Origin of the sequence: Olivibacter sp. CPCC 100613 (assembly GCF_036959255.1) — a bacterium.
Taxonomy (GTDB): Bacteria; Bacteroidota; Bacteroidia; order Sphingobacteriales; family Sphingobacteriaceae; genus Olivibacter.
Map to the genome: position 1 here is coordinate 1 of NZ_JAWMTI010000011.1, position 197,973 is coordinate 197,973.

170 protein-coding genes, 1 tRNA gene and 1 riboswitch are annotated in these 197,973 nt (G+C 40.7%); of the genes, 80 read left to right on the top strand and 91 right to left on the bottom strand.

Annotated elements, in window-relative coordinates:
* Window positions 1-139 precede the first annotated feature (139 nt).
* The 5 genes from RYH73_RS23710 to RYH73_RS23730 all read left to right on the top strand — a co-directional run bounded on the left by RYH73_RS23710 (window position 140) and on the right by RYH73_RS23730 (window position 3,731).
* Window positions 140-1,645: an Ig-like domain repeat protein gene (locus RYH73_RS23710; protein WP_187340839.1), complete on the top strand. Its 1,506-nt coding sequence runs from the start codon at window positions 140-142 to the stop codon at window positions 1,643-1,645.
* Window positions 1,646-2,025: 380 nt separating this feature from the next.
* Window positions 2,026-2,151: an alkaline phosphatase family protein gene (locus RYH73_RS23715; protein WP_335316098.1), complete on the top strand. Its 126-nt coding sequence runs from the start codon at window positions 2,026-2,028 to the stop codon at window positions 2,149-2,151.
* Window positions 2,100-2,522: a hypothetical protein gene (locus RYH73_RS23720; RefSeq protein ID WP_255501758.1), complete on the top strand. Its 423-nt coding sequence runs from the start codon at window positions 2,100-2,102 to the stop codon at window positions 2,520-2,522. Before RYH73_RS23715 ends, RYH73_RS23720 begins: the two co-directional genes overlap by 52 nt.
* Before the next feature lie 130 nt (window positions 2,523-2,652).
* The gene (locus tag RYH73_RS23725; protein WP_187340838.1) at window positions 2,653-3,198 is read left to right on the top strand and encodes a sigma factor-like helix-turn-helix DNA-binding protein; all 546 of its coding nucleotides are present in this window, start codon (window positions 2,653-2,655) and stop codon (window positions 3,196-3,198) included.
* 62 nt (window positions 3,199-3,260) lie between these two features.
* Window positions 3,261-3,731: a DUF2703 domain-containing protein gene (locus RYH73_RS23730; RefSeq protein ID WP_187340837.1), complete on the top strand. Its 471-nt coding sequence runs from the start codon at window positions 3,261-3,263 to the stop codon at window positions 3,729-3,731.
* 40 nt (window positions 3,732-3,771) lie between these two features.
* Here RYH73_RS23730 and RYH73_RS23735 read toward each other — a convergent pair whose 3' ends face one another.
* From RYH73_RS23735 to RYH73_RS23775, 10 genes are all read right to left on the bottom strand, one after another.
* The gene (locus RYH73_RS23735; RefSeq protein ID WP_187340836.1) at window positions 3,772-4,872 is read right to left on the bottom strand and encodes an efflux RND transporter periplasmic adaptor subunit; all 1,101 of its coding nucleotides are present in this window, start codon (window positions 4,870-4,872) and stop codon (window positions 3,772-3,774) included.
* Between the two features lie 14 nt (window positions 4,873-4,886).
* Window positions 4,887-8,051, bottom strand: coding sequence for an efflux RND transporter permease subunit (locus RYH73_RS23740; RefSeq protein WP_187340835.1), 3,165 nt, complete (start codon window positions 8,049-8,051; stop codon window positions 4,887-4,889).
* Between the two features lie 14 nt (window positions 8,052-8,065).
* Window positions 8,066-9,442 carry a TolC family protein gene (locus tag RYH73_RS23745; RefSeq protein ID WP_187340834.1) on the bottom strand — a complete coding sequence of 459 codons (1,377 nt, stop codon included), beginning with the start codon at window positions 9,440-9,442 and terminating at the stop codon, window positions 8,066-8,068.
* 33 nt (window positions 9,443-9,475) lie between these two features.
* Window positions 9,476-10,249: a sulfite exporter TauE/SafE family protein gene (locus tag RYH73_RS23750; RefSeq protein ID WP_187340833.1), complete on the bottom strand. Its 774-nt coding sequence runs from the start codon at window positions 10,247-10,249 to the stop codon at window positions 9,476-9,478.
* Window positions 10,250-10,261: 12 nt separating this feature from the next.
* On the bottom strand, window positions 10,262-10,684 hold the full coding sequence (locus RYH73_RS23755) for a DoxX family protein (protein ID WP_187340832.1): 423 nt from the start codon (window positions 10,682-10,684) through the stop codon (window positions 10,262-10,264).
* A gap of 269 nt (window positions 10,685-10,953) precedes the next feature.
* On the bottom strand, window positions 10,954-11,778 hold the full coding sequence (locus RYH73_RS23760) for an AraC family transcriptional regulator (protein WP_187340831.1): 825 nt from the start codon (window positions 11,776-11,778) through the stop codon (window positions 10,954-10,956).
* A 104-nt stretch (window positions 11,779-11,882) separates the two neighbouring features.
* On the bottom strand, window positions 11,883-12,092 hold the full coding sequence (locus RYH73_RS26725; RefSeq protein WP_370525678.1) for an ATP-binding protein: 210 nt from the start codon (window positions 12,090-12,092) through the stop codon (window positions 11,883-11,885).
* Window positions 11,992-12,615: an ATP-binding protein gene (locus RYH73_RS23765; protein WP_222852211.1), complete on the bottom strand. Its 624-nt coding sequence runs from the start codon at window positions 12,613-12,615 to the stop codon at window positions 11,992-11,994. Before RYH73_RS23765 ends, RYH73_RS26725 begins: the two co-directional genes overlap by 101 nt.
* Window positions 12,616-12,637: 22 nt before the next feature.
* Window positions 12,638-14,179, bottom strand: a complete 1,542-nt coding sequence (gene istA, locus RYH73_RS23770; protein ID WP_222852210.1) for an IS21 family transposase — start codon at window positions 14,177-14,179, stop codon at window positions 12,638-12,640.
* Window positions 14,180-15,466: 1,287 nt separating this feature from the next.
* Entirely contained in the window at window positions 15,467-19,024 is a 3,558-nt protein-coding gene (locus RYH73_RS23775) for an AAA domain-containing protein (protein ID WP_335315980.1), read from the bottom strand.
* A gap of 426 nt (window positions 19,025-19,450) precedes the next feature.
* Here RYH73_RS23775 and RYH73_RS23780 point away from each other — a divergent pair, with 426 nt between their 5' ends.
* The 5 genes from RYH73_RS23780 to RYH73_RS23800 are packed head-to-tail and all read left to right on the top strand — an operon-like array spanning window position 19,451 to window position 23,896.
* Window positions 19,451-19,579: a hypothetical protein gene (locus RYH73_RS23780; RefSeq protein ID WP_256377669.1), complete on the top strand. Its 129-nt coding sequence runs from the start codon at window positions 19,451-19,453 to the stop codon at window positions 19,577-19,579.
* Entirely contained in the window at window positions 19,566-20,771 is a 1,206-nt protein-coding gene (locus RYH73_RS23785) for an LpxL/LpxP family acyltransferase (protein WP_335315981.1), read from the top strand. The genes RYH73_RS23780 and RYH73_RS23785 overlap by 14 nt, the downstream gene beginning before the upstream one ends.
* A gap of 11 nt (window positions 20,772-20,782) precedes the next feature.
* Window positions 20,783-21,976, top strand: a complete 1,194-nt coding sequence (locus tag RYH73_RS23790; RefSeq protein ID WP_335315982.1) for a sensor histidine kinase — start codon at window positions 20,783-20,785, stop codon at window positions 21,974-21,976.
* Window positions 21,973-22,680, top strand: coding sequence for a LytR/AlgR family response regulator transcription factor (locus tag RYH73_RS23795; protein WP_335315983.1), 708 nt, complete (start codon window positions 21,973-21,975; stop codon window positions 22,678-22,680). The genes RYH73_RS23790 and RYH73_RS23795 overlap by 4 nt, the downstream gene beginning before the upstream one ends.
* A 13-nt stretch (window positions 22,681-22,693) precedes the next feature.
* Window positions 22,694-23,896, top strand: a complete 1,203-nt coding sequence (locus RYH73_RS23800; RefSeq protein ID WP_335315984.1) for a hypothetical protein — start codon at window positions 22,694-22,696, stop codon at window positions 23,894-23,896.
* Here the strand turns inward: RYH73_RS23800 and RYH73_RS23805 are convergent, their stop codons facing one another.
* On the bottom strand, window positions 23,897-24,136 hold the full coding sequence (locus RYH73_RS23805; RefSeq protein WP_130858260.1) for a hypothetical protein: 240 nt from the start codon (window positions 24,134-24,136) through the stop codon (window positions 23,897-23,899). It abuts the gene before it with no gap.
* Between the two features lie 102 nt (window positions 24,137-24,238).
* On the opposite strand from RYH73_RS23805, the gene RYH73_RS23810 reads away from it, so the two are divergent.
* The 28 genes from RYH73_RS23810 to RYH73_RS23945 all read left to right on the top strand — a co-directional run bounded on the left by RYH73_RS23810 (window position 24,239) and on the right by RYH73_RS23945 (window position 45,130).
* Window positions 24,239-24,484 (top strand): helix-turn-helix domain-containing protein, encoded by a 246-nt coding sequence (locus RYH73_RS23810; protein WP_130858259.1) that lies wholly within the window; start codon window positions 24,239-24,241, stop codon window positions 24,482-24,484.
* Window positions 24,485-24,640: 156 nt separating this feature from the next.
* Window positions 24,641-25,504 carry an RteC domain-containing protein gene (locus RYH73_RS23815; RefSeq protein WP_130858258.1) on the top strand — a complete coding sequence of 288 codons (864 nt, stop codon included), beginning with the start codon at window positions 24,641-24,643 and terminating at the stop codon, window positions 25,502-25,504.
* Between the two features lie 134 nt (window positions 25,505-25,638).
* Window positions 25,639-26,163, top strand: coding sequence for a hypothetical protein (locus tag RYH73_RS23820; RefSeq protein ID WP_130858257.1), 525 nt, complete (start codon window positions 25,639-25,641; stop codon window positions 26,161-26,163).
* A gap of 32 nt (window positions 26,164-26,195) precedes the next feature.
* A complete protein-coding gene (locus RYH73_RS23825; protein ID WP_130858256.1) occupies window positions 26,196-26,534 on the top strand; it encodes a DUF4134 domain-containing protein in 339 nt (112 codons plus the stop codon).
* Window positions 26,535-26,546: 12 nt separating this feature from the next.
* Window positions 26,547-26,888 (top strand): DUF4133 domain-containing protein, encoded by a 342-nt coding sequence (locus RYH73_RS23830; RefSeq protein ID WP_130858255.1) that lies wholly within the window; start codon window positions 26,547-26,549, stop codon window positions 26,886-26,888.
* A 9-nt stretch (window positions 26,889-26,897) separates the two neighbouring features.
* Window positions 26,898-29,351, top strand: coding sequence for a TraG family conjugative transposon ATPase (locus RYH73_RS23835; protein ID WP_130858254.1), 2,454 nt, complete (start codon window positions 26,898-26,900; stop codon window positions 29,349-29,351).
* 53 nt (window positions 29,352-29,404) lie between these two features.
* A complete protein-coding gene (locus tag RYH73_RS23840) occupies window positions 29,405-30,088 on the top strand; it encodes a conjugal transfer protein TraI (RefSeq protein ID WP_242627395.1) in 684 nt (227 codons plus the stop codon).
* Complete coding sequence (locus RYH73_RS23845) at window positions 30,072-30,758, top strand: hypothetical protein (protein ID WP_130858252.1); 687 nt, start codon at window positions 30,072-30,074, stop codon at window positions 30,756-30,758. The genes RYH73_RS23840 and RYH73_RS23845 overlap by 17 nt, the downstream gene beginning before the upstream one ends.
* Window positions 30,742-31,404, top strand: coding sequence for a TerB family tellurite resistance protein (locus RYH73_RS23850; RefSeq protein ID WP_130858251.1), 663 nt, complete (start codon window positions 30,742-30,744; stop codon window positions 31,402-31,404). The genes RYH73_RS23845 and RYH73_RS23850 overlap by 17 nt, the downstream gene beginning before the upstream one ends.
* On the top strand, window positions 31,401-32,612 hold the full coding sequence (gene traJ / locus RYH73_RS23855) for a conjugative transposon protein TraJ (protein WP_130858250.1): 1,212 nt from the start codon (window positions 31,401-31,403) through the stop codon (window positions 32,610-32,612). Before RYH73_RS23850 ends, traJ begins: the two co-directional genes overlap by 4 nt.
* A gap of 20 nt (window positions 32,613-32,632) precedes the next feature.
* A complete protein-coding gene (gene traK / locus RYH73_RS23860) occupies window positions 32,633-33,244 on the top strand; it encodes a conjugative transposon protein TraK (RefSeq protein ID WP_013663559.1) in 612 nt (203 codons plus the stop codon).
* Entirely contained in the window at window positions 33,241-33,468 is a 228-nt protein-coding gene (locus RYH73_RS23865) for a hypothetical protein (RefSeq protein ID WP_041387017.1), read from the top strand. Before traK ends, RYH73_RS23865 begins: the two co-directional genes overlap by 4 nt.
* 26 nt (window positions 33,469-33,494) lie before the next feature.
* On the top strand, window positions 33,495-34,580 hold the full coding sequence (gene traM, locus RYH73_RS23870) for a conjugative transposon protein TraM (RefSeq protein WP_165447078.1): 1,086 nt from the start codon (window positions 33,495-33,497) through the stop codon (window positions 34,578-34,580).
* Window positions 34,581-34,663: 83 nt separating this feature from the next.
* A complete protein-coding gene (locus tag RYH73_RS23875) occupies window positions 34,664-35,647 on the top strand; it encodes a hypothetical protein (RefSeq protein ID WP_130858248.1) in 984 nt (327 codons plus the stop codon).
* A gap of 146 nt (window positions 35,648-35,793) precedes the next feature.
* Window positions 35,794-35,970 carry a hypothetical protein gene (locus RYH73_RS23880; protein WP_013663556.1) on the top strand — a complete coding sequence of 59 codons (177 nt, stop codon included), beginning with the start codon at window positions 35,794-35,796 and terminating at the stop codon, window positions 35,968-35,970.
* A 130-nt stretch (window positions 35,971-36,100) separates the two neighbouring features.
* Window positions 36,101-36,556, top strand: a complete 456-nt coding sequence (locus RYH73_RS23885) for a hypothetical protein (protein ID WP_130858247.1) — start codon at window positions 36,101-36,103, stop codon at window positions 36,554-36,556.
* A gap of 534 nt (window positions 36,557-37,090) precedes the next feature.
* Window positions 37,091-37,603 carry a hypothetical protein gene (locus tag RYH73_RS23890; RefSeq protein ID WP_130858246.1) on the top strand — a complete coding sequence of 171 codons (513 nt, stop codon included), beginning with the start codon at window positions 37,091-37,093 and terminating at the stop codon, window positions 37,601-37,603.
* Window positions 37,604-37,655: 52 nt separating this feature from the next.
* On the top strand, window positions 37,656-37,838 hold the full coding sequence (locus RYH73_RS23895) for a hypothetical protein (RefSeq protein ID WP_130858245.1): 183 nt from the start codon (window positions 37,656-37,658) through the stop codon (window positions 37,836-37,838).
* Window positions 37,816-38,847, top strand: a complete 1,032-nt coding sequence (locus RYH73_RS23900) for a DUF932 domain-containing protein (protein ID WP_149106261.1) — start codon at window positions 37,816-37,818, stop codon at window positions 38,845-38,847. The genes RYH73_RS23895 and RYH73_RS23900 overlap by 23 nt, the downstream gene beginning before the upstream one ends.
* A gap of 49 nt (window positions 38,848-38,896) precedes the next feature.
* Window positions 38,897-39,271 carry a hypothetical protein gene (locus tag RYH73_RS23905; RefSeq protein WP_130858038.1) on the top strand — a complete coding sequence of 125 codons (375 nt, stop codon included), beginning with the start codon at window positions 38,897-38,899 and terminating at the stop codon, window positions 39,269-39,271.
* 306 nt (window positions 39,272-39,577) lie between these two features.
* Window positions 39,578-39,907, top strand: a complete 330-nt coding sequence (locus RYH73_RS23910; protein ID WP_130858037.1) for an ArsR/SmtB family transcription factor — start codon at window positions 39,578-39,580, stop codon at window positions 39,905-39,907.
* 56 nt (window positions 39,908-39,963) lie between these two features.
* On the top strand, window positions 39,964-40,509 hold the full coding sequence (locus RYH73_RS23915) for a DUF6428 family protein (RefSeq protein WP_335315985.1): 546 nt from the start codon (window positions 39,964-39,966) through the stop codon (window positions 40,507-40,509).
* A gap of 16 nt (window positions 40,510-40,525) precedes the next feature.
* The gene (locus RYH73_RS23920; RefSeq protein WP_130858035.1) at window positions 40,526-41,017 is read left to right on the top strand and encodes a GNAT family N-acetyltransferase; all 492 of its coding nucleotides are present in this window, start codon (window positions 40,526-40,528) and stop codon (window positions 41,015-41,017) included.
* An 18-nt stretch (window positions 41,018-41,035) separates the two neighbouring features.
* Window positions 41,036-41,473 (top strand): arsenate reductase ArsC, encoded by a 438-nt coding sequence (locus RYH73_RS23925; protein WP_130858034.1) that lies wholly within the window; start codon window positions 41,036-41,038, stop codon window positions 41,471-41,473.
* Complete coding sequence (gene arsB / locus RYH73_RS23930; protein WP_130858033.1) at window positions 41,460-42,536, top strand: ACR3 family arsenite efflux transporter; 1,077 nt, start codon at window positions 41,460-41,462, stop codon at window positions 42,534-42,536. Before RYH73_RS23925 ends, arsB begins: the two co-directional genes overlap by 14 nt.
* Window positions 42,537-42,538: 2 nt before the next feature.
* Complete coding sequence (locus RYH73_RS23935) at window positions 42,539-43,603, top strand: ArsO family NAD(P)H-dependent flavin-containing monooxygenase (protein WP_130858032.1); 1,065 nt, start codon at window positions 42,539-42,541, stop codon at window positions 43,601-43,603.
* A gap of 5 nt (window positions 43,604-43,608) precedes the next feature.
* On the top strand, window positions 43,609-44,382 hold the full coding sequence (locus RYH73_RS23940) for a metallophosphoesterase family protein (protein ID WP_130858031.1): 774 nt from the start codon (window positions 43,609-43,611) through the stop codon (window positions 44,380-44,382).
* 13 nt (window positions 44,383-44,395) lie between these two features.
* On the top strand, window positions 44,396-45,130 hold the full coding sequence (locus RYH73_RS23945) for a metallophosphoesterase family protein (protein WP_130858030.1): 735 nt from the start codon (window positions 44,396-44,398) through the stop codon (window positions 45,128-45,130).
* Between the two features lie 335 nt (window positions 45,131-45,465).
* On the opposite strand, the gene RYH73_RS23950 is transcribed toward RYH73_RS23945, so the two are convergent.
* From RYH73_RS23950 to RYH73_RS24005, 13 genes are all read right to left on the bottom strand, one after another.
* Complete coding sequence (locus RYH73_RS23950) at window positions 45,466-47,952, bottom strand: heavy metal translocating P-type ATPase (protein ID WP_130858029.1); 2,487 nt, start codon at window positions 47,950-47,952, stop codon at window positions 45,466-45,468.
* Window positions 47,953-48,111: 159 nt separating this feature from the next.
* Complete coding sequence (locus RYH73_RS23955; protein ID WP_130858028.1) at window positions 48,112-49,314, bottom strand: efflux RND transporter periplasmic adaptor subunit; 1,203 nt, start codon at window positions 49,312-49,314, stop codon at window positions 48,112-48,114.
* 7 nt (window positions 49,315-49,321) lie between these two features.
* Complete coding sequence (locus RYH73_RS23960; RefSeq protein ID WP_130858027.1) at window positions 49,322-53,704, bottom strand: CusA/CzcA family heavy metal efflux RND transporter; 4,383 nt, start codon at window positions 53,702-53,704, stop codon at window positions 49,322-49,324.
* 252 nt (window positions 53,705-53,956) lie between these two features.
* Window positions 53,957-54,271 carry a DUF6660 family protein gene (locus tag RYH73_RS26730; RefSeq protein WP_013663539.1) on the bottom strand — a complete coding sequence of 105 codons (315 nt, stop codon included), beginning with the start codon at window positions 54,269-54,271 and terminating at the stop codon, window positions 53,957-53,959.
* A gap of 137 nt (window positions 54,272-54,408) precedes the next feature.
* Window positions 54,409-55,203 (bottom strand): cation transporter, encoded by a 795-nt coding sequence (locus RYH73_RS23965; RefSeq protein ID WP_130858026.1) that lies wholly within the window; start codon window positions 55,201-55,203, stop codon window positions 54,409-54,411.
* Between the two features lie 2 nt (window positions 55,204-55,205).
* Complete coding sequence (locus RYH73_RS23970; protein ID WP_130858025.1) at window positions 55,206-57,374, bottom strand: TonB-dependent receptor; 2,169 nt, start codon at window positions 57,372-57,374, stop codon at window positions 55,206-55,208.
* A 70-nt stretch (window positions 57,375-57,444) separates the two neighbouring features.
* Window positions 57,445-57,765, bottom strand: coding sequence for a DUF6660 family protein (locus RYH73_RS23975; RefSeq protein WP_130858024.1), 321 nt, complete (start codon window positions 57,763-57,765; stop codon window positions 57,445-57,447).
* A 951-nt stretch (window positions 57,766-58,716) separates the two neighbouring features.
* Entirely contained in the window at window positions 58,717-58,941 is a 225-nt protein-coding gene (locus tag RYH73_RS23980; RefSeq protein ID WP_130858023.1) for a GDCCVxC domain-containing (seleno)protein, read from the bottom strand.
* Window positions 58,931-59,539, bottom strand: coding sequence for a mercuric transport protein MerTP (merTP, locus tag RYH73_RS23985; RefSeq protein ID WP_013663534.1), 609 nt, complete (start codon window positions 59,537-59,539; stop codon window positions 58,931-58,933). Before merTP ends, RYH73_RS23980 begins: the two co-directional genes overlap by 11 nt.
* Window positions 59,536-59,916, bottom strand: a complete 381-nt coding sequence (locus RYH73_RS23990; RefSeq protein WP_013663533.1) for an ArsR/SmtB family transcription factor — start codon at window positions 59,914-59,916, stop codon at window positions 59,536-59,538. Before RYH73_RS23990 ends, merTP begins: the two co-directional genes overlap by 4 nt.
* 678 nt (window positions 59,917-60,594) lie before the next feature.
* Window positions 60,595-62,400, bottom strand: a complete 1,806-nt coding sequence (locus RYH73_RS23995; RefSeq protein WP_335315986.1) for a DUF4091 domain-containing protein — start codon at window positions 62,398-62,400, stop codon at window positions 60,595-60,597.
* A gap of 588 nt (window positions 62,401-62,988) precedes the next feature.
* The gene (locus RYH73_RS24000) at window positions 62,989-63,168 is read right to left on the bottom strand and encodes a hypothetical protein (protein ID WP_335315987.1); all 180 of its coding nucleotides are present in this window, start codon (window positions 63,166-63,168) and stop codon (window positions 62,989-62,991) included.
* A gap of 831 nt (window positions 63,169-63,999) precedes the next feature.
* Entirely contained in the window at window positions 64,000-65,373 is a 1,374-nt protein-coding gene (locus tag RYH73_RS24005) for a glycosyltransferase (protein WP_335315988.1), read from the bottom strand.
* A gap of 202 nt (window positions 65,374-65,575) precedes the next feature.
* Between RYH73_RS24005 and RYH73_RS24010 the strand changes: the two genes are divergently transcribed.
* The gene (locus RYH73_RS24010) at window positions 65,576-65,944 is read left to right on the top strand and encodes a hypothetical protein (protein ID WP_335315989.1); all 369 of its coding nucleotides are present in this window, start codon (window positions 65,576-65,578) and stop codon (window positions 65,942-65,944) included.
* A gap of 176 nt (window positions 65,945-66,120) precedes the next feature.
* Here the strand turns inward: RYH73_RS24010 and RYH73_RS24015 are convergent, their stop codons facing one another.
* The 3 genes from RYH73_RS24015 to RYH73_RS24025 form a co-directional block, all read right to left on the bottom strand.
* A complete protein-coding gene (locus RYH73_RS24015; RefSeq protein WP_335315990.1) occupies window positions 66,121-66,885 on the bottom strand; it encodes a LytR/AlgR family response regulator transcription factor in 765 nt (254 codons plus the stop codon).
* A gap of 76 nt (window positions 66,886-66,961) precedes the next feature.
* On the bottom strand, window positions 66,962-67,981 hold the full coding sequence (locus RYH73_RS24020) for a sensor histidine kinase (protein WP_335315991.1): 1,020 nt from the start codon (window positions 67,979-67,981) through the stop codon (window positions 66,962-66,964).
* 14 nt (window positions 67,982-67,995) lie between these two features.
* Complete coding sequence (locus RYH73_RS24025; RefSeq protein ID WP_335315992.1) at window positions 67,996-68,445, bottom strand: MarR family winged helix-turn-helix transcriptional regulator; 450 nt, start codon at window positions 68,443-68,445, stop codon at window positions 67,996-67,998.
* A gap of 507 nt (window positions 68,446-68,952) precedes the next feature.
* Here RYH73_RS24025 and RYH73_RS24030 point away from each other — a divergent pair.
* Window positions 68,953-69,666 (top strand): SDR family NAD(P)-dependent oxidoreductase, encoded by a 714-nt coding sequence (locus RYH73_RS24030; protein ID WP_335315993.1) that lies wholly within the window; start codon window positions 68,953-68,955, stop codon window positions 69,664-69,666.
* Window positions 69,667-69,765: 99 nt separating this feature from the next.
* Here RYH73_RS24030 and RYH73_RS24035 read toward each other — a convergent pair whose 3' ends face one another.
* Window positions 69,766-70,602, bottom strand: a complete 837-nt coding sequence (locus tag RYH73_RS24035; RefSeq protein WP_335315994.1) for a hypothetical protein — start codon at window positions 70,600-70,602, stop codon at window positions 69,766-69,768.
* A 414-nt stretch (window positions 70,603-71,016) separates the two neighbouring features.
* Here RYH73_RS24035 and RYH73_RS24040 point away from each other — a divergent pair, with 414 nt between their 5' ends.
* Both RYH73_RS24040 and RYH73_RS24045 read left to right on the top strand, forming a co-directional pair.
* A complete protein-coding gene (locus RYH73_RS24040) occupies window positions 71,017-71,616 on the top strand; it encodes a DUF6624 domain-containing protein (protein WP_335315995.1) in 600 nt (199 codons plus the stop codon).
* A 21-nt stretch (window positions 71,617-71,637) separates the two neighbouring features.
* The gene (locus RYH73_RS24045) at window positions 71,638-72,201 is read left to right on the top strand and encodes a hypothetical protein (RefSeq protein ID WP_335315996.1); all 564 of its coding nucleotides are present in this window, start codon (window positions 71,638-71,640) and stop codon (window positions 72,199-72,201) included.
* A gap of 29 nt (window positions 72,202-72,230) precedes the next feature.
* Here RYH73_RS24045 and RYH73_RS24050 read toward each other — a convergent pair whose 3' ends face one another.
* From RYH73_RS24050 to RYH73_RS24060, 3 genes are all read right to left on the bottom strand, one after another.
* Complete coding sequence (locus RYH73_RS24050; RefSeq protein WP_335315997.1) at window positions 72,231-73,127, bottom strand: lysophospholipid acyltransferase family protein; 897 nt, start codon at window positions 73,125-73,127, stop codon at window positions 72,231-72,233.
* A gap of 11 nt (window positions 73,128-73,138) precedes the next feature.
* Entirely contained in the window at window positions 73,139-73,273 is a 135-nt protein-coding gene (locus RYH73_RS24055) for a hypothetical protein (RefSeq protein ID WP_335315998.1), read from the bottom strand.
* A 196-nt stretch (window positions 73,274-73,469) separates the two neighbouring features.
* Window positions 73,470-74,999, bottom strand: coding sequence for an ArnT family glycosyltransferase (locus tag RYH73_RS24060; protein WP_335315999.1), 1,530 nt, complete (start codon window positions 74,997-74,999; stop codon window positions 73,470-73,472).
* 281 nt (window positions 75,000-75,280) lie between these two features.
* On the opposite strand from RYH73_RS24060, the gene RYH73_RS24065 reads away from it, so the two are divergent.
* Window positions 75,281-75,703, top strand: coding sequence for a nuclear transport factor 2 family protein (locus RYH73_RS24065; protein WP_335316000.1), 423 nt, complete (start codon window positions 75,281-75,283; stop codon window positions 75,701-75,703).
* Window positions 75,704-75,843: 140 nt separating this feature from the next.
* Window positions 75,844-76,431, top strand: a complete 588-nt coding sequence (locus tag RYH73_RS24070; RefSeq protein ID WP_335316001.1) for a suppressor of fused domain protein — start codon at window positions 75,844-75,846, stop codon at window positions 76,429-76,431.
* A 38-nt stretch (window positions 76,432-76,469) separates the two neighbouring features.
* Here the strand turns inward: RYH73_RS24070 and RYH73_RS24075 are convergent, their stop codons facing one another.
* The 3 genes from RYH73_RS24075 to RYH73_RS24085 form a co-directional block, all read right to left on the bottom strand.
* Window positions 76,470-76,763 (bottom strand): hypothetical protein, encoded by a 294-nt coding sequence (locus tag RYH73_RS24075; RefSeq protein WP_335316002.1) that lies wholly within the window; start codon window positions 76,761-76,763, stop codon window positions 76,470-76,472.
* Window positions 76,764-76,773: 10 nt separating this feature from the next.
* The gene (locus RYH73_RS24080; RefSeq protein ID WP_335316003.1) at window positions 76,774-77,091 is read right to left on the bottom strand and encodes a DUF6157 family protein; all 318 of its coding nucleotides are present in this window, start codon (window positions 77,089-77,091) and stop codon (window positions 76,774-76,776) included.
* Between the two features lie 108 nt (window positions 77,092-77,199).
* Window positions 77,200-78,879 carry a GMC family oxidoreductase gene (locus RYH73_RS24085; RefSeq protein ID WP_335316004.1) on the bottom strand — a complete coding sequence of 560 codons (1,680 nt, stop codon included), beginning with the start codon at window positions 78,877-78,879 and terminating at the stop codon, window positions 77,200-77,202.
* A gap of 820 nt (window positions 78,880-79,699) precedes the next feature.
* Between RYH73_RS24085 and RYH73_RS24090 the strand changes: the two genes are divergently transcribed.
* From RYH73_RS24090 to RYH73_RS24100, 3 genes are all read left to right on the top strand, one after another.
* A complete protein-coding gene (locus RYH73_RS24090) occupies window positions 79,700-80,734 on the top strand; it encodes a metallophosphoesterase (RefSeq protein ID WP_335316005.1) in 1,035 nt (344 codons plus the stop codon).
* Between the two features lie 283 nt (window positions 80,735-81,017).
* The gene (locus RYH73_RS24095) at window positions 81,018-83,300 is read left to right on the top strand and encodes a GH92 family glycosyl hydrolase (RefSeq protein WP_335316006.1); all 2,283 of its coding nucleotides are present in this window, start codon (window positions 81,018-81,020) and stop codon (window positions 83,298-83,300) included.
* A gap of 92 nt (window positions 83,301-83,392) precedes the next feature.
* Window positions 83,393-83,457: riboswitch (Fluoride riboswitch) on the top strand.
* 75 nt (window positions 83,458-83,532) lie between these two features.
* Window positions 83,533-84,819: a voltage-gated chloride channel family protein gene (locus RYH73_RS24100; RefSeq protein WP_335316007.1), complete on the top strand. Its 1,287-nt coding sequence runs from the start codon at window positions 83,533-83,535 to the stop codon at window positions 84,817-84,819.
* Window positions 84,820-85,080: 261 nt separating this feature from the next.
* On the opposite strand, the gene RYH73_RS24105 is transcribed toward RYH73_RS24100, so the two are convergent.
* On the bottom strand, window positions 85,081-85,860 hold the full coding sequence (locus RYH73_RS24105; protein ID WP_335316008.1) for a DUF4197 domain-containing protein: 780 nt from the start codon (window positions 85,858-85,860) through the stop codon (window positions 85,081-85,083).
* Window positions 85,861-86,012: 152 nt separating this feature from the next.
* Between RYH73_RS24105 and RYH73_RS24110 the strand changes: the two genes are divergently transcribed.
* The 5 genes from RYH73_RS24110 (at window position 86,013) to RYH73_RS24130 (ending at window position 90,811) form a co-directional block, all read left to right on the top strand.
* Window positions 86,013-86,537, top strand: a complete 525-nt coding sequence (locus RYH73_RS24110; RefSeq protein ID WP_335316009.1) for a Crp/Fnr family transcriptional regulator — start codon at window positions 86,013-86,015, stop codon at window positions 86,535-86,537.
* 193 nt (window positions 86,538-86,730) lie between these two features.
* The gene (locus RYH73_RS24115) at window positions 86,731-87,393 is read left to right on the top strand and encodes an NADPH-dependent F420 reductase (protein WP_335316010.1); all 663 of its coding nucleotides are present in this window, start codon (window positions 86,731-86,733) and stop codon (window positions 87,391-87,393) included.
* Between the two features lie 57 nt (window positions 87,394-87,450).
* On the top strand, window positions 87,451-88,293 hold the full coding sequence (ygiD, locus tag RYH73_RS24120; protein ID WP_335316011.1) for a 4,5-DOPA dioxygenase extradiol: 843 nt from the start codon (window positions 87,451-87,453) through the stop codon (window positions 88,291-88,293).
* Window positions 88,294-88,358: 65 nt separating this feature from the next.
* The gene (locus RYH73_RS24125; RefSeq protein ID WP_335316012.1) at window positions 88,359-89,012 is read left to right on the top strand and encodes an NAD(P)-dependent oxidoreductase; all 654 of its coding nucleotides are present in this window, start codon (window positions 88,359-88,361) and stop codon (window positions 89,010-89,012) included.
* A 419-nt stretch (window positions 89,013-89,431) separates the two neighbouring features.
* Window positions 89,432-90,811: an HTTM domain-containing protein gene (locus tag RYH73_RS24130; RefSeq protein WP_335316013.1), complete on the top strand. Its 1,380-nt coding sequence runs from the start codon at window positions 89,432-89,434 to the stop codon at window positions 90,809-90,811.
* Between the two features lie 38 nt (window positions 90,812-90,849).
* Here the strand turns inward: RYH73_RS24130 and RYH73_RS24135 are convergent, their stop codons facing one another.
* The 14 genes from RYH73_RS24135 to RYH73_RS24200 all read right to left on the bottom strand — a co-directional run bounded on the left by RYH73_RS24135 (window position 90,850) and on the right by RYH73_RS24200 (window position 112,819).
* Complete coding sequence (locus RYH73_RS24135) at window positions 90,850-92,490, bottom strand: hypothetical protein (protein WP_335316014.1); 1,641 nt, start codon at window positions 92,488-92,490, stop codon at window positions 90,850-90,852.
* 240 nt (window positions 92,491-92,730) lie between these two features.
* Window positions 92,731-93,981 carry a PQQ-dependent sugar dehydrogenase gene (locus RYH73_RS24140; RefSeq protein WP_335316015.1) on the bottom strand — a complete coding sequence of 417 codons (1,251 nt, stop codon included), beginning with the start codon at window positions 93,979-93,981 and terminating at the stop codon, window positions 92,731-92,733.
* A gap of 129 nt (window positions 93,982-94,110) precedes the next feature.
* Entirely contained in the window at window positions 94,111-95,436 is a 1,326-nt protein-coding gene (locus tag RYH73_RS24145; protein WP_335316016.1) for a DUF5690 family protein, read from the bottom strand.
* 17 nt (window positions 95,437-95,453) lie between these two features.
* A complete protein-coding gene (locus RYH73_RS24150; RefSeq protein WP_335316017.1) occupies window positions 95,454-96,614 on the bottom strand; it encodes a TIGR03364 family FAD-dependent oxidoreductase in 1,161 nt (386 codons plus the stop codon).
* Window positions 96,615-96,705: 91 nt separating this feature from the next.
* Window positions 96,706-97,665: a metallophosphoesterase family protein gene (locus RYH73_RS24155; protein WP_335316018.1), complete on the bottom strand. Its 960-nt coding sequence runs from the start codon at window positions 97,663-97,665 to the stop codon at window positions 96,706-96,708.
* 4 nt (window positions 97,666-97,669) lie between these two features.
* Complete coding sequence (locus tag RYH73_RS24160; RefSeq protein WP_335316019.1) at window positions 97,670-98,623, bottom strand: metallophosphoesterase family protein; 954 nt, start codon at window positions 98,621-98,623, stop codon at window positions 97,670-97,672.
* Between the two features lie 22 nt (window positions 98,624-98,645).
* On the bottom strand, window positions 98,646-100,133 hold the full coding sequence (locus RYH73_RS24165) for a SusD/RagB family nutrient-binding outer membrane lipoprotein (RefSeq protein WP_335316020.1): 1,488 nt from the start codon (window positions 100,131-100,133) through the stop codon (window positions 98,646-98,648).
* A 30-nt stretch (window positions 100,134-100,163) separates the two neighbouring features.
* Entirely contained in the window at window positions 100,164-103,331 is a 3,168-nt protein-coding gene (locus RYH73_RS24170; RefSeq protein ID WP_335316021.1) for a SusC/RagA family TonB-linked outer membrane protein, read from the bottom strand.
* Window positions 103,332-103,577: 246 nt separating this feature from the next.
* Window positions 103,578-105,170 carry a RagB/SusD family nutrient uptake outer membrane protein gene (locus RYH73_RS24175; RefSeq protein ID WP_335316022.1) on the bottom strand — a complete coding sequence of 531 codons (1,593 nt, stop codon included), beginning with the start codon at window positions 105,168-105,170 and terminating at the stop codon, window positions 103,578-103,580.
* Between the two features lie 68 nt (window positions 105,171-105,238).
* Window positions 105,239-108,205 (bottom strand): SusC/RagA family TonB-linked outer membrane protein, encoded by a 2,967-nt coding sequence (locus RYH73_RS24180; protein ID WP_335316023.1) that lies wholly within the window; start codon window positions 108,203-108,205, stop codon window positions 105,239-105,241.
* Between the two features lie 34 nt (window positions 108,206-108,239).
* The gene (locus tag RYH73_RS24185) at window positions 108,240-109,259 is read right to left on the bottom strand and encodes a FecR family protein (protein ID WP_335316024.1); all 1,020 of its coding nucleotides are present in this window, start codon (window positions 109,257-109,259) and stop codon (window positions 108,240-108,242) included.
* 105 nt (window positions 109,260-109,364) lie between these two features.
* Window positions 109,365-109,889: an RNA polymerase sigma factor gene (locus RYH73_RS24190; RefSeq protein WP_335316025.1), complete on the bottom strand. Its 525-nt coding sequence runs from the start codon at window positions 109,887-109,889 to the stop codon at window positions 109,365-109,367.
* A 139-nt stretch (window positions 109,890-110,028) separates the two neighbouring features.
* Window positions 110,029-111,720: a sodium:solute symporter family transporter gene (locus RYH73_RS24195; protein WP_335316026.1), complete on the bottom strand. Its 1,692-nt coding sequence runs from the start codon at window positions 111,718-111,720 to the stop codon at window positions 110,029-110,031.
* Between the two features lie 214 nt (window positions 111,721-111,934).
* Window positions 111,935-112,819 carry an inositol oxygenase family protein gene (locus RYH73_RS24200; RefSeq protein WP_335316027.1) on the bottom strand — a complete coding sequence of 295 codons (885 nt, stop codon included), beginning with the start codon at window positions 112,817-112,819 and terminating at the stop codon, window positions 111,935-111,937.
* 189 nt (window positions 112,820-113,008) lie between these two features.
* On the opposite strand from RYH73_RS24200, the gene RYH73_RS24205 reads away from it, so the two are divergent.
* Complete coding sequence (locus RYH73_RS24205; protein ID WP_335316028.1) at window positions 113,009-114,028, top strand: LacI family DNA-binding transcriptional regulator; 1,020 nt, start codon at window positions 113,009-113,011, stop codon at window positions 114,026-114,028.
* A 247-nt stretch (window positions 114,029-114,275) separates the two neighbouring features.
* Here the strand turns inward: RYH73_RS24205 and RYH73_RS24210 are convergent, their stop codons facing one another.
* From RYH73_RS24210 to RYH73_RS24235, 6 genes are all read right to left on the bottom strand, one after another.
* Complete coding sequence (locus tag RYH73_RS24210) at window positions 114,276-115,082, bottom strand: hypothetical protein (protein WP_335316029.1); 807 nt, start codon at window positions 115,080-115,082, stop codon at window positions 114,276-114,278.
* A gap of 65 nt (window positions 115,083-115,147) precedes the next feature.
* Window positions 115,148-116,455: a hypothetical protein gene (locus RYH73_RS24215; protein WP_335316030.1), complete on the bottom strand. Its 1,308-nt coding sequence runs from the start codon at window positions 116,453-116,455 to the stop codon at window positions 115,148-115,150.
* Window positions 116,456-116,700: 245 nt separating this feature from the next.
* Complete coding sequence (locus RYH73_RS24220) at window positions 116,701-119,955, bottom strand: TonB-dependent receptor domain-containing protein (protein WP_335316031.1); 3,255 nt, start codon at window positions 119,953-119,955, stop codon at window positions 116,701-116,703.
* A 111-nt stretch (window positions 119,956-120,066) separates the two neighbouring features.
* Window positions 120,067-121,080: a FecR family protein gene (locus tag RYH73_RS24225; protein WP_335316032.1), complete on the bottom strand. Its 1,014-nt coding sequence runs from the start codon at window positions 121,078-121,080 to the stop codon at window positions 120,067-120,069.
* Between the two features lie 341 nt (window positions 121,081-121,421).
* Window positions 121,422-121,988, bottom strand: a complete 567-nt coding sequence (locus tag RYH73_RS24230) for an RNA polymerase sigma-70 factor (protein ID WP_335316033.1) — start codon at window positions 121,986-121,988, stop codon at window positions 121,422-121,424.
* Window positions 121,989-122,105: 117 nt separating this feature from the next.
* On the bottom strand, window positions 122,106-123,458 hold the full coding sequence (locus RYH73_RS24235) for a S41 family peptidase (protein ID WP_335316034.1): 1,353 nt from the start codon (window positions 123,456-123,458) through the stop codon (window positions 122,106-122,108).
* A gap of 298 nt (window positions 123,459-123,756) precedes the next feature.
* Between RYH73_RS24235 and RYH73_RS24240 the strand changes: the two genes are divergently transcribed.
* Both RYH73_RS24240 and RYH73_RS24245 read left to right on the top strand, forming a co-directional pair.
* Complete coding sequence (locus RYH73_RS24240; RefSeq protein WP_335316035.1) at window positions 123,757-124,269, top strand: DUF2480 family protein; 513 nt, start codon at window positions 123,757-123,759, stop codon at window positions 124,267-124,269.
* 2 nt (window positions 124,270-124,271) lie between these two features.
* Complete coding sequence (locus tag RYH73_RS24245; RefSeq protein WP_335316036.1) at window positions 124,272-124,829, top strand: NADPH-dependent FMN reductase; 558 nt, start codon at window positions 124,272-124,274, stop codon at window positions 124,827-124,829.
* Between the two features lie 13 nt (window positions 124,830-124,842).
* Here the strand turns inward: RYH73_RS24245 and RYH73_RS24250 are convergent, their stop codons facing one another.
* The 3 genes from RYH73_RS24250 to RYH73_RS24260 form a co-directional block, all read right to left on the bottom strand.
* Window positions 124,843-126,474 carry a carboxylesterase/lipase family protein gene (locus tag RYH73_RS24250; RefSeq protein ID WP_335316037.1) on the bottom strand — a complete coding sequence of 544 codons (1,632 nt, stop codon included), beginning with the start codon at window positions 126,472-126,474 and terminating at the stop codon, window positions 124,843-124,845.
* Between the two features lie 84 nt (window positions 126,475-126,558).
* Window positions 126,559-127,929, bottom strand: a complete 1,371-nt coding sequence (locus RYH73_RS24255; RefSeq protein WP_335316038.1) for a hypothetical protein — start codon at window positions 127,927-127,929, stop codon at window positions 126,559-126,561.
* A 132-nt stretch (window positions 127,930-128,061) separates the two neighbouring features.
* Complete coding sequence (locus RYH73_RS24260) at window positions 128,062-131,670, bottom strand: PAS domain S-box protein (protein ID WP_335316039.1); 3,609 nt, start codon at window positions 131,668-131,670, stop codon at window positions 128,062-128,064.
* Window positions 131,671-132,046: 376 nt separating this feature from the next.
* Between RYH73_RS24260 and RYH73_RS24265 the strand changes: the two genes are divergently transcribed.
* From RYH73_RS24265 to RYH73_RS24280, 4 genes are all read left to right on the top strand, one after another.
* Window positions 132,047-133,495, top strand: coding sequence for an alanine/glycine:cation symporter family protein (locus RYH73_RS24265; RefSeq protein WP_335316040.1), 1,449 nt, complete (start codon window positions 132,047-132,049; stop codon window positions 133,493-133,495).
* Between the two features lie 85 nt (window positions 133,496-133,580).
* Window positions 133,581-134,759, top strand: a complete 1,179-nt coding sequence (locus RYH73_RS24270) for an MFS transporter (RefSeq protein ID WP_335316042.1) — start codon at window positions 133,581-133,583, stop codon at window positions 134,757-134,759.
* 102 nt (window positions 134,760-134,861) lie between these two features.
* Window positions 134,862-135,395 (top strand): YfiT family bacillithiol transferase, encoded by a 534-nt coding sequence (locus RYH73_RS24275; RefSeq protein WP_335316043.1) that lies wholly within the window; start codon window positions 134,862-134,864, stop codon window positions 135,393-135,395.
* Between the two features lie 35 nt (window positions 135,396-135,430).
* Complete coding sequence (locus tag RYH73_RS24280; RefSeq protein WP_335316044.1) at window positions 135,431-135,853, top strand: secondary thiamine-phosphate synthase enzyme YjbQ; 423 nt, start codon at window positions 135,431-135,433, stop codon at window positions 135,851-135,853.
* Here the strand turns inward: RYH73_RS24280 and RYH73_RS24285 are convergent.
* The gene (locus tag RYH73_RS24285) at window positions 135,827-137,500 is read right to left on the bottom strand and encodes a right-handed parallel beta-helix repeat-containing protein (protein WP_335316045.1); all 1,674 of its coding nucleotides are present in this window, start codon (window positions 137,498-137,500) and stop codon (window positions 135,827-135,829) included. The two genes, RYH73_RS24280 and RYH73_RS24285, sit on opposite strands and share 27 nt — an antisense overlap.
* Before the next feature lie 220 nt (window positions 137,501-137,720).
* Window positions 137,721-138,902 (bottom strand): hypothetical protein, encoded by a 1,182-nt coding sequence (locus RYH73_RS24290; RefSeq protein ID WP_335316046.1) that lies wholly within the window; start codon window positions 138,900-138,902, stop codon window positions 137,721-137,723.
* Window positions 138,903-139,103: 201 nt separating this feature from the next.
* On the opposite strand from RYH73_RS24290, the gene RYH73_RS24295 reads away from it, so the two are divergent.
* Together RYH73_RS24295 and RYH73_RS24300 are read left to right on the top strand one after the other, a co-directional pair.
* On the top strand, window positions 139,104-139,565 hold the full coding sequence (locus RYH73_RS24295) for a DUF4268 domain-containing protein (RefSeq protein WP_335316047.1): 462 nt from the start codon (window positions 139,104-139,106) through the stop codon (window positions 139,563-139,565).
* Window positions 139,566-139,808: 243 nt separating this feature from the next.
* The gene (locus tag RYH73_RS24300; RefSeq protein WP_335316048.1) at window positions 139,809-141,242 is read left to right on the top strand and encodes a Gfo/Idh/MocA family oxidoreductase; all 1,434 of its coding nucleotides are present in this window, start codon (window positions 139,809-139,811) and stop codon (window positions 141,240-141,242) included.
* Window positions 141,243-141,301: 59 nt separating this feature from the next.
* Here the strand turns inward: RYH73_RS24300 and RYH73_RS24305 are convergent, their stop codons facing one another.
* Window positions 141,302-141,904, bottom strand: a complete 603-nt coding sequence (locus RYH73_RS24305) for a DinB family protein (protein WP_335316049.1) — start codon at window positions 141,902-141,904, stop codon at window positions 141,302-141,304.
* Between the two features lie 372 nt (window positions 141,905-142,276).
* Between RYH73_RS24305 and RYH73_RS24310 the strand changes: the two genes are divergently transcribed.
* Window positions 142,277-143,263 carry a GlxA family transcriptional regulator gene (locus RYH73_RS24310; protein ID WP_335316050.1) on the top strand — a complete coding sequence of 329 codons (987 nt, stop codon included), beginning with the start codon at window positions 142,277-142,279 and terminating at the stop codon, window positions 143,261-143,263.
* 72 nt (window positions 143,264-143,335) lie between these two features.
* Here the strand turns inward: RYH73_RS24310 and RYH73_RS24315 are convergent, their stop codons facing one another.
* Together RYH73_RS24315 and RYH73_RS24320 are read right to left on the bottom strand one after the other, a co-directional pair.
* On the bottom strand, window positions 143,336-143,917 hold the full coding sequence (locus tag RYH73_RS24315; protein WP_335316051.1) for a helix-turn-helix domain-containing protein: 582 nt from the start codon (window positions 143,915-143,917) through the stop codon (window positions 143,336-143,338).
* A gap of 119 nt (window positions 143,918-144,036) precedes the next feature.
* Complete coding sequence (locus RYH73_RS24320; RefSeq protein WP_335316052.1) at window positions 144,037-144,915, bottom strand: DUF808 domain-containing protein; 879 nt, start codon at window positions 144,913-144,915, stop codon at window positions 144,037-144,039.
* Window positions 144,916-145,386: 471 nt separating this feature from the next.
* Here RYH73_RS24320 and RYH73_RS24325 point away from each other — a divergent pair, with 471 nt between their 5' ends.
* Window positions 145,387-146,493, top strand: a complete 1,107-nt coding sequence (locus RYH73_RS24325; RefSeq protein ID WP_335316053.1) for an acyltransferase family protein — start codon at window positions 145,387-145,389, stop codon at window positions 146,491-146,493.
* A gap of 76 nt (window positions 146,494-146,569) precedes the next feature.
* Here the strand turns inward: RYH73_RS24325 and RYH73_RS24330 are convergent.
* From RYH73_RS24330 to panB, 6 genes are all read right to left on the bottom strand, one after another.
* A tRNA-Glu gene (locus RYH73_RS24330) sits at window positions 146,570-146,641 on the bottom strand.
* Window positions 146,642-146,787: 146 nt separating this feature from the next.
* Complete coding sequence (gene treY, locus RYH73_RS24335) at window positions 146,788-151,014, bottom strand: malto-oligosyltrehalose synthase (protein ID WP_335316054.1); 4,227 nt, start codon at window positions 151,012-151,014, stop codon at window positions 146,788-146,790.
* 1 nt (window position 151,015) lies between these two features.
* Window positions 151,016-152,833 carry a malto-oligosyltrehalose trehalohydrolase gene (gene treZ / locus RYH73_RS24340; RefSeq protein WP_335316055.1) on the bottom strand — a complete coding sequence of 606 codons (1,818 nt, stop codon included), beginning with the start codon at window positions 152,831-152,833 and terminating at the stop codon, window positions 151,016-151,018.
* Window positions 152,834-152,850: 17 nt separating this feature from the next.
* A complete protein-coding gene (gene glgX, locus RYH73_RS24345) occupies window positions 152,851-154,977 on the bottom strand; it encodes a glycogen debranching protein GlgX (RefSeq protein WP_335316056.1) in 2,127 nt (708 codons plus the stop codon).
* A gap of 242 nt (window positions 154,978-155,219) precedes the next feature.
* Complete coding sequence (locus tag RYH73_RS24350; protein ID WP_335316057.1) at window positions 155,220-156,698, bottom strand: S10 family peptidase; 1,479 nt, start codon at window positions 156,696-156,698, stop codon at window positions 155,220-155,222.
* Between the two features lie 117 nt (window positions 156,699-156,815).
* A complete protein-coding gene (gene panB / locus RYH73_RS24355) occupies window positions 156,816-157,631 on the bottom strand; it encodes a 3-methyl-2-oxobutanoate hydroxymethyltransferase (protein WP_335316058.1) in 816 nt (271 codons plus the stop codon).
* A 58-nt stretch (window positions 157,632-157,689) separates the two neighbouring features.
* Here panB and RYH73_RS24360 point away from each other — a divergent pair, with 58 nt between their 5' ends.
* Together RYH73_RS24360 and smpB are read left to right on the top strand one after the other, a co-directional pair.
* Complete coding sequence (locus tag RYH73_RS24360; RefSeq protein WP_335316059.1) at window positions 157,690-158,346, top strand: metal-dependent transcriptional regulator; 657 nt, start codon at window positions 157,690-157,692, stop codon at window positions 158,344-158,346.
* 16 nt (window positions 158,347-158,362) lie between these two features.
* Complete coding sequence (gene smpB / locus RYH73_RS24365; RefSeq protein WP_335316060.1) at window positions 158,363-158,812, top strand: SsrA-binding protein SmpB; 450 nt, start codon at window positions 158,363-158,365, stop codon at window positions 158,810-158,812.
* A 41-nt stretch (window positions 158,813-158,853) separates the two neighbouring features.
* Here smpB and RYH73_RS24370 read toward each other — a convergent pair whose 3' ends face one another.
* A complete protein-coding gene (locus RYH73_RS24370) occupies window positions 158,854-159,510 on the bottom strand; it encodes a protein-L-isoaspartate(D-aspartate) O-methyltransferase (protein WP_335316061.1) in 657 nt (218 codons plus the stop codon).
* Between the two features lie 161 nt (window positions 159,511-159,671).
* Between RYH73_RS24370 and RYH73_RS24375 the strand changes: the two genes are divergently transcribed.
* A complete protein-coding gene (locus RYH73_RS24375; protein WP_335316062.1) occupies window positions 159,672-160,403 on the top strand; it encodes a hypothetical protein in 732 nt (243 codons plus the stop codon).
* On the opposite strand, the gene priA is transcribed toward RYH73_RS24375, so the two are convergent.
* Entirely contained in the window at window positions 160,400-162,889 is a 2,490-nt protein-coding gene (gene priA / locus RYH73_RS24380; RefSeq protein ID WP_335316063.1) for a replication restart helicase PriA, read from the bottom strand. The genes RYH73_RS24375 and priA overlap by 4 nt on opposite strands.
* A gap of 34 nt (window positions 162,890-162,923) precedes the next feature.
* Window positions 162,924-163,310 (bottom strand): DUF423 domain-containing protein, encoded by a 387-nt coding sequence (locus tag RYH73_RS24385; protein WP_335316064.1) that lies wholly within the window; start codon window positions 163,308-163,310, stop codon window positions 162,924-162,926.
* 89 nt (window positions 163,311-163,399) lie between these two features.
* Here RYH73_RS24385 and RYH73_RS24390 point away from each other — a divergent pair, with 89 nt between their 5' ends.
* A complete protein-coding gene (locus tag RYH73_RS24390; protein ID WP_335316065.1) occupies window positions 163,400-166,051 on the top strand; it encodes a hypothetical protein in 2,652 nt (883 codons plus the stop codon).
* Here the strand turns inward: RYH73_RS24390 and tsaB are convergent.
* From tsaB to mscL, 5 genes are all read right to left on the bottom strand, one after another.
* The gene (gene tsaB / locus RYH73_RS24395; protein WP_335316066.1) at window positions 166,048-166,752 is read right to left on the bottom strand and encodes a tRNA (adenosine(37)-N6)-threonylcarbamoyltransferase complex dimerization subunit type 1 TsaB; all 705 of its coding nucleotides are present in this window, start codon (window positions 166,750-166,752) and stop codon (window positions 166,048-166,050) included. The two genes, RYH73_RS24390 and tsaB, sit on opposite strands and share 4 nt — an antisense overlap.
* A 28-nt stretch (window positions 166,753-166,780) precedes the next feature.
* Window positions 166,781-167,035 (bottom strand): membrane protein insertion efficiency factor YidD, encoded by a 255-nt coding sequence (gene yidD / locus RYH73_RS24400; RefSeq protein WP_335316067.1) that lies wholly within the window; start codon window positions 167,033-167,035, stop codon window positions 166,781-166,783.
* Window positions 166,998-167,402: a ribonuclease P protein component gene (gene rnpA, locus RYH73_RS24405; RefSeq protein ID WP_335316068.1), complete on the bottom strand. Its 405-nt coding sequence runs from the start codon at window positions 167,400-167,402 to the stop codon at window positions 166,998-167,000. The genes yidD and rnpA overlap by 38 nt, the downstream gene beginning before the upstream one ends.
* 79 nt (window positions 167,403-167,481) lie before the next feature.
* On the bottom strand, window positions 167,482-167,640 hold the full coding sequence (gene rpmH, locus RYH73_RS24410; RefSeq protein WP_055133745.1) for a 50S ribosomal protein L34: 159 nt from the start codon (window positions 167,638-167,640) through the stop codon (window positions 167,482-167,484).
* A gap of 365 nt (window positions 167,641-168,005) precedes the next feature.
* Entirely contained in the window at window positions 168,006-168,395 is a 390-nt protein-coding gene (mscL, locus tag RYH73_RS24415; protein ID WP_335316069.1) for a large-conductance mechanosensitive channel protein MscL, read from the bottom strand.
* Window positions 168,396-168,578: 183 nt separating this feature from the next.
* Between mscL and rpoN the strand changes: the two genes are divergently transcribed.
* The 7 genes from rpoN (at window position 168,579) to RYH73_RS24450 (ending at window position 175,652) form a co-directional block, all read left to right on the top strand.
* Window positions 168,579-170,051, top strand: coding sequence for an RNA polymerase factor sigma-54 (gene rpoN, locus RYH73_RS24420; protein WP_335316070.1), 1,473 nt, complete (start codon window positions 168,579-168,581; stop codon window positions 170,049-170,051).
* 40 nt (window positions 170,052-170,091) lie between these two features.
* Window positions 170,092-170,961, top strand: a complete 870-nt coding sequence (locus RYH73_RS24425) for a carbon-nitrogen hydrolase (protein WP_335316071.1) — start codon at window positions 170,092-170,094, stop codon at window positions 170,959-170,961.
* Window position 170,962: 1 nt separating this feature from the next.
* Window positions 170,963-172,003 carry an agmatine deiminase family protein gene (locus RYH73_RS24430; protein WP_335316072.1) on the top strand — a complete coding sequence of 347 codons (1,041 nt, stop codon included), beginning with the start codon at window positions 170,963-170,965 and terminating at the stop codon, window positions 172,001-172,003.
* Window positions 172,004-172,085: 82 nt separating this feature from the next.
* Window positions 172,086-172,517: a Dabb family protein gene (locus tag RYH73_RS24435; RefSeq protein ID WP_335316073.1), complete on the top strand. Its 432-nt coding sequence runs from the start codon at window positions 172,086-172,088 to the stop codon at window positions 172,515-172,517.
* A gap of 215 nt (window positions 172,518-172,732) precedes the next feature.
* Window positions 172,733-173,833, top strand: coding sequence for a glutamine-hydrolyzing carbamoyl-phosphate synthase small subunit (gene carA / locus RYH73_RS24440; RefSeq protein ID WP_335316074.1), 1,101 nt, complete (start codon window positions 172,733-172,735; stop codon window positions 173,831-173,833).
* Between the two features lie 116 nt (window positions 173,834-173,949).
* Window positions 173,950-175,242, top strand: a complete 1,293-nt coding sequence (gene eno, locus RYH73_RS24445; protein WP_335316075.1) for a phosphopyruvate hydratase — start codon at window positions 173,950-173,952, stop codon at window positions 175,240-175,242.
* A gap of 104 nt (window positions 175,243-175,346) precedes the next feature.
* Window positions 175,347-175,652 carry an FtsB family cell division protein gene (locus RYH73_RS24450; RefSeq protein WP_335316076.1) on the top strand — a complete coding sequence of 102 codons (306 nt, stop codon included), beginning with the start codon at window positions 175,347-175,349 and terminating at the stop codon, window positions 175,650-175,652.
* Window positions 175,653-175,729: 77 nt separating this feature from the next.
* Here the strand turns inward: RYH73_RS24450 and fabG are convergent, their stop codons facing one another.
* Entirely contained in the window at window positions 175,730-176,473 is a 744-nt protein-coding gene (gene fabG / locus RYH73_RS24455) for a 3-oxoacyl-[acyl-carrier-protein] reductase (protein WP_335316077.1), read from the bottom strand.
* A 124-nt stretch (window positions 176,474-176,597) separates the two neighbouring features.
* Window positions 176,598-177,515: an AraC family transcriptional regulator gene (locus RYH73_RS24460; protein WP_335316078.1), complete on the bottom strand. Its 918-nt coding sequence runs from the start codon at window positions 177,513-177,515 to the stop codon at window positions 176,598-176,600.
* 185 nt (window positions 177,516-177,700) lie between these two features.
* On the opposite strand from RYH73_RS24460, the gene RYH73_RS24465 reads away from it, so the two are divergent.
* Both RYH73_RS24465 and RYH73_RS24470 read left to right on the top strand, forming a co-directional pair.
* Entirely contained in the window at window positions 177,701-179,203 is a 1,503-nt protein-coding gene (locus tag RYH73_RS24465) for an aldehyde dehydrogenase family protein (RefSeq protein WP_335316079.1), read from the top strand.
* A 50-nt stretch (window positions 179,204-179,253) separates the two neighbouring features.
* A complete protein-coding gene (locus RYH73_RS24470; protein WP_335316080.1) occupies window positions 179,254-179,616 on the top strand; it encodes a DUF779 domain-containing protein in 363 nt (120 codons plus the stop codon).
* 49 nt (window positions 179,617-179,665) lie between these two features.
* Here RYH73_RS24470 and RYH73_RS24475 read toward each other — a convergent pair whose 3' ends face one another.
* The 6 genes from RYH73_RS24475 to RYH73_RS24500 all read right to left on the bottom strand — a co-directional run bounded on the left by RYH73_RS24475 (window position 179,666) and on the right by RYH73_RS24500 (window position 186,895).
* On the bottom strand, window positions 179,666-180,052 hold the full coding sequence (locus tag RYH73_RS24475; RefSeq protein WP_335316081.1) for an acyl-CoA thioesterase: 387 nt from the start codon (window positions 180,050-180,052) through the stop codon (window positions 179,666-179,668).
* 4 nt (window positions 180,053-180,056) lie between these two features.
* Window positions 180,057-180,305: a cysteine-rich CWC family protein gene (locus RYH73_RS24480; RefSeq protein WP_335316082.1), complete on the bottom strand. Its 249-nt coding sequence runs from the start codon at window positions 180,303-180,305 to the stop codon at window positions 180,057-180,059.
* A 45-nt stretch (window positions 180,306-180,350) separates the two neighbouring features.
* Complete coding sequence (locus tag RYH73_RS24485) at window positions 180,351-182,729, bottom strand: ribonucleoside-diphosphate reductase subunit alpha (protein ID WP_335316083.1); 2,379 nt, start codon at window positions 182,727-182,729, stop codon at window positions 180,351-180,353.
* Window positions 182,730-182,801: 72 nt separating this feature from the next.
* On the bottom strand, window positions 182,802-183,773 hold the full coding sequence (locus RYH73_RS24490; protein ID WP_335316084.1) for a ribonucleoside-diphosphate reductase small subunit: 972 nt from the start codon (window positions 183,771-183,773) through the stop codon (window positions 182,802-182,804).
* 326 nt (window positions 183,774-184,099) lie between these two features.
* Complete coding sequence (locus RYH73_RS24495; RefSeq protein WP_335316085.1) at window positions 184,100-185,917, bottom strand: MutS-related protein; 1,818 nt, start codon at window positions 185,915-185,917, stop codon at window positions 184,100-184,102.
* Window positions 185,918-186,019: 102 nt separating this feature from the next.
* Window positions 186,020-186,895 carry a DUF3078 domain-containing protein gene (locus tag RYH73_RS24500; protein WP_335316086.1) on the bottom strand — a complete coding sequence of 292 codons (876 nt, stop codon included), beginning with the start codon at window positions 186,893-186,895 and terminating at the stop codon, window positions 186,020-186,022.
* 258 nt (window positions 186,896-187,153) lie between these two features.
* Here RYH73_RS24500 and rlmH point away from each other — a divergent pair, with 258 nt between their 5' ends.
* Entirely contained in the window at window positions 187,154-187,630 is a 477-nt protein-coding gene (rlmH, locus tag RYH73_RS24505; protein WP_335316087.1) for a 23S rRNA (pseudouridine(1915)-N(3))-methyltransferase RlmH, read from the top strand.
* Window positions 187,631-187,956: 326 nt separating this feature from the next.
* On the opposite strand, the gene RYH73_RS24510 is transcribed toward rlmH, so the two are convergent.
* The 5 genes from RYH73_RS24510 to lpxK form a co-directional block, all read right to left on the bottom strand.
* The gene (locus RYH73_RS24510; RefSeq protein ID WP_335316088.1) at window positions 187,957-188,412 is read right to left on the bottom strand and encodes a DUF5606 family protein; all 456 of its coding nucleotides are present in this window, start codon (window positions 188,410-188,412) and stop codon (window positions 187,957-187,959) included.
* 32 nt (window positions 188,413-188,444) lie between these two features.
* Window positions 188,445-188,882, bottom strand: coding sequence for a peptidylprolyl isomerase (locus RYH73_RS24515; RefSeq protein ID WP_335316089.1), 438 nt, complete (start codon window positions 188,880-188,882; stop codon window positions 188,445-188,447).
* A 103-nt stretch (window positions 188,883-188,985) separates the two neighbouring features.
* A complete protein-coding gene (locus tag RYH73_RS24520; protein ID WP_335316090.1) occupies window positions 188,986-191,055 on the bottom strand; it encodes a putative porin in 2,070 nt (689 codons plus the stop codon).
* Window positions 191,052-191,870 (bottom strand): purine-nucleoside phosphorylase, encoded by an 819-nt coding sequence (locus tag RYH73_RS24525; protein ID WP_335316091.1) that lies wholly within the window; start codon window positions 191,868-191,870, stop codon window positions 191,052-191,054. Before RYH73_RS24525 ends, RYH73_RS24520 begins: the two co-directional genes overlap by 4 nt.
* An 18-nt stretch (window positions 191,871-191,888) precedes the next feature.
* Window positions 191,889-192,947, bottom strand: a complete 1,059-nt coding sequence (gene lpxK, locus RYH73_RS24530; RefSeq protein ID WP_335316092.1) for a tetraacyldisaccharide 4'-kinase — start codon at window positions 192,945-192,947, stop codon at window positions 191,889-191,891.
* Between the two features lie 119 nt (window positions 192,948-193,066).
* Here lpxK and pruA point away from each other — a divergent pair, with 119 nt between their 5' ends.
* Window positions 193,067-194,701 carry an L-glutamate gamma-semialdehyde dehydrogenase gene (pruA, locus tag RYH73_RS24535; protein ID WP_335316094.1) on the top strand — a complete coding sequence of 545 codons (1,635 nt, stop codon included), beginning with the start codon at window positions 193,067-193,069 and terminating at the stop codon, window positions 194,699-194,701.
* A gap of 59 nt (window positions 194,702-194,760) precedes the next feature.
* On the opposite strand, the gene RYH73_RS24540 is transcribed toward pruA, so the two are convergent.
* Complete coding sequence (locus tag RYH73_RS24540; protein ID WP_335316095.1) at window positions 194,761-195,969, bottom strand: porin; 1,209 nt, start codon at window positions 195,967-195,969, stop codon at window positions 194,761-194,763.
* 200 nt (window positions 195,970-196,169) lie between these two features.
* Between RYH73_RS24540 and RYH73_RS24545 the strand changes: the two genes are divergently transcribed.
* Together RYH73_RS24545 and RYH73_RS24550 are read left to right on the top strand one after the other, a co-directional pair.
* Window positions 196,170-196,586 carry a GNAT family N-acetyltransferase gene (locus tag RYH73_RS24545; protein WP_335316096.1) on the top strand — a complete coding sequence of 139 codons (417 nt, stop codon included), beginning with the start codon at window positions 196,170-196,172 and terminating at the stop codon, window positions 196,584-196,586.
* A gap of 827 nt (window positions 196,587-197,413) precedes the next feature.
* Window positions 197,414-197,797: an SRPBCC domain-containing protein gene (locus RYH73_RS24550; RefSeq protein WP_335316097.1), complete on the top strand. Its 384-nt coding sequence runs from the start codon at window positions 197,414-197,416 to the stop codon at window positions 197,795-197,797.
* The last annotated feature ends 176 nt before the right edge of the window (window positions 197,798-197,973 follow it).

Here is a 197,973-nt window from a genome sequence, read left to right on the forward strand (position 1 = left end):
CTGTCCGCTGAAATAATTACTTTTGTTCATACTTTTTTGTGTAGGAACTCAAAAGTATAAATCTTGGAGCAGTTCGATTAATTTCTACTGCTCCTTTTTATTTTTCCCCGGACACTAATGAATAAAAATAAAATCCATAATGATGAATAATAAACAAACCTACAAAGAAACGCATATTCCCATATTCAGGTTTTCGTTTCTTCTTTTATTGCTTACTCTATCTTTAGGAGCATGCAAAAAAACTACCGTTATCGAATATTATGAAGCCGGTAATTCAAATAATCCGGATGATGATGGCGACAGTGACAAGCCTATTGTAGATATTCAGGCAGGAAGTATCGCAACGAATACCACATGGTCTAAAGATACTGTTTATCGTCTGAATGGCTTCGTTCGTGTTGGTAGAGATAGTCGCAATACACAGAATCAACCCGCCATAGAAGGCGTAATTTTGACAATTGAACCAGGAACTATCGTAATAGGCGACCGAGAAACCAAAGGTACACTGATTGTTCAACGGGGAAATAAAATTATGGCTGAAGGTACCGAAAGCGAACCTATTATTTTTACTTCTGAAAGGTCGCCTGGCTTCCGCGAAGCGGGAGATTGGGGTGGAGTTGTACTTTGTGGAAAAGCGACCAACAACCAAGGTGAGGCGGAACTGGAAGGTAATTATGGCGCATGGCATGGCGGTCAGGATGAAGAAGATAACAGCGGTGTTCTAAAGTACGTTCGTATAGAATACGCAGGTATACCAATCAATCCAAATCAGGAGGTTAACTCTTTAACAATGGGATCAGTTGGACGTGGTACAACCATCGAATATGTGCAATGTTCGTATGGTTTGGATGATGCTTTCGAGTGGTTCGGTGGTTCTGTTAATTGTAAGTATTTGGTCGCATACCGCGGTCTTGACGACGATTTTGACGTTGATTATGGCTACCATGGAAATGTACAATTTGCAATTGCAATACGAGACGCAAATTCAGCGGATCAGTCTGGTTCCAACGGATTTGAAGTGGATAACGATGGTTCAGGAACAGATTCTAGCCCCTTTACATCGGGTACGTTTTCAAATATAACGATAATAGGTCCTAAAAAAGACAAGGACAAAACCATTTCCGTTCAATTTCAAAACGCGCTACATTTGAGAAGGAATAATAAGCTCAAAATCCATAACTCTATTTTCACTGGCTTTCCAAATGGGCTGTTCATTCAAGGCACCAATACGGCAGCAAATGCCGCAGCTGGAGAATTGGTTATGAAGAACTGCATCTTGGCAGGTGTAGAAGGTTGGGGTGAAAATGGATATGGTACCGGTGGATCTGTTAATTTTCCGAATCCAAAAGGAGAGGAGATTATTGCTGCCCAGATTGGAAGCCAAGATGCTTCAGCTTGGTTCAGGACAGAAGCATTCGGTAACGCAACCTATCCCAAGTGGACTGATCTTGGGATTGATCCAACAATATTTGATTTGAGTGAATCACCTCAGTTACTACCTACAACCGGTTCATTGCTACTTTCTGGAGCTAGCTTTCATGGACTGGAAGGACTCGAAACTGTAGAATATAGAGGCGCTTTTGGAGCCACTAACTGGACGCAAGGTTGGGCTAACTTTACACCTCAACAGGCAGTTTACTATTAGATTGCACGTTATAAGCCATAAAAAAGGAGTTCTACTTGAACTCCTTTTTTGTTAACTTTCTTTTTTATAGTATTATTGTTACCCACCTTTAGATGGTTTGTCGTATATCAATAATAAAGCTGTTCCGAAGGACGCTTTAATTTAGACTTATGAAACTAAAAACCGTTAACCTGCTCCTGTTACTCTTAACATCGCTTACGATTAGCGGCCAAATAACAAAATAAGCCGCCCGTCCAAACTTGTCGTAGGAATCGTGGTAGATCAGATGGGTTATGATTACCTATATAGGTTTTACGAACGTTTTGGTGACAATGGATTTAAAAGGTTTTTGAAAGAGAGCTTTTCGTAAGACAACCCCTAATATTAATTATGCCCCTACAATATATACAGCAGTAGGGCATATAACGGTTTACAGCGGCAGTATGCCCGCTATTCATGGTATTACTGGCAACGATTGGATCAGGAAACGGGTGAAAATGTCTATTGTACCGATGATGAGACAGTGAATAGTGTGGGGACTGTGAATAATAGCGGAAAAATATCATCTAAAAGTCCGTTGACTTCAACAATTACCGATGAACTCCGTTTATTTTCCAATTTTCGGTCTGATGTAATAGGAATTGCGCTGAAAGACCGTTCTGCAATATTACCAGCTGGGCATTTTGCCAATGCAGCCTATTTGTACTATGGCGGGACTGGGAACTGGGTAAGTAGTAGCTTCTATATGAAGGTGCTACCTGTTTGGGTCAAAAGTTTTAACAATAGGAAATTGGCAGAGCAATTATTGGCGCTGCACATAATAATCTCTACTTTGCTGCACATACAGGAGCCCAACGGTAATATTGGAAAACCTATCGAAGAAGTAATTAAAAATTGATTGAAATTCATTTTTAGTATTATGAGCACTAATATTTCTTAGTGCTTTTTTGCATATCTATTTTTTTATCGTATTATTGCGATAATACGATTTTTGCTTAAAAACTTGATTGACAATATATATCAATGATATGAAATGCGATGTAATAGGAATTTGGCACGAAAAAAAAGGTAAACTTAAAGGGTTTGTATATAAGCGCTCGCCCCAATATTTGAATCCTGAAGAGATCATGAACGAAGTTTTGGTGAAAATGTATCTCTATTGTCTTAAGAAAGCAGATATTAAAAATATTGAATCTTGGCTATGTCAGATTGCGAAGAATACGATTTACGATTATAAGAAAGACGCCACAAGGTTTACAGAGCTGCAACCGGAATCACCGGCAATCGGCTGGCCGTCGATCGAAACCCATAATGCCCGACGATGGATAGAGCCACTTTTACAACTAATTCCGGTAAAATATGCCGAACCGGTAAGACTTGCTGACCTTGAAAATATCCAGCAAAAGGCAATCGCAAAAAGCCTTGGTTTAACGCTTACAGCCACGAAATCAAGAATACAAAGGGGAAGAAAGTTACTGCGGCAAAAATTTTTGGAATGCGGTATAATAGAGAAAAATGAAACCGATAACTACATATACACCGTAACGGAGCCATGTTGTTTAGCAAAAAAATAATTTTTTTTGCGTCCTATTGAAGTTTGCTAAGTCTAGTAAGTATTAAACAACTATTTATTATTATGGACAACGTAAAAGAATCAGTAAAACTGTTAGATGTAAAGTTAATTCAAGTGGACATGCAGATAGAAGGAAAAAAGAGCTGCACAACCTGTGATAAGGTTCATACAATGCTCCTAAACGCCGTAAAATTTTTAGAACCTGTTTTCCGGAAGCTCGACGTACATTTGGTGCTTAATAACCTTTTTATAACGACCATTGATGAAGCTGAACATTTGGGAATAAGTTCCTCTCCAACAATTAGAATAGGCAATACTTCCCTGTATCCAGAACATATCTCAAGTAATGGAGAAGAACGCCAATGGTATTGGAAGGGTGGGGTTTCCACAGAACCTACAGAACAAATGTTTATCGAACTGATTTTTCGGGGATACTTGAATACCGATAGTCAGAGCGAAAGACAGGAGGTTTCTCCTTATGTGAAAAAATTTTTAAAGCAAACTAATTCATCAAACTGTTGTAGTTTGATGTAAGATTTAGGAGAAGCATTAAAAGGCTTCTCCTTCAAAAATGTTATTCTTGTTTAAGCTGTTTTGAAACAAGGGCAGTTCCGGGTTTTATTTCATCGGTTGCCCTGGCCAGCAGGGTATCCCCCTCGCTAAGGGGACCAAAAATTTCGATACCATCCCCCATACTGATGCCGTTGCGTACATCTACCCATTCCGCTTTTCCATTCCGGAGCCGGATAACAAAACGTTTTTCCTGGTTGGTAACAACGGCTGCCGGCGGTACCTGAAAACCGGATGCTTTTCTGCCTAATTTCAGTATAGCAGTGGCCAACATACCGGATTTCAACTGATTATCACCATTGGGATAGAGAAATTCCCATATTTCAGTTCTGTTGCTGAGGTTCAGGGCTCCGGCTTTGCGAGCTAGTTTTGCCTTATATGTTACATCAGGTTGGGCATCCACTGTAAAATCGATGGAGGGTGTTTCCAGGTTAGTTGCCGTATAGGCCTCCGGTATAGGAACTCTTAGACGGAGTGTATGAATATTCTCTACGACCAACATAGGTGTCGTATTATCTGTTCCGATCAAGGTGCCGGGATCAATATTACGCTGGGTGACAATACCCGAAAAAGGGGCGCGGATCATAAGGTAATCTTTCAGTTGCGCATAGGCATTTGTTTTTGATCTGCTTGCATTTAACGAAGCACTATCGGCCTGCATCTGGTTCTTTGCTTTTTCCAGTTCACCGGCAGCTACCGTACCGTCTACACGGGAAGCATTTAAGATGCGTTTATAGGCGTCCAGGCTCGCCCGGTACTTAGAACGCGACATTTCTATGTCAGCGCTCGCTTGCGCATAATTGGCTACCATTTCCGGAGCTTCCAGAACAGCCAATAGCTGCCCCTTGCTTACCCTATCGCCAATATCCACTTTTATGTTTTTTACATAACCACTCACTTTGGCAAATATCTGTGCCCGCTCAAGCGGGATCAGCTCTGCCGGAAAGCTAAGCTGTTTATTTACGGTATCTTTTTGCAGGGTAAATACCGCGACAGTGTCCATGCGGTCTGTTGTTTCAGTTTTGCTGTTATCAGTATGCCGGCATCCCGCCAGAAACGTAAAAGAGGATAACGCAATCCCTATGGTTGAATACAAAAGTTTCATTGTAAGATTTTTTATTAAAAGTGATTTTCATTGCCTGTTTCATAATATCTGCTCTCCTTATCTCCCGGATGCAGTGACGGACTTTGATAGCTCTTTCTGCCCATCATCCTTGCATAGATGGCCGGTAGGAAGACCAAGGTGCTGATAGTGGAAGAAATAAGCCCTCCGATTACAGCAATACCCAATGGCGACGTCTGGTCACCACCTTCTCCCAGACCAATGGCCATCGGCACCATTCCGGCAATCATGGCCAGGCTCGTCATCAGTATCGGGCGCAGGCGATTGGCAGCGCCCGTAACGGCAAAACCTGGACTTGACAGCTGCTTCCGGTGCTGTTCGCCATTGGTGATCAGCAAGATTGCATTGGCTACGGCAACACCGACCGCCATGATCGTTCCCATATAGGATTGTATATTCAGGGTCTGACCGGTTAGCAACAGTAGCAGTACCGAACCGGCTATAACGGCGGGTATCACCGACAGGACTGCCAACGAAAGGCGGAACGACTGGAAGTTTACGGTAAGCATCAGGAAGATCACGACGATCGCAATCAAAAGTCCGCCCTCCAGCTCACCCATGGTCTGTTCAAGTAAATCCGCTTGTCCCCTCAGCATGATCTTTACACCCTGTGGAAGCTCGCCCAATGAACCAATGGCTTTTTTTACATCTTTAACTGCCGACCCCACATCCTTTTTAAAAATGTTTGCTGTGATGGTAATAAACCGTTGCTGATTGATACGGTCATATTCACCCGGAGAAGTAATTCTCTCCGATGTGGTTACATCCCTTAAATAAATCGGGGTGCCGGATGGCGAAGTAACCGGTACCAGTCCTAATTCGGCACTGCTATTGATACGGTACTGCGGATATTCCACCTGCACCTGATAGGCGGTACCCGTACTTTTGTCGAGCCAATAATTGGGCTGCGTAAAACGGCTGGAGGAGGTGGCAGCCACCATTGATCTGCTGATCTGGCCAACTGTTAATCCCAGTTGCCCCGCCTTTATCCTGTCGATATTCAACTTGATCCCGGGATATTCCAAGGGTGTTGCGATCTGCACGTCCCGTAAGTAGTCGATTTCCTGTAGTTTCGCATTCAGCTTGGCAGCGACCCCCTGGCTTTGAGAAAGGTTTTTGCCCATTACAGCAATTTCAATTGGATTGGAGGAACCCAGGTTCACCACCTGTTCCACCATATCGCCGGGCTCAAAGGAGAGTGTTGCTGTTGGCAGCACCTGCTTGGCTGCCCGGCGGAGCGCCTCTTTAAAATTTTCGATAGGCATGTCGGCTTCCCTGTCCAATTTTATCTTGGTAACCGATTCATGTGGCCCGCTGGTCCATAAATGTAGCAGGTTTACGGGGTAACTGGAAGGCTGTACGCCTACGAAGGCAGAGGAGATCTCAATTCCCCCCTTTGTAATGCTGTCGGCCAGATGCAATAGCTTCTGCGTGGCCTCTTCGGTTCTTTCCACACGCGTTCCGGTGGGTAACCGCAGCCGCACCTGTGCTTGCCCGGCATCGGTTTTGGGAAAGATCTCCGTTCCCAATAGCCAGAATCCCCCGGCCAATAATACGAAAGACAACAGAAGATAAATGTAGGAGATCCAAGATGTTTTTTCCACAAAGCTCTTCAGCCAATCTTTATAATGTTGCCGGAAGCGATTAAAACCTCCCGCTGTTTCGGCTTCTCCTTCCGGAGGCCGATCCTTGAGCAGCCAGTGGGAGAAAACAGGTACCAAGGTTTGGGATAAGAGGAAGGAAGCGATCATCGCAAAGCCTACTGCCAGCGATAAAGGAAAGAACATAGCACCGGGGACACCGGACATGAACAAGGCAGGCACAAATACTGCAATCACACAGAGTAGGATAAGCAACTTTGGTAGTGCTATCTCTCGACAGGCATCCCAAATTGCTTTGGCCTTTGATTTACCCAGCTCCTGGTGATGATGGATATTTTCAATGGTAACTGTCGATTCATCCACAAGTATGCCGATGGCAAGGGCTAAGCCCCCCAAGGTCATTACATTGAGGGTCTGCCCAAAAATCTTCAGGAAGATAACGGCAGACAGCAGTGCCAATGGAATGGTGATGACGACAATGAATGCGCCACGGATATCCCGCAGGAACAGGAGTACCATCAGGCCGGTCAATAGCGCACCTAGAATCCCCTCTGTCGTTAAACTATTTAAGGAGTTGATTACATAGCCTGATTGGTCAAAGGCATAGGTTACCTTGATATCTTCCGGAACAGCTGCCTGCATGTCCGGTAGCGCCTCTTTTACGCGCTGCACCACCTCCCAGGTGGCGGCGTCTGCGCGCTTCGTAACGGGAATATAAACCGATCTTTTTCCATCGATCAGGGCATAGCCTGTTGTTACATCAGCCCCAAGCTCCACATTCCCAACATCGCGGACATATACCGACGGGCCGGCCCCCATCTTTAAGGGAATATTTTCCAGTTCCTTAATATTTTCGACGACGGCATTTTGTGAAGTAATCAGGGTTTTATCTCCTTCCCGGATATTCCCCGCAGGTGTAATGCTATTGGAGGCTGCCAGAGCCTGTACCACCTCATCCGGCGATAGGTTATAATTTCTGATCTTTTCGGGATCAACTTTTATGATAACTGTTTTTTGATTTCCTCCAAAAGGTGGCGGTGCCGATACGCCGGGAAGGGTGGAAAACATGGGTCGTACCTTGAACAGCGCCAGATCCTGTATCTCGCCAAGTGAGCGGGAATCGGAAGTGAATACCAGCTGCCCTACCGGCACACTGCCCGCATCAAAACGGGTGACAAATGGAGGCACGGTGCCGGGCGGCATGAAAGCCCGCGAACGGTTCACATAACCTACCACTTCGCCCATTGCCTGGCTCATGTCGGTACCTTCGTTGAACTGTATCTTGATGATGGAAGCCCCTTGAACCGACTTGGATTCTACAAACTTTACGCCGGTAACATACAGAAAATGATATTCATAGTATGAGGTAATAAAACCTTCCATCTGTTCGGGAGAAAGGCCTCCGTAAGGCTGGGCCACGTAGATCGTAGGAAGACCCATTTTGGGAAAAATGTCGATCTTCATGGTCCGGACGGTAAGCCATGAAAAAAAGACGATCGTAATAAAAAACACCACTACGGCCAGTGGCTTACGCAACGCTAATGCTATTAATCGGATCATAATATATCTTATTCTTAATTAGCTTGGTTCAAAAACAAATTCAGGTCGCCATTTACCGCAGCTTTGTACAGCAGAGCCTTCCAAGCGGCCATATAGGCCGTCTTGTTATCTGTAGCTGCTTTTACCAGTGCATACTGTGCCTGCACCAGATCCGCAAAGTTGGCCAGTCCCGAGCGGTACCGGGATTGCAGGGCCTTATAAGAGAAAATGGCCGATTCATGGAATAGAGGACTTTCATTCGCCATAGCCAGCGCTGTATTCAAGGTTGTATCTGCCAGCTCATTTTGTTTTCTAAGTTGCAGGCTAAGCTCTTTCAACCGCTCTTCGTTCGACCTGACCAGCAGGTCCTGCTGTTGTACCTGCGACTTTATTTTAGCAAACTGTAGGATGGGAATATTCAGTTGCAGTCCCACCCCGTAATTATATCGCTGAAAAGCGAGTCCTTCTGTCGATTTTACTGCACCATCATAACCAATCCCCGACCCCCTTGCATAGGCGGTACCCCATACTCCGAGCGTGGGCATGGCGGTTCTGGACAATGTCTTTTTCCTTGCTTTACTCAATTCAACGTTCGAGCTGTATAATGACAGCATCGGGTTCTTCATCTCCGTTGATCTGACTGCGTCGGCCGGTAACCGATTAAAGTACATGGTATCAGTAAACGAGGGGAGGCTATCAGTTGCCAGAAGCTCTGCAAGGGTAATGATGACCTGCTCTTTGTTCTTCCGGCTAGCCAATAACTCTACCTTGGCTCTCGATACCTCCGCTTTTAACAGGGCGGTATCCACGCCGGGTTTAATACCATTTACTACCAATGTTCTTGCATTGGATAAGTTAGCGTCAGTGCGGGCAAAATTCTCCCGCTGTACCTTTTCCAGTTCGATCGCTGTCAGTATGTCCAGATAGGCATTTACCACCTTGATCTTATGCCGAAAGATTTCATTCTCCGCATCGGCCTCCGCATATTGAACTCCTGCCTTTGCAAGGTCTATCTGTGACTGCCGGCGGCCGAATGTCAGAGGTTCCCAGTTCAGTAACAGGCTGGTCGCGCTACCAAACACACCATTGTAATCGTTACCTGTCGATGGAGGACCGCTTATGGGGACAAGGAACTGCGGATAGGCCATGCCGGTAATATTATTGTAGGTGGCATAGTTTGCCTGGTATGAGGCATCCAGCGTGGGGACCAATGTGCTCTTTTCGGCACTTACCCCTTTCTGTGCGGACTGCACATCTAACATTTTTGCTTTCAGCAACGGATAATTGGCCGCAGCCACATCCAACAGCTCCTTTAATGTTGTACCGATGGGAATCTCCTGTGAAAACCCGCTCTGTAGGCCTATCAGCAAAGCAATGGAAAGCTGGAGTGACCTTAACAGATATTTATACATAATCGTTCGTATTTATAGTGATCATCTTAATTATTAAATCAATCCCAGTCCCAATGCCACTGCCAGCAATACGATCATGAAAGTGACCATCTTCTGGATAAAGGGAAGTGTTATTTTTTTTAACAGCAGGTTCCCCGAAAAGGCTCCTATAAAAGCTGCCAGGGTAGCTACCATCAGTAAGGGTAGATTTTCATGGATTCCCGAGCTTAAGTATTGCCTGAAATAAACCGACAGCCTGGAAAGATCGACCAGGCAGGCAATAATTACTCCGGTTGCAACGAAAGATTCCTTGGAGAGCCCTGCCTTAATAAGAAAGGCACTGCGCAAGGCTCCTTGGTTACCCGAAAGACCTCCAAAAAAACCGCTAATTAGGCCGCCTATCATCATTTTATCTTTTCCGAACTGAAGTCGCTTGAATCTCGGAAGCACTTCCATTAAAGCGAAAACGATCAGCAGTACACTGATAATCATCTTTACAGAGGTTATATGAAAAGTTCTGCTTCCTATAGCATAGGATAATAAGGGCTGCTGGTGGGCAATACGGAGCAACAGGTAGGCACCGATAAATGCACCGATAATTGCCGGGATGCCAAAACGGAATAAAGTTGCCTTATCGGCCTGTTTGCCCGTTAAAAAAAACTTAAAAACGTTGTTCAATAAGTGAACAACTCCTGTTAGTGCAATAGCAATATCCACGGGAAAAAAAATGGCAAATATCGGCATGAGGATCGTGCCGAGCCCGAAACCGGAAAAGAAGGTAAGCAAAGATACCAGCAAGCTACAGATACCGATGATGAGCAGTTCCATGGTAATTCTCTACTAGTGTGTAAACCGATAGTCTACCGACCATTTACCCCCGCCCTTGATCAGTAGGAATATACCGCCGAGTAACATCGCCCAGTCTGTTCTGCTGCCATGCAGCATCTCCCAGAAGCCATTATCTGCCAGTACGGCTGCTTTGGTGGTGGCTATAGCAACCAGCATAATCGTAATGAGCGGAATAGCTGCTAGACGGGTGGTCATTCCGAGGAGCACCAGGATACCACAGGCTATTTCAAAGGTTCCCACAAAAGGACCAAAAAATTCCGGATCAGGAATTCCTATTTTGACAAATCTTCCCGATCCCAGTTTATCGGCAAACAGAAACTTCTGTATTCCTTCAGAAAGGAAAACTGCACCAACCATCAGGCGGATAATAATGGTTGTTTTTGCAGCATCGGTCTGTATTATTCTTCGAAACATATTTATTTCTTTAAAGGTGATTATCGTTCATTGAACGGCTTGCTTATTATAGTTTTCTAATAAAGAGGCTACCTTTTACAACAATGCCTTTTTCCAGACCTTTTTTCTTCAGTTTCCGCTTGTTTCTTTTTGGCACAATCGTAGAATGTAATTGGCGCAGTCAACACGAAGGAAAACTATTGGTCATACATCTATTCTTTATAGCTGATATGACACAAATTTCATATAATAAAAGGGTAACTTACGGTATACCTGAAAAAAGTATGGTACTAGTTAAGTGTTGAGCGAAATTTCTGAGGGGTGGAGCCTGTAATCCGTTTGAAATATTTAACAAAGTGGGAGACATCTGTAAAATTGAGCTGCAACGAAATTTCGGTAATGGTCTTATTTGTATAATGAAGTAAACGTTTTGCTTCACTCACTACAAACTCATTCAAGATGTCAGTTGCCGGTTGATCAACGGCTTTCCGACAGGCAGCATTCAAATTCTGGGGAGATGTTTTCAATAATTCGGCATAATGCTGCACGGTGTTTTTAACGACCGGATTGGTGCTCAATAGATAAACAAAGGATTGATATAAATTGGAGTCGATACCGGCTTTACCCGTGATGGGATCTGCAACTTCGAGGATCATAGCCAGCAGCGCTTTCAGTAAACCTTCGATCACTTGGAAGATATATTTGCCTTCCCGTTCACTTGCCGCAGTCAGCTGTTGAAAAAGAGTTTGGATGGGAGCATCATTTACGATCGTTACGCTACTTAACATACTGAATTTAGTAATCAGAAATTTCAATTCAGCATCTAGGCACCTTTCAGCAAATTCCTTTTTTATGATAATGACATAGCCATCCGGTTCGCTCTCCAGCTCCCAGTAGTGCACTTGTTCTCTACGGATAAAATACACAATCGGTGGCTTTACTTCAAACCTTCGGGAATCAATATAATGAGAACCGCTGCCCTGTGACAGGAAGAGAATTTCGAAATAATTATTGTGTTTATGCGGTGTAGTCTTTCTGATCTCCTTCTTAAACGGCGCAATCTTTATGGGCTTCTTATTTTCGCTTTTGTCTTTTATCTGAAATCTGTCTTCCATTATCTATTGAATATTCCGGGAAAAGTACACCATCTGTTCCGGATGAAAGTACACCAGTGCAAGGGGTCAATAGTCTGCGCAGCAGTGCCACTGGATTTTCAAAGTTAATGATTTTTTTTCTTCCTCATAGACTTGCCCTGTAAGGGCAAGCGGTGTGCCGAAGCTGTCAATCTGTCCATTATCGCATCGGCCAGTGTAGGCTCATCGATAAAGTTATACCATGCCTCCACGGGCAGTTGGGAAGTGATAAATGACAGAACTGTTGCCGTATCTATCTTCCAGTATATCCAATAAGGCCAATCTGGTATCGGCATCTATTGATTTCAGTCCGAAGTCATCGAGTATCAACAATTTCTGGTTGGATAAGGTTTTTATCCACTTCAGGTAGGTCCCGTCAAGCCTTGTCTGGGTGACCGTATCCATGAAACGGTTCATACTGAAATACATTGTCCGATACCCCAGCAGACACGCTGATCGCCCCAGTGCACATGCAAGAAAGCTTTTACCGGATCCGGTAGCTCCCGTTATCAGCACATTATCGCCTCTTTGGATAAAAGCTCCATCCGAGAGCCGGAGCACCTGTTCACGGGTGATCCCTCTTTCCGGGTTACAGATAATCTCTTCGGGCAGTGCATTATAGCGCAGACGGCTTGCTTTCAGGTATTTCTGTGTTCTTGCATGGTCACGGTATTCTACTTCGGCCTGTACCATGGAGGCCAATAGTTCATGCACATCCTGCACTTCGTGCACGGGCAGTGCGCTTACCGCCTCGTAACGTCTGGCCATCCCGGCCAAACGGAGCCCTCTGAGCTGTTCGATAGTCTGATCTGTATTCATTTGCTATTTTTATGTTATTGTTTTATTTATATTCTTCCGCGCCCCGGATATTATCATGTAGGGGTATGGTGTATTGTTTGGGAGCGTCTTTTTTTTCAAGCAGGTCCATATTGTTGTCCAATATGTTCTTTATGGCCATATAATTGAACCGCTGCCCTTTGAGCGCTCTTGCGCAGGCAGACTCTATACGCTCCGGATAGATAGCGGCCAGACGCATCAGTCCCTGACAGGCCTGATAGGACTGGTCTATAATGAGCTTGCTGTCCATAACCTTTTGGAAGTACTCGCGGGTAGCAGGGCCATATTTTTCCGCTTTTGCCAGGTAATAATCGGGGTCCCACGCCAGACGTTCGTGCATGTGCCGGTGGTTTTCCGGCATATGGTCTTTATCGGTCGTATAGCCATGTTTTTTATAGCTGCGCCCGTGCAGGGCAATACGCTGACCCGTATGATATATTTCCACCGTATCGGTGCAGTAGATGATACGCACCTCCTTTCCGATATAGCGTGCCGGTACGCTGTAGAAGTGCCAGTCTTCGCCCACCACCACGTGGTAATTGCGCTGCACCTTGCCTTTTGTATAATGTTTGGCAACAAAAGGTACCCCAGCTAAGGGCTGAAGGGCGTGTTTTTCCTGATCCATAAAAAGTTCCCTGCGGCTGAATGTCCGGCGCTGGAAGTTTTTGTCGTGGTGTTCCGCTAACTTTTGCTTTATGGCACGGTTCAGGTGCGATAGGGAGGTGAAGGTCTCGTTGCGCAGGGGTGCATAGATGCGCTGATAGGTGATCTTTACGGTGTTCTCCACCGATGGCTTATCCTTAGGTTTTGCCGGACGTGAGGCCAGCAGGGCTATGTTGTTGTGGTTTGCCCACTGTTGGAGCATATCGGTGAACTTCGGCTCGTAACGGTTGGTGCGCGATACCCACTGTTTCATATTATCCGATTTGGCCGATAGCGGGGCTCCCCCGAAATAGTCCAGGCAATTGTTAAGGGCACGCAGTACCTGGGGCAATGTGGCATTGGGAAGTGCCTCTACATAACCATAGCCACTGAAGGGCAGTACGGCCACGAATACGGGGCACGCTAATAGCTCACCGCTTCCGGTATCCACATAGTGCAGCATATCACCGGCAAAGTCTACCTGCAGCATTTTGCCCGGTTCATGCTCAAAGTGCATGGTGGCACCCTGCGAACGGATATGTTCCTGCAGCAGTTCGCAGAACCTCGAATACTGGAAACCATCGGGATAATCCCGGATATATTCATGCCATAACAGCTGGCGTGTAACGCCCACTTTGCGCAGTTCCGAAAGCATATACGGGAACAGCGAGTCCAGCTCGGACCGCCTGGGATCTGTTTGCTCACGGGGTGCTTTATCTGTATTCAGGTAAACTTCAAGCTCACTGTCTTCAAAAAGTAGCAGTTCGGAAAAGCTCAGCCCGCTGTCTTTAAAACGGCCCAGATAACCGGCAACCGTACGTCTGTTGACACCGACTTCCCTTTCTATGGACCGTTGGGAATAACCGCGGTCCAGGAACAACAATATCTGTCTTATCTTGTGCATGCTGAGAGGTTTGTTTGCCATATCGTAAGGTAATCTTGTCGATCCCTAACTTATGCAATCCTATTAAAACTCCCAGTGGTGCACTTTGGCGCGGAATTATTGGTGTACTTTGTGTCGGATTGGCAGTCCCTGTAACACTCAGGGAAAAATCAACCTAAACCTAAACAGCTAGTCAACCTTGCTTATAAACTGGTGTACTTTGCCCCGGAATCACTGGTGCATATTGGTGCGGAAAAGTGGTGTACTTTGGTGCGGAATATCCAATCTATAGAGATTTAAATCATAAAGATCTTTTTAGTATGTAAACTTTAAGTAACAGTATATTGATCTCACGAAACTTTAGAATTTTAGCTACAACTTATTCGAATACGAAATCTTACCTGAAACTCCCTATCGAATAACTGTAAAGTTAATTGGTTTAACATCGTTGATCATTACTGGCCAGCCTATAAAAATACCAATTTACAATAAATTGCTTTGATTTTTCGTTTTTGGCTGATTTTTTCGTATTGAATAAACTATAGTCTGACGAATTGATTATTGGGGTTACTTGAAAGTGTTTTAATGTATGAACCGGATTAGTGGATTGAGTCATACGTTATCAGTGGAAGTTTCTTGTTTACATTGATTTTTCCAAGTAATAATTTTCGATTTTATCTCCCAGACAAGTGGATCTTTTTCATTAAGGGAATACAACCGTTCACAAAGAGCTCAGTGCCAGTTTTCCATCGCGGCAATAGTGGTCGGTCCGAATCGGTAAACCGCATCCGATTTTCCGTAGTAACAACAATATATATCCATATACGGAAAAACGACAGGCCTTATAATATTCAATGTGAAACCGAGATTAAAGAAGGAGCACTTATCCAATAAGAGGTTAGAGTAGGTTATTTTCATTGTTTGGAAATTCCCTATGTCGGAGACTAAAATATTAATTTTAAAATTAGAAAGCAACATAGTTTCATCACTTTTAGCTTCGTAATGTTTATTAACATTCAAATTTTTTAAGGAGAATCTTGCAATCATTTCGGAATCATTTAATGATTATAAGATACGAAAAAATACAACTAAAAAACCTTAAGTCAAGGCAAATAATTGTGGATTAGCTTCTTGAAGGTGATCAGAAACGGTTGCCAATGTTGGTCTAAATTGACCTTACAGTTCACAAACCTTACGCATTATAGAGAAGAATCATTGTCACTTTGTCTAAAAGAAGAGTTGAGTGTAAGCAGAAGTGATGGAAAACAATACGGTCAATCAGCGTCTTCTGCTTAGTCTTACATTTCATCACCCTTTTTCTTCAATCGCCTTAAGTTCTTCCAATAACTGCTTGATCTGTATAAGGGCTTCCTCTTCTCTTATAATCTGTGAGACCTCATGTCGGTAATACTGATTCGTTCTGTCGCGTACTGCCGAAAGCCAGTTAAAGGAACCTTCTATTAATTCATAGTCATCAATAGCCAACGCTTTATTATGGATTCCATTTAGAATTTTCAACGTTACGCCGACATCTTCCAGGGCCTGTCTTCCTTTTCGCGCATTTTCCTTTAATTGTCCATTTGGTTGGTCTAAAAATTTATCAGTGTAAACTAATATTTCTATGCTTTCAGCTAGTTTGGTAATCTTATCGATTATGTCGTCTGCCTCTATTGCTAGCTGTGATATATATGGCGATACAATTACTATTCTTCTTTGAGCCTGTTCAAATGCTCTCTTTAAACATGCTCGATGTTTCTCAATCGTATTTACCCGATATTCAGATTGAATAGTGACATCATCATACAGGAATGAAGAAGACAGTTCGTTTTTAGCGCTTGAAAAAAGGTAATGAGCTAAGGCACCTGATGGCTTCATTGTATTCGTGGGATTGAATAACCGCATATTCCCCATCACAATGAAATGCTGTTTGGCTCTTGTTAAGGCAACATTTAACATGTTTGGGCCATTGTCAAAAAAAAGATTTCCATTATGGTTCTTACCGTAGGTAGACGAGAATATAATAATGGTCTTTTCTGCTCCCTGTAAGGCATGGACCGTACCAACGGTTATTTTAACGCTTACATTATACTTTTTTAATGCCTTTTTTATTTCCGTTTTCTGTGCTGAAAATGGGGTGACTATAGCCAGGCAATCTTCTATATTTTTATGCTCATCGCTCGGCTTTTCTTTATTAATTGAGGTCGTAATGATATCGCCATATCGCGCTATCCATTTGGCGATGGCCTCTGCCTCCTGTTTATTTTGAAGGCTTCCTGAAAAATGGTTGGTGGAATCTCCGGCTATATGGATATAAGCTAGCGGGGGTATAAAAATTGAAGACTCCTCACTCTCATAGCTAACTCCTTTTGAGCTACCCACCATGGGGCGAAGTGTGTTGTTATAGACAAAATCATTGCTAAATGCAATGAGCTCATTCACACACCTCCTATGTTCCGTTAATAGCGTGCCGTTAAAACCGTCAACCTGTGAATAATCAGAAGCATGCTGAGCCAAAAACATCAAATTTCCGGAAGAACACAGAACACCTTTTTCTTTTAAATGGTCGAAGGAATATTGCAATAATAGATTGGCTTCCTTGAGATTTCCTTTGTCAATATTATCATTCCGAACATTCCAAACGGGTTCTATCTGATAGACATCGCCAACAACAATTGCTTTCTTTGCCAAACTGAATGCCGGAACACCAACTTCAGGAGACACCTGCCCCGCCTCATCCACAATAAGTATATCAAATAACTCATAAAGAGGTTTAGATACCCATTGTTCATTTATTCTCATTGAGTAAGAAGCGAAATTAGGGAGTGAATGAAAGGTAGAAATAAATAGTGGCGTCAGATAACTCATTCTTGAAAAAAGATTCTCCCTGGCAGGTTTTCCGTTATTAGCCTTAAGTTTGGGACCTTTTTGTTCCATTATCCACTTGCCTTCCCAATAGTGTACTGCGCAGACAAATGAATCATATCGAAGGGAGACATCGAGAATGCAATTAAATTGTTCTATTGCGTCAAGATCGTTAAATTCTTTTTGTATGATACATCTTCTTTTTTCATCGAGCTGTTGGAGATAATTTTGCCACAGAGTTTCGAGTCTTCCACTGTATTCATCGGATTGACACTTGAGCTTATATAAATAGTTATAAATCTCCTGTCGTTTCGTGATTTCTTGCTTTGCTTTAGCTATTTCCTCTTCAATACGTTGGTATAGTGTAATAAACGTATCTTCTGTTTCTTCTATGGTCTTAATATTTTTGAGCTCCTCAAAAGGAGCGTCTATTAGAAAAAAGGAAAGTTTACGATGGAGTTTCTTTTTAAAATAAGGAATAAAACTGAATAGATGGACCAGTCTGATTGATTTTAAAAATATTCCTAATTCGGTTTTAAACTTCTTCAATGTTCCCTTTCTGTTTTCCAGCTCATTTAGCTTTCTCTTTATCAGGGCAGTCTCTTCAGTGAAATCTGCTAATGAACTGAGTTTGCAGTACTGCTTCTCCGCGTCATGTATTTCTTTTATTAAGGATAAGAAATGATCGATATAGTCACTATTGTCGACGATGTTCTTTTTTAGGTAATCTGTTATTGCTTTAAGGTCATGACGGTTATCAATATCGGCGAATTTCCTAAAACAGCTTATGTAGTACTTTTCGATATGGTGAATATCCGGCTCCAGATGATGATCAAAATAGTGTCCGGCTAAATCGAATTTTTGTTTAAACAAAAGCTGATATCCCTTTTTTAAAGCATCATTCTGTTTATTCTGATCCGTTGAAATCATATAGGTTCCCAAAGAGCTTAGCTCTGGAATCCATCGCGGAAGATTACCGTCCATGTTTCCGAAACTATCAAGAATATTGGTGATAGCCTGGTTATTTGTTGAAGAGGCCACCAGCCTAGGCGGTCTTGCACCATTAAGAACAGATTTTACGAGTTCATTCGCGAGGATACTTTGCAATAGTGTAGTCTTACCTGTTCCGGGTGGGCCGTTTACCGCCAGTATGTTGCCATTTGTTTGCTGTTCGTATACCAGCAGTGACTTTCGTTGGGAATTACTTAGCGGGAATTGATTGTTGAACTGTCCGTAGTGGCCCGGTTCTGCGAAAAGCAAATTGTCAGCTGGAATCTTTCGTGTTGATTTGGGTGTAAAATCTAATATTCTTGATAGTAGTAAAGGAAAGGCTCCGCTTTTCTGAAGGTCGGCATAGGTGTTCAGGATATTTTGCGCAGAAATTAGTTTATCCGATTTGATGATGCACACTTCATGCTTCACATTAAATTCATCGAATACTACTTTATAGTTCCGAAAGCCTGTTATCTTTTCAAAGAACTGAGCGGCACTTTCCCAATAGTTGTCAAAAGATTTATAATCAAACCGATGGTTCTCCAAGGCACTATCATAACTGTCCATCGTGCTGAGAATGGGCCAGATACCTGACGCTATTGAAATAGGTTCTAAAAAGCTTCGGCATATCCAGGGCTTGCGCAAGGATTCGTCTACAATGATAGTTCCTCCATGGGTTAACTTAACCTCTATCCAGAAAGGGAAGTTCTTTTTTATTTCACCTTTATTCTTTCCATGCGCTACTTTAGTTGATATATAAAATGGAGAGATGAGTATGTTGATTGCAGGTTGGTACCGGTTCTGATCTTTTTTCTCTTTTGTATCGTCCTTTTCATTTGGGGCATAGTTCCTGGCATAAAAGGATTTTAGATTTTCATTCGAAAGGTCAGATTTTGAACCAAGGAAATAACCTTGTTTTTCACAGGTATCCGGTGATATATCGGAAAGCTCCCTATCTGCCAAGCTGTTTCTATAATATTTTAGCCAATTGCCAATAAGCGTATTCTTCATTAATATTATAACCGGTATATTATATTTAATATGATAAGTTTATCTCAGCCTTAAATTTAAATAAAACTTTAGGAATGCAAAAAGAATTTCGGTATACCCACAATAGATACCGAAATGGGTAGATAAATTCATTTTAACTAGACTTCAGTTAATTTAAAATCGGAAAGATCTCCATAATTTATCACTCTATCTTTTAGCGGCTTCAAAAATCTTTACGTCCGCTGTAATGGTCGCTATAAAACTTTCACATGTAGAAAAGCGACATTCACATATAGAATCCAGCTATTCAAACCAAGTTAGTTGAACAGACCTCTCTAACGTCCGAAATTCGCTATCGGATATCCAGAAAACCCGTGGCCATAGGTAGGGCGTAACCGAAAACCCGTGATCAGAGTAGGCAATGGTTTAACAATTGATATACAAAAGATGAAACGTAAAAGTGGAAAATCCCGAATAGGAAAACTCTTCAGCCGGCCCATTACATTGCTCGCATTGGAGGCTGTTATGCTGGTAGCAGAAACGGAAGATAAATGTATCCCTTATGAGGGACTATAGAAATAGTGTTTACCGCCCGGCGGCTTTCGCCCGTCGGGCTAAATCATTAAAAATGGGGAATACACTTATAAATATAAAAAATCATTCTCTTAACTTTGCTATCAGCCATAAAGGAATTTCTTTAGAACCTACGAACCCCTTCTGGTACAAATTTCAGGTGGTGAGTGCAAGTTTCCGTAATTTTCTTCCATCGCTGGAATATGGAGAGCATGAGTCAAATTTCTTTAAACTGTTGACTAACCAGCAGCAAAGCTATTTTGAACAGTCACTCCAAGACGTACCCAAAAACCTTAAAGTCCGCTTTCATGGCTATACTTTGCAGGACATAAAAGCCAGACCGGGAGTAATTGCTACTTTTCATAGTGGATCTTTCCGGATGATCGGGCATTACTTGGCAAAAAATGATGTCCCATTTGCATTGGTTGTTTCAAAAAATGGCATGCAAAAAGAAAATGAATTGGTCAATATGAAATATGATAGCCAAAAAATAGAACACCTTGGTTTTAATCTGATCAATGCCAACGATAAAAACAGCCTACTGCGAATAAATAGAGAATTAAGGGACGGGAAAAATATTTTGGTTTATGTAGACGGTAATACCGGAACAGGAGACGACCTGACGAGCCGTAACCTTATATCCATCCCTTTTCTGAACCAACATGTCAAAGTAAGAGCAGGGGCAGCTTTTATTTCTTACCTGAGCAAATCCCCGATTTATCCGGTAGTTTCTACACGGCAATGGAAGCGTGTTCCCTGTCTCGATTTTTTTTCTCCGATATTACCGAATAAGGAGCTTAATAGGCAAATATTTATAGAGCAGGCCGTTTCACGAATCTATAAATATCTTGAGAAGGCTGTCTCCAAAAGGCCCTGGCAATGGGAAACATGGCTGCACTTGCATGCGCATGCGGACATTGTCAACCCGATCGCGGAACAGATATCCGAGTCCGTTAACACAGAAAGGAAAAAGAAAAGACTGGTCAGATTCAATGAAGAAGATTATAGCTTTTTCAATATAACCGGCGAGTATTTTCTTTTCAGGAAAAGAGATTATCAATGTTTCGGTATCGAACGCTGGTTATATAGGCGGCTGGAACAGATTTATAGAAAGGATTATCCTTTTACAGTCCCTTTATTGCAGCGGAATCACATGAAAGATCTCATAACCAATAGAGTTGTATTAGAAATCTAAGAAAAGAGAATATGCAATCATTAGATGCGATCGCTGCACAGGGAAATAACGTCCTTTGCACACTTTTTTACGGAAAATGGCCTAATTTTTTTATCTTGTGGAATGATGAACCAAAAAATCCGGAAGATATGGCCACTTTTTTCCGTAAACACCCCCTGTTATTTAATTTTATCTGTTGGATAATCTATGCTCAGTTTGTGTACATCTACAATCTGCCCAAAATCAGTTATGTCGACTACAGTCATATACTTTTTCTCTGCTTATTGTATTCGATTATCTTTTACAGTAATTTCTTTCTTCTTAAATTTATCGAAAGCCGGAAAATAAATATTGGGATCGCTATATTATTGGTAATCTCCACTTTCTTTATACTGGCAGCACTGGGCTATGTGTGCATCTATGGAATATTGCCGCTATTTGGGGCTAAATTATATTATGAGGATGTGCCGTTTAAACTGAGCCTGTACCTGCGCAATATACTTTCCCCTTATATCAAATACGCCAGCTATGCCATTATCGTGTATTTTATACTGAAATGGTTTGCCAATCTGGCGTACAAACGCCGGATGGAAAAAGCACATTACGAAATGGAACGGGAAAAGTTCGAATATGAACAGGCATTTTTAAGGGCACAGGTCAACCCGCACTTTCTGCATAATTCACTAAATTTTATCTATACAGAAGCACTTTCTTTATCCAAATCATTGGCCGAGAGCATCTACCTGCTTTCCATGATGATGCGTTATTCGTTGGACAATGCGGTGAAAGGCAAACAGCTGGTGCCGGTGCATAAGGAGCTGGAATATCTAGAAATTTACCTCGAAATCAACCGGAGACGCTTTGGCAAAGGAAAAAATATTGTATTTGAATTTGAAGGCGATCGCTATCTGCATTCGATTCCGCCTTTATCCTTTATTACGCTTGTGGAAAATGCTTTCAAATATGGAGACCTATCAGTTCCGCTATATCCCTTGCAGATCAAGATCGTGGTCAATCGGGATAAAATTTATTTCTATAGTTCCAATAAAAAACGGATCAGCAAAACATTGGATACTTCCGGCAGCCACATTGGTCTGAAAAATGTGGAGCGGAGACTGAGAGGTGCTTTTAAGGACAAGGCCAGACTCAGGCGTACGGAAGACAATGAGATTTATACAGTTGAGTTATTTATTGATTTTTCCGCTGATACAAATAAACTACCATGATAAACTGTTTCGCAATTGATGATGAACCTGCCGCACTGGAACAGATTTCACGTTACCTAAGCCAGGTTCCGGACATCCGTTTGATGGGGACCGCCACAAGACCACTCGAAGGTTTAAAAATGATCCCGAAACTAAATGTTCATGCAGTTTTTCTTGACATGGAAATGGATGAAATGACGGGTACCGAAGTGATGCGCGAGCTTGACCCTTCGGTTAAAGTGGTCGTCTGTACTGCTTATACAGAATTTGCAATCGAAAGTATCGAGCTCGATGCAGTGGATTATCTGTTAAAGCCTGTTCAATTCGATCGATTTGCAAAAGCAGTGGAAAAGCTGAAGGAAAGGATACTGCACAGAACATTGGAATTACCCACAGTAAAAAACGATTACATCTTTGTACAGATCGAACATAAAGGAAAATTAAAGAAGATAGATTTCAGTGATGTCATTTATGTAGAAGCAAGGGGAAACGATGTGATATTCCACAAACATGATGAATTTGTATTGACTTCCATGCGGATGGACGATGTTGAATCCGAACTGCGTCTGACTGACGGTTTTATACGAATCCACCGATCTTATATCATATCTATAAAGATGATTGACCTGATCGATGAAGGTATGGCTATACTGAAAAATAAAACAGGGCTGATCATCGGAAAAACATATAAGGACTATGTTCTAAAGACGTTGTATCAACACTAATCACCAACATGAGATGTATGCCAGATCGAACCGAATTGTGCGCGCCGATGACCTTCATGAACTCATTAATGAGGTATTGATATCAGAAACGTATAAAGAGAGCTTCACGTCTTATAAACGGGTCATAAAACAATATTTTTTAAGTCTGGAAACAAATATCTCGGCTACAGTCCTCCATGAGCCGTTCAGCAGGTATACATTAATAGGAAAATACCAACTCAATATAACCGATGTAATGCAGGAGTGGTGGAGGAAACTTGAACAGGAAAAGGAAAGAAGAATAAAGATAGCTTACGGGAATAACTATCGGGCTGCGGTCTATTACTATGCACTGAACCAGGGAATCCGGTTTCTGGAAGGCTTATTTCAGCACTATCCCGATTGTTTTCACGAAGACAGACCACTGCCCCCTTTTATACCCTATTTCAGGTCAACAACCTTTTTGAGGAATGTACGCACATTATTGGGAGAGCTATATAAAAATCGCGTGGATCGACAGCTGATGGTCTCCCTACAAAACTACTATTCCGGGTTTTCCGATAAAAGCATGATGAGTTATTTTAAATGGCATCATTGGCATTATGCCATCAGGCTTGCAGCTGAATTGCCTTCACGTCTGTCTTACTTGAAATATTCGGATCGCTACGAACGGGAGCTGATCGAACAGCTGATAACCCTGAATTTCAATTATGGCCCCTTCTGTCATCTTATCAAAGAAAAAATGGCAAAGGCTGTGGAAAATCTGGACGATGAATATAAAAAAGAAGAACAATGGCTAATTTACAGAAACCAGTTGGCGCTGATCCCTGAAGTAAAAAAACAGGCCGCCGATAACCAGATGCCGTCCATAAGGCAGCAACTTTTAACATACAGTAAACGTAAGCGTAAAGAGCTCCGCAAGCGTCGAAGCTTATGGTCAAAATTTCCGGTGGGTGCAATTGATCCGGCAACGGGCCGCTACCATTTTCAGGTTTCCCTTACCGAACGGCAGCTACTTTTCTTTTTCCGCGTGCTGTTGGAAATGAAAATACTTGTGGTGGATACCAAGAAAATGTTATTTGCTTTTATAGCAGACTTTATCGGAACACCCAACAGAGAACACCTGGCGCTGCATAGTTTACTGAGTAAGGATACCATTCCCTCTCAACAGGTGATCAATAAAGTAAAACAGATGTTAACCTCAATGTTGAATTACATAAATTCCAAGTATCCCTGATCAAGGGTTCATCCTATATAGCATCCCAAGCTCTCTCAGGTAAGCCAACAGTTCATCAAACCATTCGTCGTTGATCTTTGGATGTTCTGCAACCTTTTCCAGTCCGGCATTGAAAATATCTTCTATCGTTAGCCATCCAATTTTGTTGCACGTTTTAATAAAACTAGCGCTTAAGGGGTGCTGGTTCAGGGGAAGTGTCTCCAGGCCCGTTAATTTTTCCAGTTCCGACATCTTATTCATCGGCATAAAAATAAGAATATTTTACTACTTATTAGTAGTATCTAATTAGTAGTAACTTATTAATGGTAACATATAAATATCCTTATGGCTTATTTTGTTTGTATGTCGCAAAAGGAAATATCACCATCGGAAGATGAAGATTTAAGAAAACTGGGAGAAAGGATAAAAGCACTCCGGATCAAAGCCGGGTATGCCAATTACGAAAAATTTGCCAATGCCCATGATCTAGCGCGAGCACAATATGGTCGCTATGAGGCAGGCGAAAACTTACAGTACAAAAGCCTTTTGAAAGTCATGAAAGCACTTAATGTGACACCCAAAGAGTTCTTCAGTGAAGGTTTTGACTAATATTGCACATTTTTTCTCATTTTTTCACCACCTAATACCTTTAATAGGCCGTAAATAAGCTCTGATATTACACATGTAGCTGTTCCGACACCACCTTCACCACTTTATTTCCATCCGTAAAACCTGAGTATTTGTAGCGCACCAAAATTTTTGCTTATGATACTCGAAATCGCCAATAATCTTTACCGGCAACTTTCAGATGAGCTGGCAATGATCGAACAGGAAGAAATAACAGATAAGCTGGAAATTGCCAAAAAATTGCTGACTGCGCGTTCTTATCTCGTTGAACTTAAAAACAGGACTGTAAACTATACCTTTAGCAGTGAACAGGAAGAAATAGCTTTTTTTAAGACTAAAAAGCCTACGTTTATAAGTCAGGTACTTTATTATTCTGCCAGACAACGGATTGAATTGACGAAACCGGAAGGCACGGCCGATCAACTTAAGAAATATTACCGTTATCTCCTCAAAGGGATCGAGAAATTCTATCGCGACAACCGTGAACTTCACAGCTATCATCGTTCCGGAGCTGACCACCTCGACCGCCTTCTGTTTATGCGTTCGTCTACAGAACCACCGTCATGGCTCTGTCCGGTACGGATTGACTACGACGAACGTTTCTCCACCCCGGCAGATTATCTCATCGGTAAGATTCTTTCCAATGAGCGTATGACCACCTATCTACGGAAGCTGATAGATGGAAAGGACAATGTTACCGACATCGAAGCGGGGAACGACATGGTTTGGACCGGAGAAAGCATTAATTTGCTGGAAACTGCCTACGGATGGTACTGTACCGGACAGATCAACAAGGGTCACGCGGGAATAGGTGAAATTGTCCGTAAGCTGGAAATTCTCTTCAATGTAAAAATCGGACGCCCTTACAGAAGATTTGCCGAAATCAAGCAGCGCAAAAGGCTCAGTCGTACCAAATATATTGACGAAATGGGTAAAGCTATAATCCAAAAGCTGGATGATGAAGATGCATATCGCCCGGACATCCAAAATAGACGATTTTAAATCAGATTGTCCTTCAGGTGTTTACGCGTTTATTTTTGGGTACTACCCAGTAGGTTGTCAAGCAAAAAAACGTAGTCTATCAAACTTTGCTTCGTAAAAGCTGCATAATGGAGTGCAGCTGAAAGCAAAGTATTATGTTAAAACATATCACATGGCAGGAGTTCTTACTTGCCGCCACCTTGTTGACATTCCTATGGTATATCAGCGTAATCCTGCTCCTTTTCAGAAAAGAATTAAAAAGGTTGTTGACAGGTAAAAAACACGGTGCCGAAAAAAGACCACACAGCGGAACAAAGGAGAATGACCTCGATACAGAACAAACGGAAAGCGTGGACGATGACCTGATGGGTAAGACGAAACTTCCCGAAGGGATGAGTGTCATGGGCATGGACGAATTCTCTTTCCGGAAAAGGGATGAAGAGCACAAAGAAAAAATGCTCGGCAACATTCCCGATCTGCTGGAAGAGATGAAACAGCTTTTTCAGATCCTAAAAGACGAGGAAGGGACAAAAGAAGATTTCCTTATCCTGATGGATGGATTCAAACCACGCCTCAAGGCTATCCGTACCGATTCCAACCAGCAATCCCTTAATGAATTTATTACCCGGCATGCCCCTTTTCCCCTTTCGGAAAGAGAGTTGGAAAACTTCTGGGAATAAAATTTTTTAGAGAAACTTAAAATCATCCTTATATGAATCGCAACAATCATAAAAAACAGGCTATTGCCAGGATACTCTTCGCCTTATATATCTTTTTCAGTTATCAGTTTTTCCTTTCCATTCCACTATTTGCGCAGGACGGGGATGCCGGTATCCAGTCAGCAACCGATAAGGTGAAGGGGTATTTTGATTCGGGAATTGACCTGATGTATGCCATCGGTGCGGTGGTAGGCATTATAGGAGCTGTCAAGGTTTTCAATAAATGGAATGCTGGAGAACCCGACACGAATAAAGTGGCAGCTTCATGGTTTGGAAGCTGCGTCTTTCTGGTCATTGTGGCCACTGTTCTCAAATCATTTTTTGGTGTATAAAAAGAGCAGACTATGAGCGGCATTTATTCCATCAACAAAGGTGTTTCGCAGCCAATTGTGTTCAAAGGCCTCAAGGCGCAGTATATTATCTATCTGGCAATAGGGCTGGTTGTTCTTCTGATTCTCTTTGCGTTATTGTATATCATGGATACCAGTCTGTTGATCGTTTTACCCCTGATTCTGATGCTGGGCACAGCACATTTTTTATTGGTTTTTCATTTAAGCCACCGCTTCGGAACGCACGGCCTGATGAAATATCTGGCAAAGAGAAGGCTGCCCCACACCATACGATTCCGCTCGCGCCGTCTATTTACTTCTTTAAATGCACACACGCATTCCGTTAACCATAAATAAAAAAATGATATGATAGCCGAAGCAACAAACATATTTCCTATTTACAAAGTGGAGCACGACTGTATACTCAGCAGACAGGGAGATATTACGGTAGCCTATGAACTGACCCTGCCCGAGATTTTCACTTTATCGGAACGGGATTATACGGCTTATCACAGCACCTTTGTCAAGGCAATCAAGGTACTGCAAAACCATACCGTCCTACATAAACAGGATTGGCACACACAGGCGAGCTATAAAGCAGACTACGAAGGAAAGGATGGTTTCCTTGCCCGTAGCAGTGAAAAGTTTTTTAATGAACGACCTTATCTGGCTCATTCCTGCTATCTTTTCCTGACCAAAAAGCCAAATGGGCGCAAGCCTGCCACATCCGCTTATAACAATCTTTTACGGAGGACGATTGTTCCGGCGCAAACCGTGGACGAAAACCTTTTCCAACATTTTCTGGACAGCGCGGGGCAATTCGAACGGATATTAACAGATAGCGGATTTATTAGGCCGAGGCGATTGAGAAATGATGAGTTAGCGGGAACGTCGGTAAAGGCAGGGATTATGGAACGTTACTGTTTTCTGTTAACAGAAAACGAGCAGTCGATAGTACGTGACATTAATCTGCAAAATGGTTTGAAAATAGGTGACCGGTACTGTCAGCTGTATACACTTGCTGATACCGAGAACCTTCCTGCCCTGTGCGGAAGCAGGATCAACTATGAAAAATACAGTACAGATCGGACCAAGTTCAGTATTGGTTTTGCAAGTCCATTAGGGCAGCTCTTAAATTGTAATCATATTTACAACCAATATATACTGATCGAAGATCCGCAAAAAACGATCAAGGCGCTGGAATCTAAAAAGCTCCGGCTACAATCTCTTTCGATGTACAGCAGGGAAAACGCCCTGGCAATGGAGGCAGTCAACGGCTTTCTGAACGAGGCCATCGGTGAGCAGCGGCTGCCTATTAAAGCGCATTTCAACGTGCTGGTATGGTCGGATAAACCGGAAGATGCAGAACTTAGAAATCAGGTCAGTTCGGCACTTGCTCAAATGGACTGCACGGCCAAACAGGAGACAGACGGCATGGCCCAGATATGGTACGCCGGAATGCCCGGAGCAGGGGCCGATTTTCCCATCAATGATACTTTTGACAGCTTTGCCGAGCAGGCTGCATGTTTCTTCAATCTGGAAACCAACTATAAAGATAGCATCAGTCCGTTCGGTATCCGTCTTGGAGACCGGATAAGTGGTCGACCCGTGCATGTGGATATTTCGGACGAGCCCTGGAAACAGGGATGGATCACCAATCGGGCAAAATTTATATTGGGTCCTTCGGGTTCGGGAAAAAGTTTTCTGACCAACCATTTCATGCGGAGCTACCATGAGCAGGGTGCACATATCATTATTGTGGATATTGGCCACAGCTATAAGGGATTGTGCGATCTGGTAGGCGGTTACTATTTTACTTATTCGGATGATGACCCCATACGTTTCAATCCTTTCTATCTGCCTGAAGGTAGCTCGCTCGACACCGAAAAAAAAGAAAGCATTAAGACCTTGCTGTTATCCTTATGGAAAAAGGATAGCGAACCTTACAAAAGGTCCGAGTATGTTGCGATATCCAATGCCCTAACCTTTTACTACGCTTACTTAGACGAAAATCCCGACATCTTTCCTTCATTCAACAGCTTTTACGAATTTCTCTTATCCGAATATTCGCCGGTACTTAAAGAAGCGCAGGTAAAGGAAAAAGATTTTGACCTGGGGAGTTTTCTTTATGTACTCAATCCTTACTACAAGGGTGGGGAGTTTGATTACCTGTTGAACGCCAATGAAAATCTGGACTTACTTCATCAACGGTTCATTGTGATGGAACTGGATGCAGTGAAAGACCACCCCGTGCTTTTTCCTGTGATTACCCTTGTCATAATGGAAATGATTATATCAAAGATGCGGAAAATACCGCAGATCAGGAAAGTTGTGCTGCTGGAAGAAGCATGGAAGGCAATTGCAAAAGATAGTATGGCCGAACATGTGCGCTACCTATGGAAAACCATGCGCAAGTTCTTTGGTGAACCTATCGTAGTGACGCAGGAAATCGAGGACATTATCAGTTCGCCCATCGTAAAAAATGCCATCATTAATAATTCTGACACGAAGATATTGCTCGATCAGTCCAAATATGCCAACAAGTTTGAGCAGGTACAGGAACTGCTGGGGCTTACGGATAAGGAGAAAGCACTGGTGCTATCCATGAACAAAGCTAACGATCCCGACCACTCGTACAAGGAGGTGTTTATCAGCCTTGGTGGACACAGCAAGGTCTACCGTACCGAAGTATCACCCAAAGAGTATTGGACCTATACCACGGAGGCCAGTGAAAAGGTAAAGGTACAGGAATACGCCCTGCGATATGGTAGTATGCAGAAAGGTATTGAGATGCTTGTCAAAGAAACACTCGGTCAATAATGAATAAGCTAATGAAAACTATAAAAAATTTGACGCACAAAATCAGGAAGATTATGAAGAAGTATATGATTATGCTTCCCCTTAGCGCCGCCACGTTGTTTGTAGGTGTACCGAAAGGGGCCAGCGCACAGATTGCCCTAGCGGAAGTGATCCGCACGGGCGTAAAAAGGGTCATCAAAGCGGTAGATCTAAAGATACAACGCTTGCAGAACGAAGCGATATGGCTACAGAATGCCCAGAAAGTATTGGAAAATCAGCTTTCCAAGCTGAAACTCACCGAAATTGCCGATTGGACGGAAAAACAGAAAGAACTCTACCGTAAATACTATCAGGAACTTTGGGAAATCAAATCAGCTGTTACCTATTACAAACGCCTGAAAGAACTCACGGCAAAACAGGTTGAACTGGTCAATGAATATAAGTGGGCATGGAATCTCTTTAAACGTGATAAACATTTCTCGCCCGAAGAGATTTCCGTTATGGAGAAAGTTTATTCAGGGATACTGGATGCAAGCGTCAAAAATGCGGATGAGCTTTTATTAGTGGTGAACAGCTTTAAAACACAGATGTCGGATGCCGCCAGACTGGAAATCATTGCCGGTGCAGCCGATAAAATCGATCGGAACCTTACCGACCTGAAAAAATTCAATCACGAAAACATTAAACTGAGCATCCAGCGGGCAACCTCATTGGATGAAGTGGTCACCTTAAAAGAGATTTATGGGATACAGGAATAAGCTATCGGTATTTTACAGTGCGCTGTTCAGCGTATTATTGTGCTGGATTGCAATATTGCCACTTTCTTCTGTGAACAATATTGCCCAAGCCCAAACATTCTCGGAGTTTTTTAAACAGAAAAAGACGCAGAAAAAATACCTGTTGACACAGATTGCAGCCTTGCAGCTTTATTCGGGCTATGTAAGAGATGGTTATAATATTGCGCGTTCAGGACTGCAAACGGTAAAGGGTTTTACTGGTGGGGAGTTCAGTCTCCATAATGCCTTTATCAGCTCATTAAAAACTGTAAGCCCCTTCATCAGAAACCATATAAAAGTGGCTGAAATCATCGCTTTCCAGCTTACCATCAGCAAACTGTTTAATATGCTCGAAAGGGACAATGGAGACCTTTCAGTTTCACATAAGGCCTATATCGAAAAGATTCACGCTAAGCTGTCGGAGGATTGTAGCAGGGATATGGAGGAACTGTTCCTGATTATTGCTCCCGGTAAAATCGAAATGACAGAAGCTCAGCGCTTGCAGCGGTTAGATAAGGTGTTTACGTCTATGCGTGACAAGTTCTCATTTGCCCAACATTTCGCGGGACAAGTAAATGTTTTAAAAGAACAGATAAGATCAGAATTAAAGTCCGTGAATCAAATCCACCATATGTATGAAACAGCTAATTGAAAAAGGCAGGTATTTTCTCTTTGCGGTAGCTGCTTACTGCCTAACAATGGCATTGCCCTTACGGTCATCTGGGCAGTCTACCGAAATACAGCAATTGATCCTCAATGCAGAAAAGTTGAGCCAGTTCAAAAACATTTTAAGGGATATGAAAACGGGTTATGATATAATCAGCAATGGTTATAATACGATCAGGAATATAGCAGAGGGCAACTTTTCCCTGCATACCGTTTTTCTTGATGGCCTGATGCTGGTCAGTCCCGAAGTGAAAAAATATGGACGGATTGCCGACATCATCAGCTTGCAAGGTAGGATCAATTCGGAATATCGATCCGCACTATCACATTTCAGAAGTTCGGCAATATTCAACTCCGGAGAATTGGAATATATGGCTAATGTGTACGGAAGGCTATTGAACCAGAGCAAAGACAACCTGGAGGATCTTCTCCTGGTGATCACTTCCTCTCAATTGAGAATGAGCGATGAAGAGCGTCTAGCGCAGATCGACCGTATTTACAACGACATACAGGATAAGTTACTTTTCCTCCGGAAATTCAATGAATCAGGTAATGTATTGCTGGCGCAGAGGAAAAGAGAAATAAATGATATCAAAGGTATCAGTCAATTTTTTAACGGTAAAAACCCATGAAAAAAATTAAACTTGCGGCCGTCCTGTTGGCGGTTGTCGCACTTGTCTTCCCGCTTGCCAGTCGCGCGGATATTGCCCAGACCTTGGGCGGCATGCAGCCCGTACTGGACAGTGTGCGGGACGACATGCAGCCGTTAAGCGGAAAACTCATCGACGTTGCGCGTGCCATAGCTGGTTTTGGCGCCCTCTGGTATACCGCCAGTCGTGTATGGCGCCAGATTGCGGCCGCTGAATCCATCGATTTTTATCCGCTTTTGCGTCCATTCGGTCTTGGTCTTGCCATTATGTTTTTTCCCGCGGTTATCGATCTGATGAACGGTGTACTGCAACCGACTGTGCTTGCCACTGGGGCAATGGTCAGAGACAGTAATGATGCAATAATAGCACTCCTGAAACAAAAAGAGGCGGCAGTAAAAAAATCCGATCTGTATAATATTTATGTCGGAGAAGACGGTAACGGCGATCGTTCCGAATGGTATAAATACAAGTATCCCGAAAACGAGAACGGCTCCGGCGAGGGACTTTTGGAAGGACTGGGCCACGATATGCAGTTCTGGATGGAGAAACAATCTTACAATTTCCGCAATTCGGTAAAGCAATGGATGAGTGAGGTTTTGCAGGTTGTTTTCGCAGCTGCTTCTCTGTGCATCAATACGATCCGGACATTTTTCTTGATCGTGCTCTCCATACTAGGGCCCTTTGTGCTTGGTATAGCGGTCTTTGATGGTTTCCAGCAATCGCTTGTCCAATGGCTTGCCCGGTATATCAACGTCTTTTTATGGCTTCCCATCAGTAACATATTCGGAAGTATACTTGGCAAAATTCAGGAGAATATGCTCAAAATAGATATCGGACAGATCGGCCAGTCAGGTGACACCTTTTTCAGTACCTATGATACCGCTTACCTGATATTTATGCTGATCGGAATTGTAGGGTATTTCACTGTTCCCAATGTAGCTAACTACGTGGTGCAGGCAGGAGGAGCCAATGCGATGTTGCAGAAAGTAACCAGTATCGTAACCACTTCGGCCATGGCCGCGGGAGGTTTGGCGACAGGTGGGGCTGCTGGTGTAATGCAGGGAGGTTCCAACATCTTACAGGCCGGAAAACAATATTCCGGGCAGCAGGAAGGTTCGGGCTCATATGGTGCATCAGGTACAATGGGAAAAGGAGGAGCCTACCTCTATGACAAGCTTTCCGGTAAATAATTCAAATTAAAGACAAGCCTATGTTTACACAGTTCAGAAATATTGATACGGCCTTCAGGCATATAAAAAGGTTCAGTATCGCCCTGATATTGGCCAATGTTCTGACAGTCTGTTTCTGTGCCTACAAAAGCTATCAGATGGTAGAAGCAGCTCAGCAACGGATTTATATTCTATATAACGGGAAGGTGATGGAAGCCCTTGCAACACATAGGCAAGGTAACCTGCCTGTTGAGCTACGGGATCATATCAAAACGTTCCACTATTACTTTTTTAACCTCATTCCGGACGATAAAGCCATAGAGACCAGTGTTTCAAAGGCATTTTATCTCGCGGACGAGTCTGCCAAGAAGCAGTATGACAACCTGAAGGAATCGGGTTATTACAACAACCTGATCTCGGCCAATATCTCACAGGAAATTGAGGTGGACAGCACCGTGCTTGATATAGACCAATATCCCTACACATTTATCTGTTATGCTACCCAAAAGCTCACCCGCTCAACCAGCACGGCATTGAAGAGACTGGTCACCAAAGGGAAAGTACGCGACTTAAAGCAACAGACCGATAATAACCCACATGGCTTTCTGATAGAGCATTGGGAAGTCCTCAAAAACGAAAACCAGTTGCCATGAAACTCTACAGGAAACAACAGGATAGGAAGCAGCAGCAACATGAACAGGATGAAACGGCTTACCGGATAGCGATGAAAATCGTTAAGGGACAACAACGGTTTGCTTCCTTTTTGAATAAAAAGGCCAGTGGCTTACCCCGATGGGTTTTGCTATCCGCTTTCCTCTTATGCTTTCTCTCTATTGGAGCTTACTGTATTTACCTGTTGGTCCGGGCACTGAATTGAAATTGATCATCAAAAAAAACAATATCATGATAGAACAGGAAAAAAAGAGAGACACCCGTAAAATATGGCTTTTCTTGCCATTGCTCGTAATGCCCTTTTTGGTATTTGCATTTTATACATTAGGGGGCGGTAAGGGAACAAAGGACGATGCTCAAATCGAAAAAAAAGGCATCAATACGGAATTACCTAATGCTGCATTCAGGCAAAAAAATCAACCCCGTGATAAGATGGATTTTTACCGGCAGGCGACGAGGGATGAGGAAAAAAAGCAGGAGGGTATTGAAAATGTCATAAACAGGCTGGGTTTCTCGCCAGAGGAAAATCCAAAAGCCGAGGAAATTGATGAAAAGCTAAAAGCAATCCGGCAGGAAATCAGCAGGCCACAAGAAAAACAGAAAAAATTTCCTTTTGCGGTTGTAGCTGAAAATCCAATGGTGGAACCAAGACCCAAATCAGAGATGAACAGCGAAGTAGATCGGCTGGAATCTTTGATGAAAAGCATGCATGCAGACAGCTCTGATGATAGAGAGGTGGAGCAGCTCAATGGACTACTCCAGACGATTCTGGATATTCAGCACCCGGACCGGGTCAAAGAAAAGCTCCAAAGCGAAAAAGAGATGATTGCAGCCGAGGATAGCCTTTTCAGGGCAATACCGGCGATCATTACCAATAAACAAAAAGTAGTACAGGGAGCTACGGTAAGGCTTCAGTTGCAGGATAGTATGGTCATCAAGGGCCATCATATTCCCAAAGGCTTTTATCTGTTCGCTACCTGCCGGATAGCGAATCAACGGATTATGCTAAATATCCGCAATATCCGTTTGGGAACATCGATTATCCCCGTAAACCTAAGCGTTTATAGTCTCGATGGAATGGAGGGTCTTTACGCTCCCGAAGCGGTCATCACGGAAGCCGCAAATCTTGGGACGGACAATCTGGTGCGTGGAATTGGTATGTACGGGCTAGATGGCTCCATTGCCACGCAGGTAGCGGGTGCCGGTATGGAGGCCGCTAAAAACATAATCAGCAAAAAAGTTCGCAAAATAAAGGTTAAGGTAAAAGCCGGGGAGTCTGTACTCTTAAAGAACAATGATTTAAAAAACACTAGATAGGTTGGAAGAGCCCGCCCTCCTAAAAGGAGAAGAAAACAACCATTTCATATTTAACAATATCCGTAAATTAAAAATTAAATGTTATGAATCTGAACAATTTAGAAGATAGAATCGACGAAGCTAAAAACCTTGGTTTTAGCCCAAAAACCATTGCACAGATTGAAGAAAATATCAAATTGGGTGTTCCCGAATTTAAAGCATATGACAGTATGCCTGCAACGGCAAAAGGACAGATTGATTTTACGCTGCATTACAAAAAATCCAGCCAATCGGATTTCTATTATTTCAACAAATTTGACGCCGTACACAATAAGGTCGACCCACTGGAGATCGGTCAGAAATATATGGTTATCCTCAAAGGCGAAGATGGCAAAAACATAGTCAAGAAGCTTGATAACGTTAATGAAGCTATTGAACTGTTCAAAAAGCAGGAAGGAAACGCCGAACTTGCTATCGGAAAAGACCCTGCCCATAAAAGTATGGTTGCCAACATGGAGAATGGAAAGGTCAATTTTGTAGCAAAAACTTTCCAATCTGCCTATTATGCCAATCCCATACCACAGACATTTTACGTAGAAGAAGGAAAAGGATTCAATAAGGAACAGGCAGGAAATCTGGTGCAGGGACGTGCCGTGTACCGGGATGATCTGTTGAATATACAGGGTATGGTTTATAAAGCGTGGGTGATGCTGAATACTGACAAGCCCCGTGACAGGTACAATAACCTGACGACAAGGATATTCCACGATCCGAGTTATGGTTTTGATCTTAAAGAATCACTCAAATCATTTAATATCAAAGATCTTGAAAATCCAGAAAGGGCGGAAAAGATTTTTACAGGAATCATGAACGGAAATAGGGAGCTTGTAAAAGCGGAGAAAGCCAGTGGAGAAACGGTTAATGTTTATGTAGAAGCCTCGGTAAGGTTTCGTAAAGCCAATTTCTTCCTTGAAAATGGTAAACCTGAAAAACGGGAAGAATTTTTAAAGCCGGGAATAAAAGCCGAACAACAGAATAAAGTATCCAGGGAAAATAAGCAGGAAAGAGCGGCAGGTATTGCCCGGTAAAGTGATTTGCCGTATTTTAGGGTTTTGAACAATAGATTTGGTTACCGGCCAAGCCTATTGTTCGGTATTAACACAATTATAATCACAAAGATTTGGGGGCTTTTCAAAACGAGCTCTATATCTCAATCTTAAAAACAATCTGTATCATGGAAAAATTTGCAACACTGAAAGAACTGATCGCATCTGCTGAAAAAGATGCACAGGCATTTTATGAGAAAGGAAACAAAGCAGCAGGTACGCGTCTACGGAACGCGCTCCAGAAAACAAAAGCGTTGGCGCAGGAAATACGCAACGAAGTTACTGCAAAGAAGAACGCCAAGTAGGTTTCTTAGTTAAGAAGAAAAGCCACACCATAGTGGCTTTTTTTGTATGCTAACATACCCTGTTTCGAATAATACTTTCTTATCTTCTTGTTTAATACTTATGTTTGATTTGTAGTCTAAACTCCTGATTATGAAAGTATACAAAAAAGTTAGATGGATCGTTTTGCTATCTGTTTCATCTTTTACGTTTTCCTGTTCATCACCAAAGAAGGGGGAATCAAATTTACAAGATCAGCTAATTGGTAAATATGCATCTCAAAGTGAATCCATCTTTGACTATTACAAAGATACGGTGGAAATCAAATCAGCAGATGAAGGGAAATTTGATGTTCAGGTAATAGCCCATTGGAGCAATGCAAAAAAGGATGACCCCAAACGTCCTATGAATAAAGTTGCCGGGGTGTGGAATAAGGGAAAGCCGGGATCTATATTGGTTGCGGATTTTCAGACCAGTGATACCACGCTGCGTATCGTAGGTCAGCTAAGAGGAGGTGTGAAAATTCTCAAATTTAATCTTGATAAAGCAATAATGGAATGGCCAAGAGATGATGGTGAAACACTGATCTATACAAAAGTCAGCGATTGAGAATATAGTACCATCAACTTTTTTATATAAACTTCTGTAAAATGCAAGAGGATAGCCGCTTCTTCGTGCCTTGAAGCCGCTATCCTCTTTTTTTTGCAACAGGGAGCCTCGTTCCTCGGCCGCCAGTTGCTTTCTGTTTAGGTCAAACCCTTTGTTTAATATTCCTTTAACCCATAAAACGCTTAGTGATTGCGTACCCCCGGCGATTCGTTAGCAAAAAAATTAAACAATCCCCACCCGAGCAAGCCTGCCCGTTGGTTTGCTCGAAAAAAATCTTCCTCGCTCGTTCCTCGCGAGCGTATTTTTTTCGGCAAAGCCTTGCACGGATGGGGATTCTATTAAGGTGAGGCTGCTTAACAATTGCCGGAGGGCCCCTGCGCCCGAAGGACTTAAAAGTTAGGCGCTATGAAAAAAATTAAAGGCAGAAGCCCGCCATTGATGACAGGCAGCAGCAGAACGAAGCGGCTTTCCGCTCGCTCTGCTCCAGAAAAGAAATTACACAAACAGAATTATTGACATCAAAAAATAGAAATTATGAAAACTATAGAAATAAATAGCAAAAGCAATTTGGAGAATATTGTAAAGAACAGTGTGCAAAATGGAGTTAAACCACAGGACAATGTAAAACCTTCTTTGCCTCAGGAAAAACAGCAGGATAAGACTATAGATACAAAAAAAGAAGCTTCTTCAATAGCTGAACAAAAAGAGCCGAAAGCGGCAGAAACAGCTCCAAAACTGGAAAAACTTGCACTGAACTTAGAAAGCACCTTGAAGCTTGTGGAAGAATTGCACCGTCGAAAAATCCAACGGGATAAGCTGATCGATACTATTGATACACTTAATGCTTTTGAAGTAGCGCAGAAAGACGATGCGGAAGAAACCGATAGCAACCATTTTCAGGGCTGCGTACTATCGATCGGGGACGATAAGCGGAGAGAGTTTATCACTAAAAACCCTTACATCATCAAAAAGGTAGCCGAATACATCAACACGCTTTGTATGGATAGATTAGCCGAGATTGAAGGTGAAATTCAACTACCTGCTTAGTTATGGATGCCCCTTGTCATTTACGGCGAGGGGCAAATTAATTACCCATGTTATGGAAACAGCATTTTTAGAGTATTTGGACGGGCTTTATTGGGAAGGTTACGGCGAAGTATTCAGAGAAGAAAACCCTAGAGAGTTTCAGGTTCAGTTAACGGCTTTTATCTGTGAGCATGCAACAATGACCGAAAACCGTAAAATAAAAATTAGAGGAAATGGCACACAATATAAATTATAATTCAGAAATGGGAGAACATTCTTTTTTCAGTGTGAAGGAAATCCCCTGGCATGGCCTAGGTACAATATTGCAGGATTACCCCACAAGCGAGGAAGCCATAAAATATGCGGGGCTTAATTATGAAGTTGCAAAATCACCCAATAAGCAGGTTTTCCCGAGCGGAAAAGAACAGTTTTCGGAAAACAGTTTTTTTACCTATCGAACCGATAACGAGGAAGTTTTAGGCGAGAACGTCGGCAAAGATTATGAAGTTGTACAGAACGTTTTCGCATTCGAATTTTTTGATAGCATTGTCGGGGCAAAAAATGGGATTCTGTATGAAACGGCCGGTGTATTGGGAAAGGGAGAACGCATATTTATCACAGCTAAATTGCCTGACTTTATCAGGGTTGGCCGTGATGATCTGATAGATCAATATATTTTCCTTACCACTGCGCATGACGGGACAAATAGTATTACGGCTGCATTTACACCGATCAGGATCGTTTGCAATAATAGTCTTAATGCTGCCCTTCGGGCAACAGAAAGGATAGTTAAAATACGGCATACAGTCAGTGCACATGAAAAGCTAAAAAAAGCGCATAAGCTGTTAGGGATCAGCCATACAGTTGGTTGTGAGCTTCAGGAAATTTTCAACCACTGGTCAAAAATTCGCATAACTGATACCAATGTCAAACGCTTAATACAGCTGGCCTTAGCTTCCAATAAAGAAGCACTGGACAAGATTTATAGTAACAGGGAAGAAGAACTATCGACCCAGTTCAATAAAAAGATTGATGTTGCTTTAGAATATGCTTTTAATAATCCTTCTCAGACTGATCCAACCACAAGGGGGACGCTGTATGGCTGTTATAATGCGGTTACAGGCTATCTGCAAAATGTTCATGATTACGGTAGCGGAGAAAACAAATTAAAGTCCCTTATGTGTGGAATTTCCCAACAGCAGACACAAACGGCCTTTGATCTTTGCAACGGCTTTGCACAGGTGGGCGCAGCTGCATTGAATTGATGTTTTAACTTAAACGGAGGCGCAACCGTACAAAGAGCGCGGTTTTATTATGAAATCGATAGATGAATTAACAAACACGGATAAAGCCAAATTGATACATCAGCTTTTTCCCGAAGAAATAGCACCTCTTTTGGAATATACATCATCCTTTTGCGTTAGGTTATCTGAAAATAGAGCAGTTTACGAAAGCGAATGGAGTAGCAAAAGTATAATAACATTTAGTTTTTGGCTTCATCTTGCAGGGGAAACGGAAAAACTCATTAAACGTTTGAAATACGATATGATCAAAAGCCGACATGTTTTTGCAGAACAATTGTGCTTTAACCATAACGCTATCTTTTTTAATGAATGTTTGGTGAGGTACGCTAATGAGAAGAGCACCAATGACAAATTTAAAAAGGCCGTAGATTTGCTGTATACCTGAGAACTTAGAACATATCAATTTTTAGTCCCCTTCGATTTTTATCGAAAATCAAGGGGCTTTTTTTGCCCCGCCTTAAGTGCCTTTTATGTTCTTTAAGCATTGCGCAATTCAAATGTCTAGTATTCTTAGTAACTTTTTAGTCCCCCAATTTAGTTTTGATTAGTCAAAACAATCACTGGATAAAATCTAGAACCTAATTTTGAAAATCGATTCGTCATAACTATAGGTTATTTTTTCGATAATATTTTTCAAAGAATTTGAAGCTATCAAATGTTTATCGTAACATTGCAATAAATAATTTTAATTATGGGTTTAACTAGAACAGAAATATTTACCGACGAACAGAATAAACTAGCTGTTCTATTGAAAGCGATGGCCCATCCCGCCCGTATTGCTATTTTGCAATACATCATGGCCTCAAAAACATGCATCAACGGAGATCTAGTGGAAGAACTCGGCTTGGCGCAGGCAACCATTTCCCAGCATTTGAAAGAACTTAAAACAGCAGGATTAATACAGGGTACTATTGAAGGAGTTAGTGTATGTTATTGCATCCATCCTGAAAATTGGAACTTATTGAAAGAAACCATCGGGACTTTTTTAAAAGGTTACATCGTTAGCAACGAGTGTTGTTAAAAAAAATTTATGTTAATATATCGTTAAATTGCAATATTATGAATACGAAAGATCTAATGAACTGGGGCGAGTTCAAAGCCCAACTGACTAAAAATGAGGAAGCCACCTTACAGTTTCAATATGCCGATGATAAATGGGTAGATGCTTCTTACCATATCACAGAGATCAAACAAGCTCCTATTACCTCCGTAGACTGTGGAGGCGTGATGAATGCTTGGACGGAAGTAATTGTGCAGCTTTGGGAACCCCAAACTGGCGACTCAGAAAGAGCAATGACGGTAGGCAAAGCCCTGTCGATTGTAGCGTTGGTAGAAAAATCTCTTCCGTTAAATCCTTCTGGGGTTGTCAAGATAGAATTTGGTAATTCGGAATTTGACACCCGCCAAATGTACCCAGGTGAGTTGATTTTGGAAGGTGAAAGCCTCATTGTTAATCTTATCCCTGATGCTACCCAATGTAAAGCCATCGGTCGTGGAGGCAGTTGCGGCACCAATGATAAAGGCGAAGAGTGCTGTGCGCCGGTTCAGGAAGAAGAAAGCAAAAGCGAGATGGTCAATTTAGCGACCGTTCAAAGTTGTACACCGGGGTCAGGATGCTGCTAAAACTATAGACCGACTAATGGAACTAAGAACAATGAATGACACAGACTGGCCAGCTGTAAGAACTATTTATCTACAGGGGATAGCTACAGGCCAAGCTACTTTTCAAACAGAAGCGCCGAGTTGGGAGGATTGGGATGGATCGCATCTCAAGCATTCCCGTTTTATAGCAAGTATTGATGGGCACATCGCAGGATGGGCGGCGCTATCGCCTGTTTCAAGTCGTTGTGTTTATGCCGGTGTGGCGGAAGTAAGTGTATATATACATGAGGATTATCGCGGAAAAGGCGTGGGTAGTTTTTTGATGAACGCACTCGTAGAAAGTAGCGAAAAACAAGGCCTCTGGACACTTCAATCGGGCATTTTTCCGGAAAATGAAGCGAGCATCCGCCTGCACGAAAAGCATGGCTTTCGGCAACTAGGTTACCGGGAAAAGGTTGGAAAGCACGGAAACACTTGGCGTGACACTACATTAATGGAACGCCGGAGTAAGACAATAGGAATTGATTAAATAAGACAAAAAAGCACAATGAAGAAGATATTGGTATTATGTACCGGCAATAGCTGCCGGAGTCAACTGGCAGAAGGTTATTTAAGGCACTTCGCTCAGGGAAAGGCAGAAATATACAGCGCGGGTATTGAAACCCATGGTGTCAATCCAAAGGCCGTACAAGTGATGAAAGAGGATGGTATTGACATCTCCGGGCATACCTCCAATCTCGTGGATGAATACAGCCATATCGATTTTGACTATGTCATTACCGTATGCGATAATGCCAGGGAAAGCTGCCCGTACTTTCCCACCAAAGCGCAGAAGTTCCATCATAACTTTCCCGATCCTGCAAAAGCCGTAGGTACTTCCGAAGAAGTTCTTAATGAATTCAGGGCTGTAAGAGATCTGGTAAAAGCCTATATGAAAGACTTTATTGAAGAACATGTAAACGATGAAAGATATGTCAGCAAATAATTGTGCACCGGCTACCGGCCGCAAAAAACTCAGTTTCCTTGACCGTCACCTAACCTTGTGGATCTTTCTTGCAATGGCTATCGGCGTTGGTATGGGCTATTTTATACCTTCTACCGCTTCCTTTATTAATTCTTACTCAAGTGGTACAACCAACATACCTTTAGCCGTTGGGCTCATATTGATGATGTACCCACCGCTGGCAAAAGTTAAATACGAGAACCTCGGTAAAGTATTCAAAGATGTAAAAGTGCTCAGTGTATCCCTTATACTAAATTGGGTAATAGGCCCGCTCCTGATGTTCTTTTTGGCCATCACCTTTTTAAGGGATTACCCTGAATATATGATCGGCCTGATTCTGATCGGCTTGGCGCGTTGTATCGCTATGGTGGTGGTTTGGAATGAGCTTGCCGAGGGAAACCGCGAATACGCAGCGGGTCTCATAGCCCTCAATAGTATTTTTCAGGTATTGTTCTACAGTGTATTCGCCTATATTTTTATTACGGTACTACCTCCTTTATTCGGAGTTGAAGGGGCTGAAGTAAATATCACCATCGGTGAAATAGCCAAAAGTGTTGGTATTTATCTGGGGATTCCTTTTGCGATGGGAGTAATCAGTCGATATGTGCTCATTGCATTGAAAGGTGAAAAATGGTTTCAGGAAAAATATGTTCCTTTTATATCACCCATTACCTTGATTGCCTTGTTATTCACCATTGTAGTTATGTTTAGCTTAAAAGGTGATTTGATCGTACAGATACCCATGGATGTAGTAAGGATAGCCATACCGCTGGTAATCTATTTTGCCTTTATGTTCATATTCAGTTTCGTAATTGCTAGACGTTTTGGAGCCGACTACTCAAAGAATGCTTCGATCGCCTTCACAGCAACTGGAAACAATTTTGAGCTTGCAATTGCGGTGGCGATAGGTGTGTTCGGGATCAATTCAGGCCAAGCCTTTGCCGGGGTTATTGGTCCCTTGGTAGAGGTTCCCGCCCTGATCGCCCTTGTGAACCTCGCATTCTGGTTCCGAAAGAAATATTATACCAAAACAGTGCTTTCTTAAGTATGGGCGTATCAAATAAAAACTACGATGTGATTATAATCGGAGGTGGGCAAAGTGCGCTTGCCTGTGCTTATTTCTTGCGACGTACCGGATTGAGCTATATTCTTCTCGATGAGCAGGACGAGCCCGGAGGAGCATGGCAGCATGGGTGGGAATCGCTTACATTGTTTTCACCGGCTGCATTCAGCTCTCTACCCGGTTGGTTGATGCCTGAATCTTCCGGTAAGTTCCCTTCAAGAGCCGAGGCGATTGCCTACCTGAAGGCTTACGAAGAGAAATATAAAATACCTGCTGAGCGACCCGTTAAAGTAAAGAAAGTTGCAAAAATCGATAATGGGTATACACTTAGTACATCAAATGGCGCTTATTTCTGCAAGGCGCTTATTTCTGGAACAGGTACTTGGGGCAGCCCTTTTGTTCCGAACTTGGAGGGGCTTGGCTCCTTCAAAGGAAAGCAGCTCCATTCGGCACATTATACCAATGCAAAGGACTTTCAGGGTAAAAAAGTGCTGGTAGTGGGCGGAGGTAATTCCGGTGCCCAGCTATTGGCCGAGATTTCGAAGGTAGCGAATACGGTTTGGTCTACCCTAACACTACCAACATTTCTTCCCGATGAAGTAGACGGCCGGGTGTTATTTGACGTTGCTACTGCCAAGTATCAAGCCATGAAAGAAGGTAAACCTCTTGATACGAAACAATATGACCTGGCAAATATCGTGATGGTCCCATCCGTGGTGGAGGCTCGCGAACGGGACGTGTTACACAGCAAGGGGCGTTTTATTGCATTCACGGAAACTGGCGTGATCTGGGAATCTAACGAAAGGGAAGACTTTGATATAATCGTTTGGTGTACCGGATTTAAGTATGCCACTAAACACCTGAATGAATTGGGGATAACCGGTGTCGATGGGCGCGTAGTTACCGAGGGTACACGTGCAAAGGAGGTAGCCGGACTATGGCTCGTAGGTTATGGAAACTGGACGGGCTTTGCCTCTGCCACATTGATAGGAGTAGGAAGATCTGCGCGTGCCACAGTAAATGAACTAAATGAATATCTAAACCATTAAAGAAAATGAAAATTGCACTTTTTTCCGACATCCACGCTAATCTACCCGCATTGGAAGCATTTTTTGAGGACCTTGAACACCGGCAGGTAGATGCGGTTTATTGTTTGGGCGATTTGGTAGGGTATAATATCTGGCCCAATGAAGTAATCGATGAAATCCGAAAAAGAGGTATTCCTACAATTGCAGGGAATTACGATTTTGGTATCGGTAGAAGCAGTGACGACTGCGGTTGCGCTTACAAAACAGATGAAGAGAAAGCGATGGGCAAAATTTCCATTGCCTATACCAATGAAGCCGTGAAGGATGACCAACGCGCTTATCTCCGCACCTTACCTGCACATATCCGGTTGGAGTTTCAGTTGAACGACGATAAAATGGATGTGCTTTTGGTACATGGAAGTCCCAGAAAAGTGAATGAATATCTTTTTGAAGACAGGGAGGAAAAAAGCATGATCCGAATTATGGAACAGGCAGGAGCTTCCGTGATGTGTTTCGGTCATACCCACAAACCGTATCATCGTATCCTTTCGGTAAACGATGAAGATGGCGGCCTACGTTATTTGCATGCCATTAACATTGGATCGATTGGAAAACCGAAAGATGGTGATCCCAGGGGTGGCTACGTAATACTCACGCTTAATCCCGATAGCAGTATGAGAGAAAAAGAAAGTATCACCGTTGAATTTGTTCGTTTTGAATATGATGTAGAAAAAGCGGCGAAGGCGGTAGAAGATAGCCCTCTTCCAAACGGATATGCAGATATGTTACGTAACGGTTAACTAATTTAAGCTAATGAAGATTGCACTTTTTTCAGATATCCATGCCAATCTGCCTGCTTTGGAGGCGATGTTTACAGATTTAAATAAGAGACAGGTAGATGCGATTTATTGCCTAGGCGATCTTGTCGGTTATAACATTTGGCCAAATGAGGTAATCGAACTTATTCGTTCCCAAAAAATACCCGTCCTTGCAGGAAACCATGATGCCAAAGTTGGCGTTTTGGAGGCAAAGGGGGCTATCGAAGCCCTTGGTAAAAACTATGCTTACCACCTGATTAACGATGTTAATAGGAAATATCTTCGTGATCTACCGGCACATATACGTTTAGCATATAAAACTGCAGATGAAAAATTTGATGTCTTAATGGTGCATGGCAGCACCAGGAGGAACGACGAGTATGTATTAGTCGATACCCCAGAAGAAGATGTTTTAGCGATGATGACAGAAAGCAATGCTTCTATTCTATGTGTGGCCCATTCTCATAAACCATATCACCGCGTGCTTAAGTCAGCGGCTGCTAATTATCTACACGTTATCAATACCGGTTCTGTAGGAAAACCTAAGGATGGGAATCCGCAGGGATGTTATGTTTTGTTAGAATTAACAGCAACAACATCTATGCGTGATCCCGAGACCTTAAACGTCGATTTTGTTCGTTTTGACTATGATGTTCAAGCGGCAGCAAATGCAGTAGAGAATAGCCCATTGCCAACTGAATTTGCAGACATGTTGCGCAAAGCTTATTAAATATCTAAGTAGCTATGACAGGCTATAGCCAATAGAAAAAATAGCTCATGTAATCGGTCGTTAGTTTCACGATCTCTCTTTGTTGTTTTTGGCTATAATAATGAGATAACATGTTATGTCGAGAACTCTTGTGTAATTGTAATTAGGATCATCCGTGAAGTGAGTCGAGGTGTTTTGAATAAGCCCATATATACACCGCAATAAGAAGTATCGAAATTATCATTAGAATTACACCAAAAATTGTCCCTATTTTCTCCATTTCTGTCATATCTCGTCTCTTTTTTTTAGATGGTCGTCTTTTATTGGGAGAAGCCGTAACTTTCTTAGCTTGATTCTTATTCATTTTTGTATGCCAATAGCCTCAACGCGTTAAATACTACAACCAAGGTAGATCCTTCATGTGCTACTACGGCCGGACCGATGGAAGCTATCCCGAGAATAGTTAATGGAATCAGAACCGCGACGACACCGAGGCTGATCCATAAATTTTGTTTAATGATACCTTTTGCTTTACGGCTAAGCCCAATTGCAAAAGGAAGCAAATTGAGATTATCTCCCATTAAAGCAATATCGGCAGTTTCGAGCGCAACATCCGACCCCGCGGCTCCCATTGCGATACCAACAGTGCTATTGGCCATTGCAGGTGCATCATTAACCCCATCTCCTACCATCGCTACATTCTTTTCCTCCTGCCTAAGCTTTTTTATTGCATCAACCTTCTGTTCTGGAAGCAGACCTCCCCAAGCGTCAGACAGGCCAATCTCACCAGCTATAGCATCAGCCACTTTTTGATTATCCCCAGTTAACATGACCATACGACGGATGCCAATCGCTTCTAGACGGGACAAGGTCGCTTTTGCTTCCGGACGGGGTGTATCCATAACAGCAATCATCCCTATGTAATCGTCGTTCTTTCGTATTATCATGGTAGTATTACCTTGACCTTCCAGTTCCTGTACTTTTTTTACAAAGGGGTCCGCCGGTTTTTTTGCATCTAATGTTTCAAATAGGCTTAGGTTGCCAATGTATATTGTATCTCCTTCTAATTTCGCTTTTACTCCTTTACCGAGCACCGCTTCAAGACTCTCCGCGGAAGGGATGTTTGTATCATTGAGCCTTTTCATCCCGTCCTGTACAATTGCTTTTGCCAACGGATGGTCGCTTAATGCTTCTACTGCTATTGTAATCTTGAGCAGGGTTTCTTCATTGATACCTTCAGCGGGAAAAACCGCCGTAAGTTTTGGCTTACCTTCCGTTAATGTCCCTGTCTTGTCGAAAGCTAAAGCTGTTAATGTTCCCAAGTCTTCCAGTGGTTTTCCTCCTTTTATAAGCACACCACCTTTTGCCGCTCGCGCAACGCCGCTGAGTACCGCACTGGGCGTAGATATTGCAAGGGCGCACGGACTGGCAGCTACCAACACGGACATCGCTCTATAAAAACTGGCGCTAAACGTTTCGTCGGTTACAAGAAATGCAAAACACAGTGAAAACACTAAAATCAGGACAGCAGGTACAAAAAGTTTTTCGAAACGATCTGTAAATTGCTGCGTGGGCGACTTTTGTGTTTGCGCTTCATTAACCATTTTAATCATCCGGGAAATTGTTGAATCACTGGCTTCCCGACTTACCTTCACTTCCAGTGTACCGTTTCCGTTAATTGAACCTGAGAATACTTTGTACTTTGCGTCAAGTGTAGCGGCTTTATTTATATCTATCTCTTCCTTCTCAAATGCCAGCTTATCGACGGGAATACTTTCTCCGGTAATTGGTGCCTGGTTGACCCCGCTGGTTCCTTTAACTACAATACCATCTGCAGCAATTTTGGTATTGGGACGAATAACGATAATGTCGCCAATATTAAGTTGTTCGATGGGAACTTCTTCAATTTTATCAGCATGTTTTCTAAAGGCGGTTTTTGGTGCCAGATCGGTGAGTGCAGCTATTGATTTACGTGCCTTTTCTAACGCAAAGTGTTCGAGTGCGTGCCCTAAACTGAATAGAAATAATAAAAGAGCACCTTCTGTCCACTGTCCAAGTGCCCCAGCTCCGGCGGCGGCCACTAACATTAAAAAATCTATTTCAAATTCTCCTTTAGAAATAGCCTCATAGGCTTCTTTAGTAACATAATAGGCTCCGAAAATATAAGCTCCGAAAAGGAAGCAAAGAGAAACCCATGGAGCGAGACCTTCTAAAAAGGATAAACCAAAGCCTATCCCTAATAATGTCCCTGAGATAACGCTAAAAACGAGTTCAGCGTTTTTGCCGAATATACTCTCGTGAAGGTGATCATGCTCCTTTGACTTACCCTCTTCATTCTTTTTATCGACGTGTTTATCTATCCCATCGCTTTTCTGTCCGATAAGTTGTGCATGCTCATTAGAAATTATTTTAACTCCCATAGCTGTTATTGAGCGTTCAACTTCCTTTTGATTGATTTTATGATGGTCGAATTCGATATACATTACCCCGGTTCCCGAAACGGATACCATCGTAAAACCTTCGATTCGCTTCAATTTGCTTTCAATGAGCCGTGCATGTCTTACATGTCGAACACCGTCTGTGCGTATCAATAAATGCCCAAATTTTTCGGTAAATGTGGCTCCCGCCTTTTTAGCTAAGCTTTGTATTCTATCGATGGAGATAACATCGGGGTCATAGTGGAAACATAATTGAGCTTTATTTTGCTCATTTTGAGGTTTGAGATGTATCTTTTCAATCCCATTTCTACCTTCCAGCAATTTTATTAAACGCTCAACGCAACGATCCCGTTCATCAGGGATTTCGGGAAGGAGTATGTCTAAGTTTATTTTTGTTTTTTTCATGGTCAGCTTTATTGGTTTTGGTACTTGATCCTTCTTTGCTACAATAAGGGATATAATTTAAATATATATAGTACAAAGTTTCAGTAACATTTGTTGCCTCTTTATCGCCGGAATCGTGAAGTGCAGGATAACGCATTATCCCGCCTTACTATACCTCTTCTATTCCTCCTCCTCACTGTTTTTCATTTTTGACAGCAGGTCATAAGCGCCGTTAACTACTATTTTGGTAGAGTCAATATTTTTCGGCAAAGTAACTTCTACATACCCCGCCTCTGATAGACCTGTCGTTACTTCGACCAGTTGGAAATCGTGCATCTTTTCAGCAGGAGCATTTTCAGATTTCACATTTCTTACATCCTTTTCAATAAATATATATTTTTTGCCTAAGTAATCTACCACTCCGTCTTCGGGAAGTGCATTTACCTCATTGTTACCCGTCTCAATAAAAGCCTTAATATAGGTGTTGGGTATCAGGCTCTCACTTTGGATGGTAGCTAAACAGTGTACCGTCACAGTTTTATCCGGATCAATTTCGCGCCCAACTAAAATGACCTTTGCTATTCTTTCCTCTGCCTCATTATTTAATGTAAATCGCACAGATTGGCCTTTTTTTACTTTCGACACATCTTTTTCAAAAACCTTAAGTTCTACATGAAGGTTGGCGTTATTGACAATTTCGAACATTACGTCATTGGGCGCGACAAATCTGCCTACATTAGTATTTACCTTAGTAACGTAGCCGTTAATCGGCGCGTAAATATTCATCGTGCTCCTGATATTTTCCGCATTCAGTGTGGTAGCATTGATATTTATCAATTTTAAACGCTCTTTAAGGGCGCTGGTCCTCGATAGCATTGTCAGATATTGCGATTTTGCCTGTTGCACGGTTTTTTGCGCATTGACGTTTTGCTTGAACAATTCCAACTGTCTTTTGTATTCGGCATCGGCGAGCTCCAATTGGCTGTTACTTTCCAGGTAGTCCTGCTGCAGCTGGACATAGTCCTGATTTTCAAGAACGGCAATAACCTGGCCTCTGCGAACTGAAGCACCCTGCAACAATGAAGTAGATTTAACGATACCTCCAAACTGGGTTGTAATGCTATAAAGGTTTTCGGGCGGGACGTCTACAAATCCGTTTACTTTCAAAACACCGCTAAGTGATTTCTTTTCGATGGTTCCGATCTTTATCTGTGAGCCTTTATATTGAGCAGGAGAAAGTTCGACAATATTGGAATTTTCTTCTTCGGCAACTGTTGTTTCCGGCTCCTGTGTTTCCGTGGTTTTGGTTCCACACGAAGAGAACAGCAGAAGAATAAGTACTGTTGCTGCAAGTATTTGTTTGATATTCATGTTCTTTTTCATTGCTGGATTATTGATTTAAGCCAATAAGGTATTGTACTGTATATACGGACTGATTGTATTGATTAAGTGCCTGTAAGTATGCAAAACGAATGTCGGAATAAGTCCGAAGAGCTACAGAAAACTCAAGATAACCGATTTCGCCATTTTGAAATGCAACTTGTGCCTGCCGCAAAATCAGATTTGCGTTCGGCAGTGCACTGTTCTGATAATAGTCAATGCTCTTCGAATTTTTCAATAAATCTTGGTTCGCCTGTTGAAATTGCGATTTCAGATTTGTCTGAGCTAAGTCGTATTGTGATTCCGCTATTTCTTTCTGAATCTTTGCCGTCTTAATGCGGTTAGCAAAAGGTTTATAGAAGATTGGCAATGCTACACCTACCTGTACTCCCTGAAATCGCTTTCCCGCATCGAACACAACTTCTTGTCCGTTCACATTCTGTGAACCGATTATGGATTGGTTAAAGTAACCTAGTGTAAAGTCTGGGCCAGCTTTCGCTTTCTCTATACCAATGCTTTTATCTGCTATCTCTATCTGCTGTTTTTGCATAGAAAGCCACGGATTTTCACTAACACTGCCTGTATTACTTTGCCAATGTTCTTTTTTTAATTCGCTTTCTGAGATTTGGATGCTGTCTTGTGTATTAAGGAGCCTTTTCAGCTCGGCCATGTAGATCATAATATCTGCTCTATTTTTTTCGAGCTGATTGAGAACTTCATTCCGCTGGGTTTCAGCTGTTGTTTTTTCCAACAAGTTAGTTTCCCCTGTCTGGTAACGGAGGGATGATGCCTTGAGAAAATTATTAAATATAGAATCTTGGGTATGATAAAGCTTTTGAAGTGAAAGAAAATACGCAAGTTGTCCGTATGTGCTTTTGACTTGGTAGATTAATTCATTTTCGGTAACGTCGAGATTAAGCTCACTACTTTTAAGCTGGGCATCGTAGAGTTTGCGCTGCTTACTAAATAAGAAAGGATTCACAATACTTTGACTGACGGAGATATTATTATCTCGTTTAATTGTATTCATTTGACCATATTGAAGGTCAAAATTTGTTTTCCCAATATCAATTGAGGTCACGCGCAATGCTCTTTGTTGATCGATTTGCAATTCTGCTGAATTCACCATTTGGTTATTTTTAAGTGCTATCTCAATTGCCTCTGCCAATGTTATCCGTTGGGAAATTGAAGATGGTTCCTGTGCTTTAGAATTATAAGGAAACATCCAGAACGCCAAAAAAGCAACCACCGCAGTTCCTTTTACTACATGCTTTTTTAGTTTGAAGGACTCAAAATAGGTATACAATACCGGCAAAACCAGCAGCGTTAGAATCGTTGATGTAATCAATCCGCCAATAACAACTGTTGCCAGCGGCTTTTGAACCTCCGCTCCGGCTGCTGTAGATAATGCCATGGGCATAAATCCTAAAGAAGCAACGGTCGCGGTCATCAGGACTGGACGGAGCCTAACCGCTGTCCCTTTTATTACAATTTCTCTTAAATCCTTTATTCCGGACTTTTTCAACCGATTGAATTCGGTTATTAATACAATTCCGTTTAACACGGCAACTCCAAAGAGCGCAATGAAGCCCACTCCGGCCGAAATACTGAACGGCATTCCTCGCAATAAAAGGGCAAATACTCCACCGATTGCAGCCATTGGAATGGCCGTAAAAATTAATATAGATTGTTTTATTGATCCAAAAGTGAAATACAATAATAAAAGTATCAGCAATAGTGCCACAGGCACAGCAATAGATAAACGCTGGCTGGCGGCTTGAAGATTTTCAAACTGCCCCCCGTAGGTAATGTAATAGCCGGTTGGCAATTTAATCTGACTGCCGATTTTCTGTTCAATTTCTTCTACGACACTTTCAATATCTCTTCCCCTAACGTTTAGGCCTACGATAATTCTGCGTTTCGTATCTTCCCGTTGTATTTGGTTCGGACCTACTTCAAAGTCTACCGACGCCACTTGCGACAACGGGACTTTTTCACCATCGGGAGTTGATATAAACAGGCTGCGAACGTTATCAATGTTCTGTCTGTATTCTTCATCTAAACGAACTACCATATCAAAACGCTTTTCCCCTTCATATACCAATCCTGCAGCCTGACCTGCAAAAGCGGCATTTATGGCCTGGTTCACGGCTTCAACATCTATCCCGAAACGGGCAAGCTGGTCGCGATCTACCTTGATAACAATCTGAGGGAGACCGCTTGCCTGTTCGATATATAGATCAGTAGCTCCTTGGACTGTTGCAACGATTTTGCCTATTTTTCGTGAGAGATCAGTTAGGTGATCCAGGTCATCACCGAAAATTTTAATTCCTATGTCCTGTCGCACACCTGATATAAGTTCATTGGAGCGTAACTGAATAGGCTGCGAAAAGCCAAAAGTTACGCCTGTGACCGGTTCTAGCGCCTCTGCCATTTTATCAGCTAACTCTTCCCGATCAACCGCACTTACCCAATCTTTTTTATCCTTTAAAATAATGGTTAGGTCAGTGGCTTCCATAGGCATTGGATCTGTCGGAATTTCTGCCGCGCCTATTTTTCCTACTACCTCTATCACTTCAGGAAATTTGTCGATGAGTATAGCAGAAGCTTGATTGACTTTATCTATCGTTTGGCTGAGAGAGCTTCCGGTAAGCAACCTTGTTTCTACCGCAAAATCGCCTTCTTCGAGCGTCGGGATAAATTCACCTCCCATACGGGTAAAGGCAAAAACACTGAGGCCTAACAAAACTGCTGCTGTAAGTACTACTATTACACGATTGCGAAGCGCTACACGGATCATCGGATCATAATACTTATGAAAAAAATCCATCATACGATCCGAAAAATTGCGCTTATGGCTAATCTTTTTGCTCAATATAAGTGCTGACATCATCGGTACATAGGTAAGAGAGAGAATGAAAGCACCTAAAATGGCAAAAGATACTGTTTGCGCCATGGGACCGAACATTTTTCCTTCTATACCTACAAGTGCAAGAATAGGGAGATACACGATTAGAATTATAATCTCACCGAATGCAGCCGCAGATCGTATTTTTGAAGCCGATTCATAGACCTCACCATCCATTTCTTTTTGCGAAAGTTTATTTGGATTCCTGCTTAAACCGAGATGATGCATGGTAGCTTCAACAATAATAACAGCCCCATCAACGATTAATCCGAAATCGATGGCTCCAAGGCTCATTAGGTTTCCACTGACGCCGAATACGTTCATCATCGAAATGGCAAAAAGCATTGAAAGAGGTATAACAGAAGCAACTACAATTCCGGCCCTGAGATTTCCCAGAAATAGCACAAGTACAAAAATGACTATTAATGCGCCTTCAATCAGGTTTTTTGCAACGGTCCCGATCGCCCGGTCAACAAGCGCACTGCGATCCAAAAAGGGCTCAATGGTAACGCCCTCGGGAAGTGTTTTGTTGATACGTGCTATCTTCTCTTTTACCTTACTTACGACTTCGTTTGCATTTGAGCCCTTAAGCATCATTACAATGCCTCCCACTGCTTCCCCTTGGCTCTTTTTCGTGGTTCTTGTCAATGCGCCATACCGAATAGCATTACCAAGTTTGACTTCGGCAATATCTCTTATCAGTACGGGTACTTGCTTTGGGCTTTTCCTTACGACAATTTTTTTAATATCATCAATACTTCCAACTAGCCCCTCACTTCTAATAAAGTAAGCATTGGGCTTTTTATCTATATATGCACCACCTGTATTTTGATTATTACGCTCCAAAGCACTAAAAACATCATTGATGCTTAGATTATAACTATTCAGCTTATCCGGATCAAGCGCAATTTCATATTGTTTTAACAAACCTCCAAAACTGTTTACTTCCGCGATACCCGGCGTTCCCAATAATTGTCTGCGTACAATCCAATCTTCGATCGTGCGTAATTCTCTTGCATCGTACCTCTCTTCATAACCGGGTTTTGCATGCACTACATATTGGTAGATTTCGCCGAGACCAGTTGAGATCGGAGCGATCTCGGGTTTACCTACATCCGAAGGAATATTGTTACCTGCTTCGGTTAATTTTTCGTTCACCTGTTGACGGGCCCAATAAATGTCAACATCGTCATGAAACACGATGGTCACTACTGAAAGGCCGAAACGGGAGATCGAACGTACCTGCTCTATTTCCGGAATAGTTGACATCGTTTGCTCTACTGGAAAAGTTATTAGCCGTTCCACTTCAGGTGTTGCAAGTGACGGACTTTGCGTTATCACCTGAACCTGGTTATTTGTGATATCAGGTGTCGCATCAATAGGTAGCTGCTTTAACGAATATAGCCCCCAGGCAATCAATCCCAAAGTCATCAAAGCAACAATCAGTTTATTCTCTATAGAGAACTTAATAATTTTATTAAGCATATCTTATTTGAAATGAATTAAAGCGTGTAGAATCATTCCAATAATCGCTAACAGCAAAATCACTGAAAGTAGAAATATACCAACTACCCTTAGGATCTTTATCCATTGAGGTTGCTTGTAGTTTTTTCCTGAACGACCTACGCTTTTTGCTGGTAATGACCTATTCTTTTTAGTCATAGCCTGAGCAATAATATTATTTGATTTTTGTAATTAAATGGACAGACCAGCGTCCATATACGCACAGAGACGTGCTTAAGAAATCACTTTAGGCGGTTGCCATACATTTATATGGACTTCCAGGCATTTTCCGGGAGTATGCCAATTATGAGATTCAAGAACAATAGGATCGGGACTGACAATAATGTAAGCCAATTGCTGTATTGAAGGTGTAGCACAACATGTACATTGACAGAAAGGTGTACAGCTATCTTTGTGATCCTGATTTTTCGATGAGGCAATAGAAAATTCTGTTCGTTTGTGAAGACTGGTAGTCGCAATTTTATCTGTACAGGGCATCATTACCTGAACCAGTACTATTAGTGCACATATATAAGATAACAGCTTCATTATTTGCAAATATATATATATTTATATTACGTAACTAACTTTCCAGTTTTTATATGATATTATAATGGCCTGAAAAGTTAGTTATTTTCAAAAAACAAGAGACGACTACGGCAAACTCCGCTTCATTTCTTAATACTTTACTTCGCTAAATTTAATATTCGAAACGCCCCTCTCAATACAATAGCAAAGACGATTGTACCAACGATCAGGTCCGGTAAACGGGACGCAGTAATGAAAACCAATATACCTGCCAGCATAACACCAATATTTATAATTACGTCATTGGAAGTAAATATTTGACTAGCTTTGATGTGTGCCTCGTTACTCTTAGTTCTGCGAAGGATTACAAGGGAAAACGCATTCCCAATCAAGGCCAATAGCGAAATAACTACCATCATTCCAAATTCAGGTGTTTCTCCAAACCCCATGAAACGTCTGACTACCTCCGAAAAACCTAAAACAGCAAGTATTATCTGAAAGTATCCACTGGCTTTTGCAATTTTCTTTTTTCGGAGGATTGTCCCACCAACGGCATATAAGCTGAGTCCATACACGAGTGCATCAGCTAACATATCCAAGCTATCGGCAACAAGCCCCATTGAATGGGAAATAAATCCTGTTATGATTTCGAGTACAAAGAAAAATGCATTGATAATCAGTACATATAAAAGTAGCTTACGTTCTTCGCGCTCAGAACTAGCTACCGAGGTGTTATCTGTTTCTTCAGTCGAAATGAAACGATCCCCTAAGCTCAGCTCTTTAATGGCCATGGCTATGCGATCGATATTTCCGGTATGTGTCACAATCAGTTTTCTCTCCGGAAGATTAAAATCGAGGTGAATAAGCTCTTCAACCCCGTCTAATTTCATGCGGACCATTTGCTCCTCTGTTGCACAGTCCATGTTTTTTATTTCAAAAGTTGATTTTTTCATGGCTATAATTTTATTTTTAAACCACCGTTAACAACGAACCCATCGAGTGGCGCATATATATCACGGAATATTGGCCTTGTAACTGTTCCAGTATAAATACTGTCAAATCTAGTTTGCCGGGTATCTGTAAAGTTCTCAAAATTGACAAAAAGAGAGAAGCGTTCCCATATCTTTTCAGCCATAAAGCCACAGGTCCAATAGGGTTTTCCTGTGGTGCAGTCACTGAGGGCCTGACGGCTATAATAATAGGCTTCCAGTCCAAGCTTCCATTTATCCTCGATCTCATACATGAGGACATTATTCAACCGGTGGCGAGCAGTCAATGGATTCTCTCGCTTTTGTGTTCCTTCACGGAGCCAGGCGTCGGTAAAGGTGTAACCTATGAACAGTTTGAAATCACCGTAGCCCAGCTTTACATTCGTCTCCCAGCCCTTTGTATCCACATAACCGTCTACATTTACCAGTTGCACCGTTCCTGAACCGGTAAATTCTGTAAGTAATGGATCATTGATACGGGTATAAAAAAAGAGCTGGTTTACGCTCAGGCTTATATTCTCGAAAAGTGTAGTCCTATAGTTGATATCATAGCTTGCACCATAGGACCGCTCCAGTTTATTCGCCTGCGGACTAATCGGCAATACCGAACGGAACTGGATTCGCTCTGTCTCTTCTGTGAATATGGTAGGCGTTTTATAACCCAGCCCTCCACCCAAACGGGAAGTCACCTGGGGAGAGACCGTAAAGAGCGCAGAGATCCGTGGCAAGAACACGAAACCGTAATCGATCACATAATCCCCGCGGATGCCCGTTTCCAATTGCAACCAATCCGTAGTCTTAAAGGTATTCTGAACAAAACCTCCGAATGTGTTTTGGTCATAGTCTCTTTTCTGAAAGCCATCTTTTGGGTATTCGCTGAAATTGTCCGTGTAGAGATTGATACCTGCTACCCAATCTGCTCTTTCGCCGTTGTTGTTGTAAGCGACCTCCGAATAGATTGACCATTGTTTCCCGTCAAACACATAATCGGGAATAGTTATGGTCCTGTTGAAGTTGTTGACCGAGTTCTTGATGGTCAGGCCACTGTTTTCTGTGAACCGGTGATCCAGGGCGAATTGAGTTGAGAAACGGCTGCTTTTGTTCTTTTCAAAATAGCTATGGACATTATCCCCTTTCCCTTTTATGTAAAGGATATCCCCGCCTGTACGGTCTTCGAATATGGTGTTTATCCCGAAGTTCATGGTTGTTTTCGGGTTGAAGTATACGAACAGCTTCGGGTTGAGTACGTACCTTTCCGTTTTGGGAATCGCGGTAAAACCGGTGCTGGAAGGATTGTAGGGCCTGCTGGAATTACGGGATGCAAATACCGTGAGACCTACCTTTTCAAACTTCTGTCCATAAAAACCGTTGATGTCCAGGCCCCCGGCAGAAGTACCGTTCAGCAGGAAGCGGAGTTCCCTTTCCTCCGTGGGTATGTTCGATACCAGGTTGACGAGGCCGGCAATGGCTCCGCCACCGTATAAAGTGGAAGAAGAACCTTTAATGATCTCCACCTGCTTCAGGTCCAACGGCGGCGTCTGCAACAGGCCGAGCCCTCCTGAGAAGCCGGCATATAAAGGGAAGCCGTCTTTGAGTATCTGTGTATAACGCCCATCAAGTCCCTGGATACGGATGCTGGAATTGGCAGAGGTGGCCGAAACCTGTTGCGTTTGGATACCTGTGCTTTCATTGAGCATCATACGAATATCTCCCGGCTTCATATTGCCCTTCTCTTCCAGTTCTTCCCCTCCGATAAATTCAACACGCGTGGGAATGTTCTGTATGGTACGGGTACTCCGGGTCGAAGAAATAACTACTTCCTCCAGGTCTTCGTCCGTTGCCTCAAGATAAACGATAACGGTATCCTCAGAGCCGGGAAAATACAGTGTATCCCGCTGTTCCTCATAACCTAATTTCCTGAATAGGAAAACATGCCTTCCCTCGGATAAACCAGTAAGGGAAACAGTGCCCTTCTCATCGGTCGTTCCACCTTTGGTTGTTCCAATCTGTAACACAGTAGCTCCTGTAAGCGGTTCTTTTGTCTCCGCATCTTTCAGTATAGTTGTTAATGTATGCTGGGCCACGCACAGGTTACCTGTACAAAGCCATAGTATCAAGCCTATAGCTTTATTCATTCTTAAATCTTTGTGTAAATATAAAATACGCAGCCTTCAGGGAAGCTACAACTGCAAAACGGCGAAAATATTATGCGGCTTTAGGAGGTTGCCAGATTGTTCGGGGAAGTTCCAGCAAAGGGTATTCCTGATAGGAGAAAGGTTGTTGGAGAATTGGTGACAGTTCTTTGATGACCGCCATTATGGCATTTGGCAGAACTGCCCCGCTACAGACTCCACATGCGAAAAAAGGTGAACAGGGACAGATCGATCTGTGGTCGCGCTCTTCAGCAGGCTTTTCCCTTTCGGCTAAGCTGTAAGTTTCATCAATACAGCAATTATCTTCCGCCCCACAGGGTACAGCGGATAAAACAAGTACATAGATGGAAAACAAATAAACCAGCCATTTCATATCCCAAAGATAAGGAAGTAAGTGAAATAATGCATAGTAGCTATTAACATAAAAGCGGACATAGAAAAAAATAATCTAAAATTCCGCATCTTTTTCTTCCATTCTCCGTCATCTTTCAAAAAATTAATAGTTATGAGTGAGAAAATGAAAATAACCATCTACGAAATGGGTGAATGCTGTTCTACCAGTTTGGTGAATTTGCCGGAATCGGAGTTTTTCTTGCTTTGAAAGTGAATCTCGGAAAAGACGGTTTAATAATTGTGAATTCGTTCGCTCATACAGAAACATAAAAAATTCCATATATAGATAAAATTTGGTATAATAGTGTATTATTAAAGTACGATTGATTTAATGCCATTTTTAAACAAAAAAATCGAACTTTAGGATAGGTTGTTTTATTTTGATGTAATTTGACCGTATCTGTTAAACGAATTAAATACAGGTGTTTATAGCGAATATTGGTCGTTCTGTCATCTCCCCCTTCAGGGTCACCGGGCAGAGTGAGGTAATCTCAGCGTGATGGAGTTTACTCGAGCTGGCCATACACAATAAAACGCAACGGTGCGAAGTAACCTTGGTATAAAGGAGGATTTGGACACCGAAATTCCACAAAAACTTAACCAGCAATTTTTGTCAATTATGTAAGCTGGTGGTACTGTTTTTATAGAAGGTGGCGGTACTCTTATCAACAGTTGTTTAAAAAAAATTTACAAATATTAGCATTTGTTTCAATATAAATTTGTGGCATACCAAGTAAGACTATTTTTGAAACCCGTAAGAAAGATCAAGCCGAATAACCGGTCGATTACCGGAAAATATTCCAGTGCAAAGAATAAGAAGAGTCAATTTATAGGTTTTAATTGCGACACTTTTTATAGCGGTTTTAATGAATTTACTATATGTTCTGGACAGAAAGTCCGGCACTTTTTTTGTTTTTATCTTAAAAGCGGCTTATGAGTTGGAACAACAGGATATATTCCCCTGTATCGGGGGGCATTTAACATCCCCGTAACTACAGAATACACAGCAGTCCCCTTGTAGGGGTTTTAAACGTTCGTGACAGTTTTCGCATTCGTAAAAGTACTGACAAGCCTCTGTGGGCATGGACTCTTCCTTTGTATATTGACATAAAGGACATGTGATGGTGGATTGAAGAATTATGCTTTTAGTTATCATCTGTCTTTATGTTTTTTACTTTATAACCGGTTTCATTCTCTATTGCGACTGACAACTGTGCTGGAGATATCAGTAATCTATCAAATTTCACAATGGATTCACCTTTGTCATAAGAAGTGCGAACTTCCTGCACACCTTTCTTTCCCTGCAAAGCCTTGTTGATATGGCCCTCACATGCGGCACAGCTCATTCCCTGTACCTGAAGCACCGCCATGCTAATGTTTTGACTATTGATTACAACCTCTTTTGTGGAGCCTTTCTGAAGAAATGAGGCATAATAGGGAAAGGTTGACAATAAAATGGAAATAGCGGTTATAATCCAAAGGAAAGTTTTTGATTGCCACATACCTCTCTTTTCTTTACAGCCACATTCGTCTTTCTGTTCGGGTTTATACGCACGGTAGAATGCAAAAACCAAAATCAGTGCTGTTGCACATAACAGATACGGCCTGATCGCAGTAATCCAACTGAACGCCGAAACTGCCCCCATTGTTCCTCCCACAATCGCCAGAAACGGAACTATGCAGCAAAGGGAAGATGTCAGGGCAAGAAAAACCCCGGACCCCATAAGCGCTTTATTGCTTCTTATCTTACTCATGCTGTTTCGGTTTTTAAATTGATCTGATTAATGGTCTTAAAGAACGGGCGTAATAGTTTGAGATGCTCCCCTCTTAGAGAATAGAAGATGGTCTGACCTGTTTTACGCGATTGGATGACGTTTCCATCTTTCATCTTCCGTAGATGTTGTGAGATAGCAGGTATACTCATGCCCAGAATATCGCTCAGGTCGCAGGGACATAGCTCTCTTTCATTTTCAAGCAGGTAAAGAATCTTCAATCTTACTTCATTGCCGGCCAGGGACAGGATACCTGACAGCTGTACAAATGACTTTTCATTTTCTGTAATTTTTTCACGGCAACTGTTTATCTGTTCCGGATTAGCATGCTCGCGTATACAAATGTTCTTTCTTTCCATGTCCTATATCTGAATTTCAAAGGTAATGGAATATTAGTATTTAAGCAAATTCTTAAATACATAAATTTAAACCACACCCATGCAATTATTCCTTTTGTAATCTTCGATGCGACGGTTGTCAACATCTATCATTAATTTTCATGGTGATACCTGCATTGTCAGGAAGAAAGGAAATCTCGTCAATTGAATAGATTATATGACTACGACTTAAGTGAAAGTTATTTTGACGATACTGCTTATTAGGATATCGATCTGTCCCATTTGTCATATAGAGTACCGCCACCTTCTATAAAAATAGTACCATCAGCTTTAATAATTCACAATTTTTCTTAAATCGTCCAAAAAACGGTTCGATATTCTTCCCCTAGGGTCTACCTTAGGGGAAAGATTCAAATTAAACGAATCTTTCCCTTTTTTTATTTTCTCTAATTCGTTGTTGATCAGTAAAAAGGCAATAAGTCGAACAGGATGGTTAAAAGGGGGCTGGGAAAAATATCTTCCGGAAATAGGCTCGGACGGTTTGAGGGAAGAGCCTTGAGGCCCTTTCTTCGTTACAAGCACTCTTAAATTATAATATTTAAGGCTACAATGAAAATCCCCGACACTTCTGGGTATCGGGAATCTTTTTTAGTAAAGCTTTTCAGAAAGCCTCTTATTTGAACAAAAGTTGTTTTCCTCCTATTGTACCAATTGAACCGAAAGCTCATTAAGCAATCCTTTTGCATCGTTGAGATCTTGATTCCAAGTCTGGTTAGGTTTCGTAATCTTCAATTTCTGGATGGCCGTTTCCAACCGATCTAAGTTAGCTTGGTCTCCCTTATTTTCCAGTGCTCGTTTCACAACTTGAATCTTCGCATAGTCTTGAAGCCCCTCCAACAGTCGCTCGTAACGAATCGAGCTTCTAGCATTTGGGTAGACGATATAAGTATCGCCCGCCGGCCAGGTACGGAAACGGGAATCTAACAATGGATTTTCTACCCAAGAATTGAATGCCCATCGTAACATACCGTCAAAATTCGCTGCTTCTGCAAACCACGCCACGAGGGCAGATTCCGCCGGGTCAGAAAATGTAAACTGATTGGGAAACGCATTACCGCAATAGATATAAAACGTCGTGTTCAATCCCCGTGATTGACGGTCTTTTAGATCTTCTTCCGAAAATGGGTGTCCCATTGCAATACTAACATCGTCGCTATTCGGATAACGTCGATAAGTTTTTTGGTTATCAGCATAAGAAACACCTAATTCCGGTGACACTTTTTGTAATAAAGTCAAAGCACCGTCCACTTCTTCCCTCGTACGTTCATCAATGGCTATATTTGTTCTTTCCAACCACCCCTTCCCCCGAAGGTGTTCTACGAAATCTTCTAAGAACGGCGTCCATAATTGCTCAAATATAGGTGTACCCGGTTTAGCCTCGACATTTACCAATTCACCACTTGTTTCATCATTATAATGGATTTCATTATTCCAAGGGATGATGGAATAACAATTTATCATCTTGTTAACACCAAGATCCAGCATAACCTGCACCCATTTATCAAATACGCTGTAATCATACTTCCAGGAACCATCCTTTTGCTTTGTCCATATAATCATATCTGCATAAGGGTCAAATGTCTGCACATTCCAAGGATCTTTGTTAAGGGTCGCAGTGATCACTTTCTGCCCGACGTCTGCTAACATCTGCATCTGTGGTTTCAGCGCTTTGAAATGTTCCTCCGACCACATTTCGAGCCCTTCTACACGTGCTACTGCGGATGGATGTTGCCATTGATCTAAATGGTAAGTCCATTCCGATGGCTTAGGCAGAAGCTTATCTATAACATGCAAAGAGAGACTCAGTTCTTGCGTGGGTACTTCAGCAGCTTTCACCTGTACCTTTGCCGTATAGTAACCTGGTTTTGCGTCTTCCGGAATACGTAATGTTACCCAAACTGGCCGTACCTTCTTTGCTTCGAGATCGAAAGAGTTCAGATTATCTAACATATCGGGCGACAAAGACGAGGCGAAATCTTCCGGCTTACGATGACCACATCCCCCAGCGTACTCATCTGTCATCACATAACGAACAAAATGAGTAGACGCTATATCCGATGGCAAATCGCTGCCGCTTTCTGCACGAAAACCTGATACGTCCACTTGCGCACCGGCAATTTCAGCATTTGTCCACAGTAATATTTGAGCAGAGACACGCTCTCCTCTCCACCCTGTCACAGACGCTTGCTTTTCGACGGCGAAGTCAGGAGCTATGGACTTCGGAAAACGTTTATCAATCGTCACAAAAGAAGCGTGTAATCCATTTTCTGCTTTAGACCAATCAGACAATGTATCTGCCGTCGGGTCGGGTAATTCCTTAAAGTTGACCAAATCCAAAGGAGTTCTCCGCTCCTGTTCTTGTTGGTTTTGGCCGCATGCAGAAACCACTCCAATGAGGATAGCACCACATAGCATTCCTTTTAATTTTTGTGTTTTTAAGTTCATAATACGTCATTATTCATTGATGCCAACATGATTCCACCCAATACCGTTGACGGAGTTCTAAGAGATAATCTGACATAAACTTCGTCAAAAAGTCCAGCAGATGCAAATGTTGCTGAAACACAATCGATTGCCTAAAGTTACTCGCTTGTTTTTAAGGCGCTTTACAAGGTAATGAAAGAGAAGGGCGCATACCATATCATTCCACAGCGCTTACCTGCCGATAGGCTGGCGTCTCAGAATTATTCGGGCAAGATTGGATCGATTTCCGAAATTTTTACCGACCTGCGTATTACCCTCTTCGGGAACCCTTCGGGTTCGCTTCGACCGGTCTTCGACAACGCTTCGGGAATTGTCGAAGCCGACTCGAAGAACTGTCGAAGGTCAGTCGAACACTTGTCGAAGCACTCTCGAGCTTATGCCATTGCATTCGCGAAAAACACTCAATAACTTACTGGGCACCTGTCGAACACAGGTCGAAGAGACCGGGCTCGTTTACGAAAGAACACCTTCCAAATGAACACGTTTTTGTTAGAACAGGAACATTCCTAAATGTGATGTCTGGATAAAGCCTTTTCGTCTCAGAAAAAGTTAGCCTCCCTCCTCTCCCTGTCCTCTCCCCTGCGAGCCAACTTGAGCGGCACTGAAGGTGCACTCGATGGGGAATTTCCCCATGGAGCTCGCCACGAGTACCCATTGAGTTCCGACCAATATTAATCGAACCACCGAAGCCATCTTCAAGAGAGGTATAAGCGCGGGGCTCGACGGCATGTGTCGATTTATTATCTATATTGGAGGCCTGCGTATTTAGGGCCTCTTTTTTGATCTTTAAATATTTTCTTCTTTTGGGAAGAGTCTTTAGCCGACGGCCTACCTACTGGGCAAAACCCTCCTTAAACGCCTATATCTAGTTTTGTATAAGAAAATGAGTGTAGAAAAGTATATTTGACTTTGACAGAAATCTCTGAAAAATGGACGATACCTATTCATAATTGAGACATCATCCTAAATCAATCCTTAACTTTATTTGTTGGGATAAAGGAACCGTAAAAACTCTGGGAACCATTCTTCAAATGCGCCTTTCAGAAGCTCATCGTTTTTCTTTCTAGGTTTTTTGCTATTTGGATAAATATTTTTTGACATAAGGCAAATATAAGAGTTTCAGAACTTTATAATCTTTACAACCCAGCGATTGGATCATTATAAGCTGCAACGCATGAAGGAAATCTATTCTGTGCGTTCTAATGTGACACACGGTTCAATGATCAAGGGTAAAGATGTTCATAAACTGATCAATATAGCTCAATTTGCAGATAATGTAGCCAGAGAACTTTTCAATAATATTTTCAGGATGAACATTATAAATGGTTAATCACCGAAGGTACAAATGACGAACTGAGAGAGTATTATAATATGCTCGTTTTAGGGCAGACAGAGTTCGCCAAAAGAAAGTAAACGAAACAAAGCTGAGTGGTCATTCTGACATTCAAAAATTTAACCAGCAATTTTTCTTAGGTCTTCCAAAAAGCGGTTCAATATTGGTCCCCTACGGGCTACTAACTTTGAGATAAAAACACATAAAAGCCTGCAAATAGAACCAGTTTATTCCGTATTTGAGTGGTCAATATCACCGAATTCTCCAGTTGGCAACATAACTGTTTGTTTTTTCTCCAATAGTTCAATTACATATCGTGCACATAATTCTTCTGCATGGTAAGTTTCCAATTCTTCAGCAAGTCGGGAAATATTTTCTTTATACGCTTCGTTATGTATAACCGTTGTTACGGCTGCTCTGATCATTTCAGGGCTGGGGCTTTCGGAATTTAAATTTATTCCGCAACCAAAATATCCTATTCTGGAGCAAATCTCTGCTTTTCCTTCATGTAGGCCCGCTGCAACCATTGGTAGTCGGTGTTTGATACTTAATAATGTACCGCCATAACCCCCATTGGTGATATATACAGAGGCACGCCCCATGATCTCTGCAAAGGGAATAAAGTCCTCAATAATAATGTTGTCGTAAGGAAATTTTTTCTTCAAGCTGTGTGTCTCATGTCCTCCTGTCGTAGCTATAACGAGTATATTTGAATTTTTAAGGGCTTCCAAACTAGGTTCCAACAACTTGGAAATATCTTTTTCTACTGTTCCTTGCGTAACTAAAACCACCTTTTGATAACGGTTTAATCGGTCATCAAACCAAATTTGCTGTTTTTTAGGTGCTGAATAAGGTGATAACGATCCAATAAAACGAACGTTATTACCTAAATCATTACGTTTGTATTCAAAAGAAGGTGTTCCGATTTGTAGGCAAAGATCGGCATGCCTGATAATGAAGTCAAAAACAGGTGACTTTTTATGGGGAATCCCGTGTTCCTCCAAAAGGGTTGAAAGAGTGTCAATAGCTTCTTTAAATATCACATTTTGAAATAGATCCTTTAGCTCGGCATATTCTTTCCGCTGTTGCTCATTTGTCGGAGGTAACAAACCAGGTCCATAAGGGCCGAGATCTACAGATTCGGTAGCCAAAGGCATAATGCCAATAGCGATTACTGGTTTGTTTAATTTGGATTTTATAAAAGGGATAACACAGAAGGCGCTGTCTGCTATAATGATATCAAAAGGAAAATCCTGTTCAATTTGTTGTAGGTCTTTAAGAGCTCCTGGTGCCATTTTTACAAAGGCATTTGTAAGGTCAAAGCTCGCTTTTTCTCCTAAATCTGTGATTTGTTCTCTTTCAGGGTATACTTCACGAAAATTTACGTTATTTATTTCAGGGGCATATACAAAAGGTAGAAAAGAGATACCCAATCTCTCAATTTTGTTCTTATAAATGCTGGAAGTGTACCAACGGACATCGCAGCCTGACAATGCCAAAAAACGCGCTAACCCCGTAAGCGGACTGAAGTGCCCATCAAAGGGAAAAGTGGCAAACAAAATTCTTTTTCCTAATAACTTTTCTTTTATTCTTTTTTCCATGACTTTATAGTTGTTAATGTTCTGGTGCAAATCTGGACAGAAGTCAGGCTTGTTCTGCAGGAGATAACCAAACTGATTTTCTGTGTTCCATAATTGTAATGTCTTTTTAAATCTCTTAATAAGACAAAAGTATAGGGGGGAGATGCCATCATAGATATCCATATTTCCTGACTTGATTACCATTCTTCCCGAATATTACAATATGGAAGTCGTTAGTATGCTTCAAATAGGGAACCCTCTTCTAAATCACATTTCAATAGAATGGTATGGAAACGGAATTTTAGCCGGGCATTGTATGGATTCTCCTCGTGTCCGTGATTATACCTATCCTAAGGCACAGGCTATCGATAGTTTCGCCACAAGTGGCGGAGCAGACCTTTTTTATTCTTTCATTAATAAAGAACTAATCCCTCAGATAGATAGCGGTTACCGTACAGATACAACTTCGCGTGCAATTATGGGCATTCATTTGGTGGCTATTTCGCCTTGTATTCACTCTTACGTGATTGCAATTCAAATGGAAATGAGCGTCATGGATTCGATTATTATATATCCGCAAGTCCGTCAATAAGCTACCATGAAAACTATATAGTAACTTCGTTTTAACCTGCAATTCGCTTCACGTCTTCTAAAAAGCGGTTCGATATTTTTAGCTACGAATTACAGACCTTCATATATAAAAAACACAAATAACTAAAAATCAAACGCTTGATATATATTTTTTTAAAAGGAGTTAAAACCCACTATTTAAGCTACGCCTTCCAACCATCTCAAGAAATCGGAGGCATTTGCTTTGCTGATAACAATGGTTTCAGGGGGTTCAACAATAAGTTTGGAAACAAGCTTTCGCGAAAAAAATCTTTCGATACTTGTGATGGCAAACCGGTTGATAATAAATTGCCGATTGGCACGGTAAAATGATTCAGGATCAAGCATTCGCTCTAATTCATCCAAGGTCGAAGTTATAAAATATTGTTGTCCTTTAAGGGTCGCAATTTTAATCACCGCGTTTTCTAAATATAGATAAGCTATATCGCTTACCGGGAGTGGAATGATCTTTTCACGTTGCTCCACCAGTAATGTCTTTTTATAAGTATATTTTAATTGTTGACCCAGTTCCGCAATAGCTCGTGTCGCAGCAATCGGTTCAAAAGCAGACCTTAGTCGTTTGTATTTTTCTAGCGCTTTCGACACGGCTTCTTCAGTGATCGGTTTTAATATATAACTGACGGCATTCGTTTCAAGCGCATCGAGCATATATTCGTCATAAGCAGTGCAGAAAATGATTGGACTCTTTACAGGAATTTCCCTGTAAATTTCGAAGCACATCCCGTCCGCCAATTGAATATCAGAGAAGATCAGGTCAGGTGGACTTTTACGTTTTAAAAATTCAATACTTTCTCCAACAGAATCGATAATTGCCAATACTACGTTAGCAGGATCCAACTGGTGTAAAATTCTTTCCAGTTCTTTTGCGGCATTTATTTCATCTTCTATGATTAAAATTTTCATTCGAATAAATTGTTGTTAAATGAGCTCGATGTAAACTATCCTTGCGCTGTACGTCAATAGCATTTAACTCTCGGCTTCATGAATTTATAATTGGCAACTTTACGGTGAACAGGGTTGAATTTTTTTCTATGACTATATTTTGGCGAAATAAAAGTTGATAACGGTTCATTAAATTGTTTAAACCAACTCCCGTTGAATAATATGGAGCTTTTTTTGGGATAAAACTATTGCGGATCACAAGGTATACCGGGTCATTGTAAACCTCTATTCGCAGCGGATTATTTACGGAAGCTACGTTGTGTTTAATGGCATTTTCCAGCAACAATTGCAGGGTAAGTGGTGGCATTTTTGTTTGCATTAAATTTTCCTCAACGTGGATGTTTATGATAATAGAGGCGCCCATTCGCGTCTTGAGAATGTATAGATAAGACTTGATAAAGCTCAATTCATTCGCTAAAGGCACGAGGTTTAACTTATTGTGAACAAGCATATACCGGTATACGGTTGCGATTTCAGAAACGTATTCCTTAACTTGCTTATCCTGTGTTATCGCGCTTAAGGTATTCAATGTGTTAAACAGAAAGTGCGGGCTCATTTGCTCCTTTAAATTGGATAGATTGGCTTCTAACTGAGCTTGTTTAAGCTTCTCTATTTCTAGATTGCGCTGTTGGCTTTCCTTAAGTAACTGCAAATAAAACACGATAAAGAACTGTACGGCGCTGATTAAAATACACCTTGATATTAACAAATACCAGTTCAGGTCCTCTTCAGGAATGGTTAACGAAGAGTTTTTAACAAAAGAAAGAAAAAGAAAATCGAGTGAGATCGAGGCGAGAAAAATGACTATAGCAACCAATATAATCTTGGATAGGTAAGCTAAGTATAGCCATTTATTCAGGAACAATGCAAATTTCCTATTTAACCAAAGATGAAGAAAAAAGGCAAGTATTCCGGCCGTGAACGTATATCTAATCGTACGGACAGCTAAAAATAAACCGCCCGATTGAACGTCGTCCCCAGTCAATTTTATAGGTACTACAGCAAGGCCTATTCCAAGTGAAATGATGACACCCAATATTCGATACTGTTTAGACATACGACTTTTTATCACTATATTATATGAATGTTTTGTAAGCCATTCCTGATGGACTCGATGACTTGCATGAACTGATCATGTTCCGGAGTTTTTAGACTGTTAAACAAAACCTTCTCTAAATTTACAATTTTATCTCTTATTGACCTCGCTAATAATCTTCCTTTGGGAGTCAACATCACACAATTTTTCCGCTTATCCGTCATATCTGTTGTTACCGTCACCAATTCTTCCCGCTCTAAATGGGAAATCGTCCTCAGTACCGAGGACTTATCGCGACCGATTCCATCTGCAATTCGCTGCTGTGGTAATCCTTCTTCCGGAATACCAAACAAAACGGGTAACTGTTCTATTCTCACATCGACACCTTGGGAAGATAAATATTGGTTGGCTTTGTTCCGCAACAACTTACTCAGATTATCGAGATGGAATATGGTCAAATCTTCATGATGGTTCTTCTGATTCATCTATTACAAAATCCTTTACATATCAACTAACAATGGCACAAATACCACCTTAATATTAAATTGAAGCGTGATAAATAGGTTGCCAATTTACCGATTTCTGCAGTTGCTTCTTCCGCTAATTGAGTGAAGCGGGCAGTTTCGCCCTTAAGACGGGCGTAAATTCCTGTTAAATTTCCGAAAGCGAAACAACCCTGCAATGGCCGTTTTGGGCTGCCCGCTTTAAGTGAAAATTTGCCCGTTTCCCTTCGGTTTTCTCAACAGATCAAAATTATTGCAACTTCATTTACATCTGAAATTAGATGATCCGATGAAGTCTTTTTGAGCACCCAATAACAAGGTTAACATCTTTGAATATCGAGAGCCTTAGAAGTTAAGACCCGACATGGCTTTAACGATTAGGTCTGAATCTGAGTTGCCAAAAAATAAAACGGATTTACGAACAATGCATTTATATTGGCTCTACAGCCACTTAATTTTTTATCAAAATTGTATTTGAACATGTACAAAATGAGAACAGCGTTAATTACGGAAGCCAATAAAGGAATTGGCTTAGCAATAGCAAGGAAATTAATCGATGAAGGTTTTTTTGTGTATATAGGTAGTCGCGACCTTCAGAAAGGTATAGAAGCCGTTAAAGAACTGGCTGCCGAAGGTTTAGGTACCGCCGATGTAGTTCAATTGGATGTGCGTAACCAGCTATCTGTAGATGCCGCCCGAAAAGAAATTGGCATTAAGATCGATGCCCTGGACGTTCTCATCAATAATGCGGGTATCATCGACAATATGCCGCAATCTACTTTGGGCTATTGTGTCGATTCCGTAAAGGAAGTGCTTGAGACGAATTATTACGGCGCGATAAGGGTGGTGCAAACTTTTTTTGATCTAATGAAAAAATCACCCAAACCATGTATCATCAATGTTACCTGCAGTTTAGGTTCGGCGACGGCAAGCAATACCGTCAATCCTTGTTACCCCTGTATAACAGGTTATCAATGTATCAAAACCGCATTGAATATGTACACGGTCAATCTCGCGTACGATTTACGAGGAAACTTCAAGATTAATACCGTTGATTCAGGTTTTATAAAAACCGACATCGACAGTCAGGAGATGGAAACAATTGAAGAGGCAAGTAATCATATCGTTAAATATGCCTTGATTAGAAATGATGGGCCTACAGGAAAATTTTATGGTAAAGCGTGCCATCCAGAAGGCAAATAAATAGTTCAACCCTTACATCACAGAAATTTTGTGTTTTAGCATTATAGCAATTCGGGTTAAAATGTATGTCAAACTTACATTAGGTTTACCCATAAGGATTTAGGGATTCCATTTAAAATCCATCATACTAACATTATTCTTTCTTGATGAGCTTACGGCAATACCTTTTGTTAAATCATCGGTAAAGGTAAACCCCTCTAATTCATCAGGTTTATCTGTTTCGACGACACCCATCACTTCTTCTTTTCCTTTTTCAATCGATTTAGCCAAGTCCAAAAAAGTCAGCCTCCATTTCTTTCCTTCCGCTTGGTTTTGTATGAGAATTAGGATATTTTTTTCGGCAATCCAGTGTAGATTTTGTACCCATGGCGAACAACTAAACTTTTTCACTAACAATCCAGAATCAGATGTTTTAGAGGTCTTAATTAACTGCTGTGGATCGTATAGGCGAACTTCATTCCCTTTATCACCATAGTCGGCAGTTGCAACATACCATTTCCCTTGATATTGTACGTATTCCGGCCTGGAGCCTTGAATACAAGCATCATCTTCTATTTCTTGTAAAAGATTGCCATCGAGAGTACCTGATTGCAAAAATCCTTCCCAATTTATCGCATAGATAAAGGCTTTCCATGAAGTTCCTTCTGGATTTTGCTTTACCGAATTACCGACGAAGGTGGGTAACCCCTCATGATAAGCAATACCTGTAGGATGTTTAATCTTATTTTGTCGGTTGACAGTAAAGCGGTATTCCTGATATTCGTAAACGAGCTGATTGTTTACCATTCGATATCGCCGAACAACCCCTACCTCTCTATCTCCATATAAGTAAAAGCTGCCCTTCTGATGCGAAAGCCCCTGACAGGCGCCCAATGAATCTAAGGTAAAGGTGTGGTTAACCCGTCCTGTGACAAAATCATCCATCCCTGAATGCATGCCAAACAGTAAAAAAAAATCAGCATATTCATATCTTCAAAACTATGCAGACAAGGTTAAACTTATTTAAAATTTAGTTTACTATATTTATTTCTTTCGATGTACTAAAACGAATAATGCTGTAATCTTTAAAAGCAGTTATGGGAACCACACTTTCGCAAAAAAACAAACCATTATTTCAGCTGCTGTTGAAGAACGTTTGGGGATTTCCTATTCGCCTGATAGATTGCTCGTTCAGGCGGAAAATGAAATTTGACGAATGACCGTTTTAGTACCATCATAAATTAAAAAGATAATGAACAGAAATTTTCCATCGCTCGTTTGAATTACGCATGTAAATGCACAGGACATAGTAAACACACAAAAAAATGCTTGCACCTACTGTCTATCAAAAAAAGTAAGGCAAATAAAAGAATGGATTTCAAAAACGTTGCTGAAAAGATAATCGAACTAAAAAATGATGACCTGAAGCTTCGGAGCAGGCTCATTCAGGGCGGACAACTGGGAGATGAGTACAACGAGGAAATGGAAAAGATACACAATAGAAATGCGAAAATTCTAAGTAAAGTGATCGACACCATCGGATATCCAACGATTGACAAAGTAGGTACAGAGGCCAGTGAGGCGGCGTGGTTGATTATACAACATGCCATTGGGCAACCTAACTTCATGAAAAAGTGCGCAAAGCTATTGGAAAACGCGGTCATAGAAAAGAAGGCTGACCCGATAAATTTAGCCTATTTGACGGACCGAATAGCAGTCTTTGAAAGAAAAGAACAGCTTTATGGAACTCAATTTGATTGGGATGAAAACGGAAAACTAAGTCCGAATCCCATTGACGATTTAACGAAGGTAAACCAGCGACGAAAATCCATTGGACTGAACACGCTTGAAGAACAAACAGTAATCATAAGACATCAAGCAGAGCGAGAAAATCAATCGCCTCCAAAGGATCTCGAAAAAAGGAAACAAGTAATGGAAAAATGGAAAAAAAAGGTAGGTTGGATAAAATAAACAGATAGCAAAAACCTCGCTATGGAGATTGTCATACATCAGAAGAAAATAACCATTGGGAATAAATATAAAATATTTATCAACCAACAAGCATCCTATCGTGCTTCCAGACAATTGTTTCAATTGTTGGCGGAAATTCTTCTTTTTGACATGCAACAAAGCACACCGGTCCTAAAAATCAATAAACGATTCTACTGGTTTAAAGCAAAATACGATATCCGTACCGAAGATGGTACTGTTTTACGTTTCCGCACAAAGTCATACTGGAAACGACATTATCAATGTCAAATTGGCACAGATTACTATGATATCTATGGTCATCGCGGTAGAAATTATTCGGTTTATAAAAATAATATCCAAATTGCCTGGTGGAAAAGAGGTGCAATTGTTTGGTTCGAGGGAGATAATTATGTAATACAAGCAGATGACACCAGTGATCCAAAGCTACTTATAGCCTTTTGCCTTATCATTGATAATATGAAAGGTAATCATAGAGAAAATATATTAAGCATCCATATCGGACATGTAGGCCTTCAAGTAAAAAGATTTAACCCCCATTGGAAGCCAAAATCAGTAGAATCATAAGTACGAATGAAATACTTGTATTAAAACCGCTATTTCCATCGTCTGTGCGACCATAACCAAAAGGATGGATCTTTTTCAATAGTTTGCTGCAATCGTAAGTTAAAGCCTTGCGTTACTTCCCCCTGTTTCAAGGCATGAATGGTATCTGTTATTAAGGAAAATCGTACATTCCATCCATGTCGGCTTCTTCTACTCAGCTCAACGTAAAACACGACCGCATCGGTTACCTTCGCCAATTTCTCTGCCCCATCGAACATTTGAGTGGTTTGATTTAGAAATAATACGGGTTCTCCATTCGACTCCCCTGGAAATTGGTCAGCAATGAATAGCGTAAGCTGACTTTCCATTTTATTTTTCAGCAAATAGCGCAAGGCTTGATGAGATGGGATCAACCGCACACCAAACCGCGTTCTTACTTTCTTTACAATTTTATCCATCAGCGGATTCTTTAGCGTCTTGTATAAAGCATTCACCCGAAAAGGAAACTTATAAGCTAAAACATTTAGACATTCCCAATTACCATAATGGCCGAGTAATCCGATCATATTACGATGATTGGCATGATAGGCCAAAAGCAACTCCGGATTCTCCACGTGGACTAAATTTGATAAATGATGACGACTGATTGAAAATAATTTGATCAGTTCTACGACAAGCAGGGAAAACTGTTTATAAAACCCCTTGGCGGCGCTATCTATTTCACCGTATCGTTTATGCGGAAAAGAACGCGCCAGGTTCTGCAGCACCACATTGTATCGGTATTTAGTGAGTTGATAGCTTATAAAATAGAGCATACGACCGACGGAGGCAACAAGTAGCTCCATAGGCAACATACTTAGTAGATAAATAAAAAAAAGGGAAATACGATAAAGCGCGTTAATAACTCCTTTACCGATGTTATTGTTCTTATATAAGAAGATAGACATAGTCACATTCGTTATTGATCATCCATCGTTTCGTGTAATCTATCCAGCACCCAGACAAAAACATAGATTAAAAGCAAAACAGATAGGATCAGCGCTATAAAGGCAGCGAGTCCGGTCCAGAGAAAAATTGATATGGAAACGATCATGTTGTTGATTTTTTATTGCTGTATTTCAGCTAATAATCAGACAACCGTGAAAGGAAAGCCCCCTATCGGGCGAGCTATTTATTAACGAAAAAGTTTGGGGAGGATACCGGGGTACTCCAATAACAATCAGCTTCTAATCGCCAACTACTATCTTTTATATTAATTTATAAATCTGATTATGAATCGAAAACCCTGATTAGTAATTACCGTAGGTCGCTATTTCTTGCCTTATCCGTTCGTTAACGTCAATACGCGCTTTCCGGAAAATGAAAATAGTCGTTCCAAATTCACGTGCATAGGGATTGACTACTGAATCTGCAATGGTCGTACTGACAAAAAGAGGACTGGTTGTTCTAAGCTCTTCCGCTACTTCTCCATAATTTTTTATACGTATCAGGTTAACGTACTTTTTATCCAATTCCATCCAATGAATATAATCTGCGTTAAAGGAAACAGCCGTCATCTGTTTTGTTTTCTTATAATAGTTAATCGCTCCCGCCTGTCCGTAATTATCACAAAGCACAAGTGTAGGCTCCCTTTCAGGAAGTGTAGAAAAAGCGAGATCAACCTTGTCTGCCAACTCCTTCCACCCCAACATATCTGCAAAATCCTGGGGGAGCGCATGATCTTTTCCATCTTCCCATTTAAGTAAACCCAACGCACGATAAGTATCCGGATGTTCTAAGATATATGCTGGGCTTTTATTGGGAAATGCAGTGTTATACATCGGTATAAAAAACAAAAAAGGCAACAAGATACAAGCGATTCGCCAATAATTTGCCCTCGTTCTTGTCCCCTTCAATACTTCCCCTAAATAAACAGATCCAAACGCCAAGTAAATAGGATATAGGCCAATGGCATAATAACCTTTCGCTTTTAAGTAAATAAAAACGGCTAATGTAATACAAAATGACCACAAGAAAACACGATACTTGTTAAAGGGTACATAAAAGACTAAAGCATAAAAAGCCGCAAAAAGAACAAACGAAGCACCTAAAAAATAAAGAACTTGTTCTTTCAAAAAGCCTAGTCTACTTACATTGACCAATTGCGTATCTGTTAATTCCTTTAAATGATGGAATACAGGAAAATGATGTACATATTGCCACCACAAATTAGGAGCGATCAGGAGTAAGGTCATTAAAATTGCCTTATAAAACGCAGACTTATAAAATATGGGACGCTGTGCAGTCAGTAGGATCGCCGGAAGAAGCCCAATAAGTATGAAAACAATATTGTATTTGTTCAAGAAGCCGATGGCAAAAATAAAGGCACCGGCATAAAGCCATTTACTATTCGTTGAATTAATATATTTCAAAAAGGTGAAGTAAAAAGCCGTCCAACAAAGAACATCCAATGAATTAGGTTGATACAGAATATTTAATCGCAAAAGAACAGAAAAAAGCAAGGCAGTAGCTGCTAAAATCAGGGCAAACAAATTCCCTTTAAGCTCTTCAACCGCTTTCCAAACGAGCACCAAAGTAAGCGCTCCAAATAAGGCTGGAAAAAATCGTATCCAAAACAACGTATTTCCAAAAAAATAAATAACCTTTGAAATACAGGAGGTAAGCGGCGGAACCGATACAAAACCCCATGCTAAGTGGTTTCCCTGATCAAGATGTAAAAATTCATCACGATGTAATTCGTAAGTCTCGTTGACCAGGGCATATTGCAGCATGAATTTAAGCACAACAAACGTCAGCAGTATACCATTTCTTTTATTCATGATTTTTAGGAAGATCAATATTTGCTTACTCAAACTTAAGCAATTTCTGAGCATGGAAGCATATTCTCACAACTAAAAACTTTGTGCCGGTGAAAATCTTAACAAAAAATTAAACTAAAATAATTAGTAAAACAACTTATTTTATTAGTATTTTTGCCTTGAGACAATGCGCAAATCACCCTTTATTTGTCGTGTTCAAGCGTCTGATTTCTTGGAAGCGATCATTTATTTTGTAACGCGTTGAACATGATAAGTAATAATCACTCATTAAAATTATCGCCATGGACAAGATTGAAGCCCTGAATATCGTAAAAAGCATTTACACCGAGGCGGACCAGATCGGCAATATGCGGCCAATATTCAACAATTTAGCAGAAGATGTAATCTTCCATTCCACCATTCCTGCGGGTACACCTATTAGCGGGACTTTCAAAGGCAAACAGAATGTTATTGATTTTTATACAAATTTGCTGCCGTCAGTCGCTATTTTCCAGCGATTAACGCCATCTGCTTTTGTTATGCGGGACGATCGAGTAATCATTGTGGGTGAGAATATTTTCACCTTGGTTAGCACGGGACAAACGTATTATAGACCTTATGTTTACATTATTAGCATGGTAGATCGGTTGATTGCAGCGATTACTTTAATACAGGACTTTTCGGGAATAAGTGCCATTTATCGAAAAACAAAAAAGCACTGTTAACCGGACAAGACTGGACAATATTGTGCTTAATTTTATATTTTTGGCTGTAAAGCGATTCATTCATTTTGCTTTTTTATAGAAAATATCATTTCTTTACGCCACGAAAATACATATCAGCTTATCTGTATATACACGATTAAATGGTTCCCAGTCAAGATAACATTCAGCTAGCCCATGCAGTAGCTGCCGCCATTGGTATAGATCCACAAGTTTATGCCTATTATGATGATAACAGAGAGAACAGTCTCCACATATTAAACTGTATTGATCCATTGGATGCAAAAAATAAAATCTATTGTACGATTGGCCTATCGGACTACCCGAATGAAATAGAAATGAACAATGGATCGTTGAAAAACGTACCTATTGAACTGATCATGGCAGGCAATAACAGCGGTAGTAAATGGGCTAATATATTGTCGTCCGCAGGTTTCTTTGTGACAAAGAACAAATGGACTTGCCAACCGGGATCTGTATTTAAGAACGTAATCGATCTATATCACGAGAATACCCATTTAAAGCACCTCCTTTTTGTTGAACCTCTAATGTGGCAAGAAAAACTCGAGCAAATGAAACTGGCAACAAAAAAGGTTTATTTTTTATTGCTGATCCCGATTTCTGATGCTGAATGTAAGTATAGAGAAAAGCATGGCTTCGAGGCACTTGAAAAGCTCTTCATGGAAAAAGAAATTAATATTACCGACCTCCATAGACCATCCATTTTATAGTTGATTATCAATAGAGGTCCATTTTGGCCGAAACAGCTCTATGCTTTAAACGCGAGGCCCTTTTCTTGGAGCTTTTGTTTAAGTTTTGGAATTGACCCTGGCCCCATACCGTGCAAATTAAGAATTTCTTTTTCACGAAAAGTAGCCAATTTATCCAAGCTGGTAATACCCTGGTTTTCCAACGCTCTTCGAGCCGGCGCAGCGATCGCAATGAGGAAATCTTCCTCAATTTGACGCTGTTGCTCACAAACAGGACATACAGGACAGTCGCTGCTTTTATAATAGGTATGTCCTTGCTTACAAGTACGGCGTGTTTTAGCTTGTTTAGCCATCTTGAAATAATTAGGTAGACGAGGCACTGTGAATACCCCATCCATAACGCTTTGCAAGCGGTGAAGATCGTAAACAGGCCTGCCCTTTTGAAAAAAAAGCTGTTCTCGCCATCGTTAGATTCCCCTTCAAATCGCTCTTCTGAGCAAAACATTGAAATAAAACATCATCCGATGTGTATTGGTAAGGATGCTTCATGATAAGGTCAAATTGCCTATTGGCAAGCGTCTTCCCCGATTTTTTTTCTGGAGGAATTTCCCCTTTTTTTGCAATACAATCATCCGCCACTGCTATAAAGGTATTTAGGTAGTTAGTCGTATGTATTTTCATCTGTACTTTTTATGCTATTGTTTAAGAACACGACTCCTTTCGCTTCTTCATGTTTGGATCAACTAAAGTAGCAAAAAACAGGTTGAATGACAAGGAGCAGAAATCGTATTAAAGGTTTCCCTTCTTGAGTTCATCTACCGCAAAAGAAACCGCTCGTGCGGTCATCGCCATATACGTTAACGATGGATTCACACAGCCTGAAGATGTCATGGCAGCGCCATCGGTTACAAAAACATTGAGCGCATCCCAAACTTGATTGTGTTCGTTTAATACCGATGTTTTGGGGTCTCTTCCCATCCTTGCTGTACCCATTTCATGAATACCCTGGCCCATCGCAAATACGCTGCTGTATCCTGTTACGTCCTTGACACCAGCGGCCTCGAGCATTTCTTTCCCTTCTTTTATAATATCATCGATCATCTTTTTTTCATTCTCCTTAATTTCTGCATCCATTGCTAGCACGGGCAAACCCCATTTGTCTTTCAGATTTTTATCGATATATACCCTGTTTTCATGATAAGGCAAAATTTCGCCAAAACCCGTAAGACCGATCGACCAGGCATCTGGTTCGCATAGTTCGTCCTTCAGCGCAGCACCAATACTTAATTCTGCAATGGACCTTTGCCATCCCCCCCTTCCCGCTCCTCCTTGATAACCATAACCCCTGATAAAAGAACGCTTATCATCTCCAATATTCTGAAAACGTGGAATATACACGCCATTCGCGCGTCTACCATAAACATATTTATCTGTATAACCTTCTACGACCCCTCTCGCTCCATTACCAAGTGTATGATCCATCACATTATGCCCTAGTTCTCCAGAACTACTTCCCAATCCACCTTCCCATAAATCAGTTGCAGAGTTCATTAATACCCAGGCTGAGTTAAGTGCAGAGGCATTCACAAAAATCACCTTCGCGAAATATTCATAAGTTTGTCCATTTTCAGCATCCAAAATTCGCACACCTTTCGCTTTTTTTGACTCTTTATCATAAAGAATCTCCATAACAATCGACCAAGGTCGAACCGTTAAATTACCTGTTTTAATGGCTGCCGGCAAAGTAGATGACTGGGTACTAAAATAGCCCCCAAAATTACATCCATTGCCACATTGATTTTGATATTGGCAATTAATTCTTCCAGGCAAGGGTTTTGTAATGTTGGCGACTCGACCGATAATCATTTCACGTCGTTGATTATAATGCTTCTTTATCCGGGCCGCCACTTCTTTTTCCACTACATTAAGCTCCATTGGCGGCAAAAATTCGCCATCGGGCAAAATATCGATACCATCGCGATTGCCACTGATACCTGCAAAACGTTCCACATAACTATACCAAGGGGCGAGATCCTTATAACGGATAGGCCAGTCAACTGCTATTCCATCCTTCAAATTAGCAGTAAAATCGATATCACTCATACGGTAACTCTGACGTCCCCATATCAGCGACTTTCCCCCCACCTGATAGCCTCTGATCCAATCAAAACGCTTGACTTCTACATAAGGATTATCAATTTCATTTACAAGAAAATTTACGTTACCTTCTGTCATGGGCCAATAACGTGCCTGTATCGGATGATCATGTAACATTTTTTGACTTCGATTGTTTCGATAAGGATAATTCCAAATATCCTTTGCCGCAAATGTATAATCTTTTACATGTTCCACATTCCGCCCTCGCTCCAACATAAGCGTTTTTAGACCTTTTTCCGTAAGTTCTTTGGCAGCCCAACCGCCACTAATGCCCGACCCAATAACAATGGCATCGTAATTTTTCTGTGTCATGGTTTAAATGTTTAGTTTAGAGGGTAATAGACTCTGCATAAAACAGCAATGCCAACGTTGGCTTTATCGGTATTAAAAATCCCTTGCAAGTTTTTATGACCAAAGTCCATGATATTTATATTGGTTTTATTAAATAGAAATTGTCTCTTTCAAACATAAGAAATTTGGCTTTAATACACAAAAAGATTGAGCGTAATTATTAACCATATTGCTATTTTACAATGGGAAACAATTGTTTGATAACCCAATAAAACTACTTATTTTTTTATTTCATGTAGCAACTGTAAAAAAATAAAAACACCGGATCATCATGATACACCATTTCTTTTGTAAATTTGTACCCCTTCACAACTGATTTTTCCCACATCCCGTTAAGACTATACAATTCCACGTTAAGTCCACGTCAAGTCCACCTTACCCTTAATGTCTCTCCTCAGTTCGTCCTTGCTTCCTTGCTCTTCTATAGTAGTATCTAGTGCGAATATAGCCAGCATAGAACATGGATGTGGATCACATAGGGAGAGAAGAATGTAACGTAAATTTCATTTCTCATCCTGTCAATCTAAATTTCTTGTTACATGCTACAACATTTTCCTACCTTGTACGTCTAACACATTAAAAAATTAAACGAATGTTCAGTAGAATATTATTTATCATACCAATTTGGTTGATTTTGGATTTTTACTTTTTTCAATCCTTAAAATCCGTTACTCAGAGCTTATCAAGTGCCACCAGATATGGAGTTCACTGGGCCTACTGGCTGTTTGATATTCTCCTGATCGCGGTGATTTTATTTTTGATGTTTGTCAGCCCAAAACTAATGCCCCCCAAGTATATTTTTATACTGGTTGGTCTTGTTTTACTTACCTTGATTCCGAAACTATTAGCACTTCCTTTTCTTTTATTAGAAGACGTAAGCCGTTTGGGAAGTTATGCGTGGAACTTCAAAAATAATGTTCCTTACCCCGAAAGGCGAAAATTTATCGGGCAAATTATACTGGGCATTAGCTCTATTCCTTTTTTGGCAATTATTTATGGCATGTCAAAAGGTAAATATCAGTATAAAGTACATCATCATACTTTGTTTTTTGACGATCTCCCGGATGCTTTCAACGATTTTACGATTACCCAATTATCCGATATACACTGCGGCAGCTTTACAGATCATGCCTCGGTGAAAAGAGGAGTCGAATTGGCAAATGAACAACAAAGTGATTTGTTAGTGTTTACGGGCGACTTGGTAAATAACGAATCGATCGAACTGGATGAATGGCAAAGTTTATTTGCCCGTTTAAATGCGCCATTCGGTGTGTATTCTATTTTGGGAAACCACGACTACGGTGATTATACGGAGTGGCCCTCCCCAGAAGCGAAAACAGCTAATTTGAATCGGCTAAAAACGATGCAAAAAGAGATGGGCTTCCGCCTATTGCTTGATGAACATGTCAAATTGGAAAAAAACGGTCAATTTATCAACTTAGTAGGTGTACAAAACTGGGGTAAAAATTTTGCCCGATACGGTAACTTGGAAAAAGCCATGTCTACTGTTGACAAAGACAGCTTTACCGTATTATTATCACATGATCCAACACACTGGGAAGCTGAAATCCTACCACACGTCAGACCTGTACACTTAACATTAGCGGGTCATACACACGGCATGCAATTCGGTATCGAAATTCCGGGTTTTAGATGGAGTGCTGTTAAATATATTTATAACCAATGGGCGGGATTGTATAATAAAGGAGCGCAATATATTAATGTAAATCGTGGTTTTGGATTTATTGGATTCTCGGGAAGAGTTGGTATTTGGCCCGAAATCAGTGTAATTACCTTGAAGAAAAGAACAGCTTAAGTTCTTCGGCACTATCGATTGGGTTAACATAAAAATTAAGGGGAAGCTAAACAGGGATTTCACATGTGCTGTATGTTACGGTATTCGTATTAAACGAATGTTTTTTTAAGTGAAATCCCTGAAATGCTAAAACGGTTTATTATATTTGAAGAGGCTTTTTAGGCAGTAGCTTGCAACTTTTGGGTTGTTGGCTTTCCACTGCATCTGCCTGTGGGCATATAGACAAACCTTGTGCCCAACAACAAATAACCAATAACAAACAACAAATAGCCAAAAAACCGTCATGAAACTAAAAACAATTACATTATTTCTTTTATCTTATTCTTTGCGATTAACGGCAGCAGAAAAGCGACCTGCCGATTATGTGAATACACTGCAAGGAACGAATTCAAAACATGAACTAACACGAGGGAATACCTATCCAACAACAGCATTGCCATTTGGTATGCATACTTGGACGCCACAAACCGGAAAAAATGGAGACGGTTGGAAGTACCAGTATTTTAAAAAGACTTTAAGAGGTTTTCAACAAGCGCATCAGTGCAGTTCATGGACAAATGATTATGCTGTATTTTCTTTTTTTCCAACGATTGACAGTCTACAGGTAGACGAAGAAAAGCGAGCGACGGGATTTTCACATGAAAAGGAAATTGCCAAGCCCTATTACTATCAGGTAAAAATGGATAATCATATCCAAACTGAAATGGCTCCAACAGAAAGAGGAGCGCATCTACGCTTTACCTTCCCAAAAGGTCATAAAGCCTTTTTGGTACTTGATGGATATACAGGCTATAGTTTGGTAAAGATATTACCGAAAGAGCGGAAAATCATCGGTTATGTGCATAATGGCCGCGGATTTAAAGAGGGTTTTAAAAGCTTCTTCGTGGCCGAGTTTGATCAGCCGTTTCTTGATTATGGCACGTGGGAGAACAGGGAAAACACGACCGATGCACGGACTTTGGAAGCAGAAGGTGATGGAAAGGGTGCTTATTTAGTGTTCAAACCAGGTGCAACTGTACAAGTTAAAGTAGCCTCTTCTTATATCAGTCAAGAGCAGGCTGAACTTAATTTAGATAGAGAACTGGGAGGTGATAAAAAGCTGGAAGTAACCAAAAATCGTGCGGCTACTATTTGGAATAAGCATTTGGGAAGAATTAAGGTGGAAGGTGGCAGTGAAGAAGACAAAGCGACCTTTTATAGCTGCTTCTTCAGAGCAAGTCTTTTTTCCCGTCAGTATTTTGAGTACGATAAGGACGGTAAACCCTATTATTGCAGTCCATATGATGGAAAAGTGTATCCGGGCCATATGTTTACAGATACTGGTTTTTGGGACACGTTTAGGGCACAATTTCCATTGAACGCATTACTTTACCCTACGATGCATGGCCAATATATGCAAGCTTTGCTCGCAGCCTATGAACAATGTGGTTGGTTGCCTTCTTGGTCTTTTCCAAGCGAAGCAGGCAGTATGATAGGCAATCATGCCATTTCTTTGTTGGCCGATGCCTGGGCTAAGGGCATCCATACATTTGACCCTAAAAAAGCACTGGAAGCCTATTTACATGAAGCGACCAACAAAGGCCCTTGGGGGCCGGCCAACGGTCGGGATGGATGGAAAGAATATTACCAATTGGGTTATGTTCCGTACCCGGAAGTAAGAGAGGCTACGGCCAAAACGCTGGAATATGCTTACGATGATTTTTGCGGTTATCAATTGGCAAAAATGACCGATCAGCCCTTTTACACGGACATTTTCAAACGGCAAATGTTTAACTATCGGAACGTCTACGACTCCAAAACCCGATTTATGCGCGGAAGAGATAAAAATGGTAACTGGAACAGCAATTTCGATCCCGCCGAATGGGGTGGTCCTTTTACTGAAGGAAACGCCTGGCACTGGGTTTGGTCAGTTTTCCATGACACAAAGGGACTGATTAAACTCTTAGGTGGAGATGCAAATTTTATTGCTAAACTAGACTCCGTATTTACCGAACCGAACCGCGTGAATGTAGGTACTTATGGCGGCTTGATTCATGAAATGACGGAAATGGTGATGGCCAACATGGGGCAATATGCACACGGTAATCAACCCATCCAACACATGGTTTATCTGTACAACTACGCCGGCCAACCGTGGAAATCACAATATCGTGCACGTGAAGTCATGCGCAAGCTTTACAACAGCACAGAAAACGGCTATCCCGGTGATGAGGACCAAGGACAAACCTCTTCCTGGTATGTATTAAGTGCGCTAGGTTTCTACAGTGTTTGTCCGGGAACCGATCAATATGTCCTGGGAAGCCCGGTATTTAATAAAATCACCATTAGTTTAGAAAATGGGAAAGAATTTATTATTCAAGCGGATAACAATAACACCGACAATGTATACATACAAAAAGTTTCATTAAATGGACAACCCTATTCAAAAAACTATATTCGCTACGCAGATATAAGCAATGGGGGTATCCTATCATTAGAGATGGGTGCTGATCCGAATAAGGAAAGAGGAGTAAAAGAAGAAGACAGGCCTTTCTCTGTTAGTAGTTCATTTGTTGAAATGGAATAAAAAGGATAGTTTAATTGATTTACAAAGAGCCTGTTTAAAATTCGGCTAATAATCATTAAACAGGCTCTTTGTATCATATATTTTTTCTAAGTTTGCATAACGGAAATGATGCCTTCCGATTGAACCGCCTTAAAAAGCTGATGGTGTCTACTAAATAACAGGAGAATATCAGTAGGTCACATTCTTGTGGGCCTGGTATTTCATGTAAAGTGGACACATAGCTTTGTATATCATGATAAATAAAATCTTCTCGCTTGAACAGGTTCGCATTTTTAAAAATTTACTGCGATGGACCTTTATTATATTACCTGTTTCTATTGCGATAGGCAGTATGGTGGCCTTATTTCTATGGGCTCTTCATCTCTCCATCCGCTTCCGTTTTGAACACCCTTGGTTACTTTACCTGCTCCCTTTAGCGGGCTTAACTATTCATTTTGCCTATAAATTATACGGAAAAAATGCAGAACGGGGCAATAATTTAATTATCGATGAAATTCACCGTCCAGGCGGCGGCATTCCTAAACGCATGGCCCCCCTGGTACTATTAAGTACCGTTGTTACTCATCTTTTTGGGGGATCCGCGGGCAGAGAAGGTACGGCAGTGCAAATAGGCGGAAGTATAGCACAAGCCTTCAGTAAGTGGTTTGGTTTAAACGAAAAAGAAACCGGTATTCTATTGACCGCTGGTGTAGCTGCAGGTTTTGGTGCCGTATTTGGTACACCACTAACCGGTGCCATCTTTGCGCTCGAAGTGTTAACCATCGGACGCATTCAATACCAAGCCGTTTTTCCCTGCTTAGTGGCAAGCCTTATCGGCGACCTTACCGTTTCGGCATGGCAGGTCCATCATACGAGTTACCGGATCGATGCAATTGATATTCCAAATTATTTTGACGCCTATTTCTCGTTGAACCCTTTGCTGTTAATAAAAGTTGTAATCGCCTCAATTGCCTTTGGTTTAGCCAGTTTATTATTTGCGCAAATGGTCCATAGGATGAAGCATTTTTTCCTGAGCGTTTTTTCTAAAACATGGATTGTGCCTATGGTGGGTGGGCTAACGATCATTCTCTTAACATTTATTTTAGGTAAACCCGATTATTTGAGCTTAGGTGTTGATGCGGAATATAATGGCGCGATTACCATCCCATCCGCTTTCCAAGCTGGCGGGGCTGATACCTGGAGTTGGCTGTGGAAAACCATTTATACCAGCGTCACCCTAAGCAGCGGCTTTAAAGGTGGCGAAGTGACACCGCTATTCTATATTGGAGCAACCTTGGGAAATACCTTATCAACGTTATTAGATGCACCCGTCAGTCTTTTTGCTGCCTTAGGTTTTCTGGCCGTTTTTGCCGGTGCCACCAATACTCCCCTGGCTTGTACTATTATGGGCGTTGAGCTGTTCGGAGGAGAATATGTACTCTACTTCGCCATCGCTTGTTATACGGCTTATTTTTTCAGTGGACATAATGGAATCTATAGTGCACAAAAGATGGCCATCAAGAAATTGGATTCCGAATAATGTGATCTAAGAAATAGGTTAATGACGTTGAAGAAAGCGTAAACCGTAAAGCAAAACAGATAGTACACGCTACCCTGGTTTTCTTCATCAAAACGTATATAATGCCATCGTACGTTCCCCGTAACGATATCCTTTTTATGATTCTTTTTTAAGTTTATTAACCTATGTTATACTGAAATAGCAGCAAACTTCTGCTGATAGACGAAGGACCTCCGGAAGTACCAGAATCATCGCTGAAGCTTAATTTACAAAGCGTGGAGGTTAATCCAGGGCTCCGAATACTTTCTTCAACAGTGACGTACTTCTGAACGCGGCATTATCGCGCACACCTTTTTCCTTTTCGGCAACCATTTTAAATACACCGCTCAATGTTTCTTCGGTTACGTACTGGTTTAGGTCGGGCGTAACATTTTGTTTGGTAATACTATTATATTTTGTAATGATCTGATTCCATACCTTATCTGCGCCTACCTTACCTAACGAATTTTCAACTTTTGGTTCAAAAGCCTGGTAAAGCTGTGTAGAAGTTTTGCCCTTTAGATAACTGGTAGCGGCTGTATCTGTTCCTAGAAGAATCTTCTTTGCATCGTCAAAAGTCATGGACGTTATGGCGTTCGCAAAAATAGGTACCCCTTCTGTCACGGCATCTTCTGCCGCTCTGTTCAAGAGTTTAATTCCTTCATCTGCTAGACTTCCCATCCCCATCATCCGCAAGGTGGATTCCACTTTCTGCAATTTTTCAGGTAATAAAATTTTAACAAGACTATTTTTGTAAAAACCGTCTTCAGTTCCTAATTTCTTAATTCCTTCTTCAACACCGATATTAAGTGCCTGTTTGAGTGCTCCTGAAACATCCGTAGTACTTAAATTCTCCACCGCACTTTTACTGTTACTATTCGATTGATTGCTTGTACTACTATCTGTATTCGTATGTTGTTCAACTGTCTTTTTTACTTTTTCAAAAATGCTCTGGGCTTGCAGGTTCAAAGAAAGGATCAGACCAAACAGCATCAAGGATAGAATTTTAAGGGCTCTTTTCATGTTTTTGAAATTGTATATCTTCATCATTCGGGCTAAATATAAGAAAGTTCTTCGCTGAAATTTTAATATATTGCTTTCATTTTCCGATATAATTTATGTTCGAGGTACTATTTGAACACATTAGTAAAAAAATTTCGCTTCAAGAAACGGAGATGGAACGATTAAAAACGTTCTTCATCCCAAAAAAATATCGCAAGAAACAGTATATGTTACAACAGGGCGATGTATGTAAGTATATTGCCTTTGTTGAAAAGGGCATGTTGCGATCCTATCAAGTCGATGATAAAGGAAGTGAACATATTATTCAATTTGCTTCTGAGGGCTGGTGGATAGGTGATAATTACAGCTTCCTGACGGGCTTGCCCGCCAGCTACGATATTGATATACTGGAAGATGCAGAAGTGCTGCTTATTACACAACCCCGTATGGAAGAGATGCTACAGGCCATACCTTCTATGGAACGTTACATGCGCCTATTGATGCAACATAGTTTGATCAGTATGCAACGACGAATTGCCTGCACACTGAGCACACAGGCAGAAGAACGATACCTCGGCTTTATCGCTGAGCATCCAAACCTTGGTCAGCGCGTGCCGCAGCATATGCTAGCTTCTTTTCTAGGTATGACACCCGAAACCTTAAGTCGGATTAGAAAACAATTGCTGAAGAAGGGCTAGTTATTGGTTGCTCGTTATTCGTTGTTAGTTATTGGTTATTGGCCCTCAGCTTATGGTGGATCATGTAAAACTTATACCTTCTCCTTTATTGCCTTTGTCCTACCCTTGATCTATATCAATCAAATTTCTTATTCTATATCAATGGAGTAGGATTTCTTTGTCGCTACCTTTGTTTTAGAAAGACGGAGGAAGCATGAAGACGAAACAAACGATTGCGATTGTTGGAGCTACCGGAAAAATGGGCGCTGCTTTAGCGAAGAGCTTGGCAAAGAGTTCATATCGCTTATTGCTTATGGGAACTGATGAGGTTAAGCTTCAAAGTTTATATGAGCAAGTTCAGAAAATCCATAAAGAAGTAGATGCGGACTGGATTTTATGTCCGATCGATGCCAGTTGGGAAGCGGATATCATTGTTTTAGCCGTCCCCTATACAGCAGAGAAAGAATTAGCACGCAAAATAAAGGCGGTAAGCACCGGCAAAATCGTTATCAGCATTTCCAATCCGATAACACCCGATTTCCAAGGATCATTACTATCGGAGCACGATAGCGCGGCTGAAGAATTGCAGGCCCTTCTACCCCATTCCAAAGTGGTAAAGGCCTTTAATACTACTTTCGCCGCCAACTTTGGTCAACCGATATTTTCAGGCCAAAGAGCAGACTGCTTCTTAGCTGGCAATGATGAGGAAGCTTTAAAGCAGACGCAAGCACTTGTTCAAGAAGTTGGCTTCAAGCCTGTTATTGCGGGAAACTTAGCAACAAGGAGGACGCTGGAAAACATGCAGATTCTTTTGATGCAATTAGGTATAAAAAATCATTATAACTGGCGTGCAGGATGGAAAATCTTACACGATTAATGAAGCACCGACACCCTAAGATAGAAAAAGTAATAACAAAACATGTAAAGGACTTAAATGAATACGTTAAGCGCATTTAATCAATACACAAACTCACTTGCACCGAATGGTGAACTTATGCCCGTGCTTTTCATTGGCCATGGTTCGCCCATGAATGGCATTGAACATAATGTTTATAGTGAAAATTGGCGAAACATTGCAAAAAAAATTCCCACCCCTGTAAGTGTTTTAGTCATATCTGCCCATTGGTTAACGAAAGGGACAGGAATTACCGCTATGAATGCTCCAAAGACGATTCATGACTTCGGCGGATTTCCAGAAGCCTTATACGATGTACAATACCCGGCCCCGGGTAATCCCAAACTCGCCGAGGAAACTACCAAACTCATCAAGAAGACACCGGTAGTACTCGATCATGATTGGGGTTTGGACCATGGTGCATGGACCGTCGTCAGGCATATGTATCCATTGGCAGACATCCCTGTATTGCAATTGAGCATTGACTATACGAAAGATGCTGCTTATCACTATGATCTGGGGGCTCAGCTCTATGCGCTTCGAAAAAGGGGCGTGCTTATCATCGGGAGCGGAAACATGGTACATAATTTACGGATGGTTTCCTGGCAGCATATGCACGAAACAAATTATGGTTATGATTGGGCTGTACAAATGAACAATACGTTTAAAGATTTAATTACAAATGGTGATCACGCGCATTTAATACGTTATGAACAGCTTGGCAAAGAAGCTTCATTAGCCATTCCAACACCTGACCATTACTATCCTTTAATCTATACGCTCGCGTTACAGGGAAAAAAAGACGAAGCGCATTTTTTTAATGATTATGTTGTTGGGGGGTCACTTACCATGACATCTGTGATTTTTAGTGAAAAGGATTAAAGCGGAAGGCAGAAAGTGAGTAAAAATTGAACGATATATATTAAATAAAACTAACATTGATTGATATGAAAATTGCATTAATTGGTGCCACTGGATTTGTAGGCAAAACAATTTTAAATGAATTATTAAATCGCGGAGAGGAAGTAACTGCTTTATTACGAGATCCGTCTAAACTGGATATTCAGAACGAAAAGTTGCATCGCGCTAAGGTAGATGTATTGGATACGGAAAATTTCGCAAAAGTCGTAGCGGGCTTCGATTTGGTGATCAGTGCTTATAATGCCGGTTGGACAAACCCGAACTTATACGATGATTTCCTCAAAGGTTCGAAAGCTATTCAGGACGGTGTTAAAAAAGCAGGAGTTAGAAGATTATTGGTCGTTGGAGGTGCAGGGAGCTTATACGCAGCTGAAGGTTTGCAAATTGTTGATTCACCCGAATTTCCGACCGATTGGAAACCAGGTGCTAAAGCAGCCCGTGATTATTTGAATATCTTAAAAGAAGAAAAAGAACTTGATTGGACATTTTTAAGTCCCGCTCCCGAAATGCATCAAGGCTTACCGAGAGAACGCAAGGGTCTGTATCGTACCGGCACGGATTATCCTGTTGTCGATGAAAACGGTAGAAGTTGGATAACAGTAGATGACCTAGCAGTAGCCATTGTTGACGAGGCACTACATCCGAAACACATTAAACAACGCTTCACGGTGGCTTACTAAGCTAAAAAGAGAGGGCATCAGTTCCTTTTTAAGGGTGGTAGCGCTAAAAACGAAAGGTCTCCAATCGGGGAGACTGAAGACCTTTACTAACCAATTATAAACCTAAATTATGATGACACAAAGATAACATCGGGAACGTTCTCTGCAAAATTTTTTTGGCGTTTTAACATATTTTAACATTCTGCTAAAACATTTTAATGGTGGAACTTCAAATTACAAATCCACGTGATAATCCTTCTTAACAGGTTCCCCTTTCCAGGCTTTTGACATCGTCCATTCTTCGAAAGGCGCGGACCCTTCTCACAACTCGCAACCGGCAACTCACAACCAATTACGACAGCAATGACCTGAAACCTATGCTACAAATTTTGCACAATAATATCTGTTATGTAAGTTTGATCGCAGAAGATATCATATAGATGCCGTGGCTTTTTAAAAAAATCGACAATATCCAACTGGTCCTTTTTAGGATTTTCTTTGGAGTCTTAATATTATTGGAATGCTGGGGCGCTATTGCAACCGGCTGGGTAAGGGAAACCTTCGTTGCCCCCGAATTCATCTTTACTTTTTTGGGTTTTGAATGGACCCGGTTTTTATTGGGGGATACGATGTATTACTTATTTACGGTACTCGGACTATGCGGTCTTTGCATTGCCCTGGGCTACCGATATCGGATTAGCATGCTGCTGTTCAGTTTGGGATGGTCACTCGTTTATTTCATGCAAAAGTCGAATTATAATAATCATTATTATTTATTGATGCTCATCGCATGGTTTATGGTTTTTATGCCCGCCCACCAGGCATACTCATTTGACATTAAACATAAACGCACGGTACATCGGCAAAGCATGTTCGGCTGGCAGCGTTATTTATTTATTGGGCAGCTGTTAATTGTATACACTTTTGCCGGTATCGCTAAATTATATCCGGGATGGTACAATGGACAGTACCTGCACTTACGCCTTTCAGATTCCGCCAATTGGTTTAACGCTCATTTTTCCTGGCACACGTTTTCCGATTTGCTTTCTTCGGGAGGCTTCGCTCGGCTCTTATCTTGGCTTGGCATCGGATTTGACTTGCTCATTGTTCCCCTTTTGTTATGGAAACCCACGCGCAATATAGCTTTTATTGCCGCGGTTACTTTTCATATCTTTAATTCAATCACCTTACATATCGGTATTTTCCCCTACTTTGCTTTGGCATTGGCGATATTTTGTTATCCCCCACACGTAATCAGAAAAAGATTCGGTTTTGCTCCGATAACTGACGTTCAATCAATGGCACCACCGGTTAAAAATCACAAGGCCTGCATTTCATTCGTTCTTATTTTTTACCTAGTCTGGCAATGCTATTTACCTTTACGCCACCATTTAATTGCAGGCGATGTATTATGGACGGAAGAAGGACATCGTTTAGCATGGCGTATGATGTTAAGGCGAAAATCGGGCAGAATAACTTTTTATGTTGTTAATAAAGAAACCAACGAGAGAACGATCGTGCGTCTGCAGGCGTATTTAACTCCTCATCAAATTCATTTCCTAAGTACAGCTCCCGATGCTATTTGGCAATTTGCCCGGCATCTAAAAGAAGTATACCGCCAAAAAGGACAAGAGATTTCCGTTTTTGCTCATAGTCTAATCTCTGTCAATGGCAGTCCTTATGTTCCTTTCCTTAACACGAACGTCGATTTAGCAGCCATCCCCTGGCAATATTTCTCACATCAATCTTGGATTTTAGAAGCTCCGGAAGCAATTTACGGGACAGGGAACGCTCTTCCAAAGCAGCACCTACCTTTTTAAGACAATAAAATCTCCGGCATATGACTTTTTCCAAAAATTTAACCTTGACTACGTGCCGGTGGTTTGGAAAAATCGATAACACTAAGACTGGGAGTAGGATCATTCCCATTGAGCTTACACAACAAATTTGCAGATCTCCGCGTGGTGGATCCGGCCTTAAAAACATGAATATTTATATCTTTTTGGGGTACAGCAAGCAAGGAAGAGTCGACCGCTAAAAAATCGGGTGTACTGATAACGACATAGTGGAAGTATTGCTTAAACGCCGCAAGCATTTCCCGTAACCGAGTGTTCGCAAAAAAATGTTGCAAACTCCAATAGTCGTGCAACATTGGTTCATGCTGCTTCGCATCGGTTTTAACCATTTTGATAACTACCGGCTCTTTCTGTTCCATTGCCTTTTGAAGCACATGGTGTGCGATATTGGTGGTATGCTCGATAAAATCGGTTAACTCGTATGTACATTCATTCTTTGTACTCAATTGACCAAATTGCGTACAAAGATCCATGTATACCACCTTATTTCCAAGTTTCGTTAATAGAGACGCAAGTTGTGTACTGATTACATGTTGTTCTCTCTCCGCATCAACCGAGTAGAATGTAACCAACTTATGTGAAGTTCCCAGGTTTTCTACTGCCCGAATAAGGGGTTCATAATTAAAGGCAACAAGCTCTTGATTTACCTCTTTATTAAGTTCCAACACTATATCCTCCGTTCGCCCCGATAGCTCGATATCGGCTGGGCGTTTAACAAATGGCGACTTATATTTCCTAAGAAACACAACAAAAAAGGGTATAATTCCGACAGACGCAACAAGTAGCAGACCAGTCAATAACCACTTTGGCATTTCGCGCGGCAAATAGATGGACTCCACATCGGTAACCGCTGTTGTTTGAAATTGCGGTTTGGTTAATGAATCCATTAAATCGTTTACTTGCACCTGGCTTAGTCGCTTCTGATAGCGTTGAAGCAGATCCGAGTATACTTCAGTGACTGAATCTCTTTCATTAAACATAGCAATCAAATTTTCCGATGGCTGTGGCGCATTAAATCGTTTCGCTTTTGGCTTTTGATTTGGTTTAAGGAGCAATGTTTTTTCTGCTTCCAACTTATTGATAAGATCATTGCGCGAGAGTTCAAGAGAAGCAAAATAAGAAGTATCATAGGGTGATTTTTCCTTATAAGCTGTTTGTAACTTCATCAGTTCGTCGTTATAAGACTTTATTTGCTGCTCGAGCGCAGTATTATTAATGAAATAAGTGGGTAACTGGTTAAACTGATTCAGCGGTGTTTTCAAATACTTCAAAACGGCCTCCATTTTCCGTATGATCAGTTGCTTATTCGTATTCGAAATTTCAATGGCCTTATTTTCTTGCATAGCCCCCCATGCATTTTTTTCAGCATGTATTTGTTGATCTATGGCCTTATTTAATTGCAAAAGTTGCTTGTTAGCAACGGATACGCTGTCTTCTAATAGCAGTAAAGCACTTTTGTGTGTTGTTTGTGAATCTATCGCCTGATTTTTCGCTGGTGCCAAACGAATCAGGAGAAACATATAAATGGCCCCTGCGCCTATTAGCAGTCCCGTTAATAATAAGATAAATCGTTTTTTACTTTGATATACGTTAATACTTTCCCTGGTAATGGCTATTATTCTTTTCCTTCTGTTCGTCTGCATTACTGCCTCTTTGAAAATTAAGTACGAAATAAAAGGAATTCTAGTTTAAGTCAATCCGATTTGTATAATAAATAGTATACCAAATAGAGAAAAAGCGAGGTATCCATACAGGGAAATCGCTTTAAAAAAAGAACATTTATTTTATAAACACTTTCATCGGTGTATTAAACCGAAATCCCCAGGTATCCACCACGATAAATCATCTAGTGGACACCTTAGTACGCTGATTTTAAAGCGTTGTTATCCTTTAGCGTTCGTATAGGTAATTTTATAAATCGTTCCCTGTAGATCATCGCTAACATACAATGCACCATCAGGGCCTTGTGCTAGTCCACAGGGCCTATGTTGACTCGGGCCTGTGGGATTTTTCAGATCAATCCCCGCAAAATCATCGGCAAAAATCTCCCAATCTCCCGTTGGCTTGCCATTTTTGAAGGGTACAAAAGCAACACAGAACCCCTTATGTAGTTCAGTGGATTGATTATGAAAAGCAATAAAAGCACCATTCTTATATTTTTCAGGAAACATATCTCCTGTATAAAAGAGCATGGCATTTGGCCCAAGGTGAGCTGGAAAAGCTAAAACGGGATCCAAATATTTATCATTCTCTTCCTTTTTGCCATCTCCACCAAATTCAGGAGCAAGCAGTTTTTTATGTTGAATATGATCATAATAGACGTAAGGCCAGCCGGCGTCGGCACCTTTTGTCAATTCATACAAGGTTTCCGCAGGATACATTGCGGAATAGGTTGCATCAAAATATTGCGGAAATTTTTCATGGAAATTCCCTCTACCGTGCTGTAGAGCATAAAGCGAATTCGAAACTCCGTTCCAAGCAAAGCCCATCACCCCCTTTAGTCCTGTTGCATAGCGTTCCCCATCACCATAACCCTGTTTTAGCTTGTCTGCTTTAAATTGCCATATACCGGCAACCGAGTCCAGCAAAGGGCAAGATTTTCCGTCTTCTGTTTCGTCCCCACATGCGTCCGAATAAGAAGCAACTGCAACGTATAAATTTCGTTCACTGTCGATTACCAATGGTTTTGCGCCATCAATCGCATGGGCGACCAGGCCATCCACGATAATTTCGGGATGGTCGACATCTTTCACTTGCTGATCATCATCCAATTGATACCGAAATACGGTTGTGTTGGAGGAAGCATATAGGTAATGCTGATCTACGAGAATACCCGTGCCTGTATAGTCTCCGAATGCCGTTGTTTTATCCACGATCCCGTCACCATCAGTATCCGACAAACAATAGATCCCTTTTCCTTCTTTTAAATGATTTAATTTAACATATACATCTCCATGTTGACTAACGGAGATGTGACGCGCTGCACCGAGCGAGTCCGCAAAGATCGTTGCAGAAAAACCAGGGGCCAAGGTAAGGTTGGCTGGTTTTGATTCTTTCTTCACGGGCGATGAACAGGCAACACACATACTCGCGAATGCAGCAACACCCGCCATTTTTGCAAAATTTTTAAACATTGTTCTAGCTGTTTGTTTTAGTATTATTCCGACACCTAAATACTTTAGGTTAAAAATGTAAAACTAAAAATATCCAGCAATTACTACCTATGCCACTTTGTATTTTTTATGTTGCACATCGTGCATAAATTATTCAAATGAAATATCTGCTTTATAAGAAGCTGTTCGTTTTTTTTTCAACGGTAGCTTTCCCATGAAAAAGATAAATACGGTAAGCAGCAACAGCAAACAAATAGGTGTAATGGCGTAAGAAAAGTAAATTAACACAGACGACCACCTTACGCCGGGCAATCCGAATTCTTTAATTAAAAGAAGCGATACACTTCCAAGATAACCCACTGCATCACAGATGTAAACAAAGAAACCGGCATTTGCTTTCAGTTTGAACAGCCCGATAATTCGTTCAAAAAGGACAGTTTGCACCGGAGTGTAAGCAAGGAACAAACCAATCCCTAATAACATCATCCAAGAATAGGCATTTAAATAATGTAGTTGAAAGAGAAGGGTACTTGTACCACTTAAGAGCACACCAAAAACCATTAATATAAGCGTGCAAAGGAAACCTTTGTGGTTGTTCCTTATAAAGGCAATCAAACCAACGGATAGAATCACCACGATGCTACTAATAATCTCCGTTGTAGCAAAAACAGTCCCCTCATACCCTGGTTGGATTTCATCCCAAATTTCTACAGAAAAATTATCACGAAAATCGCGCATAACAGTTAAAAGTGCATATACTATAACGACTGCGACCACGCCCACTCCATAAAGCATCATTACATGTTTTCTAGCTTTTTTGTCCATAGGGATTCTTTCCGTACGTAGCAGGCGGTCTTTTTCGTTGGGAACCGGTATCACGGAGAGCATCCACACAAATAGGAGAAAGAATGGAAAAAACAAGCCCCCAACAACAAAGGGCATCCAAAATTCGGAAATGTGGATTTGTTGTTGGATAAAAAAATAAATTGTTTTGAGCACACCGGATGCAACGATAATACTAATATTTAAACCAAAACCTAATAGCTCGGTAAACCGTCGTCCCTCTAGAAAGCTAAAAACAATACCCCAAATCATTCCTAGCGGAAGGCCATTCAGAAATAAACAAATAAAATTAGAGGGAAACGGGACAAGCGCAAACAACAGCAGGCTGAGACCAGCCATCAATATCAGAAAAATAATCAACCAAATTCGCTGGTTTCGTTTTAATTCAGCAATAACCTTAATGCCGATAAATTTTGAAAGCATATAGCCAAACACCTGCGCAATGATAAGAATAGATTTATAATCCATACCAAAAAGATGTAAGCCTTCGTAATGCCCGGTATTGAATGGTTTACGGAAGGCATACATACAGAAATAGGCCCCAAAGGCAGCGATGGAACACCATAAAATAAAGACAATATCCGGGCTTCGCGATAGCCAGGCTGTCACGTTACGTTTGTTTGTAGTTTCCATTAAAGCAACATTTAGACTTACTGTTTGAAGAGCTGCTGTATGCTCGCTTCGGTATACCCTATTCCAGCGGTCATCCCCTTACCGCCAATGCAAGTACGGATGTGAATATTTTCCGTTACGTCTATTTCAACGATGTTTTTCTCGGGATGCTGCGGATAATACCCGGCCCAACTACTATTGATTTTTCGAACATCAAAATTGACTATACGTTGTGCCTCATTCAGCATTAGATGGTTGATATATGCATTAATTTGGAAACCTAAATCATCCACCTGATCGGCGTGAGCATATTCATGCGAATCCCCAATAATCAGGCTTCCATCGACTGCCTTCTTGAATAATATATGGATACCCCATTTTTGAAGCTCTTGATAATGATCAGGTGTATCGACCTGGTGAAACGAAGGGCAATACTTTTCAAAACTTTCATAACGCCTTATGGTCAAACCCGTCAACACATTGCCCTCCAGTCCAACTTCGGGCATCGGAACGGTACGGAGCATTTGTAATTTGCTCACCAATTGTCCACTCGCACTAAAAATATCCGGAAAAAGTAATTTAAATTCGTTTCCATTACAAATGACCAATTTTGTTCCTGTGTAAGACTTTCCATTCGATACCTTCACAGAAACACCCTCATTTAATTGTTCGACACCTATTACCGGGGTATTATACTGGAGCGTTAAATTCGCGAAATGATGCTGCATATAAGCATGTACTCGGTGAATCATACGATCAGGTTCCAAACTGACTTCTTGTGGAAAAAAGAGTGCTTCTTTTGCATAAGATGGTTGAATAGCGGGATATTTTTCCAACACCTGATTGCCTGCCAGCAAGTCGCAAGGATAGCCGATGGTATCATAATGTGCTTTCAGCTCATGGATCAGCTTTTGTTCGTCACGATCAGAAGCGATGTAAACGCTGCCGTTATTGCGTACGGAAATATCAAACTCGTTTTGAATCGACCGGTATACTTCAAGTCCCCTTACACCATATTGAAACCATTGATCAACCATACCTGAAGGCACTGCCTGACCAAAGTTACGTACCGTTGCGCCAACCGGATAATTGTCTTTCTCAAATAACAGTACCTTCAGTCCTTTCTGAAGCGCATGATAAGCATGAAAGGTCCCCAATATACCACTTCCAACAACGATCAGATCAAATTTTATATGCATTCTTTCAACAGGTTAAATACTCTTTAATATATTATACCACAATTATAAACATTGTTTATTATTAATAAACAATTTCTACATTAAATTTTTGTTAATAATAAGGTAATTGCCCTGGATAGGGGATTACACGATCTGAAATATGTGGAACCGTTGCATAACCTCTATAATAACTTTGTTCTTCACTACTGAGGTTATCGATATAGGTTGATTCCCTTCCCTTTACGATGATCATACCATTATTCAAAATAGTGATGAACGCCCATATCGGCTCGACCGTATGCGCAAAACGATAGCCTCTATCAGTGCGAGCAAACTGATAAGCGATGCTATTAATCTGTAAATAAGGAATGTCATTGTACCAATTCAGATAATCCTCATGATGATGACCGCTTAAGACAAGTTGAATTTTTCGATAGCGCGCCTTTTTATTCGTTCGCTCGAACAATAAACGAATAATGTTGCCTTCCATCAACCCATCTAAATCGTTATCGATCCCTTGATGGCAAAAAACGATGATGGGGAAGGACGTGCCATCCAAATCCTGAGATAACCAATCGTATTGCTCCTTTAGAATAGATCTCGGATACCTGGAAACATCTTGCGATCGGCGTTCATTTCCATTTAATATAACAAAATGATAACCGTTTAAATCAAAGCTATAATAGGCACCTGAGATGTTCCAAAATTTGATAATATCTTGATGTGTAAAGCCTCCATCCACATCGTGGTTACCGATAACATGGTATTTGGGCCCTAAAAACTTCTCCCAGGCATGCATGAGCAGCTTATTTTCCGGTTTAGGCGTACAAAAATCACCCATCTGTATAACGAAGTCAGGTTGTTCGATGTTCATAGATTGCGTAAATGCTTCAATACGTTCGACACCATCTTTTATCAGATCGTGATGCAAATCGGCGCACACGCCAAAACGTAATTGGACGTTGTGCTTATTCCATGGTGTTTGCGAAATCGCCGCGGAAAACGGTTTCGTTAACCACGGAGCTGAGGTCCCCAGAACAAAAGAATCTCGTATAAAATGTCTTCTCTTCATACCATCAATAATAAATTGTTTCATAACAACTGGAGCCGTCTTCATATAAATCCAAGATAGAATACGCCGGCGGAAAATCATCTAAAACACCATCCCACCAGTTTCCGGAAACGGCACCACCACAATAATAATTAACCCCTAAATAATCCACTTGATCTACGTAATGCACATGGCCGCTTAAGGCGACCTTTACGTTGCCGCTTTCTTTAAATATTTTTTTCACCTCCATCATATCCACGTGCTGATCGCCTCCCGGAAAGCCCAGTGTGTTAACAGGTTTTCGCTGTGCGGCATAAAGTAGCGGCGTGACTGATATAATGGGTACATGCGAAAAAACCAGCACCGGCATATTTTTAGGTGTGTTTAGCAATTGATCTTTTAACCACCCGAGCTGTTTTTCTCCAAAAGTATAACCACCTCGCTCAGCCATATACTGTATGCTATCAAGCGCGATAAAGCGCCATCCATGCTTATCAAAAGTATAATATTCATGGGGTAACCCCAGTTTTTCTTTAATCCACTGTTTCCCGTAATGTTCATCATGTTTTGAGATTTCATATTCTTTATGTTCAGGAGAGAGATACCAGACATCATGATTGCCGATACAACTCTTAATGGGTAAACTATTGCGCTGAACCACTTCATCCCAGGCGGTCCAGAGCTTAGTTATCTCTTCTTTACTTTTATGATTCATATCCATTAACGAATCACCGGTATTGATAATAAAGTCGGGCTTATCGCCCAAGGTATTTACCTCTTTCAGCACTTTAGCGAAGGCCGCTTTCGGATTAGTATGGTTGAGTAAATGGATATCTGTCAGATGGGCAATCCGCAAGGCACGTTTTTTATGTTTTTCGGCTTTCTCAACAGCAAAGGCCTTTAAACTCGACAGCGCGAGCAGCGAAGAAGCAGACAATAACCCTGCTTCTTTTAAAAAATTTCTTCTTTGATTATTCATTAGCGATACTCATTTTTAAATACTACTTAATTAGCCACATCAGGTCATTCTGTGTATCAGAGCCGTTAAATTGCCGTTGCAGCGCTTCCTTTAAATTTACTTCGTTGGTGCTGTACTCTGTAGTTGGATAAGCCCATCTTTTTGGTATCTCATTATTATTTGCATTTGCAGGCCCTATATCGAATGTTGGGATCCCTGTACGTCTTTGTTCAAAAAAGGCTTGTTTGCCGGAGTTCTCAAAAAAGGCAACATATTTTTGCGTTAAGATCTGACGAAGCCCCTCCTCATTGTCCCCTTTATAGATATAAGAGGTAAGGAAAGCAAGGATTTCATTAGAAGGCACATTATAAAATTTCATAGACTCTTCAATTCCTCGTTTAAAATGTTCCGCGGCGTCACCATCCGCCCAACCACGGTTAATCCCTTCGGCTAAAGCAAATTGGACTTCAGAAGCTCCGAGCTGTACAGCTGGGATCCCCGAAGGAGATGTTACCCAATAATCGAAATTGATCATCGAAAGCCGCCCTTCCGTTGCCTGCTTCAATAACGTACTCTGCAAATCACCCGTTTTTCCACCCTGATAAACTGCAAAGGGATTACCTGGAACCGGAGCTAAACTTTCTGCAGGAAGCGCCTGAATCAGTAAGCGGGGATCCCTGGTTTCTTTCAAAATACTTACATAGGTAGCTCCTAAGGTATTACGTGCATCCTTTTTAATTACAATACCATCCGAGGGCCATAAAGGATACATATTGATGGGATTATACTGTAGTTGAAAATTATCCTGGTTCGACAAAATGAGTGGATATTGAGAAGAATTGGTCAGTAATTCAGTAAAACGTTCTTTTATTTTCAACTCCGGTGTGTCGTTGGCGCGTTTGCTTAAATCGATTAACAACCTTAGTTTATAAGAATTCACCAACTTGCGCCATTTCTCAAGCTGACCATCGTAGAAAAAATCACCTTCTAGGGAAGCGCCATCTGCTGCATGCGATGCAAGCTCCGTGTTGGCCTCTTCTAGCCAATTCAGCACTTGCACATAGACGGCCTCTTGGGTATCATATTTTGGCTGAAAATTATCTTCAGCCTCACCTCGAATAGCTTCTGACATTGGAATATCACCAAACATAGTTGTGGCTCGACTGAAGAAATAGGCCTTAAAAAACTTGGCCATACTCAGGTAGACAGCCCCCAAATCACCTGCCTTTTGTGCTTCCACTTCCATGCGATTTACATCGCGCAAGGCACCATAAGCATCGTCATACGATCCAGTAGTCCAATTATAAGGTTGACCCGCATAATACGATTCGTTTTGCGTCATATATTGATTATGACGTTGATCTTCGTTCCAAGGTGCATCAGAAGCACGCATCAGTAGACCCGTAAAAATAAGTTTAGGTGCCGGATCATATACAGCCGCGGGATCTTTTTGTAGATCTTCAATTTTCTTACATGCGCTCATCATGCAACCTAGCAGTAGGATAAGCATTATTGGTTTAAAGGTTCTCATTAGCATATTTTTTCAAGTGCTACAAAAGCTTTAGAAAGTTGCATTAAGGTTAATACCAAAACTTTTAACAGAGGGCGTCTGATAATCCGAGCTCGAACCGGTAAACTGATCCAGATCCATATTTCGTGTGCCCTTACCGGTAAAATAGAATAGATTACGTCCAACCAGTGATATACTGGCAGCATCAAAAAACTTCGTTCGCTCGAGAAAAGACGAGGGGAAGTTATAACTCAACACGATTTCCCGTAATTTTATAAATGTTCTTTTCTTAGCAGCAATGGGATCGGATTGATAGTAATTGGTAGCCCATGCCTGCCATAATACCGGAATATCATTTGGTGCAAAAACACGGGTATCTGCAATTACATTTCCGTCTTGATCTGCATTTAGTTGCCCGCTAACAATCTTTGATCCATCTGTCATGACGCTACCTTGATAGCCTTGCATATCCCGGTTTTGCCAGTCCTTCAAACGGTATTCATTTGCAGATTCAGGATGTGTCCCCGACCCCCACTGCTTTGCATCCAATACGTTCTTTATCAAACCACCAAATCGACCATCGAGCATAAAACTGAGACTAAAAGTTTTATATTTGAATGTATTATTCATACTGATGGCCCAATTATTATCGCTGTGCCCAATTTTAGTCATATAGGGGTTATAAGCAGGCAAGCCATTGGTACCAACAATCAATTCTCCCTGCTCATCGCGCTGAAAATCTTTTATATAATAACTGTCCCAGCGCTCTCCTAGATGGATATTTCCATAACGATTTTGCACCCCGTCAATTTCATGCAACCAAGCGTGATTGGTTGACGCGTTGACAAGGATATTCCAAGCGAAGTTGTCACGAGCAATGGCTGTACCATCCACACTTAACTCTAGTCCCTTTCGTAAGAGCGTTAAACCATTGGTTTGCCGCGCGCTTACACCTGAGGTCACGGATGTAGTAAGTTCAATAATACTTGGCCCTTCCAAATTTCTAAAAACGGCTGCGTCCAATCCCAAGCGGCCATTGAGGAAACGCATTTCCAAACCTAGTTCGAGTGTCTTTACACGTTCAGCAACAAGATCCGTATTGGGCAATACATCGGTGTAATTTACGCCCGTATACGTATTCTCCCATCGACCATAATTTGTATAGAAAGGAAGCAGTTTATATATACCGTACTGGTCGTCCTCGTCTACAAAATCACTTGCGACGTTTGCGTAAGCACCTCTTATCTTCATGGAGGAGATTACTTTAGGCAGGCGAAGCATTTCGGAAACAACAGCGCTTAAAGATGCTGAAGGATAAAAATAGGTATTGTTCTTCATCGGCATGGTAGACGACTTATCTATACGTCCAGTTAAGCTCAAGTATAACATGTTCCTATAATCTAAATCAACAAAACCATACACACTCCCTACTTGTCTGGAAGCCCTGTCATTGGTTGCGATTGTAGGCATCACCGAATTACTCAAATCATATACACCCGGCACCGTTAAACCTCTATCCGTACGCGCAGATAATGATTTAGCACTAACTGTGCGCAGGTTGCCAAAGACGGACCCTGTAAAACCGATTTCATCAAAAAAATGGTCCTGGTATTTTAAAGATGCTTCTGTGTTATTTTCCCAGAACGTATCGTAGGTTTCCTGGTAACCACCAACTCTGCTACCGCCAATATCATATCCATACAGATTGGCCGATATGGGTATTTTTATCGTTCGATTCCTATTCCAAGTACTTACACTGGTGCGTGCATTAAATGACAACTTATCTGTTAACTTATAGTTCATCATAACATGTCCATAGATATCGTCTTTATCATAGGTTCGGAGATTTTCATAGGCAGTCATCCAAGGATTATCATAGATCGTATATTCTCTGTTATATTGCTGCACATTTTCTTTTCCGGGTTGCCAGTAGTTCCGAAGGTCATTAATATCGTAGTCAGCAGCGCCCCAAAGCGTTAATATGTAGATGGGGCTTTGCGGGCCATAAGCCAAATTTGGATAGTTAGGCGAATACTGCTTATTGTAATTGATACTGGCATCAAAACGGAGTTTGCTTCCTGCATTAATACCACCGGAAAGATTTACATTCGTTCCACCCAATTTGGTATTGGGTGTTGTACCTTTCTGAAACATTTGGGATACCGACATTCGGAAATCACCTTGCTCTCCCTTTGTTGAAATGGCAATATTATTGGTACTCAGCAAACCATTTTCTAGAAATTCTTTCAGGTTGTCTTTTCCTTTGGCAGTCCAAGGTAAGGGTATCAAATCGCCGGTTCCGGGATCAAGAGGGCTATTATATTGTGTGATCAATTGTCCTTCAAAACGTGGACCCCAAATGAGGTAATCATTATCATTAATACCTCCCCCTCTCCCATCTTTAAACGCATAATCAAAGTTCGCTCCAGGCCCGTACTCCGTTTGAATTTTTGGGATCGCATTATAACCTGTTTGTAATTGGGTGCTGGAATTAAACTCCACCTGAAAGCCCCGGTCTCTTGTCTTCGCTCTTTTAGTTGTGATGATAATGGCCCCGTTTTGCCCCCTGTTACCGTACAAGGCAGCTGCATTGGCACCTTTTAACACTGAATAAGACTCAATATCATCGGGACTTAAATTCCAGGAATCCGTATTAATCGGCATACCATCTACTACAATCAAGACGTTACTACGTCCCCGCAAGTTTATACCTGGGTTCCCAAAGAGATTAGTGCTTGGGGTGATGGTTAAGCCGGCGACGCGGCCTGCCAAATTCGAAATCGCACTCGGTTCGCGTGCCTTTACCAGATCCTGCCCCTTTACTTCCTGAATGGAATAACCAACGGCTTGCTTTTCCTTTTTAATACCAAGTGCGGTAACAACAACCTCGTTTAATCCTTCTTGATTAGGACTAAGTGCCACCACCATATCGCCCGAAGCGTTAACACGAACGTTTTTTGTTAAATAGCCAATAAACGCGACTCCTAGGGAGTCTCCTTCTTTGGCCGCTAAATTAAAGTTTCCGCCCTGGTCGGTTGATGCCATTTTACCCGTACTTAGGTTCCGGATAGTTGCTCCGGGAATAGTTTCTGCTGTCAGCGAGTCAATCACTTTTCCATGAATTGCCTGAACTTGGCCAAACGAATAATTGCCAAGCAAAAGGAGCAACAGGACAAGAATCGATTTCTTTCGCTTACAAAATGAAGGTTGAACTAACATAAACAAATTTTAACATGAGGTGATTTAAAACACAACAATATTAAACTTTGTATATTATTAGTAAACTATTCTAAGATTAAATTTTAGTTAACCGCCACTTAAAAACTCATAAAACACTACACAACAATTAATTACAAAAAAACATGGTAAAAATATGTTTTTTCAATACACAGACACACTTAACATTTGTTAATAAAAAAAGAGCCGTTCTTTGCAGAACGGCTCTTTTTCAAAGGATGTCAACAATTAATATCCCGGGTTTTGGATCAATTTCGTATTTAATCGTATTTCACTTGTAGGCACAGGATAAATACGATAGGTTGGCGCTTGTCCGCCCGGATTAAATCCCCAAGTACCTTCAAACTTACCAAATCGTATTAAATCGTTCCTTCGCCAAGCTTCCCAAGCAAATTCTCTTCCGCGTTCATCCAAAAGTGCATCCAAAGTAATCCCGGTTACGGCGGATGCTCCGACACGACTGCGTACCTTGTTTACCAACACATCCGCTGTCTGCAACTCGCCATTCACTGCGGTAGCCGCTGCGCCACGGAGGATCGCCTCCGCCTTCATTAAATAAACATCCGCTAAACGGAATACCGGAATGTCATTATTGGAATCGCGGTTACTGGGATGCGTATTCTTGTCCGGGTAGTATTTTATAGAACGTACCCCTCGAGCCTTACCAAGTTCATCATTGCCGACATCCATGGTAGCTTCTGAGCGAAGCGGCATTTCAGGTGTAAATTCCAATTGCCAGTTAATTTTCTGATCGGGATTAGGTCCGCTGTAACTTGCGTCCAGCCCTTTGTTTGTAGTAGCAACTAAGATGGGATCACCATTAAAATCAACCTGTTTTCCCGCCAACCAGGTTTCATTTCGTTTATCTCCTTCCAAATTGAACAAACGGTAAAAATCAGCAATGGTACTTAGTGCGATACTCGGTCTGAAAGGCAATTCATACTTATCTTGCAAAGCTGTATGCAGGCCAAAACGGGAGAATTGATTACCTGGAGCAACATTGGCGTCATAGGGAACGGCAAAGATCGTTTCACTATTTGGACCATTCTCCGGCATAAACAAACTCGTAAAATCACTGACAAGTGCTAAATTTGATTCCGTCAAAAGCTTATCCGCGTAGGTTATGGATTCTGCATATCTCGGTGTACCGGTATAATATTCGGCATTGAGATAAAGTTTTTGCAGCATGACATAGACAAGCCACCGGGTAGGCCGGCCATATGTTAAGGCACTGGTCTCAATTGACAAATCCGGTGCCGTTGCCAGTAGCTCGGTTTCGATAAAATTAAACACCTCAGTCCTACTTGAAGTAGCCGGTTGTTCCGACGAACCAAAGGCAGCCGAGATGGGCACATTCCCATATAGATCCATCATAAAGAAATAAAAGAGCGCCCGCATAGTCCGAATTTCAGCTAGTGTTTGGGTTTTAGAATCGCTCTCCGGCGTTTCCTCAAATAAAGCTAACAAGCGATTACAGGTTTGGATACCTCCAAAGCCCCACTCCCAAACGGCCTTCACCGTTGGGTGATCAGGGTTCCAACTGTGCTTATGCAGCATGCGATATTGTCCACCATCATCATAATTACCATCTCTGGCAGGAATAATGGCTTCGTCCGTCGATAGTTCCTGCATCCGCCAATAATTAACGGCATAACCAGATCTCAATTGCGTGTAAATAGGTCCTGTTGCTGCTACGAACGCTTCCGGTGTATTGGGAAAATTATCGGGTGTCAATTCCGACTCAACGGGCACGTCTAGCTTCGTACAGCTCACAGCTATCAGCCCAATAAACATCGTGGTTAAAAATATTCTTCTTTTCATCTTTTTATATCGTTGGTGCAATACAATGATCGTTATTGATCATATTGCGATCTACTATTAAATACCGACTAAAAATTCACGTTTAAACCCAGCATAAACGAGCGAGTTTTTGGATAATAATTGCGATTATCAATGCCCGGTTCTATTCCACCCATACTAATTTCGGGATCAATTCCTCGATAATTAGTAATAACAAACAGGTTATTAGCACCCAGATATATCCGAATCGTACTTTTGTTCTTCTTAAAGTTATAACCCAAGGTTGCATTATCTAACCGCAGGTAACTTCCGCTCTCCACAAAACGATCTGAAAGCAAATAGGCATTATTGTCATTGATAGGCTCCTGTTCATCTAAGGTAAACTGCGGTATGTTCGTTTGCGTAGCGTTATTAGGCGCATTCATATCGGCTAATGTTGCATTGATAATTTTATTTCCCGTAATCCCACGGAGAAAGAAGTTCAAATCGAAATTCTTATATTTAAAGGTGTTGTTCCAACCGTAAATTAATTTAGGTTGCGCATTACCGATATAATAAAAATCATCGGAAGTTGGCGCTATTGTCAAGTTCCCATCTTTATCATAAAACTGAGACACACCATCTGTGTTCTTTCCAGCATAACGCCATGTATAGATGGAACCCAATGCATAACCTTCTTGTACACGCTGCGAAGCATTCCCCGATTGTCCTCTACCTCCTAAGTAAGCGGTTTGTAACAGCGGCAATTCAAAATTATCATTGCTCAGTGATGTCATTTTATTGCGGTTATGCGCCAGGTTAATAGCTGTTGTCCAGCTAAAACCATTTCGGTTAATGGGCGTAGCCTGCAAAGCGAGCTCTATTCCTTTATTAGACATTTCACCGGCATTTGCCGTCAATTCGGGCACGAAATATTGAGTAGCCGACACCGGATAGGTCCAAAGTAGGTCTGATGTACGTTTATCATACACATCCACCGAACCAGAAAGTTTATTATTAAATAAACCAAAATCCAACCCGATATTAAGCGTAGCTGTTCGTTCCCATTTTAAATTCGGATTGGCGTTTTGGAAAGGCCCAATCGCATTAACAAAACGACCGTTATAATAGAAGCGTCCTGTACCTGCATAAAGGAATCTGGATGTAAACACATTGAATCCCTGCGAGTTGCCGGAGACGCCGTAACCGGCACGTAATTTTAAGCTGCTGATGACCGAAAGATCTTGCATAAAAGTTTCTTGATCAATTAACCACCCTAAGGATACCGCTGGGAACAAACCCCATTTATTGTTTTCGCCAAACGCGGATGACCCGTCCCTTCTCAAGCTAGCTTGCAGTAGATATCTATTTTTGTATTGATAGTTTGCCCGACCGTAAAAGGAGATCAGACGCAACGTTTGGATTCGTTTATTTCCATAATCCACCGGTATATCGTTCGCATCACCCAACCCTGGGTTATTATAAGACAAACCATCGGTCACAAATCCTTGATTGGTTGTCTGAAAACCGTCTCCTAAGCGATCCTCTTGCCAAGAGTAGCCCGCCAACAATTTCAGGCCATGTTCACCGAAGCTGCGATTGTAATTAAAGAACGACTCGAGGATTTTTTTTGTATTACTAACGGTATTTCGGATAACGCGGCCATTTAGATTCTGTACAAGGCCTGAAAATCGATTATAATAGATATTACTATCAATCCGTTCATCCTGATAGGACACATTGGTAGTAAAATCGAGGCCGTCTAAAATGGTGACCTGAGCACCCCCACTGGCTAAAAACACCTTTGTTTTTTGACGGATATCGTTATTGTCAATCAACGAAACCGGGTTTAAATATCCTCGCGTTACTGAAAAATCTTCGGAGTAAGAACCGTCCGGTTGTTTTACCGCAACTGTTGGCAAGTAGGTCAACATATTGCTATAAACCTCCTCTGGAACTAATTTACTGTCTGTATTGCTATTCGTAATATTTAGATTCAGTTTCAAGCGGTCGTTAAAAGCGTGTTGTTCCATATAACCTCGCACAATAAATCGTTCCATGGAAGTACCTTTAATAACCCCTTGATTATTTAAGTAATTTACGCTGGCACCATAGGACGAGTTTTGACCACTTCCACTAAACGACAGATTGTGATTATGGGAAATACCTGTGCGGCTTACCTCTTCTTGCCAATCCGTATTGCTCCCATCATCTTGGGCAGCCGTTTTACCATTTTCGCCAAGGTAGGCACGCAAATCTTCACCACTTAACATGTCAATGGTGTTGGAAATCTGCTCGGCTGCCACATAGGTACTATAAGAAAGCCGGGTGGCACCCGCCTTAGCTTTCTTAGTGGTAACCATAATTACACCATTAGCTGCCCGAGAGCCATAAATGGCTGTGGAAGCCGCATCCTTCAATACGTCAATGCTTTCGATATCATCCGGCGCTACCAAATCAATGGAAGCACCCGGCACCCCATCAATGACATAAAAAGGCTCTTGCGACCCTGCGCGCAAAGTAGTAGGGCCTCGAAGAATTACCGTGGGTTTTTCATTTGGATTACCGCTTCGCGTAATGTTTAACCCTGCCACTTTACCTTGTAAGAGCTGCCCAGGTGTGGTGAAAACGCCTGCATTAAATTCTTCACTACTTACCGATGTAATGGATCCTGTTATCGCTCGTTTGCTACTTGTACCGTATCCAACGATGACAACTTCTCCCAATCCTGTGGCCTCCTCTTGCAGCTTGACGCTCAACGTCACTTGCTTTCCTTGGTCCAACTGGTAATTTCTGAGTGTATCTGATTGATAACCTATATAACTAAAGACAAAGTCATAGGGTCCTCCCAATGGAATTCCGGTAAACTGAAATAATCCCTTCTCAGACGTACTTGCTTGATAACTTCCTCCGCTTCCTTGATTAATGGCTTTTACGCTTACCCCAATAAGCGGTTTACCTAGCGCATCCTGCACGATACCTGAGACCAAAGGTTGCCCTTGCCTTGCATAGGCATGCTGGCAAATTGCACAGGTAATAAGCAAAATGCTTGTTTTAAGTTGCTTTAATACATTCATTTTGAGATTAATTTTAATTAAATGTTTGAAATGGTTATGGTGTTTTCGTTTTATCTTTACGTATCGTAAATCTGTCATCCTGATTCTGTTCCAGGGTCAATCCATTTAACAGACAAAGCTTTTCCAGTACCCCATCAATCGGTTCGAGCTGCATATCAATTTCGCCTGTATAACTTGTATTTTCAGCATGCAGGTTATCCTCAAGATCAATATGAACGCGATAATTAGCTTCCAGAACTTTTACAACGCCGTCAAGCGGCATTTTGTTAAAACTGAGTATTGATCCTTTTCGCTCAAAACGATTTGGTGCGGCTTCTCTTTTTTGTTTTGGGATTAACGGCACAGCCGATACTTCGCCTTGTGTGACTTGATCAAAAGAAATTTGCTGGCCGGGCAACAGGATCCTTTTCTGAAAGTTCCCCGTCGATTGTATGGATTCGATCTGTATTTTACCGCTATGAAGTTCCACTCGTGTATGGCGCCCTTTGTCCGATGTATTAATGGTAAATGATGTACCCAACACAGTCGTTTTCAATCCGCCTGCAAAAACGCTAAAGGGCTTTTGAATATTTTTGGCAATCTTAAAAAAAGCTTTACCCTTCAGAAACAACTCCCGGGAATGGTCTCCGAAATTGGCCAAATACTTAACCGAACTATTAGCGGATAAGATGATCAGGGATGAGTCTGACAAAACGAAACGAATATCGTTTGCTGTCTTGTTGTCATAAATCCGCCACTGCGAGCTCGTGCTCCTAACGAACTGCTGATCGCTTTTTTTTTGATCAGCCTCCAACGTGATATGGGCTTTCCAAAGCCCGATAACCGTCAGCAAAAGAAGAAAAGTAGCGGCTGCAGCGAAAAGTCCGGGCCAATAAACGTGTATTTTTCCTTTCGATTGAACTGGTTTCTCCTGCAATCTATGAGCGATTGTTGCAAAAAGGCGTTCAGACTTTTCTTCACTTAGCTCCTCTGTCTGTCGGAATGTACTCCACTCTTCTTCGGTAAACAGGTGCTTGACTATGCGTTTTGTCCGGTGCCAAAACCTTCGTTTCATGTGTTCTTTTCCCTTCATATTACAAACAATACGTTTGCCATGGGGGCACCCCTTCACACTTAACAATTATTTAACATTGAAACAAAGAAATACGTTAGGAAAAAACTAAAGGAAGATGGTATACATATATTGTTTTAATTGATTCAATACTTTTGTAATATGGCCTTCTACCGTCTTAATGGAAATCCCCATCATATCGGCGATCTCTTTATGACTTAAACCCTTTTCTCGGCTCAGATTAAATATTAATCTACGCGCTTGCGGCATATCAGACAGTTGGTTATCAAATAGTCGAATGAGGTCTTTGGCCTCAATTGCTTGGATAAGGTTATCGGTGAAAGGGGTGACGGCACTGCCTCCTTCATGTTTGGTACGTCTTGCTTCTTTTCGCAATTCGTCGATCATTACCTGGCGGGCCATATGAAATAGTTGTAACGAGAGGTCTATACGATCGCTAACAGTCGTACGACCTTGCCAGAGCTTAATAAAAGTAAGTTGTACAACCTCTTCTGCTAAAAAATCGGAGTTTGTCTTTTTTTTTATGAAGAAATAAAGCTGTTGGTGATACTGCTTATAAATAGCATTGAAGGCGTTCCAGTCGCCTTGCTTTAAATCTTCCATTAACTGCATGGCCTCAAAATTAAAATGCCACCTTTAGCTCAACCCTTATTATATGTTAAGCTTTTATTAAAGGCAACATTCGGTTTATAATTGGGTTTCCCTTAAAATTGGTTATTGTAAAAGCTGCTCAAAAGAGTTGCACATAGACTTACCAGAATCTGGCATATATGACCGATAATAATAAGATTGTTGTAAGACTTAAAATAATGGTTGAGGGTTCCAGCCTAAACATTGCTTTATTCAATTCTATCGCTTTCGGACTGATTTTCTGCCCGGCCAAACTCACACCGATCATCACCAGTACCGTGGTTAAGAAAGACCAGCCTAAGCAAATGAAGAATGGTATTTCATAGACTCCCTCGGCATTTTTAAACGCAGAATATAACCAGGTTTCCGGCCCCAACAAAGGCACCGCTAACTGATTGAAGAAAATAGATGCCGCAAAGCCCGTCAATATGCCTACCACGGCCGCTGCTCCACTTGTACGTTTCCAAAACATACCCAACAAAAAAGTAGCCAGTACACCCGGGCTAATAAAACTTGAGTATTTTTGTACGAATGTATAGCCTCCTTCTCCGCTGATGCCTAATAAGTCATTCCAAGTAAAAGCAATACTTAAAAGCATTGCAACCACAACGGTAATACGACCTGTTCTGACCATCCTTGCTTCATCGGCCCCTTTATTCAGGTACTTCTTGTATACATCCATGGTAAATATGGTAGATATACTATTGGCCTTTCCTGCTAATGAAGCAACAATGGCAGCCGTTAACGCTGCAACGGCCAAACCTTTTAGACCTGCAGGCAAGAATGTCAAAATGGAGGCGTAGGCCGCATCCTTATTTTGGCCTTCCATGGCTGGCAGCATACCATTTTTGTACAATACATACGCGATGATTCCCGGCAGCATAACAATGACCGGCATTAGAATTTTCAACAGACTCGCAAATAAAATTCCCGTTCTGGCTGTTTTTAAATCAGCGCCAAGTGCGCGTTGGGTAATGTATTGGTTACACCCCCAATAATTCAAGTTACTGATCCATTGACCGGCGGCATACATACCAAATGCCGGAAGGATTAAATATTTGTCGACATAGGCTTGTGGAGCCCCGGCTGTTGGCTTCTTAAACATTAAATGAAAATGATCGGGAGCCTGTTGTAATAAGACATTGAAACCTGCCAGCGCATTTTTACCCAATCCGAAATTCTGGCTTACAATGGTTAAGGCCATATAGGTAGTCGCCAAGCCGCCAATGATCAACACGGCAACCTGTATCGCGTCCGTATAGCCAATTACTTTCATCCCTCCTAACGTTATAAAAATGGAGAATAAGGCAAGTACCAACATAATTTCATGAAAATATGCGCCACCTAGAAGTCCATTTATAGCCAAGGCACCTAAATACAAGATGGAAGTAAGGTTAACAAATACATAAAGGAATAGCCAGAAAATTGACATAATTAATGCGACTTGCTCATTGTAACGCATTGTTAAAAATTGAGGCATCGTATAAATTCTGTTCTTGATATAAACCGGCATGAGAAAAATAGCCACCAGTATTAAAACCGCCGCTCCTAACCATTCGTAAATGGCCACGGCAATACCGGCGAAGAAACCATCGCCACTCATTCCGATAAACTGTTCGGCTGAAATATTGGAAGCAATAATCGATGCGCCGATGGCCCACCAAGTGAGTGATCCTTCTGCTAAAAAGAAGTTCTTCGTGCTGTTTTCCTCTGTTTTTTTCTTCTTCTTATAAATCCAATACCCGTATGAAATAATAATCACTAAGTAAAAAGCAAATACGAGATAATCCCAAAAAATGAGTTGATTTGGCATGGATAGCGTTAAATAATTTGGATGACTTAAGTTTTTAAGAGGTTTGAATTCCTTCTGTCGTCATACCAAACACCCGCAGAAATACGGGTATTCGGTACGAAGTCAAGCGGGTCATCTTTGTCCCCTAACTATTGTTAAGGACAAACATATAGAAATTGGATTGATATTACAATGATGGCTCCCCGATAATTATCGGATGAAGTCAATGTTTAACTCATAGTTTCAATGTCGACGGCAAATATTTAGCCACCAAGTCTTCGTAATAGGGTTTTAGTTCTTTCCAATTCGGCGGCACCGGACTCTTTGAATATAGATCATAAGGGTTAAACAGATCAACCCAATAGAACATCTCCTGATCATGTTTGCTGAGCAAGTGATCGTACGCGTGCTCTCGATGTTGTGCATAGAAAGAATGATAACGCAACATATACAACCCGCTTTCAGGCAAATAATCCTTCATCATCTGGTAGATATATTCGTCATGTCCCCATGACAACTGCACCTGGTCCAATCCACAGTTAGGTTCGTAAATACCATACTTGGTATTGAACGTTTCATTCTGATAATCAGGATTATACTTAAAAAATTCCGAGTAAACGATCTTATCCGAAAAAGCACAACCTACCGGAAACGTGTCTCCGACGACAGCCCATTGTGGCTCACCGAACAGGCAGAGCACTTTTCCTAAATCATGAAAAAGACCTGTCAACACCATCCAATCCGGGTGACCGTCTGCCCGAATCGCTTCCGATGTCTGAAGTAAATGTTGAAACTGATCAAGGTCGGTGTCAGGATCTGAATCGTCTACCAACTGGTTTAGGAACTCGAAAGCTTCCCATACGGGCATTTCTCTTTTATTAAACTGTAAGAATTCTTTCTTTTTGGTTTCGACGAATTCAAAAGTTTGATACGTATGATTTAACCGATAAAATTCTTTTACACTGTCACGTGCCGGTTCTTCGTAATTTCGATACGCTTCTTTTGTTTTAGCGGTGGCTATCGTATCAGGATCGGGATAACGACGTAATAAATCATCTTCCCAATGTTCTAAATCTGTTAAGGGATTATTATTGACTGTTGAATCCAATTGATTGTTCATAATACTCGCTATTTAGTTGTTTGTTATTGGTTATTCGTTGTTAGCTATTGTATTCTTGATGATCGCACGGTTAAACTACTTAACGAATCATCGTGTATCCAAATTTGCAACATTTCCTGTAGGATAAATCACTTTTGATTAGATATATTTACTTAATCGTTTACGTAAAACCAATTATAAAGCATAAGTATGGCAACTATTGGGATGAAAGAACTGGCGAAAAAGCTGAAATTGTCAACCGCAACGGTTTCTAAGGCATTACGGGATAGTTACGACATCAGCGAAAAGACCAAGCAACGAGTTTTAAAATTAGCGCACGAACTAAACTATGTTCCCAATGCGCATGCTAGCGGTCTGCGTGGCAAAAAAAGTAAAACGATTGCCGTAGTTATCCCTGAAGTGGCCGACAGCTATTTTGCACAAGCTATTAATGGCGTGGAGACCGTTGCCCAAAAAGAAGGGTTTCATGTCTTGGTTTATTTAACGCACGAGCAAGTTGAAAAAGAAAACCTTATTTTGCAAGAACTTTTAAACGGCCGTGTCGACGGTGTTTTAATTTCGGTAACAAGTCAAAGTAAAGATGTAACCACTATCGATAAACTTATATCGACAGGCATCCCGGTTGTATTCTTCGATCGTGTTTTTGAAGGACAGGGCAACGGACAGATTACAACGGACGATTTTGATGCAAGTTACAAATTAACGGTGCATTTAATCGAACAAGCGTGTAAACATATTGTATTCCTCCTATTCTCTGAATCACTGAATATCAGCACACAACGCATGAATGGGTATAAGCGTGCACTCCATGAATATGGATTTAATTTTACCGAAAATAATCTTTTGATCTGTACGAACCAAGATCAGGAGAACAAGGAATCCATTTACAAGCTACTCGCAAGAAAAGATCGTCCGGATGCCATTATTGCCTCCGTCGAGAAACTGATCATGCCAACTTATCTAGCTTGTATGGAAAGAAATTTAGTGATTCCCGGCAATATACGAGTGGCAGCTTTTTCCAATTTGGTGCAAGCAGAGATTCTGAATCCCGCCATCACAACCATAACACAACCAGCCTTTGAAATGGGAAAAACAGCGGCCGATCTATTATTGAAAGCATTAAAAGGGAAACCCATTGATCAAGAGGAGTCAAATGTCGTATTACCTTCTGTTCTGGAAATTCGAAATTCTACAAAAACGCCCTTTTAAATGCCACTAGGCTACTCAAAAAAGGGGGGCATATTTTTTTTAAAAAAAGTATACTATTTTAGTAGACTTTTTATATATTTGTTCCATATTCAATTTGTCTTCTCTTCTCATATATATTAGGTTTTATAATTGGTTAGCTCAGCGTATCCGCCCATCGGATGCGCTGTTTTTATAACAGATAAGCCTTATCTGGAACTATTATTTTGCCTATCCTATTTACGAGTGAACTGTTAAATCAGATTTTTCTTCACTGAAAATAAACGGCAATATCATTAATATTATAGCCTAGAAACTGGTTATCTTCAAGGTAGGGTGAGATTTGAAATAAAGCACTTTCTCCGTCCACAACGTATAAATCACCATAAAAGTTGTCAATGGGCCCCATCGGAAATTCCACTCCCTCCTTAAAAGGATAGCTTTTTGTACCCGTTTGATATACCTTAAACACGTAAGACTTAGAAACGTTCGGATCATCAAAAGTTATAGCCGGAAGCTCTAAAAACTCGCTGAATTCATCACTCACATTTTTGATTATATGAAGCGATTCATAAGTTTCGCTATAGGTTCCATCAGGAAAAAATGTAAAAACCTTTTCAAAAATTTCCACGTCAACATCTCCTTTTATTACGTAAGGATTGTTCGTCTGCATGCTAAATCGCATACCGATTTTATCGGGACTACTTACCGGCGTAATTTCTATGTTATCGCTTATGCTATTGCCATCGTAAAAGATTTTTAGCACCTGGTCAAATGGTTCTTCTTCGATGGACAAAGTATCCAGTATCGCTGTGGATCCTTTTTTCCGGACCTGCAATCCCGTAGCGGAAACAATGGGCCTGTCTTCCGGTGTCTTTATGTTAAAAATAGTCTCGTATGCTTCGCAAATCACTTTTCCTTCTTTTAAGAACTCTAAGGTATCCTGCATTACATAACCCTGTAAGGTCAATCGCACAACCTTTTCTTCGTTAGCACTCACCAATTCGTCCCCCTTTTGGCAGGAAAAAAAAACGCCTACTATTCCTATTGAAAAGCCAAGTAAATATTTTAGTTTCATTAGTAAGTGGTTAATGGCATCGGATGTCCGCGGACATCCGATGTTAATAAAATCAATAATTAAAATTAGAATACAAATTTAGTCCAACCGGTTAGCCAGTTTCCAGAAGTACTGGTAACCGCTCCTCTTGTTCCCGAAGCAAGGAAGTTCACGCTTGGATTTACGTTAAACCAAGGCTGTGCCATACCGTAATTTTGGGCAGTAGCACCCGTGTTTACCGTATTTCCACTAACAGCTGGCGTAATGGCTGCTGTAAAACCATGTACTGAATTATTCGTTAATACAGAAGAAGCCGGAGCTGTTCCATCAAATACGAACCCCGATGGGAAGCCTGTAATAAGAGATGCTTGCATATCAATTTCAGCACCTCGACGATTACGTACACCATATTTGTAACCTACACCCGTTGCTGCCGCTGCTGTACGTGTACCAACAATGCTAAAATTGCGTAAGACAGGCCGTGTTTTGGGCGTTAAACTAAAGCTTGCATCATCTGCAGGTGCATTATTATCAGATTCTATACCATTCGAATCGCTGGTACCACCGCTGGTACTATGTGTTGAATTTCCATCAGCAACGGCTACTGCATATTGAATGGTACCACGATATCCATTGTCAAAGTCGAATTGATCATCATCTGAGCCAAAGGCGATTAAGTGCTTGGGATTAACCGTCCCGCCAAAGAACTCAAAGCCATCATCTTTACCATAAGAAACTTGAATATAATCTAGTACAGTACCGCTACCAACACCGCCTAACGTCAAACCATTCACTTCATTATCAGTACTTAAGTTGAAACCACCGTATTCAATGCGGACATATTTCATTGTACCTGAGTTATCCGCACTGTTTGTTCCACCAAAAGTGTAATCAGGGCTGGTCGGCAAACCTTCAATAGTTCTTCCTGAAACGTTTGCCGGTGCGTTCCCCAACAAGATAACGCCACCAAAATCACCGGGAGCTCCTTTGGTAGACGTATTACCATCCAATAAGTTACGCGAAGTGAATACAATAGGGCTTGCAGCCGTTCCTGTGGCATTAATTTTAGCACCTCTCTGAATGACTAAAACTCCATTTGGTGTACCCGGTGTGTTAACGGTAGACTTAATAAAAGTACCTGGCTGTATGGTTAACGTTGCTCCACTTTTCACGGTAACTACGCCACTGATTTGCCATACTTTATCGCTGGTCCAAGTCGTATTGCTGGTGATGTTACCGCTCACTGTTTGTACCGTTGCAGGGTAACCTGAATAATCCGCCTCTGTGCTGCGTTTGTCGAAACTATCATTTGTAGCAAATGAATCTTTGTTTTTATCGCACGAAGCAAAAGTGAATGCCCCTAAAGCTAATCCCATTAAAAATAGATTTTTCATAATATTTTTTTATTTCTTGTGTTAATTTTTTATTAATTTTGTAATTAACCTGACTGTGTATTTGCTTTTTAAGCTCCTAGAGCCGCGAAGCATTGCTCCATGTTTTTTTCAGGGCGTGTTTCCAAATAAACCGTGACTTTTATACGACTCGCGGGTTTTGAGGTAAAGTTTTGCGGAAAACTTTGCCTCTTTTTTTGGAGGACACTTTCTTTTAAATCATTAAAGGTTTAACAATATGGGTTCTCTCAAAAAGTATATGTTAACAAAATACTATAAGTACGCCCGGAAAAAAGCCTATAGGTGATTAAATCACCTTCATCATAATGCGCAGAAAAACCTTCCTTAAAAACAGCTTCATCATTGACACCGGAGAGCGCTTTCGTATAACTCCCCGTATTACGATAAAAGGCACTTCTTCTATTAAAAATATTCGCGGCATTTAGCTTTACTAATAAGCGATGTTTTATAAAACGGTAACCAACTTGTGCATCCAATTGGCTGCGGGGCATCTCATACTCAATCTGATCGGGTGTGTCCGATATAATATAAGTTTTATAACCTGTTTTATTGTAAACGACATTGAAATTAAAGCGATCACTGTCATACTGTAATCCGGTATTCAATACATAGGGCGCATTGCCATACATCGGACGCTTGTTTTTGACAGGTTTGGTAACTATTGTAGTAGTTTCGCCACCCCCATTTTCCAACGTTTGAAAAGAGGCCTGTACGGTAGAATTCTGTAATGTCAGGTTACCAAAAAGCGTGAATTTATTTAAGATATCATTCTCAAAAATAAAATTTAATCGTTTTCGTAGTTCCAGTTCCAGCCCATATACTTTCGCATAGTCGGAATTTTTCTGTAAATAAAGAGGGGCCCCTCCAACTGTGGTTTTAGACAGTTCGACGGGATTTTTAAAGTATTTATAATAACCGCCCACCGAAATAATCTCTCCCAGACCAGCATACCACTCCCACTTAAAGTCATAACTGGTTACCTTACTGCTTTTTAAATCAAAATTAGAAAGCTCTCCACCTAAATAAGGACTGTAAATTAGAAATTCATTATTATCCATCAATTCAGGTCGAACCACACTGTTTGACCAAGCGGCTCTAATATTCATATTTTCAGAAAGAGCATACGTAACATTTGCCGAGGGTAACCATGACCACTTTTTGTCAGGTATGCTATCACTTCGAACAGGTAATATACTTGATCTCGGAGGCGTTTTTAATTCGGTATACTTAAAATATTCCGAACGTAATCCCCAAATAAGCCGAAGTTTGTCCCAAATTCGATTATCCAACATAGCATAAAAAGCTTCCAATCGATTCTTACCTTCAAAAGCATCATAGTTCATTGAACCGATACGGTATTGAAATCCATCCGAAGCCATATTATTGGGATTGACCATTTCACCGATCGGCATATATTGCAATCCTGGATTGGCTGCAACATTGGCATATAACGAGGCCTGTATCCAACTAAAATCACCACGTTTCCGTTGGCCAAAATAGCCAAGCTTTAAGCGATGATGAGATTGCTGTATATCGAACGGGATGGTACCTGCAATACCCCACGTATAGTGTTTCTCACTATTGGCATAATACTGCCTGGACATTGGTTTTACTCTAGGTTCTGTCGGATTCGTATTCGGTAAGTAAAAGTATTGAAACTCGCCATCTACTAATTTTGGTTCCATCTGCGCCGTGATAATGTCTTTTTCTTCTCGCTTTATCTTTGTATACGCAACATCCCACTCCATTTTTATTTTTCCAAAGAGGTGTTCCCCGAGCACTTTGTTTTGTAGCAGCGAGGTAAAAACGGGCCTGTCCGCCTCTTCAATTCTAGGTGGCCTTTCTTTGACCTCACCGACATCGATGTTGTTCTCATACCCACTCGTTCTTACGAGCGCATTGTTATAGGTTCGTGTATAGGTATTTTTAGTACTCAAACGATGTTTTTCCAGTTGCAATCCAGCGTTGAAAATGCTTCCCCAATTGGTATTAAATTTGTAATTGGTTGCCGTATTATGAATTCCCAAAGAGTCGATTGCTGCTGGCTCCCAAAGCCAGGACCCTCTATTTACATTACTTACATTTTCAATCGTTTGAAAATTTCGATAACTTACGGCACCTGTAAAGCCAATTTTTTTTGTGGATTGCCCATCCAAGTTATACACACGGCCTATAGTAAATTGGTAGTTTTGTGCAGGCATAGCTTTATAGCGATATACTGAAAAATTATCATTGGAAAAGCGTTTACTTTGATTGACAACCTTTTCTATAAACTCCTCTTCTGTCAATTGATCATTGGGTACTGTGCCTTTATCTGTATGTTGCAAGTCTGAAGGAAAACTTCTTCTACCATCATCAAATCCCCAAAAATCGTACTTCCCTCGTTTATGACTTAGGAAATCTTTACCTGTACTTTGATCATTATAATAGCTGCCAATTGTCAAGCTGGTAAAATTTTCAGTAGGAATATCTTTTGTATTAATTTTTATCAAGCCACCACCAAAACTTGCATTCATATCCGGTGTAAGGGTTTTACTTACCGTAATATTATCTACCAGATCAGATGGAATTAAATCAAAAGAAAACTGCCGACTGTTGGCTTCCGTAGAAGGTAAAATCGTCCCATCAAGCATTGCTGCATTATATCGCTCCCCGATGCCACGCACGACTACAAATTTATTTTCAATAGTATTAATACCACTGATTCTTTTAAGTGACTCACCAATATGTAAATCCGGCGTACGGAGAATCTGCTCCGCACTAATACCATTGGAAATTTCGGAGGCATTCTTTTGCCGGGCCAACAGGCCATCAATCGAGGCTTTTCTAAAATCGGCCGTTACCGTAACTTCACTTAAGCGATTATCTGTTGGCTGTAAACTCACATCGAGTAAACTAACTTTCGCCTCGTGTATCTCCACGTTAGTAATCCGCTTACTTTGATAGCTTATATAACTTATTTTTATCGTATAGTTTCCCTGCGGCAATTGTATGGTATAGGTACCGTCAATTCCTGTTTGCACGGCAAGTCCTGCGTCTTCAACTTGAACGGTAGCCCCCGGAAGAGGCTCTCCATGTTCATCTCGTATTTTTCCCGCAACTTTTCCGTTTTTAACTTCTGCCTTGTAAAGCAAGATGGTGTCGTCATGCTGCCTTTTAAAACTTATCCCCGTCTCTTTCAACAGTTGTTGTAAAATGGAAGAAATGGACAGATGATTGGCTTTGATACTCACCTTTTTACGGTAGTCAAGAATGGCCGGGTTGTAGTTGATGTTAACGCCTGATTGCACCTCGATGGTATTGAGCGCCTCAGGCAATGAAACGTTGTGCAGATTTAAATTCAGGTATTTTTCTATTATTTGTTTAGCAGCTGTTGCCTGAAAAACAGACAGCAAATGAAAAAAGAGAAAAAAATATCTTTTAGGAGGAAGTTTTAGTGTTTTAAAATATTTTTTTTTACCAAAGTAAAGACTTAACTTCATAAGTTTGTATGTTTTTTGATTTTAGCGAGTTAAAAAACTTTATTGAGCTGTTCTGTTTCCGAGGCAGAACAGCCTATTTATTTTAAAATAGATAGCCTTATTTTTATTCACTCATTCGCATCCCTTTCCTTTTATGGTTATTTGTTGTCCTTCTCTACTGAAGTTATATGTAATATTTCCACCGCTCATAATGTGTAATTGATCCATGATCTGCTTTATATTCTTATTATTAAAGGAGGCATTAAATCTACAAGAATCCAGGTTTTGACCGACCACGAAAAATTTGGTTTTGTAATTACGGGTCAATGTTTTCAATATATCTTTGAGTGGCTCGTTACGGAAGACAAATCGGTTATCGGACCAAGCGCCAAAGTCAGCCACCCGAGCTGTATTTGCCATATACACGGTACTACTTTTCTGATAAACCAGCTGCATACCGGATGCTAATTCTGATAATTCGTGTAAAAGGTGACCATCCCATTTAGACACTTTCACTTTCCCTGTTTTTACCGATACTCGGATCTGCTCTTCCTCTGTATATGCGCTGATATCAAAAGAAGTCCCTAATACAGTCGTTAGGACTTTGTCCGTATGCACGATAAAAGGTTTATTGACTTTACTTTTTACGTCAAAAAAAGCCTGACCATTGAGGTAGATTTCGCGCGATTTTGCCATTCCAAAGTCATCAGCATATCGTAGTGTACTCATTGCGTTCAGGAAAACAACGCTACTATCAGGCAATAGTATCTTCACCTTTTCTCCTACCTTGGTACTACGCGTTACCCATTTAGGTCCTAGCACAGTTTGGGCTTGACGTTCCGATCGCAAGAACATAAAAACACCAACAGCGAATAAAAATGAAATAGCAGCAGCGTAACCTAACCATCTGTTATTCCTGCGCGAAGTTCGGATACTTATGTCACCGTTCTCAGCATAGATTTTTTCCCAAACTTTCTGTAACCCCTCATCAATACCCGAAGAATCCTCTTCTGTCCTTAATTCCTTCGACCAAACCTCCTGCATTTCGTTTTCTATCAAGTGAAGCGCATCGGATTCTTGCTCCAATAACGCCGACAGCCTCTTTGCTTGCTGTTGACTTGCTTGGCCCGCAAGATATAATTGCATCAGTTCCTTTATTTCTCTATCGACACTCACTTCTATTTATTTCTGATATTATTTAACTAATTTTTAAGCTCTTTATAAATATATATCTCGCATATAAGTGATCTGTCTACTCTGTTTTTAAAAAAAAATCAAACAATAACACAAACAACTGATAATCAACTACAAAAACAATAAATCAGAAACAAGACGATATTGATCTTATAATCACAATGAAACGGACAGTTTCGCAGAAATAGATTAGAACGCCAACTTGGGGTAGCTAGAATTTCACTTTGAAAGGAAGTATAAATTAAAAATTGAAAAGATACGGTTTAAATATCGTGATGGATCAGACCTCCTTGTTAGCGAAAAAACGCTTTTGTGAGCAGGATACAAAACAAAATGGTTTCCGGTATGTGATAATCGAAATATTTACGGATGTGACGAAGTGATTTCGTCATATGGTTGTGCACGGTGCTTGGCGATATAGCCAATTTACTAGCAATACATTCATAGCTTTGCCCTTCTTCTCTGCTTAATTTGAATACCTTTTTCGCCTGTGGAGGTAAGGAATCTATCGCTTTTGAGGCAAATTCTTTATACTCTTTTAAGTTGATATAACTGTCGATAGGATCGTAATTTTCAACTATACAATTACTTTGTTCTGCCAAATAGGAGGTCTCCCGAAGTTTTCGTTTAAACTCTTTAAAGATAACATTACGTGCCACTGTGTAGATAAAAGCATCAAAATCCTTCTCTGGATCCGTTGAGCTCCTGTATTTCCACAAGCGAACGAAAATATCTTGACTGATTTCTTCTGCTTCGTCTTTATCTTTCACAAATTTCAAGGCATAGTTGAACACTTTAGGTTTATATTGACTGTAGATACTATTAAAAGCTTCCACATTGCCTAATGAAAATGATTTCACTATATGTTTACAAATAGATTTACTTTTTGAGTCCACAGTAACTTCATTTTGTTTGACAAACGAAGCTAGATGAAGCATTTGAACTAAATGTTAAGGATGGATTAATTATTGCGCTAATTATTTATGCGTCAATATGACGCTTTGAGAAGCCCTACTGCTTTGAGAATCAAACCGCACAACAGCATGACTACTTGTCTTCGTTCGATAGACTTTGTCATTTGTCTTCTGCACTTGGTTTAACGCAGCTTTTATAAGTAAATCTCGATCATCACCTATTTCAAAAAGCGGCAACTCATCAAGTTCATTCACGGTTAAGGTTGGGCTTAGCCCTTTGCCATAGTCACCTGAACCAGCTGAATTATAAAGCTTATAGACAATGGGTTGGATTTCCCATGCAACTTGCTGTGGAAAAGCACCGTCTTTTATAAGAAAAGAAGCAAGATCTTTACCCATGGTTTTTTCGCCAATCGTAATCACTTCCATATAAGGCTTTAAACAGTTGATGACCACTTCGGCGGCAGAAGCGGTAGAACGGGTAGTTAACACATACACGTTTGGTAAATTTAGTTTAGCATGCAATAGCTCATCAAAATAAATATATCCATCAAATGTAGCCGCCTCACCGAAAGTTTCGTCTCGTGTACCTCCGTTCTTATTACCTTTATAAGTAATAAATGCCGTGCGAAAATCAATATCAGGAGCGATCAATGCAGATACGCCGGCTGCTTCGGAAACCTCGCCACCTAAATTATAACGTAGGTCAAGTATTAACGCATTTATATGTTCATTTTTGAATTGTTTGAAAACAGGTTGAAGCGAAGTTGATAAACCAAAAGAAAAATGGTCTATATACACATATCCGACTTTACCTGTATTAAGTGTGTAAATACGACTAACAAGAGGCTGTTCAAACGTCCATCCTTTTTGGATCTCTATTTCTTGTTCTGCGGTTTCGCCACTAACAAATATTTGTGTTGTTAAGTTAAGCGTTTGACTATTTATAAGCGCTTGATATAAACTATTAGCATTTTCCGTAGTAAATGCTTTGCCGTTAATTGATTTAATTAAATCCCCACGCTTTAGTCCCGCTCTTTCAGCGGGAGAATCCTTCAACACGAGCTTAACCACACCTAAAACAGATCTTTCTTTCGGTTGTTCTATTACTGCATATTCAAAGCCAAAAGCCGATCTACTACTCGTTTCAAAGGAGGAAGGATCATTTGGAAGGTATAACCTGGAAAAACGATCTGTCTCATTTCTTATTGTCTCAAAAAATCCATTGGGTTCGATGTTTAGATTTGGATCGGCAGGTAAATTTTCTGACCAAAAATAATATCTTCTCATACTATCTAAAATCCATGTATTGATATATTCATTTGTTCCAACATCATAAATTAGCGGCGCATCCTTTTTACAAGAAGTAATCACCGGTAACATAACTAGTAAGATGGCTCTAAATAAAATTCTCATTTGTAAAGAAGATAATGTCGTATATCGAAGTTAATACAGGAAGAATCATTTCATATTAAGTTATTGTTATTTCTTTCACTAATTCCACCATCACCTTCGTCATTCCAAAGCAATAAACAAAGTTAACACTTTGTTTATTGCTTTGGACAACTACCTTTGTAATGGAAAATAACATTCCATCAATGGATGATTCTTAAAGAACAATTACACGATGAAAACGATAGACAACCATACATTTTATTTTTACTGGGTCACTTTACAAATTATGTATGGCAATATGAAATAATATAACACCACGATGAATACTGTTGAGCTTTTGGAAAATAAAATAAAAACCTTGGACATCACAGCGATAAATTTGCTAGACTATAGGCCTACTGTTAATTTGAGAGATTTTGATATTGCTCCCCATCTTTATAAAGGATTAATTGTAAGGGAGAAAGAGTTTAAGGAAAGTATAGAAAAGGTAGACTGGCTATTGTATAAAGACACAGCGGTATCTCTATTCTGTGCTATTGATGCTATTATCCCACAATGGGTTTATATGTTCATCTCTGCAAAGTTATCACCTTACACATCACTCGTGTCCCGCAAGCATCAACAAGAGCATTTGATCGATTTATGGATAGAACAAGTATCAAGAACAGACTTCACACATCTTCTTGGCAAAAGAGTGGTTTTAAAGGCCAATTTAAAAGTGCCCGATGCTATTTACATAACCGCCACTAACATTTTGCTAAGTTATGGTGTTAAGACTTTGATGTATGGTGAATTAGGAATGCCCAAAGTTGTATTCAAACAAATGGATTAAACATGAATATAGTACTATTTAACGGTGCCTTAGAAAAACGCAATGCAGGCACCTCTAAAACGCTCAGTAATTATTTTAACACACAATTAAGCAATGCAGGCGCATCTGTTACGGAATTTGATCTTGCGGATGCGGGTATTCCTTTTTTTGATCTGAGCCTTGCAAATATACCGCAATCGGTAAAAATCATGACGAGTATTTTTACCCAAGCAGATGCACATATCTGGTTAACCCCCCTATATCATGGTGGGATGACCGGCATCATGAAAAACTGCCTGGATTGGCTGGAAATTAGCAGCAAATCGAAACCACCTTATCTGACAAATAAAACTGTCGGCCTCGTTTGCTGGGCTAGTGGCGGACATGCTATGCAAGGTATCAATGCGATGGACGCAGTTGCCAAATCACTGCGTGCCTGGACGCTGCCCTATACCATCCCCGTTGTACGAAATGATCTCTTCGATACCGCTGGAAATCTTGAGCCTCTATACAAAGAAAAGTTCAATCTAATGAGCCGCTTACTATTGGAATCGCCACATGGTGTTTCTGCTCATGTTTAAATTATTCATTATATCACTTTTCTGAATCGGCCAGCTTCTCGAGCAACAGGTAACGGTCTCGATGCTTCTCTTTTACAACACGGGAAATTGTATCAATATACATCACTTCTGCTGCTTCACCCTTCTGGATGGTTGGCCATGCCGGCACACCTAGCCCATTTGGATTACCCGATTTAACAAAATTAGCGAAGTAGGTCTGTAATATCGCCGATACTTTATAATCTTCCGGTTCCCAATCGTACACCCTATTGGAAGGTAAATTACCCAGCGCATATTCAATTTCCGCTGAATGCACCGCCCCTTTTGATAGCGGTGTTCGTTGTTTCGTCGCTTCTTCTCCCTTAATCACACCACCCGCTAATCCAGCAACGGCATTTCCCATTTCGGCCCGCATCGCTGGTCTTGCCCTTGTGTACAGATAGCGGTATACAGGATTCGCACCGGTTTTGCTATGCAAATCTGACCAACGCCAGGTACCGTAGGCAATAAATTGATCCCCTGCAAAATCAGTAGCCACTTGTTCCATATCCTGATCAGCTTCTGCGCTGTAAACTTGAATCAATGCAGGAGCATCCTCTTTAAATCGATCCTTAACAACCTGCACAAAATTCGCTGCTATGGGTTCCAAACTTCCCAGCAATGCGCGATAGTTCATTTCTTCCGAATTCCAACCTACCAATAAGGGTACATGTGCTTGTTCTCCGCTTTTGAAGACAGTTACCGGATCTTTTTGAAATAAATAGCCATCGATATTTACACTAAAAGCTGCGTCCGGACGTGCCGTTGCTTCGATTAATTTATCGGCCGGAATCGCCCTCAAAGCATCCAACGATGGCGCGCCTATTGCCGATGCAAAGGCTTGTCCTTTCTTTTCAGACATTGTTCGTGTGGGCAAAGGTCTATTTCCCAGCAAGGAGCCGCTTTCACCGATTGCAGCACGAAATAATCCCTTCGATAAGGGCGAGGCCATTTGTGCACTGACCGAGAACGATCCAGCGGATTCACCGGCAATAGTTACCTTATCCGGATCTCCGCCAAAAGCGGCTATATTCTCTTGTACCCACTTCAAGGCTGCATGTTGATCCAACAAACCATAATTTCCCGACGCTTTAAAAGACGATTCCTTTGTTAATTCCGGATGGGAAAAGAATCCAAAAATATTCAATCGATAATTAACCGTAACGGCGACAATGCCCTGCCGGGCCATACTTTCACCATCATACCTTGGTTCAGACCCATCACCCGCAATCAGCCCGCCGCCATAAAAATAAACCAAAACGGGAAGCTTTTCCTTAAAACTTTTAGTAGGTGTCCAAACGTTCAAGTATAGACAATCCTCACTCATACCATCTGAACGAAAATTCATATCACCAAACACCGGTCGTTGCATTGCTCTCGGACCAAATTTATCCGCTTTCCTTACTCCCTCCCATTTTTTCACTGGCTGGGGGGCTCGCCAACGCAAAGGCCCAATGGGTGGTGCTGCAAATGGCACACCCTTAAAAACGTAAATACCCGACTCGTTAACACCTTCCAACAATCCGTCTTTGGTGACGACTTGCGGCGCTTGCAACTTCAAACCATCCTCACCAAACGCCATGACGATGCTAAAAAAAAGTATGAAAATAAATGCAAAGAGCTTCATGGTTAATTAGATCAGTTTATATCCATGCAATGTAGGCAATATATGCTAAAGTGCAAAAAACAAAAATTGGATTTTATAATGCACTCAGTCCCAATTCACCCAATGAGCAACTGTCCAATTTTCAGTTCCAATCGCTCCTCTAAAGGATACGCTATCAAAAAAATCAGCTGCGTAAGAACCCGAAAAATCTGCACCGAATAAAGCAGGAGAATCGGATAAAGGGGTCAATAAAGGCATGCCACTTGAGGGAAAGATAGCTGACAGCTTTAAAGCTGATACAGTCTGTATAACTTCATTCTCGTTATCCTGATTGGTAGCAAAGGCGGTGAGTTCGGGATCGGCAACGACTTTTTCCAGCGATACTTCCTGTCCGTTCTTATCCCACGTAAAAGCCCGTGTATTCTCTTCACAATGAACTAGGTTAAACTTAAATAATGATTCATGAACCTGCATTAATAAAGGTCTGGTTTTGTTACAAAGCATTAAACCTCCCTGTGGGTAGTTCGCTACAATTGAATTAGAAATAGTAAAACGGGTGTTTTTTCTTATATAAACAGCTTGATTTAAGTTGGTTTGGATTGCTTGATTACCAAGCCCGATAATGGTCGCATTGGAAATGACTGGATGCGTATAGGGTGTTTTCGTACTGGCAGCGCCATCATTCAGACTTTCTATGCCATTGGCGCGGAGTGCCCAATCGCCTACACGATTGCGATAAGAAAGAATAAATTGTAAACTACCTTGATAACCATGATCGAAATCGTAATCATCATCACCATTATTATAAGCAATTAAATATTTAGCTCCGACATTTCCTCCATAGAATTGAAAGGCATCATCTCTCGAATAAGACACCTCGATATGATCAATTTGCGTTTTGGAACCTACAGCGCCAAGGCATAGCCCACTTGCTTTATCTAAAGCCCACTCATCTTCACCTTTTTCATTTAAGCCTCCACCATAGGCTAGGCGAAGGAAATGAATCGCGCCCGAATCGTCATTCTTATCGCTCCCTCCGCAAACCGCTAATTCATTGCTTATTCCCGGTATCCGTAAAGTTTGGCTGTTAATTGGGGCTCTCCCCAAGAGAACAAGCGCTCCCCAGTCGCCCGGCAATTTTTCAGAAGCAGCTGACGTAAACACCACGGGCTCCTGCTCAGTCCCATTCACAAACAATTTAGCTCCGGGCAAAACAATCAAGCTTCCTTTATCCGCAACGGCATCTGCTTTTTCAACATGGATCGTCACACCCTTCGGAATCGTTAAAGAGGCTCCTTGTACGTAAACTTGCCCTTTTAACAAATAATTTGCATTTTCTTGTAATGTTAAATCCGTCGAAATGGTTCCCTCAAGTGTATCGACAAAATCAGATCTGATTTCGTTTACACCATTATCTTTTTTGCAAGAATAGATTGCTATTGAAAATAAAAGAAACAGAAAGCTTATACGTGCCATATGAATTCGTATTACCCCAACGGGTAGTATCATCAAAATAAGCCCTAAATATACTACAGGTTTATCTCACATCCCTTCCATAAGGAAACTTCGTATAGTATATTGAGAAAAAATGTGAGCCCTTTAATTTTATTAAAGGTATCCCAGTACATATTGAACTTCTTGTTTCAAGTTATCGATCATTGGCTGAATCTCATTTAAGGTTAATGTACTATTTTCTACTTCATAGGCTACTTTATGCATTGCAGAAAAACCCATCATAAGCGCTGTAGCCCGAATTTTATGCGCCGTGTGTTTGATCGCATCACGATCAGCCTGCTTATAGAAAACATCTATTTCCAGCATAGATTCCCGAAGTGTCTGCTTAGCTACTCCAATGATTTCAATGGCATCATCCATTTTTACATTGAGTATCTTCGATAAACGTTCACCAAGATTAAAGAGGCTTTCCGGTTTCTGCTCCACACAGGATATCCATTGTTTTTGTTCTTCTGACAACCACTTTTCCACGACGTTTCGCAACGTATCTTGCAAAACAGGTTTGCTCAAATAATCGTTCATCCCTACCGCAAAACATCTTTCCTTTTCACCGTTTAAGATACCGGCGGTTAATGCCACAATGGGCACTTCTTTTCCCTCATTTAGGGAACGTATCCGCGACGTTAAATCAAAACCATTCATTTTCGGCATTTGCAAATCGGTTATAATAAGATCCGGTTTAAATTTTCTAAACAAATCAAGTGCTACCTGCCCATCGCCCGCTTCTATGAGTTTTGCGTTGGGGATAATATTATTAAAGTAGGATTTTAACAAAAGCATGTTTGTTGGATTATCCTCCGCCAATAAAATGGAGACCTCACACAATAGCCGACTACCTGGCTCAACAAGCGAGGCTTGCTTTTCTTCCAGGGATTCATCTACCGCTATTGTTGTTAGTGATAAATCGAAATAGAATGTACTGCCTGCCCCGGTTTCGCTTTTTAGCTTTAGTTGACTTCCCATGAGAGAAAGCAGCCTATTGGAAATGGTCAGGCCTAGCCCCGTTCCTCCAAATCGCTTTATAATGGATGAATTCTCTTGTACAAAGGCTTCAAAAATCTTCTGGTGATGTTCTTCGGCAATGCCTATCCCGGTATCCGTAACAGCAAACCGGATAATCACCTCCTTTTCTGATAAGCGACGCTCTATTCGAATATCCAGTTCGACACATCCTTTTTCTGTAAATTTCAAGGCATTGCTCAACAGATTAAAGAGCACTTGACGCAATCTTTGACCATCCGATAAAACCAATTCAGGTAGCTCAGAAGATAATAGAAGGTGAAAGTCGAGCCCTTTTTTATTGGCCTGGTATTTTAATATTTCAACGACCTGTCTAGCCAGCTTGTTAAGATCAACAGGTTCAGGCACCAGCTCCAGCTTACCGGACTCAATTTTAGAAAGGTCCAAGAGATCGTTTATCAGATCGAGCAATGATTGTCCGGATTGAAACACCGCTCGCATATATTCCTTTTGTGCCTCACTTAAGGGGCTTTTCAATAACAGATCTGTAAAACCGATAATAGCGTTCAATGGTGTACGCATTTCGTGGCTCATATTAGCAAGAAATTCGGATTTGGCATTGTTTGCAATTTCCGCTTGCTCTTTAGCAGCCTTAAGAGCCCTTTGTTGTTCTTTCTGTTGCGAAATATCTTGAACAATAGTGAGTAATTTCTTTTCTCCATCTACGTCCGTAAACATAACACCGGTGACCGAAACCCAAATTCGCTTTCCATCTTTTCGAAAATACTCCTTTTCATAATTATCAAACCGTCCGGTTCGCTGGAGTTGTTTGAGTTGCAATTTATCTGACTCGTGATAGGATGCAGGTGTAATATCAGAAAACGATAGGCGAAGCAGTTCGTCTCTGTCATATCCGGTAAACGACGGGATCGTTGGGTTCACTTCCAAAAACATACCGGTCTGGCAGTCGACCAATGCAATTCCGACAGGACTGTTATCTAAAATGCTTTTGAATTTCGCATTCAAGATGCGCAGTTCTTTTTCTGCAATAAAATTTTCTGTATTATCTCTACATAAAACGATAATCTTGTCTCCTTCAAAAGGCACTACACGTGCCTGATAATATTTTTCCTGTCCATGCAATACCAAACTATAGGTAAATTCGACCAAAGAATCTGTCCGGATTGACTGCTCAACCTTCTCTTCGATTAATGCGCCCAACTTAGCGGGAAAAATATCCTTAAAGTTCTTTCCGAGAAATAGATTTGGTTTCGTATACAAATCCTTTTCATTCGATTTATAATCTAAAAATTCACCATCCTTACTTAAGACAAACAATAAGTCCGGAATACTGGTAATAAGCGAATGTGCATAACTTTCGCTCAATCTTAGATTCTCCCGAAGCAGCTTTTCTTTCGTATTTTCCAAATGAGTACCGTACATCCACAGGGGATTCCCCTTTTCATCCCAGGATAAGATTTTCCCTTGGACGAGCATCCAAATCAAGCTGCCGGATTTGTGTACCATGCGCATTTCGCATTGATAAATATCAGTCTCGCCCGAAAAATACGATTGCATAGCCGTTTTCGCCTTATCAAAATCTTCATGATAGATAAAGGCTTGAAAAGCGCTACCCGTCATTGGCTGTACCTCGGTTAGTTCATACCCTAAAAATGTTGCCCATTGCTCATTTAGTAAAATTTCATCTGTTTGAACATTCCACTCCCAGGTACCTAAATTAGCTCCCTGCAATGCATATTTTAATCGTTGTCGCTCTTTAATCAGGTAATATTCGGTTCTTTTCTGTTCGTTAATATCTTGTATCAATCCATACGCTCCGGTACACTGACCATTCTTATGCAAAGGAATACCAATGAAACGAATCCACCCCTCCGTCCCACGAAATACAAACACAGGAAGTACGACATCCAAACGTAGCTCTTGATCCTGCTTTGACTCTTCAAGACGCTTGAGGAGTGTTTGAAAATGCACCTTATCTTTTATCAATTCACAAAACGCATCGATTCTCAATTGTGCCTCTTTTATACCAAAAATTTCTCGTGCAAAGGGATTCAAGTGAATATTACGCTCCTTGAAGTCGATGTCCCACTGGCCAATTAATGCGGCTTCATTTGATTTTTCCAGCATTCTCTTTGTACGGTCGAGCGAGCTCAACAAACTACGTTTCCAATGTTCAGCAATCACCGCTATAAAGAAGGTACAGATAATCACTCCAAGGGTAGACACAAACCAATGTATATGCTGTAGATGTGCGGGGATCAGATTTGGAAAAGCATAATGGCGTTGAGAAAGGAATGTAAAAATAACCAGAATAAAAAGAATGACACCGAACCACCACCGTGTATTTTTCCTATTCCCGAATAACAGAACAAATATTAAGGGCGGCAAGGCAAGCCAAGCGGTGATCGGCGAATTCAATCCGCCGGTGAAGTACATTAAGGGCACAAACAGACAAAAGGTAATAATGAAAATTAAAAAATGAACCGCATATTGTATGCGGATTTTTTGCTTTCGTATCAACCATCTAAAACAAGTTATAAACACCAAAAATACAGCCAAAAATCCTAGCAGAGGAGAGCTTCTTAATAAACTGAATATAATGAAATAGGCGGTTGTCAACAACATGCACAAGTCAGCCAGACCCGTAAGCATTTGTTCTTTGGAAAGAAAGATTTCCCGTAAACCTAAATTACTTTTCAACTGCTCGAAAAATCCCCTCATAAATTGGCATTGCAAATATTCATCTATTTTTTCTATTAAAGATAATACAATTCATCACATTTTCATTATCCTTACTTTATTTGATTCTTTTTTGATTTTTAGTCACTAGACGTGATATTTGTTCAACAGCGGAAATAAGAATGAAGAAATTGCACCTTTTTACTCCTACCAGCATGGAAAGGTATATGTAAAAAAAATAATCGATCTGATTTTTAACTAAAGAACATTTTTGGATCTTGTTTTTTTTATGTTTTTAAATATTACCTACTTAATTTTCCATTGAAAATTTATTTTTCAGGCAAAAAATCATCTATTTCACGATTTTTTCCTTATCATTATGGTTTTTATAATCTCAATTAATTTTTACGCATAAAAAATGGAAGAAATTGCCAGCTATCTGAATGACATTATCTGGAGTAACGCACTAGTTTTATTGTGCTTGGGTACAGGAATTTATTTTTCTTTTCGTACAAGATTAGTTCAGTTAAGATCCATTAAAGAAATGTTACGCTTATTATTTGGCAGTAAATCTTCTACACAGGGAGTTAGTTCATTCCAGGCTTTTGCGATTGCGCTGTCGGGAAGAGTGGGTACCGGCAATATTGCCGGTGTGGCTACGGCTATTGCCATGGGTGGCCCCGGAGCCGTTTTTTGGATGTGGGCGATTGCTTTCTTAGGTTCTGCTTCTGCCTATATAGAAGCTACGCTCGGCCAACTTTATAAACAAGAAATTGATGGGCAATACCGTGGCGGACCTGCTTATTATATTGAGAGAGGACTGGGCATAAAATGGTACGCGATCATATTCGCCATAGCTACCATTTTAAGCACGGCACTTTTTCTTCCAGGAGTACAGAGCAACAGTATTGTAACTAGTGCTTTCCATGCTTTCGAAATACCTCCATATATTACAGGATTAATCATTGTGTCGCTACTGGCACTTATTATATTTGGCGGTGTTAAACGCATCGGAAAAGTAGCGGAGTTCGTAGTACCTTTTATGGCAGGGGCCTATATTTTAATGGCCCTCATCATTATTGTATTGCACGTAAACGAGGTACCACATATGTTTACGCTTATCATCCGTTCTGCGTTCGGAGCAGAGCAAGCTTTCAGTGGTATATTTGGAATGGCCGTTGCCTGGGGAGTAAAACGTGGGATTTATTCTAATGAAGCAGGACAGGGTACAGCCCCTCATGCTGCAGCTGCAGCCGAAACCAAGCATCCGGCAACACAAGGTTTGGTACAAGCTTTTTCCGTATATGTTGATACCTTGTTCGTTTGCACGGCTACGGCATTCATGATTCTCTTCACAGGAAAATACAATGTAAAGAATCCTTCTGGAGGCTTCCTAGTAGAAAATCTGCCAGGTATTGAAGAAGGGCCGGCCTTCACCCAACATGCAATTAACGCACACTTCCCCTCCATGGGGTCAGGTTTTGTAGCCATTTCTCTTTTGTTTTTTGCCTTTACAACAATCATGGCCTATTATTATATCGCCGAAACAAATTTCAGTTACCTCCTTAAAAAAACGGAAAAAAAATGGATGCTCGTCTTATTACGGATTTTGTTTCTAGCAGCAACCTACTACGGATCGATAAAAACTGCTAAACTAGCTTGGACTTTAGGCGATATCGGCGTAGGACTCATGGCTTGGCTAAATATTATTGCAATCCTTCTATTGCATAAACCTGCGATCAAGCTATTAAATGACTATGAAGAGCAACGGAAGAAAACCAAAGAACCGATATTTGATCCAACAAGTTTGGCGATAGATCGTGCCGATTTTTGGGCAGCAAAAAACCGGCACCAAAAATCCGATTAGTTATTGCTACAAATAGCTCGTTGAATTATATTCTATACTATAGGATCGGTATCTTTGCACCCTTCGCTTATTGAAATACCGATATATGGTTCAAAAGTTGTACACGCTAAATTTCTGGTTACTTTGTTCGAGTTCACTCTTGTTTTCGGCGAGTTTCAATATGTTGATACCCGAATTACCTTCCTATTTAAGTAGCATAGGAGGTGCAGAATATAAGGGCTTGATTATTGCATTATTCACATTAACAGCGGGTATTTCAAGACCTTTCAGTGGTAAACTCACTGATACCGTCGGTCGTGTCCCCGTGATGGCAATCGGTTCAGGTGTTTGCTTTATATGCGGATTTCTTTATCCCATCTTGAGTAGCGTTTCCGGTTTTCTGTTCTTACGCTTATTGCACGGCTTTTCTACCGGTTTTAAACCAACTGCTACAGCTGCCTATGTAGCGGACATTGCCCCTCCTTCGAGATGGGGCGAGGCACTCGGAATCCATGGTTTATTCTTTAGTACCGGCATGGCCGTTGGACCCGCCATCGGCAGTGCCATTACGGCAAGTTATTCAATCAATATTCTTTTTTATTCCTCCTCTCTGCTCGCTTTTTTATCCATTGGCATTTTGCTTAATTTAAGAGAGACACTCACGATAAAACAACGTTTCTCTACGCAGACAATTAAGATAACAAAAAGTGATATCATCGACTTACAAGTATTTCCCGCAGCCTTTGTAACGCTACTATCGTATTTTGCTTATGGCACGATCCTTACATTAATTCCGGATTGGAGTGAACATATCGGCATTAAAAACAAGGGGCTTTTCTTTATGGTTTTCACCATCTCATCTTTGCTGGTCCGCTTCGTGGCGGGAAAAACATCTGATAAATATGGTAGAACCGCCGTTATACAAATTGGCCTCATCATTCTTATTATCTCCCTCCTTATTGTAGGTTTATTTCAGTCACTATATGGATTGCTGGTGGGTTCGTTCATCTACGGTATTGCCACAGGGCTGTTATCGCCGGCAACCAATGCCTGGACAGTGGATTTAAGTGATCCCGCCCATCGCGGAAAAGCAATGGCTACGATGTATATTGCACTGGAGGTAGGGATCGGATTTGGTGCGCTCATTTCCGGTTGGCTTTACCAAGATCGATTGATTATGATTCCGCGTTTAATTTTGTTAGCCGCAGCAATAGCCGCTATCGCTCTACTATATATCATCATCAAACAACAGAATATCATCGACCAAGAAGAAACAGCTTGTTGATCATGTACGTATATCCAACACGGGTATACACTTTTTTAGCATTAGATTTCGCAAAAGGCTAGCATTTAGCTAAGTTTGTTACGTATGAACATATAACAGAAGATGGAAGATCAATTAAAATTTCCGATCGGTACTTTCCAGCGACCTGAAATTATTACCAAGCAACAAATAGATGCTTACATCCATGTAATAGAAACTTTTCCTGAACGCCTTGCTGCAACAGCAAGTCAGTTAACAGCGAAACAATTAGATACGCCGTATCGCCCCGGAGGCTGGACAATAAGGCAAGTGATTCATCATTGCGCTGATAGTCATATGAATAGTTTCGCTCGTTTTAAGTTAAGTTTAACTGAAGATTCTCCTGTTATTAAGCCTTATTATGAAGATCGCTGGGCAGAATTAGCTGATGCAAAAGAGCTGCCGATCGAGCCTTCTCTGTTTTTATTAAAAGGCCTGCATATACGATGGGTTGTATTATTGAAGTCTCTGCAGCCAAAAGACTTAAAGCGAACTTTTGTACATCCCCAAAATGGCAGAACATTCACGCTCGATGAAAACATTGGCCTTTACGCGTGGCATTGTAATCACCATTTAGCTCATATAACAATGCTTAAAGAGAAACAAGGCTGGTCTTGATCAGCGATTATTAGGTACAATTTTTTCGCATACAGATGAAAATATTCCAGCAACAGATACAAATCCCTCGTAAAAAACGTGGTTTTCATCTCATTACCCCATTAATCTTAGCGGCTATTCCAACTATTAGTGAGCTCCGATCGGGTATGTGCCAACTCTTTATACAACACAGCTCTGCATCCCTCACAATCAATGAAAATGCTGATCCAACTGTTAGAGAGGACTTTGAAACTTTTTTCAATAAAGCTGTACCCGAAAATGATCCGGATTATCTACATGATTACGAAGGACCGGACGATATGCCGGCACATTTGAAGGCATCAATATTAGGCAGTTCCGTTTTAATTCCCATTCACCAAGGACAATTAGCTTTAGGTACTTGGCAAGGGATTTATTTATGCGAACATCGAGATCGGGCGACGCCAAGAAACTTAATCATTACCGTCTGGGGTGAATAATTTATGTGTTTCTCCATCGATAAAAACTGTTCCCTCGCCTTCAAAGCCCACGGCTCGCTCAGCCTCTTTCTCTCCTAAGTAATAGGTATTATTACTCAGGGTTAAATCCCTGGGATTCGTAGAGATCAGCGTTAATGCAGAACGATTGGAGGTATCAGAAGCCAGTGTGTTTTTAATAATTTTTAATTGTTGCGAACCGGCATCTTTAATACACACTGCAGATGACCGTATTTTATTGGCTTCGATAACCACATTCATTGCCTCGTTATGCACGTATAACGCGTCACTTTTATTGGTAGATATCTCATTTCCTGATAAAACGGCTCCATTCACTTTCCACAATGTAATGCCTCCTCTGGGCGAGCTGCTTGATAAAACATTATCTTTGAAGATAAGTTGACCATTCATGTTAACGTTGATGTTACCCTTTAAATCATTCGCCAGAAACACTAAACTATCCACCATAATTCCATTTGGAATCGCTAAATAGCGAATATTGTTTGAATCGAGCATTAGTTTTTTCGCCTTCAAGTCTGACAGCAAGCGCAAACCGGCGAAAGTATTCTTATATAAATGGATTTGTCCTTGGCTTCCTACGATTTCTGCAAAATTATCTGCGTTATTGTTAATCACTTGAACAGCATCGCAATCTCTTAAATAAACAGCTGGTCTATTACTCCGATTCGACTTATTATTTCTAACCATGACGTCCTTAAGACCAACTAAAGTTGCAATACCGGAACCATCGCGCGTTTTTTCACCTTTTACCCACCCATTATCATAGCTCGTGTTCCCCTCTATTACAGCGGCCAAATTTATCTGTCTTGATATATCGGGATTATTTATATCAATTGCATCTGCTGCATTTGCAAAAATCAAATTGTCCGTAATTCGATACCTATTCTCCAGGCCCACACTTCCAAAAGCCACCTGAATGCCACTCATGCCATTATGACTTATTTTATTACGATGAAGCGTAATATCTGCACAGCTGTGTAAAAATATACCATTTTCACCGTTATGGTGAATTCGATTTTCATTGATCGTTACATTGTTACACGTTTGAAGCCGGATACCGGTGCCTCTTTGATAATAGTTAGGGCTTTTTCTCGCCATTCCGTAATAAGCAAGCTCCACATTCTCTATCTTGATATTTTTGCTGCGGAACAAATAAATACCCGAGAACGAATAAAGTTTTGTTGAGTCACCAAATGCACTGACATCTCGAATGGTCACATTTTCTGCATTATCTAAATGCACGGCTTCACCATAGGTAATGGCATTAAAACGAAGCGATAATCCTCTCACCTTATCCCCATGAAACAGCGGATATGCCGAATATTGCTTTCCCATGGTAAAATTTTCGGCACTATCCGGACTGATTTGTTTAAAGGTGCCGAACGTAGAAATGCTAACACCATCTTTCAACTGTATAGACCGTACATTATAAGTTCGCTTGGCAAGCTTTATGGTATCACCTGCATGTGCTTTATCGATTAGAGATTGTATAAGTCTTGTATCATCATCTGCTATCTTTGTTCTTTTCGTCGAAACGTTTTTCGTTTTTTTCTTTTCTTGACCTAAACCCGTATGAAAATTTAACACCATTGATAAAAAAAACAGCGTTACGGCTAATAATCTATTCATGAAATTCGCTCTTTTATGTAAGTATCTTATCGTGAACGCAATATACTATTATTTTCTATAACTGAGCATTGTAATTATTATTTTAATTTCAAATAAAAAAAAACTAAACGATGACACTAAAACTACATTTCTCTCTGCATGGCTTCGCGCTGGGCCAACCAAATAAGTTCATTCATTCCCCCCTAAATTAGTCGATAACTGGAACCGACATACATATAGATCAATAAATAGCGATTCGATGGGTTCGTTGTTTATACGGAAATTTCTCCTTGCTTGCACTTCTTTGAAAGCCGATGTCTTTGGAAGTTTTGATGGGCATATGACAATCAATACAGTTGTTTTTGGCAAGATGTAGCGCTTTTTCATCCAGTGATGGATGCTTAACTGTCTGATGACATTGGATACAGGTTTGCGAATACACCGCAAGATCAGGGATTGCATCTCCGTGTGTTTGATGACAGCTGGCACAATCTAACTTGCTAAGTTTATAACACTTGCTCGCCATTAGTAATTGCTTTTGTTTGCCATGAACATCCGGATCTTCACCGGTGTAACTCGTATACTCCGGTAAATTGTTAATCGTATCGCCAGGTTTAAAGAAAAAGGTAGAATTCAACATTTTTAAGTTAATGCCGGAATGACAAACACCGCACATATCAACTTTCTGAGCGCGCGACAACTTTTGATAACTAACCATGTATTTAGCTTCTTTTTCCTCAGGATGGGCCTGATGGAATTGAACGTGTTCGGCCGCGGGTCCGTGACAACGCTGACAATCTATCCCTGTAATTAATGAATTTTTAACGAATTCTTCTTCTTGTTGGAAATTAGCGGAAGAAATTAGCTTAGATTGTACAAAAGAGCTGTGGCATTCCAAACATCGTGTGATAATAGCTCGGCCGAAATAAATCTGCTCACTGGGGAATCCCGGGCTATTAACCCATTCGTGTTCCGGCACAAGATAATTCAATGGCATTTGCATCAATTTATTACCGTACCAATAGGCAAAGGTATAGGCACTTTTACCTGCGCCGAATACCATATCAGTCCGCTCTTCTTTCAGATTTTGCCCGTTCACGTAAGCTGCTTGATATAACCCCCCGGAACGTCTTTCAATGCCTACTTTGGTCTTTTCATTAAAAACAAAAGTTCCCTCTTCCAATCCGAGGCTATCGGTAGCATCTGCAGTGCCAAGTTCCTTACTTGTATTAAAATGAGCATTATGAAGGTAATTTTGGGCGATACCTCGATGACATTGTATACAGCTTTCGCGCGCAGCATATTGCTTTCCGCGAACATCTCCAGCGGGTTGCTCAGTACATTGCACCACCGCAATCAATAGCGATGTACCCAAAAAAAGAAGGGAAATAAATTGCCTGCGGTTCATCTGGCCTATTCGCATAATTGTTTAGTTTTTTATCTCGATTGATCAATCGCAGTACATTTACCCGAAATGCTTCGGAAGATACGGATTTCATCAGATACATTGCAAGTCTTGCTGTCACAATAAAGGCGACTAAACCTTAAGGCTATAAATCATTTCCATTAAGCAAGAGAAAACGTATTTTTACGCGTAATAATTAAAGTCATAATTTTTTATATTTTGTATTCTAAAGAAGAAGCTTCTAAATTAAAACAAACCTTTTGGACAACCTTCGGTCAATACATGAGCGCGGTACCTTCATCTGATGGACTCAAGATCAATTGGATCAATTACAAAACGGGATTCAAACACCTATCTTTCAGAATGGATGCCGACAAAAAGGAGGCCTCTATCGCTATTGAAATCAGCCATCCGGACACGGGAATACAGGCATTGTTCTTCGAACAGTTTAGTGAGTACAAAAAAATATTGGAAAACTGCCTGGGTGAAGTTTGGCTCTGGCAGCTGCATATTAAAAATGAACACGGTAAAGTGATCAGCAGAATCTCCCGTCAAATTGATTCGGTCAGTGTTTTTAAACAGACGGACTGGCCGATCTTGATTTCCTTTTTTAAGCCAAGAATCATAGCACTTGACGAGTTCTGGGCTATGGTTAAAGATGGTTTTGAAGTTCTAAAATAAGCTATTAGTACGCGAAGGGTTTATCTATTCTGATCCATTCGCAACACGATCATAACATAAAGGTTACATTTCGGCCTTTTACATTTGTCATACAAAAGCTTATCTTTCGATTCGAATTGGCCATGCCGCTAATTCAATGGCTGGTAACTATCAGCTTACTAATAAAACTAAAACAACATAATAGTACCAAACCTTTTTATGCATACGATTGCATGCAATAAGGAGGTCTAACCGATTAAAAAAATGAATTCAAAGGACGTTTCAAGAAGATTATTTCTCAGAAAAGCAATGATGTTATCTGCGGCTGCCGCCGTTGCTCCTAATATCTTACATGCGAGCACGTTTCCTTCAACAACGCTTGCTAAAGCAGGTGAAAGAGTAAATTTAGCCTGTTGCGGCATAGGAAATAGGGGCGGAGAAATTATACAGGCACTTTATAGCACTGGATTAGCAAATATAGTTGCTTTATGCGATGTAGATATGGGAGCTCCTCATACCTTAAAAACATTACAACAATTTCCAGATGTGCCAAGATTTAAGGATTTTCGTGAAATGTTCGACAAAATGGGAAGTCAGATCGAGGCCGTTTCTGTCGGGGTGCCTGATTTTTCGCATTTCCCAATTTGCGTAGAAGCGATGGGAAGAGGCATTCATGTCTATGTTGAAAAGCCTATGGCAAGAACGTTCAATGAGTGTGAACTGCTGATGAAGGCGGCAGATAAATATCCAAAAGTGGTAACACAGATGGGTAATCAGGGTCATTCGGAAGCAAATTATTTCCAATTTAAGGCCTGGGTTGAAGCAGGTATTATAAAAGATGTAACGGCCATTACCGCGCACATGAATTCTCCGCGTCGTTGGCACGGTTGGGACACGGGCATTACCACGCTTCCTGCCGCGGAGCCGATCCCCGAAACGCTCGATTGGGACAAATGGTTAACGACCCGACCTTTTCACAACTACAACCACGATTATGTGAATGGGCAATGGCGTTGCTGGTACGATTTTGGCCTGGGGGCATTGGGCGACTGGGGGGCGCACATTCTAGATACGGCGCATCAATTTTTAGATTTGGGTTTACCGGAGGAAGTAAGTGCTGTTAAATTGGAGGGGCATAATGATTTCTTTTTCCCACAGGCTTCAACACTTTCCTTCAAATTTCCAAAGCGAAAAAAAATGCCTCCGCTGGAAATTACTTGGTATGATGGTGTAAACAATCTTCCTCCGATTCCTGAGGGCTACGGTGTTTCAGGCTTGGATCCAAACATTCCTCCTCCGAGCACGGGAAAAATAGAATCGACACAACTTAACCCCGGTAAAATCATATACAGCAAGGACCTGACTTTTAAGGGTGGTTCGCACGGAAGTACTTTATCCATTATTCCGGAAGAAAAAGCAAAAGAAATGGCTTCAAAATTACCTGAAGTCCCTGTAAGTCCTTCCAACCATTTCAAGAACTTCCTATTGGCATGTAAAGGCGAAGAGCAAACACGTTCTCCATTCCATATTGCCGGACCCTTAAGCCAGGTGCTGTGTTTAGGTGTATTAGCCCAACAGTTAAACACGAAATTACGGTTTGATCGCGATAAAAAAATGATAACCAACAATAAAACAGCAAACGAATTGCTTATGGGGCCTCCTCCTAGAAAAGGTTGGGAAGACTATTATACAATATAAAATACAAAGGGAGGTCGACTTCGCATTTTTAATTATCGATACCTACCTCCCTTAATAAATTACTTTTTGGGAAAGGTGCTTGCCGCTTTCACCTCTTCTATCTGTTCGGTGTGTCTTAAGCTATGTCCTGCAATGTATAGAAGCATACGATATGCGTCTGCATATTCCTTAGCGGGTGTAAGTGTCAGGTGATTCCGCAACTCATCTAATGGTGTATTTTTAATAAAATCCAGTGTAATTGCACGTTGCTTCTTAAAATCATCTAACACACTTGCTAATTGATAGGATTGCTTGCCGGGCAGTAGAGGCTCAGGTGCCTTAAATTTTTGTGTCCTATTCTGCATCATACCGATCACGTCGCCATCGGCTCCCTTTAATTCCGATCGCTTTTCAGGATTAGCAGGCTGTTTCATCAAATCCTGTACCATACCCAATAACATATGCTCTGTTTTGGTAATGTGCTCAAGGCATTGTCCTATAGACCAATGCGCGGTATCCACGCTAAAATTCACCTGCTGTTGGCTTAGTCCTTTAACATCCTTAAATAAACGTGTCTCTGTTTGTTTAAAAACAGTGAGCAACGAATCCTTGCCGGAGTCTGTCGCCTTTGCCGCCTCTAGTATAAACAATAAAAAGGCGAGTAAAATAATTGGTTTTTTCATTCGGTTATTTTTTTGGTATTGAAAACCCCCTACCTACCACAGGTAGGAAGAAACTTTTTTTCCTTTCCGCTGAGCGTTATCTCATGTAGATTTTATCAGTGTTTTATGATTTTTAATCGGTTAGTATCAATCACTCCCTCCTCTTTGTATGGTCGACTTCATTTAGTCCATATAAATTTCTAAGATCATGCTTTAATAAAGTAAAGTTATATAGAATTCATTAAATGAGATAGGGAAAAAACGACAAAATTGGGGGTGAAACCGGCCACAAAATCCCATTGCACGAAATAACATAAAGAGGTTGATTGCGACAATATTACCGCCTATATTTGCGTTATTAAGCAAAGCCAATTAGAAAAAACAATCTTAATCATGAAACACATATCGATCCTTATACCCGAAGGACACACGAGCATCACGAATATTGAAGGTGCACATCAAATTTTCTCAGAAGTTAACGACTGTTTTGCAAGAATGGATAAACCGCCACTATTTGATATTAAATTGGTCGGTATTAATCCCAATACCAGTCAACGTAATGGTGTATATACAATTAAACCGGACCTCCTCATAGAAGAGGTAAGCAAAACGAATTTGATTATTGTGCCGGCAATGTTGGGAGACCTGGAAAACGCATTAAGACTTAACGCAGCATTCATTCCCTGGGTGGTTAAGCAATATATGCAAGGAGCTGAATTGGCCAGCTTTTGTGTTGGCGCTTTCTTTTTGGCAGCAGCAGGCTTATTGGACGGTAAGCAATGTGCAACCCACTGGCGATTTGCTAATCAATTTAGACAGCTATATCCGAATGCGAAGCTTGTTGACGATAAAATCATGACGGAAGATAGGGGAATTTATACAAGTGGTGGCGCTTACTCTTATACCAACCTACTTTTATACTTAGTAGAGAAACATGCGGGAAGAGAAATTGCTGTACTGATCGCCAAAATGTTCATGATTGATATCGATCGGCACAGCCAATCTCCGTTTATTATGTTTAAAGGACAAAAGGAACATGAGGATGACCTGATCATAAAAGCTCAGGAATTTATTGAAAAAAATTTTCAGGAAAAAATAACCGTAGATCAGCTTGCAGATATGCTTGCATTGGGGCGTAGAAGTTTGGAAAGACGATTTAAAAAGGCGACTAGCAACACAGTAACTGAGTATATACAACGCGTTAAAATGGAAGCTGCAAAAAAGGAGTTGGAAACAAGCAGAAAAACGGTAAGCGAATTGATGTACGAGATTGGCTATTCGGACACGAAAGCTTTCCGCTCTACTTTTAAAAAAATAACCGGTTTATCTCCGATTGAATACCGAAATAAATACAATAAGGAATCTGTTCTACTTTCCTAAATGCATATGTAGAAATCATGCAAATAAACACATAGAAACACCCAGCTCTTTTACTAATCCAATGGAAAGGCGCTAAGCCATATCTTCTTCGAAAAAGTAAACAACAAGCATAACTGCTTTATAAGAGCCTATGTTTTTGGGTGTATGCGAAATTCTACCGTCGAATAATAGTGAATCTCCTGCGCTCAGCAGCACACTTTCTTGTTCAAATTTATATTCAATCTCACCGGATAGTATATACTTATATTCGAAAGCCAAAGTTTCTACCATTGGTCTTGAAGCATTGGGCTCCAACTCAAGTAATACAATGTCAACAGTAGAGTTTTTTATATTTCTGGTAAAAATACGGTGATAGTGAAATCCTATTGCTTCTTCCTTTTCGAAATGACTGTATTCGTCCTTTTTCTTTATTAAGATTGTTTTATTGTTCTTGTTAACCCCAATATCTTTAAAGAAAATATTTAAATCAACATCTAAGGACTTAATGATTTCGATCAATACCATCAGGGAAGGAATGACACGATTATTTTCTATTTGCGATATAAGTCCTTTACTTACAGAGGCCCTGTCGGCTAATTCCTGAACTGTAATCCCCTTATTCTTACGTCGCTCCTTAATTTGATTACCTATCTGTATTAAAATATCATCTTTCATTCGACCGTTTGCTATATGTTGATGGTATAATGACTGCAAATATATCAGTGCTGTTTGTCTATAACAAACAGGAGTAGCTTATTTAGAATAATATATATGCACTGACGTCCCTATTAACCTCAATGATTGGCGGCTGTACCTGATGGCGAAAACATCTTCTTACCAATCGCAAATAATCCGACCGCGATTAACCCAACTGCAAGGCCAATAGCAAATTCTTTCGCAACGGATGGAAGTTGTGGTAAAAAATGATGTAAAAATTCAATATTATGAACAAAGATACCGCCCGAAACTAAGATTAAGGCGATAGTACCAACCACACTTAAAAACTTGATCACCAAAGGCAGCGCTTTGACTAATATATGCCCCACTTTTGACAACAAGCCTCTATCTTTGGCATGTTGAATTAATCGATATCCTGCATCATCCATTCTGACGATAAGCGCAACAATACCGTAAACACCGATTGTAGCAAAAAGAGATACAACGGAAACCGTTATAATTTGAATCGTTAAACTTCTGTCTAAAACAGCTCCTAATGCAATGATTACTATTTCTATAGATAGAATAAAATCCGTCGCGATGGCAGATTTAATCTTCGTTTTTTCGACATCACCGTTCTTTTCTTCACGTTCTTCAATTACCTCTTGCCCGGGCTTTTTTCGATGAAAGAAATATTCTACGATCTTTTCTGCACCTTCAAACGCTAAATAAATCCCTCCCAACACCAAGAAGACTTTGATTGCTATTGGAAAAAACACATTCAAGGTTAAAGCTATCGGCACAATAATGAGCTTATTGATTAAAGAGCCTTTAGTAATTGCCCACAACACCGGTAGTTCTCGTGTTGATAAAAAACCGGTCGCTTTTTCTGCGTTGACAGCTAAATCGTCGCCTAATATACCGGCCGTTTTCTGGGTTGCTATTTTACTCGTCACCGCAACATCATCCATCAACGAAGCTATATCGTCTAAAATCGCAAAAAAACCTGATGCCATATGTGTTTATCTATACAATCGTAAAAATATAAATTAAATTCAACTTCCAATGGCCCTATTCAATCGATATCAGTTTCATTACCCTGATAATCGGCTCCGCATAAATATCCCTACCAAGTATGCATTGTTTGACGGGGCCAAAGCTATAAGCCTGCTAGTCGCTAATCAGCCATGATTACTGTTTTTGACGGCAGTCATCGTATATCAATTGCGTTCAAAAATGAGACGATATGTCCGAACTTTGATAAGATACAGAAAAATCAGATATCCCTTTTTATCTAATTTTATCGCTGGTTTAAATGACTTAAAATGATTGGGAATAAGAGAAACAAATTATTGGTATATGGAAAGTATATGCACAGAACAGCCCTGAATATCCATTCGCTTCAAACCAAAGGGACATCCATACCGAAGCATTTACCAAAATCCCTCTTTTAATTATCTACTCCGTAAATTCGACAATCAAGATCAATGACTAATACAAATTTTTCCACCAAACCCCATTACCCAATATTAGACGGCCTACGTGGTATTGCAGCGATAATTGTCGTTACCTTCCACTTGAGCGAACCTCTATCAACCGGAAATTTGGACAACCTGGTAAACCACGGTTATCTCGCCGTGGACTTCTTCTTTCTGTTATCTGGTTTTGTTATTGGCTATGCTTATGACGATCGTTGGCATAAAATGACACTTGGAAGCTTCTGTAAACGTCGGATCGAACGACTTCAACCGATGGTGATCTTGGGAATGACACTCGGAGCTATCGGTTTTTATTTTACCGATTCAGCAATCTGGCCGCTCATCCATACGGTCCCCTTCTGGAAACTACTCCTGGTTATGCTGATCGGATACACGATATTGCCGGTACCCTTGTCGCTTGATATACGGGGTTGGGAGGAAATGCACCCGCTCAATAGTGTCGGCTGGTCGCTGCTCTTTGAATATATCGCCAACATTCTCTATGCAACTATAATAAGAAAATTCTCGAACAGGGCATTAACGGTTCTCGTGTTTATAGCGGCAGCAGTACTTGCCCAATTGGCTATTACCAAAGGCGATGTAAGTGGTGGTTGGACCTTAAATGTTGAGCAGATGCGTGTCGGGATCACCCGAACGATGTATCCTTTTTTTGCTGGTCTGTTACTTTCACGTGTGGCCAGACCAACCCGTATCAGAAATGCCTTTACCTGGTGCAGTATTTTGATAGCTGCTGTACTGTATATGCCACGCATTGGTGGTGTAGAACATAGTTGGCTCAACGGGATCTATGAATCCATATGTATAATCGTTGTTTTTCCTCTCATTGTATATCTGGGTGCCAGCGGCATTATAGCTACGAAAACGGAAAGCAAGATCTGTAAGTTTCTAGGTGACATCTCCTACCCACTTTATCTGGTACATTATCCTTTCGTTTACTTTTATGTCGCTTGGATCAGCAACAATAAGGGTGTAACTATTCTACAGGCTTGGCCATACGCCTTGCTTATTTTATGCGGTTCTATCATTTTGGCTTATGTGGCCCTAAAATGGTATGATGAACCGGTTCGTAAATGGCTAAGAAAAAAACTGGGTTAGATATAAGAAAATTTAGGTTTTATTTTACGATGAAACAAAAAGAGAAGAATTCAAGATAAATGAATTCTTCTCTTAGTAGCCCGTAGGGGAATCGAACCCCTGTTTCAAGAATGAAAATCTTGCGTCCTAACCCCTAGACGAACGGGCCATCGTTGCTTTCTCCGTTTCGGGACTGCAAAAATACAGCTAAGATTTATATTTCAAAAAAAAAATTAAATTATTTCCAAGCCGAAAGAATAGCGCTCTTATTATCAATCATTTAATTTTCATCCTGACCAAAAACATCTTCCACGCTTATCGTGCATAGGTATTTGCAAGTTTGCGGAGCCATTTTATGTGTTTTTGGTCAAACTGATTATCTAGAAGTCGCCATTTCCAGTTTATTCCCGTTGTTGCCGGTGTATTCATTCTGGCTTCTTTTCCTAGGCTAAGCACGTCTTGCATCGGGATTATGGCTAATTTAGCAACAGAAGCATATGCTAGCCTGATCATCTCCCTACTTATATTTGCGTCACTCACTTTGTGGCCTTGATAATAGGCTAAACGACCTTTTCCTGTTCGGTCAAGCTCCTCCTTATACCAACCAACAACTGTATTATTATCATGTGTGCCCGTATAAACAACGCTATTTATCGGGTATTGATGAGGAATGTGAAGCGAGTGTGGAGTATCGTCTCCAAAAGCGAACTGCAACACCTTCATTCCCGGTAAATCGAATCGGTCCCGCAACTCGTACACCCCCGGACTTATATCACCCAAATCTTCGGCTATCAGCGCGGTGGTTCCCAACTTTTCCTTAACGAGGTTGAACAGTTTATCTCGCGGCCCGATTCTCCACGTCCCCTGTACAGCATTCTTCTCACTTGCCGAGACTTCCCAATAATCGTAAAAGGCCCTGAAATGATCCAAACGGATCAAATGATACCACTCAAGGTTCTTCCTTAATCTGGCTAACCACCAGGTATACTTTTCTTTCGCGTGGGCCTCCCAATTGAAAGTTGGCATGCCCCATAACTGCCCCTCCGCATTAAAATAATCTGGAGGCACGCCTGCTACACCAAGCAATTCCCCATCCTCATTCACACTAAACAAATGTCGATTAGTCCAAACATCAACAGAATCGTAGTTAACATAGATGGGGAGATCACCCAATAGCTGAATTGATAAGGCTTCGCACGACGCTTTCAAGTCCTTCCATTCGTCAAAGAACTCATATTGCTGCCATTTCAATTCCAAAAGCTCCGCTGTGTACTTCTTTGCCATGTTGTTAAGCGTCTGCTTATCCCGCAATTTCAACTTACGAGGCCATTTATACCAAGCTTTTCCCTCCTGTTGTTTTTTTATTAACAGGTACATGGCAAAATCATCTAACCAGCTCTTTTCTTTCTGCATGAAATGAACGAATTCTCCCTTACGACTATTGTTTTTTGCTGCCATAAATCGTAAGAATGCATCCTGGAGCAACTGTCTTTTACTAGCAATGGCTTCATCATACGCGATTCGAGTATGTATTGGCCTGCGCGCATTCGTCAAATCCGCAGCGCTCAACAAACCTTTTCGAGCTAATACCTCCGGACTGATTAAGATCGGGTTACCGGCAAAGACAGAATAGGCACTATAGGGAGAATAATACTCATTTGCTCCTGTAGGATTGAGTGGAAGCAATTGCCAATAGCTTTGGCCCGCCTTGGAAAGCTGCGAAGCAAAGTGTTGCGCGTGAGGCCCCAAATCACCTATACCAAAGGCTGAAGGAAGTGAAGCAATCGGCAATAAAATACCGGCTGCTCGCTTTTTTTCTTCCTGCTTTATGTGCAAAACCACCAATGGTAAGCGCTTTTTAAACAGATCAGCCATCAATAGTGTCCCCTCGACCTTCGCACTCCTATTAGCAAGTACGTCAACAAAATTGATGGGAATATCCTCCGGCCAATCGATTCTTGTATCTTTCCAATTAATATTTTCAAAAGTACACTGCTGATCTGCACACAGCTGCGCCAAATATAATGGAACAATGGTTACACACCATTGGCTGTCAAATCGGCGGCAAAAAGCTAAGATATGTTTACGATATCGTCCCTTAACTTTTAGCGGTATATAAAGTCCCTTCTCAAACAATATTGCATTTTGTGATCGATAATGCAACAACTTTACGGTTAAGGCCAGTTTAACATGGCTGCCAGAGAATTCCTGCCAATAATGAAGTAAATCAATGTTCCCTTTTTTAATGGACTGTACAGATTGTTTACGCAATCTATAGTTTATCCTACGTCTATTATCCGGATCTACAAAACTTAAATCTTGATACTCCGTACCCTGATAAAAATCCGGCACACCGGGCACCGTTATCTTTAACAATACCTGTCCAAGCGAATTGAGCACTCCCTGTTTATTGACTTCTTCCAAGAGCGGGGTCCACAGTGGCCATAAATCACCCTTCTTTTCTAATAGAGAAAGCGCAAAATCAATGCATTTCTTTTCATATGCATGGTTCGGTTCCACCCAATCACTATTTATTTTTGCTTCTCTTAGTGCCTTTTCCAGATAGGCAGACAATCTGACGGCATAATCTTGATCATCGTCCTCAGTGGAAGGGTAACTAGCTAACAGCGTTTGATAAATAAAATAACGATCATTCATTTCCGGAATGACTTGCGGATTCAATTTTAATTCACGTTCCAACTTCGACACAGTACGTTGCCATTTTTCGGATAAACAGCTTAATGCTTGTAATCGCGCGCGCGCATCCTCCCCCCTTTTCGTATCATGTGTAGCCGTTCCATTCATCGCCAATGGCCAGTTCCGTTGTCGTTCTTCCATCGCCCTATGGAAGTCTTTCTTTGAAAGTCCGAAAGTCGACAATGAGCTTCCCACTTCATTATGCCCAATAAAGCGGTTAAAAGTATACATCAGCGTATCCTCCACTCCTTTCGCCATTAACGGACCTGAAAATTGCATGAGTCGTTGATAGAAATACAATAATCGATCGTGAAAGCCTTGACTGCTTTTTTTTGGTGTTGTCAACAGGAGTTCTTCTAAAACGTCAACCGCAGCAATGAGATTCGGCTTGTAATGTCGGATGGACTGAAATATGGCCTTTAACTGCTTTCTTTCACTGAACTTTAAGGGGAAACTGTTACCATAAAAACGATAAACCGGACAAAAAATTAAGACAGATGAGATCGCTTCCTTTAACATTACCGCATCGAACGCTCTGGATGCTTTTTTAGATAAAAAGTTAGACTGTTGAAAAAATTTAAAAAGATTGGTTGTCTCACCTTGCATATGCTTTTGCAAGATATAAGACTTTTTTTCTACGATTTGTTGATAAATATCATCCGTTCGGCCAACCAGTTGTTCGTAAAATTTATCAAAAAAGCACTCTTTTTCTTTAGCGGTAAAGAGCTTATTTGAAAGCGCCAGATAATCATAACCCGAAGTTCCCTGTATAGGCCAGGCCAATGGCAGTTTCTCATGCTGTTCAAGAATCTTTTCAACAACAATATACACTTGCGGGCCAACAAGGCACCTTAAATCGTACAGGTATTTTTCCGGATCAAAAAGTCCATCAATATGGTCTATACGTAACCCCTGAAAGCAATCCTCGTCAACCATCTGCTTTACAAATTGATGCGCTAACAGGAATACGTCATCTTTTTGTACCTGTGTGCAAACTAAGCCATTAACTGTAAAAAAACGGCGATAATTGATATTTTTGTCTGTTTCTCTCCAGCTGCAAAGGCGATAATATTGCTGTTCACAAAGATGGAGAAGTGCTAGATGGTCGTTATTTATTAGCCTTAGCTGATGCCTTAAGCGGTTTTGCACCTCTTTCACTTGCGTATAATTCTTCCATTCGTTCAAAAAGCCTTGCCAAGATGTTTCAAAAGCAGACGCCCGCCCTTGCTGTGATTGCAGCACTTCACCCAACGCAATTTTCACCTGTTTCCCCTCATCTTCAACATCGAGGAGTAAACGATCCAATATTGCGCTGTAGATATTCAAATTGACAGGATAAAGCTGGTCATAATAAGCGAGGCATAATTTGTTTCCCCGACTGATCAATTTAATGTCTTTTTGATTAATCGCTTTTTCGAGCGTCGAGCCTAAGAATGGAACCATAACAGCTCCATGAAAAAAGTCCGCATCGATACTGGTATCAAACACACGCGCAAAAGACGAATAGGCTCCCTTTTCCATGACATCCATCAACCAGGTATTGGTAGGGTGAAAAGCCATATGATTAGGAACAATATCCTGTATCCATGCAAGTCCACATGCTTTACATTTTGCAGTAAGCACTCGCAATTCCTCCAGCGTTCCTATCTCTGGATTTACATGATTTGGATTTATAACATCGTAGCCATGGGTACTTCCTGAAACGGCTTCGAAAATAGGTGACGCGTAAAGACTTTTAATACCTAAGGACTGCCAATAGGGGACCAGTTTCAAGGCATCTTTGAATGTGAAGTTTTTATGGAACTGGACACGATAACTAGCTATTGGATTGAAAACATTACCCATATCATTTGCCTATTTGTTGGTAAATTGATGCACTCTTAGGTGCTAACCGTAAAATAGATGCACCTGGCAATGCTAAGTCATTATTAAAAAAGCCAGGGTCAGAAGTATCAAAAATCTTCGTGATAGGATATTGCAGAAAACGATCCTTTCTTTCTTGAATCTTGTCACTAAAATTAAAATAGAAAAAAAGCGATTCTTCGTTGGTCCATCGATGCAACAGCAAAACACCTGATTCCTTGCAGACTTCCACATTGACATGCGTACGGTCTAAACTATGCCAGGCCCTGTACTTTTTTCTTAAGTGAATAAGCCGCTTATAGAAATTAAAAATTTCATGGTGCCTCGGCTTCGACAAGGCCGACCAATCAAGTTTCGATCGTTCGAAAGTAGCTATAGACATCGGATCTGGGGCCTCCCCCTCTCTCTGAAAATCCTTAAACTCTGCCCGCCTACCTTTTCTTACCGCTTCAGCAAGCTCCTCGTCAGTATGGCTCACAAAATATTGGAAAGGCCTTTTTTCTCCATATTCTTCTCCCATGAATAACAGGGGTATATATGGGGAAGCTAAAACGGCACAAACCATTAGCTTCTGCAAATCCTCGCTATACAAAGTGCTACTGCGTTCACCTAATAGCCGATTACCGACTTGATCGTGGTTTTGCGAGAAAACCACAAACTGATTTCCCTGGGCATTGGACGCCTTGTTGCCGAATGTTTTTTTTCGATGTGGAGAATATTTACCGTCATAAACATAGGCGTCACGAAAAGACTTTGCCAAGTGTACAAGCGGTTCAAAATCGGCGTAGTAACCATTCCGAGGTTCACCGACAGTGACTCTCAACGCATGATGGAATTCGTCTATCCATTGACCATGCAATCCATAACCGCCTTTATCTGCGGCAGTGATATAGCGCACATCATTTAAATCGCATTCACCAATTAGATAATACGACTTTCCACTTATCAGGGAGAGTTCCTCAAGCTGTTCACGCATAGCAGCTAAAATATGCTTTGCTCCATAATCCTTGATAGCATGCACTGCATCCAACCGGAGGGCATCAATATGAAAATCACGAAACCACATCAGCATGTTCTCAAGAATAAATTGTCGTACACCATCGCAATAAGCATCGTCGACATTGATGGCTTTCCCCCACGGGGTATGATATTTATCTGTAAAAAAAGGACCGTATGAAGCAACGTAATTACCTTCGGGGCCGAGATGATTATAAACGACGTCGAGAATAACCGCTATTCCTTTTTTATGACAGGCATTAACCATTTCTTGTAAAGCATAAGGTCCTCCATAACTCGCCTGAACGGCAAAGGGAAATACCCCGTCATAGCCCCAGTTTCTTTCGCCGGGGAATTGCGCCACCGGCATGATTTCTATTGCATTGATTCCCAATTCAAGCAAATGGTCCAGTTTATCCCTAATCGCATCAAAAGTTCCCTGAGGAGTAAATGTGCCGACATGTAACTCATAAATAAGGTAATTTTCTAAAGCCGGGTTACGCCATTGCTCATCTGACCAAACGAATTTCTTTAAGTCAACTACCTGAGAATGTCCATGTACACCATGCGGCTGAAAACGAGAGGCGGGGTCCGGCAGTGCCTGCCCGTCGTCTAAAATAACCTTATAGAACGAACCAGCTTTTATCTTATCGGTTTCAACGCGCCAAAAACCAAAACCGGCATCATTCAGTTCAATTTTTTCTTTATCTTCAATAAGTATGCGAACTTGCTTACTTTTCGGAGCCCATATACCTATGGTCGTTCGATCCTTATCAACAGTTGCTCCAAAATACGATCTGCTCATTTATATAACCATCAAATTTAATCTTGTAGAGGAGCATGAAATAAAACAACGGAACGACCCGCTACTTGAATCATATCGCCCGGTTGATAACCATTCCCATCTTCTATTTGTGCATCATCTGTATTTAATATCTTTGTCCATTTAGCACCGTATCGTTCATCGGGCAGCTTATAGTCGATGGGCTCATAATGGGCATTGAAGATGACATAAAAGTGATCATCATATATTTTATTGCCCTCCAGGTCAACTGACCGTATCCCCCTACCGTCTAAATAGACGGCAAGCGATTTCGCTGCATCATTGTCCCAAGCTTCATCTGGCATTATATTACCTTCGGGTAAAAACCAAACGATATCTTCAACACCAGCTCCTTTGATTTCTTGTCCCATAAACCATTTTCTCCGACAAAAGGAAGGATGATTCTTTCTCAAGTTGATCAGCTTTTTGGTAAATGCCAGCAGTTCTTCATCGGCTTCATTCCAATTATACCAAGAAATCTCATTATCTTGACAGTAACCGTTGTTATTTCCTTTTTGTGTCCGTCCCAGCTCGTCACCGCCCAATAACATGGGAACGCCTTGCGATAGAAATAAAGTAGCAAGAAAATTGCGTTTTTGTTTCGCACGTAAGGTTAGAATATCCTGATTTTCAGTTGGCCCCTCTTCGCCGCAATTCCAAGATCGATTATGGCTCTCCCCATCTTTATTGTCTTCACCATTTGCCTCATTATGTTTTTCATTATAAGATACTAAATCATTCAAGGTGAAACCATCATGCGCCGTTATAAAATTGACACTGGCTATCGGTGTTCTATAATCATCGCCATATAAGTCCGAACTCCCTGTAAATCGAGAAGCGAACTCACCTAACTTACTTTCCTCACCACGCCAAAAATCACGTATGCAATCCCGATACTTCCCATTCCATTCTACCCAACCAGCAGGAAAATTACCAACTTGATAACCTCCTTCACCAACATCCCATGGTTCCGCAATCAATTTTACCTGCGAAATGACCGGATCTTGATGGATGATGTCAAAAAATGCACTCAGCTTATTTACATCGTGAAATTCACGCGCCAAAGCAGACGCCAAATCAAATCGGAAACCATCAACTCGCATATCCAAAATCCAATAACGAAGACTATCCATAATAAGTTGAAGTACATTGGGAAGATTGGCATTCAAGGTATTGCCTGTTCCCGTATAATCCACGTAATGACGTCCATCTTCGGTAAGACGATAATAAGAGCGATTATCAATACCTCGAAAATTCAGCGTTGGCCCCAGCTCATTACCTTCAGCGGTATGATTGTATACAACATCCAAGATCACTTCAATCCCCGCCGCGTGCAAATTCTTTACCATTTGCTTAAATTCTGTCACCTGCTCCCCGTTTACTCCACTGGAACTGTATTTCACATCCGGTGCAAAAAAGCCGATCGTATTGTAACCCCAATAATTACTTAACCCATTATCTTGTAAATGCCAATCATTTACAAAATGATGAATCGGTAGGAGTTCAATAGCCGTTACACCTAAGTCTTTTAAATATTGAATAGTAATTGGGTGGCCGATAGCGGCATAGCTGCCCCGAATATTTTCCGGAATGTCAGGGTGTGTAAATGTAAATCCCTTTACGTGTGCTTCATAAATAATGGTCTGATGATACCTTATGTTGGGCTTCGTATCCGAACCCCAATCAAATGCGTTGTCAATAACAACAGATTTTGGCACATAAGGGGCGCTATCTTGTTCGTTACAACTCAAATCGTTGATTTCGTCTCCAATATGATATCCAAATATCGATTCATGCCATTTTATTACGCCTGCTATGGCTTTGGCATAAGGATCTATCAGCAGTTTATTTGGATTAAAACGACACCCTTCCTCGGGTTTATAGGGCCCATACACCCGATAGCCGTATTTCTGCCCCGGCTTTAAATGCGGTAAATAAATATGCCAGATATCATGGGTTCGTTCTTTCAGGGGAATTCTTTCTTCACGAGCGTCCGATTGATCTGAATCAAAAAGACAAAGCTCAACACCTTCAGCATGTCTGGCAAATAAAGCAAAGTTCGTTCCTTTGCCATCGTAGCTTGCTCCCAAAGGATAGGGGCTGCCAGGGTAGACTGTTCTTTCCATATATTTGCGTGCGTTGCATAGTAAGCGGATTCTGCATAAACGTCAATATCAACTATTGATGTCGATCTTCATATGACTATATACTATTGACCTATCATTGAACAAGTGGAATCGACTTTTGTTTAAGGAAAGAAATCGAATTAAAAATTTTCGTAAGTATGTTGAAAAGAACGATAAACCTCGGTGTAATAAAAAGGCCTGGATAACTAAATACCCAGGCGTTAACGTTATTTCGTAGTGAATTAATACTTAGCAGGAATGCCTTTTTTTACCGTTGAATTGGCAATAAATTCTCGCAGATCATCATTTGCCTTTTCCAAATCCACCTGCCGCATGTAAATCATATGCCCCGTACGATAGCCCTTGAATGACATTCTCGCTTGAAACTTCCCGACAGGATCCATTTGCCATAAGTTATACTTGGCGTTAAAATAATCGCATGCACCATCAAAATAACCTGACTGCACCATTACATGTAAATAGGGGTTTTCCGCCATCGCTTGTTGCAAATCATTGCCTGTATGATCGTTATTACGATCCCAGGGGTATACAGAACCAAAAACATTGTATTTTACGTCTGTTTTAAAGTTCAGTTCGTTACGCACATAATAATTAATTGCGGGAGTAAACGAGTGCATCCACGAGCTGAGCTCTGCATTATAATCAGGTCGCTCTCCTGCATCTTTTTTATCCTTACCAAGATAACGAGAGTCCAGACGTCCAATCGTTAGGCCTCGGTCTCGCAATAATTCTTTCCAAAAAAATTGCGTGGAGATATCGAAGTTATTTTGAAGGATTAACTTTTCGGAAATTCCCGCATATTGTGCCATTTTTGAAGCGATCTGCTGTTTATCTGTCAGGGGCAACGAACCACCTCGAGTTACTGCAGGCAGTAACTCGTTCATGGTGAATTTTTCTACTTCGGGCAAAAGCTGGTCCAGGTCCTTTTGTTGCATATCGCTCCCAAGTGCTTTATGATACCAAGCGGTTGCTGCAAAATAAGGCAGGCGCAAGGCAATATCCACAGGTCCTTCTCGTTTTAACCCCAGATCGGTTGGAGAAACCAAAACAACGCCATTCAAATACATCCATTGGGCATCTTGAAGTTCCAACGCCAAACCGGATACGCGCGTAGTTCCATAACTTTCTCCTATCAAATATTTAGGTGACTGCCATCGGTTAATCCGCGTAACGAAAGTATTGAGCCAAGCAGCCAAATATTTAATATCGGCATTGACACCAAAGAACAATGATTTGTCAGTCTTTTTATCCAAGATCCTTGAATAGCCCGTATTTACAGGATTAACGTAAACAATATCCGCCACATCTAGAATCGAATATGGATTATCGCGCATCTCTCCATAGGGTTGTACAGGATACCCCTCATCATCGAGTGTCAGTATCCGCGGTCCGGTATAGCCGATTTCCATCCATAAAGAAGCCGAACCCGGCCCCCCATTAAATGAGATAACCAATGGCCGTTGCTTTTTATCGCTTATGTCTGAACGTTCATAATAGGTATAATTCACAGTAGCGATCGCTTTCCCCTCTTCATTCCATATGGGTTGCATTCCAATACTTGTATTATAGGTAATTTTGCTCCCCTTAATGGTTGTGCTATGTTTAGTGGTAATAAGTGTATCAGCGGGCGGATCGGGCTGGGCAAAAGATTTATCTAAAAATAAATACAGGCACAAAGCAAGTAGATAGATTTTTTTCATGTAAAGTGATTTGATTGCTATAAAAATAGCGAATAGTTCAAAACAAGTGGATGTTCTACAATAATATTACAAATTGCTTTAACGATTGTAAGGAATGAAACAGTAGTTTATCCTTTTCTAATATTGTTCATTATCATTCGGAAAGTCGACAGACTTTACGTCCGTAATGTATTGTTGAACTGCGGAAGTGATCAACTGGTCAAGCTGCAAATATTGACGAACAAATTTAGGTTTAAAATGCTTATTCAATCCTAATAAGTCGTGAATCACGAGCACTTGTCCATCGGTTGCAGAACCCGCTCCTATGCCAATTGTTGGTATACGCAGGTGATCGGTTACTTCTTTTGCCAATTTTGCGGGAATTTTTTCTAAGACAACAGCAAAGCAACCCAATTCGTGCAGGAGTTGTGCATCCGTATTTAATTTGTGCGCTTCATGGACACCAGTCGCTCGTAAACCATAGCCTCCATAGGTGTTAATTGATTGAGGCATAAGTCCGAGATGCCCCATCACAGGTATGCCGGCATCAATAATTAGCTTAACGGCCTCTTTAATTTCAACACCACCTTCCAATTTTAGTGCATGAGCTCCCGTTTCTTTCATCACGCGTATAGCGGCACTAAGGGCATCATAGGGATTCCCTTGATAGCTTCCAAAGGGTAGGTCTACAACAAGCAGTGCTCTTTTAATTGCGCGAGAAACAGAGGCGGCGTGATAGATCATCTGATCCAAAGTAATTGGTAATGTTGTCTCATAACCAGCCATTACGTTTGCGGCCGAATCACCTACCAAGATGATATCCACACCAGCAGCATCCAAAATACTGGCTGTGGTATAATCATAAGCCGTTAATACCGAAATCTTTTCACCGGCAGCTTTCATCTCTAAGATGTTATTTACCGTAACTTTTTTAACTTCTTTATGTATCGACATATAGCAAAGGTAATAATCAGTAGGTATAGTTGGCCACTTTTTCTTTACCTTTGCCCCTATGTTATCGATTACTGAAGAGAATTATCTGAAAGTATTGCTGCATATTGCAGAAGAAAGCAATAACCAACAAGAAGCTGGTACGAATCAAATTGCGTCTCAACTCCACGTGCGGCCTGCTACCGCAACGGATATGCTAAAAAAATTGAAAGAAAAGGGCCTGGTAGATTACCAAAAATATGGCAAGATTTCCTTAACTGATCAAGGTCGCACATACGCAATTGCCGTCGTAAGAAAACACCGCCTTTGGGAGACCTTTTTATTTGATAAATTAGGGTTTAGCTGGGATGAAGTGCATGAGGTGGCTGAACAACTTGAGCACATCAAATCTGAAAAGCTAATTGAGCGGTTGGACAAGTATCTCGGTTATCCGCAATTTGATCCTCACGGTGATGCCATTCCTTCAGCCAAAGGCGTATTGATCACCGAGAAGAGAAAAACATTAGCAGAAGCTATGCTTGGAAGCAAGAAAAAAGTAAACGCAGTCAAAGATAACAGTCCTGAATTTTTACAGTACGTTTCACAATTAGGTATTGCGATCGGAGATCCCATTTTTATTAAAAACCGTTTCGATTTTGACGGATCAATGGAAATCGAAATAGATGGCAAAACGGCTACGATCTCACAGAAGGTTGCTGAAAATATTTTTATTAAATAGTTTAAGATAAAGAATCATGTCTAACGACATTAACATAAGGAATAAAAAAGCGCATTACGAATACCATATTCTTGAGAAGTATATGGCCGGCATTCAATTGTTAGGAACAGAAATAAAATCGATCAGGCAGTCAAAAGCCAATATAGGAGATGCTTTCTGTGCGTTCTTACAGGATGGTCTGTATATTCGAAACATGCATATCGCCGAATATTCCCATGGCTCCTTCTATAATCACGAATCCAAGCGCGACAGAAAGCTTTTGCTGACTAAAAAAGAGTTAAGCAAACTGAAAGTCAAAGGAGAAGAAAAAGGGTTTACGATTATTCCGCTTAAGATTTTTGTTAATGAAAGAGGGTATGCAAAAGTTGAAATCGCCCTTGCTCAAGGAAAAAAAGATTACGATAAAAGGGAAAGCATCAAAGAACGAGATACAAAGCGGGAACTGTCTCGAACTTATAAGTTGTAAGTTGTGAGCTAGTCAGCTAATGAATAGTTAATAACGAACAGTTACCACGCCTGATCACCAACCAACGGAACGAACCGAAACGTATCAAGTTCGATCTTCTCGAAGTCATGTTCGCCGGTTCGAATAACGGTCACCATTTTTTGTATCTTCTCATCACCAACGGGTATAACCAGTATACCCCCGATAGCTAATTGTTTCAACATAAGCTCGGGCACAAAGGGTGCTCCCGCAGTTACGATAATTTTTTGATAGGGTGCGTGCTGTGGTAACCCTTTTGAACCATCTCCTAGAAAAAAATGAGGCTGATAACCCATATATGGAAGCACTTTAATCGTTCTATTATAAAGATTAGGCTGCCTTTCTATCGTAAAAACCTCGGCACCGAGTTCGAGCAAAATACAAGTTTGATAGCCAGAACCTGTTCCGATTTCGAGCACTTTATCTCCGGGCCTGATATGCAATAGCTCTGTTTGGTATGCTACAGTATAAGGTTGCGAAATCGTCTGCCCATCTCCGATCGGAAAAGCAATATCCTTGTACGATTGTGTCCAAAAGGTTTCATCAAAAAAGAAGTGACGTGGTACTTTCCCAACAGCTTTCAGTACAGCTTCATCAGCAATACCTCTTTTCCTTAACGTCTCAACCAGCTGTTTTCTGGCACCTTTTTCACGATAGTTGTCTACAAATTTATAAGCCATTACTGGATCAAAAATACGTTTGTTTTAGCATTAAAAGAAGTTTGTTTAGCTATTCGCTTGCTAATTGATTAAGGACTTGGATATTATTTTTTACTTTTTTGGCACATTCGATAAAATCTTTATATCTTTCTAAGGTCTTTAGGTAGTTAATTGCAAAAAACATGAGAAAAGCACTGCTAATTTTAGTATTCTTTTGTATAAATTTTCCGCTATATGCCCAGGTTACACGTATTGATACTTTAGCATATAAACCTATTCATATCCCTCAAAAGCAGGGTCCCCGTTTCTCTGAGTTTTTATATTCAGCTGGCTTACGGGCTTTTGCCTTTGAGCAATTTCCAAAAATATTGGATCAGACGACACGTGAACATTTTTATTCATCAGCTTTCAACGGTTTATTTTTCAAGTTTAATGATAATCAGATAAGTTATCGTATCGCAGGGTCGTATTTTGACAAGGACATCTCACTTGATGGCAATTGCCTAAATTGCAGTGGCAACGGCAATTTAAAAAATACGACAATAAAAATCGGTTTTGAAAAAAACATAACCTATACGCGTTTGCAACCTTATTTTGGGCTGGATCTCGGCTATACTTATCAGAAGTATAAAGGTTCCTATGTCAATGGCAGTGACATAAATATTACGAATGATGCCGTTATAGATCGAAAAGATGCTGTATTGGCATCTCCCTTTATTGGCCTAAAGTTTAATATTGTTCCAACGGTTACAATAGCTGCCGAGAGCAATTTAACCGTTGCTTATAGTTTTCAAAAGACTGAAATTGCAGGTACTGAAACAACGGAAAAAAGACCCACCAAAAAAAGTTGGGAATATTACTTCGGCCCTGTCGGCATTCTAAGTGTGCAATTTAATTTTGGCAATCTATATTAATACGGATCTACATCCAATTGCACAAAAACACCTTTATTGGCTTTATCGCTTTCAAAGTTGATGAGCAATTGGCGTAAGGCTGTTTTTACCTTTTGGATACTCGTTCCGTCACGCTCAATCTTAACCAGCAGGGTATTGATAAAATAATTTCTAATTCGTGAAATTAACGGTGTTTCGGGCCCCAAAACCCTACTACCGAATGCTTCTTTCAATAACACACCTAAACGGTGGGCTGCGTGATGCCCCTCATTTAAATCCTTATGTTTGACGTCGATCTTAATCAATCGATAAAATGGTGGATAGGCATAATGTTTCCGTTCTTGAATCTCTGTGGTAAACATTCCCTCATAATCGTGATTTACAACTTGTTCTAACACCCTATGTTGCGTCGCATAAGCTTGAATAATAACATTTCCTACCGTGCTCCTCCTTCCCGCACGACCACTTACCTGCGACAGCAAAGAGAAACTTCTTTCAAAAGCTCTAAAATCAGGGTAATTAATCAGGGTGTCGGCATTGATAATCCCAATAACTGTAACCCTGCCGAAGTCCAAACCCTTCGCCACCATTTGTGTTCCAACCAATACATTAAATTCCTGCTGGTCAAAATCGTTGATGATGCGCTCAAAACTATCTTTACCTCGTGTAGAATCTAAATCTAAACGGCCAATTTTGGCCTCAGGAACCAACATAGCTAACTCTTCTTCAATCCGTTCGGTTCCGAAGCCTTTATTTTCCAAGTGAGTTGATCCGCAGGCGGGACATACTTGAATCAATTCTTCTTTAAAACCGCAGTAATGGCAATGTAACTTACCCGTGCTTTTATGAAAAGTTAAGCTAACATCACAGTTTGTACATTTTGGTGTGTATCCGCAAGTTCGGCATAACAGCATCGGTGTATATCCTCTTCTGTTTTGGAAAAGAATTACCTGTTCTTTTTGATGTATCGCTTGTTTAATGGCATTTAATAGCGTTTCACTGAAATAAGACTGCAAACGCTTATCTCTTCCCTCTTCCTTTAAGCTGACAATGCGGATAGCAGGAAGCTTCGATTCACCATATCGTTGTGAAAGCGTTACGAGTCCATACTTGTTTGATTTAGCGTTATAATAAGTTTCAATAGAAGGCGTTGCTGAGCCCAGCAAAACCTTCGCCTGGTAAAGGTGTCCTAAATAGACGGCGGTGTCCCTTGCATGATATCGGGGAGCAGGATCAAACTGCTTAAAGGAAACCTCGTGCTCTTCATCTACGATGACCAATCCCAAGCGTTGGAAAGGTAAAAAGACTGCCGATCGGGCACCTAACACAACTTTAATTTCTCCATTTAAAACTTTTCGCCATACTTCTGCGCGTTCATTATCGTTAAAACGTGAATGATAAACACCAACTTCTTTACCAAAATGTACACGAAGCCGCTCCACTATTTGTGAAGTTAACGCGATTTCAGGCAAAAGATAAAGTATCGTGTGTCCCTTAGCAAGTGCGGTTTCAATAAGACGAATGTATATTTGCGTCTTCCCCGAGGCTGTAACGCCATGAAGCAAAACAACTTCCTTTTCTACAAATTGATGCTGTATCGACTTCACCGCTTCTGCTTGTGCTTCGTTCAGATCGAAGCTGGATTCCACGAAAACATCTTCTCCATATAAACGGCTTAAGACACGCTCTTCGATAATAAAGACCCCCTTATCTACGAGTGATTTTAGTGCGGATTGCCCACAGCCACTCACCTCCAGCAATTCACTCTTTGCTATATAATCCTGCCTTCTCCGCAGCTGAAAGTAAGCCAATACCGCGTCTTGCTGCTTAGGTGCTCGCTCCAAACTATCTAACAGCAAGCGTCGTTCCTCATCGCTATCAAAAAGGGAATGAAGTATAACAAAAGCCTTTTTCTTGGGCTTATAACGTTCACGCAACTCTTCCGATATCACGATAACGTCTTTGCTAAACAAACTTTTCAGTATAGGGAATACCGTCTTTTGTCCTAATAATTTAATGATATCGCTCACCCTCAGTTCCCCGGCCAAATCAAGTGCATCCAATATGAGGTATTCTTTATCATTTAAGGTGGTCCTATCAACGGAAGCCAATTGAGCAGATGCCATTATTTTTGTTTCCGAAGCCAATTTAAAAACGGCAGGCATAGCTGCTTGCATCACCTCTCCGATGTGACACATGTAATAATCGCTGACCCAATCCCATAGCTTCAGCTGGTCAGATGTAATGATAGCTGAATCGTCCAGCACGTCTAATATGTATTTCGCTTCATATCTTTCAGGTGCTTTTGATGATATAGCATAAACGACGGCTGCGTATATCTTGCTTTTCCCAAATTGCACAATCACGCGTTTCCCAACGGCAACCGACAACGTCAATTCATAAGGAACACGATAAGTATATTTTTTCGAAATAGCTAATGGCAGTATAACATCAACGAACTTTGTGATCCTTTCTTGTTGATGTCCTTCCACCTGAAGTTCTAACATAAGACAATAAGCTTATTAAAAATTACGGCGTCCCCTATCTTCCTTTCAAGGTAGCCAAAAACAAACTGGCCCAGCCTAAGATAAAAGCGAATCCTCCTAATGGTGTGATAGGCCCCAGAATATGTACAGCATTGATTCCCGTCAGTTCACGTGTAGACAACAAATACAATGAACCGGAAAAAAAGAATATACCAATAGTGAATGCAATGTAGGAAAGATTAATCAGTATATTCTTCGCACGTGAAAAAGTGGCTAAAAAAAGAAGCGCCAGGGTATGATAAAACTGGTAATTAACTGCAGTATGCCAATTATCCAAGCTTTGGTCACTTATTTTCCCCGTAAGGCCATGTGCTCCAAATGCCCCCAACACAACCGCAATCATCCCAAAAAAAGCAGCTGTAAGTATAATACGTTTGTTCATCCAATCAGTTTAGTTTTATCCGCTAATTTAATAAACCTATTACATATTCGCTGGGTGCGGCGTTAATTTTTTAACTTTGCTTATATCCCATGAGAAAGCTAATAATAATAACCAGCATATTATTCGTTGCAGTAGTTGCCGCAGCCGTACTATATTTCACAAGTCTACAACGTAATGGTCGCGCGCAAAACAGTGCGTTAACTTATATTCCGGCTGATGCTGCCTTTTTAGTTTCCTTTCAAAACGACAAGTCCTTTTACAATATCTTTAACGATTTTAAAATCTTCGAAGCAATTCTTGGAAAAGAAACGGAACATGAGCTTGCTTATCTACATAAACAGCTTTTAAAAAGCCCCGATTTTTCAGAACCTACCGCTAAGCAAACGCTCTATTTTTCTTTTCATCCGGCAAAAAATCACATCAACTGGTTACTGACCATTCCTTTTAAAACAAAATTAAGTCCAGAAAACAGCGTTGCAATGTTACAGAAAAACATTGAAGGCATCGGAACAATTACAGCAGATTCAACCGTTTCTCTTTATCAAGTGAAAATAAATGAGCTTAACAATACTTTTTTTGTTGCGTTTAAATCAGGTGTAGCCTTTTTTAGTCATAATCGCGATTTAATTAAACGATCTATTGACGATAAAGCAATGCATTTATCAAACGACTTTCTTCAGGAATTGGCAAAAAATGGGCATAAGAATGATAATTCCATTTTCAACCTTCATTTGAACCATAGCGAAATGTTCAAATTTGTTAATAATTTGATCAGAACAAAGCCAGGCAACAATATCCAACTACTGGAAGGACTAAAAGGAATGTCGTCCCTGAATATGAACTTCAAAAGCGACGCCTTGATGTTTAGCGGATTGAGCAGCTTAGACCATGCAACAGCCAAGGGTAATTACCTATCAATCTATGCGAAGCAGTCAGCTGTAGAGGGCGAATTAAAACGGATGTTCCCTGCTAACACAGCAGCCTATACTGCTTTTGCGTTTTCTAACTACAAGAGCTTTCATCAAGAATTAACCGGGCTGCTGAGTAAACGGAATCAACTGAAACGGATCAATGACCAACTGGCACTTATTAAGTCGTCAAAAAAAATCGATCTCGATACGGCATTACTCAATCAATGGGGTAATGAGTTTGCATCCATCGAGTTAAATACCAGGGAAACACTGGGAATTATTAAATTAAAAGACTCACTTACTTTCGAAAAAACAATAGAAAAATTAAGCACTTCAATCGCTGAAAATATTCGTCGGTTTGATAATTCAAACTTATTATATTATTCATTCGGTGACCCGCTGGTCCCCTTTCAACGCCCGTATTTCACGCTTGTAAATAATTACCTAATCTGCGCTAATACCATCAGTACACTTCAGCAGTTCAGAAAGCAATTTGAAGAAAAGCAACTCCTAATCAATACCATTCCTTTTATAGAATTCAGTCGATTGCAGGCAAACAAATCCAATGTCACGTTTTTTATTCATAACGAAAACGCAAAATTGAACATCAAGCGGCTCCTAAAATCACCCTTTGAAAAGGTGTATAATGATACCACAAATTTTAACTTTAAAGATTTTCAAGCATTTTCTTATCAGCTGAGTGGCTATAGTGGAAATTTCTACAGCAATTTAAGTGCAAAGTACCCTTCAGTTGATAAGGCAAATTTACAAGCGGAATGGACGTCAGATTTAAGCAGCGAAATTACTTATCCACCAAGCATTTGGAAATATACAGACAGCACCAACGTGATCATTACGCAGGATAAAAGTAATCGGTTGTATGCTTTCTCAACGGAAGGCAAAGAACTATGGCGAACATCATTATCGGGCCCTATCCTTGGATCTATTCACCAACTATCCGATAAAAGTTTGATTTTCAACACAGCTGAGCGCCTGTATAGACTCGCTCCAAACGGCACGCCATCGTTCGGCTTCCCCATTGTCCTTGATCACCTTGCAACGGCAGGTATGACGCTTTTTCAAGTGAATAAAGAATATGAAAAAGTATTTATCCCCGCAGAAAGGCAAATTTTAGGATATGACAGCAATGGAAAAGAACTCCCTGAATGGAAGAATAAAACGGTTAACGGAACAATTCTTTTTGACTTGAAAACTGCACCTTTAGCGGATTACAATTATGTAATCGCGTTGACAAATAATGGCCAGGTTTATTTATTCAATCATAATGGCAGTTTAGTTTCGTTGCTTGAGAACGAGGATGTAAACGTTTTTCGAAATAACTTCGGTGTGGAAACAAACAGGGAAGAACCAGCCAATTCGCGCATTGTAACAGCCGACACAAGCGGCACGCTCATAAGTTTTTATTTCGACAAAAGACTAACTAAAACGAACCTTGGAAAATGGACAGACGGCTTCCATTTTGTTACCGGAAACATACAGGGAGATAGTATTCCGGAGCTTATTTTTACGGATGATCGACAACTCTACGCCTATTCGAGCAAAGACAGCACACTTTTATTTAGCCATAATTTTAACACAGAGATTGCAGGCTCTCCTCTTTTTTTCCCCGCGGCTAACAAGACGTATACAATCGGTATCGCTACAAATGCAAAGCTTTTGTACGTATTTGAAGACGACGGATCAATCATCAAGGGTTTTCCGCTAGAAGGATATCCTCCGTTCTATTTTGGCCGATTAAAAAACGATGGACATCGATACGCGCTCGTGAGTAGAGATGGCCGTAAGTTAGCCGCCTATAAATTAGATTAAGGCTTTAAGAGCCTTTTCGGTGTAGTAGGAATAAAATCTTTCAGATAAAAAGGTTCAAAATAGGCAACATCTTCAAATTGCTTATTTTCCCATCTTCTATAAGATTCGCGACCAAGATGCCTCGCTGAGTTCAAAAAATTGTTAACGACAACAACCGTTTCGTTTCCTTCGAAAAGGGAGGAAAATTTATTGGCACCGTCTCCAAAAAGTACCACTCTTTGTTGTTTGGCTGAAAATTCCTCAAAAGAATGCACATCAATAATTCGGGCTCCGACCGGCTGGATTTGCATTCCTTGTGCATTGTACATGGCCGTATACACCTCCATTCTTCGCGCGTCAATCATCGGGCAAAACAAATCACCTGATTGAGCGCCCGCATTAATTTCTGACACAAATCCTATGCACATAGCTTCCAACGTATCTACTGCTATCAACGGAATATCGAGTGCAAAACAAATCCCTTTGGCTGTGGAGACACCGATACGTAAGCCTGTGTAAGACCCGGGTCCTTTACTGATTGCCACAGCATCCAGTTCTTCGATTTTACAATTCGCCTGATTTAAAACCTCATTTATAAAAACTGTCAGTTTTGAAGCATGTATATTTGGTTCATGTCGGTCAATATAGGCACATATTAAGCCACCCTTGCTTAGCGCTACAGAACAAACCGACGTTGCTGTTTCAATATGTAAAATAATCATCTTCTCAGAAAAAATTTAGTGTTCCTTACTAAGGCACAGGATCATGTCCATGTCCTCCCCACGGATGGCATCGACCAATACGTTTCAATGTCAACCACCCCCCTTTAAACGGGCCATATTTTTTAATCGCCTCCAAACCATATTGCGAACAAGTCGGTGTATACCTGCAAGTACCGGGAAACAAGGGAGAGATAAGTAATTGGTAAGCTCGGATTAAGAGTAGGAAAAAGAACCCAATTATACTTTTAATTCCCTTTTGCCATATGGTGCGTATTATATTCATGTTGAATTTTCGCTAAAGCAATACCCATTCGCTTGTGAATAGTTGGATAATTTGCGATTTCCTTTCCTATATATTGGAAGGCAATAAGCAGCTCTATTTGATGATCGGTAGCAAAGCCATACAGGCTATGCTTTTGCAACCGGTAGGACTCTCTTATTCGTCGCTTTAAAAGATTGCGATCGACTGCCCTTTTAAAACGTCGTTTCGGAACAGATATAACTACTTGAATTGGATTTGGAAGGCCTCGACTTTCCAGAAAGGAAATTCTATAGGGATATAAAATAAAAGAAGAACCACTTTGAAAGAGCTTCGTTAAAAGCTTTCTGTTACAAAGTCGTTCTTCTTTTTTAAATGTGTATCTCACCATAAATACCAAACGCTATCCATTATACTGCGAAACCGGTGCTGGCTTCGGCATAAAAAAGCAAGGTACCGGAGAAATAAACTTATGCTTTATGACGACGTTCGTCAGAAACAGATAATCTCTTTCTGCCTTTTGCTCTTCTGGAAGCTAATACTCTACGACCGTTAGCTGTGGCCATACGCTCCCTAAAACCGTGTTTATTTCTTCTTTTGCGTTGCGAAGGTTGAAATGTTCTTTTCATTACTCTTAATTTTATATTTTGCTAAGCTGTCCCACCCCTAAGGGGCAGCACCTCATCTATCTTTCTGTCCTTTAAACAAGACCGCAAAGGTAAGGCTTATTCCTTAATATTCAAACCTAAATAAATTTATTTTTTATGCAAAAAGATCACTCTTACCTATAAAATGAATTATCCCTGTTCTCCTCAGTCATTATAAGACTATTTTATCGAGGATAATATTATTTTTTAAAACACATGGAAGTGGCCTTTAGTTATGAATTAACGAAAGGCCACCTTATTAAATCTTCATTGAATACCTTGAGCCATTGCATAAAACACCCAAGCTTTACAGCGAATTCGGTATGCTCGTATTCTCGATAAATAAATTAGTTCTTGGCTTTCAATATATCCCTGATTTCTGTCAGAAGAACTTCTTCCTTGCCTGGTGCAGCAGGAGCAGCAGGCGCAGCTTCCTCTTTCTTCTTCATTGAATTGATTCCCTTGATAATGAGAAAGAGTGCAAAAGCAACAATGATAAAGGAGATCACCTGTGACAAAAAATTACCGTACTTAATGGCTGTCCCCGGAATCACTAATTCCGACAAATTCTTTAGGTGAGCGGCCTCTAAAGCCGGGGTGAGAATAGCAGGCGTAATAATATCCTCCACTAGGGAACTTACAATTTTTCCAAATGCTCCTCCAATGATAACACCAACAGCTAAATCGACCACATTGCCACGCATGGCAAATTCTTTAAATTCTTTTGCGAAACCCATATTTGTGTTTTTAGTTCAACATTTCTGTAATACGAAAGTAAATATTTTTGTTTATTTAAATAAAAACTTAAGCAAATAAATAGTATTTTAATACCAAAGGGATCCCCTTATCGTTTAAAAAATCTGTACTTTTGCACCAAAGGGTGCTCATCACAACGTAATAATGTACCCATCAAATTTGATATGCTAAAACAAAGTTTACAGCAAAAATTACTTCAAAAATTATCACCGCAGCAAATCCAATTCATTAAGTTGCTGCAGGTACCAACAGTATCATTGGATGCTCGTATTAAGGAAGAGCTGGAGGAAAATCCTGCCTTGGAAGACATGAGCTTAACGAATATGAACGAGCCTACAGAGGAATATCCTGATAAAGACCCGGAAGACAACTATAATGATGAAGAACAAGGAAATGAGGGGGACGAGTTTAATGTGGATGATTATCTTCAGGAAGATGACGTGAATGATTACGGGAGCAATCTTAACAATAGTAGCGACGATGAAGAGGATCGAAAAGAAATGCCAATTGCAATTCAAAATTCTTTTTTTGAGAACTTGCAACAACAACTCGATTTGTTAGCGTTGAATGACAAAGATTTTTTAATTGGACAACAAATCATCGGAAGCCTGGATGATGACGGATACCTTAGAAGACCTATTTTATCTTTGATCGATGATCTGGCCTTTTCACAAAATGTGATGGCCACGGAAGAGGAGGTGGAGGAAATTTTAAAAATTATTCAAACATTTGATCCTGCGGGTGTGGGTGCACGTGACCTGCAGGAATGTTTACTCATACAACTTAGAAAGAAAGATCAGGATAACGCTGTTATTCGGGAAGCCATTTTAGTAGTGGAGAATTATCTAGATGAATTCACAAGAAAACACTATGATAAGCTCGAGAAGGCCCTGAATATCAATTCCGATGAATTAAAAAAAATTGTAGATGAAATTCTAAAGTTGAACCCAAAACCGGGGGATGCAGGATCTGCCTCCGAAAAACAACTTCATATTATACCTGACTTTCATATCACCAATAATGACGGTGTACTTGTTCTTACGCTCAATGCTCAAAATGCACCTGAATTACGGGTTAGCCGATCGTATCAAGAGATGTTCGATCATTATGACAAGGCTGCCCAAAAAGATAAAAAAATGAAGGAAGCTGTTCAGTTTGTAAAACAAAAGTTAGATTCCGCCAAGTGGTTTATTGACGCCATCAAACAACGCCAGCAAACTTTACTGAAGACCATGAATGCCATCATGAATTACCAATACAGCTATTTTTTGACCGGAGACGAGCGCAATCTCAAGCCAATGATCTTAAAAGATATCGCCGATAAAATCGATATGGACATTTCAACCGTTTCAAGGGTAGCTAATTCAAAATATGTTCAAACTGAGTTTGGCACCTTCTTGTTAAAATCATTTTTTTCGGAAGCTATTCAAACCGATAGTGGTGAAGAAGTCTCGAATAAAGAGGTGAAGAAAATTCTGGAAGAGTGCATTGCAAATGAGGATAAACGAAAACCCTTAGCTGATGAAAAACTTACGGAAATTTTGAAAGAAAAAGGTTATACAATCGCACGCCGTACCGTAGCCAAATATCGGGAAGCTATGAATATTCCAGTGGCAAGATTACGCAAAAAGCTGTAAAAAGATGATCGTTTTAAAAGAATGCTAAAAATATTAATACATGTCTAAGGTTAAAATAGGTACTGTTCAAATGAGCTGTGTGGCCGACAAAGCCAGTAATTTAGCAAAAGCCATCGAACAAATAAAAGTGGCAGCAGAAAAAGGGGCACAAATTGTATGTTTACAGGAGTTGTTTACCTCTCTTTACTTTTGTGATGAGGAAAACTATGATAACTTTGCATTGGCCGAGGCAATCCCGGGGCCTTCAACAGATGCGTTAAGCACTGTGGCGGCTGAACATGGAATCGTTATTATTGCCTCCCTCTTCGAAAAAAGGGCACAAGGTCTTTACCATAATACAACGGCGGTAATTGATGCAGATGGAACTTACTTAGGAAAATACCGTAAAATGCATATTCCTGACGATCCGGGTTTCTATGAGAAATTCTATTTTACACCCGGAGATCTTGGCTATAAAGTTTTCAAAACAAAATTTGCGACAATTGGCGTTCTAATCTGCTGGGATCAATGGTATCCGGAGGCGGCCAGACTTACCGCACTAATGGGTGCCGAATTACTTTTTTATCCAACAGCTATCGGCTGGGCACTTACCCAAGATGCAGGAACAAATGAAGAACAATATAATGCATGGCAAACGATACAACGCGCACATGCAGTCGCAAATGGCATCCCGGTTGTTTCTGTTAATCGTGTGGGAATAGAAGCGGGTGTTCGTTTTTGGGGAGGATCATTTATTGCCAATCCTTTCGGTGCATTGATTTACAAAGCTTCTCATGAAGAGGAAGAAACTGTTGTAACGGAAGTTGACCTCGACCTATCCGACTATTATCGATCGCATTGGCCTTTTTTACGCGATAGAAGGATTGATAGTTACGGATCGATCACCAAAAGATTTATTGACGCAGAGTAACATGAATTACCCCAAAGATAAAGGTTATTTTTTTCCTGCCGAGTGGCATAAACATCGCGCTACATGGTTAAGCTGGCCACATAAGGAAGCGAGCTGGCCCGGAAAAATAGAGCATATATATAAGCCCTACTGCCAGTTTATTAAAGCGATATCTGCAGGTGAATTGGTATGCATCAATGTTGGGAGTGAAAAGCTAAAACAGGATGCTCGTGAACACCTTTTAAAAGAAGGTGCAGATCTCAACAAAATTTTATTTTTTGATCACGCTACGAACGACGCTTGGTGCAGGGATCATGGACCGGCATTTTTGATTAATCCACATGCAAATGTACCCAAGGTCATTGTCGACTGGGGATATAATGCTTGGGGTGGAAAATATCCCCCCTTTGATTTAGATGATGTTATCCCCACTCGTATCGGCGCAGCACTCAATCTACCCGTCTTTCATCCAACTATTGTAATGGAAGGAGGATCCGTAGATTTTAACGGCACAGGAACATTGTTAACTACGACATCCTGCTTATTGAACCCCAATCGGAACCCCGATTTAAACCAGTACGAAATAGAGGAATACCTGTATCGATATTATGGCGTGGAACAAGTGCTTTGGTTAGGTGATGGTATTGTTGGCGACGATACCGATGGCCATATTGATGATATTACCCGTTTTGTAAATGATAGTACAGTAGTAACTGTAGTAGAGGAGAATAAAAACGACGAAAATTATGCGCTCTTGCAAGATAACCTGAATCTTCTGAAGGAAATGCGCTTATTAAATGGAAAGCAGTTGGACATTGTTGAGCTACCAATGCCTGCTCCTGTTATTTATGAAGATCAGCGACTACCCGCCTCTTATGCTAATTTTTATATCAGCAACGCGGCCGTCGTAGTTCCTACCTATCGAGATAGAAATGACCAAAGGGCACTCGATATTTTAACGGATTGTTTTCCAAATCATAAAGTAATCGGAATTGACAGCACCGATATTATATGGGGACTTGGCAGTTGGCATTGTCTCAGTCAGCAAGAACCTGAGGTATAAGGTAAAATAGGTTTGGGCAATAATCGGAGTTAATAGCTTTTTTTGTGAAAATTTACTAATTTGTCCGGCTAAAATAAAGCAGATGAAAAGACGTCGTTTTATCGAAAAATCATCGGGTTTGTTAGCGGCTATAGCTGCTGCCCCCATTTTAACACAAGCCAACATGAATAACCATAGCAGTAAAAATATGAGTACAGGCAAACAGGAAACCATTACACATTACGTTCTATTCTGGCTAAAAAAGGGATTGTCCGAGAAAGAAGTAAGCGACTTCACCGGTTTCTTTGAAGAGCTGAGAAAAGTGCCAAATATCAAATCCCTGCATTACGGCAGGGCGGCAAACAGCACGCCGCGCGATGTAGTGGACAATAGTTTCACCTATAATTTATTGGTCTATTTTGATACCCTCGAAGATCTCGAAGTGTATGGCACGCATCCGATCCATCTGAAGGCCATTGAACAATACAGTCAATTTTGGGAGAAGGTTGTAGTTCATGACTCGGTCTTGAAATAGCTTTTATTTTTTTAGCGGATATGATAAATTTTGCATACCTTTGTCCCTCGTGAAAATTGAAGTAAGCGACTTCATATCCCCATCGACTTTCACCGGATTTATTTCGGCACACACATTATTTTTTATTCATATTAAAAAATTATCGGCCTTAAAAGGCCGTTCTTTTTATATGGGAGAACGGACGGAAACAAAAAACATAAATCAGTATATAAAAAATGAGTAATTACACTAAACTGCCTGCAATTTTACTTTTAGAAGATGGCACAGTTTACCATGGTAAAGCTGCCGGGAAGATTGGCACCACTACCGGAGAAATCTGTTTCAACACAGGTATGACAGGTTACCAGGAAATCTTTACAGACCCATCTTATTTTGGCCAAATCATGGTTACCACCAATGCGCATATTGGTAATTATGGAACTTCTGAGGAAGAGATCGAGTCAAATCAAATACAGATTGCCGGACTTGTTTGTAAAAATTACAGCGTGCCCTTCAGCCGTAAATTAGCGAAGGAATCCATACAAGGCTATTTTCAAGATGGAAATTTGGTTGGAATTTCAGATGTTGATACCCGTGCGTTGGTCAGACACATCAGAAATAAAGGCGCCATGAATGCTATTATTTCCTCCGAAATAGTAGACATTGATATATTAAAAGCAAAACTAAAAGAAGTTCCTTCCATGGAAGGTTTGGAACTATCTACGCAAGTATCAACAAAACAAGCTTATTACTTTGGTGATGAAAATGCACGTTACCGAGTTGCCGTTCTCGACTTGGGAGTAAAGAAAAACATATTGCGAAATTTTTATGATCGGGATGTGTATGTAAAAGTATTCCCGGCGAAGACCTCTTTTAGCGAAATGGAAAGCTGGGCACCTGATGGTTATTTCATCTCCAACGGCCCAGGTGATCCGGCAGCGATGCCTTATGCCCTGGAAACCGTTAAGGAAATTTTAAAGGCCGACAAGCCCATGTTTGGTATCTGTCTGGGGCACCAACTTTTAGCCTTGGCCAATGATATTAGGACAGAGAAAATGTTCAATGGCCATCGAGGCATCAATCATCCCGTAAAAAATATCATCGCTGATCGATGTGAGATTACCAGTCAAAATCATGGTTTTGGTGTTGTAGCGGATGATGTGAGAAGCTCTGACACCGTCGAAATCACACATATTAACTTGAATGATAAGTCAATTGAAGGTATTCGGGTAAAAGGGAAAAAAGCATTTTCAGTACAGTATCATCCCGAATCCTCTCCCGGACCACACGATTCGCGGTATCTTTTTGACGATTTCGCAGCTATGCTAACCGCATAAAATAACAGCGTTTAATTTTGTTATTATGCTGTAAAAGAATATATTTGAAGTAGAATACGCTTCGTGTCTTTTTTACACGAAGCTAAATTCAAACCCATATTAAAAAACTATTCAAAATGAGTTTAATTATTGATGTACATGCGCGCCAAATTTTAGATTCGCGCGGAAACCCAACAGTAGAAGTAGATGTAACAACGGAGAACGGCTTCGTTGGACGTGCAGCGGTACCTTCAGGTGCCTCAACAGGAATGCACGAAGCGGTGGAATTGCGTGATGGCGATAAGTCAAGATACTTAGGAAAAGGGGTACTGAAAGCAGTCGAAAACGTAAATACCAAGATAGCAGATGCGCTAAAGGGGGTTGACGTTTTTGAACAAAATGCGATAGATAAAATCATGATCGAGCTTGATGGCTCGGAAAATAAGGGAAATTTGGGTGCCAATGCTATTTTAGGCGTTTCTTTAGCCGTAGCAAAGGCAGCCGCTCAGGAAAGCCGCCAACCGCTATATAGATATATTGGAGGGGTAAATGCAAATACCCTGCCCATACCAATGATGAATATTATCAACGGAGGTTCACACTCGGATGCACCTATTGCTTTTCAAGAATTTATGATTATGCCAGTTGGTGCCTCTTCTTTTTCGGAAGCACTTCGCTGGGGAGCAGAGGTGTTTCACCATTTAAAATCTATCTTACACGACAGAGGTTTATCAACAGCTGTAGGTGACGAAGGAGGTTTTGCACCCACATTTGACGGAACGGAAGATGCCATCGAAACGGTGTTAAAAGCTATCGATAAGGCAGGCTACAAACCCGGCGATCAAATCTGTTTGGCATTAGACTGCGCTTCATCGGAATTCTATAAAGATGGTCAATATGACTATACGAAATTCGAAGGGGATAAAGGAGCGGTACGAAGCAGTGCAGAACAAGCAGACTATTTGGCGCAGTTAACCGAAAAATACCCCATTATTTCAATTGAGGATGGCATGGCAGAAGACGACTGGAACGGGTGGAAGCTGCTTACAGAAAAAATCGGTTCCAAAGTGCAATTAGTAGGTGATGATTTATTCGTTACGAACGTAAAACGCCTTCAACAAGGTATTGATAACCACACGGCCAACTCCATCTTGGTAAAAGTAAACCAAATTGGTTCGTTAACTGAAACAATTGATGCCGTTAGCTTAGCACAAACAAATAGCTATACATCTGTAATGTCGCACCGCTCAGGCGAAACAGAAGATAACACTATTGCAGATTTAGCCGTAGCATTGAATTGCGGACAAATTAAAACCGGTTCTGCATCCCGTTCTGACCGGATGGCTAAATACAATCAATTGTTACGTATTGAAGAGGAGCTAGGCGAAAATGCTAAATTTTTGGGAAAGAGCTTTAAATTCGCTAAATAACATCTTTAGCTATTGATAAAATTTGTAAGAAGACCTGCAATCAAATTGATTGTAGGTCTTTTTTATTGTAAAATTTTATGCTTAGGTTTGCAAAAGTAAGGAGAATGGACATGAAACAGCTCATTAATATCGCTAGAAACAAATATATAATTGCAACGATTGCGTTTGTAGTCTGGATGCTTTTCTTTGACCGAAATGACATCACCTCTCAATACAAATACCAATCACAGCTAAAAAATCTAAAAAATGAAAAAGAATTCTATATAAAAGAAACGGCTATCGTGAAAAAAGATCTGCAAGAATTGACCTCTAATCTCACAAGGCTTCAAAAATTTGCAAGGGAAAAGTATCTAATGAAGAAAGATAACGAAGATATCTTTCTTATTGAAAACAGCAAGCCCACTGAATAGGCTTACCGTTTTCCATTTTTTAACAACCTGAGTTCGACTATTCTTTATAAGCTCAGATCACACAATAGCGCCAACTTTTATAACATTCCTCCACAAACGGAAAGTACCTGGCCATTTATATAAGACGATAAATCAGAAGCTAAAAACAAACAGGCATTAGCTACATCCTCCGTTTCTCCCGCACGTTTTAATGGTATGTTTGCTTCCCAGCCTTCCACAACTTTCGGATCCAAAACATCCGTCATTTCTGTACGGATAAATCCCGGAGCTATTACATTGGTTCTTATATTACGAGAGCCCAATTCTTTGGCTACTGACTTGGAGAAACCGATGATTCCGGCTTTGGATGCCGCGTAATTCGCTTGACCTGCATTTCCTTGCACTCCAACCACCGAGCTCATATTAATGATAGAGCCTTTTCGCGCCTTCATCATAACCTTTGAAGCGGCCTTTGTTACATTAAAAACAGATTTTAAATTAACATCAATGACTTCATCCCAGTTCTCCTCGGTCATACGCATCAGCAAGCCATCTTTGGTTATCCCTGCATTATTCACCACAATATCTATCGTACCGAATTCTTTTACAATATTATTTATAAGCTCCTCGGCTTCCGTAAATTTAGAAGCATCTGAACGATACCCTTTAATTTTCGTACCAAAGGATTGTAGCTCTTGCTCTAAAGCTTGTCCTTTTTCAACGGACGACAAATAGGTAAAAGCCACATTGGCTCCCTGTTCTGCAAATTTTTCAGCTATTTTCCTACCTATTCCTTTCGATGCACCGGTTACCAATGCTACTTTTCCTTCGAGTAATTTCATTCCTTGTATTTCTTAAAATTTTAGACGCTAAAAATAAGATATTCTTAAGAACTTTGAAACTGGCTATATTACTAAATTAAATCAGTTGGCTCACCCGCCTTTCAACGGCACTGTCTTTTGGACATTAACTCATCATTTGATAAGCTCCCGGCGTAATGCCTTCATATTTCTTGAACACGCGGCAAAAATAATTCAAGCTATTAAATCCAGTAGCAAAACAGGCTTCTTTAATAGAACTATTCGGACCGGTTAGGTATTTCTTCGCTAGCCGGATTCGCTCACGCAAAACGAATTCTACCGGACTTAAGCCCAATTCTCGCTTAAATGCACGGAAGAAAACTGATTTACTCATACCTACCTTCATACATAGATCCTCAATATGAAACTGTTCTCCGAGATGCGAACGTATATATTCAACAACGAAGCCAATACCGCTCCTGTTATTAGTTAACTGATGCTTGTTATCTAACACATTATTCAATTGCTGAGTTTGCATCACACGGATCAATAGTTCCTTCAGCGTTAAATCAACTAATACGTCTTTGTGGACCTCATCGCTGGTTCCAATCGCGATGAGTCGATTAATGGAAGCCGAAAGCGCAACATTATTAATAAAGTGATAGTTATCGAAATCCAAGCTCCATTGTCGTTTTGCTTCTAAGGGATGATGTTCGTTCAAATAATCAATAGTTCGTATAATTTGTTGCCTGTCAATAGCTAAAGCGGTACATTGGGTAGGTTCTTCCATACTCGCAACCGGAAAATCAATAAGCATTTGAACTTTTGGTGGTACGATCACCGTTTCTCCGGGTAAATAATCAAATCCGGGTTGATTAAAAAGGTGCATTACTTTTTTACCCCGAAGCATGTTCGTGATAACCAAATCATTAAACTGCAACGAAACACTTTGACTTATTTTATAGGTTTCAAATACATTGAGCTCACAGTTATTCATGGTATAGGCTCGCCTATTCTCAACACTCGTTTTCAGCTCTCTCTCGGAACTTAGGCGTATTGGATGTAATGCCTTCATAGTTTCCATAGCAATATAATTAGGTGCATATCAAACTTACGGATTTCCTATGACTTCGCAAATTGCAGGTAGGCATTCGCACTTGTGATGACAGGATCGTGCAATAGTAAGAGACGATCGTGCAAAAGAAATGAGATCAGACCGTTTAAATTTGATTAGCTAACTAATTTCAAAAGCAGTTAAAATAAAAAGATATGGCGCGTATTGAAAAACCAACGTTCAAAGAACGTTATGATAACTTTATCAATGGTAAGTTTGTCCCTCCTGTCCAGGGAAAGTACTTTGATAACATTTCTCCCATAGACGGAAAAGTATTTACCAAAGCGGCCAGATCCACGAAAGAGGATGTGGAACTGGCTTTAGACGCAGCTCATAATGCCTTTAAGACATGGAGTAAAACAGCCGCTTCAGAACGGAGTAATATCCTATTAAAAGTTGCACAGAAAATAGAAGATAATCTCGCTTATTTGGCAGCTGTAGAGACGATCGACAATGGGAAGGCCGTTCGTGAAACACTCAATGCAGACCTCCCTTTGGTAATTGATCATTTCAGGTACTTTGCCGCTGCCATTCGGGCAGACGAGGGGACCATTTCGGAACATGACGAGAATACAGTTAGTATTAACTTACATGAACCAATCGGCGTTGTTGGGCAAATTATCCCATGGAATTTCCCACTCTTGATGGCTACATGGAAAATAGCACCGGCATTAGCTGCCGGGTGCTGCACTGTCGTTAAACCTGCGGAGCAAACACCCGCTTCCATTATGATTTTAATGGAGCTGATCGGTGATCTAATTCCTCCAGGTGTGCTCAATGTCGTAAATGGTTATGGGGTCGAAGTAGGTAAACCGCTCGCGTCGTCTCCTAGGATATCGAAAGTTGCTTTTACCGGCAGTACCACATCTGGTCGGTTGATTATGCAGTACGCAGCAGAAAATATTATTCCCTCCACGATGGAATTGGGTGGAAAATCGCCGAATATATTCTTTAAATCTGTAACCGATTTTGACGATGACTATTTGGATAAAGCAGTGGAAGGCGCCGTCCTTTTTGCCCTTAACCAAGGAGAGGTCTGCACTTGCCCATCACGCATTTTAATACAAGAAGATATTTATGATGCTTTAATGCCTAAAATTATTGAACGTACTAAGGCGATAAAAACAGGCCACCCACTGGATTCAGATAGCATGATGGGTGCTCAAGCGTCCAAAGAGCAATTTGAAAAGATTAAATCCTATTTAGAAATCGGTAAAAGTGAAGGTGCAGAAGTAATATTAGGAGGTAATGTAAATAAGCTGGACGACGAATTAGGGGAAGGTTATTATATTGAACCCACTATTTTCAAGGGACATAACAAAATGCGGATTTTCCAAGAAGAGATATTCGGGCCCGTTGTTTGTGTAACAACATTCAAAACAGTTGAAGAAGCCGTTGAAATAGCGAATGATACACTTTATGGTTTGGGGGCCGGTGTTTGGACACGCGACGCACATGAATTATACCAAGTTCCAAGAGCCATTCAAGCAGGAAGAGTTTGGGTGAACCAATATCACAGTTATCCTGCGCATGCTCCTTTCGGAGGGTACAAGAAATCAGGCTTCGGTCGTGAAAATCATAAGATGATGCTTGATCACTACCGGCAGACAAAGAATATGTTGATTTCATATAGCAAACAAAAATTAGGCTTTTTTTAAGTTCCCAATTCACCTGGGGCGGGGAATTCCCGCCCTTAAAAATCAAATATATGGTAACGCGCGTTCTAATTACCAATAAAGCCAAGGAAGTGGTTAAAACCTTACAGCGGGAATATGGTAGGCTAATTTTTCACCAAAGCGGTGGCTGTTGTGAAGGTTCTTATCCACACTGTTTTGAGCAGGAAGAATTCCGCATTGGTGAAAATGATGTATGCTTAGGCGAAATAGCCGATTGCAAATTTTATATGGCCAAAGATCAATTTGAATACTGGAAACATACGCAACTGACCTTGGATGTTATAGAAGGCCGAGGGGCATCCTTTTCACTTGAGAGCACACTGGATATGGGATTCATTATTCGATCTCGATTATTTACGGATGAAGAACTTTCCCAATTAGTACCGGTAAGCTGACGTTGCTAATACTCTTTTTTGGATTCGGAAATTGCCCCTTAAAATAAACTTAATCTAAAACGGGAATCGGGTTTTTATCTTGATCAATCGCTACAAAGGTAAAAGTTCCCTTTATCGCAATTTCGCGATGCTCTTCATACATTTGCTCAACAAAGATTTCTACACCGATCTTTAAGCTCGTACGCCCTACTTTTTCTACCCTTCCAACTAGCTCTACAATGGTACCTGCCGGTATCGGCTTGGTAAAATCAATTCTGTCGGAGGAAACTGTCACCAATCGCTTTCTACAGAATCTCGTCCCAGTAATAAAGGCAACCTCATCCATTAAGGCCATAGCAGTTCCTCCGTAGAGTGTATCGTAATGATTAGTTGTATTGGGAAAAACAGCTTTAAAAATACGTGTCTCCGATTGTTCTATTTTTTCTTCTAGGGTCATCTTATTATGTATTCGCTTCGATATAGGCTTGTTTTAAGTCTTGCAAGCATGCTGCACAGAGACAGCTATCGTATAATTCACTTATATATTGCACTTCGCTGACGGAAAGGGGCACTGCGCTACATTGGCATTTGGTATAGGCGTTTGCACGGCATTCGATCGACGTGCCGCAACGTTCGCAGGCGATAATCTCGTGTTTGACGAAAGCTGATTTCAAGGTTTCAAATTTACTTAAAAAGCTCCCAAGAATCAATCTTGGAAGCTTTTTATTTTTTGGAGAACACCTACTACGCTAATCCTAAGAGCCACAGCTTACACAACCTTCTTCCATTGAACAAACTGCCCCTGTAGGAATATCATCGGGTACAGATTCAATTTTTGCGGGTATAACAGGCTCCATGTTCTTACCTCCCTGGTTTTCAACAGTAAATTTAACCGCTTGGGTAGCCGCTTGGGTACGTAGGTAATACATACCTGTTTTTAATCCCTTTTTCCATGCATAGAAATGCATAGAAGTTAATTTTGCCGTTGTTGGCGTGTTGACAAATAAATTAAGTGATTGAGACTGACAAATAAAGGCCCCTCTATCAGCAGCCATGTCAATGATATTTCTCATTTTTATCTCCCACACGGTTTTGTATAATTCTTTTATATCTGCAGGAATCTCGTTGATATCCTGAATAGATCCGTTGGCTGCAATAATGCGGTTCTTCATGTCGTTATTCCACAAACCAAGCTCAACCAGATCACGTAAAAGATGTTTATTAACGATCACAAATTCACCACTTAATACGCGTCGTGTGTATATATTTGACGTATAAGGTTCAAAACACTCGTTATTACCTAATATCTGAGAAGTGGAGGCTGTTGGCATTGGTGCAACTAACAAGGAATTTCGTACACCGTGTTTCTTAATTTCCTTCCGCAAACCTTCCCAATCCCAACGATTGCTATCCGGTTTAACGTTCCATAAATCGAACTGAAACTTGCCTTGTGAAAGCGGGGAACCTTTGAAACTTTCATAAGCACCTTCTTTCACTGCTAAATCTTTTGAAGCGGTCATAGCTGCAAAATAAATAGTCTCAAAAATATCTTTATTAAGCTGCTTTGCCGCGTCGCTTTCAAAAGGCATGCGCATGAGTATAAAGGTATCGGCCAATCCCTGCACGCCTAAACCTACCGGACGATGGCGGAGGTTGGAGTTACGGGCCTCATCAACAGGATAATAATTATTATCAATGATACGGTTGAGGTTAATGGTTACCTGATAGGTAATATCAAATAACTTTTGATGGTCGAATTGACCGTTATCCACATACCTTGGTAAAGCAAGTGAAGCCAGGTTACAAACAGCGACTTCATCTGCGGAGGTATATTCAATAATTTCAGTACATAGATTTGAGCTCTTGATAGTCCCCAGGTTTTGCTGATTGGATTTTCCGTTCGCAGCATCTTTGTATAAAAGGTAGGGTGTACCTGTTTCAATCTGTGCATCTAAAATAGCAAACCAGAGATCTTGCGCCTTCACTGTTTTTCTAGCTCTTCCTGCACGTTCATATTCTTCATATAGTTTTTCAAAAGCAGCTCCATGGCTTTCCGCTAAACCAGGTGCTTCATCAGGAGAAAACAAGCTCCATTCACCATTTGCTTCTACGCGCTTCATAAATAAATCCGGCACCCATAAGGCTAAAAATAAATCACGGGCCCTCAGTTCTTCCTTACCATGGTTCTTACGTAAGTCGATAAAGTCATAAACATCGGCATGCCAAGGCTCAAGGTAGATAGCAAAAGCGCCCTTACGCTTACCTCCTCCCTGATCAACATATCGAGCGGTATCATTGAAAACACGTAACATCGGGATGATTCCGTTGCTTGTGCCATTGGTACCACTAATATAGGCACCGGTGGCACGCACATTATGAATACTCAGTCCGATCCCCCCCGCACTTTGAGAAATTTTAGCAGTTTGCTTCAATGTATCGTAGATCCCCTCGATACTATCATCTTTCATTGTCAACAGAAAACAAGATGACATTTGCGGCTTTGGTGTGCCTGCATTGAACAAGGTAGGTGTTGCATGCGTAAACCAACGCTCACTAAGCAGGTCATAAGTTTTAATCGCACTTTCTATATCATCTTTGTGGATACCTATTGCTACACGCATAAACAAATGCTGTGGCCGCTCCGCAATTTTTCCGTTCAATTTCAATAAATACGACTTCTCCAACGTTTTGAATCCAAAATAATCGAAACTAAAATCACGATCATAAATAATATGACTGTCCAGCTCCATACCATGCGCCTGTATTACTTCATAAACGTCATCTGCGATCAAAGGTGCGGGTTTTCCGGTTTTCGGGTCGATGTAGTTATACAACAATGCCATCGTGTCCGAAAAAGATTTAACGGTATTTTTATGTAAGTTGGAAACAGCAATTCTCGAAGCCAATAAAGCATAGTCCGGGTGCTTTGTGGTTAATGAAGCGGCCGTTTCAGCGGCTAAATTGTCCAATTCTGAAGTGGTAACGCCGTCATACAAGCCTTCTATCACTTTTCGAGCAACATCAACGGGATCTACCAAATCAGGATTTAAACCATAGCACAGTTTTTCAATTCTTGCTGTTATTTTATCAAATTTTACGGACTCGGAACGTCCATCTCGTTTAATTACATACATATTTTTTCGTATTAGAAATGGTACATTGATTTCAGTTAGACTAACCCCACCATTTACCTGTTCACTCCTCTGTTAAAAATCTTCATCCAAAGAAAAGCTTGCTTTTCCTTTTTCCCCGGTAACACCGCTCTTTTGATAATCTCCTACTCTTTTTTCAAAGAAATTTGTTTTACCCTGTAGAGAGATCAATTCCATAAAATCAAAGGGATTGGTCGCATTATAATATTTATTATTACCTAATTCAACCAACCACCTATCAGCTACAAATTCAATATATTGCTTCATCAAATCCGCATTCATTCCAATCAACTTCACAGGTAATGCCTCTGTTATAAATTCTTTTTCAATTTCTACGGCATCAATAATAATTTCCTGAACGCGTTCTTTTGGAAGTTTAGCTTCCAACATACTATATAACAAACATGCAAATTCACAGTGCAAACCTTCATCTCTCGAAATCAGCTCATTACTAAATGTCAAGCCCGGCATTAGTCCACGTTTTTTTAGCCAAAAAATGGCACAAAAACTACCGGAAAAAAAGATACCTTCTACAGCAGCAAATGCAACCAAGCGTTCGGCGAAAGAGCCATTTTCAATCCAACGCAAGGCCCATTCAGCTTTCTTTTTTACACATTCAACCGTTTCTATAGCATGAAAAAGCCTATCTTTTTCTACTGGATCTTTCACATAGGTATCAATTAAAAGCGCGTAGGTTTCAGAATGGATATTTTCCATGGCTATTTGAAAGCCATAAAAACTTCTTGCCTCAGGCAGTTGCACTTCGCTCATGAAATTAATTGCTAAATTCTCATTTACGATACCGTCACTAGCTGCAAAAAACGCGAGTACATGCGATATAAAATGACGCTCACCATCGTTCAGATTAGCCCAATCCTTCAAATCACCCGATAAATCGATTTCTTCTGCCGTCCAAAAACTTGCTTCATGCTTTTTGTACATATCCCATATCGCAGGATAATTAATCGGAAGGATGACAAATCGATCTTTATTTTCTCTTAATAATACTTCATTTTCTTGGCTCATAGTCTTCTGTTTTATGTATGGGTATTGATAAAAAGATACTCGTCCCTACGGCTAATCTCATTGTACAAGAAACCGTCAATTAATTGTAATAGAACTCGATGATTACTTATTCAGCAGAATTTAGAAAGCTTGTATCCGTTTTGAAAACATAGTAAACAAGGGAAACAGCTGAGAAAAATGGCTACAAACACATGTTATTTGGAAATTCATTAACATGCCGAACAAGTATTTCAAAGAACATATCCTTGATCTTCTAACAAAGATAATCTTTGAAAGCTTCGAGCGTTAACCGAAGTTTTACACAACCTGTGAGTTATTCACACTATTTATAGAGAGATATCAATACCGATCCTTTTAAGAAGCATGGATGCATTGAAAATCTTGCAGGCTCCATCTTTCAGTTTATAATCAAAAACCATTTCTCCATCGATCACCTGTATATCAAAGTGATAGTTTCGCAGGTATCCTGCGTGAGCATCTTCCAATTTCGCTAATTGTAAATCGTGGGTCGCTACCATACCAACACCGCTATCTTTTATTAACTTTTCGATAACGGCTTTAGATCCTAAATATTTATCGACTGAATTGGTTCCTCTCAACATCTCATCAATCAAAAAAAATGTATTTGTTTGTTTGGCAACTACCTTCAAAATCATGTCTAATCGGTCTAATTCTGCCTTGAAGGTGGAGGTACTTTCGTTCAGTGAATCTCGGATTCGCATATAGGTAACAACATGCATGACTGAAAGTTGAAGATGCGAGGCGCAAACCGGGGCACCGCTTAGGGCTAATACGATGTTTGCTCCTATAGTTCTTAAAAAGGTGCTTTTCCCTGCCATATTCGATCCTGTGATTAATGCAAGGCGATGACCATCCAAATCATAGCCATTAGGCACTGAACCGGCCGACGGAATTAGCGGATGGTTAAGACCCGCTGCTTTTAATGACTGTATTTGCGCCGGCTCGATATAGGGGTAACTCCAAGACGGATTGTTGATTCTTATAAAGGCGAAACTGACCAGTGCCTCCAAACAACCTAATTCATCAAATACTTCGGCCATTTGATAATGGTAATTCTTTCGCCAATCTAAAATAGCAAAGACTTGTTTGAAATCCCAAAGAAAGATCCCATTTAAAAAGATAGCCACCATCACATTCAGTCGGTAATCTAGCTTGTTTATTAAGGACCCAAGTTCACGGATGCTTGTTGACAGTCCTCCTTCATCATGATCACCGCTTTTTGCCAGTAGGCTATTTTTTAACATGGGTGATTGCCATGCTTTACGCTCAATGCTTTCGAAAACGCTTCCAAAACGCCCTAAAAGATCACCCATCCTGCCGATACCTGCTGCAACTTGCGACACCTTACCGGCATAAGCCATTGTTAACAAAATATTAAACACAAATAAAAGCAGCGTGAGATTCGTATAGGGGCTTCCATAAAAAAAGGACAAAGCAATGCCTATAAATAGTATATAGGGCGCACACTTCGTATAAAACCGCAACAGCTGATTTCCAAAATTTGGATAGGGCTTATTCAAGTAGTCGACCAAAAGTTCTTTAAAGTTGCGCTGTTCTTTCAAGGAAAACACCAAGCGGGCCAAGAAATCTAAACACCAAGCAGGATCACTTTCCAGTTCCTTCACGGCTAATTGGCGATGGATGATTTCTTCGCGAGTTGCCGATGCTGACAACCAGGTGGCTAAGGTATGCTTACCACCTGTCGTTGCCGATCGATTAATTTTATAAAAAATCGAATTAGCGCCAAATATGTCCAGATCACTGCTATATGCATGCTTATCATTAATGAACACGGAACCATCGCTGTATATATTTTTTAAGTTGGTATGACAGTTGAGTTCATTCTCAACTACCATCAGATCTTCTTCCAGCCCTTCTTTGGCTTTCGTCAGTTTGCTTTGCTTTGCAACAAACCAGATGAACATAAGGAGTACCAAAAAGGATGAGAGCAGGGTTAACCAAACGATCTCAGATTGCACTACTTTAAATATGAGTCCTCCTCCGACGAGAATCAAAGCGAGTCTGGCAAAGGATAACCGGTTAATACTACGATTCAGGTTTTTTATTTTAGTTTGTATTAACTGACGTTTTTCTTGGTAAAAAGCGATAATAGGCGTACTCATAATTTCTAAGATAAGGCTTAAAATTGAATTTACCGACAAGTAGAAACAAAAAATCCCGAACGACCCTTCGCCGTTCGGGATTAAGATAGTCTTTGCTTTTAACTAGAACTTGTAGGTAAAGCCCGCACCGAATATTTGTTTAAGTTGAAGCGCCGGAACGTTTCTTCCTTCCTCATTCGGAATAAGCGTATTATCATCGTAAATCATTTGAACACCGGCATTCACCGAAACAAAACGATTAACTTTCATAAATATGTTAAGTGTATAATCTATGTCCACATTTTTTGGATCTTCCAGATAGTTGGAATACAGGCGTAAAATATTTTCGATGCCAATATTTTCCATAATGTTTTTGCGATAATATGCATCAAAGGATGCACCGAACTCAAAACGACTTTTTTTCCCTGGATCAATACCATATCGTTCAGCTAATGCCCCGTCCTTAACGAAAACAAATCGCGGAGATGCCGGCGACAAATTGAAACGGAAATTATCCGATTCTTTATAGGCAATACCTGGACCAAAGCTTAAGTATGCAGGAGAAAGACCTGATGAAATCAAATCGCCACGGGTCCCATCTGCATTATATTCATAACCACTGGAAAACTGTGTCCTAAAGTCCATAAAGAACGTATACAACCATTTAGGTGCAGCCTGATATCCCAATAAGCTGTTTAGCAAAACGCGGTCGTCATTTTTCCGCCAGCCTAGGTCTTTTTGCTTTGTTAAGCCATATGCAGCCAAAACTTTGTTATCCCAGCTCCATTTATCTTTCTTATAATTAAAATCATAGTTTAGCACCAAGTTTGCTGACAAGGAATTTATTCCCCCCGCAGCCCAATTTGAGAAAGTGCTTTGATTGATCAGAAAGGTATTCTCACCATGAATTTTCCAAATAGAATCAGGATTTGTTTCTTGCGCGCGAAGGCAATAGACCAGCGATACAAAAAGAGATGTTAGCAGAATAATTTTTTTCATCGGAAATGATTTTGGGTACTTTTGGATTAGTACCTATGGTTTAACAATTGTAAAAACTCTTGGAGCAAATCGCTCCAAAACCCTATACATTAATTAATTTTCCGCAAAGTTAAAAAATAAATATATTTATTATTTATAAAAAAGGTATTTGTGTATTAATATCCTTTATTTTGTGTATTAATTTCAACTTTACGATTTAGTAATACACAGAACGAACATATAGAAGCTCAGAAATGCGCTCAAAACGCTTTATCATAGATGAAAATCACTTTACTTTGTATCGGAAAAACGGATGAGTCGTATCTAAACACGGGGATTGACAAATACCTACAAAGGCTTAAGCATTATGTCAACTTTACCCTGCATATTATTCCCGACATTAAGAACACGAAGCATTTATCAGCGGAGCAGCAAAAAGCAAAAGAGGCTGAACAGTTATTAAAACAATTGAACACGATGGATACGATCGTCTTATTGGACGAAAAGGGAACTGCCCCGCGATCGGTTGACTTTGCAAAATATTTAGAAAGACATATGCTAAGTGGCACCCAACATTTGGTGTTTATCATAGGAGGGCCCTATGGTTTTGACGATAGTCTCTATAAGCGTGCTCAAAAAAGTAAGCTTTCATTATCCAATATGACCTTTTCCCACCAAATGATTCGTTTATTTTTTGCTGAACAGTTATACAGAGCCTTCAGCATCCTTCGGGGCGAACCTTATCATCACGAGTAATTTTTTACTTTTTTATGGAATTTTTGATGAGTTGTCATCAAACAAATAAAAGAACTGAATACTTATTAGTAGCATAGCCCCTCATAAGGCATTCGCATTTTGTAAAAAGGAGGATCTCATGAAGTTGCCAAGCACAAGAAAGTATCATTACAGAGGAACTGATACCAGTAAGGAAAGTCAAAATATGTGGATTATGATTGTAATCGGAATCGCTTTAGCGGCATTGATTATTTTCATTCTTTAATAAACACCTGTTTCTACGCAATTTTAACAAAAGGGGCAAAGATATAAATTATCTCTGCCCCCTTCGTTCTTAAATGCCGGTGTTATTTCGCCAGCTCTTCTCCTTCCGGTTCTTTAGCATTATCTGCTGCACCGGTAGAGAGTGGAGCAGGAGCTTCCTCATCAAACAGAGGGAATTCCTTTAAGATGCCAAACCAGCTAATTATTTTCTTTATATCTGAAGAGTATACACGTTCTTCATCATGATCCGGTGCAACGTCCTGAAAAAATACACGTAATTTATCGCCGCTATCCTTCTTGGTATCTGGCAAAGAAGATAGTTGTTTCATTTTTTCAAAAATGTCGATAAGTTTAATATCATCCTCTGTCCCGAAAATGGTGATGTCTTCCAACGAAGCCATCTTAGCTGTTGAAATATTCACAACGATTTTCACCCGTTTTTCATCCAGGCTTTCTAAAATAAAGCCCGTCTTGTTTTGTCCAATTAGTTTAAATAAACCGGGGCGCCCAGTAACAGAAACTATTCCTCTTAAATTCATCTATATCCCTTTTAAAACATTTATAATATCGCTTATTCTTCGATGATTTCGACGCTTAAAATCTTATCTCCTTGACGGATATCATCAATCACATCGACATTTTCAACTACTTTACCAAAACAGGTGTGATTCCGGTCTAAGTGGGCTGTATTATTTCTGCTATGACAGATAAAAAATTGTGACCCGCCAGTATTTCTGCCACGATGTGCCATAGATAAAACCCCTCTATCGTGGTATTGATTCTCTCCATCCAGCTCGCAATCAATCGTATACCCCGGTCCCCCAGCTCCTGTGCCCGTTGGGTCTCCTCCTTGAATTACAAAATCAGGAATTACCCGATGAAATACCGTACCATCATAAAAGCCGGATTTCGCTAGTTTAATAAAGTTTGCTACGTGGCCCGGTGCATCTTTATCATAGAAATGCACGGTCATATCACCTTTCTCAGTTTTTATAATTGCTTTACTCATATTCAATATTATTAAATGGCAAAGGTAATCATTTGATCCTTTCTCTTCTTTTATTTTATTTATTTATTGCGATTACTTCAACAGATGCAGGATTTAGATCACTTTAATCGTAAAATTTCCAACTAACACCAAAGCGCAAACCGGCAGGGGCCATTGGATAACGACGCACGGTATAATATCCTCTTGCAAACAATCCTTGCGTTGCATTATCGTATCTTAAAAAGAAATTCGTTCTTTTCAAAGTGGCGGTCACCCAAGGATCCACAATCGGATAGCTCGAAAATTCAATTGGCGTGATGGTTTCGTTGTTTACATCTACACCGCCATAATATGGACGATAGAACTGCCCTATATTGATCGCATAAGCTGGTGCTACATAAGGCGTATTAAAACGAACGTCAAAACCGATATTAAGATTGATTACTTTCACTAAGATCGTGTTATAATAAAAGCTGTGCCAAGTATAAAATTCAGGGGTCATCAACACGTCATTGTAATCCGACTTTTGGTATACAATATAACTATCAAAATGCCATTTATCGAAGAAGGTAAAATCCTTACCTAGGGTTAACTTTAATAAATTGATAGGCGATTCATGTTGCGTTACTTCGATAACCCTTAGTAATTCGGAACGATGATCCGGGTTATCAACCTCCTTATAATAGGTATAGTTATTCATTAAAAAGTATTCAGCCTTTGCGAAAAAATGAAATCGGGGATTTTCATACATCGCCGATAAATTGGTTGTTTTAATCTTGTTTAACTGATCACTATTATCCCATTTATGATAGGTATAATTCACCGATTCTGCTAAATACTCCGGTGATTGATTCTGAAAGTAGCCCGCAAGTACAAGTCGGCCGACTGTATTATTGTACAAGAGATTCGCTTCTGCTCCATAATGAAAATCGCCAAAATTCCGCCCGGCAACTATCTGCCTGAAATCAGTTGTAATATTGACACGATCGCTAAAACGATACCCTAATCCAGCTTTTAAGGTAACATTTTGAAAAGACATGTCGTTATATCGATTAGAAACAGCTGTGTCTTGAATACTCAACGAATCCCTCCCTTGTTTATAAAACATAAGATCATGTTGCAGACCTAAATCGAGTTTCACCTCATTCTTAATGAACGAAACAGACTTTCCTCGCAGTGAAAAACTGTAAACAAAATCGTTGGTAATCGTTGTCAGCATTGTCGAGTCGTTGGTCAATACAGATTCACTAAAAGGTAATGCACCGTTTGGATCAGCTTCGTTTTTGAAAAACTTATATTTTTTCCGATTGAGCCTCAAACTGTGCGCAACTGCCATCGTAGGTAGCACTTGTTGTTCTTGCGTTCCTTTATTGAGTGTATCAAGTCGACCTATAAACATGCTTTGTCGTAAAAAGAAGCTGTGATCGGTCCAGGTATTTCTAGGCCGTTGTTCCCTTTGTTGACTTAAACGTACCTCAAAAGACTCCGGATTTGAATTTTCCGGTTGTACACGAAATATGCTATCATTGAGAATCGAGCCATTTTCTGTCGCTACTAGTGTATTAAAGATCAATGCTGACTGCAAGTTATAACGCAGGTTAGGTGATTCATACCATGTGTAAATAGCCGGTTGTATATCATTATAGCGCTGATTTTGATAAAACCCTCTTGCTAAGGAGGCATTAAAATTTGCGCCGATACTCCAATTTGGTTTAATATTCTGGCCTATTTTTGCACTAAATACCTGATCCCCTGTAACAAAATATAACTCGGAAAAAGGCGACCGCGCTCTATAAAAGCGAATGGAATCGAGTGTCAACAGATAACGATCCATAGCCGTGAACCCGGTTCTGAAGCCAATGTCTGTGGTTGGCGAAAATAATAAATCCCTTGTAGCCAAACCATAATTCCCCAGATTCATCGTCGGGTTTTTAGGTTTTGTTTGGGGATTATAATATTGAAACCCTTTTAAAGTGGTGTCTAATGGAACGGTAAAAGTTCCTTGTTTTAAACGGTCTAAAGTAGTATATCGGATGTAAGACGCATTATAGATAATAGAATCTTGTTGCGCTTCCTCTGCCCTGCGAAGGGAATCTAAATCGGATCCCCATTCTTCTTGCTCTTGAGCTAAGATATGGCTGGCAAAACAACATAAAATAAAGAGAAGAAAATAGGCACGCAAATGCTTGATCATCTTGGCAAAGCTAGTAATTCTTTTAAAATTAACGTCATCTTTGGTTCCGCTGTCTTAGCAACCTCAATGATATCTTCAATAGATACAACTTCCAAATTTTCATGGAAACCTTCGTCCGTAACTACCGATACAGCAAAAACGGGCAAACTCATATGGTTCGCTACAATAACTTCAGGAACCGTACTCATTCCCACTATATCCCCCCCAATTAACCGCATATATTTATATTCTGCACGTGTTTCCAAATTCGGACCCGCCGTAGAAACATAAACGCCTGTATGTACTCGGATGTTATGCCGGGCGGCAACATTTAGTGCTTTCTGTATCAGATCGCGGTTGTAAGGCTGGCTCATATCCGGAAAACGAGGACCAAGATCATCATTATTTGAGCCACGTAAAGGACTTTCAGGTAGTAAGCTAATATGGTCATCAATAAAAACAAGATCTCCTTTCTTTATCGCCGGATTTAATGAACCGGAGGCGTTTGATACAAATAACTTTTCTATACCGAGCAATTTCAAAACACGCACAGGAAAAGTAATCTCCTGCATATTATAGCCTTCATAATAATGAAGTCTTCCTTGCATTGCCACCACTTTTTTACCACTCAGGGAACCAAAAATCAACTTTCCCGAATGAAATTCAAGGGTTGAAACCGGAAAGTTTGGTATATGGGCATACATAAGCTGATGCTCAATCTTCATATCGTTCACGAGACCGCCTAACCCGGTTCCCAAAATAATACCTATTTCTGGCTGGAAGCCCTCTATTCTCTGTTCGATATAAGTAACGGTTTCTCCTAATGATCTATACATATAGTTGCTTTTACCTTTTTAAAATGTATTATCTACGTTTTGCTTGCTAAGCACTTTTTTTATAATTAAGTTGTCGAAATTTGGCCCGTTCTTGTCCGTATGGAATTTCATTTCAATTGGCATATAGTAGAATGGTAAATCTTCCAAGTGTGAAAGTAGTTTCGGATCTTTCAAACGCATTGCATCTTTTTCCGTTGTAACAATCAAACAGTCATGCTGCAATTGCCAGTATTTCTTTATTTTAAGCAAATCGTTTACTGTAAATCGATGATGGTCAGGAAACTCCATCGTTCTCCAGATGTTGCCTTTTGTCTCTAAATGCTTATAAAACGGTTTAGGATTCGCTATACCGGTTACTACCATCAATTGCGTGCTCATCGGAAAAGACTGTTGTTCATCCGTTCTTAAGTTCATAAAATCACCATATTCTATATAAGCAAAAAAAGTTGAACGCTGGCTTTCTAGTTTCAGTAACTGCAAACTCCGCTGCTTGTCCCGTTCCGACAAATTCTTTGGCGATTTGGTAACAACTATGATGTCAGCAAAATTTCGTCGCATGAACAAATCCCTATAATTGCCGGCAGGAAGTACCAGCTTATTTTCTCGCAGGCTTTCAAAATCAAACAGTAGAATACTCAATCCAGGTTTCAATCGCCTATGTTGAAAAGCATCATCCAAAATAAAAACATCATGATTCGGCATCAGGTATTTTAACCCTTTCACTCTATCTTCGCAATCAGCAACTGTAATCTCCGGAAATTTACTTTTGAACTGCAGGGGCTCATCCCCCACCATTTCGGCCAGACTATTATTCTTAACCTCCAGGTAACCAACACTCTTCCTTCCATATCCACGACTCAACGTTGCTATTTTCACACGGGTAAAAAGCAGACGCAAAAGATATTCTGTCATGGGACTTTTACCAGCTCCTCCAAGCACTAAATTGCCAACAACAATGACTGGTTTGTCAAAACTATAACTGTTCAATAAACCTCGATCGTATAAAAAGTGTCGAAAAAATAAAATAGCGCCATAGAGCCAGGAGAAGGGAAGTAATAAAAGGCGCAGTCTTTTCATCTGTTTTTTTCAATACCAAGTAACAAAGGTAATAAACAAACAGTTAAATACCGATTTCAATTGCAGAGCTATCGGGCTTTTGGTACCTTTGTCGGTATCACACAAAATAAAATTATATTATGTTAAAAGGATTTTTTAATGTCCCTACACCTATAAACGAGCCGGTCTATTCCTATGCTCCCGGAAGTAAGGAACGTACCTTATTACAGGAGGCATTGCGTTCTGCGAGATCGCAGGTAGCAGACATTCCAATGTTTATAGGTGGTCAAGAAATAAGAACCGAAAACAAAGGAGAACTAAGACCTCCGCATGACCACAAACATGTATTGGGATATTATCATAAAGGTGACAAAAAACATGTTACAGATGCTATTAATGCCGCTTTGGCAGCCAAAAAAAAATGGGAAGATTTACCTTGGGAGCACCGCGCCGCGATCTTCTTAAAAGCGGCGGATTTAATTGCAGGTAAGTACCGCTATAAATTAAACGCTGCTACCATGCTGGGGCAATCAAAAAATGCTTATCAAGCAGAAATCGATTCAGCATGCGAAATTGTAGATTTTCTCCGATTCAATGTTAAATACATGAGTGAAATCTATGCGCAACAACCTCCTATTTCTTCCGATGGTGTTTGGAATCGCTTAGAACAACGTCCATTAGAAGGGTTTGTATTCGCGCTGACTCCTTTTAACTTCACAGCAATCGCGGGCAACCTACCTAGTTGTGTAGCAATGATGGGGAATGTAGTTGTTTGGAAACCGGCCGACACGCAAATTTATGCGGCCCATGTACTGATGGAAATCTTCCAGGAAGCAGGTGTCCCCGCGGGCGTTATTAATCTAATTTATGCACACGGACCAGATGTAGGTGAGGTAATTTTTAACCATCCTGACTTTGCAGGCATACATTTTACCGGATCAACAGCCGTTTTTCAAGAAATATGGAAAACCATCGGAACAAATATCCATAAATACAAAAGTTATCCGCGCATCGTTGGTGAAACCGGAGGTAAAGACTTCATTTTAGTACACCCGTCTGCCGATATTTTAGCAGCCAATACAGCAATTGTGCGTGGCGCATTTGAATATCAAGGACAAAAATGTTCTGCTGCATCGCGTGTATACATTCCGCAATCACTTTGGCCCAAACTTAAGGAGTTAATGACAAAAGATATTAATTCCTTTAAGGTAGGTCCTACTGAAGACTTTTCGAATTTCATCAATGCGGTCATTGACGAAAAATCTTTTGACAAACTTGCGGGCTACATTGATCGGGCAAAATCTGATGAAGATGCGGAGATCATCATTGGTGGAACCTATGATAAAAGCATAGGTTATTTCATTCAACCTACCGTAATTCTTGCAAAAACTCCGAATTATGTAACCATGAAAGAGGAATTATTTGGTCCTGTACTTACTGTTTACGTCTATGAAGATGAAAAATGGGATAATACGTTAGAATTGATCGATCAAACCTCCATCTATGCGCTCACAGGTTCGGTTATTGCACAAGATCGTTATGCGATAGCACAGGCATCAAACGCATTAAGAAATGCCGCAGGTAACTTCTACATAAATGATAAATGTACTGGGGCTGTGGTTGGTCAACAGCCTTTTGGTGGAGCCAGAGGTTCGGGCACGAACGATAAAGCTGGTTCAATGATCAATTTATTACGTTGGGTCTCTCCACGTACAATAAAAGAACTATTTAATCCTCCAGCGAATTACCGCTATCCATTTTTGGAACAAGAATAAACAAGCAAAAAAAGGGGCACTTTAGCAAGTGCCCCTTTTTTGGATTTTCCCTCAGCCCATTAAATGCCCAGTTCTACCTGAAAGACACCTCCCCAACGATTCCCCTTGCCATCGAGCGCAAAAACCCCTTGTTTAGTCTGATAGTTCACATTTAATTGAAACTTAATTCGATGCTGATGTAAGTACTTTGTTGCGCCTAATTCAACAATTTCAGTTTCTTGCTGATACGCTCCAATACTCTTTCCCGGCTCCAACCAAGAGTACCGTCCAGCCAGTTCATAATTGCTTTTGAACAAATAAGATAATTGTTGATTGATCCCTTGCCCATTAAAAGCATAAACAGATTCACCAGCCTCATTATAGGTAATTGCCTTGTCCACCGAGCGCTTTATATATTCAAACTGATAGGCCCAACCATTGTACTTGAAAATGGCATCTGCAAAATAAGTCTGTAACGTAACAGGCTCATAGAGATAATAGCCAATTTGACCTCCACTTCGGGTAGTACCCACATTTTTACTGTACCCACCGCCAACGGAAAGCTTTGGTGTTTTTTCACGCATTAAATCTCCTTCAGAATAGTCTCCATCATCGGTAAACGCTCCTAAAGGCAGCAACTCTGCCCGTCCCGTATAAGCAAGCCCCTTATCTGTATTATTAGCAACGCGCCCCTCCCCCGTTGTAATGGCTCCTTTCAAATGATAAACAGCCGTTCCACCTATCTTATTCTTATAGTACGCCTTTATACCAAAATCACGATCGATATTCATAGCCGCATTGACAATAGATCGATCAGCAAACTGTAATTGACCTGAAGAATTGACCCGTTGCCGATTTCCGGGTAATTTGTTTAATCCAAAAGCCACATAAAAATTCGGTGTAAAATTGTAGAAAACAACTGCATCACGAACAATATTTGCTACACCGGTATCATCAAAATCCTGATCTCCTCGCGTGAAAGCTAGTTGAATGGTATACGCGAATTTTGGTGAATATAAATAACCATCCACTCGCATACGGAGACGCCTAACTCGCGCGTCAAATTCTCGGATCCCAAGATTATCGCCATCGATCGTCGATGCGCCTAATCGATTTTGCATCCTAAAGCGGAAATTCATATAAATAGTGGAGTCGTTAGACTTAAATTGTAAGCCCTTAAAATTTTTTAAGGTAGGAAACTCGTCCCTTTCTCGTTGACCGAATGCCTCATCCGCACAGAAAGAGAATACCATAAAACAAAAAATACGTGAAAGCTTGATTAATTTCATCTTACATTAAATAATAGTTACGAAAATATGCCCTCAATGTTAACATTATGTTAATAATAGGTTAATTGTTTTACAAAAAAAGAATGAGTATACCCTTATACGCTATACAAATTGCTACCCAAATAAGTATTTAGTGAAAGAAAATACCGAATAAGCGCTAAAAAGCTGTATTTTTGCTCGCGTAAAATTTCAGTGTAGACATGATACAAATCGAACAGATTGCGCCTCTAGTAACCAGACAATTACGGCACGAAGTTCTTTATCCTGAAAGTTCGATTGCATCGGTCATATTGGAAGAAGATCATTTAGGTATCCATTTTGGCTTATACGACAATAATGAACTAATCGCCGTTGTTTCGCTGTTTATAAGAGGTGAAGAAGCACAATTCAGGAAGTTTGCCACTGATAGTCGGTATCAAAATAAAGGTTATGGATCAAACCTGTTGACTTATATCCTGCAATATGCTTATCAGCAGGGAGTAAAAAAAATTTGGTGCCATGCGAGAACTTCGGCTGTTCCATTTTATAAAAAGCATCATTTTGGAGCGGTAGGCGAATGTTTTAAAAAGGGTCCTATAGAATACCTAAGAATGGAGAAAACATTAGACGAGAATTAAATCATCACTTTAAAGCATATTATAATCAACCCTATATAAGATGACTAAGAAATTTTTATTGGCACTTTCATTTTCTTTTTTAACGATTTGTGCATTTGGACAAAAGATATTGGTCTGGTGTCCACCGGCCACTGAAATCAGTGCTGCCAACAACAAGCTACAGGGAATCAATTTAAATATTGTATTTTCTGACTTAAGAAAGATTACTGATACAACGCGCGTTGAATGTTCTTCCCAGGAATTAATAGACCACATAGCCACTGGTATCACCACATCATACCCGAGCGCAATCATCAATATTTTAGACACGAATCAATTTCATTCACCTGCTGAGAAAAACAAAATTACCGTCCGCATCGCTATATCANAGACCACATAGCCACTGGTATCACCACATCATACCCGAGCGCAATCATCAATATTTTAGACACGAATCAATTTCATTCACCTGCTGAGAAAAACAAAATTACCGTCCGCATCGCTATATCAGCCTATCATTCAGCCTCTGGAACAGACGCTTCTGCTGCAATTGGCAACAGCGAAGGAGATTTCAGTTGGGGTGCCTTGCCTAAAAACAAATGGAACTCAGTAGCCGGGTTTCATGTTGTTATTGAGGACAATAGGACTGAAAGTGTTAAGACACTTACCCGCAATATCGCGAACATTGTTTCAAGGCCTAATATTGGGGGATCACTCACTGCCAAAAAAGCGCTCTTTGAAGCTTACAATGAAGCAAATAGAGAATTACTTTATTTTATTGAAAATACAATTCAACCAAATTAGTTTGCAAAGTTCTAGTACTGCCTATTATTGACGGATTACTCGATATGAAAGAATTTAAAAAGTATTTTATTATACCATCTAGTCCGGACGAAGTTTATTTAGCATTGACGCTTGAACAGGCCATTAGACTCTGGACAGGTGATGAAGTAAGCATGTCCAACATACCGAATACCGAATTTTCCTTATGGGATGGTAGTATTACCGGAAAAAATTTAACTTTTGAGGAGAATAAAAAAATTGTCCAACAATGGTATTTTGGTGATCAGGTAGAACCTTCTATTGTTACCATCAAACTTCATCCTCATAAAAAGGGAACATCTCTTGAACTCCTTCATACGAACATACCAGATATAGATTATGAAGATATAGTTGCAGGATGGGAACAAGTCTATATGGCTTCTCTTATTGATTTCTTTGAGGGAGAATAAACCCTGACGGGATTACAACACACACTACTTTTTCGATCTATATTTAAACTTCATTAGAAAGGAATAGAGCTAGAAGAGGGAAATTCATATAAACGGAAAAGGCCGGGACGTTTTCACGTTCCGGCCTTCCTGTAAAGATCGGCACCGACCTACTCTCCCACATGTTACTGCAGTAC

Excerpts from the sequence above, each read along its gene's own strand:
- RYH73_RS23710 (WP_187340839.1), top strand. The coding sequence starts at position 140 with ATGATGAATAATAAACAAACCTACAAAGAAACGCATATTCCCATATTC.
- RYH73_RS23725 (WP_187340838.1), top strand. The coding sequence starts at position 2,653 with ATGAAATGCGATGTAATAGGAATTTGGCACGAAAAAAAAGGTAAACTT.
- RYH73_RS23730 (WP_187340837.1), top strand. The coding sequence starts at position 3,261 with ATGGACAACGTAAAAGAATCAGTAAAACTGTTAGATGTAAAGTTAATT.
- RYH73_RS23735 (WP_187340836.1), bottom strand. The coding sequence starts at position 4,872 with ATGAAACTTTTGTATTCAACCATAGGGATTGCGTTATCCTCTTTTACG.
- RYH73_RS23740 (WP_187340835.1), bottom strand. The coding sequence starts at position 8,051 with ATGATCCGATTAATAGCATTAGCGTTGCGTAAGCCACTGGCCGTAGTG.
- RYH73_RS23745 (WP_187340834.1), bottom strand. The coding sequence starts at position 9,442 with ATGTATAAATATCTGTTAAGGTCACTCCAGCTTTCCATTGCTTTGCTG.
- RYH73_RS23750 (WP_187340833.1), bottom strand. The coding sequence starts at position 10,249 with ATGGAACTGCTCATCATCGGTATCTGTAGCTTGCTGGTATCTTTGCTT.
- RYH73_RS23755 (WP_187340832.1), bottom strand. The coding sequence starts at position 10,684 with ATGTTTCGAAGAATAATACAGACCGATGCTGCAAAAACAACCATTATT.
- RYH73_RS23760 (WP_187340831.1), bottom strand. The coding sequence starts at position 11,778 with ATGGAAGACAGATTTCAGATAAAAGACAAAAGCGAAAATAAGAAGCCC.
- RYH73_RS26725 (WP_370525678.1), bottom strand. The coding sequence starts at position 12,092 with ATGCCGATACCAGATTGGCCTTATTGGATATACTGGAAGATAGATACG.
- RYH73_RS23765 (WP_222852211.1), bottom strand. The coding sequence starts at position 12,615 with ATGAATACAGATCAGACTATCGAACAGCTCAGAGGGCTCCGTTTGGCC.
- istA (WP_222852210.1), bottom strand. The coding sequence starts at position 14,179 with ATGCACAAGATAAGACAGATATTGTTGTTCCTGGACCGCGGTTATTCC.
- RYH73_RS23775 (WP_335315980.1), bottom strand. The coding sequence starts at position 19,024 with ATGAAGAATACGCTTATTGGCAATTGGCTAAAATATTATAGAAACAGC.
- RYH73_RS23780 (WP_256377669.1), top strand. The coding sequence starts at position 19,451 with ATGAAACGTAAAAGTGGAAAATCCCGAATAGGAAAACTCTTCAGCCGG.
- RYH73_RS23785 (WP_335315981.1), top strand. The coding sequence starts at position 19,566 with ATGAGGGACTATAGAAATAGTGTTTACCGCCCGGCGGCTTTCGCCCGT.
- RYH73_RS23790 (WP_335315982.1), top strand. The coding sequence starts at position 20,783 with ATGCAATCATTAGATGCGATCGCTGCACAGGGAAATAACGTCCTTTGC.
- RYH73_RS23795 (WP_335315983.1), top strand. The coding sequence starts at position 21,973 with ATGATAAACTGTTTCGCAATTGATGATGAACCTGCCGCACTGGAACAG.
- RYH73_RS23800 (WP_335315984.1), top strand. The coding sequence starts at position 22,694 with ATGTATGCCAGATCGAACCGAATTGTGCGCGCCGATGACCTTCATGAA.
- RYH73_RS23805 (WP_130858260.1), bottom strand. The coding sequence starts at position 24,136 with ATGAATAAGATGTCGGAACTGGAAAAATTAACGGGCCTGGAGACACTT.
- RYH73_RS23810 (WP_130858259.1), top strand. The coding sequence starts at position 24,239 with ATGTCGCAAAAGGAAATATCACCATCGGAAGATGAAGATTTAAGAAAA.
- RYH73_RS23815 (WP_130858258.1), top strand. The coding sequence starts at position 24,641 with ATGATACTCGAAATCGCCAATAATCTTTACCGGCAACTTTCAGATGAG.
- RYH73_RS23820 (WP_130858257.1), top strand. The coding sequence starts at position 25,639 with ATGTTAAAACATATCACATGGCAGGAGTTCTTACTTGCCGCCACCTTG.
- RYH73_RS23825 (WP_130858256.1), top strand. The coding sequence starts at position 26,196 with ATGAATCGCAACAATCATAAAAAACAGGCTATTGCCAGGATACTCTTC.
- RYH73_RS23830 (WP_130858255.1), top strand. The coding sequence starts at position 26,547 with ATGAGCGGCATTTATTCCATCAACAAAGGTGTTTCGCAGCCAATTGTG.
- RYH73_RS23835 (WP_130858254.1), top strand. The coding sequence starts at position 26,898 with ATGATAGCCGAAGCAACAAACATATTTCCTATTTACAAAGTGGAGCAC.
- RYH73_RS23840 (WP_242627395.1), top strand. The coding sequence starts at position 29,405 with ATGAAGAAGTATATGATTATGCTTCCCCTTAGCGCCGCCACGTTGTTT.
- RYH73_RS23845 (WP_130858252.1), top strand. The coding sequence starts at position 30,072 with ATGGGATACAGGAATAAGCTATCGGTATTTTACAGTGCGCTGTTCAGC.
- RYH73_RS23850 (WP_130858251.1), top strand. The coding sequence starts at position 30,742 with ATGAAACAGCTAATTGAAAAAGGCAGGTATTTTCTCTTTGCGGTAGCT.
- traJ (WP_130858250.1), top strand. The coding sequence starts at position 31,401 with ATGAAAAAAATTAAACTTGCGGCCGTCCTGTTGGCGGTTGTCGCACTT.
- traK (WP_013663559.1), top strand. The coding sequence starts at position 32,633 with ATGTTTACACAGTTCAGAAATATTGATACGGCCTTCAGGCATATAAAA.
- RYH73_RS23865 (WP_041387017.1), top strand. The coding sequence starts at position 33,241 with ATGAAACTCTACAGGAAACAACAGGATAGGAAGCAGCAGCAACATGAA.
- traM (WP_165447078.1), top strand. The coding sequence starts at position 33,495 with ATGATAGAACAGGAAAAAAAGAGAGACACCCGTAAAATATGGCTTTTC.
- RYH73_RS23875 (WP_130858248.1), top strand. The coding sequence starts at position 34,664 with ATGAATCTGAACAATTTAGAAGATAGAATCGACGAAGCTAAAAACCTT.
- RYH73_RS23880 (WP_013663556.1), top strand. The coding sequence starts at position 35,794 with ATGGAAAAATTTGCAACACTGAAAGAACTGATCGCATCTGCTGAAAAA.
- RYH73_RS23885 (WP_130858247.1), top strand. The coding sequence starts at position 36,101 with ATGAAAGTATACAAAAAAGTTAGATGGATCGTTTTGCTATCTGTTTCA.
- RYH73_RS23890 (WP_130858246.1), top strand. The coding sequence starts at position 37,091 with ATGAAAACTATAGAAATAAATAGCAAAAGCAATTTGGAGAATATTGTA.
- RYH73_RS23895 (WP_130858245.1), top strand. The coding sequence starts at position 37,656 with ATGGAAACAGCATTTTTAGAGTATTTGGACGGGCTTTATTGGGAAGGT.
- RYH73_RS23900 (WP_149106261.1), top strand. The coding sequence starts at position 37,816 with ATGGCACACAATATAAATTATAATTCAGAAATGGGAGAACATTCTTTT.
- RYH73_RS23905 (WP_130858038.1), top strand. The coding sequence starts at position 38,897 with ATGAAATCGATAGATGAATTAACAAACACGGATAAAGCCAAATTGATA.
- RYH73_RS23910 (WP_130858037.1), top strand. The coding sequence starts at position 39,578 with ATGGGTTTAACTAGAACAGAAATATTTACCGACGAACAGAATAAACTA.
- RYH73_RS23915 (WP_335315985.1), top strand. The coding sequence starts at position 39,964 with ATGAACTGGGGCGAGTTCAAAGCCCAACTGACTAAAAATGAGGAAGCC.
- RYH73_RS23920 (WP_130858035.1), top strand. The coding sequence starts at position 40,526 with ATGGAACTAAGAACAATGAATGACACAGACTGGCCAGCTGTAAGAACT.
- RYH73_RS23925 (WP_130858034.1), top strand. The coding sequence starts at position 41,036 with ATGAAGAAGATATTGGTATTATGTACCGGCAATAGCTGCCGGAGTCAA.
- arsB (WP_130858033.1), top strand. The coding sequence starts at position 41,460 with ATGTCAGCAAATAATTGTGCACCGGCTACCGGCCGCAAAAAACTCAGT.
- RYH73_RS23935 (WP_130858032.1), top strand. The coding sequence starts at position 42,539 with ATGGGCGTATCAAATAAAAACTACGATGTGATTATAATCGGAGGTGGG.
- RYH73_RS23940 (WP_130858031.1), top strand. The coding sequence starts at position 43,609 with ATGAAAATTGCACTTTTTTCCGACATCCACGCTAATCTACCCGCATTG.
- RYH73_RS23945 (WP_130858030.1), top strand. The coding sequence starts at position 44,396 with ATGAAGATTGCACTTTTTTCAGATATCCATGCCAATCTGCCTGCTTTG.
- RYH73_RS23950 (WP_130858029.1), bottom strand. The coding sequence starts at position 47,952 with ATGAAAAAAACAAAAATAAACTTAGACATACTCCTTCCCGAAATCCCT.
- RYH73_RS23955 (WP_130858028.1), bottom strand. The coding sequence starts at position 49,314 with ATGAAAAAGAACATGAATATCAAACAAATACTTGCAGCAACAGTACTT.
- RYH73_RS23960 (WP_130858027.1), bottom strand. The coding sequence starts at position 53,704 with ATGCTTAATAAAATTATTAAGTTCTCTATAGAGAATAAACTGATTGTT.
- RYH73_RS26730 (WP_013663539.1), bottom strand. The coding sequence starts at position 54,271 with ATGAAGCTGTTATCTTATATATGTGCACTAATAGTACTGGTTCAGGTA.
- RYH73_RS23965 (WP_130858026.1), bottom strand. The coding sequence starts at position 55,203 with ATGAAAAAATCAACTTTTGAAATAAAAAACATGGACTGTGCAACAGAG.
- RYH73_RS23970 (WP_130858025.1), bottom strand. The coding sequence starts at position 57,374 with ATGAATAAAGCTATAGGCTTGATACTATGGCTTTGTACAGGTAACCTG.
- RYH73_RS23975 (WP_130858024.1), bottom strand. The coding sequence starts at position 57,765 with ATGAAATGGCTGGTTTATTTGTTTTCCATCTATGTACTTGTTTTATCC.
- RYH73_RS23980 (WP_130858023.1), bottom strand. The coding sequence starts at position 58,941 with ATGATAACTAAAAGCATAATTCTTCAATCCACCATCACATGTCCTTTA.
- merTP (WP_013663534.1), bottom strand. The coding sequence starts at position 59,539 with ATGAGTAAGATAAGAAGCAATAAAGCGCTTATGGGGTCCGGGGTTTTT.
- RYH73_RS23990 (WP_013663533.1), bottom strand. The coding sequence starts at position 59,916 with ATGGAAAGAAAGAACATTTGTATACGCGAGCATGCTAATCCGGAACAG.
- RYH73_RS23995 (WP_335315986.1), bottom strand. The coding sequence starts at position 62,400 with ATGAACTTAAAAACACAAAAATTAAAAGGAATGCTATGTGGTGCTATC.
- RYH73_RS24000 (WP_335315987.1), bottom strand. The coding sequence starts at position 63,168 with ATGCCGTCGAGCCCCGCGCTTATACCTCTCTTGAAGATGGCTTCGGTG.
- RYH73_RS24005 (WP_335315988.1), bottom strand. The coding sequence starts at position 65,373 with ATGGAAAAAAGAATAAAAGAAAAGTTATTAGGAAAAAGAATTTTGTTT.
- RYH73_RS24010 (WP_335315989.1), top strand. The coding sequence starts at position 65,576 with ATGGAAGTCGTTAGTATGCTTCAAATAGGGAACCCTCTTCTAAATCAC.
- RYH73_RS24015 (WP_335315990.1), bottom strand. The coding sequence starts at position 66,885 with ATGAAAATTTTAATCATAGAAGATGAAATAAATGCCGCAAAAGAACTG.
- RYH73_RS24020 (WP_335315991.1), bottom strand. The coding sequence starts at position 67,981 with ATGTCTAAACAGTATCGAATATTGGGTGTCATCATTTCACTTGGAATA.
- RYH73_RS24025 (WP_335315992.1), bottom strand. The coding sequence starts at position 68,445 with ATGAATCAGAAGAACCATCATGAAGATTTGACCATATTCCATCTCGAT.
- RYH73_RS24030 (WP_335315993.1), top strand. The coding sequence starts at position 68,953 with ATGAGAACAGCGTTAATTACGGAAGCCAATAAAGGAATTGGCTTAGCA.
- RYH73_RS24035 (WP_335315994.1), bottom strand. The coding sequence starts at position 70,602 with ATGCATTCAGGGATGGATGATTTTGTCACAGGACGGGTTAACCACACC.
- RYH73_RS24040 (WP_335315995.1), top strand. The coding sequence starts at position 71,017 with ATGGATTTCAAAAACGTTGCTGAAAAGATAATCGAACTAAAAAATGAT.
- RYH73_RS24045 (WP_335315996.1), top strand. The coding sequence starts at position 71,638 with ATGGAGATTGTCATACATCAGAAGAAAATAACCATTGGGAATAAATAT.
- RYH73_RS24050 (WP_335315997.1), bottom strand. The coding sequence starts at position 73,127 with ATGTCTATCTTCTTATATAAGAACAATAACATCGGTAAAGGAGTTATT.
- RYH73_RS24055 (WP_335315998.1), bottom strand. The coding sequence starts at position 73,273 with ATGATCGTTTCCATATCAATTTTTCTCTGGACCGGACTCGCTGCCTTT.
- RYH73_RS24060 (WP_335315999.1), bottom strand. The coding sequence starts at position 74,999 with ATGAATAAAAGAAATGGTATACTGCTGACGTTTGTTGTGCTTAAATTC.
- RYH73_RS24065 (WP_335316000.1), top strand. The coding sequence starts at position 75,281 with ATGGACAAGATTGAAGCCCTGAATATCGTAAAAAGCATTTACACCGAG.
- RYH73_RS24070 (WP_335316001.1), top strand. The coding sequence starts at position 75,844 with ATGGTTCCCAGTCAAGATAACATTCAGCTAGCCCATGCAGTAGCTGCC.
- RYH73_RS24075 (WP_335316002.1), bottom strand. The coding sequence starts at position 76,763 with ATGGCTAAACAAGCTAAAACACGCCGTACTTGTAAGCAAGGACATACC.
- RYH73_RS24080 (WP_335316003.1), bottom strand. The coding sequence starts at position 77,091 with ATGAAAATACATACGACTAACTACCTAAATACCTTTATAGCAGTGGCG.
- RYH73_RS24085 (WP_335316004.1), bottom strand. The coding sequence starts at position 78,879 with ATGACACAGAAAAATTACGATGCCATTGTTATTGGGTCGGGCATTAGT.
- RYH73_RS24090 (WP_335316005.1), top strand. The coding sequence starts at position 79,700 with ATGCCCCCCAAGTATATTTTTATACTGGTTGGTCTTGTTTTACTTACC.
- RYH73_RS24095 (WP_335316006.1), top strand. The coding sequence starts at position 81,018 with ATGAAACTAAAAACAATTACATTATTTCTTTTATCTTATTCTTTGCGA.
- RYH73_RS24100 (WP_335316007.1), top strand. The coding sequence starts at position 83,533 with ATGATAAATAAAATCTTCTCGCTTGAACAGGTTCGCATTTTTAAAAAT.
- RYH73_RS24105 (WP_335316008.1), bottom strand. The coding sequence starts at position 85,860 with ATGAAAAGAGCCCTTAAAATTCTATCCTTGATGCTGTTTGGTCTGATC.
- RYH73_RS24110 (WP_335316009.1), top strand. The coding sequence starts at position 86,013 with ATGGAACGATTAAAAACGTTCTTCATCCCAAAAAAATATCGCAAGAAA.
- RYH73_RS24115 (WP_335316010.1), top strand. The coding sequence starts at position 86,731 with ATGAAGACGAAACAAACGATTGCGATTGTTGGAGCTACCGGAAAAATG.
- ygiD (WP_335316011.1), top strand. The coding sequence starts at position 87,451 with ATGAATACGTTAAGCGCATTTAATCAATACACAAACTCACTTGCACCG.
- RYH73_RS24125 (WP_335316012.1), top strand. The coding sequence starts at position 88,359 with ATGAAAATTGCATTAATTGGTGCCACTGGATTTGTAGGCAAAACAATT.
- RYH73_RS24130 (WP_335316013.1), top strand. The coding sequence starts at position 89,432 with ATGCCGTGGCTTTTTAAAAAAATCGACAATATCCAACTGGTCCTTTTT.
- RYH73_RS24135 (WP_335316014.1), bottom strand. The coding sequence starts at position 92,490 with ATGCAGACGAACAGAAGGAAAAGAATAATAGCCATTACCAGGGAAAGT.
- RYH73_RS24140 (WP_335316015.1), bottom strand. The coding sequence starts at position 93,981 with ATGTTTAAAAATTTTGCAAAAATGGCGGGTGTTGCTGCATTCGCGAGT.
- RYH73_RS24145 (WP_335316016.1), bottom strand. The coding sequence starts at position 95,436 with ATGGAAACTACAAACAAACGTAACGTGACAGCCTGGCTATCGCGAAGC.
- RYH73_RS24150 (WP_335316017.1), bottom strand. The coding sequence starts at position 96,614 with ATGCATATAAAATTTGATCTGATCGTTGTTGGAAGTGGTATATTGGGG.
- RYH73_RS24155 (WP_335316018.1), bottom strand. The coding sequence starts at position 97,665 with ATGAAGAGAAGACATTTTATACGAGATTCTTTTGTTCTGGGGACCTCA.
- RYH73_RS24160 (WP_335316019.1), bottom strand. The coding sequence starts at position 98,623 with ATGAATAATCAAAGAAGAAATTTTTTAAAAGAAGCAGGGTTATTGTCT.
- RYH73_RS24165 (WP_335316020.1), bottom strand. The coding sequence starts at position 100,133 with ATGAGAACCTTTAAACCAATAATGCTTATCCTACTGCTAGGTTGCATG.
- RYH73_RS24170 (WP_335316021.1), bottom strand. The coding sequence starts at position 103,331 with ATGTTAGTTCAACCTTCATTTTGTAAGCGAAAGAAATCGATTCTTGTC.
- RYH73_RS24175 (WP_335316022.1), bottom strand. The coding sequence starts at position 105,170 with ATGAAAAGAAGAATATTTTTAACCACGATGTTTATTGGGCTGATAGCT.
- RYH73_RS24180 (WP_335316023.1), bottom strand. The coding sequence starts at position 108,205 with ATGAATGTATTAAAGCAACTTAAAACAAGCATTTTGCTTATTACCTGT.
- RYH73_RS24185 (WP_335316024.1), bottom strand. The coding sequence starts at position 109,259 with ATGAAACGAAGGTTTTGGCACCGGACAAAACGCATAGTCAAGCACCTG.
- RYH73_RS24190 (WP_335316025.1), bottom strand. The coding sequence starts at position 109,889 with ATGCAGTTAATGGAAGATTTAAAGCAAGGCGACTGGAACGCCTTCAAT.
- RYH73_RS24195 (WP_335316026.1), bottom strand. The coding sequence starts at position 111,720 with ATGCCAAATCAACTCATTTTTTGGGATTATCTCGTATTTGCTTTTTAC.
- RYH73_RS24200 (WP_335316027.1), bottom strand. The coding sequence starts at position 112,819 with ATGAACAATCAATTGGATTCAACAGTCAATAATAATCCCTTAACAGAT.
- RYH73_RS24205 (WP_335316028.1), top strand. The coding sequence starts at position 113,009 with ATGGCAACTATTGGGATGAAAGAACTGGCGAAAAAGCTGAAATTGTCA.
- RYH73_RS24210 (WP_335316029.1), bottom strand. The coding sequence starts at position 115,082 with ATGAAACTAAAATATTTACTTGGCTTTTCAATAGGAATAGTAGGCGTT.
- RYH73_RS24215 (WP_335316030.1), bottom strand. The coding sequence starts at position 116,455 with ATGAAAAATCTATTTTTAATGGGATTAGCTTTAGGGGCATTCACTTTT.
- RYH73_RS24220 (WP_335316031.1), bottom strand. The coding sequence starts at position 119,955 with ATGAAGTTAAGTCTTTACTTTGGTAAAAAAAAATATTTTAAAACACTA.
- RYH73_RS24225 (WP_335316032.1), bottom strand. The coding sequence starts at position 121,080 with ATGCAATTATATCTTGCGGGCCAAGCAAGTCAACAGCAAGCAAAGAGG.
- RYH73_RS24235 (WP_335316034.1), bottom strand. The coding sequence starts at position 123,458 with ATGAGAATTTTATTTAGAGCCATCTTACTAGTTATGTTACCGGTGATT.
- RYH73_RS24240 (WP_335316035.1), top strand. The coding sequence starts at position 123,757 with ATGAATACTGTTGAGCTTTTGGAAAATAAAATAAAAACCTTGGACATC.
- RYH73_RS24245 (WP_335316036.1), top strand. The coding sequence starts at position 124,272 with ATGAATATAGTACTATTTAACGGTGCCTTAGAAAAACGCAATGCAGGC.
- RYH73_RS24250 (WP_335316037.1), bottom strand. The coding sequence starts at position 126,474 with ATGAAGCTCTTTGCATTTATTTTCATACTTTTTTTTAGCATCGTCATG.
- RYH73_RS24255 (WP_335316038.1), bottom strand. The coding sequence starts at position 127,929 with ATGGCACGTATAAGCTTTCTGTTTCTTTTATTTTCAATAGCAATCTAT.
- RYH73_RS24260 (WP_335316039.1), bottom strand. The coding sequence starts at position 131,670 with ATGAGGGGATTTTTCGAGCAGTTGAAAAGTAATTTAGGTTTACGGGAA.
- RYH73_RS24265 (WP_335316040.1), top strand. The coding sequence starts at position 132,047 with ATGGAAGAAATTGCCAGCTATCTGAATGACATTATCTGGAGTAACGCA.
- RYH73_RS24270 (WP_335316042.1), top strand. The coding sequence starts at position 133,581 with ATGGTTCAAAAGTTGTACACGCTAAATTTCTGGTTACTTTGTTCGAGT.
- RYH73_RS24275 (WP_335316043.1), top strand. The coding sequence starts at position 134,862 with ATGGAAGATCAATTAAAATTTCCGATCGGTACTTTCCAGCGACCTGAA.
- RYH73_RS24280 (WP_335316044.1), top strand. The coding sequence starts at position 135,431 with ATGAAAATATTCCAGCAACAGATACAAATCCCTCGTAAAAAACGTGGT.
- RYH73_RS24285 (WP_335316045.1), bottom strand. The coding sequence starts at position 137,500 with ATGAATAGATTATTAGCCGTAACGCTGTTTTTTTTATCAATGGTGTTA.
- RYH73_RS24290 (WP_335316046.1), bottom strand. The coding sequence starts at position 138,902 with ATGCGAATAGGCCAGATGAACCGCAGGCAATTTATTTCCCTTCTTTTT.
- RYH73_RS24300 (WP_335316048.1), top strand. The coding sequence starts at position 139,809 with ATGAATTCAAAGGACGTTTCAAGAAGATTATTTCTCAGAAAAGCAATG.
- RYH73_RS24305 (WP_335316049.1), bottom strand. The coding sequence starts at position 141,904 with ATGAAAAAACCAATTATTTTACTCGCCTTTTTATTGTTTATACTAGAG.
- RYH73_RS24310 (WP_335316050.1), top strand. The coding sequence starts at position 142,277 with ATGAAACACATATCGATCCTTATACCCGAAGGACACACGAGCATCACG.
- RYH73_RS24315 (WP_335316051.1), bottom strand. The coding sequence starts at position 143,917 with ATGAAAGATGATATTTTAATACAGATAGGTAATCAAATTAAGGAGCGA.
- RYH73_RS24320 (WP_335316052.1), bottom strand. The coding sequence starts at position 144,915 with ATGGCATCAGGTTTTTTTGCGATTTTAGACGATATAGCTTCGTTGATG.
- RYH73_RS24325 (WP_335316053.1), top strand. The coding sequence starts at position 145,387 with ATGACTAATACAAATTTTTCCACCAAACCCCATTACCCAATATTAGAC.
- treY (WP_335316054.1), bottom strand. The coding sequence starts at position 151,014 with ATGGGTAATGTTTTCAATCCAATAGCTAGTTATCGTGTCCAGTTCCAT.
- treZ (WP_335316055.1), bottom strand. The coding sequence starts at position 152,833 with ATGAGCAGATCGTATTTTGGAGCAACTGTTGATAAGGATCGAACGACC.
- glgX (WP_335316056.1), bottom strand. The coding sequence starts at position 154,977 with ATGGAAAGAACAGTCTACCCTGGCAGCCCCTATCCTTTGGGAGCAAGC.
- RYH73_RS24350 (WP_335316057.1), bottom strand. The coding sequence starts at position 156,698 with ATGAAAAAAATCTATCTACTTGCTTTGTGCCTGTATTTATTTTTAGAT.
- panB (WP_335316058.1), bottom strand. The coding sequence starts at position 157,631 with ATGTCGATACATAAAGAAGTTAAAAAAGTTACGGTAAATAACATCTTA.
- RYH73_RS24360 (WP_335316059.1), top strand. The coding sequence starts at position 157,690 with ATGTTATCGATTACTGAAGAGAATTATCTGAAAGTATTGCTGCATATT.
- smpB (WP_335316060.1), top strand. The coding sequence starts at position 158,363 with ATGTCTAACGACATTAACATAAGGAATAAAAAAGCGCATTACGAATAC.
- RYH73_RS24370 (WP_335316061.1), bottom strand. The coding sequence starts at position 159,510 with ATGGCTTATAAATTTGTAGACAACTATCGTGAAAAAGGTGCCAGAAAA.
- RYH73_RS24375 (WP_335316062.1), top strand. The coding sequence starts at position 159,672 with ATGAGAAAAGCACTGCTAATTTTAGTATTCTTTTGTATAAATTTTCCG.
- priA (WP_335316063.1), bottom strand. The coding sequence starts at position 162,889 with ATGTTAGAACTTCAGGTGGAAGGACATCAACAAGAAAGGATCACAAAG.
- RYH73_RS24385 (WP_335316064.1), bottom strand. The coding sequence starts at position 163,310 with ATGAACAAACGTATTATACTTACAGCTGCTTTTTTTGGGATGATTGCG.
- RYH73_RS24390 (WP_335316065.1), top strand. The coding sequence starts at position 163,400 with ATGAGAAAGCTAATAATAATAACCAGCATATTATTCGTTGCAGTAGTT.
- tsaB (WP_335316066.1), bottom strand. The coding sequence starts at position 166,752 with ATGATTATTTTACATATTGAAACAGCAACGTCGGTTTGTTCTGTAGCG.
- yidD (WP_335316067.1), bottom strand. The coding sequence starts at position 167,035 with ATGAATATAATACGCACCATATGGCAAAAGGGAATTAAAAGTATAATT.
- rnpA (WP_335316068.1), bottom strand. The coding sequence starts at position 167,402 with ATGGTGAGATACACATTTAAAAAAGAAGAACGACTTTGTAACAGAAAG.
- rpmH (WP_055133745.1), bottom strand. The coding sequence starts at position 167,640 with ATGAAAAGAACATTTCAACCTTCGCAACGCAAAAGAAGAAATAAACAC.
- mscL (WP_335316069.1), bottom strand. The coding sequence starts at position 168,395 with ATGGGTTTCGCAAAAGAATTTAAAGAATTTGCCATGCGTGGCAATGTG.
- rpoN (WP_335316070.1), top strand. The coding sequence starts at position 168,579 with ATGCTAAAACAAAGTTTACAGCAAAAATTACTTCAAAAATTATCACCG.
- RYH73_RS24425 (WP_335316071.1), top strand. The coding sequence starts at position 170,092 with ATGTCTAAGGTTAAAATAGGTACTGTTCAAATGAGCTGTGTGGCCGAC.
- RYH73_RS24430 (WP_335316072.1), top strand. The coding sequence starts at position 170,963 with ATGAATTACCCCAAAGATAAAGGTTATTTTTTTCCTGCCGAGTGGCAT.
- RYH73_RS24435 (WP_335316073.1), top strand. The coding sequence starts at position 172,086 with ATGAAAAGACGTCGTTTTATCGAAAAATCATCGGGTTTGTTAGCGGCT.
- carA (WP_335316074.1), top strand. The coding sequence starts at position 172,733 with ATGAGTAATTACACTAAACTGCCTGCAATTTTACTTTTAGAAGATGGC.
- eno (WP_335316075.1), top strand. The coding sequence starts at position 173,950 with ATGAGTTTAATTATTGATGTACATGCGCGCCAAATTTTAGATTCGCGC.
- RYH73_RS24450 (WP_335316076.1), top strand. The coding sequence starts at position 175,347 with ATGGACATGAAACAGCTCATTAATATCGCTAGAAACAAATATATAATT.
- fabG (WP_335316077.1), bottom strand. The coding sequence starts at position 176,473 with ATGAAATTACTCGAAGGAAAAGTAGCATTGGTAACCGGTGCATCGAAA.
- RYH73_RS24460 (WP_335316078.1), bottom strand. The coding sequence starts at position 177,515 with ATGGAAACTATGAAGGCATTACATCCAATACGCCTAAGTTCCGAGAGA.
- RYH73_RS24465 (WP_335316079.1), top strand. The coding sequence starts at position 177,701 with ATGGCGCGTATTGAAAAACCAACGTTCAAAGAACGTTATGATAACTTT.
- RYH73_RS24470 (WP_335316080.1), top strand. The coding sequence starts at position 179,254 with ATGGTAACGCGCGTTCTAATTACCAATAAAGCCAAGGAAGTGGTTAAA.
- RYH73_RS24475 (WP_335316081.1), bottom strand. The coding sequence starts at position 180,052 with ATGACCCTAGAAGAAAAAATAGAACAATCGGAGACACGTATTTTTAAA.
- RYH73_RS24485 (WP_335316083.1), bottom strand. The coding sequence starts at position 182,729 with ATGTATGTAATTAAACGAGATGGACGTTCCGAGTCCGTAAAATTTGAT.
- RYH73_RS24490 (WP_335316084.1), bottom strand. The coding sequence starts at position 183,773 with ATGAGCCAAGAAAATGAAGTATTATTAAGAGAAAATAAAGATCGATTT.
- RYH73_RS24495 (WP_335316085.1), bottom strand. The coding sequence starts at position 185,917 with ATGAGTACGCCTATTATCGCTTTTTACCAAGAAAAACGTCAGTTAATA.
- RYH73_RS24500 (WP_335316086.1), bottom strand. The coding sequence starts at position 186,895 with ATGAAAAAAATTATTCTGCTAACATCTCTTTTTGTATCGCTGGTCTAT.
- rlmH (WP_335316087.1), top strand. The coding sequence starts at position 187,154 with ATGAAAATCACTTTACTTTGTATCGGAAAAACGGATGAGTCGTATCTA.
- RYH73_RS24510 (WP_335316088.1), bottom strand. The coding sequence starts at position 188,412 with ATGAATTTAAGAGGAATAGTTTCTGTTACTGGGCGCCCCGGTTTATTT.
- RYH73_RS24515 (WP_335316089.1), bottom strand. The coding sequence starts at position 188,882 with ATGAGTAAAGCAATTATAAAAACTGAGAAAGGTGATATGACCGTGCAT.
- RYH73_RS24520 (WP_335316090.1), bottom strand. The coding sequence starts at position 191,055 with ATGATCAAGCATTTGCGTGCCTATTTTCTTCTCTTTATTTTATGTTGT.
- RYH73_RS24525 (WP_335316091.1), bottom strand. The coding sequence starts at position 191,870 with ATGTATAGATCATTAGGAGAAACCGTTACTTATATCGAACAGAGAATA.
- lpxK (WP_335316092.1), bottom strand. The coding sequence starts at position 192,947 with ATGAAAAGACTGCGCCTTTTATTACTTCCCTTCTCCTGGCTCTATGGC.
- pruA (WP_335316094.1), top strand. The coding sequence starts at position 193,067 with ATGTTAAAAGGATTTTTTAATGTCCCTACACCTATAAACGAGCCGGTC.
- RYH73_RS24540 (WP_335316095.1), bottom strand. The coding sequence starts at position 195,969 with ATGAAATTAATCAAGCTTTCACGTATTTTTTGTTTTATGGTATTCTCT.
- RYH73_RS24545 (WP_335316096.1), top strand. The coding sequence starts at position 196,170 with ATGATACAAATCGAACAGATTGCGCCTCTAGTAACCAGACAATTACGG.
- RYH73_RS24550 (WP_335316097.1), top strand. The coding sequence starts at position 197,414 with ATGAAAGAATTTAAAAAGTATTTTATTATACCATCTAGTCCGGACGAA.